Source organism: Pseudomonas sp. TE50-2, assembly GCF_040813665.1.
Taxonomy (GTDB): Bacteria; Pseudomonadota; Gammaproteobacteria; order Pseudomonadales; family Pseudomonadaceae; genus Aquipseudomonas; species Aquipseudomonas soli.
On record NZ_JBFNXN010000001.1, the window covers coordinates 4,348,955 to 4,575,792 of the forward strand.

At 64.2% G+C, this 226,838-nt stretch carries 203 protein-coding genes, 2 tRNA genes, 3 rRNA genes and 1 riboswitch (2 of these 209 running past the window's edge); of the genes, 108 read left to right on the forward strand and 100 right to left on the reverse strand.

Features of this window, described 5'->3' with window-relative positions:
* Positions 1–1,335: the 5' portion of a methionine--tRNA ligase gene (gene metG / locus AAHK21_RS19870; protein WP_367858122.1), read on the reverse strand. It extends 708 nt beyond the left edge of the window; only the first 1,335 of its 2,043 coding nucleotides appear in the window; the start codon lies at positions 1,333–1,335; its stop codon lies beyond the left edge, outside the window.
* A 158-nt stretch (positions 1,336–1,493) separates the two neighbouring features.
* Here metG and apbC point away from each other — a divergent pair, with 158 nt between their 5' ends.
* Positions 1,494–2,588 carry an iron-sulfur cluster carrier protein ApbC gene (apbC, locus tag AAHK21_RS19875; protein WP_023630763.1) on the forward strand — a complete coding sequence of 365 codons (1,095 nt, stop codon included), beginning with the start codon at positions 1,494–1,496 and terminating at the stop codon, positions 2,586–2,588.
* A gap of 122 nt (positions 2,589–2,710) precedes the next feature.
* Here apbC and AAHK21_RS19880 read toward each other — a convergent pair whose 3' ends face one another.
* Complete coding sequence (locus AAHK21_RS19880) at positions 2,711–2,920, reverse strand: cold-shock protein (RefSeq protein ID WP_012273869.1); 210 nt, start codon at positions 2,918–2,920, stop codon at positions 2,711–2,713.
* Between the two features lie 327 nt (positions 2,921–3,247).
* On the opposite strand from AAHK21_RS19880, the gene dcd reads away from it, so the two are divergent.
* Positions 3,248–3,814 carry a dCTP deaminase gene (gene dcd / locus AAHK21_RS19885; RefSeq protein WP_023630764.1) on the forward strand — a complete coding sequence of 189 codons (567 nt, stop codon included), beginning with the start codon at positions 3,248–3,250 and terminating at the stop codon, positions 3,812–3,814.
* 97 nt (positions 3,815–3,911) lie between these two features.
* Complete coding sequence (locus AAHK21_RS19890) at positions 3,912–4,154, forward strand: hypothetical protein (RefSeq protein WP_046854466.1); 243 nt, start codon at positions 3,912–3,914, stop codon at positions 4,152–4,154.
* Positions 4,155–4,160: 6 nt separating this feature from the next.
* On the opposite strand, the gene AAHK21_RS19895 is transcribed toward AAHK21_RS19890, so the two are convergent.
* Positions 4,161–5,276: a succinylglutamate desuccinylase/aspartoacylase family protein gene (locus AAHK21_RS19895; protein WP_367858123.1), complete on the reverse strand. Its 1,116-nt coding sequence runs from the start codon at positions 5,274–5,276 to the stop codon at positions 4,161–4,163.
* Positions 5,277–5,509: 233 nt separating this feature from the next.
* On the opposite strand from AAHK21_RS19895, the gene AAHK21_RS19900 reads away from it, so the two are divergent.
* Together AAHK21_RS19900 and AAHK21_RS19905 are read left to right on the forward strand one after the other, a co-directional pair.
* Entirely contained in the window at positions 5,510–5,692 is a 183-nt protein-coding gene (locus AAHK21_RS19900; protein ID WP_023630766.1) for a type II toxin-antitoxin system HicA family toxin, read from the forward strand.
* Between the two features lie 20 nt (positions 5,693–5,712).
* Positions 5,713–6,138, forward strand: coding sequence for a type II toxin-antitoxin system HicB family antitoxin (locus AAHK21_RS19905; protein ID WP_367858124.1), 426 nt, complete (start codon positions 5,713–5,715; stop codon positions 6,136–6,138).
* A 68-nt stretch (positions 6,139–6,206) separates the two neighbouring features.
* Here AAHK21_RS19905 and AAHK21_RS19910 read toward each other — a convergent pair whose 3' ends face one another.
* The 5 genes from AAHK21_RS19910 to AAHK21_RS19930 form a co-directional block, all read right to left on the reverse strand.
* On the reverse strand, positions 6,207–8,642 hold the full coding sequence (locus AAHK21_RS19910; RefSeq protein ID WP_367858125.1) for a penicillin acylase family protein: 2,436 nt from the start codon (positions 8,640–8,642) through the stop codon (positions 6,207–6,209).
* Positions 8,643–8,834: 192 nt separating this feature from the next.
* Positions 8,835–9,038, reverse strand: a complete 204-nt coding sequence (locus AAHK21_RS19915; RefSeq protein WP_023632501.1) for an SEC-C metal-binding domain-containing protein — start codon at positions 9,036–9,038, stop codon at positions 8,835–8,837.
* Positions 9,039–9,045: 7 nt separating this feature from the next.
* Positions 9,046–9,522, reverse strand: a complete 477-nt coding sequence (locus AAHK21_RS19920; RefSeq protein WP_367858126.1) for an LEA type 2 family protein — start codon at positions 9,520–9,522, stop codon at positions 9,046–9,048.
* 2 nt (positions 9,523–9,524) lie between these two features.
* Positions 9,525–10,001, reverse strand: coding sequence for a YchJ family protein (locus tag AAHK21_RS19925; protein WP_367858127.1), 477 nt, complete (start codon positions 9,999–10,001; stop codon positions 9,525–9,527).
* A 4-nt stretch (positions 10,002–10,005) separates the two neighbouring features.
* Positions 10,006–10,500 (reverse strand): DUF6231 family protein, encoded by a 495-nt coding sequence (locus AAHK21_RS19930; RefSeq protein ID WP_367858128.1) that lies wholly within the window; start codon positions 10,498–10,500, stop codon positions 10,006–10,008.
* 160 nt (positions 10,501–10,660) lie between these two features.
* Between AAHK21_RS19930 and AAHK21_RS19935 the strand changes: the two genes are divergently transcribed.
* From AAHK21_RS19935 to AAHK21_RS19950, 4 genes are all read left to right on the forward strand, one after another.
* A complete protein-coding gene (locus AAHK21_RS19935) occupies positions 10,661–11,353 on the forward strand; it encodes an OmpA family protein (RefSeq protein ID WP_038706655.1) in 693 nt (230 codons plus the stop codon).
* Between the two features lie 89 nt (positions 11,354–11,442).
* Positions 11,443–12,162 (forward strand): OmpA family protein, encoded by a 720-nt coding sequence (locus AAHK21_RS19940; protein ID WP_046854473.1) that lies wholly within the window; start codon positions 11,443–11,445, stop codon positions 12,160–12,162.
* Positions 12,163–12,259: 97 nt separating this feature from the next.
* The gene (locus AAHK21_RS19945; protein WP_046854474.1) at positions 12,260–12,535 is read left to right on the forward strand and encodes a DUF1145 domain-containing protein; all 276 of its coding nucleotides are present in this window, start codon (positions 12,260–12,262) and stop codon (positions 12,533–12,535) included.
* A complete protein-coding gene (locus AAHK21_RS19950; RefSeq protein WP_367858129.1) occupies positions 12,528–13,286 on the forward strand; it encodes a collagen-like protein in 759 nt (252 codons plus the stop codon). Before AAHK21_RS19945 ends, AAHK21_RS19950 begins: the two co-directional genes overlap by 8 nt.
* A gap of 829 nt (positions 13,287–14,115) precedes the next feature.
* Here AAHK21_RS19950 and AAHK21_RS19955 read toward each other — a convergent pair.
* Positions 14,116–14,580, reverse strand: a complete 465-nt coding sequence (locus AAHK21_RS19955) for a CopD family protein (RefSeq protein WP_046854476.1) — start codon at positions 14,578–14,580, stop codon at positions 14,116–14,118.
* A gap of 98 nt (positions 14,581–14,678) precedes the next feature.
* Between AAHK21_RS19955 and dinG the strand changes: the two genes are divergently transcribed.
* The 5 genes from dinG to pdxH all read left to right on the forward strand — a co-directional run bounded on the left by dinG (position 14,679) and on the right by pdxH (position 22,107).
* Positions 14,679–16,823, forward strand: a complete 2,145-nt coding sequence (gene dinG / locus AAHK21_RS19960; RefSeq protein ID WP_367858130.1) for an ATP-dependent DNA helicase DinG — start codon at positions 14,679–14,681, stop codon at positions 16,821–16,823.
* Between the two features lie 81 nt (positions 16,824–16,904).
* Positions 16,905–19,121 (forward strand): beta-galactosidase, encoded by a 2,217-nt coding sequence (locus AAHK21_RS19965; RefSeq protein ID WP_367858131.1) that lies wholly within the window; start codon positions 16,905–16,907, stop codon positions 19,119–19,121.
* 97 nt (positions 19,122–19,218) lie between these two features.
* Positions 19,219–20,364: a serine hydrolase domain-containing protein gene (locus AAHK21_RS19970; RefSeq protein ID WP_367858132.1), complete on the forward strand. Its 1,146-nt coding sequence runs from the start codon at positions 19,219–19,221 to the stop codon at positions 20,362–20,364.
* Positions 20,365–20,463: 99 nt separating this feature from the next.
* Positions 20,464–21,441, forward strand: coding sequence for an OmpA family protein (locus AAHK21_RS19975; RefSeq protein WP_367858133.1), 978 nt, complete (start codon positions 20,464–20,466; stop codon positions 21,439–21,441).
* Positions 21,442–21,459: 18 nt separating this feature from the next.
* Positions 21,460–22,107, forward strand: coding sequence for a pyridoxamine 5'-phosphate oxidase (pdxH, locus tag AAHK21_RS19980; RefSeq protein ID WP_110704384.1), 648 nt, complete (start codon positions 21,460–21,462; stop codon positions 22,105–22,107).
* 30 nt (positions 22,108–22,137) lie between these two features.
* Here pdxH and AAHK21_RS19985 read toward each other — a convergent pair whose 3' ends face one another.
* On the reverse strand, positions 22,138–22,368 hold the full coding sequence (locus AAHK21_RS19985; RefSeq protein ID WP_031316816.1) for a hypothetical protein: 231 nt from the start codon (positions 22,366–22,368) through the stop codon (positions 22,138–22,140).
* A 147-nt stretch (positions 22,369–22,515) separates the two neighbouring features.
* On the opposite strand from AAHK21_RS19985, the gene AAHK21_RS19990 reads away from it, so the two are divergent.
* Complete coding sequence (locus AAHK21_RS19990) at positions 22,516–22,980, forward strand: glycine zipper 2TM domain-containing protein (protein ID WP_023632818.1); 465 nt, start codon at positions 22,516–22,518, stop codon at positions 22,978–22,980.
* 75 nt (positions 22,981–23,055) lie between these two features.
* Here the strand turns inward: AAHK21_RS19990 and AAHK21_RS19995 are convergent, their stop codons facing one another.
* The 7 genes from AAHK21_RS19995 to AAHK21_RS20025 form a co-directional block, all read right to left on the reverse strand.
* On the reverse strand, positions 23,056–24,669 hold the full coding sequence (locus AAHK21_RS19995; RefSeq protein ID WP_046854483.1) for an NAD(P)/FAD-dependent oxidoreductase: 1,614 nt from the start codon (positions 24,667–24,669) through the stop codon (positions 23,056–23,058).
* A gap of 103 nt (positions 24,670–24,772) precedes the next feature.
* Positions 24,773–25,450 (reverse strand): COG3650 family protein, encoded by a 678-nt coding sequence (locus AAHK21_RS20000; RefSeq protein WP_094012561.1) that lies wholly within the window; start codon positions 25,448–25,450, stop codon positions 24,773–24,775.
* A gap of 121 nt (positions 25,451–25,571) precedes the next feature.
* Positions 25,572–26,273 carry an ABC transporter ATP-binding protein gene (locus AAHK21_RS20005; RefSeq protein WP_023631160.1) on the reverse strand — a complete coding sequence of 234 codons (702 nt, stop codon included), beginning with the start codon at positions 26,271–26,273 and terminating at the stop codon, positions 25,572–25,574.
* On the reverse strand, positions 26,274–27,041 hold the full coding sequence (gene livG / locus AAHK21_RS20010) for a high-affinity branched-chain amino acid ABC transporter ATP-binding protein LivG (RefSeq protein WP_023631159.1): 768 nt from the start codon (positions 27,039–27,041) through the stop codon (positions 26,274–26,276).
* Positions 27,038–28,294, reverse strand: a complete 1,257-nt coding sequence (locus AAHK21_RS20015) for a high-affinity branched-chain amino acid ABC transporter permease LivM (protein WP_046854486.1) — start codon at positions 28,292–28,294, stop codon at positions 27,038–27,040. Before AAHK21_RS20015 ends, livG begins: the two co-directional genes overlap by 4 nt.
* Entirely contained in the window at positions 28,291–29,214 is a 924-nt protein-coding gene (gene livH / locus AAHK21_RS20020; RefSeq protein ID WP_028692119.1) for a high-affinity branched-chain amino acid ABC transporter permease LivH, read from the reverse strand. Before livH ends, AAHK21_RS20015 begins: the two co-directional genes overlap by 4 nt.
* A gap of 237 nt (positions 29,215–29,451) precedes the next feature.
* Positions 29,452–30,567, reverse strand: coding sequence for a branched-chain amino acid ABC transporter substrate-binding protein (locus tag AAHK21_RS20025; RefSeq protein ID WP_038706647.1), 1,116 nt, complete (start codon positions 30,565–30,567; stop codon positions 29,452–29,454).
* A 359-nt stretch (positions 30,568–30,926) separates the two neighbouring features.
* On the opposite strand from AAHK21_RS20025, the gene AAHK21_RS20030 reads away from it, so the two are divergent.
* Positions 30,927–31,232: a DUF2288 domain-containing protein gene (locus AAHK21_RS20030; protein ID WP_046854488.1), complete on the forward strand. Its 306-nt coding sequence runs from the start codon at positions 30,927–30,929 to the stop codon at positions 31,230–31,232.
* A gap of 160 nt (positions 31,233–31,392) precedes the next feature.
* Here the strand turns inward: AAHK21_RS20030 and AAHK21_RS20035 are convergent, their stop codons facing one another.
* Positions 31,393–33,576 (reverse strand): hypothetical protein, encoded by a 2,184-nt coding sequence (locus AAHK21_RS20035; RefSeq protein ID WP_367858134.1) that lies wholly within the window; start codon positions 33,574–33,576, stop codon positions 31,393–31,395.
* Positions 33,577–33,769: 193 nt separating this feature from the next.
* Here AAHK21_RS20035 and AAHK21_RS20040 point away from each other — a divergent pair, with 193 nt between their 5' ends.
* Complete coding sequence (locus AAHK21_RS20040) at positions 33,770–34,657, forward strand: NAD(P)-dependent oxidoreductase (protein ID WP_367858135.1); 888 nt, start codon at positions 33,770–33,772, stop codon at positions 34,655–34,657.
* On the opposite strand, the gene AAHK21_RS20045 is transcribed toward AAHK21_RS20040, so the two are convergent.
* The gene (locus AAHK21_RS20045; RefSeq protein ID WP_367858136.1) at positions 34,557–36,821 is read right to left on the reverse strand and encodes a putative bifunctional diguanylate cyclase/phosphodiesterase; all 2,265 of its coding nucleotides are present in this window, start codon (positions 36,819–36,821) and stop codon (positions 34,557–34,559) included. The two genes, AAHK21_RS20040 and AAHK21_RS20045, sit on opposite strands and share 101 nt — an antisense overlap.
* A 257-nt stretch (positions 36,822–37,078) precedes the next feature.
* Positions 37,079–39,925: an RNA polymerase-associated protein RapA gene (rapA, locus tag AAHK21_RS20050; RefSeq protein ID WP_367858137.1), complete on the reverse strand. Its 2,847-nt coding sequence runs from the start codon at positions 39,923–39,925 to the stop codon at positions 37,079–37,081.
* Positions 39,926–40,049: 124 nt separating this feature from the next.
* On the opposite strand from rapA, the gene AAHK21_RS20055 reads away from it, so the two are divergent.
* From AAHK21_RS20055 to AAHK21_RS20085, 7 genes are all read left to right on the forward strand, one after another.
* Entirely contained in the window at positions 40,050–40,742 is a 693-nt protein-coding gene (locus AAHK21_RS20055) for a M949_RS01915 family surface polysaccharide biosynthesis protein (RefSeq protein ID WP_367858138.1), read from the forward strand.
* 112 nt (positions 40,743–40,854) lie between these two features.
* Positions 40,855–41,181, forward strand: a complete 327-nt coding sequence (locus AAHK21_RS20060; protein WP_046854494.1) for a hypothetical protein — start codon at positions 40,855–40,857, stop codon at positions 41,179–41,181.
* Positions 41,182–41,240: 59 nt separating this feature from the next.
* Entirely contained in the window at positions 41,241–41,402 is a 162-nt protein-coding gene (locus AAHK21_RS20065) for a hypothetical protein (RefSeq protein WP_172670873.1), read from the forward strand.
* Positions 41,403–41,537: 135 nt separating this feature from the next.
* Positions 41,538–41,654, forward strand: a complete 117-nt coding sequence (gene ccoM / locus AAHK21_RS20070; protein WP_023629476.1) for a cytochrome c oxidase subunit CcoM — start codon at positions 41,538–41,540, stop codon at positions 41,652–41,654.
* Positions 41,655–41,832: 178 nt separating this feature from the next.
* On the forward strand, positions 41,833–43,821 hold the full coding sequence (locus AAHK21_RS20075; RefSeq protein WP_367858139.1) for an FUSC family protein: 1,989 nt from the start codon (positions 41,833–41,835) through the stop codon (positions 43,819–43,821).
* A complete protein-coding gene (locus AAHK21_RS20080; protein WP_367858140.1) occupies positions 43,808–44,014 on the forward strand; it encodes a DUF1656 domain-containing protein in 207 nt (68 codons plus the stop codon). The genes AAHK21_RS20075 and AAHK21_RS20080 overlap by 14 nt, the downstream gene beginning before the upstream one ends.
* Positions 44,015–44,025: 11 nt before the next feature.
* The gene (locus AAHK21_RS20085; RefSeq protein WP_367858141.1) at positions 44,026–44,886 is read left to right on the forward strand and encodes an efflux RND transporter periplasmic adaptor subunit; all 861 of its coding nucleotides are present in this window, start codon (positions 44,026–44,028) and stop codon (positions 44,884–44,886) included.
* A 124-nt stretch (positions 44,887–45,010) separates the two neighbouring features.
* On the opposite strand, the gene AAHK21_RS20090 is transcribed toward AAHK21_RS20085, so the two are convergent.
* On the reverse strand, positions 45,011–45,739 hold the full coding sequence (locus tag AAHK21_RS20090; protein WP_367858142.1) for an SDR family oxidoreductase: 729 nt from the start codon (positions 45,737–45,739) through the stop codon (positions 45,011–45,013).
* 101 nt (positions 45,740–45,840) lie between these two features.
* On the opposite strand from AAHK21_RS20090, the gene AAHK21_RS20095 reads away from it, so the two are divergent.
* A complete protein-coding gene (locus AAHK21_RS20095) occupies positions 45,841–46,620 on the forward strand; it encodes a LysR family transcriptional regulator (protein ID WP_046854499.1) in 780 nt (259 codons plus the stop codon).
* Between the two features lie 21 nt (positions 46,621–46,641).
* Here the strand turns inward: AAHK21_RS20095 and AAHK21_RS20100 are convergent, their stop codons facing one another.
* Positions 46,642–47,400, reverse strand: a complete 759-nt coding sequence (locus AAHK21_RS20100) for an SDR family NAD(P)-dependent oxidoreductase (RefSeq protein ID WP_367858143.1) — start codon at positions 47,398–47,400, stop codon at positions 46,642–46,644.
* A gap of 114 nt (positions 47,401–47,514) precedes the next feature.
* Here AAHK21_RS20100 and AAHK21_RS20105 point away from each other — a divergent pair, with 114 nt between their 5' ends.
* Positions 47,515–48,432 carry a LysR family transcriptional regulator gene (locus tag AAHK21_RS20105; protein WP_367858144.1) on the forward strand — a complete coding sequence of 306 codons (918 nt, stop codon included), beginning with the start codon at positions 47,515–47,517 and terminating at the stop codon, positions 48,430–48,432.
* On the opposite strand, the gene AAHK21_RS20110 is transcribed toward AAHK21_RS20105, so the two are convergent.
* On the reverse strand, positions 48,371–49,585 hold the full coding sequence (locus AAHK21_RS20110) for an ATP-binding protein (RefSeq protein ID WP_367858145.1): 1,215 nt from the start codon (positions 49,583–49,585) through the stop codon (positions 48,371–48,373). The two genes, AAHK21_RS20105 and AAHK21_RS20110, sit on opposite strands and share 62 nt — an antisense overlap.
* Before the next feature lie 183 nt (positions 49,586–49,768).
* On the opposite strand from AAHK21_RS20110, the gene AAHK21_RS20115 reads away from it, so the two are divergent.
* Complete coding sequence (locus AAHK21_RS20115; RefSeq protein ID WP_102684698.1) at positions 49,769–50,089, forward strand: DUF2025 family protein; 321 nt, start codon at positions 49,769–49,771, stop codon at positions 50,087–50,089.
* 17 nt (positions 50,090–50,106) lie between these two features.
* Here AAHK21_RS20115 and AAHK21_RS20120 read toward each other — a convergent pair whose 3' ends face one another.
* Both AAHK21_RS20120 and AAHK21_RS20125 read right to left on the reverse strand, forming a co-directional pair.
* Positions 50,107–52,689, reverse strand: coding sequence for an EAL domain-containing protein (locus AAHK21_RS20120; protein ID WP_367858146.1), 2,583 nt, complete (start codon positions 52,687–52,689; stop codon positions 50,107–50,109).
* A 51-nt stretch (positions 52,690–52,740) separates the two neighbouring features.
* The gene (locus tag AAHK21_RS20125; protein WP_367858147.1) at positions 52,741–53,817 is read right to left on the reverse strand and encodes a diguanylate cyclase; all 1,077 of its coding nucleotides are present in this window, start codon (positions 53,815–53,817) and stop codon (positions 52,741–52,743) included.
* Positions 53,818–53,942: 125 nt separating this feature from the next.
* On the opposite strand from AAHK21_RS20125, the gene AAHK21_RS20130 reads away from it, so the two are divergent.
* Positions 53,943–55,037 carry an MBL fold metallo-hydrolase gene (locus AAHK21_RS20130; protein WP_367858148.1) on the forward strand — a complete coding sequence of 365 codons (1,095 nt, stop codon included), beginning with the start codon at positions 53,943–53,945 and terminating at the stop codon, positions 55,035–55,037.
* On the opposite strand, the gene AAHK21_RS20135 is transcribed toward AAHK21_RS20130, so the two are convergent.
* On the reverse strand, positions 55,034–55,909 hold the full coding sequence (locus AAHK21_RS20135) for a formate/nitrite transporter family protein (RefSeq protein ID WP_367858149.1): 876 nt from the start codon (positions 55,907–55,909) through the stop codon (positions 55,034–55,036). The genes AAHK21_RS20130 and AAHK21_RS20135 overlap by 4 nt on opposite strands.
* 460 nt (positions 55,910–56,369) lie before the next feature.
* On the opposite strand from AAHK21_RS20135, the gene AAHK21_RS20140 reads away from it, so the two are divergent.
* From AAHK21_RS20140 to AAHK21_RS20185, 10 genes are all read left to right on the forward strand, one after another.
* Positions 56,370–57,906: ribosomal RNA gene (locus tag AAHK21_RS20140) — 16S ribosomal RNA — on the forward strand.
* An 86-nt stretch (positions 57,907–57,992) separates the two neighbouring features.
* Positions 57,993–58,069 (forward strand) — tRNA-Ile (locus AAHK21_RS20145).
* 38 nt (positions 58,070–58,107) lie between these two features.
* Positions 58,108–58,183 (forward strand) — tRNA-Ala (locus tag AAHK21_RS20150).
* A gap of 247 nt (positions 58,184–58,430) precedes the next feature.
* Positions 58,431–61,324: ribosomal RNA gene (locus tag AAHK21_RS20155) — 23S ribosomal RNA — on the forward strand.
* Positions 61,325–61,461: 137 nt separating this feature from the next.
* Positions 61,462–61,577, forward strand: a 5S ribosomal RNA gene (gene rrf / locus AAHK21_RS20160).
* Together the 16S, 23S and 5S rRNA genes with 2 tRNA genes alongside form the textbook arrangement of a ribosomal RNA operon.
* A 357-nt stretch (positions 61,578–61,934) precedes the next feature.
* Positions 61,935–63,578 (forward strand): acetolactate synthase large subunit, encoded by a 1,644-nt coding sequence (locus AAHK21_RS20165; RefSeq protein ID WP_023629316.1) that lies wholly within the window; start codon positions 61,935–61,937, stop codon positions 63,576–63,578.
* A gap of 164 nt (positions 63,579–63,742) precedes the next feature.
* Positions 63,743–64,297, forward strand: a complete 555-nt coding sequence (locus AAHK21_RS20170) for a UPF0149 family protein (RefSeq protein ID WP_023629321.1) — start codon at positions 63,743–63,745, stop codon at positions 64,295–64,297.
* Between the two features lie 177 nt (positions 64,298–64,474).
* Positions 64,475–65,104 (forward strand): glutathione S-transferase family protein, encoded by a 630-nt coding sequence (locus tag AAHK21_RS20175; protein ID WP_046854507.1) that lies wholly within the window; start codon positions 64,475–64,477, stop codon positions 65,102–65,104.
* Between the two features lie 18 nt (positions 65,105–65,122).
* On the forward strand, positions 65,123–67,138 hold the full coding sequence (locus AAHK21_RS20180; RefSeq protein WP_367858150.1) for a pyridoxamine 5'-phosphate oxidase family protein: 2,016 nt from the start codon (positions 65,123–65,125) through the stop codon (positions 67,136–67,138).
* A gap of 46 nt (positions 67,139–67,184) precedes the next feature.
* Positions 67,185–68,084, forward strand: coding sequence for a LysR family transcriptional regulator (locus tag AAHK21_RS20185; RefSeq protein WP_046854509.1), 900 nt, complete (start codon positions 67,185–67,187; stop codon positions 68,082–68,084).
* Between the two features lie 168 nt (positions 68,085–68,252).
* Here the strand turns inward: AAHK21_RS20185 and AAHK21_RS20190 are convergent, their stop codons facing one another.
* The 4 genes from AAHK21_RS20190 to AAHK21_RS20205 all read right to left on the reverse strand — a co-directional run bounded on the left by AAHK21_RS20190 (position 68,253) and on the right by AAHK21_RS20205 (position 73,089).
* Positions 68,253–69,674, reverse strand: coding sequence for a PLP-dependent aminotransferase family protein (locus AAHK21_RS20190; RefSeq protein ID WP_367858151.1), 1,422 nt, complete (start codon positions 69,672–69,674; stop codon positions 68,253–68,255).
* 17 nt (positions 69,675–69,691) lie between these two features.
* Positions 69,692–71,122, reverse strand: a complete 1,431-nt coding sequence (locus AAHK21_RS20195; protein ID WP_367858152.1) for a transporter — start codon at positions 71,120–71,122, stop codon at positions 69,692–69,694.
* Between the two features lie 288 nt (positions 71,123–71,410).
* Positions 71,411–72,715 (reverse strand): type II toxin-antitoxin system HipA family toxin, encoded by a 1,305-nt coding sequence (locus AAHK21_RS20200; protein WP_367858153.1) that lies wholly within the window; start codon positions 72,713–72,715, stop codon positions 71,411–71,413.
* Positions 72,712–73,089: a helix-turn-helix domain-containing protein gene (locus AAHK21_RS20205; RefSeq protein WP_367858154.1), complete on the reverse strand. Its 378-nt coding sequence runs from the start codon at positions 73,087–73,089 to the stop codon at positions 72,712–72,714. Before AAHK21_RS20205 ends, AAHK21_RS20200 begins: the two co-directional genes overlap by 4 nt.
* A 400-nt stretch (positions 73,090–73,489) precedes the next feature.
* Between AAHK21_RS20205 and AAHK21_RS20210 the strand changes: the two genes are divergently transcribed.
* Positions 73,490–74,524 carry an alpha/beta hydrolase family protein gene (locus AAHK21_RS20210; RefSeq protein WP_367858155.1) on the forward strand — a complete coding sequence of 345 codons (1,035 nt, stop codon included), beginning with the start codon at positions 73,490–73,492 and terminating at the stop codon, positions 74,522–74,524.
* A gap of 124 nt (positions 74,525–74,648) precedes the next feature.
* Here the strand turns inward: AAHK21_RS20210 and AAHK21_RS20215 are convergent, their stop codons facing one another.
* From AAHK21_RS20215 to AAHK21_RS20245, 7 genes are all read right to left on the reverse strand, one after another.
* Positions 74,649–75,683, reverse strand: a complete 1,035-nt coding sequence (locus tag AAHK21_RS20215) for a nucleotidyl transferase AbiEii/AbiGii toxin family protein (protein WP_367858156.1) — start codon at positions 75,681–75,683, stop codon at positions 74,649–74,651.
* Positions 75,640–76,275 carry a DUF6088 family protein gene (locus AAHK21_RS20220; RefSeq protein WP_367858157.1) on the reverse strand — a complete coding sequence of 212 codons (636 nt, stop codon included), beginning with the start codon at positions 76,273–76,275 and terminating at the stop codon, positions 75,640–75,642. The genes AAHK21_RS20215 and AAHK21_RS20220 overlap by 44 nt, the downstream gene beginning before the upstream one ends.
* A gap of 247 nt (positions 76,276–76,522) precedes the next feature.
* A complete protein-coding gene (locus AAHK21_RS20225; protein ID WP_367858158.1) occupies positions 76,523–77,062 on the reverse strand; it encodes a Bro-N domain-containing protein in 540 nt (179 codons plus the stop codon).
* A gap of 367 nt (positions 77,063–77,429) precedes the next feature.
* A complete protein-coding gene (locus AAHK21_RS20230; RefSeq protein ID WP_367858159.1) occupies positions 77,430–78,002 on the reverse strand; it encodes a hypothetical protein in 573 nt (190 codons plus the stop codon).
* Positions 78,002–78,928: a hypothetical protein gene (locus AAHK21_RS20235; protein ID WP_367858160.1), complete on the reverse strand. Its 927-nt coding sequence runs from the start codon at positions 78,926–78,928 to the stop codon at positions 78,002–78,004. The genes AAHK21_RS20230 and AAHK21_RS20235 overlap by 1 nt, the downstream gene beginning before the upstream one ends.
* 325 nt (positions 78,929–79,253) lie before the next feature.
* A complete protein-coding gene (locus tag AAHK21_RS20240) occupies positions 79,254–80,504 on the reverse strand; it encodes a ribonucleotide-diphosphate reductase subunit beta (RefSeq protein WP_038706634.1) in 1,251 nt (416 codons plus the stop codon).
* Between the two features lie 241 nt (positions 80,505–80,745).
* Positions 80,746–83,625 (reverse strand): ribonucleoside-diphosphate reductase subunit alpha, encoded by a 2,880-nt coding sequence (locus tag AAHK21_RS20245; protein WP_038706633.1) that lies wholly within the window; start codon positions 83,623–83,625, stop codon positions 80,746–80,748.
* A gap of 847 nt (positions 83,626–84,472) precedes the next feature.
* Between AAHK21_RS20245 and AAHK21_RS20250 the strand changes: the two genes are divergently transcribed.
* Positions 84,473–85,168 (forward strand): response regulator transcription factor, encoded by a 696-nt coding sequence (locus AAHK21_RS20250; RefSeq protein WP_038706632.1) that lies wholly within the window; start codon positions 84,473–84,475, stop codon positions 85,166–85,168.
* Entirely contained in the window at positions 85,165–86,769 is a 1,605-nt protein-coding gene (locus AAHK21_RS20255; RefSeq protein WP_367858161.1) for an ATP-binding protein, read from the forward strand. Before AAHK21_RS20250 ends, AAHK21_RS20255 begins: the two co-directional genes overlap by 4 nt.
* Here the strand turns inward: AAHK21_RS20255 and AAHK21_RS20260 are convergent.
* Both AAHK21_RS20260 and AAHK21_RS20265 read right to left on the reverse strand, forming a co-directional pair.
* Entirely contained in the window at positions 86,766–87,467 is a 702-nt protein-coding gene (locus AAHK21_RS20260) for a 4'-phosphopantetheinyl transferase (protein ID WP_367858162.1), read from the reverse strand. The two genes, AAHK21_RS20255 and AAHK21_RS20260, sit on opposite strands and share 4 nt — an antisense overlap.
* Before the next feature lie 159 nt (positions 87,468–87,626).
* Positions 87,627–88,418: a dienelactone hydrolase family protein gene (locus AAHK21_RS20265; RefSeq protein ID WP_367858163.1), complete on the reverse strand. Its 792-nt coding sequence runs from the start codon at positions 88,416–88,418 to the stop codon at positions 87,627–87,629.
* A 123-nt stretch (positions 88,419–88,541) separates the two neighbouring features.
* Between AAHK21_RS20265 and AAHK21_RS20270 the strand changes: the two genes are divergently transcribed.
* The 4 genes from AAHK21_RS20270 to AAHK21_RS20285 all read left to right on the forward strand — a co-directional run bounded on the left by AAHK21_RS20270 (position 88,542) and on the right by AAHK21_RS20285 (position 93,009).
* Entirely contained in the window at positions 88,542–89,147 is a 606-nt protein-coding gene (locus AAHK21_RS20270) for an outer membrane beta-barrel protein (RefSeq protein ID WP_023632176.1), read from the forward strand.
* A 110-nt stretch (positions 89,148–89,257) separates the two neighbouring features.
* A complete protein-coding gene (locus tag AAHK21_RS20275) occupies positions 89,258–89,935 on the forward strand; it encodes a response regulator (protein WP_023632177.1) in 678 nt (225 codons plus the stop codon).
* On the forward strand, positions 89,932–91,272 hold the full coding sequence (locus tag AAHK21_RS20280) for an ATP-binding protein (RefSeq protein ID WP_046854518.1): 1,341 nt from the start codon (positions 89,932–89,934) through the stop codon (positions 91,270–91,272). Before AAHK21_RS20275 ends, AAHK21_RS20280 begins: the two co-directional genes overlap by 4 nt.
* A 414-nt stretch (positions 91,273–91,686) precedes the next feature.
* Positions 91,687–93,009 carry a dicarboxylate/amino acid:cation symporter gene (locus AAHK21_RS20285; RefSeq protein WP_023630780.1) on the forward strand — a complete coding sequence of 441 codons (1,323 nt, stop codon included), beginning with the start codon at positions 91,687–91,689 and terminating at the stop codon, positions 93,007–93,009.
* A gap of 57 nt (positions 93,010–93,066) precedes the next feature.
* Here AAHK21_RS20285 and AAHK21_RS20290 read toward each other — a convergent pair whose 3' ends face one another.
* Both AAHK21_RS20290 and AAHK21_RS20295 read right to left on the reverse strand, forming a co-directional pair.
* The gene (locus AAHK21_RS20290; protein ID WP_046854519.1) at positions 93,067–93,561 is read right to left on the reverse strand and encodes a SprT family zinc-dependent metalloprotease; all 495 of its coding nucleotides are present in this window, start codon (positions 93,559–93,561) and stop codon (positions 93,067–93,069) included.
* A 140-nt stretch (positions 93,562–93,701) separates the two neighbouring features.
* On the reverse strand, positions 93,702–94,301 hold the full coding sequence (locus AAHK21_RS20295; protein WP_023630778.1) for a Yip1 family protein: 600 nt from the start codon (positions 94,299–94,301) through the stop codon (positions 93,702–93,704).
* A 263-nt stretch (positions 94,302–94,564) separates the two neighbouring features.
* On the opposite strand from AAHK21_RS20295, the gene ttcA reads away from it, so the two are divergent.
* Entirely contained in the window at positions 94,565–95,389 is an 825-nt protein-coding gene (gene ttcA / locus AAHK21_RS20300) for a tRNA 2-thiocytidine(32) synthetase TtcA (protein ID WP_023630777.1), read from the forward strand.
* A gap of 4 nt (positions 95,390–95,393) precedes the next feature.
* The gene (locus AAHK21_RS20305; protein ID WP_023630776.1) at positions 95,394–96,065 is read left to right on the forward strand and encodes a DNA-3-methyladenine glycosylase I; all 672 of its coding nucleotides are present in this window, start codon (positions 95,394–95,396) and stop codon (positions 96,063–96,065) included.
* A 33-nt stretch (positions 96,066–96,098) separates the two neighbouring features.
* On the opposite strand, the gene AAHK21_RS20310 is transcribed toward AAHK21_RS20305, so the two are convergent.
* The 3 genes from AAHK21_RS20310 to arsC are packed head-to-tail and all read right to left on the reverse strand — an operon-like array spanning position 96,099 to position 97,460.
* Positions 96,099–96,512: a DUF2069 domain-containing protein gene (locus tag AAHK21_RS20310; RefSeq protein ID WP_367858164.1), complete on the reverse strand. Its 414-nt coding sequence runs from the start codon at positions 96,510–96,512 to the stop codon at positions 96,099–96,101.
* On the reverse strand, positions 96,505–97,110 hold the full coding sequence (gene wrbA / locus AAHK21_RS20315; RefSeq protein ID WP_046854520.1) for an NAD(P)H:quinone oxidoreductase: 606 nt from the start codon (positions 97,108–97,110) through the stop codon (positions 96,505–96,507). The genes AAHK21_RS20310 and wrbA overlap by 8 nt, the downstream gene beginning before the upstream one ends.
* Positions 97,107–97,460 (reverse strand): arsenate reductase (glutaredoxin), encoded by a 354-nt coding sequence (gene arsC / locus AAHK21_RS20320; RefSeq protein WP_046854521.1) that lies wholly within the window; start codon positions 97,458–97,460, stop codon positions 97,107–97,109. Before arsC ends, wrbA begins: the two co-directional genes overlap by 4 nt.
* 86 nt (positions 97,461–97,546) lie before the next feature.
* Here arsC and AAHK21_RS20325 point away from each other — a divergent pair, with 86 nt between their 5' ends.
* Positions 97,547–98,014: a peroxiredoxin family protein gene (locus AAHK21_RS20325; protein ID WP_046854522.1), complete on the forward strand. Its 468-nt coding sequence runs from the start codon at positions 97,547–97,549 to the stop codon at positions 98,012–98,014.
* 60 nt (positions 98,015–98,074) lie between these two features.
* Here AAHK21_RS20325 and AAHK21_RS20330 read toward each other — a convergent pair whose 3' ends face one another.
* The 4 genes from AAHK21_RS20330 to AAHK21_RS20345 form a co-directional block, all read right to left on the reverse strand.
* Positions 98,075–98,479 (reverse strand): META domain-containing protein, encoded by a 405-nt coding sequence (locus AAHK21_RS20330; protein WP_134691833.1) that lies wholly within the window; start codon positions 98,477–98,479, stop codon positions 98,075–98,077.
* The gene (locus AAHK21_RS20335; protein ID WP_046854523.1) at positions 98,480–98,914 is read right to left on the reverse strand and encodes a hypothetical protein; all 435 of its coding nucleotides are present in this window, start codon (positions 98,912–98,914) and stop codon (positions 98,480–98,482) included. It lies immediately after the preceding gene.
* A gap of 31 nt (positions 98,915–98,945) precedes the next feature.
* Positions 98,946–99,935, reverse strand: coding sequence for a 2-hydroxyacid dehydrogenase (locus AAHK21_RS20340; protein WP_046854524.1), 990 nt, complete (start codon positions 99,933–99,935; stop codon positions 98,946–98,948).
* A gap of 129 nt (positions 99,936–100,064) precedes the next feature.
* The gene (locus AAHK21_RS20345; protein WP_367858165.1) at positions 100,065–102,821 is read right to left on the reverse strand and encodes a response regulator; all 2,757 of its coding nucleotides are present in this window, start codon (positions 102,819–102,821) and stop codon (positions 100,065–100,067) included.
* A 196-nt stretch (positions 102,822–103,017) separates the two neighbouring features.
* On the opposite strand from AAHK21_RS20345, the gene AAHK21_RS20350 reads away from it, so the two are divergent.
* The 7 genes from AAHK21_RS20350 (at position 103,018) to AAHK21_RS20380 (ending at position 111,352) form a co-directional block, all read left to right on the forward strand.
* Positions 103,018–103,734, forward strand: coding sequence for a response regulator transcription factor (locus AAHK21_RS20350; protein WP_367858166.1), 717 nt, complete (start codon positions 103,018–103,020; stop codon positions 103,732–103,734).
* Between the two features lie 3 nt (positions 103,735–103,737).
* Positions 103,738–105,138, forward strand: coding sequence for a histidine kinase sensor domain-containing protein (locus AAHK21_RS20355; protein ID WP_367858167.1), 1,401 nt, complete (start codon positions 103,738–103,740; stop codon positions 105,136–105,138).
* Between the two features lie 94 nt (positions 105,139–105,232).
* Positions 105,233–106,132 (forward strand): cysteine synthase CysM, encoded by a 900-nt coding sequence (gene cysM / locus AAHK21_RS20360; RefSeq protein WP_046854528.1) that lies wholly within the window; start codon positions 105,233–105,235, stop codon positions 106,130–106,132.
* Positions 106,132–107,490 (forward strand): 23S rRNA (uracil(1939)-C(5))-methyltransferase RlmD, encoded by a 1,359-nt coding sequence (gene rlmD, locus AAHK21_RS20365; protein ID WP_367858168.1) that lies wholly within the window; start codon positions 106,132–106,134, stop codon positions 107,488–107,490. The genes cysM and rlmD overlap by 1 nt, the downstream gene beginning before the upstream one ends.
* Before the next feature lie 99 nt (positions 107,491–107,589).
* Positions 107,590–109,830 carry a GTP diphosphokinase gene (relA, locus tag AAHK21_RS20370; protein WP_046854530.1) on the forward strand — a complete coding sequence of 747 codons (2,241 nt, stop codon included), beginning with the start codon at positions 107,590–107,592 and terminating at the stop codon, positions 109,828–109,830.
* Between the two features lie 122 nt (positions 109,831–109,952).
* Entirely contained in the window at positions 109,953–110,786 is an 834-nt protein-coding gene (gene mazG, locus AAHK21_RS20375; protein WP_023630168.1) for a nucleoside triphosphate pyrophosphohydrolase, read from the forward strand.
* Positions 110,787–110,812: 26 nt separating this feature from the next.
* On the forward strand, positions 110,813–111,352 hold the full coding sequence (locus AAHK21_RS20380; protein ID WP_046854531.1) for a DUF2058 domain-containing protein: 540 nt from the start codon (positions 110,813–110,815) through the stop codon (positions 111,350–111,352).
* Between the two features lie 46 nt (positions 111,353–111,398).
* Here the strand turns inward: AAHK21_RS20380 and AAHK21_RS20385 are convergent, their stop codons facing one another.
* The 4 genes from AAHK21_RS20385 to purM all read right to left on the reverse strand — a co-directional run bounded on the left by AAHK21_RS20385 (position 111,399) and on the right by purM (position 114,294).
* Entirely contained in the window at positions 111,399–111,581 is a 183-nt protein-coding gene (locus AAHK21_RS20385) for a hypothetical protein (RefSeq protein ID WP_023630170.1), read from the reverse strand.
* 282 nt (positions 111,582–111,863) lie between these two features.
* Positions 111,864–112,574, reverse strand: coding sequence for a DUF3108 domain-containing protein (locus tag AAHK21_RS20390; protein ID WP_367858169.1), 711 nt, complete (start codon positions 112,572–112,574; stop codon positions 111,864–111,866).
* An 8-nt stretch (positions 112,575–112,582) separates the two neighbouring features.
* Positions 112,583–113,236 (reverse strand): phosphoribosylglycinamide formyltransferase, encoded by a 654-nt coding sequence (purN, locus tag AAHK21_RS20395; RefSeq protein ID WP_046854532.1) that lies wholly within the window; start codon positions 113,234–113,236, stop codon positions 112,583–112,585.
* Complete coding sequence (gene purM, locus AAHK21_RS20400; protein ID WP_038706623.1) at positions 113,236–114,294, reverse strand: phosphoribosylformylglycinamidine cyclo-ligase; 1,059 nt, start codon at positions 114,292–114,294, stop codon at positions 113,236–113,238. Before purM ends, purN begins: the two co-directional genes overlap by 1 nt.
* Positions 114,295–114,636: 342 nt before the next feature.
* Between purM and AAHK21_RS20405 the strand changes: the two genes are divergently transcribed.
* The 6 genes from AAHK21_RS20405 (at position 114,637) to AAHK21_RS20430 (ending at position 121,805) form a co-directional block, all read left to right on the forward strand.
* Positions 114,637–115,692 carry a DUF2066 domain-containing protein gene (locus AAHK21_RS20405; protein ID WP_367858170.1) on the forward strand — a complete coding sequence of 352 codons (1,056 nt, stop codon included), beginning with the start codon at positions 114,637–114,639 and terminating at the stop codon, positions 115,690–115,692.
* 12 nt (positions 115,693–115,704) lie between these two features.
* Complete coding sequence (locus AAHK21_RS20410; protein WP_367858171.1) at positions 115,705–116,778, forward strand: AI-2E family transporter; 1,074 nt, start codon at positions 115,705–115,707, stop codon at positions 116,776–116,778.
* A 211-nt stretch (positions 116,779–116,989) separates the two neighbouring features.
* Positions 116,990–117,694 carry a DnaA regulatory inactivator Hda gene (hda, locus tag AAHK21_RS20415; RefSeq protein ID WP_031314897.1) on the forward strand — a complete coding sequence of 235 codons (705 nt, stop codon included), beginning with the start codon at positions 116,990–116,992 and terminating at the stop codon, positions 117,692–117,694.
* Between the two features lie 125 nt (positions 117,695–117,819).
* A complete protein-coding gene (locus AAHK21_RS20420) occupies positions 117,820–118,455 on the forward strand; it encodes a C40 family peptidase (protein ID WP_031314898.1) in 636 nt (211 codons plus the stop codon).
* Between the two features lie 146 nt (positions 118,456–118,601).
* Positions 118,602–119,135: a C40 family peptidase gene (locus AAHK21_RS20425; protein WP_367858172.1), complete on the forward strand. Its 534-nt coding sequence runs from the start codon at positions 118,602–118,604 to the stop codon at positions 119,133–119,135.
* Positions 119,136–119,255: 120 nt separating this feature from the next.
* Entirely contained in the window at positions 119,256–121,805 is a 2,550-nt protein-coding gene (locus tag AAHK21_RS20430) for a DUF6543 domain-containing protein (protein ID WP_367858173.1), read from the forward strand.
* A gap of 6 nt (positions 121,806–121,811) precedes the next feature.
* Here AAHK21_RS20430 and AAHK21_RS20435 read toward each other — a convergent pair whose 3' ends face one another.
* On the reverse strand, positions 121,812–122,390 hold the full coding sequence (locus AAHK21_RS20435) for a hypothetical protein (RefSeq protein WP_367858174.1): 579 nt from the start codon (positions 122,388–122,390) through the stop codon (positions 121,812–121,814).
* Positions 122,391–122,539: 149 nt separating this feature from the next.
* Positions 122,540–122,758: riboswitch (cobalamin riboswitch) on the forward strand.
* 111 nt (positions 122,759–122,869) lie between these two features.
* Between AAHK21_RS20435 and cobO the strand changes: the two genes are divergently transcribed.
* The 16 genes from cobO (at position 122,870) to AAHK21_RS20515 (ending at position 136,212) form a co-directional block, all read left to right on the forward strand.
* A complete protein-coding gene (cobO, locus tag AAHK21_RS20440) occupies positions 122,870–123,481 on the forward strand; it encodes a cob(I)yrinic acid a,c-diamide adenosyltransferase (RefSeq protein ID WP_046854540.1) in 612 nt (203 codons plus the stop codon).
* On the forward strand, positions 123,478–124,773 hold the full coding sequence (locus tag AAHK21_RS20445) for a cobyrinate a,c-diamide synthase (protein WP_367858175.1): 1,296 nt from the start codon (positions 123,478–123,480) through the stop codon (positions 124,771–124,773). The genes cobO and AAHK21_RS20445 overlap by 4 nt, the downstream gene beginning before the upstream one ends.
* Positions 124,770–125,420, forward strand: coding sequence for a 5,6-dimethylbenzimidazole synthase (gene bluB, locus AAHK21_RS20450; RefSeq protein ID WP_139673544.1), 651 nt, complete (start codon positions 124,770–124,772; stop codon positions 125,418–125,420). Before AAHK21_RS20445 ends, bluB begins: the two co-directional genes overlap by 4 nt.
* Entirely contained in the window at positions 125,417–126,325 is a 909-nt protein-coding gene (gene cbiB, locus AAHK21_RS20455) for an adenosylcobinamide-phosphate synthase CbiB (protein WP_367858176.1), read from the forward strand. Before bluB ends, cbiB begins: the two co-directional genes overlap by 4 nt.
* A complete protein-coding gene (gene cobD, locus AAHK21_RS20460) occupies positions 126,318–127,310 on the forward strand; it encodes a threonine-phosphate decarboxylase CobD (RefSeq protein WP_367858177.1) in 993 nt (330 codons plus the stop codon). Before cbiB ends, cobD begins: the two co-directional genes overlap by 8 nt.
* A complete protein-coding gene (locus tag AAHK21_RS20465) occupies positions 127,307–128,761 on the forward strand; it encodes a cobyric acid synthase (RefSeq protein WP_367858178.1) in 1,455 nt (484 codons plus the stop codon). The genes cobD and AAHK21_RS20465 overlap by 4 nt, the downstream gene beginning before the upstream one ends.
* Before the next feature lies 1 nt (position 128,762).
* Complete coding sequence (cobU, locus tag AAHK21_RS20470; RefSeq protein WP_134691860.1) at positions 128,763–129,284, forward strand: bifunctional adenosylcobinamide kinase/adenosylcobinamide-phosphate guanylyltransferase; 522 nt, start codon at positions 128,763–128,765, stop codon at positions 129,282–129,284.
* Positions 129,281–130,336, forward strand: a complete 1,056-nt coding sequence (gene cobT / locus AAHK21_RS20475; protein ID WP_367858179.1) for a nicotinate-nucleotide--dimethylbenzimidazole phosphoribosyltransferase — start codon at positions 129,281–129,283, stop codon at positions 130,334–130,336. The genes cobU and cobT overlap by 4 nt, the downstream gene beginning before the upstream one ends.
* The gene (gene cobC, locus AAHK21_RS20480) at positions 130,333–130,902 is read left to right on the forward strand and encodes an alpha-ribazole phosphatase family protein (RefSeq protein WP_367858180.1); all 570 of its coding nucleotides are present in this window, start codon (positions 130,333–130,335) and stop codon (positions 130,900–130,902) included. The genes cobT and cobC overlap by 4 nt, the downstream gene beginning before the upstream one ends.
* 1 nt (position 130,903) lies before the next feature.
* On the forward strand, positions 130,904–131,635 hold the full coding sequence (locus tag AAHK21_RS20485; RefSeq protein ID WP_367858181.1) for an adenosylcobinamide-GDP ribazoletransferase: 732 nt from the start codon (positions 130,904–130,906) through the stop codon (positions 131,633–131,635).
* 160 nt (positions 131,636–131,795) lie between these two features.
* On the forward strand, positions 131,796–132,920 hold the full coding sequence (locus AAHK21_RS20490; RefSeq protein ID WP_367859010.1) for a glycoside hydrolase family 5 protein: 1,125 nt from the start codon (positions 131,796–131,798) through the stop codon (positions 132,918–132,920).
* Positions 132,921–132,962: 42 nt separating this feature from the next.
* The gene (locus AAHK21_RS20495; RefSeq protein WP_198754007.1) at positions 132,963–133,367 is read left to right on the forward strand and encodes a MarR family winged helix-turn-helix transcriptional regulator; all 405 of its coding nucleotides are present in this window, start codon (positions 132,963–132,965) and stop codon (positions 133,365–133,367) included.
* 64 nt (positions 133,368–133,431) lie between these two features.
* Positions 133,432–134,634, forward strand: coding sequence for an MFS transporter (locus AAHK21_RS20500; protein WP_367858182.1), 1,203 nt, complete (start codon positions 133,432–133,434; stop codon positions 134,632–134,634).
* Complete coding sequence (locus AAHK21_RS20505) at positions 134,631–134,753, forward strand: hypothetical protein (protein WP_256205968.1); 123 nt, start codon at positions 134,631–134,633, stop codon at positions 134,751–134,753. The genes AAHK21_RS20500 and AAHK21_RS20505 overlap by 4 nt, the downstream gene beginning before the upstream one ends.
* Before the next feature lie 46 nt (positions 134,754–134,799).
* Positions 134,800–135,351, forward strand: coding sequence for a glutathione peroxidase (locus AAHK21_RS20510; protein ID WP_367858183.1), 552 nt, complete (start codon positions 134,800–134,802; stop codon positions 135,349–135,351).
* Positions 135,352–135,465: 114 nt separating this feature from the next.
* Complete coding sequence (locus tag AAHK21_RS20515) at positions 135,466–136,212, forward strand: RHS repeat-associated core domain-containing protein (RefSeq protein WP_367858184.1); 747 nt, start codon at positions 135,466–135,468, stop codon at positions 136,210–136,212.
* An 18-nt stretch (positions 136,213–136,230) separates the two neighbouring features.
* Here the strand turns inward: AAHK21_RS20515 and AAHK21_RS20520 are convergent, their stop codons facing one another.
* A complete protein-coding gene (locus AAHK21_RS20520) occupies positions 136,231–136,491 on the reverse strand; it encodes a DUF2798 domain-containing protein (RefSeq protein ID WP_367858185.1) in 261 nt (86 codons plus the stop codon).
* A gap of 116 nt (positions 136,492–136,607) precedes the next feature.
* On the opposite strand from AAHK21_RS20520, the gene AAHK21_RS20525 reads away from it, so the two are divergent.
* Positions 136,608–137,537: a LysR family transcriptional regulator gene (locus AAHK21_RS20525; protein WP_367858186.1), complete on the forward strand. Its 930-nt coding sequence runs from the start codon at positions 136,608–136,610 to the stop codon at positions 137,535–137,537.
* A 149-nt stretch (positions 137,538–137,686) separates the two neighbouring features.
* On the forward strand, positions 137,687–138,568 hold the full coding sequence (locus AAHK21_RS20530) for an RHS repeat-associated core domain-containing protein (protein WP_367858187.1): 882 nt from the start codon (positions 137,687–137,689) through the stop codon (positions 138,566–138,568).
* Between the two features lie 190 nt (positions 138,569–138,758).
* Here the strand turns inward: AAHK21_RS20530 and AAHK21_RS20535 are convergent, their stop codons facing one another.
* The 3 genes from AAHK21_RS20535 to AAHK21_RS20545 form a co-directional block, all read right to left on the reverse strand.
* Complete coding sequence (locus AAHK21_RS20535) at positions 138,759–140,021, reverse strand: OmpP1/FadL family transporter (RefSeq protein ID WP_023632425.1); 1,263 nt, start codon at positions 140,019–140,021, stop codon at positions 138,759–138,761.
* Between the two features lie 144 nt (positions 140,022–140,165).
* Positions 140,166–140,648: a hypothetical protein gene (locus tag AAHK21_RS20540; protein ID WP_046854556.1), complete on the reverse strand. Its 483-nt coding sequence runs from the start codon at positions 140,646–140,648 to the stop codon at positions 140,166–140,168.
* A gap of 244 nt (positions 140,649–140,892) precedes the next feature.
* Positions 140,893–141,117, reverse strand: a complete 225-nt coding sequence (locus AAHK21_RS20545; protein ID WP_046854557.1) for a hypothetical protein — start codon at positions 141,115–141,117, stop codon at positions 140,893–140,895.
* Positions 141,118–142,056: 939 nt separating this feature from the next.
* Here AAHK21_RS20545 and AAHK21_RS20550 point away from each other — a divergent pair.
* Both AAHK21_RS20550 and rmuC read left to right on the forward strand, forming a co-directional pair.
* The gene (locus AAHK21_RS20550) at positions 142,057–142,476 is read left to right on the forward strand and encodes a tetratricopeptide repeat protein (protein WP_367858188.1); all 420 of its coding nucleotides are present in this window, start codon (positions 142,057–142,059) and stop codon (positions 142,474–142,476) included.
* Between the two features lie 210 nt (positions 142,477–142,686).
* A complete protein-coding gene (gene rmuC, locus AAHK21_RS20555; protein WP_367859011.1) occupies positions 142,687–144,045 on the forward strand; it encodes a DNA recombination protein RmuC in 1,359 nt (452 codons plus the stop codon).
* Here rmuC and AAHK21_RS20560 read toward each other — a convergent pair.
* Positions 144,017–147,493 carry a NahK/ErcS family hybrid sensor histidine kinase/response regulator gene (locus AAHK21_RS20560; protein ID WP_367858189.1) on the reverse strand — a complete coding sequence of 1,159 codons (3,477 nt, stop codon included), beginning with the start codon at positions 147,491–147,493 and terminating at the stop codon, positions 144,017–144,019. The genes rmuC and AAHK21_RS20560 overlap by 29 nt on opposite strands.
* 131 nt (positions 147,494–147,624) lie before the next feature.
* Positions 147,625–148,815: an MFS transporter gene (locus AAHK21_RS20565; protein WP_367858190.1), complete on the reverse strand. Its 1,191-nt coding sequence runs from the start codon at positions 148,813–148,815 to the stop codon at positions 147,625–147,627.
* A gap of 159 nt (positions 148,816–148,974) precedes the next feature.
* Between AAHK21_RS20565 and AAHK21_RS20570 the strand changes: the two genes are divergently transcribed.
* Positions 148,975–150,114 (forward strand): TDT family transporter, encoded by a 1,140-nt coding sequence (locus AAHK21_RS20570; RefSeq protein WP_367858191.1) that lies wholly within the window; start codon positions 148,975–148,977, stop codon positions 150,112–150,114.
* 83 nt (positions 150,115–150,197) lie between these two features.
* On the opposite strand, the gene AAHK21_RS20575 is transcribed toward AAHK21_RS20570, so the two are convergent.
* Positions 150,198–150,401 (reverse strand): hypothetical protein, encoded by a 204-nt coding sequence (locus AAHK21_RS20575; RefSeq protein WP_367858192.1) that lies wholly within the window; start codon positions 150,399–150,401, stop codon positions 150,198–150,200.
* 1 nt (position 150,402) lies between these two features.
* Complete coding sequence (locus AAHK21_RS20580; RefSeq protein WP_367858193.1) at positions 150,403–151,518, reverse strand: hypothetical protein; 1,116 nt, start codon at positions 151,516–151,518, stop codon at positions 150,403–150,405.
* Between the two features lie 242 nt (positions 151,519–151,760).
* Here AAHK21_RS20580 and AAHK21_RS20585 point away from each other — a divergent pair, with 242 nt between their 5' ends.
* Positions 151,761–153,635 carry an MFS transporter gene (locus AAHK21_RS20585; RefSeq protein ID WP_367858194.1) on the forward strand — a complete coding sequence of 625 codons (1,875 nt, stop codon included), beginning with the start codon at positions 151,761–151,763 and terminating at the stop codon, positions 153,633–153,635.
* A 16-nt stretch (positions 153,636–153,651) separates the two neighbouring features.
* Here AAHK21_RS20585 and sugE read toward each other — a convergent pair whose 3' ends face one another.
* The 8 genes from sugE to AAHK21_RS20625 all read right to left on the reverse strand — a co-directional run bounded on the left by sugE (position 153,652) and on the right by AAHK21_RS20625 (position 160,428).
* Positions 153,652–153,969: a quaternary ammonium compound efflux SMR transporter SugE gene (sugE, locus tag AAHK21_RS20590; protein ID WP_023631604.1), complete on the reverse strand. Its 318-nt coding sequence runs from the start codon at positions 153,967–153,969 to the stop codon at positions 153,652–153,654.
* 237 nt (positions 153,970–154,206) lie between these two features.
* A complete protein-coding gene (locus AAHK21_RS20595; RefSeq protein ID WP_367858195.1) occupies positions 154,207–155,172 on the reverse strand; it encodes a bile acid:sodium symporter family protein in 966 nt (321 codons plus the stop codon).
* Between the two features lie 42 nt (positions 155,173–155,214).
* On the reverse strand, positions 155,215–155,868 hold the full coding sequence (locus AAHK21_RS20600; RefSeq protein ID WP_367858196.1) for an HAD family hydrolase: 654 nt from the start codon (positions 155,866–155,868) through the stop codon (positions 155,215–155,217).
* Between the two features lie 13 nt (positions 155,869–155,881).
* Positions 155,882–156,871: an ABC transporter ATP-binding protein gene (locus tag AAHK21_RS20605; protein WP_046854565.1), complete on the reverse strand. Its 990-nt coding sequence runs from the start codon at positions 156,869–156,871 to the stop codon at positions 155,882–155,884.
* Position 156,872: 1 nt separating this feature from the next.
* Positions 156,873–157,667 carry an ABC transporter permease gene (locus AAHK21_RS20610; protein WP_367858197.1) on the reverse strand — a complete coding sequence of 265 codons (795 nt, stop codon included), beginning with the start codon at positions 157,665–157,667 and terminating at the stop codon, positions 156,873–156,875.
* On the reverse strand, positions 157,657–158,496 hold the full coding sequence (locus AAHK21_RS20615) for an ABC transporter permease subunit (protein WP_023631600.1): 840 nt from the start codon (positions 158,494–158,496) through the stop codon (positions 157,657–157,659). Before AAHK21_RS20615 ends, AAHK21_RS20610 begins: the two co-directional genes overlap by 11 nt.
* Positions 158,493–159,299 carry an alkaline phosphatase family protein gene (locus AAHK21_RS20620; RefSeq protein ID WP_367858198.1) on the reverse strand — a complete coding sequence of 269 codons (807 nt, stop codon included), beginning with the start codon at positions 159,297–159,299 and terminating at the stop codon, positions 158,493–158,495. The genes AAHK21_RS20615 and AAHK21_RS20620 overlap by 4 nt, the downstream gene beginning before the upstream one ends.
* A 70-nt stretch (positions 159,300–159,369) precedes the next feature.
* Positions 159,370–160,428 carry an ABC transporter substrate-binding protein gene (locus AAHK21_RS20625; RefSeq protein WP_046854569.1) on the reverse strand — a complete coding sequence of 353 codons (1,059 nt, stop codon included), beginning with the start codon at positions 160,426–160,428 and terminating at the stop codon, positions 159,370–159,372.
* 336 nt (positions 160,429–160,764) lie between these two features.
* On the opposite strand from AAHK21_RS20625, the gene phnR reads away from it, so the two are divergent.
* A complete protein-coding gene (gene phnR / locus AAHK21_RS20630) occupies positions 160,765–161,478 on the forward strand; it encodes a phosphonate utilization transcriptional regulator PhnR (RefSeq protein ID WP_367858199.1) in 714 nt (237 codons plus the stop codon).
* Positions 161,479–161,579: 101 nt separating this feature from the next.
* On the opposite strand, the gene AAHK21_RS20635 is transcribed toward phnR, so the two are convergent.
* The 7 genes from AAHK21_RS20635 to minC all read right to left on the reverse strand — a co-directional run bounded on the left by AAHK21_RS20635 (position 161,580) and on the right by minC (position 168,192).
* Positions 161,580–163,736, reverse strand: a complete 2,157-nt coding sequence (locus AAHK21_RS20635; protein WP_367858200.1) for a mechanosensitive ion channel domain-containing protein — start codon at positions 163,734–163,736, stop codon at positions 161,580–161,582.
* Positions 163,737–163,780: 44 nt separating this feature from the next.
* Positions 163,781–163,951, reverse strand: a complete 171-nt coding sequence (locus AAHK21_RS20640; protein ID WP_167388396.1) for a hypothetical protein — start codon at positions 163,949–163,951, stop codon at positions 163,781–163,783.
* A 132-nt stretch (positions 163,952–164,083) separates the two neighbouring features.
* A complete protein-coding gene (locus AAHK21_RS20645; RefSeq protein ID WP_023631594.1) occupies positions 164,084–165,373 on the reverse strand; it encodes a M18 family aminopeptidase in 1,290 nt (429 codons plus the stop codon).
* A 101-nt stretch (positions 165,374–165,474) separates the two neighbouring features.
* A complete protein-coding gene (locus tag AAHK21_RS20650; protein WP_046854572.1) occupies positions 165,475–166,110 on the reverse strand; it encodes an RluA family pseudouridine synthase in 636 nt (211 codons plus the stop codon).
* A 152-nt stretch (positions 166,111–166,262) separates the two neighbouring features.
* A complete protein-coding gene (gene minE, locus AAHK21_RS20655) occupies positions 166,263–166,517 on the reverse strand; it encodes a cell division topological specificity factor MinE (protein WP_023631120.1) in 255 nt (84 codons plus the stop codon).
* A 3-nt stretch (positions 166,518–166,520) separates the two neighbouring features.
* Positions 166,521–167,333, reverse strand: a complete 813-nt coding sequence (gene minD, locus AAHK21_RS20660) for a septum site-determining protein MinD (RefSeq protein WP_023631119.1) — start codon at positions 167,331–167,333, stop codon at positions 166,521–166,523.
* A 97-nt stretch (positions 167,334–167,430) separates the two neighbouring features.
* A complete protein-coding gene (gene minC, locus AAHK21_RS20665) occupies positions 167,431–168,192 on the reverse strand; it encodes a septum site-determining protein MinC (protein WP_367858201.1) in 762 nt (253 codons plus the stop codon).
* A 100-nt stretch (positions 168,193–168,292) separates the two neighbouring features.
* Here minC and AAHK21_RS20670 point away from each other — a divergent pair, with 100 nt between their 5' ends.
* Together AAHK21_RS20670 and AAHK21_RS20675 are read left to right on the forward strand one after the other, a co-directional pair.
* Positions 168,293–169,228 (forward strand): lipid A biosynthesis lauroyl acyltransferase, encoded by a 936-nt coding sequence (locus AAHK21_RS20670; RefSeq protein ID WP_046854574.1) that lies wholly within the window; start codon positions 168,293–168,295, stop codon positions 169,226–169,228.
* Positions 169,229–169,288: 60 nt separating this feature from the next.
* Entirely contained in the window at positions 169,289–170,431 is a 1,143-nt protein-coding gene (locus AAHK21_RS20675) for a patatin-like phospholipase family protein (protein ID WP_367858202.1), read from the forward strand.
* 76 nt (positions 170,432–170,507) lie between these two features.
* Here AAHK21_RS20675 and AAHK21_RS20680 read toward each other — a convergent pair whose 3' ends face one another.
* Both AAHK21_RS20680 and AAHK21_RS20685 read right to left on the reverse strand, forming a co-directional pair.
* Complete coding sequence (locus AAHK21_RS20680) at positions 170,508–171,242, reverse strand: VacJ family lipoprotein (protein WP_367859012.1); 735 nt, start codon at positions 171,240–171,242, stop codon at positions 170,508–170,510.
* A 73-nt stretch (positions 171,243–171,315) separates the two neighbouring features.
* On the reverse strand, positions 171,316–172,614 hold the full coding sequence (locus AAHK21_RS20685) for a serine/threonine protein kinase (RefSeq protein WP_367858203.1): 1,299 nt from the start codon (positions 172,612–172,614) through the stop codon (positions 171,316–171,318).
* A 288-nt stretch (positions 172,615–172,902) separates the two neighbouring features.
* Between AAHK21_RS20685 and AAHK21_RS20690 the strand changes: the two genes are divergently transcribed.
* The gene (locus AAHK21_RS20690; RefSeq protein ID WP_367858204.1) at positions 172,903–173,256 is read left to right on the forward strand and encodes a hypothetical protein; all 354 of its coding nucleotides are present in this window, start codon (positions 172,903–172,905) and stop codon (positions 173,254–173,256) included.
* Positions 173,257–173,358: 102 nt separating this feature from the next.
* Here the strand turns inward: AAHK21_RS20690 and AAHK21_RS20695 are convergent, their stop codons facing one another.
* Positions 173,359–174,906: a beta (1-6) glucans synthase gene (locus tag AAHK21_RS20695; protein WP_367858205.1), complete on the reverse strand. Its 1,548-nt coding sequence runs from the start codon at positions 174,904–174,906 to the stop codon at positions 173,359–173,361.
* Between the two features lie 222 nt (positions 174,907–175,128).
* On the opposite strand from AAHK21_RS20695, the gene AAHK21_RS20700 reads away from it, so the two are divergent.
* From AAHK21_RS20700 to AAHK21_RS20740, 9 genes are all read left to right on the forward strand, one after another.
* The gene (locus tag AAHK21_RS20700) at positions 175,129–175,989 is read left to right on the forward strand and encodes a glycine betaine ABC transporter substrate-binding protein (protein WP_367858206.1); all 861 of its coding nucleotides are present in this window, start codon (positions 175,129–175,131) and stop codon (positions 175,987–175,989) included.
* Between the two features lie 252 nt (positions 175,990–176,241).
* On the forward strand, positions 176,242–176,553 hold the full coding sequence (locus tag AAHK21_RS20705) for a DUF485 domain-containing protein (RefSeq protein ID WP_023629970.1): 312 nt from the start codon (positions 176,242–176,244) through the stop codon (positions 176,551–176,553).
* Positions 176,550–178,214: a cation acetate symporter gene (locus AAHK21_RS20710; RefSeq protein ID WP_038706600.1), complete on the forward strand. Its 1,665-nt coding sequence runs from the start codon at positions 176,550–176,552 to the stop codon at positions 178,212–178,214. Before AAHK21_RS20705 ends, AAHK21_RS20710 begins: the two co-directional genes overlap by 4 nt.
* A 215-nt stretch (positions 178,215–178,429) precedes the next feature.
* Positions 178,430–178,909, forward strand: coding sequence for a CS1 type fimbrial major subunit (locus AAHK21_RS20715; protein WP_367858207.1), 480 nt, complete (start codon positions 178,430–178,432; stop codon positions 178,907–178,909).
* Between the two features lie 91 nt (positions 178,910–179,000).
* Complete coding sequence (locus AAHK21_RS20720; protein ID WP_367858208.1) at positions 179,001–181,505, forward strand: TcfC E-set like domain-containing protein; 2,505 nt, start codon at positions 179,001–179,003, stop codon at positions 181,503–181,505.
* Positions 181,505–182,677, forward strand: a complete 1,173-nt coding sequence (locus tag AAHK21_RS20725; RefSeq protein ID WP_367858209.1) for a hypothetical protein — start codon at positions 181,505–181,507, stop codon at positions 182,675–182,677. The genes AAHK21_RS20720 and AAHK21_RS20725 overlap by 1 nt, the downstream gene beginning before the upstream one ends.
* A gap of 115 nt (positions 182,678–182,792) precedes the next feature.
* Positions 182,793–183,545: a molecular chaperone gene (locus tag AAHK21_RS20730; protein WP_367858210.1), complete on the forward strand. Its 753-nt coding sequence runs from the start codon at positions 182,793–182,795 to the stop codon at positions 183,543–183,545.
* A 7-nt stretch (positions 183,546–183,552) separates the two neighbouring features.
* Positions 183,553–184,218: a response regulator gene (locus AAHK21_RS20735; RefSeq protein WP_367858211.1), complete on the forward strand. Its 666-nt coding sequence runs from the start codon at positions 183,553–183,555 to the stop codon at positions 184,216–184,218.
* Positions 184,219–184,410: 192 nt separating this feature from the next.
* Positions 184,411–185,175, forward strand: a complete 765-nt coding sequence (locus AAHK21_RS20740; protein WP_367858212.1) for a response regulator — start codon at positions 184,411–184,413, stop codon at positions 185,173–185,175.
* On the opposite strand, the gene AAHK21_RS20745 is transcribed toward AAHK21_RS20740, so the two are convergent.
* Positions 185,120–185,272: a DUF3309 family protein gene (locus AAHK21_RS20745; protein WP_046854586.1), complete on the reverse strand. Its 153-nt coding sequence runs from the start codon at positions 185,270–185,272 to the stop codon at positions 185,120–185,122. The two genes, AAHK21_RS20740 and AAHK21_RS20745, sit on opposite strands and share 56 nt — an antisense overlap.
* 211 nt (positions 185,273–185,483) lie before the next feature.
* Here AAHK21_RS20745 and AAHK21_RS20750 point away from each other — a divergent pair, with 211 nt between their 5' ends.
* Both AAHK21_RS20750 and AAHK21_RS20755 read left to right on the forward strand, forming a co-directional pair.
* Complete coding sequence (locus AAHK21_RS20750; protein WP_367858213.1) at positions 185,484–186,296, forward strand: SDR family oxidoreductase; 813 nt, start codon at positions 185,484–185,486, stop codon at positions 186,294–186,296.
* 127 nt (positions 186,297–186,423) lie between these two features.
* On the forward strand, positions 186,424–186,609 hold the full coding sequence (locus tag AAHK21_RS20755) for a carbon storage regulator (protein ID WP_367858214.1): 186 nt from the start codon (positions 186,424–186,426) through the stop codon (positions 186,607–186,609).
* 7 nt (positions 186,610–186,616) lie between these two features.
* Here the strand turns inward: AAHK21_RS20755 and AAHK21_RS20760 are convergent, their stop codons facing one another.
* The 6 genes from AAHK21_RS20760 to speB all read right to left on the reverse strand — a co-directional run bounded on the left by AAHK21_RS20760 (position 186,617) and on the right by speB (position 194,517).
* A complete protein-coding gene (locus AAHK21_RS20760; protein ID WP_023630058.1) occupies positions 186,617–186,844 on the reverse strand; it encodes a YheU family protein in 228 nt (75 codons plus the stop codon).
* Between the two features lie 128 nt (positions 186,845–186,972).
* Positions 186,973–188,157, reverse strand: a complete 1,185-nt coding sequence (locus tag AAHK21_RS20765; protein ID WP_367858215.1) for an osmoprotectant NAGGN system M42 family peptidase — start codon at positions 188,155–188,157, stop codon at positions 186,973–186,975.
* Between the two features lie 95 nt (positions 188,158–188,252).
* Positions 188,253–189,998 (reverse strand): N-acetylglutaminylglutamine synthetase, encoded by a 1,746-nt coding sequence (ngg, locus tag AAHK21_RS20770; RefSeq protein WP_367858216.1) that lies wholly within the window; start codon positions 189,996–189,998, stop codon positions 188,253–188,255.
* A gap of 3 nt (positions 189,999–190,001) precedes the next feature.
* The gene (locus AAHK21_RS20775; RefSeq protein ID WP_367858217.1) at positions 190,002–191,789 is read right to left on the reverse strand and encodes an N-acetylglutaminylglutamine amidotransferase; all 1,788 of its coding nucleotides are present in this window, start codon (positions 191,787–191,789) and stop codon (positions 190,002–190,004) included.
* A gap of 196 nt (positions 191,790–191,985) precedes the next feature.
* Positions 191,986–193,365, reverse strand: coding sequence for a sodium:solute symporter (locus AAHK21_RS20780; protein WP_046854592.1), 1,380 nt, complete (start codon positions 193,363–193,365; stop codon positions 191,986–191,988).
* A 201-nt stretch (positions 193,366–193,566) separates the two neighbouring features.
* Complete coding sequence (gene speB, locus AAHK21_RS20785) at positions 193,567–194,517, reverse strand: agmatinase (RefSeq protein WP_367858218.1); 951 nt, start codon at positions 194,515–194,517, stop codon at positions 193,567–193,569.
* A 224-nt stretch (positions 194,518–194,741) separates the two neighbouring features.
* Between speB and AAHK21_RS20790 the strand changes: the two genes are divergently transcribed.
* The 3 genes from AAHK21_RS20790 to AAHK21_RS20800 all read left to right on the forward strand — a co-directional run bounded on the left by AAHK21_RS20790 (position 194,742) and on the right by AAHK21_RS20800 (position 198,101).
* Positions 194,742–195,635 (forward strand): LysR family transcriptional regulator, encoded by an 894-nt coding sequence (locus AAHK21_RS20790; protein ID WP_046854595.1) that lies wholly within the window; start codon positions 194,742–194,744, stop codon positions 195,633–195,635.
* 140 nt (positions 195,636–195,775) lie between these two features.
* On the forward strand, positions 195,776–197,341 hold the full coding sequence (locus tag AAHK21_RS20795; protein WP_046854596.1) for a PAS domain-containing methyl-accepting chemotaxis protein: 1,566 nt from the start codon (positions 195,776–195,778) through the stop codon (positions 197,339–197,341).
* 160 nt (positions 197,342–197,501) lie between these two features.
* On the forward strand, positions 197,502–198,101 hold the full coding sequence (locus AAHK21_RS20800; protein ID WP_367858219.1) for a tRNA-uridine aminocarboxypropyltransferase: 600 nt from the start codon (positions 197,502–197,504) through the stop codon (positions 198,099–198,101).
* 66 nt (positions 198,102–198,167) lie between these two features.
* On the opposite strand, the gene AAHK21_RS20805 is transcribed toward AAHK21_RS20800, so the two are convergent.
* The 3 genes from AAHK21_RS20805 to AAHK21_RS20815 form a co-directional block, all read right to left on the reverse strand.
* On the reverse strand, positions 198,168–199,523 hold the full coding sequence (locus tag AAHK21_RS20805) for an HlyD family type I secretion periplasmic adaptor subunit (RefSeq protein WP_046854598.1): 1,356 nt from the start codon (positions 199,521–199,523) through the stop codon (positions 198,168–198,170).
* Positions 199,524–199,578: 55 nt separating this feature from the next.
* Entirely contained in the window at positions 199,579–201,714 is a 2,136-nt protein-coding gene (locus AAHK21_RS20810) for a type I secretion system permease/ATPase (RefSeq protein WP_367859013.1), read from the reverse strand.
* Positions 201,715–201,791: 77 nt separating this feature from the next.
* Positions 201,792–203,165, reverse strand: a complete 1,374-nt coding sequence (locus AAHK21_RS20815) for a TolC family outer membrane protein (RefSeq protein ID WP_046857706.1) — start codon at positions 203,163–203,165, stop codon at positions 201,792–201,794.
* 489 nt (positions 203,166–203,654) lie between these two features.
* On the opposite strand from AAHK21_RS20815, the gene AAHK21_RS20820 reads away from it, so the two are divergent.
* Positions 203,655–210,758 carry a retention module-containing protein gene (locus AAHK21_RS20820; RefSeq protein ID WP_367858220.1) on the forward strand — a complete coding sequence of 2,368 codons (7,104 nt, stop codon included), beginning with the start codon at positions 203,655–203,657 and terminating at the stop codon, positions 210,756–210,758.
* 41 nt (positions 210,759–210,799) lie between these two features.
* Here the strand turns inward: AAHK21_RS20820 and AAHK21_RS20825 are convergent, their stop codons facing one another.
* Positions 210,800–211,165 carry a YbaN family protein gene (locus tag AAHK21_RS20825; RefSeq protein ID WP_023630695.1) on the reverse strand — a complete coding sequence of 122 codons (366 nt, stop codon included), beginning with the start codon at positions 211,163–211,165 and terminating at the stop codon, positions 210,800–210,802.
* 8 nt (positions 211,166–211,173) lie between these two features.
* Positions 211,174–211,761: a YecA family protein gene (locus AAHK21_RS20830; RefSeq protein WP_023630694.1), complete on the reverse strand. Its 588-nt coding sequence runs from the start codon at positions 211,759–211,761 to the stop codon at positions 211,174–211,176.
* A gap of 244 nt (positions 211,762–212,005) precedes the next feature.
* On the opposite strand from AAHK21_RS20830, the gene recQ reads away from it, so the two are divergent.
* Complete coding sequence (gene recQ, locus AAHK21_RS20835; RefSeq protein WP_046854601.1) at positions 212,006–214,153, forward strand: DNA helicase RecQ; 2,148 nt, start codon at positions 212,006–212,008, stop codon at positions 214,151–214,153.
* A 138-nt stretch (positions 214,154–214,291) separates the two neighbouring features.
* On the forward strand, positions 214,292–214,729 hold the full coding sequence (locus tag AAHK21_RS20840; protein ID WP_038706592.1) for a MarR family transcriptional regulator: 438 nt from the start codon (positions 214,292–214,294) through the stop codon (positions 214,727–214,729).
* A gap of 80 nt (positions 214,730–214,809) precedes the next feature.
* On the opposite strand, the gene AAHK21_RS20845 is transcribed toward AAHK21_RS20840, so the two are convergent.
* A complete protein-coding gene (locus tag AAHK21_RS20845; RefSeq protein ID WP_367858221.1) occupies positions 214,810–216,996 on the reverse strand; it encodes a patatin-like phospholipase family protein in 2,187 nt (728 codons plus the stop codon).
* 66 nt (positions 216,997–217,062) lie between these two features.
* Between AAHK21_RS20845 and AAHK21_RS20850 the strand changes: the two genes are divergently transcribed.
* The gene (locus AAHK21_RS20850; protein WP_023633166.1) at positions 217,063–217,344 is read left to right on the forward strand and encodes a SelT/SelW/SelH family protein; all 282 of its coding nucleotides are present in this window, start codon (positions 217,063–217,065) and stop codon (positions 217,342–217,344) included.
* On the opposite strand, the gene AAHK21_RS20855 is transcribed toward AAHK21_RS20850, so the two are convergent.
* Together AAHK21_RS20855 and AAHK21_RS20860 are read right to left on the reverse strand one after the other, a co-directional pair.
* Positions 217,345–218,232 carry a DMT family transporter gene (locus AAHK21_RS20855; protein ID WP_367858222.1) on the reverse strand — a complete coding sequence of 296 codons (888 nt, stop codon included), beginning with the start codon at positions 218,230–218,232 and terminating at the stop codon, positions 217,345–217,347.
* A 170-nt stretch (positions 218,233–218,402) separates the two neighbouring features.
* Entirely contained in the window at positions 218,403–219,176 is a 774-nt protein-coding gene (locus AAHK21_RS20860; RefSeq protein WP_367858223.1) for an AraC family transcriptional regulator, read from the reverse strand.
* A 124-nt stretch (positions 219,177–219,300) separates the two neighbouring features.
* Here AAHK21_RS20860 and AAHK21_RS20865 point away from each other — a divergent pair, with 124 nt between their 5' ends.
* The gene (locus AAHK21_RS20865; RefSeq protein WP_046854605.1) at positions 219,301–220,116 is read left to right on the forward strand and encodes a UDP-2,3-diacylglucosamine diphosphatase; all 816 of its coding nucleotides are present in this window, start codon (positions 219,301–219,303) and stop codon (positions 220,114–220,116) included.
* A gap of 56 nt (positions 220,117–220,172) precedes the next feature.
* On the opposite strand, the gene AAHK21_RS20870 is transcribed toward AAHK21_RS20865, so the two are convergent.
* Positions 220,173–220,757, reverse strand: coding sequence for an HD domain-containing protein (locus AAHK21_RS20870; RefSeq protein WP_046854606.1), 585 nt, complete (start codon positions 220,755–220,757; stop codon positions 220,173–220,175).
* 101 nt (positions 220,758–220,858) lie between these two features.
* On the reverse strand, positions 220,859–221,170 hold the full coding sequence (locus tag AAHK21_RS20875) for a DUF962 domain-containing protein (RefSeq protein WP_023631733.1): 312 nt from the start codon (positions 221,168–221,170) through the stop codon (positions 220,859–220,861).
* 154 nt (positions 221,171–221,324) lie between these two features.
* Here AAHK21_RS20875 and AAHK21_RS20880 point away from each other — a divergent pair, with 154 nt between their 5' ends.
* On the forward strand, positions 221,325–222,371 hold the full coding sequence (locus tag AAHK21_RS20880) for an AraC family transcriptional regulator (protein ID WP_046854607.1): 1,047 nt from the start codon (positions 221,325–221,327) through the stop codon (positions 222,369–222,371).
* Here AAHK21_RS20880 and AAHK21_RS20885 read toward each other — a convergent pair.
* Positions 222,328–223,782 (reverse strand): TrkH family potassium uptake protein, encoded by a 1,455-nt coding sequence (locus tag AAHK21_RS20885; RefSeq protein WP_367858224.1) that lies wholly within the window; start codon positions 223,780–223,782, stop codon positions 222,328–222,330. The two genes, AAHK21_RS20880 and AAHK21_RS20885, sit on opposite strands and share 44 nt — an antisense overlap.
* Before the next feature lie 189 nt (positions 223,783–223,971).
* Here AAHK21_RS20885 and AAHK21_RS20890 point away from each other — a divergent pair, with 189 nt between their 5' ends.
* A complete protein-coding gene (locus AAHK21_RS20890; RefSeq protein ID WP_038706586.1) occupies positions 223,972–224,529 on the forward strand; it encodes an NAD(P)H nitroreductase in 558 nt (185 codons plus the stop codon).
* 36 nt (positions 224,530–224,565) lie between these two features.
* On the opposite strand, the gene AAHK21_RS20895 is transcribed toward AAHK21_RS20890, so the two are convergent.
* The 3 genes from AAHK21_RS20895 to AAHK21_RS20905 all read right to left on the reverse strand — a co-directional run.
* Complete coding sequence (locus AAHK21_RS20895; RefSeq protein WP_367858225.1) at positions 224,566–225,954, reverse strand: ATP-binding protein; 1,389 nt, start codon at positions 225,952–225,954, stop codon at positions 224,566–224,568.
* Positions 225,955–225,966: 12 nt separating this feature from the next.
* Entirely contained in the window at positions 225,967–226,383 is a 417-nt protein-coding gene (locus AAHK21_RS20900; RefSeq protein WP_023632412.1) for a Spy/CpxP family protein refolding chaperone, read from the reverse strand.
* A gap of 128 nt (positions 226,384–226,511) precedes the next feature.
* Positions 226,512–226,838, reverse strand: partial view of a response regulator transcription factor gene (locus AAHK21_RS20905; protein ID WP_038706585.1) — the end only. The gene runs 351 nt beyond the window's last position; 327 of the gene's 678 nt are visible here — the last part of the coding sequence; its start codon lies off the right edge, out of view — the gene reads right to left on this strand; its stop codon occupies positions 226,512–226,514.

A 226,838-nucleotide genomic window follows, 5' to 3' on the forward strand; every position in this document is an offset into this window, starting at 1 on the left:
GGCCATGATCTCGCGCATGGCGCGACCGAAATCACGGGCTTCATAGGCCTCGGCAATCGACGGGGCGGCCGCGAGGAAAGCTTCGGTCAGCTCTGGCGCGGCATCACCTGCGACCATCACGCCGTCATTGCCCTTGTGGATGAAGCCGGCGCAGCGGCTGGCGATGTTGACCACCTTGCCGACCAGGTCGGAGTTGACCTTCTGCACGAAGTCCTCGAGGTTCAGGTCGAGGTCGTCGACGCCGCGGCCCAGCTTGGCGGCGTAGTAGTAGCGCAGGTACTCCGGCTGCAGATGGTCGAGGTAGGTGCGCGCCTTGATGAAGGTGCCGCGCGACTTGGACATCTTCGCGCCGTTGACGGTCAGGTAGCCGTGCACGTTGACCGCGGTCGGCTTGCGCAGGCCCGCGCCTTCGAGCATGGCCGGCCAGAACAGGGCGTGGAAGTTGACGATGTCCTTGCCGATGAAGTGATACAGCTCGGCCGTGGAGTCTTCTTTCCAGAACGCGTCGAAGTCCAGTTCCGGCCGGCGCGCGCAGAGGTTCTTGAAGCTGGCCATGTAGCCGATCGGCGCGTCCAGCCAGACGTAGAAGTACTTGCCAGGCTCGCCCGGGATCTCGAAACCGAAGTACGGGGCGTCGCGGGAGATGTCCCATTCCTGAAGGCCAGAGTCCAGCCACTCGGCGAGCTTGTTGGCCACGGCGTCCTGCAGGGTGCCGCTGCGGGTCCACTGTTGCAGCATGGCCTGGAAGTCGGGCAGCTTGAAGAAGAAGTGCTGGGAATCACGCAGCACCGGGGTGGCGCCGGAGATCGCCGACTTGGGGTTCTTCAGCTCGGTCGGGGCGTAGGTGGCGCCGCATTTTTCGCAGTTGTCGCCGTACTGGTCCTCGGCCGCGCACTTGGGGCAGGTGCCCTTGATGAAGCGGTCGGCGAGGAACATGCCCTTTTCAGGGTCGAAATACTGGGTGACCGAACGGGTGGCGATATGCCCGGCATCGCGCAGGCGCGTGTAGATCAGGCTCGACAGCTCGCGGTTCTCTTCGCTGTGCGTGGAGTGGTAGTTGTCGAAGTCGACCAGGAAGTCGGCGAAGTCGGCGCTGTGCTCGGCCTGGACGTTGGCGATCAGTTGCTCGGGCGTGATGCCTTCCTTTTCCGCGCGCAGCATGATGGCCGAACCGTGGGCGTCGTCGGCGCAGACATAGATGCACTGGTTGCCGCGCAGTTTCTGGAAGCGCACCCACATGTCCGTCTGGATGTACTCGAGCATGTGGCCAAGGTGGATCGATCCATTGGCATAGGGCAGGGCGCTGGTGACGAGAATCTGACGTGGCTCGGACATGGTGGCTCGGCTACTTATCTGGCTACGGGGTAAAAATGAGGGTGATCGGCCACTATAAAGGGCTGGCGAATATATTTCACCCCAACAACGCATCCGCTGACGATTGACGGGTTAGCATAGGCGCCTGTTCCGTATTCAGTTTGCCAATGGGAGCCTCCATGAGTGCCGTTACCCGTGCCGCCGTCGAAGGCGTGCTTCGCCAGTACACCGACCCCTACCTGAACCAGGACCCGGTCAGCGCCGGTTGCGTGCGCGCCATCGAAATCCAGGGTGGGCAAGTCAATGTGCAGTTGCAGTTGGGCTATGCCGCCGGGCTGTTCAAGGGCGGCTGGGCGCAGGTGCTGCAGACCGCCATCGAGAACCTCGACGGCGTGACTTCGGCCTCGGTCGGCATCGACTGTGTGATCGCCACCCACAAGGCCCAGGCTCAGGTGCCGGCCATGGCCAACGTCAAGAACATCGTCGCCGTGGCCTCGGGCAAGGGCGGGGTCGGCAAGTCGACCACCGCCGCCAACCTGGCCCTGGCCCTGGCCCGCGAGGGTGCGCGGGTGGGGATACTCGACGCCGACATCTATGGCCCCAGCCAGGGTGTGATGTTCGGCATCCCCGAGGGCACCCGCCCGCAGGTGCGCGAGCAGAAGTGGTTCGTGCCGATCAAGGCCCATGGCGTCGAGGTCATGTCCATGGCTTTCCTCACCGATGACAACACGCCCATGGTCTGGCGCGGCCCGATGGTTTCGGGGGCGTTGCTGCAGTTGGTGACCCAGACCGCCTGGGACGACCTCGACTACCTGGTGATCGACATGCCGCCAGGCACCGGCGATATCCAGCTGACCCTGGCGCAGAAGGTGCCGGTGGCGGGCTCCGTCATCGTCACCACCCCGCAGGATCTGGCGCTGCTGGATGCCAAGAAGGGCGTGGAGATGTTCCGCAAGGTCAACATCCCGGTGCTGGGCGTGGTAGAGAACATGGCGGTGCACATCTGCTCCAACTGCGGCCATGCCGAGCACCTGTTCGGCGAAGGCGGCGGCGAGAAGCTGGCGGCCCAGTACGGTGTCGAGCTGCTGGCATCGTTGCCGTTGTCGATGCTTATCCGCGAGCAGGCCGACAGTGGCAAGCCGACCGCGATTGCCGAGCCGGAAAGCCAGATCGCCATGGTCTACCAGGAGCTGGCGCGGCAGGTGGGGGCGCGGATCGTGCTACAGGAAGCGGCGGCGCCAGCGATGCCGAGCATCACCATCAGCGAGGATTGAGGTTCAGGCAGTCATGTGGGAGCGGACAAGCTCGCTCCCCCGATCGCTTCTGACCATTCGCTCAGGCATAAAAAAACCCGCCAATGGCGGGTTTTTTTTGAAAGCGAGGAAGCGAGATCGACTTAGGCGATCTGAACTTCTTCAGCCTGCATGCCTTTCTGGCCGCGGGTAGCGACGAAAGTAACAGCCTGGCCTTCTTTCAGGGTTTTGAAGCCGTCAGCTTGGATGGCTTTGAAGTGCACGAACAGGTCGTCACCCGACTGAGGGGTGATGAAGCCGTAGCCTTTCTCATCGTTGAACCACTTAACGGTACCGTTTTGACGGTTGGACATGTTTCTGTCTCCTTGGACAAAGTTGATTACGGTCAGGAAATACCCTGCCCGGGACTGAGTGCAAAGAGAGCAGAAAATTCAGCGATGGGCCGATGATAATCGTGCATCAAACTAGAGATTCTCGGTGTCACGTGCAGCACAGTGGCGCCACCTTAACCCACTTTCCACAACCTGCCAATGGTCAAGGAGCGCTTTGATGAATTTCGGATCGGCGGCCGGTGCAGGCCCCGTCTGGCGCGGGATGGGCAAGGAAACTTTAACCCGCGCGCCGGGACCGGTAAGATGCGCATCTCGTTTTTCACCTTGCACTCTTCAGGACACCCCGCCATGAGCATCAAATCGGACAAGTGGATTCGCCGCATGGCGCAGGAACACGGCATGATCGAACCGTTCGTCGAGCGCCAGGTGCGCGGCGAGCACGACAGCCGGGTCATCTCCTTCGGCGTCTCCAGCTACGGCTACGACGTACGCTGCGCCGACGAATTCAAGGTGTTCACCAACATCAACTCGGCCACCGTCGACCCGAAGAACTTCGACGCCGGCAGCTTCGTCGACATCAAGAGCGACGTGTGCATCATCCCGCCGAACTCCTTTGCCCTGGCTCGTACAGTGGAGTACTTCCGCATCCCGCGTGACGTGCTGACCATCTGCCTGGGCAAGAGCACCTACGCCCGCTGCGGCATCATCGTCAACGTCACCCCGCTCGAGCCCGAGTGGGAAGGCCATGTGACGCTGGAGTTCTCCAACACCACCACGTTGCCGGCGAAGATCTACGCCAACGAAGGCGTGGCGCAGATGCTGTTCCTGCAGTCCGACGAGGAGTGCGAAGTGTCGTACAAGGATCGTGGTGGCAAGTACCAGGGCCAGCGCGGCGTCACCTTGCCGCGCACCTGAGCCGACAAAGCGCGGGAATTGTTTCCGCGCCCGGCACTCCAACGAGTGAACAGTTCCGGCGCGCATGACGTGCGCCGGCTCTCGTCAGGAGCCTTCCATGAAAATTGACCCCGCAATCAGTGCCAAGCTGGCCGTCCTGCAGCCGAACCAGATCGGATTGCTGGCCTGGTCGCTGCTGGCCCATCCGCCGATACACACGCCACTGCCCATGCGCGCTGGCGGCGTGCCTCACCAGCCTGATCCCGACACTCCCCAGCCGCCGCAGCCTGGCGAGCAGCCACCGATGGAGCCGGGCGAACCGACCTTGCCCGATGAGCCGCCTCCGGCTCCCGTGGCCTGACGCCGCTCAGTTGCCCAGCAGGTAACCGCTGCGACAGACCTGCTCGCCTGCCACATGGGCGACCACCATGCCCGCGGTGGCCATGCGCCGGATGCTGCGGGCATAGAGCAGCCCCGCCTGGCTGTTGCGCAAGGGGGTGACCCGGTCGTTGAGCGGGTCGATGACCTCGGCGATCAGTGTCCCGGCTTGCAGGTACTGGCCGGGGCTGGCATGGAACACCAGCAACCCGCCAAGCGGTGCCATGACCGGTTCCACCGCTGCCAGTGGCGTGGCCGGATGGCGCAGCGCCGGCAAAGGGGCAGGCTGCCCTTCGATGACTCCGGCGTGGGTCAGGAAGTCGAGGATCGCCTGGCAGTCCTGGGTGGCCAGGGCGTGGCTGACATCGGCCTGGCCGCGCAACTCGATGGTCACCGAAAAACTGCCCTGGGGGATCGGGAAGCGTTTGCCGAAGCGCTGCTGCAACTGCCACCACACCAGGCTGAAACACTCATCGAACGATTGCCCGCCCGAGTCGGTGGCCAGCAGGCTGGCCTGGACGCCCAGGTAACGTGCCAGCGGTTCGACCTCGGGCCAGGCCTCGGGCGTGGTGTACAGGTGCTCGACGGCTTCGAAGTCGCAATGCAGGTCGAGCACCATGTCGGCGTCGCAGGCCAGGCGCTGCAGGGTCAGGCGCTGGGACTGCAGCGGCGTGTGCGCGGGGTGGGCATCCAGGCCCCGGCGCAGGTATTCACGGATCAACGCCAGGTTGTGGGCCGGGTCCTGGGAGAGGTGGCCTTCGATCTGGTCGCCGATGCTGTCCGACAGGTCGACGAACTTGCGGTTGAAGTTCTCGCCGCTTTGCAGCTCGAAGCGCCCCAGGGGCGCGTCCAGCAACACCTGCTCGAGGCCGACCGGGTTGGCCACCGGTACCAGGATGACCTCCTTGCGCAACCGCCCCTGCTGCTCCATGTCCGCAAGCCGCTGCTTGAGGTGCCAGGCCACCAGCATGCCCGGCAGTTCGTCGGCGTGCAGCGAGGCTTGGATGTACACCTTGCCGGCGCCACGTGGGCCGAAATGGAAGCTGTGCAACTGGCGGGCGATACCCGGGACAGGGGAGAGCAGGTCGTGGGTCGAGTGGTGCATGGTGGTCCTGATGTGAGCGCTGTGCGGCAAGGGCCGGGATCAAGGATAGAAGCATAACTTCGGCGTTGGCGCACTATTCACATCGGCCGGGCGGACGGTGGAGCTCAGATATGGACTACCTGAAATGAGGAAATGCCGAACCCGCAGGTGTTGTCTACTGATGCTTCATCGCGCTGCGCAACAAATATGTTGCGAGTGCAACCTGTTTGCTGCATTTTTCTCCTGGTGCATGCATGAAGTACAGCGAACTACGTCGATGGCTGCGTTCTCAGGGAGCCACCTTCGTTCCTGCCAAAGGCAGCCATTTCAAGGTTTACCTGGGCAATCGACAAACCATCTTCCCCGACCACGGCGCCAAGGAAATAGGGGAGGGGCTGAGGAAGAAGATCCTCAAGGATCTTGGACTGAGCGACTGACCACGCAACGAGGTTTCCAAATGAATTTCGACTATCCGGTAAACGTGCACCGTGATACAGGCAGTGTCTGGATCAGTTGTCCGGATATACCTGAGATGGCCAGTGCGGGCGATACGCTCGATGAAGCATTGTTCGATGCAGTGGATGCCCTGGAGTCAGCGCTTTCCCTGTACGTGGAGCGTCGGGCAGCCATTCCGTTGCCGACATCAGTGCAGTCAGCCGAGGCCATTGTCAGGTTGCCGGCGCTGACCGCGGCCAAGGCGGCGCTGTGGAACACCATGGTCGCTCAGAATGTGACCAAGACCGAAATGGCCCGACGGCTTGGCGTCAATCGGCCGCAGGTGGATCGCCTGGTTGATCTGCTGCATCGCTCCAAGATCGAGCAGGTCGAGCATGCCTTGCATGTATTGGGGCAACGCATTGAGCTCGCGGTGGTAGCTGCCTGAACCTGATCCGAGAGTTCCTTCCTGGCGCAGCTGCTGCGCCAGGAAGCTACTTCCGTGGGGTCGAAGGCCTATTTGCCAGGCACCAGCGTCAATCGCTGGCTACCGTAGGCCCGGGCAAAATTCTGCGGTTGCAGCGGCAGGCTGGTAAAGCGGCCCTTGAACCAGGCATCGAGCCCATCGCTGTAATGGTGGCTGGCCGGATTGCCGGACTGGCCGTTGCTGGTCAGCACCTGCAGCGGTTCGGTCTGCCCAAAATCGACGATCATCCGCGCCGAGGCCGGCAGTTGGGTGTCGAAGCTGCTCCCCCAGGCATAAGGTGTCAGGGCGAGGGTGCTGAAGTCGCCACCCGCCGCCAGGGGCGCGCGCTCGAGCTTGTCGCCCAGGCCGTGATAGGCCGGTGCCGGCCAGCGGTACTGATGCAGCTTGCCCCACTGCCAGGCGCGGCGGTCGGCGCCGAGTTGTGTGGTGCCGGCATCCACCGCCGCAGCCAGGCTGCGGGCGAGGATGGTGGGCTTGTCTTCTTTTTGCGGCGTGCCGCGATCATCCCAGAACGGGCTGTCCTCGCGTCCCAGCAGGTGGTCGGCCTGGGCGGAGTAGGAAAGCTTGGCATTGCCGATGAACGCTTGCCATGCCGGGCTGGATTCCGGGCCCAGTTCATCGAGGAAGGTCTGGCGAGTGACTGCCTGGAGGAACAGTTCGTACAAGGCGGCATCGGCCGACACCGGGCTTAGCCGGCCATCGAAGGCCTTGAGTCGCGCCAGGGCATCGCGAGCCTTGTCGCGCTGGGCGCCAGGCAGGGCGTCGATGGCCTGCTTGAGCGGCTGGGCCATGCCGGGGGCGTCGAACATCTGCTTGAGCTTGTCGGCCAGCAGTGTCACCTGATCGTTCTGCAGGGCCATCACGCTGCGGCTGTCGTGACGACCGTTGCCGGCCAGCTGGGCCAGGCGTTCGGCACGCTCGGGGTAGTACCAACTGCTCGACAGCTGCATGCCGTAGCCTTTGGGCAGGCTGCGCTGGTTGGCGTGGCCGATGAAGCCGGCGGGCGGGTCCTGATCATAGGGGTGCAGCATCGCATCGGCGTAGCCATCCCAGTCATAGCGCCCGTCCCAGCCTGGGGAGGGCAACAGGCCCTGGCCTTCGCGGCGGTTGGGGTAGCGGCCGCTGACCTGCCAGCCGATATGCTGGGGCTCGGCGAACACGAAGTTCAGCGCTGCCGCACCGACCTCGCGGGTGCTGTCGAAGGCACGCTCGATGTTTTGCGCGCGGGTCAGGTCGAACAGCGCATCGAGGCTGCGATCGTCCTTGAGCAGCGGTAGATGCAGGGCCAGGGCCAGGCTGCCATGCCCCGGCAACAGGGTGCCGTGGCGAGTGTCGTACATCACTTCGCGCTGAGGGCGCTGGCCGCGAACGAAGAAGGTCTCGTTGCGGGCACGCGCCGGTTGCCACTTGCCCTCGGCGAGGTAGGTCAGCTGGGTGCCCTGGCGGCGCACCTGCTCGAGGAACAGGTCCTGGTTGTCGGCCATCACCGCGCTGCTGCTCCAGGCCAGCTTGCCGTTGTAGCCGGCCAGCACGATCGGTAGCCCTGGCAGCGACAGGCCGGCGACCTGATACTTGCCGGTGTGTATCTGCACCGGGCTCAGTGCCCAGGCGGCGCGGCTGTCGCTGGCCAGCAGGCTCTTGCCGGCACGGCTGCGCTGGGGCGACAGGGCCAGGTTGCTCGAGCCGGGGGCACCCAGCAGGCCGAGGTCGGCCAATTGCTGGCCAGTGGCGGCAAGCGCGCCCAGCCCCGGCAGCTGGCTGGCCAGGTTCACGCCCTTGAGCTTGTCGACTTCGCTTTCGGCCAGGGGTTCGTCCGGAGCGCCGGGCAGCAGCCAGGCCAGCTTGTCGGCACCGACCTTCTGCGCCAGAGTCAATGCCGACAGTTCCTCCTGCAGGTTCACCGACTGGCTGAAGGCGTAGAGGCTGAAGATCAGCGCGGAATCCTCGGGTTTCCAGTATTCCGGGCGATAGCCGCTGCGAGCGAGTTCGCCCGGCAACTTGTCGCGATAGCGGAACAGGTAGGCGTTGACCCCGCGGGCATAGACTTCGAAGAAGCGCTTCAGGCGCGGCGAGGCATCGGCATACAGCTGGCCGGCATTCTGCTTGAGGTTGGCCGCGCGCATCAGCCGGTCGATCTCCAGGGCGTCGGCTCCCGCCAGCTCGGCCAGGCGCCCCTGGGCCAGCAGGCGCATGGCGACCATCTGCTCGATGCGATCCCCGGCATGCAAGTAGCCCAGGCTGAACAGCGCATCATGGAAGTTGCTGCTTTCGATCAGCGGCGCGCCCATGGCGTTACGCCGTACCGAGACGTTCTGCGCCAGGCCCTTGAGCGGTTGCACGCCGCTGTTGGGCAGGACGCTGTCCTGGATGCCACCCATCTGGCAGCCGCCCAGCGCGAGCAGGCCAAGCAACGCGGCAGCACTGCCGAGGCGGAGAGGGAAGGGTGGAAGGACGGGGGCGGCCATGGCTGGATTCCTGCAGGGCGTGGCGGGGTTCTGAAAGGCGCTAAGGTAGTGAGCGCGCAGTCGCCGTGCAAGGTGCCGGGGAGCTTTATTTACCAGTGGTCATGCTGGAGCGGGTTGATCATGGGCCAAGCCCGTTCCCAAGAAGATTTGCCTGGGGGTGAGCTTGGCCATGAACACGTGCGCTGACGTTGATCAGGCGCCGTGGCACTTCTTGAATTTCTTCTCGCTGCCGCATGGGCAAGGGTCGTTGCGGCCGACGTCCTTCAGGGCGTTGCGCACCGGCTCCTGGTGGCCGTGGTTGCAGTGCGGGCCGTGCACATGGCCGTGGTCGTGGTGATGGTCGTGACCGTGATCGTGATCGCAGTCGGGGCCATGGACATGGGGTTGTTGGGTCATTGCAGCGTTACTCCGGTTTAAGATCGCCGGGGATTATCTCACCCCTTTGCCTCAAGTGCAGGTCCCGATGCACGATCAGCCCGGTGGCCAGCTCGCCGCGCAGTTGATACTGCACGGGTTGCCCGCTCTTGAGCAGCTTTGCCAGAGGCTTGAGGTGCTGCCAGAGATTGGTCCGCACGGTGACCTTGAAGGTGCGCCGGGCATGGCCGCCAACGCTGCGCCACAGGCTGGCCTCGTCTTCGGCCAGCAACAGGTCGCCGAGGCGTACAGAGTAGGCCAGGTGGCGGATGAACAGGCGGCTGTCGTTGGGGTTGTCGACCCGCAGGTGCAGAACGAACTCCTGCTGGTGCAGGCGCACCTTTACCGGTTCCACCTCGAGCAGGTGCAGTTGTGGTTCACGCCAGGTATCACCGCCCCAGCTGGCGCAGCCCGCCAACCCGCCCAGCAGCAGGCTGAGCGAGAGCAGGCGGGCCAGGGTGCGCATGCTCAACTACCGAAGTAACTGGCGCAGCATTTCTTGAACTTCTGCCCGCTGGCGCAGGGGCAGGGGTCGTTGCGACCGGCCTTGAGGGGGGCGGTCGGGTCGATGAAGTACCAGCGTCCGGCGTGTTGGACGAATGCCGAGCGCTCGCGGTGCTGGTGATCGCCCTCGAGGTCGTGCCAGCGTGCGGTGAACGTGACGAAGGCATGCTCGGGCTGCCCGCCGAGCACCTCGGCGGCCTCCACCTCCAGGCCCAGCCAAGTGCTCTGCGCGCTCCAGGCCGCCATGGCGGCGCGGTCCAGGCCTGGTTGCTGGGCCGGCAGGGTGGTAGCCACCAGGTAATCCACCAGGCCCAGCACATAGGCGCTGTAGCGTGAACGCATCAGCGTCTGGGCATCCGGCGCTGGTGTTCCACTGTGATAGTGCCCGCAGCAGGTATCGAGCAGGTTGCCACTGCCGCAGGGGCAGATCGAGACACTCATTCGGTCACCACCAGTACTTGCCGAAGTTTTCGGGGTTGGCCCAGAACTTGGCGTTGAGCCAGTCCGGGACTTGTTTGTAGTCATGCAGATCATAGGTGAACAGGCTCAATACCTGTTCATCGCGCTGGAACTGCTCGCTGGCCGAGAGCGCCAGCGAATAGAAATCGGTGGCCTGCCAGCCGCAGACGGTCAGGTCGGCCAGCACCGCGACGCGGCTGGCGTTGAGGTTGCGAATGCCGCCCAGCAGCTCCAGGCCGGTGCGCTTGGGCAGGTGTTCCAGGCAATCGACCAGTACCGCGAGGTCGAAGCGCCGGGCGGCCTGTTCGGCGGGCAGCGGGCCGGGTGCTGCGACTTCGATGCGGGTATCGGGATGGGCGGCGGCGAAGGCTTCCAGGGCCGGGAAGCGACTGCCCACCAGCAGCAAGTGGCGCGGGGTGAAGCGCTCCAGCAGGGCGGCCAGTGCCTGCTGGGGCGTGCGTTGGGAGAAAGCGTCGGTCATTGCCATTCCTCGTTCAGGTCGCTCAAGACTAACGGTCCCAGGCCAGCGGGCAAAGGGGCGCGCCGCTGCGGCGTGGCTTATTGCTGGCAGAGCGGGAAGCGCCGGTCTTTACTCCCAGAGCATCGGTTTTCTACCGATTCCCCCTAGGAGAAGCAACAAGATGAGCATAGTACGCACAGCGATACCCCTGGTTCTGCTCACCAGTGTGTTGACTGGTTGTGCAGGTTTGCAGAAAACCGACTGGCCGAAGTGTGCTGCCGTCGGGGGCGTGGGCGGCGCGGCCCTGGGCGCGATCGAGAGCTCCAGCTGGGCTGGCTGGGGCGCCTTGCTCGGTGGCGGCCTGGCGGCGGGTTACTGCTGGGCCCATGGTGACGGTGACGAAGACGGCGATGGCGTCCCGGACAGCCGCGACAAGTGCCCAGGCACTCCGCGTGGCGTGCAGGTCGACGCCAATGGCTGCCCGCCGGAGCCGGCGCCGGTGGTTGAGGAGGTCGTGGTACAGAAGGAAGAAGTCATCGTCATCCGTGACGTGCATTTCGAGTTTGACTCGGCACGCCTGACGGCCACCGACAAGGAGCGCCTGAACACCATCGCCACGCGCCTCAAGCAGGAAGCCCCGAGCGCGCGCCTGAGCGTTTCCGGCCACACCGACAGCGTTGGCTCCGACAGCTACAACCAGAAGCTCTCCGAGCGCCGCGCCCAGTCGGTGACCAACTACCTGGTCGAAAGCGGTGTACCGCGCGCCAGCTTCGTCTCGGTGGTGGGGGCGGGTGAAACGCAGCCGGTCGCCGACAACGCCACCGCCGACGGGCGTGCCATGAACCGTCGAACCGAGATCAAGATCCAGCGTTGACGGCGATGTGCCCGCGCCTTGAGAAGTGGCGTGGGCACGTCTTTACTCCTGTGTGACCGGTAGCGGCCGGTGACACAGGAGCATTCACCATGCGTGTTTTGTCGAAAGCGGCACTGCCGTTGGTGGTGGCCACGAGCCTGCTGGCAGGCTGCGCCACCCACAGCGATGGCAGCGCGCCCCTCAATCAAAGGACCTGGCCCATCTGCAGCCTGCTTGGCGGTCTGGTCGGTGGCGGCCTGGGCGCCATCGAAAGTTCCAGCTGGGCGGCTGGTGCCGGCGTTGCCGGTGCGATCGCCGGTGGCTTGATCTGTTATGCCCAGGATGGCGACGAGGATGGCGATGGCGTTTTCGACCGCCGCGACCGTTGCCCGGATACTCCGGCCGGTACCCAGGTCAACCATATGGGCTGCCCGTTGCCGCAATATCCAGCCACCGCACCGCAGCCAGAGCCTGCGGCGACCCCAGAGGTGATCACGCTGGATGATCAGGGCCAGGTGCTATTCGCCTTCGACTCCGCCGAGCTTACCCAAGGTGCCCAGCAGCGCCTGCAGGGCTTGCTGCCCAAGCTCAACGACCCCAGTGTGGCCAGTGTCAAGGTGATCGGTTTCACTGACAGCGTGGGCTCCGACAGTTACAACCAGCGCCTGTCCGAGCGCCGTGCCAGCGGTGTTGCCGAGTACCTGATCAGCCAGGGCCTGGCGCCGAACAAGGTGACCAGCCAGGGCCGTGGCGAGAGTGAGCCGGTGGCCGACAACGACACCGACGAAGGTCGCTCGCGCAACCGACGAGTGGAACTGCACCTGAACTGACCCCTCTGGCGCATGCCCCGGCAGTAGGGTTACTGTTGCCGGCGCGGTCCGCTCGAACGGGCCGCGCCGGCATAACAATAAATCATGGGGGCGGGGTATGAAGTTCATCCTGGGCCTGGGCAAGGCTCTGACGGTGGCGTTCTGGGGTGTGGTGCTGTTCAACCAGTTCATGCCGCAGCCATTGCCGCTCAATCTGCTGATCAATGCCGCAGGTATCGTACTGCTGTCGCTGCATGTGCTCGAGGTGCTGTTCTTCAACGGCAGCCTGCGCGGGCGCAGCCATCGCTGGTTCGACCGTCTGCAGATTCTGTTGACCGGCATCTTCCATGTCATGTCCATCCCCCGGTCGCAGGAGGCGCCGAGCCATGCGTAAACTGATTTTGCTGGCCGTAATGGTCACACCCTTGGCCCAGGCCGAAAGCCTGGAGGTTGCTGCCCATTCGATGCTGCGGCTGCCGAACAAGGCGGCAAGCGTGCATCTGGAGCATCTGCGGGTGGCCGACTCGGCGACCTTGTTGCTACCAGCCAGCCTTACCGAGCTGAAGATCGACCGGCTCGAACTGGGGCGCGATGCGCGCATCGCCATCGCGCCGGCCGAGCGCGACCTGAGCATCGAGGCGTTGATGGCTCGGCTGGGCGAGGGCAGCGAGTTCAGTGCGCCAGGGGCGCCCGGAAGCTACGAGCGGCCCGCGAGGCCGGGGCGTAACCTGGATCTGCGGCTGCAGGCGCTGGAGGCGGACCGGCTATCGATCGACGCCCGGGGCGGGGCTGGGGCGCCGGGGTATGTCGGGCTCGACGGCGCCAATGGCAAGCCCGGGGGCTGCACCTGGGGGCAGGCCAGTCGTGGGGCCAATGGTGATGATGGTGGCAACGGGCATGATGGGGCGCCCGGTGGGCGAGTTCGTCTGGCGGTGCCTGAAGGGTTTGCGCAGGAGCGGATTGTGGTACGGCTTGATGGTGGTGCGCCTGGTAAGGCGGGGGCTGCCGGGAAGGCCGGGGCGGGTGGGGTCAGTAAGGGGTGTCTGGTTTATCGGACCGATGCGGGGGGGAATGGGCGGCCTGGGCAGGCCGGGCAGCCTGGGTTGGCTGGGGCCTCGGGGGAGTTGATTCTTCAGCGGCTTTGAGTTTTTCTGGGGTAGTGTTGTTTGGTTGTTTGGTTGTTTGGTTGTTTGGTTAGTTGGCTAGTTGGTGTTGAAAGTTGTATGCGCATTCATTTGCGATGTCGACGCTTATTCACCTTTCCGCCCTTACGGCGGCTTACTTTGGTCTTGGCCAAAGTAAGCAAAGCCGTTGCGCTCCATTCATCCGGCCCTCCGCTTCGCTCCGGGTTCCCTCACTCCGGCCTTGCTCCCGGGAGGACCGCGCTGAACGCCCCATCCTGGGGCGCAGCGCTTGACGGGCATCCATGCCCGTCACCTCCCTCCGCAAGGCCTGCGTTCGGCCTCCTGAAGTCGCGAAGTTACGGGCGGCGCCTGCACTAACGCAGCTAGTCGCTAGTTGCCATCGTGGGAACTCTAGATCAACATCGCGGGGCAATGAAGAACAACATTACAGCCACTAACAAAACCAACATATCTGCTCTTGATCTGCTCTTGATCTGCTCTTGATCTGCTCTTGATCTTGCTTCTAAGTGCGCGATAGTTCAGGCGACACAAGTTGCGACTTCAGGAGGCCGAGTGGAGTTCTTGCGTAGTGGGGCGACGGCCATGGATGGCCGTCGAGCGCTGCGCCCCAGGATGGGGCGTACAGCGCGGTACCCACGGGAGCAAGAACGGAGCGAGGGAACCCCGTAGCGAAGCGTAGGGGCCGTATGAACGGAGCCGAACGGTTTTGCCTACTTTTGTCAAGACAAAAGTAGGTCGCCGTAAAGGCGAAAGGGTGACTAAATGTCGATATCGTCTACGAATGTGCTTACAACTACCAAAACAATCTCTCAAGCCAAACCCAAACCCCTCAAACCAAAACCCGCGAACTTGCCACCCCCACCACTAACACCCCAATCAACAAATTAACCCCAACCAACCGCCGAATCCGCCCCAACACCCCAGCCCCCGAAGCCCAATCCCCAGCCTCCACCGCCGCACGCAGCTCAGGCAACAACAACCCCTGAACCCGCATGAACAACGCAAACATGACAATCCCCCCGCCAATCATCACCTGCACATACCGAGGCGCGGTCTCGAACCCGGCAAACCGCAGGTGGATCATGCCGACCCCGCTGACAGCCAGCACCGCCACCGCCAGCCAGACCCATCTGAAGAACCGCTGGAAAACCTCCACCCACAAACGCAGCCGCGCAGGCCCCTCCAGCGCTGCAACCGTGGCCGGCCGCAGCACCAGCCAGGCGAAGAACATCCCGCCGACCCAGACGAGGGCGGCCAGGACATGCAAGGTGTAGGGCAGGGCAAAGGCAAGCATCCGGATCTCCATGCGGCACAAAGGGCAATAGCGGGGTATGATAGCCGGCCCATGCGAAACACTGAAAATATATCCAGCCCTCCGGGCGCCTGCAGACCATGATCAGCAACGAACTCAAAGCCACCATCCAGGGCGCCTACTCGCGTTTCCTCGAAGCCAAAAGCCTCAAGCCGCGTTACGGCCAGCGCCTGATGATCGCCGAAGTGGCCAAGGTGCTCGGCGACATCGCCAGCGACGATGAAGGCCGCCGTGCCGGCGAGCCTGCGGTGGTTGCCGTCGAGGCCGGTACCGGTACCGGCAAGACCGTCGCCTACAGCCTGGCCGCGATCCCCGCCGCCAAGGCCGCCGGCAAGCGCCTGGTGATCGCCACCGCGACCGTGGCGCTGCAGGAGCAGATCGTCTTCAAGGACCTGCCCGACCTGATGCGCAACAGCGGGCTGAACTTCAGCTTCGCCCTGGCCAAGGGCCGTGGCCGTTACCTGTGCCTGTCCAAGCTCGACGTCCTGCTGCAGGAAGGCCACGCCCAGTCGGCCACCGCTCAGCTGTTCGAGGAGGAGGGCTTTCGCATCGAGGTCGACGAGCGCAGCCAGAAGCTGTTCAACAGCATGATCGAGAAGCTCGCCGGCAACCGCTGGGACGGCGATCGCGACAGCTGGTCGGAGGCCATCGAGGACCAGGACTGGGCGCGCCTGACCACCGATCACAGCCAATGCACCGGTCGGCACTGCCCCAACTTCCAGCAGTGCGTGTTCTACAAGGCCCGTGAAGGCATGGGCAAGGTCGACGTGATCGTCACCAACCACGACATGGTCCTGGCCGACCTGGCACTTGGCGGTGGCGCAGTGCTGCCTGACCCGCGCGACACAATGTACGTGTTCGACGAAGGCCACCACCTGCCGGACAAGGCCATCGGCCATTTCGCCCACTACTCGCGGCTGCGCTCCACCGCCGACTGGCTGGAGCAGACCGCCAAGAACCTGACCAAACTGCTGGCCCAGCATCCATTGCCGGGCGACCTCGGCAAGTACATCGAGCAGGTGCCGGAGCTGGCCCGCGAGGTGCGTACCCAGCAACAGTTCATGTTCACCCTGTGCGAGCAGGTGGCGGACTTCCGCGCCGGCGAGGACATGGAAGGTCGCGACCGTCCGCGCTATCGCTTCGAGGGCGGCGTGGTGCCGGAGCAGATCCGTGAAGTGGGCATCGAGCTCAAGAAAGGCTTCGCCCGCCTCAACGACTTGTTCACCCGCCTGGCCGACCTGCTCAAGGAAGGCATGGACGGCGAGAACAACATCGGTATCGCCAGCCACCAGGCCGAGGAGTGGTACCCGCTGTTCGGCAGCCTGGTGACCCGGGCCCAGGGCAACTGGGAGCTGTGGACTGCCTTTACCACGGAAGACCCCGAAGACAATCCGCCCATGGCCCGTTGGCTGACCCTGGCCGAAAGCGGCGCGCTGTTCGATATCGAGGTCAACGCCAGCCCCATCCTGGCTGCCGAGATGTTGCGCAAGAGCCTGTGGAACGTCGCCTATGGCGCCCTGGTGACCTCGGCGACGCTCACTGCGCTGGGCAAGTTCGACCGCTTCCGCATGCGTTCGGGCCTGCCACGCGACGCGGTGCAGTGCGTGGTGCCCAGCCCGTTCGTGCATGGTGACGCCGGGCTGCTGCGGGTGCCCGACCTGGGTGCCGATCCGCGCGACGCCACGGCGCACACCGCGGCGATCATTCGCGAGCTGCCAGCCATCGTCGAGGACGCCCGCGGCGCGCTGGTGCTGTTCTCCTCGCGCAAACAGATGCAGGACGTGTTCGACGGCCTGGACCGCGACTGGCGCAAGCTGGTGCTGATCCAGGGCAACCTGTCCAAGCAGGAAACCCTGAACAAGCACAAGGCGCGGGTCGACGACGGCCAGCACAGCGTGCTGTTCGGCCTGGCCAGCTTCGCCGAGGGTGTCGACCTGCCGGGCGCCTATTGCGAGCATGTGGTGATCGCCAAGATCCCCTTCGCGGTGCCGGACGATCCGGTCGAGGCCGCGCTGGCCGAATGGATCGAAGCCCGTGGCGGCAATCCGTTCATGGAGATTGCCGTGCCCGACGCCTCGCTGCGCCTCATCCAGGCCTGCGGCCGGCTGCTGCGTACCGAGCAGGACCGTGGTGTGATTACCTTGCTTGACCGCCGTCTGGTCACGCAACGCTATGGCAAGGCTATTCTCAACGCGCTGCCACCTTTCCGACGGGAAATCGGCTGACTGCCGGAGCAACACGCACAACCCGTTGTCCATTACTCGATTGCGAGCCCATGACGGGCTCCGAAGGAGAGTCACCGCCCCATGATCCGCCGCGCCTTGCCTGTCGTGTTCTCCGTGTTGTTCAGTGCGCCTTTGCTGGCCGGGCAGCAGACCCTGTTCAGCTTCGTGCGCCCGGCCTCGGTGGTGAATGTCATCACCCAGGACACCAGCCTGCCGCAGTACAACGCGGAACAGACAGCCGAAGGCGAGGTGTTGCGGCGAGTGGTGTTCAACCCGGTGGCGCAGCCGACACTGCGCCTCGCGCCGCAGAGCGGGGCGTGGGATTGGTCTGCCGGCCAGGCGCTGACCCTGCGCCTGCAGAGCGGCATGGATTGGGCGCTGACCGTTGATGTGGTGGTGCAAAGCAGCGACGGGCGCACGCTCACCAGCCGCATCGACCTGCCGGCTGGGCCTGCGCAGACCGTGATGATTCCGCTCAAGGCCCGTTCACCACTGAGCCAGGGCATGCGCGCCGGGCCGCCGATGCCCTGGAACTACGAAGGGCAGCGCCTGCTGCTGGCCAGCAGCGAAGGAGCAGCCGACCTGGCGCAGGTCACTTCGGTCAGCTTGAGCATCCCCGGCCCCAAGGTGGCGCAGAGCCTGTTGATCGAGAAGGTCGGCCTGCAGGATGACGATCAGGCGTTCAAGGCCGCCTACGCCGAGCTGATCGATGACTATGGGCAATCGACCCGTGGCCGCTGGCCGGAAAAAATCGTCAACGACGAGCAGCTCAAGGCTGCCGACAGCCGTGAACAGGCACAGCTCAAGGGCTGGCTGGCCGAGCGCGACAAGCTCAAGCTGGACTCCTATGGCGGCCTGCTGGAGGGACCTGCGTTCGAAGCCAAGGGTTTTTTCCGTACCGAGAAACGCGACGGACGCTGGTACCTGGTGACGCCGGAAGGGCATCCGTTCTATTCGCTCGGCGTCAATGCCGTCGCCGCCGATGGCGGGCGCACCTATGTCGCCGGCCGTGAGGGCATGTTCAAAGCCTTGCCGGGAGAAGGAGACACCCTGAGTGCCTTCTATGGCGAAGGCAACAACGATGACGGCAATGCGTCGTCCCAAGGCCGAGGTTTCAAGCAGGGGCGCTGGTTCGACTTCTACGCGGCCAATCTTCAGCGCACCTATGGCAAGCCTTGCCCGCAGGGAGAGGTGGCGTGCCCGGTGGCGGTGCTGGACACCCAGCGCTGGCAGGGCCATACCCTGGATCGCCTGCAGGCCTGGGGCTTCAACACCCTAGGTAACTGGAGCGATGCGTCGCTCGGGCAAGCCAAGCGCCTGCCGTACACCTTGCCGCTGTCGATCGTCGGTGACTACGCCAGCATCAGCACCGGCATGGACTGGTGGGGACGCATGCCCGACCCGTTCGATCCGCGTTTCGCCATGGCCACCGAGCGTGCCGTGGCCATTGCTGCCCGGGATCACCGTGACGATCCTTGGCTGATCGGTTACTTCGCCGACAACGAACTGGCCTGGGCCGCGCCGGGGGACGACCCCAAGGCACGTTATGGCCTGGCCTACGGCACCTTGCGCCTGACCACGGATGTGCCGGCCAAGCGCGCTTTCCTCAAGCAACTGCGCGACAAGTACCGCAACCAGCAGGGGCTGTCGAAGGCCTGGGGTATTGAGCTGACCGCCTGGGAGCTGATGGAAGACCCGGGTTTCGAGGCGCCATTGCCCAACCCTGAGCATCCGGAAATCGAGCGTGACTACCAGTACTTCCAGCAGGTGTTTGCCGAAACCTATTTCAAGACCATTTCCGATGCGCTGAAATGGCATGCGCCTAACCATCTGCTGCTCGGTGGCCGCTACGCGGTCAGCACCCCCGAGGCGGTGAAGGCCTGCGCCGAGTTCTGCGATGTGCTGAGCTTCAACTTCTATACCTTGAAGCCTGACGACGGCTACGACTTCGCCCGCCTGGCCGAGCTCGACAAGCCGGTGCTGGTCTCGGAGTTCCAGTTCGGCTCGCGCGACCGTGGTCCGTTCTGGCCAGGCCCGCTGGAAGTGGCCCGCGAGGAAGACCGTGGCCCGGCGTATGTCAACTTCCTCAAGGCGGCCATGGCCCAGCCGATGATCGTCGGCGCGCACTGGTTCCAGTACCTCGATCAACCCGCCAGCGGGCGCCTGCTCGATGGCGAGAACGGTCATCTGGGCCTGGTCGCTGTCACCGATGTGCCTTATGCGGGGTTCATCGAGGCGGTACGCCGCAGCAACCTTCAAGCCCTTGGGCATTTGCGCGCTGCGTTGGACAAGCCGTAGTTCCGGATAACCACCCAGCCATCTTCAGTAGGCAAATCGCCCAACTACTGAAACAATGCACTCCTTTGCAAGCCAGGCAGTAAAGAGAGGTAGTCGGGTGCAGATCCAGGGTCACTATGAGCTGAAGTTCGAGGCGGTGCGCGATGCTTTCGCCGCGTTGTTCGAGGATCCCCAGGAACGTGGTGCCGCGTTGTGCATCCAGGTCGGCGGAGAAACCGTGGTCGACCTGTGGGCCGGCAGTGCCGACAAGGATGGCCGCGAGGCCTGGCACAGCGACACCATCGCCAACCTGTTCTCCTGCACCAAGACCTTTACCGCCGCCACCGCCCTGCAACTGGTGGGCGAGGGCAAGCTCGCCCTCGATGCGCCGGTGGCGCGCTACTGGCCGGAGTTCGCCCAGGCCAGCAAGGACCAGGTCACCCTGCGCCAACTGCTCAGTCACCGCGCCGGCCTGCCGGCCATCCGTGAACTGCTGCCGGCCGAAGCCCTGTATGACTGGCAGGCCATGGTCGATGCCCTCGCCGCCGAAGCGCCCTGGTGGACGCCTGGCAGTGAGCACGGTTATGCGGCGATCACCTATGGCTGGCTGATTGGCGAATTGATCCGCCGTGCCGATGGCCGTGGTCCGGGTGACTCCATCGTCGCCCGCACCGCCAAGCCGCTGGGCCTGGACTTCCACGTCGGCCTGGCGGATGAAGAATTCCACCGCGTGGCGCATATCGCCCGCGGCAAGGGCAACCCTGGCGATGCCGCCGCCCAGCGCCTGCTGCAGGTGACGATGCGCGAGCCCGAGGCCTTGTCCACCCGGGCCTTCACCAACCCGCCGGCGATCCTCACCAGCACCAACAAGCCCGAATGGCGGCGCATGCAGCAGCCGGCGGCCAATGGCCATGGCAATGCCCGCAGCCTGGCGGGCTTCTATGCCGGCCTGCTCGACGGCAGCCTGCTCGAGTCCGAACTGCTCGACGAGCTGACCCGCGAGCACAGCCTCGGCCAGGACCGCACCCTGCTCACCCAGACCCGTTTCGGCCTGGGTTGCATGCTCGACCAGCCGGAGGTGGCCAACGCCACCTTCGGCCTTGGCGCACGTGCCTTCGGTCACCCCGGCGCCGGTGGCTCGGTCGGTTTCGCCGACCCCGAACATGACGTGGCCTTCGGCTTCGTCACCAATACCCTCGGCCCCTACGTGCTGATGGATCCCCGCGCGCAGAAACTAGTGCGGGTGCTTGGCAGTTGCCTTTGATCGGGTAACGCGGGTATTGCCAGTTCCCTTTGACTATCCTCAATGCCAACGCCTGAAGCGTATGGGCAAAATTTCTTTCTATTTCATGGTGTATCGCTGATGTCTTCACATAAAACCTTAGCACTCGCCCTGTGCCTGGCCATGACCGGTTGCGCCAGCCACTCCCCGGACGCCGCAAAGGACGGTGGCCTGAACTGGTGGCCATTTGGTTCGGACAAGGTCGCTGACAAGGAAGTGAAGGAGGCCGTCGTCGAGAACGTGGCCAAGGCCGACGCCAAGTCCGAAAGCGGCAGCCGCTGGTGGTGGCCGTTTGGCAGCGATGAGAAGAAGGACAAGGTCGCAGCGGTGCCGAAGATCGACCACAAGGCCACGCAGGCCTGGCTCGACCAGTACGAGCCGAAGGTCCGCGAAGCGATCAAGGGCAGCAAGTTCGAGCTGGAGCGCCGCGAGGATTTGCTGGCGGTGACCATCCCGGTCGACAGCTCCTACAACCCTGATCGCCCGAACATGCTGCTGCCCGCGACCCTTGGCCCGATCACCCAGGTCGCCAAGGTCATCGAGACCGATACCAAGACCGCTGTGCTGATCCTCGGTCACGCCGATACCAGCGGCGCCACGACCGCCAACCAGAAGCTCAGCCTCGAGCGCGCCGCTTCAGTGTCGGCGATCTTCCGTCTCAGCGGCCTGCAGCGCGACCGCCTGATGCTCAAGGGCATGGGCGCGGTGATGCCGCGTGCCGCCAATGACAGCGCCGAAGGCCGTGCCTTGAACCGCCGTGTCGAACTGCTGCTGACCCCGCAGAACACCATGGTCGCGCTGCTCGCCAAGTACCAGCAGGCCGCCCCGGCGCCGGCTCCGGCGGCGATGGTTGCCACTCAGGACGCCAAGGCCCCGGCCGCCAAGCCTGTCGCTAAGGCCGCCGCCAAGCCGGCTGCGAAGAAACCTGCCACCAAAGCCAAGGCGCCGGCCAAGGCCAGCACCACCGCCAAGAAGAAAGCCGCTGCGGCCAAGCCAGCCGCGAAGAAGGCCGCCACCGACAAGAAAGTCGCCGCCAACAGCCCTGCGAAGACCAACTGATCGTCAAGGAAACGCAGCATGACCCAATCCCTGGCCGATATGCGCCGCGACTACACCCGTGATGGCCTGGCCGAAGCCCAGGCTCCCGGGGAGCCGTTCGCGCTGTTCCACCACTGGTTCGCCGATGCGGTGAAGACCGAGCAGCTGCCGGTGGAAGCCAACGCCATGACCCTGGCCACCGTTGATGCCGAGGGGCGTCCGCATTGCCGGGTGTTGCTGCTCAAGGCGCTGGACGCACGCGGTTTCACCTTTTTCACCAACTATGAAAGTGCCAAGGGCCAGCACATTGCGGCCAACCCTTATGCGGCGATGACCTTCTTCTGGCCGGCGCTGGAGCGCCAGGTGCGGATCGAGGGGCGGGTGGAGAAGGTCACGGCCAAGGAGTCGGACGACTATTACCAGGTGCGCCCGCTGGGCAGCCGGTTGGGGGCCTGGGCGTCGCCGCAGAGCCGGGTGATCGCCGATCGCGAGGAGCTGGAAGGCCTGGTCAAGGCCACCGAGGCGCGCTTTTCCGACAGCCAGCCGCATTGCCCGGAGCATTGGGGCGGTTACCGCTTGCTGCCCGAGCGCATCGAGTTCTGGCAGGGGCGGGCGAGCCGCTTGCATGACCGCCTGAACTACCGCCTGGTCGATGGCCAGTGGGCGCGCGAGCGCCTGGCGCCCTGACCAGGATGGGGCCGCGACGCGGCCCCATCATCAACGATACCCCGCCGCTTCCCGCTCCAGCCACGCCGCCAACTCCTTGCGCCGCACCTTCTCCACCCGCGCCCGCTCCAGCAACTTGAGCATGAAGTCCTGCTTCGCCGGATCCTCCCCGGCCAGCGACAGCGCCAGGTCCCGGTCCATCCAGCGGCGCATGCGCACATACAGCCACCCGTGAAAATACAGCCCGGCGACCGTCACGACGACGACGATGAAGTAATCCATGGCTATCCTTGGTCTCACCTGTAGGCCCGCAAATCAGCCAGCAACGGCTGTACCTGAGCTGAATGAAAACAATTTTATAACGTTTGCGCCGTGACACTTGTCAAGGCGCGGAGTCTAATGGACACCTGTCTTATGGAGATTGTCCCCATGCGTAAATCCGCTTTGCTGCTGGCCAGCTTCACCACCGTGTCGCTGCTGCTGGGCGGCTGCCAATCGTCGCTGACCGGCGACAGCTACTCCCGTGATGAGGCCCGCCGCGTGCAGACCGTGCGCATGGGCACCATCGAATCCCTGCGTCCGGTGAAGATCGAAGGCACCAAGACGCCAATCGGTGGCGGCGCTGGCGCCATTGTCGGTGGTGTCGCCGGCAGTGCCGTCGGTGGTGGCCGTGGCAGCATCGTCGCGGCGGTGATCGGTGCCGTGGCCGGTGGCCTTGCGGGTTCCGCCGCCGAAGAAGGCCTGACCCGCACCCAGGGTGTCGAAATCACCGTGCGGGAAGACGACGGCAGCATGCGCGCCTATGTGCAGCAAGTGCAGCAGAACGAGATCTTCCGTGTGGGTGAGCGAGTTCGCATCATGACTGTCGACGGCACCAGCCGCGTCACGCACTGACAGCACGCTTGAAAAGAAAACCCCGACCGGCTTGGCCGTGTCGGGGTTTCTTTTTGTCTGTGAAAGACGATCGGGTTAGTCGTTCAGCCCGAGGATATCCCGTGCCACCGCTTCGGCAATGCGAATCCCGTCGACACCGGCAGACAGGATGCCACCGGCGTAGCCTGCGCCTTCACCTGCCGGGAACAGACCCTTGAGGTTGAGGCTCTGGAAGCTGGCGTCACGGGTGATGCGCAGTGGCGACGAGGTGCGGGTTTCGATGCCGGTCAGCACCGCGTCGTGCAGGTTGTAGCCCTTGATCTGGCGGTCGAAGGCCGGCAGCGCTTCACGGATCGCCTCGATGGCGAAGTCCGGCAGGCTTGGTGCCAGGTCGCCCAGGGTCACGCCCGGTTTGTACGACGGCTCGACGCTGCCCAGCGCGGTGGACGGGCGCCCGGCGACGAAGTCACCGACCAATTGCGCCGGTGCCTGGTAGTTGCTGCCGCCCATCACGTAGGCATGGGCTTCCAGGCGCTCCTGCAGCTCGATACCGGCCAGCGGGCCACCCGGGTAGTCGCGCTCGGGGTCGATACCGACGACGATGCCGGAGTTGGCGTTGCGCTCATTGCGCGAGTACTGGCTCATGCCATTGGTGACCACGCGGCCAGGCTCGCTGGTGGCGGCGACCACGGTGCCGCCCGGGCACATGCAGAAGCTGTAGACCGAACGACCGTTCTTGGCGTGGTGCACCAGCTTGTAGTCGGCGGCGCCGAGTTTCGGGTGGCCGGCGTACTTGCCCAGGCGCGCCTTGTCGATCAGCGACTGCGGGTGCTCGATACGGAAACCGACCGAGAACGGCTTGGCCTCCATGAACACGCCCTTGGCGTGGAGCATGCGGAATGTGTCGCGGGCGCTGTGCCCCAGGGCCAGCACCACATGGCGCGAGTGCAGCTGTTCACCGCTCTGCAGCACCACGCCGGTGAGCTGCTCGCCGTCCACCAGCAGGTCGGTGACCTTCTGCTCGAAGCGCACCTCACCGCCCAGGGTGATGATTTCCTCGCGCATCTTCTCGACCATGCTGGTCAGGCGGAAGGTACCGATGTGCGGCTTGTTGATGTAGAGAATCTCGTCGGGCGCACCGGCCTTGACGAACTCTTCCAGCACCTTGCGACCGTGGTGATTCGGGTCCTTGATCTGGCTGTACAGCTTGCCGTCGGAGAAGGTCCCGGCGCCGCCTTCGCCGAACTGTACGTTGGATTCGGGGTTGAGCACGCTCTTGCGCCACAGGCCCCAGGTGTCCTTGGTACGCTGGCGCACCTCTTTACCGCGCTCGAGCACGATCGGTTTGAAGCCCATCTGCGCCAGCAGCAGCCCGGCGAAGATGCCGCAGGGGCCGAAGCCGACCACGATCGGGCGCGCCGGCAGCTCGGCCGGGGCCTGGCCGACGAACTTGTAGCTGACGTCTGGGGCCACGCCGATCTTGGCGTCGCCTTCGAAGCGGCGCAGCAGCTCGTCTTCGTTGCTGGTTTCAAGGTCGATGGTGTAGATGAACAGCAGCTCGCTGTTCTTCTTGCGCGCGTCGTAGCTGCGCTTGAACAGGGTGAAGCCGAGCAGTTGCTCATCGCTGATGCCCAGGCGCTGGACGATGGCGGCGCGCAGCTCGTCGTCGGAGTGGTCCAGGGGCAGCTTCAGTTCGGTGATTCGTAGCATGGCAGGGTCCAGTATCCCGGCCATGGGCGGCCGGCGGCTTTACACAAACCGCCAAGTATAAGCTGTTAGCCGCCCCGACTGGCAGGATAAAAGCACCCGGTGATCAGAGGTCGCGGGCGCCGCCGTAGTAGGCGCAGCCCTGCAGGGTCTTGCCGTCGATGCGCAGCTCGGCCTTGAGGTGGCGGATGGCGCCGGTGGCGCCGTCGACGCAGCGCTGTGGCGCGACCCACAGTTCGACACGCTGGCCGTTGGCCTCGCTGGACAGGCTCAGGCCGCCGCCGGGCAGCGCTTCTTCCAGGTAAGGCAGTGGCAACGGCTCCTGGCCGATGCGGTTGAGCACCATGCCCTTGCCGCTGGCCTTGATGTCCCAGTCCGGCTCGTGGCCGCCGGCGCGCAGGGTCAACTGCTTGAAGTTGGGGTCTTCGCAGCCACGGTATTCGGAGGTGTCGAGGCGGTACAGGCGGGTCACGTCGAGCTGGCCGTCGCTGCCTGCCTGCTTGCTGCCGGCCATGCGCGCGCGGACATCGGCGAACAGCTTGTCACCGGCGTCGTCGGCCAGGGTGGCGGCCTCTTGCAGGATGCCGGTGCTGGCAGCGTCGTTGACGATGAAGCGGCGGCTTTCGTTACAGGGTTTGAACAGCAGATGGCCGCCGGCCGCGCTCAGTTCGCCTTGCAGACGGGTGGTGCCCAGGTTCGGGTCGACCGGTTTTTCGGCCAGCATCTGGCAGCCTGCGAACAGCGGCAGCAGGGCGGTGAGCAGTAGGGAAGGGGTGAGGCGCATCAGGCGGGCTCCGGTGTTCGGGCAAAAAGTGCCGGTCACGTTACCGAGCCTGCCGGGCCTCTACAAGAGGCACGGCCTCATCGCGGCGCAAGAAAAAAGGGCCCGAAGGCCCTTTGATCATTCAACCCCCGAGGTACGCATCGCGTACCTTCGGGTCGGTCAGCAACGCTTCACCGGTACCTTGCATCACCACCTTGCCGTTCTCCAGCACATAGGCGCGGTCGGCGATCTTCAGCGCCTGGTTGGCGTTCTGCTCCACCAGGAACACGGTCACGCCATCGCGGCGCAGCTGTTCGATGATGTCGAAGATCTGCTGGATGATGATCGGCGCCAGGCCCAGCGATGGTTCGTCGAGCAACAGCAGCTTGGGCTTGCTCATCAGTGCCCGGCCGATGGCCAGCATCTGCTGCTCGCCACCGGACATGGTGCCGCCACGCTGGATGTAACGCTCCTTCAGGCGCGGGAACAGTTGCAGGACCTTGTCCAACTGCTCCTGGTAGTCGCCCTTGTTGGTGAAGAAACCGCCCATGGCCAGGTTTTCCTCGACGGTCAGCCGGGCGAACACGCGGCGGCCTTCCGGCACTACCGCGATGCTCTTGCGCATGATGTGCGACGACGGCTGGCCGACCAGTTCCTCGCCCAGGTACTTGATGCTGCCGCTGCTCGCCTGGGGCGAGCCGCACAGGGTCATCAGCAAGGTCGACTTGCCGGCGCCGTTGGCGCCGATCAGGGTGACGATCTCGCCCTGGTTGATCTCGACGTTGACGCTGTGCAGCGCCTGGATCTTGCCGTAGAAGGTGGAAACGTTCTCGAACTTCAGCATTTACGCCTCCCCCAGGTAGGCCTTGATCACATCAGGGTTGCCGCGAATCTCTTCCGGCGTGCCGTCGGCCAGGGGCGTGCCCTGGTTGATCACCACGATGTGGTCGGAAATGCTCATCACCAGCTTCATGTCGTGCTCGATCAGCAGCACGGTCACGTTGTGCGATTCGCGCAGGTAGGCGATGAGGGCCTTGAGGTCCTCGGTCTCCTTGGGGTTCAGGCCGGCGGCCGGTTCGTCGAGCATGATGATCCGCGGCTGGGTCATCATGCAGCGGGCGATTTCCAGGCGCCGTTGCTGGCCGTAGGCCAGGGTGCCGGCGGTACGGTTGGCGAACTCGGTCAGGTTGACCTTCTCCAGCCAGTACTGGGCGCGCTCCATGGCCTCCTTCTCGCTGCGGCGGAAGCTCGGGGTCTTGAACAGGCCGGCGAAGAAGTTGGTGTTGAGGTGGCGGTGCTGGGCGATCAACAGGTTTTCCAGCGCGGTCATTTCCTTGAACAGGCGCACGTTCTGGAAGGTTCGCACCACGCCCTTGCGGGCGATCTGATGGCCGGCCAGGCCCTGGATCGGCTGGCCGTCGAGCAGGATGGTGCCGCCGCTGGGCTTGTAGAAGCCGGTCAGGCAGTTGAACACGGTGGTCTTGCCGGCGCCGTTCGGGCCGATCAGTGCCACCACCTGTTTTTCCTTGACGGTCAGGGCCACGCCGTTGACCGCCAACAAGCCGCCAAAGCGCATGCTCAGGCCGCTGACTTGCAGAATTTCGCGGCTCATCGAGGCAGCTCCATGTGCGGACGTTGCATGGGCAGCAGGCCCTGCGGACGCCAGATCATCATCAACACCATCAGCGCACCGAACATCAGCATCCGGTATTCGCTGAACTCACGCATCATCTCCGGCAGCAGGATCATCACGATGGCCGCGAGAATCACGCCCAATTGCGAACCCATGCCCCCCAGCACGACGATGGCGAGGATGATCGCCGACTCGATGAAGGTGAACGACTCCGGTGTCACCAGGCCCTGGCGGGCGGCGAAGAAGCTGCCGGCGAAACCGGCGAAGCAGGCACCCAGGGTGAACGCCGAGAGCTTGATCACGGTGGGGTTCAGGCCCAGCGCGCGGCAGGCGATCTCGTCTTCACGCAGCGCTTCCCAGGCACGGCCGATCGGCATGCGCAGCAGGCGGTTGATCACGAACAGCGCCAGCAGGGCCAGCAGCAGGGCGACCAGGTAGAGGAAGATGACCTTGTTGATCGAGTTGTATTCCAGCCCGAAGAACTCGTGGAAGGTCTGCATCCCCTCGGCGGCGCGGCGCTCGAAGGTCAGGCCGAAGAACTCCGGCTTGGGGATGTTGCTGATGCCGTTGGGGCCGCCGGTCCAGTCGGTGAGGTTACGCAGGAACAGGCGGATGATCTCGCCGAAGCCCAGGGTCACGATCGCCAGGTAGTCACCGCGCAGGCGCAGCACCGGGAAGCCGAGCAGGAAGCCGAAGGTCGCGGCCATCAGGCCGGCGATCGGCAGGCACACCCAGAAGCTCCAGCCCAGGTAATGCGAGAGCATCGCGTAGCTGTAGGCGCCGACGGCGTAGAAACCTACGTAACCCAGGTCGAGCAGGCCCGCCAGGCCGACCACGATGTTCAGGCCCAGGCCCAGCAACACGTAGATCAGGATCAGCGTGGCGATGTCGACCGCGCCGCGGGAGCCGAAGAACGGCCAGATCAGGGCGGCGACGATCAGGCCCATGATCACCCAGCGTTGGGTTTTCGGCAGGGTCAGGAAGTTGCTCACCGAAGGCGGTACCAGCTTGCGGTCCGAGCGGCGGCCCATCACCGCGCTCCACTGCTTGTCGAACAAGACCCGCAGGAACATCAGCACCGAGCACGCGGCGATGATGCCGATGGTGAACGAACCCTGGCTATGCACCACCAGGCTGATGCCATCGATGCTGAGTTTCAGGCCCAGCACCGGGAAGGCCACGGCCCAGACCAGCAAGGCGCTGAAGAACGCCTGTTTGAGATTTCTGTTCATACTTTTTCAACCTCCGGGCGGCCCAGGATGCCGGTCGGCCGGAACAGCAGGACAAGAACCAAAAGACCGAATGCCACCACGTCCTTGTACTGGTCGCCGAAGATGTCGGCGCCGAACGCTTCGGCCACGCCCAGCACCAGCCCGCCGAGCATGGCGCCCGGGATGCTGCCGATGCCGCCCAGTACCGCCGCGGTGAAGGCCTTCAGGCCCACCAGGAAACCGGCGTTGGGGTTGATCACTCCGTACTGCATGCTCAGCAGCACGGCCGCCACCGCCGCCAGCGCGGCACCGATGACGAAGGTCAGGGCGATGATGTTGTTGGTGTTGATGCCCAGCAGGTTGGCCATCTTGATGTCCTCGGCGCAGGCGCGGCAGGCGCGCCCCAGGCGGGAACGGGAGATGAACAGGGTGAGGCAGGTCATGGCGACGAGGGTCACCACGAACACCAGGATCTGCATGTACGAGACCAGCACTTCCTCAGCGCCCCCCGGGCCGAACGAGAAGCTGCCGGGGATCAGGTTGGGGATGGACTTGTCTTTCGAGTCCTGTGACAGCAGGACGGTGTTCTGCAGGAAGATCGACATGCCGATGGCGGAGATCAGCGGGATCAGCCGGTTGCTGTTGCGCAGCGGCCGGTAGGCGACCCGTTCGATGCTGTAGCCATAGGCACTGGTGACGAAGATCGTGGCGACGAAGGCCACGGTCATCAGGATCGGCAACGAGTGGATGCCCATCATGGCCAGCCCGGCGAGGGCGATGAAGGCCACGTAGGAACCGATCATGTACACCTCGCCGTGGGCGAAGTTGATCATGCCGATGATGCCGTACACCATCGTGTAACCGATGGCGATCAGCGCGTAGGTACTGCCGATGGTCAATCCGTTAACCAGTTGTTGTAGGAAATGGTAGATCTCAGGCATTACAGCGCTCCTAAAAACCTGATTTGCATTTCTCTGGCGGGGGATGACCCCGGCCCCTTGTTCTCGTGGTCTTCGCCACGTGATCTTTTTGCGGGCACGGCCAGGAAACCGCGGGTGACGGTTTTAAGATTTTCAGGTGAACCGGCTCCCGGATCACGGGAATCAGGTTCATGAACCTCGTAAAACAAAGCCCACTGCTCGCACAGTGGGCTTCTCGGTCAGCTATTAGTCACGCAGTTACTGAGGGGAGACTTCGGTCTTCGGCTTGCCGAAGTGCCATTCGTAGACCACGAACTTGAAGTCTTTCAGGTCGCCCTTGTCGTCATACGACAGGTCGCCGGTCGGGGTCTTGAAGGTGCCTTTGTGAATGGCGGCGGCCACCTTGTCGGTGTCTTCGGAGCCGGCAGCCTTGATGCCCTGGGCGATCAGTTCGACAGCCGAGTAGGCCGGGAACACGAACGGACCGCTTGGGTCCTTGCCGTCGGCCTTGATGGCGTCGACGATGGCCTTGTTCTCAGGTGCTGCGTCGAACGACTTGGGCAGGGTCACCAGCAGGCCTTCGGAGGCGCCTTGGGCGATCTGCGAGATGGAGTCGTTACCCACGCCTTCCGGGCCCATGAACTTGGCTTTCAGGCCTTTCTCTTGTGCCTGGCGCAGGATCAGGCCCAGCTCCGGGTGGTAGCCGCCGTAGTAGACGAAGTCGACGTTGTTCTGCTTGAGCTTCTGGATGATCGAGGAGAAGTCCTTGTCACCGGCGTTCAGGCCCTCGAAGACGGCAACCTTGGTGCCCTTGCCTTCCAGGGTGGTCTTGACCGCGGTGGCGATGCCTTCGCCGTACTGCTGCTTGTCGTGCAGTACCGCAACGACCTTCGGCTTGACGTGGTCGGCGATGTAGTTGCCGGCGGCCGGGCCCTGGGCGCTGTCCAGGCCGATGGTGCGGAAGATCAGCTTGTAGCCACGGGCGGTGATTTCCGGGGAGGTGGCGGCTGGAGTGATCATGATCACGCCTTCGTCTTCGTAGATGTCGGACGCAGGCTGGGTGGAGCTGGAGCACAGGTGGCCGATCACGTACTTGACGCCATCGTTGACCACTTTGTTGGCGACGGCCACGGCCTGTTTAGGGTCGCACGCGTCGTCGTATTCCTTGGCTTCGAGCATCTTGCCATCGACGCCGCCCTTGGCGTTGATGTCCTTGATGGCCTGTTTGGCGCCGACGAACTGCATGTCGCCGTACTGGGTCACCGGCCCGGTCTTGGGACCGGCGATGCCGATCTTGATGGTGTCGGCGGCAAACGAATGGCTGGCGACTCCGGCCAGAACCATCGCGGCAAACAGCTTGGAAATCTTGATCATAGTGCTCCACTCATTCTGTTGTAATTCTTATAGTCCTGAGGCCAGGGCTACAGACCGGGCGGGATTAGCGGCCTGGCTACGCCAATGCCGTAAGCCCACCTTCCCCCGGAACATGTCCCGGAACTGTACCGGTACAGTGTAGAGCGCTGTCCGAGCGCTTGAAAAGCGGGCGAAAAGCGTCTGTCTCAAGGGGTGTCGCTTGATCGACATAAAGATACAGAAAAGCGCCATCACTTTGCCTGTATTCCCGGCCCGCCCCCACAAGTTCGGGCCTGATCGACCAAATTACGTATTTGAAACCGGGTTTTTCTGCAAAAATGCCGGCCTTTTTGTTGGCCGATCTTTGCGCAGGTAAACCCATGACTGATCAAGTAAGCACCCTCTATGCCAAACTGCTCGGCGAGACTGCCGTCATCGAGTGGAAAGCCCTGGAGCGTTTCTGGGCCAAGGGTGACCTGATTTGGGTCGACCCCAGCCTCGACCTGATCGCCGTTGCCGAGGCGATGGCCGAGAATCGCGGCGAGATCTTCGCCAAGTGGCGCAATGATGGCACTGTCGGGCCGGTCTCCGCCGAGCAGGCACTCGACCTGCAAACCCGCGATCCAGAGATCTGGGCGGTGGTCGTTTCGCCGTTCATCGTGATCCAGGCGAAGAAAGCGGAATAAGCGCGAGCTTTTTTAGTGCGTGAAAACGCGCAAACGCTCCGCAATGGTGCGCATTGACGCTCACGTAAGGTGGAAGTTGGTAACAGTGGCGGGGTGATTCGGCGGGGCGGTAACAGTTTACGGGATGCGTAAATGGGGCCGCTTTGCGGCCCCAACTGGATCAGTAGTCCACGCGCCCGGTATGGCTGTTCAGCGAAATCACCCGGGTCTTGCCGATGCGGTGGCGGAAGATCTCGCGCAGATACTTCACCGCCTTCTTAACGCACTCGCGCGACAGGCGGATGTCGTTGATCGAGACGAAGCGGCTCTTGTCGTTGATCAGTTCGCGGTACTTCTTCTCGTACATCGGCTTGATCGCGTACCAGTTGGTGTCGAGAATCTTCGCCGGGTTCTCGAACTCGTTGAGCAGGTCGTCGATGCTGTCTTCATCGAAGTGCTCGCTGGTGATGAACTCGAGGATCGCATTGTCCATGGTGTCGTCGAAGCGGTACGGGTTACGCGCGAAGCAACGCTTGATGAACGCCACGATCAGCGTGAGGAAATCGTCCGACAGGCACGGGCTCTTGGCGATCAGGGTGGTCAGCGACAGGTTGGCCGAGGCGCCGATCACCAGCGCATAGCGCTTGAGCGTGGTGTTGGGGAACAGGCTGTTGAGGTGGGTCTTGAGCCGGTTCAGGTCCATGTACGACAGCTTGTAGTCCTTGGGCAGCGAGACGATCGACACCACCGACGAACAGTTCTTGAAGAAGTGCAGGTCGTGCAGCGCCGCGGCGTCGTAGCCCGAGGCCTGGTACTGCTCCAGCGCGGCGCGGTAGCGGCGCGACTCGATCGGCAGCAGGCTGATGCCTTCGATGGCCTGGGTCTGCTTGTTGAAGTGCGGCAGGTCGATGGAGCGGAAGAACAGGTCGTCGATGTCCAGGCGCGGCTGCTCACGCTCGAACACCTTGAACTTGTCCGACCCTGCCGGCGGCACTTCCGGTACCACCGACTCGGCATAGGCGATGGCCACGGGGCCGGCCAGGCTCATGAACAGGTCGTTGGCGTCCAGGCGGATGGTCTCGCCGATGTCGATGCCGGCGCGGCGGAAGTAGTTCTGGTCGTAGTCGGTGGTCACCGCCTGCGCCGTGAGGATGTTGAAGATCTGCTGGGAGATGTACTGGTTGGCGTGCTTCTCCATGGCGTTGACGTCGATGTTCTGGATCGTGCCGTCGTCGCTCTCCTCGGCGTAGCGCATGATGTCGTTGGAGATCAGCATCATCGCGTTCCACGGGCGGATGCGGCCCATGACGCTGGCCTCGCTGCTGTCTTCATTGTCGAAGTTGTACGAGAAGTCCCATTCCTCCGACAGGTATTTGCACAGCAGGCGCCCGGCGTTGATGTGCAGCGCCTCGGACATTTCGCTGCGGTGATCGGAGGCATTGGGCAGCACGCAGATACCGCTGGTGAAGATCGGCTCGAACACGAACGAATGCCCGCTCTTGCCGTCATTCTCGTCGGCCGGCTTGGTATCGAAGGTCTTGTTCATGTACGAGTACTGCTGGGCCAGGCCGAATTCCGAGGCCATGCCCGAGCCGGTGCCGCCGCCGGCGCTGAAGATGTAGAAGTACAGGCGCGACTGGTTGGCCTTGATGCCGCAGGAATCGATCAGGTACGAGTGGATCAGCTTCCAGTCGGCGCTGGAGAAACGCTGGGTGTCCTTGTTGAGGATGATCTTGGCCAGGTACTGGCCGAGGATCGGCGCGTTGCCGGCGCCGCCGGCATGCACCTCGGACAGGTCCATGATCTTCATCTTGCTGTAGTCGCGCAGGAAGCCGCCGCGCTCGCCCTTGCGCGAGAAGCGGATGCGCCCGGCGATGTCCTTGTCCAGGTCGCCAAGCATCACCAGCGGCTCGACCAGGAACACCGGCTTGGCCGCCTTGTTCTGTACCAGGCGCAGGTTCTGGCGGATCCAGCGCGCCGGGCTGTAGCCGGCCTCGCCCTTGAAGCGGTCCTCGTTGTTGTACTCATTGAGGAAGAATGTGCGGGCGTTGTACACCAGCTCCGCCACGTCCAGGGCGATGTTCGAGCCGCAACGACCCAGGCCGATCAGGCACACCGACGGGAACTGCTGCTCCAGGCGCAGCTGGTCCTCGTCCTCGACATGCAGGTTGGGCGGGAACACCAGGTCGCGCAGGCCGTCGAGATTGTCGAGGATGCGCTGGATGTCCTGCTCGGTGAAGTACAGGTACTGTTGCGCCGGCGTGCTGCGGGTCGCGGGGAAGTCTCGAGCACTGCCGGCGGTCAGCGAGGTGGTGCTGAGGGACGGCTCGGGAGCCGCATTGGCAGAAGTGTTCGTAGAGGTCATAGTGCGCCATTTGCCTGGTGTGGTTGGCTTCCCGGTGATGCATGTCATCTAGCCATCACGGAGAAATTTCGCGACTTTATCAGTGCGTCTTTTTCTTGTGCGATAGGGGGTTTCCTTAGTCGGACTAAGGTTTTTCCCTTCTCACCCGCATTGCATCGTCCGTTTGTCACGCTTCTTTAATCTGGAGTTGCTCATGAGTACTGCATTGCCTTCGTTGGGGTTTGCCGGGATCGGCCTGATGGGCCTGCCGATGTGCCGTCGGCTGCTGGCCGCGGGGTATCCGCTGACCGTGTGGAACCGCAGCCCGGACAAATGCGCCGAGCTGGTTGCCGCCGGCGCCCAGCTGGCCGGCAGCCCTGCCGAGCTGTGCCAGGCGGCGGACATGGTGCTGCTGTGCCTGGCCGACACGGCGGTGGTGCGCGAAGTGGTGTTCGGTGAGCAGGGCATCGCCCGTGGCGGGCGCAGCGGTCAGCTGCTGGTGGACTTCTCCAGCCTCGAGCCGACCGCCACCCGCGAGATGGCGGCGGAGCTGGCGGCCCTGTGCGGCATGGCCTGGCTCGATGCCCCGGTGTCCGGCGGCACGCCAGGGGCCGAGGCCGGCACCCTGGCGATCATGGTCGGCGGCGAGGCGAGCGATCTGCAGCGGGCGCGGCCGGTGCTGTTGACCCTGGGCCAGCGGGTGACGCACATGGGCGCGGTGGGGGCCGGCCAGGTGACCAAGGCGTGCAACCAGATGATCGTGGCCTGCAACGCGCTGGTGATCGCCGAGGTGGTGGCGCTGGCCGAGCAGTCAGGGGTCGATGCGCGGCTGATCGCCGAGGCCCTGGCCGGCGGGTTTGCCGACTCGAAACCCTTGCAGATCCTCGCCCCGCAAATGGCCGAAAGCCGCTTCGAGCCGGTCAAGTGGCACGTGCGCACCTTGCTCAAGGACCTCGACAGCGCGGTGAAATTTTCCCGCGAACAGGGTTCGGCGACGCCGCTCAGTGGCCTCGCCGCGCAACTGATGCGCCTGCACGGTAGCCAGGGTTATCTGCAAAAAGATCCGGCGACCCTGGTAACGCTGTATCGCAACAAGGACTGAGCTCGCCGGGCTGGCGGTCGAGCCGTTCGAGGATCGGCCGCAACTCGGCCAGCGGCACCGGCCGGCTGAGCAGGTAGCCCTGCAGGTAGTCGCAGCCGTGGCTGGCGAGGAATTCGTGCTGCTCGACAGTCTCGACGCCTTCGGTGACCACTTTCAGGTGCAGGGTATGGGCCATGATGATGATCGCCTGGACGATCTCGCGGTCTTTCTGGCTGCCGGGCACGTCCTGGATGAACGAGCGGTCGATCTTCAGCACGTCCAGCGGCAGGCGCTTGAGGTAGGCCAGCGATGAATAGCCGGTGCCGAAATCATCGATCGACAGCGCCACGCCCTGGGCACGGATGTGCTTGAGCAGGCTGATGGTGTGGTGGATGTCGCCCATCAGGGCGTTTTCAGTGACCTCCAGCTCCAGCTGGCGCGGCGCCAGGCCGGCCTGGAACAAGGCCATTTCCACCTCGGTGGCGAGCTCCTCGCGGCCCAGGGTGAGGGCCGAGCAGTTCACCGTGACCTTGAGATCGCCATAGCCATGGCGGTTGAGCTGGGCCAGGTCCTCACAGGCCCGGCGCAGTACCCACAGGTCCAGTTCGGCGATCAGGCCGTTGGCTTCGGCAATGCAGATGAAACGGTCGGGGCTGAGCAGGCCATGCTGTGGGTGTTGCCAGCGCACCAGGGCCTCGAGCTTGGCCACCTGGCCGCTGCGCAGGTCGAAGATCGGCTGGTAGTGCACGCACAGGCCACGCTCTTCGAACAACGCCACGCGCAGTTCTTCTTCCAGTTGCAGCTCGAGGGTGGCGCGGGTCTTCAGGCCGTTGTTGAAGAAGTTCAGGCTGTTGCGCCCGCAGCCCTTGGACTGGTAGAGCGCCAGGTCGGCGTTCTTCAGCAGTTCCTCGGTGCTCTGGCCGTCGTCGGGGAAGATGCTGATACCGATGCTGGTGGTCATCACCATGCGCCTGCCCGCCAGGTCGATCGGCTCCTTCATCCGCTGCATGATGCGCTGGGCCAGGTGGCGCGCCTCGTCGCGGCTGTTGAGGCTGGTGACGATGCAGAACTCGTCGCCACCGAAGCGGGCCACCAGGTCCTGGCCGCGGGTGGCGGCCTTGATGTGGTCGGCGATGACCTTGAGCAGCTCGTCGCCGGCGGCATGCCCGAGGCTGTCGTTGATCCGCTTGAAGTGGTCGATATCGAGGAACATCACCGCCAGCATGCCGTCATGGGCGGCCTGCTCGGCCAGGCGCTCGGCGAAGACCTGGTTGAAGCCGCGGCGGTTGACCAGGTTGGTCAGGGCGTCGTAGTGGGCGGCTTGCTGCAGCGAGGCGCGGGCCTGGTCGAGCTGGCTGAGCAGTACGTTGACCCGGCGCAGGTCGTGCTCCTTGCTCTGCAGCTTCTTGTCGGCCAGCGCCGCGCTGATGCTGCCAGCGCTGATCAGCAGGGTGATGACGGCAATAGTCAGCGCCAGTTGCAGGCTGTTGTCGGCCGAAGGCAGGCGCAGCGCGGTCTCGCTGGGGATCACCAGGGTCATCGCCGCCATGCCGGTGAAATGGGTCAGGACGATACCTGCGGCCATCAACAGGCTGGCACCGTACTTGAGCAGCAGGTGCAAGGTGCCGCTGCCCTTGTTGAAATAGCGCGCCATCAGCAGCGCCACCAGGCTGGTGAGCACGGCGATGCCGACAGAGGCGAGCAGCAGGCCGGTCTGGTAGTACTGCAGGGCGCTGGTCTGCAGGGCGGCCATGCCGGTGTAGTGCATGACACTGATGCCCAGGCCGATGAACAGCGCGGTCTGCAGGTAGTGGCGCAGGCGCATCTGGCTGCGGTTGAGGCTGTTCATCGCCAGCCAGGCGGCCAGCAGCGCCACTAGCAGCGACAGGCCGGTCAGCGGGGCGTCGAAGTGGATTTCCAGGGGCGCCTGGAAGGCCAGCATGCTGATGAAATGCATGGCCCAGATGCCCCCGGCCAGGCAGCACGCACCGAGCACACGCCATTGCCGGCGGGCGAAGCGGTCTTCGCATTGGCTCTGGCGTTCGCTCATGTCCAGGGTGGCGAAACAGGCGGCGCTCGCCACGATGAAGGCAAGCAGCACCAGGAAGGGGTTGTGTCGGCAGTCGAGGATGATCTGTCCGGTCGCCGGCAGCTCGGCGAACAATTGCAGTCCCAGCCACTCCATTGCAGGCCTCTTCGTCGAGTCTTCACTCGTCCCCAAAAAGCACGGATGGAGACTGTTCCTGCTGGAGTATAGGAACGGGTACCTAAGCCTTCCTGATTAATGGCAATTTGATTTCTACCATTTGGATATGGAGGCAATAGCCAGATGGTCTAAATGGATGGTTTGCAGGCCGCAACGAGCGCGGGGCAAGCCCGCTCCCTGCAATCCCGAGCCGGAATTGTGGGAGCGGGCTTGCCCCGCGATGACCGCCATGGCGATCAACCGGCGACGAGCACCCGGATTGCCTCGAGGCGCAGTGCCGCTTTTTCCAGCGCCGCCAGGCCCTCTTCGCGCTGCTTGCGCAGGGCGTCGATCTCGCTATCGCGCACGCTCGGGTTGACGGCCTTCAACGCAGTCAGGCGCGCCAGCTCCTCGTCGGCTTCGGCGGTCAGGCGTTGCCGGGCCTGGGCCACGCGCTCGTCGTGGGTTGGCAGGACCTTGGCCTCACCCGCGGCGATGCGCTTGGCCAGCACGTCGCGCTGGGCCTGGATGAACTTGTTGGCGCTGGCCTTGGGCACGCTTTCGAGCTGGTCGTTGAGGGTTTCGAAGGCCACCCGCGGGCCCAGGTCGTTGCCGTTGGTGTCGAGCAGGCAGCGCAGCGCGGCCGGCGGCAGGTAGCGCCCCAGCTGCAGGCTGCGCGGTGCCACCACTTCGCTGACATAGAGCAGTTCGAGCAGCACGGTGCCGGGCTTGAGCGCCTTGTTCTTGATCAGCGCCACGGCGGTATTGCCCATCGAGCCGGACAACACCAGGTCCATGCCACCCTGGACCATCGGGTGCTCCCAGGTGAGGAACTGCATGTCCTCGCGCGACAGCGCCTGGCCGCGGTCGTAGGTGATGGTCACGCCTTCGTCGTCACCCAGCGGGAAGCTGGCGTCGAGCATCTTCTCGCTTGGCTTGAGGATCAGGGCGTTTTCCGAGTGGTCCTCGCTGTCGATACCGAAGGCGTCGAACAGGGTTTCCATGTAGATCGGCAGGGCGAACTGGTCGTCCTGCTCGAGGATTGCCTCGACCAGTGCCTGGCCTTCGCCGGCGCCACCGGAGTTGAGTTCCAGCAGGCGGTCGCGACCGGTGTGCAGCTCGGCTTCCAGGCGCTCGCGTTCGGCACGGGCCTCGCCGACCAGCTGGGTCCAGCCTTTGTCGTCGCCACCGGCCAGCTGTTGCAGCAGGCGCGGGCCGAACTGATGTTGCAGGGCGTTGCCGGTCGGGCAGGTGTTGAGGAAGGCGTTGAGGCCTTCGTGGTACCACTGGAACAGGCGCTCCTGCGGGCTGTCCTGCAGGTACGGGATGTGCAGTTGGATCGTGTGCTTCTGGCCGATCCGGTCGAGGCGGCCGATGCGTTGCTCGAGCAGGTCCGGGTGGGCCGGCAGGTCGAACATCACCAGGTGATGGGCGAACTGGAAGTTGCGGCCCTCGCTGCCGATCTCGGAACACACCAGCACCTGGGCGCCGAACTCTTCGTCGGCGAAGTAGGCGGCGGCGCGGTCACGCTCGAGAATGCTCATGCCTTCATGGAACACCGAGGCCGGGATGCCGGAGCGCACGCGGAGGGCGTCTTCCAGGTCCATGGCGGTCTCGGCGTGGGCGCAGATCACCAGGACCTTGGTGCGCTTGAGCATCTTCAGGGTGTCGATCAGCCAGTCGACCCGAGGGTCGAAACGCCACCAGCGCTCGTCGTCGCCGGCTTCGCCCTGGGCCTGGAAGGCCACTTCCGGGTACAGCTCGGCGCGCTCGCCCGAAGGCAGGTCGGCATAGGCCTCGGGGTTGGCCAGCGGGTAGGGGTGCAGTTGGCGCTCGGGGAAGCCCTGGATCGCCGCACGGGTGTTGCGGAACAGCACGCGGCCGGTACCGTGGCGGTCGAGCAGTTCGCGGATCAGGCGCGCGCTGGCCTGGCTGTCGCCATCGCTGACCGCGGCCAGCAGTGCTTCGCCTTCGGCGCCGAGGAAGCCCTGGATGGTGGCGTGGGCTTTCGGCGACAGGCGGCCTTCGTCGAGCAGCTCCTGTACCGCTTCGGCCACCGGGCGATAGTGCTCGCTTTCGGCGCGGAAGGCGGCCAGGTCGTGGAAGCGGTTGGGGTCGAGCAGGCGCAGGCGGGCGAAGTGGCTGTCCTGGCCGAGCTGTTCAGGCGTGGCGGTGAGCAGCAGCACGCCGGGAATCACCTGGGCCAACTGCTCGACCAGCGAGTATTCGGGGCTGGCCTGCTCTTCGTGCCAGACCAGGTGGTGGGCCTCGTCGACCACCATCAGGTCCCAGCCGGCGGCGAACAGCGCGTCCTGGGCCTTTTCGTCCTCGACCAGCCACTCCAGCGCGACCAGCGCCAGTTGGGCATCTTCGAACGGGTTGCTGGCGTCGCTTTCGATGAAGCGCTCGGCGTCGAACAGCGCAACCTGCAGGTTGAAGCGCCGGCGCATTTCCACCAGCCACTGGTGCTGGAGGTTTTCCGGCACCAGGATCAGCACGCGGCTGGCGCGACCGGACAGCAGCTGGCGATGGATGACCAGGCCGGCCTCGATGGTCTTGCCCAGGCCCACTTCGTCGGCCAGCAGTACGCGGGGGGCGATGCGGTCGGCCACTTCACGGGCGATGTGCAACTGGTGGGCGATAGGTTGGGCGCGCACGCCACCCAGGCCCCACAGCGTGGAGAGCATCTGCTTGCTGGTGTGCTGCAGGGTGTTGTAGCGCAGCGAGAACCACGACAGCGGGTCGATCTGCCCGGCGAACAGGCGGTCGCTGGCCAGGCGGAACTGAATGAAGTTGGACAGCTGCGTCTCGGGCAGTGTGCGCGGCTGGTTCTGCAGGTCGATACCGTGGTAGACCATCAGGCCGTCGATGTCCTCGACCTCCTGCACGGTCAGCTTCCAGCCTTCGAAATGGGTGATCAGGTCGCCTGGCGAGAAACGCACGCGGGTCAGCGGCGCATTGCGTAGCGAGTACTGGCGGGTGTCGCCCGTGGCCGGGTAGAGCACGGTCAACAGGCGGCCATCCTGCGCCAGGATGGTCCCAAGACCGAGCTCGGCCTCGCTGTCGCTGATCCAGCGTTGCCCCGGTTGATACTGCTGCGCCATACTGCCAAAACTCCCGCGATGAAAAAGCTGGCCATGTTACCGGATCGGCTGCGCCAGACCAAAGAATCTCAGTGAGTCTAGCGTGTTCATCGACGAACACCCGTCACGAGGGCCATGCGCAAACATGTTTGCCAAGCACCGCTGGTTGAACGTCACCTTGGGCCTGGGCAGCCTGGCGCTGCTGGCCGCCTGCGAACAGAAAAGCTTCGAGGTCCTGCCGCCGATCCCGGTCGAGCAGTTGGAAGTGCTCGGCGTGCAGACGCCGATCAAGAGCGTGCATTTCCATGACCGTGAGGGCGAGGGCCTGCTGGTGCTGAGCCGGGTCGACGGCCAGGCCACCGACCCCGATACCGAGGAGGAAGTCGACAAGGTGGTGCTCAAGGCCACCCTGTATGGCCGTGCCGCCAGTGCCGATGTCTTCAAGCCGCGCTGGCAGATCGAGCAGGAGACCACCTGCGCCGGCCTCGACCTCGACGTCGACTTCTATACCGATGTCAGTGATGTCGGTGACCTGAACAAGGACGGCGTCGCTGAAGTGACAGTGGCCAGCCATGCCTTCTGCGGTGGCGGTATCGACCCCCACGACATCGCCATCGAGATGCGTGAAGGCCAGGCGATCTACACCATCACCGGCCAGTCGCTGATTAGCCCGCCCGGTGAAGACCCGTTCGGCGGCGAGCGCGAAGACAGCGCCTCGTTGAAGAACGCCCCGCCAGGTGTGCGCGAACATATGGATGCGGTCTGGCAGCAGGTCTACAAGCGGCCATGGAGCGAGTCGAGCCCTTCACCCGACGATCCGGACGAAGACGCCGAGTAGGCCCGCGCTATACTCCAGCGCAATGCGGCGTTGTGACACGCCGCACACCTTCGACCGCAGTCATTCAAGGCGGCGCACCACCAGCCGACAACAAGGCTACAGGAGACCTCCCATGCTGCCGCCGATCATCCCGCTCAGTGCCGCCCCCGTGACCTCGCAACACGACCCGGTCAAGCCACCTCCGACCATTGCGCCGGTGGTGCCCACGCAGCCGACCTCCAGCGATGGCACCATCGACCTGAAGAATCATCGTGATCCCGAAGAGCAGGCCTTGCTGCTGCGTGACGAGCAACGCCGCCAGCAAAAAAGGCGCAAACAGGCTGAAGGCGATCGGTACGAGGCCGTCCCCGGTGAGGAACTCAATGCCGACAACACCGTGCCGGTGGCGCCGATGGGCGAGCGCACGCGCCAGGGGTTGCTGGTGGATATCGAAGTCTGACTAGTCAGCGCCCAGGCAAGCCTTCATTATTGAGGCCTCTGCTGTCCGTCGAGCCCACCATGAGCCAAGACAACCTGATCGATTTCGGCGCCGAACGCGCCAAACGCATTCACGACCTCAATGACAAGCGCCTGGACGATATGCGCCAGGCCTTCGAGCAGGCCATGCCGCTGACCCAGGCCAAGAAGAAAAAGCCCAAGGGCAAACCGAAGAAGCGCTGAAACTTGATGCAGGTCAACCCTGCACCCGCCTTCCGCGCCCGGCTCCGGGCGCCATTGACTCCGGTCAATTTTCCTCCTCCTCGCATTGGTTACCTTGCACCCATCGGATGACGGCACATCAAGGGAGGAGCCGACATGTTCTTCGACAACGTGGTTATCGCCGGGGTGGTAACAGTCGGGTTGATGTTGGCCTTCTTCGCCGGTCTGGGCATTTTCATCTGGAAGGACTCGAAAAAGCGCAACCAGCGCTGATCCTTCCCGATACACGAGCACGCAAGGCATTTAGGGCGACTTCGGTCGCCCATTTTTTTTGCCTGCGAAAATCTGATCATCTAGATGATTAGCTAGCTAATTAATCGTTTGCGCTTTATCCTCCCTCCCGTTGTCTATCTTTCTTCCTATTACCCCCTGCGCGCCCAAGGTCCGTTTCGTGCCCATCACCTTCCAGGCCCTGTTTGCCCCCAGCAGCCTCGCCCTCAAGTTCGCCATCAAGACCTTGCTTGGTGGCGGCCTGGCGTTGTGGCTGGCGATGCGCTGGGGCCTGGAGCAACCGGCGTGGGCGCTGATGACCGCCTTCATCGTCGCCCAGCCGTTGTCGGGGATGGTGGTGCAGAAGGGCTTGGCGCGGTTGGCCGGCACCCTGGTCGGCACCTGCATGTCGGTGGTGTTCATCGGCCTGTTCGCCCAGACCCCGTGGCTGTTCCTGCTGACCCTGGCCTTGTGGCTGGCCCTGTGCACCGCTGCCTCGACCCAACTGCGCAGCGCCTGGGCCTACGCGTTCGTGCTGGCCGGCTACACCGTGGCGATCATCGCCCTGCCGGCTATCGATCACCCGTTGCAGGTATTCGACCAGGCGGTGGCGCGCTGCACCGAGATCTGCCTGGGCATCGTCTGCGCCACCCTCACCAGCGCGCTGCTCTGGCCCATGCGCGTGGAGCAGCAACTGGGCGGCCAGGCTCGCCAGGCCTGGCACAACGGTCTGCAGGCGGCCAGCGCCATGCTTGGGGGCGAAGACGAGGCACGCAGCGGCCTGCTCGACAGCCTCGGGCGCATCGTCGCCATCGATGCCCAGCGCGAACATGCCTGGTTCGAAGGCAGTCGCGGCCGCCAACGCGCCCGGGCAATCAGCGGCCTGAGCCAGTCACTGATGGTGCTTTTGCGCATCTCACGCTCGGTGCGCAGGCAGTGGCGCCAGCTTGAAGAGGGCGAAGCCAGGCACCTGGCGCCATGGCTGGACGAGGTGCGCGCTCACCTGGCCAGCCCCGACCAGCCCAGCTTGCTGCTGTTGCGCCAGCGTGTCTGGGACGCCGCCCACGACGAGCGGATCAGCCCCGCCGAGCATTATTGCCTGGCGCGCCTGAGCTTGCTGTTGGACTACACGATGGCTTGCGCCCAGGCCCTCGACGACGTCGAGCAGGGGCGCGCGCCAAGGCAGGCGACGCAGAGCCTGGCAACCCATCGCGACCTGTCCCTTGCCCTGCTGTTCGGTTCGCGCAGCGCCCTGGCGTTCCTGGCCATGAGCAGTTTCTGGCTGGCCACGGCCTGGCCATCGGCGCCAGGCGGCCTGGTGCTCACCTGTGTGGTCTGCAGCCTGTTCGCCAGCCGCGAGAATGGCGCGCAGATCGGCCTGAGTTTCCTGCGCGGTATCCTCCTGGCCATCCCGGTGGCGTTCCTGGTGGGGCAGATCCTGCTGCCGCAATGGAGCAGCTTCGCCATGCTCTGCCTGGGCATGGGCGTGCCGCTGTTCTTCGGCGCCCTGGGCATGGCCCACCCGCGTACCGGGGCGACCGCCACTTCCTATTGCCTGCACTTCATCGTCCTGGTGGCGCCGCTCAATGCCATGCATTTCGATGTGGCGACCATGCTCAACAGTGCCCAGGCCATGCTGCTGGGCGTGGGGGCCGCGGTAATGGCGTTCCGCTTGCTGGTGCTGCGCCACCCGGCCTGGCTTGGCCGGCGCCTGCGCGCGGCCACGCAAGGCGACCTGGTGCGCCTGACCCGGCGCGACCTGCGCGGCGCCGACAGCTGGTTCGGTGGGCGCATGGCCGACCGCCTGATGCAGCTGGCGCGGCATGCCAGCGAGCTGCCCGAAGCCGAGCGCAAGCGCTGGGACGATGGCCTGCACGGATTGGATATCGGTGACGAACTGGTGCACCTGCGCATGTGCCTGGCCGTGGCCAAGGCACCGCTGGGCAATGCCGAGCGCCAGTACCTGCAGCAGTTGCAGGCGGTACTCGCCAGCGGCCCGGCGCCGGGGCGGGGCCAGCGCCTGGACGCCGCCAGTGAAGAGTTCATCGAGGCCCTGCGCCGCCAGCCGCCCAGTGACCCGCTGCGCCTGGCCATCGGAGCGGTGCTGCAATTGCGCAAGAGCTGGGGCAAGTGGTGCCGCTGGCAGGAGGAAGCCCATGGGGTTGCGTGAGTGGGCACTGGGCGGCGTGCTGCTCAGCCCGTTTCTGATCTATGTGTTGCTGGCGCTGGTGCTCACCGGGCTGTTGCGCTTCGTCGTGCAGACCACCCCCCTGGGGCGCTGGATCTGGCACGAGGCGTTGTTCGACGCGGCGCTGTTCGTCTGTGTGCTGTATGGGGTGGTGAAACTGTCAGGCCCTTTGTAAGGAGTAAGTCCATGCGTACAGTCGTACGTACCTTGGTCACCCTGTGTGTGGTGATCCTCGCTGTTTTTGCCGGCTATCAACTGTGGCAGTACTACATGCTCACGCCCTGGACCCGGGATGCCCGGGTGCGTGCCGACGTGGTGGTGATCGCCCCCGACGTGTCTGGCTGGGTCAGCGCGTTGAAGGTGCATGACAACCAGCAGGTGAAGGCCGGCGACCTGCTGATGAGCATCGACCGCGAACGCTTCCAGGCTGCCTACGACCAGGCTACCGCCGTGGTCGAGACACGTACCCAGCAGTTGCGCCTGCGCGAGCGCGAGGCCGCCCGGCGCACCGCGCTGGGGCCGGAGGCGATCAGTGCCGAGTTGCGCGAGAACGCCCAGATCAACGCCGCTGTCGCCCGCGGCGAACTGCACGAGGCCGAGGCCCAGTTGCAAGTGGCGAAGATCAACCTGGCCCGCAGCGAAGTCCGCGCCCCTCGCGGCGGGCATATCACCAATCTGCGCCTGGCCGAGGGCAATTTCGTCAACACCGGGCAATCGGTGATGGCGCTGGTGGACGATGGCACTTTCTATATCCAGGCGTATTTCGAAGAAACCAAGCTGCCGCGGATTCGCGTCGGCGATCCGGTCAAGGTCTGGCTCATGGGCGCCGGCGACGCGATGCAAGGGCAGGTAGAAAGCATCAGCCGGGGGATCACCGACCGCAACTCGACGCCGGATGGGCAGTTACTGCCCGAGGTGGAGCCAACGTTCAACTGGGTGCGGCTGGCACAGCGCATTCCCGTACGCATCCGCCTGGACAAGGTGCCCGAGGGTGTGACCCTGAGCGCCGGCATGACGGCTAGCGTGCAGGTGCATGAAGCGCCTTGAGGGGGCAGGCCAGCTCCCACTGGGATTGCACATGGCTTGAGGCCAGCGCGGTCGGTGTGGGAGCCGGTTCGTCGTGGCGACGAACCGCGGCGAAAGGGGCGCATGGCGCCCCCGGTACTCAGCCTCAAGGCTGCTGGGCAGTCGCCGCCAGCACGATCTCGCGAATGCACACCTGCTGTGGCTGCTGGTAGGCCCAGACGATTGCCCCGGCGACATCTTCCGCCGACAGCACCACGCCGCCCATGTCATTGGCCTTCCAGGCCTCGTAGTCGCGCTTGATGCCCTCGTCGGTGGTATGCCCGAGCAGCTCGGTCTCCACTGCGCCCGGCGCGATGGTCACCACCCGCACATTGTGCGGCGCCAGTTCCTCGCGCAGGTTCTCCGACAACCCGTGCACGGCGAACTTGCTGCCTACGTAGGCCACATGGTTGGGGAAGGTCTTGCGTCCGGCCACCGAGCTGACATTGATCAGGGTGCCATGGCGCCGCTCGACCATCCCGCCGACCAGCGCGTGCACGCCGTTGAGCAGGCCTTTGACGTTGATGTCGAACATGCGCTCCCATTGTTCCGGGTCCTGTTCGTGCATCTGCCCCAGCAGCATCACCCCGGCATTGTTCACCAGGGCATCGGCCGGCCCGTACACGGCTTCGGCCTCGGCCACGGCGGCGACCAGCGCCGCGCGGTCGCGTATATCCACGGCGCGGCACAGGCAATCGGGCAACGCCAGCGCTTCCAGGCGATCCAGGCGGCGGGCGATCAGCAACAGCGGATGGCCCGCGGCGGCAAAGCGTTGGGCGGTGGCGGCGCCGATGCCGGAGCTGGCACCGGTGATAATGATCAGGGGTTTGTTCATGGTTGCCTCCCAGGCATAATCGCTTTCGATGGCCAGGATTCTAGATAGCCCTTTCGGCCATGAAAAACGGCTTATTTCTCTGGCTGGCATCGGTTCTATCTATGGATATCCGTCATCTCAAGGCATTTATCGCGGTCTTCGAAGCGCGCAACATCACTGTAGCCGCCCAGCGCCTGTGCGTGGCGCAACCGACCTTGTCGGTGACCATCCGCCAGCTGGAGGATGACCTCGGCGCCGAGCTGTTCCTGCGTCAGGCCCGTGGGGTCGAAGTCAGTGAGCAGGCGCGTGAGCTGTATCCCCAGGCCTGCCGCATGGTGGCCGAGGCCGATGCGCTGCGCCTGCGTTTTCGCCAGGGACAGGAGCGGGTGCCTTTGGCCCTGGGCATCGAGACGGACATCGCGCCGGCCCAGGTCGAGGCTTGCGTGCGCCTGGCCAGCCAGGCGGTGGCGGGCCTGCAATTGACCTTGCTCGAAGGCTGCGACGGGGATGCGCGGTTGGCCGACGAGGCCCAGCGCTGCGAGGATGAACTGTTCCTGCCGTTGTGGGAGGAGGCCTTCGTGCTGGTAATGGCGACCGGCAGCCAGCCGGACGGGCGCTGGATCACCTGTCCGCAGCATCCTTCGCACCAGCGCCTGATGGGGTTGTACGGCGAAGGCGAGCAGGTTGGCCAGGCCGGTTCGTTGCAACTGGCGCTGGCCATGGTCGCCGCCGGGTTGGGCGCGGCATGGTTGCCGCAGTCCCTGGCCGAGCGCTGTCCAGGGGTCTATTGGCGGCCCGGCAGCGGCCTGGCACTGCGGCGCCGGGTCGGCTTGTGCATCACCCATGAGGCTTTGTCACTCCCTGCCGTCGCCGCGCTGCACCAGGCCTTGAACCGAGCTTGAGCGCATTGCGCAGCGTGCGCCTCAGAGGAACATGCCCCCCGACACCTCCAGCCGCTGCCCGTTGATCCAGCCATTGCCATCCTCCAGCAACAGGGCGATGGCCGCGCCGATATCGTCGGGCAGGCCGACCCGGCCCAAGGCGGTGTTGCCAGCGATGTAGTCATTGACCTGCTGGTTGTCACGCACCACGCCCCCGCCGAAATCGGTCTCGATGGCGCCCGGCGCGAGAATGTTCACCCGGATGCCGCGCGCGCCCAGCTCCTTGGCCTGGTAGCGGGTCAGCACTTCCATGGCGCCCTTCATGGCCGCATAGGCGGCATAGCCGGGCAGGGCGAAGCGGGTCAGGCCGGTGGAGATGTTGACGATGCGCCCGCCGTCGGCCAGCAGCGGCAGCAGGCGCTGGGTAAGGAAGAACGGGCCTTTGAGCTGGATGTTCAGCAACTGGTCGAACTGCGCCTCGCTGGTCTCGCTGAATGGCACGTTCAGGCCGATGCCGGCGTTGTTCACCAGGAAGTCCAGCTGACGGCGGCCGAACTGCTGTTCGAGGGTGTCGCCCAGGCGCTCGGCGAAACTTGCGAAGCTGGCGCTGTCGCTGACGTCCAGTTGCAGCATGGCGGCGCGCACGCCGGCCTGCTCCAGCGTGGCCGCCACGGCGCGGGCTTCGTCGGCCTTGCTGTGGTAGGTGCCGATGATGTCGATGCCACGGGCGGCCAGGTGTTCGGCGGTGTTCTTGCCCAGGCCGCGGCTTGCGCCGGTGATCAGTGCGATCTTGCGAATCATGTCGGATACCTCGTTGTGGGTGGCTGTTGCTGACAGGTTATTGATCGGGGATAGGCTGTTAAATCCACGGATTCCGGAAATACTGTTCGCATCAATCGGACAATGAGGATGGGTATGAACAAGCTGGATCTGCTGCGTACCTTTGTCAGGGTCAGCGAACTGAGCAGTTTCACCCTGGCCGGCGAAAGCCTGGGCCTGCCGCGCTCGACTGTCTCCGAACAGGTGCGGGCGCTGGAAAACCTGCTCGGCACACGCCTGCTCAACCGCACCACGCGCCGGGTGCGCACGACCCAGGACGGCGCCTTGCTGTATGAGCGCAGCAAGGACCTGTTGTCGGGCATGGACGAGATCGAGAGCCTGTTCAGCGCCGACGACGCCGAACTGGCCGGGCGCCTGCGCATCGACCTGCCGACCATGATGGCGCGACGGGTCATCGTGCCGGCGCTGCCGCAGTTTCTCGAACGTTTCCCGCACCTTGACGTGGAGATCAGCTGCACCGACCGCCAGGTCGACCTGTTGCGCGAAGGTTTCGATTGCGTGATGCGCATCGGCGCGCTCAGCGACCTGGACGTGGTGGCGCGTCCGGTCGGGCGCCTGAGCATGCGCAACTGCGCCAGCCCCGCCTATCTGGAGCGGCATGGCGTACCCCGCAGCCTGGAGGACCTGGACAGCCACCGGCTGGTCCACTACGTGCGCAACCTCGGCGCGCGCAGTGCCGGGTTCGAATACGAGCAGGGCGGCGAGCTGCGCTTCCAGGCCATGACTGGCGTGGTCACGGTGAATAACGCCGAAGCCTATTCCGCCGCCTGCCTGGCTGGGCTCGGCCTGATCCAGGTGCCGGCGGTCGGTGTCGATGAGCACCTGCGCCAAGGTGAACTGGTGTCACTGCTCGAGCCTTGGCAGGCGCGGGCCATGCCGGTATCGCTGTTGTATGCACGGCAGCGCCATGTGCCGCGCCGGGTGCAGGCGTTCATGAACTGGCTGGCGGTGCTGCTGGAGTCTCAGGTCGATCCTTCGGCAGGCGAAAACTGAACAGCGTGCCGGCCTCGGCGCTGGAGGTCACCTCCATGCGGCCGCCGTGAGCCAAGGCGATCTGCTTGGCGATGTACAGCCCCAGGCCCAGGCCGGGCTGGGGCGCGCCGGAGATCGGCCGGCTGAAAGGCTCGAACAGCAGGGGCAGGGTTTGCGGGGCGATCGGCGTGCCCTGGTTGTGCACGCTCAGGTCGAAGGTACTTTCGCTGAGGCTGGCGCGCACGGTCACCGGGCCTTGTGGGTCGCCATGGAGGAGGGCATTGGCGATCAGGTTGGACAACAGTTGCGTGATCCGCTCGCGATCACACAGCAGCCCACCGACCTGGCCGATGTCGAGGATGATGCGCCGCTGCGGGTGGACACGCTGCAGCTCGGAGGCCACATGGCCGAGGGCGTCCGGCAGGTCGTGGCAGGGCTGCAGGTTCAGTGGGATCCCGGCACCAAGGCGACCACGGGCGAAATCCAGCATGTCGCGCACCAGCTCGGTGGCCCGTTGGCCGCAGGTGAGGATATGCAGGGCAATGGCCCGTTGCTTGTCGTCGGTCAGGCGCTGGCTGAGCAGTTCGGCACCGGCGGTGATGGCGAACAGCGGGTTGCGCAGGTCGTGGCCGAGCACGGCGATGAACTGCTCGCGGACCTCGGCCATGGCCCGCTCTTTGTGCAGGGCGCGCTCGGTGCGCTGGGCGCTTTCCTCGCTTTCGATCTGGATGGCCAGCAGGCGGGCGAACGATTCCATCATTGGCTGGATTGCCGTGCCCTTGAGTGGCGTTGGCTGGGCGTCCAGGGCACAGATGGTACCGAAGAAGCTGCCGTCGGTACGTAGCACCGGAACCGAAATGTAGCTTTCGAAGCGGTACTGGCGCGGAGCGCGATGACGGCAGTACTGCTCGTCCTCACTGGCCTTGTCGATCACGATGGTCTGGCGTGTGCTGCGGATTTCGTGGCACAGCGTGGTGGCGACCTCAAGCTCTCCGCCTACCTCGAGGCCGAATCCCAGGGTGTCGAGCACCGCGCAGGCCGTCCAGCTGCTCTCGGTCACCCGGGCCACGGCGGCAAAGCGCAGGCCGGTGGTCTCGCAGATGACCTGGAGGATGGCCGGCACGGCGTTGATGCGACCAATGATGGCGATGTCGGCGGTGACGGCCTGGGTCATGAGGGGCGGATCCGATAACAACGAAGGGGCTCGAAAATCCAGTCTAGCGGGCCTTGGCGCGAGGGGTGAAAAACCTTGGCGAACGGTCTGGCACTTGGGTTAGGCTGGCACTTGCGCGTTGCCCGCCAGAGGCGACCGCCCCCTCTGCGTGCGTCACTTCCGAATTCTTTGCGAGGTTACGCCATGGCCATCACATCCCAGGACATCTGCATCGCCGCCGACCAGCTCAAGGGCTTCGTCGGCTTTCACGGCAAACGCGGCACCCATATCGTGCGGTTTTCAGAGGACGCGTTCGGCATGGACGTGGCCGACGACAGCATCACCCCCTGCAGCGAGTTCGTCTGGCGGCCCGAGGCCGATGCGCGCATGGCGCTGTGCCGGGAGCGCCTGGCGTTGCTGCTGGAGCAGCATGTGGACGATCGGTTGAACATCGGCGAGCCATTGCGCATCTACCTCAACCGTACCGACCTGCCCGAGATCGTGGCTGAGCGCAGCCTGCGCTGAGTCCCGTGGCAGCGCGTTCAGGACGCATCCTGGCGAACTTCGCGGTTCGCCAGCAGCGCCTCGAACCCTGCCCGATCCACGGGCTTGCTCAGGTAGTAGCCCTGAACCTCGTGGCACTGCTCCTTGTCCAGCGCCTTCAATTGCTGCTCGGTCTCCACGCCCTCGGCGGTCACCGTCAGCCCCATGGCCTTGCCCAGGTTGATGATCGCCTGGACCACGGCCCGGTCGTTGCCGCTCTGGCTGCTCAACCCGGCGATGAAGCGCTTGTCGATCTTGATGCTGTCGAAGGGGTAGGTGCGCAGGTAGCCCAGTGACGAGTAGCCGGTGCCGAAGTCGTCCATGTTCAGGCGCACGCCCAGTTCCTTGAGCGCGAGCATGGTGCCCAGGGCGCCTTCGATGTCGTTGAGCATCACGTTCTCGGTGATTTCCAGCTCCAGGCGCTGGGCTGGGAAGCCGGTGTCCAGCAACACCTGGCGGACATCGGCGACCACATCGCTGCGGGAGAACTGTGCGGGCGACAGGTTGACCGAGACCAGCAGCTCTTCGGGCCAGTCTCGGGCATTGCGGCAGGCTTCTTCGAGCACCCAGCGGCCCAGCGGGACGATCAGGTCGCTCTGTTCGGCCAAAGGAATGAAGGTGTCTGGCCCGATCAGCCCTTCCTGAGGATGCTCCCAGCGCAAAAGGGCTTCCACCGAAACGATGCGCAGATCGTCCAGGCGGTAGCGTGGCTGGTAGTGCAGCACGAACTCGTGCTGCTTGATCGCCCGGCGCAGGTCGTTTTCCAGCTGGCGGCGGTACTGGATCTGCTGGTTCATTTCCGGCGAGAAGTAACGCCAGGTGTTCTTGCCGTCGGCCTTGGCCTGGTACAGGGCAATGTCGGCGCAACGGATCAGTTCGCCGGCGTCGTAGCCCTGTACTCGGGTCTGGGCGATGCCGATGCTGGCGCCGATGTGCAACTGGTGTTCCTCGAAACCGATGGGTTGTTGCAGCAGATCGAGCAGGCGCGCGCAGAAACGGTCGATCTCGCTGCGGTTGTCCAGGCCATGCAGGACCAGAACGAATTCGTCGCCACCCAGACGGGCAACCAGGTCATCGTCGCGGGTGGTATCGCGCAGGCGACTGGCCACTTCCTGCAACACCGCGTCGCCGGCAGGGTGGCCGAGGGAGTCGTTGATCGGCTTGAAGCTGTCCAGGTCGAGCAGCAACAGCGTGAGGGGCGGCGAGTCGCTGCCGCGCAGCAGGGCTTGTTCGAGGTGGCGTGACAGTTTGTTGCGATTTGCCAGGCCCGTGAGGGCGTCGTGCATCGACAGGTGCTGGATGCGGGCATGGGCGGCAACTTCGTCGGTGATGTCGCTGGCGGTGCCGCGAAACCCGGCGAGCTTGCCTTCATAGATGATCGAGCGCGCCGACACGCGGCAGTAACGGTTCTGCCCGGTGGCGTCATCGTAGTTGCAACGCAGGTTGGCCAGTTGCTGCGCGTCGCTGTCGGCCTCGTTGTCGAGCCAGGGCAGCAGGGGCGTGGTGTCGCAGGCCAGCAACTGGTTGAGCGGCTGGCCGAGCCAGTCCTCGATGCGGTAGCCGGTGACGCTGACGAAGCGCTGCGACAGGTAGGTCAGGCGGTGATGGCGGTCGGTTTCCCAGATCCAGTCGGAGGCGGCTTCGGCCACTGCGCGAAAGCGCTGCTCGCTGGCTTCCAGGGCGCGGTTGCTCTGCTGCAATCGCAGCAGGCTTTCATCTATTGCCCGGGAACTGCGCAGGGCGTGGCGGAACAGGTAGAGCAGCACCAGGCCGAGCACCAGGAACACTGCCAGCAGCGGTGGCAGGAAGGCATGGAGCAGTTGGCGGCCCGGTAATGGCGTGTTCCAGACCAGGTGATAACCGGTTTCGCCGAGGGCGATATGCGGTTGTCCGGCCTGGGCGACGGCGTTTTTCTCCAGGCGCATGCCGGTCAAACCCGCACCTTTGCCCAGCACGGCGAGCTTGGCTTCGGTCAGCTGGTCGACGAACACCATCACCGGCGCCTGTTTTACATCAGCCTCGGTCACTTCCTTGTCCGGGCGTACCGCCGCGGCGCTGAGCACGGCGGGCCAGCCGTTGAACCGTACGAAATGAGTTACCTGCTCGCGGGCCGGTGCTGCCCTGCGCGCCGCGTCGATGATTGTCGCCAGGGGGCTGTCGATATGGGCGCTAGCCGGCGAATCGGTGGGTTTGCCCTTGAACAGGGCGTAGGTGGTGCGGCCATCCTCGACCACGAACACGCCTTCGTAGCCGCTGGCGCTGTACAGCGACTCACCGACGTTCTTCTCGTCATACGCCCACTGCCAGTCGACCTTGCCTACCAGATGTTCGTAGGCGGCGTCCCAGACGGCGTAGCTGGAGAGAAACTGGCGCGAGGCCACCAACCGTTGTTCCAGCGCCTGGGAGGCCTGGAAGGTGCTTTGCTCCAGCGCCTGGCGGTCCAGCGTGGCGGCGATGTTGAACAATGCCACCAGGGTGAACACGCAAGCGAGCCCGAACAGCGCGCAGAAGCCGCCGACCAGGCGGCGCACCTGCAGGCGCGAGGTGGGGCTGGAGGGTGAAAGGTCGACGTTCCTGTCCATGTACGGGCGACTCCTTCAACTGCTGTCTGCGCCCGAGGCCTGGGCGAAGGTTCAGTCAGGATAGGCCAGCCTGAGCGTGGCGGCCTCGCCGCGAGCGAAATTGACCTGGTCGCGACCCTGGTGCTTGGCGGCATACAGGGCCTTGTCGGCCTGTTCCAGCCAATGCTCGGGCGAGGCGAGGTCGGGTCGAAAGTCGGCCAGGCCGATGCTCAGGCTGATGCGCAAGCCCGGCAAATGCGGGTTGCGGTAGGCGGCCACGCGTTCGCGCAGGCGCTCCATGGCCTGGCAGGCCTGGGCTTCGTGGGTGCCGGGAAGGATCACGCAGAACTCGTCGCCGCCATAGCGCCCGGCCAGGTCGTCCTCGCGCAGGGTGCGCTTGAGCTCCTGGCTGAGCTGGCGCAACACGCAGTCGCCGACCACATGGCCGTAGGTATCGTTGATGGTCTTGAAGTGGTCGATGTCGATCAGCGCAATGACCGCCGGCAGCCGTTGCTGCTGGCAGATCTGGAACTTGAGCAGCAGCAGGTCTTTCCACGAGCCATGGTTGAGCAGGCCGGTCAGGCTGTCGGTACGGCTCAGGGCGCTGAGGCGGCGCTTGTGTTCGGTCAGCTTGATCGCCAGCTGATAGCACACCCAGCCCAGGGCCAGGGGGTAGAAGGTCAGCATCGGCAGGCAGGCGAGGACCTGCAGCTGCGTGGCCTGTGTCTGCAGGCCGGTGCCGAGCAGCATGGTGGCCAGGAGCATGCCGCACAGCTGCGCCAGCAGGCCGCGCAGCAGCACGCGTTTGCCACCGGCGGCGACGTTGTTCATGGTCATCATCGACAGGATGGTGACGCTGGGTAGCGGGTTGAAGTGGATAGCCGCGGTCCAGAAACCGCCCATCAGCGAATCCAGCAGGATGTTGCGCTGCTCGGCCTGGTAGGGAGTGGCCGAGCGCAGGGCCCACTGGTAGGCCACGTGTGGCCAGACCAGGCCATTGACCAGCAGCAGGGCCCAGGCCCAGGGCGGTGGGTTCAGCGGGGCGATGGCGGCCATCACGCTGAACAGGCCGATTCCCAGGCCGATGATGCGCGGCAGGTAGATGCGCCTGACGAAAGAGAGCCCCTTGCCGCTGCGGTTGTCGATCATGGTTGTCGTTCTTCTGTGGAGCGCCGTTTATCGCATAAGTAATGTGAATATTGTTGAACAATCGTTCATCGGCGAAAAATGACCTTACAAGCCATTTCACGGTTGATCCGACCCTGTGGAGTAATATGAAGGCTTTCCTCTTTTGCGGAGTGCTGCTGCTCATGGTCCCCATGGCTATCCCCGCTGGCGAGCCGGCACCGCAGCGTGACGGACGCTTTCACAACCAGGTCGAACTGCCCAAGGATGGCGTGCTCAAGAAGCTGCGCATCGGCGTCAAGTACCTGTTGCTGCGCAAGCCGCCGCAAACCCGACCGGATGCGGCGCTGAACCTGCAGCCGATGACCCGCCAGCAGGTAGCTGACGCACCGGATCACAGCCTGTGGCGCCTCGGCCATTCCACCGTGCTGCTCAAGTTGCGCGGGCGCTTCTTCATTACCGACCCGGTGTTCGCCGAGCGCGCCTCGCCGGTGCAATGGGCCGGGCCGTTGCGCTTCCATGCGCCGCCGCTGGCGCTGAGCGACCTGCCGCCACTGACCGCGGTGATTCTCTCCCACGACCATTACGACCATCTGGATGAGCAGGCCATCCGCCAGCTGGCACCGCGCACCGAGCACTTCCTCGCACCGTTGGGCGTGGGGGACCTGCTCGTCGAGTGGGGCGTGCCGCCGGCCAAGGTGCGGCAACTGGACTGGTGGCAGGAAACCGAAGTCGAAGGGGTGCGCTTCGTCGCCACGCCTGCCCAGCATTTTTCCGGGCGCGGGCTGTTCGACAGCAACCGCAGGCTCTGGGCGTCCTGGGTGATGATCGACGAAGGGCTGCGGCTGTTCTTCAGCGGCGACACCGGTTATTTCGACGGTTTTCGTGAAATCGGCGAGCAGTATGGGCCGTTCGACCTGACCCTGATGGAGACTGGCGCCTATAACGTTGCCTGGCCGAATGTGCACATGCAGCCGGAGCAGACCCTGCAGGCGCACCTGGACTTGCGAGGCCGCTGGCTGTTGCCGATTCACAACGGCACCTTCGACCTGTCCATCCACGGTTGGCAGGAGCCCTTCGAGCGTATCCTGGCCCTGGCCAACGCCGCCCAGGTGCAACTAAGCACGCCGCAGATGGGCGAGCGGGTCAGCCTCGACTCGCCGCATCCTGGGCAGAACTGGTGGCGGCCACGGCCATTGCCGCAGCGGGGCAGGGGAGCCGAGCGGGCGGTCGCGGCGCGCTAGTCCTTTTTCGGCTTTTCATCCTTGAGCAATTGCGAAGGGGGCTTGCCGCTGTCGCTGCGTACCTGGGCGTGGCTGATCAGGGCAAAGATGAAGCTGCCGCCGATGATGTTGCCCGCCAGGGTGGGCAATGCGAAGTCGAGCCAGAACGCTTGCCAGGTTTCATCGCCGGCCCAGACCAGATACGACACTTCCACCGAGCCCACGACAATGTGGGTGAAGTCGCCCAGGGCCATCAGGTAGGTGATCACCAGGATGATCCAGATCTTGGCGTGCTCCATGGACGGGATCATCCAGACCATGGTGGCGATCATCCACCCGGAGACGATGCCTTTGGCGAACATCTGGCTGATGTCGTTGGTCATCACCTTACGGCCCACCTCAAGGAAGGCGACGTCGGTCTTGCTGTCGAAGATCGGCAGCTCGAGCATCACCCAGGCCACCAGCAGCGTGCCGGCCAGGTTGCCGAGCAGGACGACGCTCCACAGGCGCAGCAGCCGGCCGAGGTTGCTCAGGGTGGGTGTGGTCATCACCGGGAGCACGGCGGTCAGGGTGTTCTCTGTGAACAGTTGCTGGCGGGCGAGGATCACCGCCAGGAAGCCTGCGCTGTAGCCCAGGCTGGCGACCACTTGGGCGCTGTCGCCTTCGGGCAGGCGGGCATAGAACAGCCCCATGGCCATCAACGACAGGCCCATGGTCAGACCTGCCGCCAGCGCGGACCACCACAAGGCGGCGAGGGTGCGCTCCAGTTCCTGGTCGCCCTGGTAGCGGATGATCTCGTGCAAGACAGCCGCCCGCGGCGGCTGGTTGTGGCTGACTTCCTGCTCTTCGTCCGCCGATAGCCCCGGGGTCTTCTCATTCTGTGCATCGCTCATGGCAAAGCCGCTCCGCTTGCGTGTTTCTCTACAGAGCGGCAACCGTGGCGAATAGTTGCCGACGTGCCGCCGGATGGTGATCGAAAGTTTTTTCAGATCAAGGTGTTGACTCTGAAATCAAACCGCGTATTATTCGCCTCCTCGCAGCGTTGAACGCCACGAGGCAAGCGGTAAGTTGTTGAGGTGGAAGGTGTTTTGTAAGAAACGACTTCTGAAAAACTTCAAAATAAACGCTTGACAGCAAATGAGGAAAGCGTAGAATGCGCGCCTCGGTTGAGACGAAAAACTCTTAACCAAACGCTCTTTAACAAATTGAATCAAGCAATTCGTGTGGGTGCTTGTGAGTACGGACTGATAGTCGCCAAGATTATCAGCATCACAAGTGGCCATGCGAGAAATCACATAGTCATTTGAGATTGCTGAGCCAAGTTTAGGGTTTCTTAAAAACCCAAGCAGTATTGAACTGAAGAGTTTGATCATGGCTCAGATTGAACGCTGGCGGCAGGCCTAACACATGCAAGTCGAGCGGATGACGGGAGCTTGCTCCTTGATTCAGCGGCGGACGGGTGAGTAATGCCTAGGAATCTGCCTGGTAGTGGGGGACAACGTTTCGAAAGGAACGCTAATACCGCATACGTCCTACGGGAGAAAGCAGGGGACCTTCGGGCCTTGCGCTATCAGATGAGCCTAGGTCGGATTAGCTAGTAGGTGAGGTAATGGCTCACCTAGGCGACGATCCGTAACTGGTCTGAGAGGATGATCAGTCACACTGGAACTGAGACACGGTCCAGACTCCTACGGGAGGCAGCAGTGGGGAATATTGGACAATGGGCGAAAGCCTGATCCAGCCATGCCGCGTGTGTGAAGAAGGTCTTCGGATTGTAAAGCACTTTAAGTTGGGAGGAAGGGCAGTAAGTTAATACCTTGCTGTTTTGACGTTACCGACAGAATAAGCACCGGCTAACTCTGTGCCAGCAGCCGCGGTAATACAGAGGGTGCAAGCGTTAATCGGAATTACTGGGCGTAAAGCGCGCGTAGGTGGTTCGTTAAGTTGGATGTGAAAGCCCCGGGCTCAACCTGGGAACTGCATCCAAAACTGGCGAGCTAGAGTATGGTAGAGGGTGGTGGAATTTCCTGTGTAGCGGTGAAATGCGTAGATATAGGAAGGAACACCAGTGGCGAAGGCGACCACCTGGACTGATACTGACACTGAGGTGCGAAAGCGTGGGGAGCAAACAGGATTAGATACCCTGGTAGTCCACGCCGTAAACGATGTCAACTAGCCGTTGGAATCCTTGAGATTTTAGTGGCGCAGCTAACGCATTAAGTTGACCGCCTGGGGAGTACGGCCGCAAGGTTAAAACTCAAATGAATTGACGGGGGCCCGCACAAGCGGTGGAGCATGTGGTTTAATTCGAAGCAACGCGAAGAACCTTACCAGGCCTTGACATGCAGAGAACTTTCCAGAGATGGATTGGTGCCTTCGGGAACTCTGACACAGGTGCTGCATGGCTGTCGTCAGCTCGTGTCGTGAGATGTTGGGTTAAGTCCCGTAACGAGCGCAACCCTTGTCCTTAGTTACCAGCACGTTATGGTGGGCACTCTAAGGAGACTGCCGGTGACAAACCGGAGGAAGGTGGGGATGACGTCAAGTCATCATGGCCCTTACGGCCTGGGCTACACACGTGCTACAATGGTCGGTACAGAGGGTTGCCAAGCCGCGAGGTGGAGCTAATCTCACAAAACCGATCGTAGTCCGGATCGCAGTCTGCAACTCGACTGCGTGAAGTCGGAATCGCTAGTAATCGCAAATCAGAATGTTGCGGTGAATACGTTCCCGGGCCTTGTACACACCGCCCGTCACACCATGGGAGTGGGTTGCACCAGAAGTAGCTAGTCTAACCTTCGGGAGGACGGTTACCACGGTGTGATTCATGACTGGGGTGAAGTCGTAACAAGGTAGCCGTAGGGGAACCTGCGGCTGGATCACCTCCTTAATCGAAGACATCAGCCTGCTGATGAGCTCCCACACGAATTGCTTGATTCATTGTGTAAAGACGATGCTGTAACGCGACCCTGTTATAGGTCTGTAGCTCAGTTGGTTAGAGCGCACCCCTGATAAGGGTGAGGTCGGCAGTTCAAATCTGCCCAGACCTACCAATTACTTGGTGCGGCCATGATGTAGGCTAGAGATACACGGGGCCATAGCTCAGCTGGGAGAGCGCCTGCCTTGCACGCAGGAGGTCAGCGGTTCGATCCCGCTTGGCTCCACCACTCTTTCAGGTTTCGCAGCACTGCTCAGAACTTAGAAATGAACATTCGGTGATGAATGTTGATTTCTGACTTTTGTCAGATCGTTCTTTAAAAATTCGGATATGTGATAGAAATAGACTGAATGCCAGTTTCACTGCTGGTTATTCAGGCTAAGGTAAAATTTGTGAGTTCTGCTCAGTAATGAGCGAAATGCGAATTTTCGGCGAATGTCGTCTTCACAGTATAACCAGATTGCTTGGGGTTATATGGTCAAGTGAAGAAGCGCATACGGTGGATGCCTTGGCAGTCAGAGGCGATGAAAGACGTGGTAGCCTGCGATAAGCTTTGGGGAGTCGGCAAACAGACTGTGATCCAGAGATCTCTGAATGGGGGAACCCAGCCAGCACAAGCTGGTTATCTTGTACTGAATACATAGGTGCAAGAGGCGAACCAGGGGAACTGAAACATCTAAGTACCCTGAGGAAAAGAAATCAACCGAGATTCCCTTAGTAGTGGCGAGCGAACGGGGACCAGCCCTTAAGCTGGTTTGAGATTAGTGGAACGCTCTGGAAAGTGCGGCCATAGTGGGTGATAGCCCCGTACACGAAAATCTCTTGCCAGTGAAATCGAGTAGGACGGAGCACGAGAAACTTTGTCTGAACATGGGGGGACCATCCTCCAAGGCTAAATACTACTGACTGACCGATAGTGAACCAGTACCGTGAGGGAAAGGCGAAAAGAACCCCGGAGAGGGGAGTGAAATAGAACCTGAAACCGTATGCGTACAAGCAGTGGGAGCCTACTTTGTTAGGTGACTGCGTACCTTTTGTATAATGGGTCAGCGACTTATATTCAGTGGCGAGCTTAACCGAATAGGGGAGGCGTAGCGAAAGCGAGTCTTAATAGGGCGCTTTAGTCGCTGGGTATAGACCCGAAACCGGGCGATCTATCCATGGGCAGGTTGAAGGTTAGGTAACACTGACTGGAGGACCGAACCGACTACCGTTGAAAAGTTAGCGGATGACCTGTGGATCGGAGTGAAAGGCTAATCAAGCTCGGAGATAGCTGGTTCTCCTCGAAAGCTATTTAGGTAGCGCCTCATGTATCACTGTAGGGGGTAGAGCACTGTTTCGGCTAGGGGGTCATCCCGACTTACCAAACCGATGCAAACTCCGAATACCTACAAGTGCCGAGCATGGGAGACACACGGCGGGTGCTAACGTCCGTCGTGAAAAGGGAAACAACCCAGACCGTCAGCTAAGGTCCCAAAGTCATGGTTAAGTGGGAAACGATGTGGGAAGGCTTAGACAGCTAGGAGGTTGGCTTAGAAGCAGCCACCCTTTAAAGAAAGCGTAATAGCTCACTAGTCGAGTCGGCCTGCGCGGAAGATGTAACGGGGCTCAAACCATGCACCGAAGCTACGGGTATCATCTTATGATGATGCGGTAGAGGAGCGTTCTGTAAGCCTGTGAAGGTGAGTTGAGAAGCTTGCTGGAGGTATCAGAAGTGCGAATGCTGACATGAGTAACGACAATGCGAGTGAAAAACTCGCACGCCGAAAGACCAAGGTTTCCTGCGCAACGTTAATCGACGCAGGGTTAGTCGGTCCCTAAGGCGAGGCTGAAAAGCGTAGTCGATGGAAAACAGGTTAATATTCCTGTACTTCCAGTTATTGCGATGGAGGGACGGAGAAGGCTAGGCCAGCTTGGCGTTGGTTGTCCAAGTTTAAGGTGGTAGGCTGAGATCTTAGGCAAATCCGGGATCTTAAGGCCGAGAGCTGATGACGAGTGCTCACTAGAGCGCGAAGTGGTTGATGCCATGCTTCCAAGAAAAGCTCCTAAGCTTCAGATAACTGGGAACCGTACCCCAAACCGACACAGGTGGTTAGGTAGAGAATACCAAGGCGCTTGAGAGAACTCGGGTGAAGGAACTAGGCAAAATGGCACCGTAACTTCGGGAGAAGGTGCGCCGGTGAGGGTGAAGCACTTGCTGCGTAAGCCCACGCCGGTCGAAGATACCAGGCCGCTGCGACTGTTTATTAAAAACACAGCACTCTGCAAACACGAAAGTGGACGTATAGGGTGTGACGCCTGCCCGGTGCCGGAAGGTTAATTGATGGGGTTAGCGCAAGCGAAGCTCTTGATCGAAGCCCCGGTAAACGGCGGCCGTAACTATAACGGTCCTAAGGTAGCGAAATTCCTTGTCGGGTAAGTTCCGACCTGCACGAATGGCGTAACGATGGCGGCGCTGTCTCCACCCGAGACTCAGTGAAATTGAAATCGCTGTGAAGATGCAGTGTATCCGCGGCTAGACGGAAAGACCCCGTGAACCTTTACTATAGCTTTGCACTGGACTTTGAGCTTGCTTGTGTAGGATAGGTGGGAGGCTTTGAAGTGGGGACGCCAGTTCTCATGGAGCCATCCTTGAAATACCACCCTGGCAACCTTGAGGTTCTAACTCAGGTCCGTTATCCGGATCGAGGACAGTGTATGGTGGGTAGTTTGACTGGGGCGGTCTCCTCCCAAAGAGTAACGGAGGAGTACGAAGGTGCGCTCAGACCGGTCGGAAATCGGTCGTAGAGTATAAAGGCAAAAGCGCGCTTGACTGCGAGACACACACGTCGAGCAGGTACGAAAGTAGGTCTTAGTGATCCGGTGGTTCTGTATGGAAGGGCCATCGCTCAACGGATAAAAGGTACTCCGGGGATAACAGGCTGATACCGCCCAAGAGTTCATATCGACGGCGGTGTTTGGCACCTCGATGTCGGCTCATCACATCCTGGGGCTGAAGCCGGTCCCAAGGGTATGGCTGTTCGCCATTTAAAGTGGTACGCGAGCTGGGTTTAGAACGTCGTGAGACAGTTCGGTCCCTATCTGCCGTGGACGTTTGAGATTTGAGAGGGGCTGCTCCTAGTACGAGAGGACCGGAGTGGACGAACCTCTGGTGTTCCGGTTGTCACGCCAGTGGCATTGCCGGGTAGCTATGTTCGGAAGAGATAACCGCTGAAAGCATCTAAGCGGGAAACTTGCCTCAAGATGAGATCTCACTGGAGCCTTGAGCTCCCTGAAGGGCCGTCGAAGACTACGACGTTGATAGGTTGGGTGTGTAAGCGCTGTGAGGCGTTGAGCTAACCAATACTAATTGCCCGTGAGGCTTGACCATATAACACCCAAGCAATTTGCGCTGAGGCCAAATTGCGGTGGTGAAGACGAAACGAACCGAAAGTTCGCGACGAACCACAAATATCGCATATCCGAATTGGCTGGCATGTCTGCAAGGACGTACTGGCAACCGAATTTCTTGACGACCATAGAGCATTGGAACCACCTGATCCCATCCCGAACTCAGCAGTGAAACGATGCATCGCCGATGGTAGTGTGGGGTTTCCCCATGTGAGAGTAGGTCATCGTCAAGATTCATTTCGCAAAACCCCTATCTGCGCGAGCAGGTAGGGGTTTTGTCTTTGTGCCCGGAAAAATCTGTGGGGCTGGCTTGCCGGCGATGCGCCGCGTCAGCGGCGCTCTCTATGGCTGATTGGCTTCATCGCAGACATCCCTGCGTTCACCGCAAATATCCTTTGCTCATCGACTACCTCACACCGCCTCGTCACAGGTGCGACAATATTGCCGTCACATTAAGTGACTTCCCCGCACCTACCCTGCGTCAAGGCTTAGGTTCGGGGCAATCCTGGCACCCGGACCGAGCGATGCCAGCGTACCGTGCTGCGCATTTCTGGACTTTCACCGTCCTATTACTTGAGGTTAGAAGCAAGATGGCCAAGGCCGCCGATGTCGTTGTGCAATGCCTGGAAAACGAAGGTGTCGAGTATGTGTTCGGCATTCCTGGTGAGGAAAACCTCGACCTGCTCGAGTCCCTGCGCAAGTCGAAGATCAAGCTGGTACTGACCCGCCACGAACAGTCTGCGGGCTTCATGGCCGCCACCTATGGCCGCCTGACCGGCAAGACCGGCGTCAGCCTGTCGACCCTCGGCCCTGGCGCGACCAACCTGGTGACCGCCAGCGCCTACGCCTACCTGGGCGGCATGCCGATGATGATGATTACCGGCCAGAAGCCGATCAAGAAGTCCAAGCAAGGCCGCTTCCAGATCATCGACGTGTGCGGCATGATGGACCCCATCACCAAGTACACCCACCAGTTCGCTTCGGCCGACAACATCCCTGCGCGCATGCGTGAAGCCTTCCGCTTGGCCGAGGAAGAAAAACCGGGCGCCGTGCACCTGGAACTGCCGGAAGACATCGCCGCCGAGCAGACCGACGCCCTGCCGATCCCGCGCAGCCTGCACCGTCGTCCGCTGGCCGAGCACGTGGCCATCGAAGCCGCCGTGCAGAAACTGCAGAACGCCCGTAACCCGATCCTGGTGATCGGCGCCGGTGCCAACCGCAAGATGACCGCCAAGGTCCTCAAGCAACTGATCGACAAGACCGGCATCCCGTTCATCACCACCCAGATGGGTAAAGGTGTGGTCGACGAGCGCCACCCGCGCTTCCTGGGCAACGCCGCGCTGTCCTCCGGCGATTTTGTACATCGTGCGGTTGAAGCCGCCGACCTGATCGTCAACATCGGCCACGACGTGATCGAGAAACCACCGTTCTTCATGGTCCGTGGCGGTACCGAAGTGATCCACGTGAGCTTCCGTTCGGCCGAGGTGGATGCCGTGTACTTCCCGCAGGTGGAAGTGATCGGCGACATCGCCAACGCCGTGTGGCAGATCAGCGAAGCGCTGACCGACACCAGCCACTGGGACTTCACCCGCCTGATGGCCATCCGCGAAGCCAACGAAGCGCAGATCGCCGAAGGCGCCGACGACAACCGCTTCCCGGTCTACCCGCAGCGCATGGTTGCCGACATCCGTCGCGCCCTGCCGTCCGAAGGCATCGTCGCCCTGGACAACGGCATCTACAAGATCTGGTTCGCCCGCAACTACAAGGCGCACAAGCCCAACACCGTGCTGCTGGACAACGCCCTGGCGACCATGGGCGCCGGCCTGCCATCGGCCATGGCCTCGCACCTGGTCTACCCGGATCGCCCGGTGATCTCGGTCTGCGGCGACGGCGGCTTCATGATGAACAGCCAGGAGCTGGAAACGGCAGTTCGCTTAGGGATGCACATCACCGTGGTGATCCTGCGTGACGACGGCTACGGCATGATCCGCTGGAAGCAGGCCAACATGGGCTTCACCGATTTCGGCCTGGACTACGGCAACCCGGACTTCGTCAAATACGCCGAAGCCTACGGTGCCAATGGCCACCGCGTGGAGAGCGCCGAAGGCTTCCTGCCGCTGCTCGAACACTGCATCAAGACCCCTGGCGTGCACGTGATCGACTGCCCGGTCGACTACAGCGAGAACGACCGCATCCTCAACAGCGAGCTGCGTGAGCGCGCGCTGGCGGTCTAAACCGTAGCACCCTCATCGCGGGGCAAGCCCGCTCCCACGTTGTGCAAGAACAACGTGGGAGCGGGCTTGCCCCGCGATCGTTTTATTGACGCGGTGAATGCCTGCGCCGCTTTTCCCATGTGTTAGGGTGCACCCATATTTTGTTTCCTCAGGACTCCTACCCCATGCTCCCCGCGCTCAGCGAAAAAGAACTCGACCGCCTCGAAGACCTGCTGATCACCTACGGCAACGATTATTCGGTACTCAACCTCGCCGAGCTCAACGGTTTCTTCACTGCTCTGGCCAGCTCCCCCAACAAGGTCAACCCTGAGCAGTGGCTGCCTTCTGTCGCCGGTGGCAAGGTGCCCAAGTTCAAGAAGCCTGCCCATGAAGAAGCGTATACCGCGCTGATGCTGCGTTATGCCAGCCAGGTGGCCGAAGAGTTGGCCACTGATCTCGAGGGCTTCGAACCGATGTTCGAAGAGGGCGAGAGTGAAGAGGGCCCGGCGATCATTCTCGAGGAGTGGTGCTTCGGCTACATGCGCGGCACGCAAGTGGCCGAGTGGAGCGAGCTGCCGCCAGAGCAGGATCGTCTGCTCAAGGCCATTTCGCTGCATGGGCTGGAAGACAACTTCGAGCTGCTCGACTCGATGAGCTTCGATGAGCGCCAGGCCTGTGTACCGCTGGTGGTCGAGGCGGCGCGGGGGTTGTACCAGTACCAGAAACAGCACCGGCATTGATGACGTCATCGCGGGGCAAGTCGCATCGGCGCACCGCCGCTCCCACAAACGAACAATGCTGATTATTCCACTTGCCGAAATACTGGATTGCTCCCAGCACTGATTCTGCTGCCAGTCGATCCAGTGCAGCATGTCCTCCAGCAGCGCCACTCCCGGCGCTGACCTGGAGCCCCGCACATGCCAAGCCCGATCAAGCTCTACAACTTCCCCAAGTCCGGCCACGCCCACCGTATCGAGCTGATGCTGTCACTGCTCGAACTGCCTACCGAGCTGGTATTCGTCGACCTGGCCAAGGGTGAACACAAGCAGCCCGAGTTCCTCGCCATCAACCCCTTCGGCCAGGTGCCGGTGATCGATGACAACGGCATCGTCATCGCTGACTCCAACGCCATCCTCGTTTATCTGGCCAAGGCTTATGGCGGCGAGCGCTGGTTGCCCGAGGATCCGGTCGGCGCCGCCCGCGTACAACGCTGGCTGTCGGTTGCCGCAGGCCCGCTGGCCTTCGGCCCGGCCGCCGCGCGCCTGGTGACTGTATTCGGCGCCTCGTTCAACACCGACGAAGTGATTGGCCGCGCCCATACCCTGCTCAAGGTGATCGACGCCGAACTGGCCAAGGGCCCGTTCCTGGTAGGTGACCAGGCGACCATCGCCGATATCGCCAACTACTCGTACATCGCCCATGCCCCCGAAGGCAATGTGTCGCTGGAGCCGTACGCAAATGTGCGTGCCTGGCTGGCCCGGATCGAGGCGCTGCCGGGCTTCGTGCCGATGCCACGCACTGTCATCGGTTTACAGACCACGCTCTGAACCCAGAGGAATGCCGCCATGCGATCGCCCTGGCATGCAGGTGAAAAACGGCTGCAGGAGCAAGTCGGTGTTGCTGAGCGCATGGAGGTGTTCGGCCAGAAGGTCATCCGCGACTTCATGCCCGACCAGCATCGCGCGTTCTACCAGCAGTTGCCGTTCCTGGTGGCCGCTGCCGTGGATGCCGCTGGCACCCCTTGGGCGACGCTGCTCGAAGGCGCGGAAGGCTTCGTCAGCTCGCCCGATCCCCGGCAACTGCTGATCGGCGCCGCGCCTGCCGCTGATGACCCGGCCACGCCGGGCCTGGTGGATGGCGGTGCCATTGGCTTGCTGGGGATCGAGCTGCATACCCGGCGCCGCAACCGGCTCAATGGCCTGATCCGTCGGGCAGGCACCGGTCAGCTGGAGGTGGGGGTCGAGCAGTCGTTCGGCAATTGCCCCCAGTACATCCAGCTGCGCGAATACACCCGCGTCGATGAACCGCCGCAGGCGCGTCGGGATTCATCGGCACTCGATGCCGCGTCCCGCGCGATGATCGAAAACGCCGATACCTTCTTTGTCGCCAGCTACGTCGAGCAGGAAAACGGCCAACGTGCCGTGGACGTGTCTCACCGCGGTGGCCGGCCCGGTTTCGTCAGGGTCGAAGGCAATCGCCTGACCATCCCCGACTATGCCGGCAATCTGCATTTCAATACCCTCGGCAACTTGCTGGTCAACCCGGTTGCCGGCCTGTTGTTCGTCGACTTCACCTCGGGCGATGTGCTGCAGGTTTCAGGGCGAACCGAGGTGATTCTCGACAGCCCGCTGATCAGCGCTTTCGAGGGGGCCGAGCGGATCTGGACCCTGGACATCGAGCAGGTGGTGATTCGCCCGGCTGCCGTGTCGTTGCGCTGGGCCTTCCAGGAGTACGCCCCCACCAGCCTGATGACCGGTACCTGGAGTGAAGCCGAAGAGCGCCTGCAACAGCGTGAGCGCCAGCGCCAATGGCTGACCTGGCGCGTGCTGCGTATCGAGCAGGAAAGCCGCGATATCCGGTCGTTCTACCTGCAACCCGAGGAGGGCACGGCGGTGGCCTTCGCGCCCGGCCAGCATATTCCCGTGCGCTTGCAGGTTGATGGAGAGGCACCGCTGATCCGCACCTACAGCCTGTCCAGCGCACCGTCCGATGGCCACCTGCGTATCAGCGTCAAGGCGCAGGGGCCTGCCTCACACTATCTGCACCAGCAACTGAAGGTCGGCGACACTTTGCAGGTGCGCCTGCCCATGGGCAGCTTCACCCTCGATCACACCAGCGACCGCCCCCTCGTGCTGGTTGGGGCGGGCGTCGGCATCACCCCGTTGATCGCCATGCTGCGCGAGCAACTGGCCTTGGGGCTGGGGCGGCGCATCTACCTGTTCCACGGTGGCCGTACGCTGGCCGACCTACCGTTCCAGCAAGAGCTTGCCGAACTCCAGCAGCACGCCGGTGGCCTGCTGAGCATTCACCGCGCCTTGAGCCTGCCCGAACCCCAAGCCGTGCAGGGCCGCGACTACGCCTTCGCCAGCCGCCTGGGAATCGAGCAGATCAAGGCCACGCTGCCACTGGACGACTACGACTTCTACCTGTGTGGCCCGGCCAGCTTCACACAGGATCTCTACGAGGGGCTGCGCACGGTGCATGTCCCCGACGCCCGCATCCATGCCGAAGCCTTCGGCCCTTCGACCCTGCGCCGCCATACCGACGACAACCAGCCCACGCTGCAACAACCGCCGCCTGCCAGCGAGCCGGTACCGGTGTACTTCGCCAGCTCCGCCAAGGAGGCACGCTGGGCACCCGGTGGCGGCACCTTACTGGAACTGGCGGAGAGCCGCGGCCTGTCGCCGGACTTCAGTTGCCGCGGTGGCTCCTGCGGCACCTGCAAGACCAAGCTGGTCAGCGGCCAGGTCCACTACCCGAACCCGCCCGCCGAACTGCCCGAAGCCGGTAGCGTGCTGATCTGCTGCGCGATTCCGGCCCAGGCCGAGGACGGTGCGCAAGCTGTGGTGCTGGAGCTCTAGCGTGCGCACAGGGATAATCGCCCCACGACAACGCGTGGGGCGCGGCATGGACCAGATCCACCTGATGAAAGTGTTCGTGGCCGTCGGCGAGCTGGAAAGCTTCGCCGCCGCCGCCCGCCGCCTGGCCATCTCGCCAGCGGCGGTGACTCGCGCTGTCAGCGCCCTGGAGGAGCAGCTCGGGGTCAAGCTGCTGCTGCGTACCACCCGCAGCGTGCGCCTGACCGAGGCCGGCGGGCGCTATCTGGAAGACACCCGGCATATCCTCGCCAGCATTATCGAAGCCAACGAAGCCGCTGCCGGCATCAATGCCGCGCCCAAGGGCGACCTGGCGGTGACCGCGCCGATCCTGTTCGGCAAGAAGTTCGTCATGCCCTGCATCGTGCGCTACCTGCAGCAGTACCCCGAGGTGGACGTCTCGGCGTTCTTCCTCGACCGCGTGGTGAACCTGGTGGAAGAGGGCATGGACGTGGCCGTGCGCATCGGCCAGTTGCCCGACTCGGGCCTGAAGGCGCTGCGGGTGGGCAAGATGCGCCGGCTGCTGTGCGCCTCGCCCGAATACCTGGAGCGTCATGGCACGCCGCGGCATCCCTCGGAGTTGCAGAAGCACGAGGTCATTGCCGCCGGGACGCTGTCACCTCGCACCGACTGGCGTTTCGGCGCCATCGACGACCCGACGCTGATCCGCATGAAGCCGCGCCTGACCGTGACCAGCAACGACGCCGCCATCGCCGCGGCCAGTGCCGGGCTGGGGATCGCCCGGCTGCTGTCGTACCAGGTGGCGGATGAGGTCGCGGCCGGGCGCTTGCAGGTGATCCTGGCCGAGTACGAGGAGGCGCCCTGGCCGATCCATATCCTGCATCGCGAGAGCAAGTACGGGTCGACCAAGGTACGTACCTTCATCGACATGCTGGCCGAGCATCTGCGTAGCCATGCGCACCTGAGCTGACTCGATAATTTCAGTCAGATAACGTGACAGGGGCCGCTTTGCGGCCCATCGCCGGCAAGCCGGCTCCCACAGGTAATGTGCAGGCTTGAGGAATTGCGCGGTGCCTGTGGGAGCCGGCTTGCCGGCGATGGGCTGCGTAGCAGCCCCATTGACGTAAACTGACTGATATCAGCCTTGTCCCGCCTGCTGTGCGCATTCCGCCAGCGCTCTCAACCCGCCCATCACCTCCGGTGTAATCACCCGCCCAAGGCACACCCGCAGCCCCGTGCCACAGTCCCCATCGGCAAAGAACATCCCGCTGTCGCCCACCTTGCATCCGCGCTCGGCGGCAAGCTCTCGCAATACCGCCATATCCGTCCCTTCCGGCAATTCGAGCCAGTGGATGAATCCTCCAGCAGGCGCCACATACCGCGTCCCCGGCGCAAACTCCGAGCGCACCAGCGTCTCCATCACCTCGGCCTGCACCGCCAGCCGCCCACGCAGCTTCGCGCAATGTGCCTCCATGTACCCGCGGCCGATGAACTCGTCCAGCACGCGCTGGGCCAGGCTCGACACCGCCAGGTTGCGCGAGAACAGCTGGGCCAGGATCGCGTCCCGATAACGCCCGGCCACGCACCATCCCACCCGGTAGCCCGGTGCCACGGTCTTGGAGAACGACGAGCAGTAGATCGTCTGCCCGGTCGTGTCGTAGTGCTTGATCGCCTTCGGGCGCTGCGCCTCGTCCACCAGGTCGAAGAAAATGTCGTCCTCGATGATCGGCACATCCTCCGCCTGCGTCAGGCGCGATAGCTCGGCCCGCGCGGCGTCGGGCATGATGAAGCCGCGAGGGTTCTGCAGCGTCGGGTTGAGGAAGACCACATCGACCTTCTTGCGTTTCAGCGCCCATGCCAGGTGGTCGAGGTCCATGCCGCTGCCCGCGTGGGTGCGCATGGGCAGGGCGCGCATGCCCAGGCGTTCGATGGTCTGCAGGATGCCGTAGTAGGTGGGGGTCTCGATGGCCACCGTGGCGCCCGGCCGGGCCACGGCCTCGAGGGCCAGCTCCAGGGCCACGGTGTCGCCCGAGGTCACCAGGATTTCATCCGGGCCGCAGGCCACGCCGCGCTGCAGCATCAGCCCGGCAATACGTCGGCGCAGCGAGGGCAGGCCAGGCGGGGCGATCAAGCCGGCCAGCGGCTGATCGGCCTTGCTGGCCAGGGTCGTCAGGCACTTGTTCAGCAGCACCTGGGGCGTGAGTTCGTCGTGCAGTACCGCCGAGCTCAACGACAACCCGCCGTTGCTGGCGGCCTGGGCGAGCATGGCGACCACCGCGTGGTTGACGTTGACGCTGACACTGGCGAGGTCAAAGCCCTGCACCTGGGCCGCGCCCTTGGCGACGAAATATCCCACCCGGGGCGTGGCCTGCACATAGGCATTGGCCTCCAGCTCCGCCAGGGCCCGTTGCACCGTGGCCAGGCTGCTGTCGAACAGCCGCGCCAGCTCGCGCACCGAGGGCAGTTGCGTGCCGGTGGGCCATTCGCCGCTGTCGATCTGGCGCAGCAGCCAGGTGTTGACGGTGTGCCAGCGTTTGTCGGGCTTGGGGGTGCTGTCCATGGGGGCCTTGGGTCGTGTCAGGCGGGGGCTCCGGAAAGGTAGAGCAAAACCACGCCGGTTGCAGCCACGATGACGATGTTCAGCAGCACCAGGGCAAAGCCGAAGCGGATCAGCCCGTGCTCTTCCTCGCGGTTGGCCCCGGCCAGCCCGATGATCAGCGACAGGATCGACAGCGAGCCCAGCGCGCCATGCCCGGCGGCGCTGTTGACCATCGCCGCCAGCCACGGGCCGTGGACCGTGGACAGCGCCGCGATGGAGGGCATCACCAGCGTGTTGCCGCCGACATTGGAGCCGGTGACATAGCCGGCCAACCCCGCCAGCAGCGACACCGTCGAGGCCAGCGACACCCCGGACAGCGCCTGCAACGCCCGTTGCGCCTCGACCAGGAAGCCGGCCTTGACCATCACCTGGGACAGCAGCAGGAACAGGAAGATCGTCGCCACCGGAAACCGCGCCCGAGTGACCAGCGCCTGCCACGGGAAGCCCGCGCCCTGGCGGCCGACCATCATCAGCACCACCAGCAGCAAGGCCAGCCCCGGCGACGCCAGCGGCTTCCACGACACATTGGCGCCGTGTACCACCCACAGCCCGTCCCAGCCCGACAACAGGAACAACGCCCGCGATGCGATGATCACCGCCAACAGGGCCAGGTAAGGCCACGCGGCCTGCGGCCAGCGCACCAGTGCCCCGCGCCGCGCCCAGGAGATACCCAGGCCGACCGCGGCCACTGCAAGCCCGGCCAGCACACCCGAGGCCTCCGGCCCGATCCAGCGGTTGACTGCATACAGCACTGTGCTGAACAGCAGCGAGATCAATCCCAGCCCGAGCCATGCCCGAACACTACGAACACCCGCCAGGCCCAACGCCACGGCGGCCAGGCAGAGGAACACAGGAGCGCTCATCAATGCCGAATGGCTGCCCAGCTCCTGCGCCGGTACATGCGCCAGCAACGCGCCGATCACCGTCGCCAGCCCAAGCGTGCCCCAAGGCATCACCACCATGCCGGCCAACGCCATCTTCATTCCCACCTGGCGCGAGAACAGCCCCATCAACAGCGGCACGGTAGCGATCAGCGATACGCCGAACCCGGTCATCGCCTCCAGCAGCGGCGCCAGGCCCAGCACGATGAAGATCACCTGCATCGGCGGCGTCCAGCCCAGCTCGCGCACCCAGGCGCCAATCGCCTGCGGCGCGCCGGCGCGCTCGACCAGGATGACGAAGGCCAGGCCCGGGACGATCACGCAGGCGGTACTGAGGAACAGGATCAGCGTATCTTGCAGGATCGCGCCGGACACGGCCGTCGACAGCGGCTGCGCGGCGCCCAGGCCCCACAGCAGCAGGACACCGGCCACGCCGGCCAGCGCGGCTTGCACGGGCGGACGTCGCAGCAGCAGGATCAGCGCGATCACCAGGCCTATGGGGGACATTTGCAGCAGCAGGGCAGCCATGATGCGGGTTCCTTTAGCCATCCGGGGGAGTGTGGAAGGGATGGTGGAGGGAAGGGCGAGTCTGCAATAGATACAGGGGGGCTGGGTTTTTCAATACAGCTCTGGCGGCTAGCGAGGAGCGGCACTCGGTCCTGCGTTTGCAGCGATGGAAATCCGCGCTACGCTTAATTATTAACTCGCCCATGACCACGTTCGACAGGATTTCCTGTCTTTAACTTTAGATGCCAATTTGTGGTGTGGGCGAGCCTATTTGCTTCATGTCTCAAGGGGATCGCAGACGATCTTCGTTCACAGCCCCTCTCCAAGGTACAGGCGATGAACTTCGCCGATCCGCTTACTGGCGGTGGCGGGTACTCCGGCCTCTGTGGCAAAACGCGGCCACTGAGCGACGGCTTCACAGACGTCCTTGATGATCCCTCGTGCATCCATCCCCCGGACCTGGCTGGCCACGCTCAACAAATCGTCGAGGGTGAAGTCGTCGCGTTTGCCGTTCACGGTCATCTGGTGGCTATCGACCCAGAAGCTGCCAGGTAGGTAGGAGTAGGATACGTCATACGCCGGCGTGAGGTACCAGGTGCCGTCGGTGTCCATCATGAAGGCCGTGTTCTTGGTGTGGTCGTCCTGGTTACGTGCCACCAGGTTGAACACCATGCGGCGGTAGAACTGTTCGGCGCCGTCGCGGGAAATCCGCAGTGTGCGCATCACCCCGAAGGCCTCGGCATAGGAGTATTGGCCAGGCTTGCGGAAGTCGGCGTGGTCGAGTGCACACAAGGTCGCGACGTGGATCTTTTCACCTTCTTTCGTGCGGTCGAAGCGCCGGGTCATGAAGTGAGCGCGTCCACCTTCCTCCAGCAATCGGCACTCGGTCATGGTGATGCCGGCCGCCTTGGCCATCAGGTGGTAGGCGTACTCGATGCGCCCGTAGCCTTGTGAGTCAGCCAGCACGGTCGAATCCTTGGCTACGTCGAACTTGAGCAACCAGTACTCGAAGCCCGGCGGCGCGGTGACCTGGCCCGAACGGATCTCGCCTTCGGCATTCATGGCGATCACCGCCTTGGCCCGGGCGCCGCCCGCGCTGGTACCGACTTGGATGAGGTGCTGCAGGGCGCTGTCGTCCAGCGACGGGTCCTTGGCATCCAGGCGCTCGGCGATCGACTCGCGTTCGGACAACACCTCGCTGGCCAGGCGCACCAGTGCATCGATCTGGAGGCTCTCCCCCTTGTCCCGCTCGGTGGCCATCGCCGGGCGATACTCCAGGGCGCCCATGCCGCGCTTGCCCTGGTAAAGCAGGCGTTCGACCGGGGTGAATGTTGCCTTGTCACGCCCCTGCTGGGCCAGCCAGGCATCGATCAGCGCGTTGCCGAAATCATCGGGCAGGGAGTCGGCGAGGATCGAGGGCAGGCCCTTGAAGGTTTCGCGGTCCAGCCCCTGGAATACGTAGGTGTAGTCCTGGCGCAACGGCATATGGACCGGCGAGATCTCAAGGCCCGTCCTGACGAACTCGGGGGTGTATTCGAACTCCCCGGTCTGGGTCTGCGTGTTCCAGTTGAGCGCGCCTACATACACACCCCAGAGATAGATCCGTGCAATCACCAGCTGTCATCCTTGTCGGGTTTCGGGCCACCAATGAGCGTGGGCTTGCCGATAGGCGTCCTGATTCCATGTTCAGGCGCCGGCGGTGTAGCCCGTGTGACTCTCGCCCGCATCCGCTGCTTGCCCTGCATTTTTGCCAGTTGCACGGGGCTGGTCCTGACGTCCTCGATGAGCGAGGCGAGGCGATCAAGCTCTCCCAGCACTCGCAAGACGGCAATCACGTTCACCAGGGTGCCTTTGCCTGCCGTGAGCTTGCGGTAGGTCTCCCGGGAAACCCCGGCTTCATGGGCGACGATGTCCTGGCCAATATTACGCTTCAGGCGGATCGCCTCAATGCGTTGGCCGATCTCGTTGGCGATCGCGTCGTCAGTCATTGATATGGCTTTCATAACGCCTGGGATCCTGTGCTTTAAAGACGATTATTGGCCTCTTTGCCTAGGATTCTAGTCTCAGTAAGATTCGCTTCAAAGGAAATTTTCAGCTCAACACAAAGACTAAATTTCTAGGCGTTAAGTGGCTATTTTGATATTTTTGCCAATAATTCTAGGCGCTAAGCGATATTGGTTTTCACGGGTGTATTGCAGCATCTTGTTTACGACATTTCGTTTCGCGAAGGACGGGTTATCGCCCCGAGCGTCCCGAAGTGACCAGGTCTGCCAGCATTGGTGTGGCCTACCAATGGCGTTTTACGGGCATATCGCGACGACGGCTGATATGTTTCTCAGGCACCGTATCGCGTCCAATCGGCGCTGATCCTTTCAAGGAAGAAAAACAATGAAAACAATGCTCGGCGTCTTGTTTCTTACCTGCCTGAACCTACCTGCCTTCGCGGGCGATATCCCCATCGGTTTCCAGGCCTCTACGCTCTCGGACGGGCACAATGATCGCCCGTTGGAGCTGGTTGTCTGGTACCCGAGCACAACCACGGCCACGCCACAGTTGATCGCGGATACGCCGGTGTTTGTCGGTGACCTCGCTGTGCGTGATGCGCCACCGGCCCCAGGCGCGCATCCGATGGTGGTGCTTTCCCACGGTTTTCGCGGTAACTGGGGCAACCAGTCATGGCTGGCCAGTGCGCTCGTTCAGCAGGGTTATATAGTGGCGGCGGTCAACCACCCCGGCACGACCACCCGCAATCGCGACCCTGAAGCCGCTGCCCAGTTGTGGCAGCGCCCCCTCGACCTGCGACGGGCCATTGATGCCGTCCTGGCTCAGCCGGATCGGTTTGGGGCAGTGGCGAAGCAACAGATTGCAGTGGTGGGGCATTCACTGGGTGGTTGGACCGCACTGGAAATCGCCGGGTCGCGGTTCGATCCCGAGCGGTTTGCCCAGGACTGCAAGGCCCATCCGCAGCTGGCCAGTTGTGGCGTCTACAAACAGGCCAACCCTGACACGGCAGCGCAAGCCCGGCTGGGTGGCGACCTGAGCGACAAACGTGTAACGGCCATCGTGACCCTGGATCTGGGCCTGTCACGTGGCATGACCACTGAAAGCCTGGCAGCGTTGCCGGTGCCGGCACTGGTGATCGCGGCGGGCGCACCTTCTGAAGAGCTCCCGGCACGGTTGGAGTCCGCCGACTTGGCCAAGCGCTTGCCCCCGGTGACCAGTCGCTATGTCGAGATCAAGGACGCCAGCCACTTCAGCTTCTTGTCGATGTGCAAACCTGGTGCGGTGGCGTTGCTTGAAGAGGACGCGCCAGGCGATGGCGTCATTTGCCGGGATGGTGAGAATGCTCGGCCGCGGGCGTTGATCCAGCAGCAGGTTGTTTCGTTGATTACCGCGTTTCTGGGGCAGTCATTTCGTAGCTGACGAGGGCGGGAGATTGCACAGCCCCATTCTGGGAGCAACTGTCTAGCAGGGTATTCATAGCTTACGTTCGCCCCTGTAGGAGCGGCCTTGTGCCGCGAAAGGGCCGCAAAGCGGCCCAATTTGCTTAACGGCCAGCTCGCACAGCCCGCCGCGCAATGTGATTGATTTCATCCTGCAGCCCGCTCAACTCACTCAGCACGTGCTGCAATCCAACACCCTCCTCGTAAAACATCCCGGCAGCGGTCATCGCTTCGAAGTCAGTCTGCAATCGCTCCAGATTGCCGCCATCGGGAACCAGGTTCAGTTCTCCTTCCAGGCAGCGTTCATAGTGCGTGGTGCTGCTTCGATAGAAGGTGTTCTTCAGGTCGATCACATCACTCAACAAGGCCATGTCCGTCTTGGCCCTGGTCCCGCATTCATGACGCGCCAGCATTGCCAAGTCATACCAGTGCCGGGAGTAGCGGTTGATCCCCTCGGGCAATGGCTTGTTGCAGGCCGCATGAATCAGCGTGGCTTTCTCCCAGAACGTTCGCTCTGCTGCCAGCACCACCACGTCAGCCTGCGGGAAACTCACTGCCGGGATCATCGAGGCAATATCCGGGCGAATGGTGAAAACCGCGTTGGGGTCGATGATGTTCCGCCCACCGAACTCGATCAGCACGTGATCCTTGAGATAGCCGCCACGGGCGCTGGCGCGGGAGGGGTATTGCACCTCCATCCGTTCGCCGTCCCAACTCAGGTTGATGGCACATTCGCCAGCGCATGCCAACGAATCCAGCTGGTGCTGGAGGTAAGGCTTGAGCACGTGATGGGTGTAGCGTCGCACATCGTCGCGCAAGCTTTCGGCAAACCGGTTTCGAAAGCGGCCACCATGGCTCAGCAGTTCAGCCAGTGACCAGCTTGGGGAGAAGCTACGGTAGTCGAGGGTTATATCGACATCCTCGGAGAACCGGTTGATCGCCGAATAGACCTTGGACAATGACGTCCCGCCCTTGAACGCCATGGGCTTGTGATCCGGCATGCGAAACAGCTGGTCGAGCAGGAAGGTCAGCCAGATGTCCTTTTCCAGAATGGCGGCGGAGCGATGTGAGGCTGCGGCGGCGGCCTCGAGGATTTCACGTTGGGCTGTTGCGGGAAGATTCAGGTAGCAGTCGTTCATGGAGCATCCCTTGCGCGTTACGGAGTACCTCTCGCATCCATGCAGGCATCCGACTGGACAGTAATCTGGAGATCTCCGCCGTGCTGAGCCGCGCCAGGATCGCTTCGGCCGTGGCCACGTTCAGCTTGCCCTTGCCGATGTAGAACAGCGCACACAATGCCAAGCCCACCTGGGTGCCTGCCCATTGCAGCTTGTCTGGCGAGACGTGCCGCAGATGGACAACCGCGTCCCCGACCCGGATATCGCGGGTGGTGCCGCTGGTGTAGTAGGTGGGGCGTACCTGCATCTGCGTACTGAGCCTGAACAGGCGCACCGCCTCCGAGCCATGGACCTGGATGGTTTCGCCCCTGGCCTTGGCGATGACCATCATCACCGTCGTCGGGCTGGGCCGCACCTTGCCCACGTAGGGGCTGGCCTTCGGGCGCATGTACACCCCGCGCGCGACCCGCTCCAACGTACCCGCCTGGACGAGGCGGGACAGCGCCTTGTCCACCGACGCCCGCGACCCCGCCTCGATAAAGCGATCAATCGTGAACGGCTTGCCCTTGGGCAGGTACTTGATATGGCTGGCAATCGATTCCGCTACGGACACGGAGACCTCCATCGTAGTCAGAAAAAGTTGAATAGTTTCTGACATAGGAATGAACGCTAGGCCTTAATTTTAGCTGTGTCCAAGCAGAAAACGTAAGTGGATGATGCGGATCGCAGAGAGCGCTATTTCCCAGACTGCCATAGCCCCCTGTAGGAGCGGCACAAGGCCGCTCCTACAGAGACCGCGCAAGGCTTGAGGTTGAATGGGGCCTGTCCCGCGACGCCGGGCCGCAATACACACGGGGTTCCTAATCCCCCACCCCATGCAACCGCAACGCCCGCTGCGCACAGGCCTTCCAGCTCAGCTTGCGCCGCTCGGGCACCACCACGGGCACTTCCGCCGCCATCACCACCGGCACATCCCGCATCCGTACCCAAGGCTCGCTCTGCCAATACAACAGACTCGCCGTCTGCCCACCCGGCCAGCACATCCTGCCCAGGCGCGGCAGGTCGTCCAGCGCCGCGTCCTGCCCATCGCGCAGCACCGCCACCACCTCGTGGGTCAGCCAGTGCCGCAGGTGGCGGTTTTCCGGAATGTGATGATGGGCCAGCAGGGTGTAGGCCCCGGATTCGCTGACCATGGTGGTCTCGCCGTACCGGCCGTAGCGCAGCAACTGCACGGTGCGATGCTGGTCCGGGTCGAGCTTGCGGATGCAGTGTTCGTCGAAGAAGCGCCCGGTCATCCGGCCGAGTTCGTGGGCGCAGAACCAGGCTTGGGATTCAAGCCAGAGGGTGTGGAGGGGGCGGTTGTGGCGGGTGAAGAGGGTGGAGTCGTGGAGGTCAGTCATGGCTGGCCTCCTGGATTTTGAAGCGTTCTAGGCAGGCGGGACGCATCTGCGAGAGGCCTGCGAGTGCTCGACTCGATAGGCATTTCCTTTACCTCCGTGCGTGGTCAGCATTCTTAAGGCTGGGGTGTCGGGAGCTAAGAAACCTACACGGCAGGCCGGACGTATTCCCCTTGCGGGTCTTGTATTAGCCCACTCCCGACATAACGGAGTGCATTTTGCGCGCAGCAGTAGACCACAGGCACAAAAAAGCCGCATCTGTCGGGAGCGGGTGGACCGCCGTGTTAGGCGTTTCTTAGGCGCCGGGGGAAATCCTAGATAGGCTAGTCGAGTCACGTCAATATTTTTAATGTAGGATTTTTCTCCTTTTTTACTCATGCAGCTTGTAGCCTAAGTAATATAGTCCCCAGAATGTCGCTAAAATCATCTGGCTTAAAAATAAAAAATATATAAGGGCCAGTGCTACGGGTAGTGCATTTCCTAGCTGTGTGAGCGGGACTGCTATTTGGAATAGCGTTTCTCCGTAGGTCGAGATGATTATTGAGTATATTACTATCATTATGCTTTCGGCAGTTAGGAAGGCAAAGAGCATAGCTAGAAAGCGGCGTCTAGTAAGCTCTACAATATTTTCCTTGTCTCGAAATTTTATCTTTATTTTCGGAGTTGGCTCGGGCAAGACACTATCAATATCTGATCGGCCGAACGTCGCCACGGCCGCTAAAGCTGCTATGTAAAAACCAGGTAGAGATTGTACGAATGACAGCGCTAAGGGAACAAACCCTCCATTCCCTGTTTTTAAAAGGTTCGAGAGACTGTCATTCACTACCAAGGCAAGCACAGCTGCGATTGATATCAACGCAGGGTAGAGCCAGTCAACAATCCACTTGTAAGGATGTCTTATTGACAGATAGCCGAATGGTTGTAGAAGCTGCTGAATTAACATTATTGCTCCATTAAGGCAAAAACCTCATTGATTATATTTTGGCTGATTTTTTCAAGGCTTGATGTGTTGACAAGCGGGGCTGAGATTGTATGTCGTTTAATGTACTTGTGTTCGTCTAGTAAATTGCCTGTTACTGTTTCAATAGTCGCGTCTCTAGGCTCGCCCTTTTCGTTTTTGAAGCGTAGCCTCATCTGCGGGTAGTTGATCTGTTTTTTTATGACATTATTTCTCACCTGCCTAACGGTGGCTGAAAGCTTTGTCATGAGTTTATTTTCTGGACGAAGTATTACCGCTCTGCTGCTCTCAAATACCGCCCCCTTTTCATCCCAGATAGCGCCTTTTTCGGAAAAGTCTAGGAGTTCAATGTTTGTAAGGGTTCCTGTTTCAAGGTCTCTTTCGAACTCGCTTGATGGATGTCCTTGAAGTTCGACAGCATGCAAGTGACGAACCATTAATGGCTCACCATCTTGATTTCGCGCACCGTTAATATGAGGTATTTGATATTTTTCAGGGAACTGTTTACGGCAGTGTTGGAATAGAAAGCGGATGTAGTCAGTTATGCTGCTAGCATGTAAGCCAGAGCCGAATACCGTCTCGATGACACAGACGTAGTAATTATCTCCTTTGTCGGGACTAAGCTCGATTACTAAATGTGCTGAGCTATCTCCGCCATGCCCTGGAGGTTTTTCATGAACCACTCTTTTTTTATTTTCAGGATCACTAGAAACTGCGTCTGGTGCTGTTGGGTCACTTCTATTGATGAGGATTATGACTCGATTTTTTTGTGTTTTCAGGTCGGAAATGTAGTATTTCGGTGATTTTTCTGATCTGCCCTTTTTTAGTACTCGATCACCACCACTGAATAGCTGACTTACCTGGTCGATTATTTCGGATAGAGGTTTTGGTGTGGCTTCGAAGTTTGCCAAGTTCTCCTTGGCACGGCATGAGCCGGAGGAAGTTATTTTTAGATCATAGAAAGTTGCAGTGCGATGCATAGATTTACCCAAGGCTCCATATGCTTGGTTAATAAGCTTAACTATGCACTGCGAAAAATGTTCTTGCCGAGTGGCGAATAATGCTGGCTATCCAGCTTTGATATATAGCCCACCTTGGCAACAATCTCACAGATTCCGCTGTGCACCGGCATAATGCCATCAGCTCGGCCTCGTAAGCAAATGCAAGAAACCAAAGTATCCGGACGAAAAAAGGGCTGCCTAATGGCAGCCCTTTGAGGTGGTATGGGTTAGGAAATCAATCCCAGCTCAGAGCACCACCAGTCTGGTACTCGATAACCCGAGTCTCAAAGAAGTTCTTCTCCTTCTTCAAGTCCATGATCTCGCTCATCCAAGGGAACGGGTTGGTAGTCCCCGGATACTCTTCCTTCAGACCAATCTGGGTCAGTCGACGGTTGGCAATGAACTTGAGGTAATCCTCCATCATCGCCGCGTTCATGCCCAGCACGCCGCGTGGCATGGTGTCACGGGCGTATTCGATCTCCAGCTGGGTACCCTGCAGAATCATCTGGGTAGCCTCTTCCTTCATCGCGGCATCCCACAGGTGCGGGTTCTCGATCTTGATCTGGTTGATCACGTCGATGCCGAAGTTCAGGTGCATGGACTCGTCACGCAGGATGTACTGGAACTGCTCGGCGACGCCGGTCATCTTGTTGCGGCGGCCCATCGACAGAATCTGGGTGAAACCGCAGTAGAAGAAGATGCCTTCCAATACGCAGTAGTAGGCGATCAGGTTGCGCAGCAGCTCTTTGTCGGTTTCGACGGTGCCGGTGTTGAACTCTGGGTCCGAGATGGCGCGGGTGTACTTCAGGCCCCAGGCGGCTTTTTTCGCGACCGATGGGATCTCGTGGTACATGTTGAAGATCTCGCCTTCATCCATGCCCAGCGACTCGATGCAGTACTGGTAGGCGTGGGTGTGGATCGCCTCTTCGAAGGCCTGGCGCAGGATGTACTGGCGGCACTCCGGGTTGGTGATCAGGCGGTACACGGCCAGGGCCAGGTTGTTGGCAACCAGCGAGTCGGCGGTGGAGAAGAAGCCGAGGTTGCGCATCACGATGCGGCGCTCGTCTTCGGTCAGGCCGTCCATGCTCTTCCACAGGGCGATGTCGGCGGTCATGTTGACCTCTTGCGGCATCCAGTGGTTGGCGCAGCCGTCGAGGTACTTCTGCCAGGCCCAGTCGTACTTGAACGGAACCAGTTGGTTGAGGTCGGCGCGGCAGTTGATCATGCGCTTTTCGTCAACGGCGACGCGGGCCGAGGAGCCTTCCAGCTCGGCCAGGCCTTCGGCGATGTCCAGGGCATCGAGAGCAGCCTTGGCGCGCTTGACGGCGTCGGAGTCGGCGGCGGTGGCGGCGCGGGCTTCCAGGGCGGCGGCACCGCCGGCGCTGTCGAGCTTGTCGAGGGTGGTGGTGGCAGCGGCCTGTGCGGCGGTGTTGCCTTTGGCGGCGACTTCGCCGTCTTCTTTGTCGAATTCGTCCCAGCTCAGCATGGTGAGATCTCCTGCTTGAGGGCCATCAATGAGTATGGCCGGTGGATCTTGGTTGCGGTGCGGTGCACGCAAATCTGGAGTGCCCGGGGGAGGGCTGACCGGGGCGTTGGCCCCGGCTTGTTATGTCTGGCTGTGGGGAGGTGCTGGCAGTGCCGGCCTCATCGCTGGCAAGCCAGCTCCCACAGGGTTCTGCGCCGTGGCGCAGAAAAGAGGCTACCCGGGGGTAGCCTCTGCGCAGCCCTTATTGGCAGGCTTCGCAATCCGGCTCGTCGATGGCGCAGGCCTTCGGTACCGGGGCTGGGCCCGCGGCCTGGACCGGGGCGCTGTCGCCGCCGCTCGACACGGCGTTGAGCTTGCCGGTGTTGATGGTCGACTTCTCGGTGCTGGTCGCGGCCAGGGCACGGAGGTAGTAGGTGGTCTTCAGACCACGGTACCAGGCCATGCGGTAGGTCACGTCGAGCTTCTTGCCCGAAGCGCCGGCGATGTACAGGTTCAGCGACTGGGCCTGGTCGATCCACTTCTGGCGACGCGAGGCGGCATCGACGATCCACTTGGTCTCGACTTCGAACGCGGTGGCGTACAGGTCTTTCAGCTCTTGCGGGATACGCTCGATCTGCTGCACGGAACCATCGTAGTACTTCAGGTCGTTGATCATCACCGAGTCCCACAGGCCGCGGGCCTTGAGGTCGCGGACCAGGTACGGGTTGATCACGGTGAACTCGCCCGACAGGTTCGATTTCACGTACAGGTTCTGGTAGGTCGGCTCGATGGACTGCGACACGCCGGTGATGTTGGCGATGGTCGCGGTCGGCGCGATGGCCATGATGTTCGAGTTACGAATACCTTTTTGTACACGCTCGCGCACCGGTGCCCAGTCCAGGCTCTCGGTCAGGTCGACGTCGATGTACTTCTGGCCACGGGCCTCGATCAGGATCTGTTGCGAATCCAGCGGCAGGATGCCCTTGGACCACAGCGAACCCTGGAAGGTCTCGTAGGCGCCGCGCTCGTCGGCCAGGTCGCAGGAAGCCTGGATCGCGTAGTAGCTGACCGCTTCCATCGACTTGTCGGCGAACTCGACGGCAGCATCGGAGCCGTACGGGATGTGCTGCAGGTACAGCGCGTCCTGGAAGCCCATGATCCCCAGGCCGACAGGGCGGTGCTTGAAGTTCGAGTTACGCGCTTGCGGCACCGAGTAGTAGTTGATGTCGATCACGTTGTCGAGCATGCGCACGGCGGTGTTCACGGTGCGTTGCAGCTTGGCGGTGTCCAGCTTGCCATCGACGATGTGGTTCGGCAGGTTGATCGAGCCCAGGTTGCAGACCGCGATCTCGTCCTTGTTGGTGTTCAGGGTGATCTCGGTGCACAGGTTCGAGCTGTGGACCACGCCCACGTGCTGCTGCGGGCTGCGCAGGTTGCACGGGTCCTTGAAGGTCAGCCATGGGTGGCCGGTCTCGAACAGCATCGACAGCATCTTGCGCCACAGGTCTTTGGCCTGGATGGTCTTGAACACCTTGATCTTGTTGTACTCGGTCAGGGCTTCGTAGTACTCGTAGCGCTCTTCGAAGGCCTTGCCGGTCAGGTCGTGCAGATCAGGCACTTCCGATGGCGAGAACAGGGTCCACTTGCCGTCATCGAAGACGCGCTTCATGAACAGGTCAGGGATCCAGTTGGCGGTGTTCATGTCGTGGGTACGACGACGGTCATCACCGGTGTTCTTGCGCAGCTCGATGAATTCTTCGATGTCGAGGTGCCAGGTTTCCAGGTAGGCACACACGGCGCCCTTGCGCTTGCCACCCTGGTTCACGGCGACGGCGGTGTCGTTGACCACTTTCAGGAACGGCACGACGCCTTGCGACTTGCCGTTGGTGCCCTTGATGTACGAGCCCAGGGCGCGCACCGGGGTCCAGTCGTTGCCCAGGCCACCGGCGAATTTCGACAGCATGGCGTTGTCGTGGATCGCGTGGTAGATGCCCGACAGGTCGTCCGGCACGGTGGTCAGGTAGCAGCTCGACAGCTGCGGACGCAGGGTACCGGCGTTGAACAGGGTCGGGGTCGAGGCCATGTAGTCGAAGGACGACAACAGGTTGTAGAACTCGATCGCACGGGCTTCTTTATCTTTCTCTTCCAGCGCCAGGCCCATGGCCACACGCATGAAGAACACCTGCGGCAGCTCGAAGCGCACGCCATCCTTGTGGATGAAGTAGCGGTCGTACAGGGTCTGCAGGCCCAGGTAGGTGAACTGCTGGTCGCGCTCGTGGTTGATCGCCTTGCCCATGCGCTCCAGGTCGTAGCCTTTCAGCGCTGGGTCGAGCAGTTCGAACTCGACGCCTTTCTCGACGTAGGCCGGCAGGGCCTTGGCGTACAGGTCGGCCATCTCGTGGTGGGTGGCGCTGTCGGCGACGTTCAGGAAGCCCAGACCTTCGGCGCGCAGGGTGTCCATCAGCAGGCGGGCGGTGACGAACGAGTAGTTCGGCTCGCGCTCGACCAGGGTACGGGCGGTCATCACCAGGGCGGTGTTGACGTCCTTCAGGGCGACGCCGTCGTACAGGTTCTTCAGGGTTTCGCGCTGGATCAGCTCGCCATCGACTTCGGCCAGGCCTTCGCAGGCTTCGCTGATGATGGTGTTCAGGCGCGCCATGTCCAGCGGCGCCAGGCTGCCGTCGGCCAGGGTGATGCGGATGCTTGGGTGCGGCTCGACCACGCTGTCGGCGTTGGAGCGGGTAGCACGCTCCTTGGCACGCTGGTCGCGGTAGATCACGTAGTCGCGGGCGACTTTCTGCTCGCCGGCGCGCATCAGGGCCAGTTCGACCTGGTCCTGGATTTCTTCGATGTGGATGGTGCCACCCGATGGCATGCGACGCTTGAACGTGGCGGTGACCTGCTCGGTCAGGCGCGCGACGGTGTCGTGGATGCGCGACGAGGCGGCGGCGGTGCCGCCTTCAACTGCGAGGAACGCCTTGGTGATGGCAACGGTGATCTTGTCGTCGGTGTAGGGGACGACAGTGCCGTTACGCTTGATCACGCGCAGTTGGCCAGGGGCGGTGGCGGCCAGATCCTGGTTCGAATCGGCGGCCTGAGGCGCCTTGGCCTGCGGGTTCTCGCGAGTTGTGTCGGTTTGCATGGGTGGGTGTCTCCACAGTTTCTAGTTTGTTCAGGCGCCGTTGTCGGGCGCCACCGTTCCGTCCACTTGCTCGATGGCCCGGGCGGGGATGCGCGTGAAGCACACGCATCCGCCCGCTCGGGCTTACCGACTTCGGGACAGACTCAGGAATTAGGGGCAGTAACCTGCCGCTCCCTGGCCGAAGTCAAAGGTTCTGGGCGTACCCAAAATCTGTTGCTGATGAGTGCGGGCCTTGCCTGCAACACTCATACCCGAACAAGGCCGTCTGCGGCTTGCCTCGGTCGCCCTCCGCAGGAGCGGTTTGGCTGTTGAAATCACCTTAAGTTCAGCCAGAAAATTCGCTTGAATTTGCCTGTTGACTTGTGTTTGTGATTTTGCGCAAAACCCAATATCTAGTGGTTCGCTGCGATAGGGATACAAGATAATGCGGTCCAGGGGGCTTTGCAAGGTCGGCGCCTGTGGATAACTTGTGGGTACTTTGTGAGTCATCCGTGGGTATTCGCTGTAGGCCTTGTCCCAAGAGGTTTGCACTATTTTTTGCCTGTGCTACGCCGTCGCGAAGATTTTTTAGGGCGCGCACCCTATCACAAAAAACGGTTCAGTCGAGGGCTGTTTGCGGTGGTTGGCAGGGGTGGGGGCGGGACGTAGTATCCGGGGCTGATATTGCGCTTTGGTGAAAGGGAATACCCGTAGGATCAGGCATTTATATTGCCTGCACCGGCCTCATCGCCGGCAAGCCGGCTCCCACAGGTACGGCGCGGCTGTTGTGGGAGCCGGCTTGCCGGCGATGAGGCCGTTGCGGACAACGCAAAACAACAATAAAAGACCAGCACACAAGGGGGAGGCCATGGACCAGCCAATCAACCGCATCCTGATCGTCGAGGACGACCAGCGCCTGGCCGAACTGACTGCCGAATACCTCCAGGCCAACGGCTTCGAAGTGGCGGTGGAGGGCGACGGTGGCCGCGCCGCGCGGCGTATCATCGACAGCCAGCCGGACCTGGTGATCCTCGACCTGATGCTGCCCGGCGAAGACGGCCTGAGCATCTGCCGCCGCGTGCGCGGCCAGTACGCCGGCCCGATCCTCATGCTCACCGCCCGCAGCGACGAGCTCGACCAGATCCAGGGCCTGGACCTGGGCGCCGACGACTACGTGTGCAAACCGGTGCGCCCGCGCGTGCTGCTGGCGCGCATCAATGCCTTGCTACGCCGCAGCGACGCCCCGGAGCGCCGCCAGGACCTGACCTTCGGCCCCCTGCATATAGACAGCCGCCAGCGCGAGGCTCGCCTGCACGGCCAGTTGGTCGACCTGACCGGCGCCGAATTCGACCTGCTCTGGCTGCTGGCCAGCAACGCCGGGCGCGTGCTGTCCCGCGAGGAGATCTTCACCTCGCTGCGCGGCGTCGGCTACGACGGCCAGGATCGCTCCATCGATGTGCGCATCTCCAAGATCCGCCCCAAGATCGGCGACGACCCGATCACCCCGCGGCTGATCAAGACCCTGCGCAGCAAGGGCTACCTGTTCGTCGGCGAGGCGCCATGAACTCGATCTTCCTACGCATCTATGGCGGCATGCTCGCGGTGCTGGTGCTGGTGGCCGTGCTCGGTGTGCTGAGCCTGCACCTGCTCAACGAGATCCGCGCCGGCCAGCACCGCGAGCGCCTGGCCCAGGGCACCTTCAGCCTGATGGCCGACAACCTGGCGCAGCAGAACGCGGTGGAGCGCACCCGTTCGCTGGTGATCTGGGAGCGCCTGCTCGGCGTGCCGCTGGACCTGCAACCGCTGTCGGCCTTTACCCTCGACGGCGGGCAGCGGGCGCGCCTGTACCGAGACCTGGTGGTGGTGGAGAAGACCGGCCCGCATGCCGCCCGGGTGCTGCGCCGGGTTGGCCACGAGGACTTGCTGCTGGTGGCCGAGGTCAAGCAGATCAGTGAGCAGCTGGCCCGCGCTACCCTTTATCTGTTGGCCGACGAGCTGGTGCGCTACCCGGTGACCGAGCAGCAGGCGCGCCTGGCGCAGCTGCGCCAGAGCAAGGGCTTCGGTTTCGACATTGCCTTGCAGCGCATCGAGCGCGCCGCCCTGGACGACGACCAGCGCCGTCGGGTGGAGGAGGGCGATACGGTGATGGCCCTCGGCAGGGACGGCGATTCGATCCGCGTGTTCTCGGGGCTGTCCGGCTCGCCCTGGGTGCTGGAGATCGGCCCGTTGTATCAGCTCAACCCCTATCCGCCGCAGTTGCTGATCCTCATCGCCTTTCTCGGTCTGTGCCTGATCGGCCTGATGGTCTACCTGCTGGTGCGCCAGCTGGAGCGGCGGGTGTCGGGCCTGGAGGTGGCGGCCACGCGCATCGCCCAGGGCAGCCTCGACACCCGGGTGCCGGCCGGCGATGCCGACTCGGTGGGGCGTCTGGCCGAGGCCTTCAACGGCATGGCCGAGCACCTGCAGCGTTCATTGACCATGCAGCGCGAGCTGGTGCGGGCGGTGTCCCACGAGCTGCGCACCCCGGTGGCGCGGCTGCGCTTCGGCCTGGAGATGATCGAGAGCGCCGGCAGCGACGAGGCCCGGGCCAAGCATCTGGCGGGCATGGACGGCGATATCCAGGATTTGGACAAGCTGGTAGACGAGATGCTGACCTACGCCCGCCTGGAGCAGGGTGCACCGGCCCTGCATTTTCAGGTGGTGGACCTGGACGAGCTGCTGGCGCGGGTGATCGAGGAGCTGGCGCCGCTGCGCGCCGAGGTGCGGGTGGTGCGCGGCGAATGCCACGGGCTCGACGGCGGCGACGCCCGGGTCGAGGCCGAGCCGCGCTACCTGCACCGGGCCCTGCAGAACCTGGTGCGCAATGCCATGCGCCATGCCGAGTCCGAAGTCCGCGTGAGCTATCACCTGGGACAGCAACGTTGCCGCATCGATGTGGAGGACGATGGCCCCGGGATTCCCGAGGGCGTGTGGCACCGCATCTTCACCCCCTTCACCCGCCTCGACGACAGCCGCACCCGGGCCTCGGGCGGGCATGGCCTGGGGCTGTCGATCGTGCGGCGGATCATCTACTGGCACGGCGGCCGCGCCCTGGTCGGGCACAGCGAGCAGTTGGGCGGGGCGTGTTTCAGCCTGAGCTGGCCGCGGGAGCAGCCGCGCGATTAAACGCTGATCAGGCTGAGCAGGTGGCCGTCCTGCAGGCAGAACTGGCCATCCAGCTCGACGCCGTGGTGCCACTCGGCCGACAGGTCGGTGAGCAGGCGCAGGCGGGCGTGGCCGTCGGCGGACCATTCCAGCAGTTCGGCGTGCTCGAAATAGAAGCGCTTTTTCGTCAGCGGGTAGAGCGTCTTGAACAGGCTTTCCTTGAGCGAGAAGGTCAGGGTCACGGCCAGGGCCTGTTGGCTGCGGTCCAGGCGTTCGAGTTCCGCTGGGGTGAGGATCTCCCCGGCCAGGCGTTCGGCGCGGTCTTCGCCGAGCAGGGTTTCCTGGTCCAGCCCGAGGCCGCGGCATTGGCCGTCGGTAGCCACCACGGCGGCGGCCCAGCCCTGGCCGTGGGTGATCGAGCCGCGGATGCCGGCGGGCCAGATCGGCGAGCGGTCCTCATGGGCAGCGGGCGCGTAGTCGCGGCCATCCAGGTGTTGCAAGGCTGCACGGGCGCAGACTCGGCCTGCCAGGTACTCGGCCTGGCGCTTGGCCACCGAACGTTGCAGGCTGGCGGTCTGTTCGATGCCGGCGCGCTGGAAATCGTCCGGCGCGAGATTGGCCGGGTCGAAGGCGCAGCTGACCAGCACCGCGCCGGGGACCGGGCGCGGCAGGGGCCAATGGTGCTGGAGCGGGGCGCAGCAGGTGGGGAGTCTGTTCATGGCGGGTATTGTGCCAGCCTGGTGGCTGGTGGTGGAGCACAGATTTTGGGGCTGCTGCGCAGCCCTTTCGCCGGCGAGCCGGCTCCCACAGGGGGCGTCGCCATCTTTTGTGGGAGCCGGCTTGCCGGCGAAAGGGCCGCAAAGCGGCCCCGGCGATCATCAGTCGAGCGCATCCTTCAGGAACGCCTGCATATCCTTCCACGAGCTCTCGTCAGCCGCCTTGTCATAGCCGATATCCGGCCCGCCATGCTCGCCATGGCTCAAGCGGTCGGCATCCGGGTTGGTGAAGCCATGCTTGGCCCCCGGGATCCCGACGAACTTGTAGTCGGCCTTGGCCGCATCCATCTCCGCCTTGAACGCCGCCACCTGCTGCGGCGTGACCATGCTGTCGGCCTCGCCATGCTCCACCAGGATCTTGGCCCGGATCACCCCCGGCTTGGCCGGCGTCTGGGTCACCAGCGCGCCATGGAAGCTCACCACGCCGTCGAGCTTCTCACCGCGGCGCGCCGCGTCCAGCACCACCTTGCCGCCAAAGCAGTAGCCGATGGCCGCCAGCTGGTGCTTGTTGGTGTTGGGCTGGATCTTCAGCAGCTCCAGCCCGGCATCGAAGCGCCAGGCGGCGGCCGCTGGGTCCTTCATCGCCGCGGCCATGAACGCCTGGGCATCCTGCGGGTGCTCGGTGTTCTTGCCGTCGCCGTACATGTCGATGGCCAGGGCGTTGTAGCCCAGCGCCGCGAGGTCGCGGGCGCGGCGCTTGGCGTAGTCGTTCAGCCCCCACCATTCATGCACCACCACCACGCCCGGGCGCTTGCCCTCGACGGCGTCGTCGTAGGCGTAGTAGCCGATCAGGCGGTTGCCGTCGGCATCCTGGTAGGGGATCTCGCGGGTCTGCACCGCCGCCTGGGCGAGGGTGGCGCCGCACAACAGGGCCAGTGCAAGCAGGGTACGCATGGTCGAGCTCCTTGTTCGGTTCGTTCAGCCCAGGTTCAGGCCGGGTTCAGCAGGGGTTCAGGGCGCCCTCCCTACTCTAGTCCCCAGACAGAAACAACGCATCCAACCCGGAGTACCTGAACCATGAAAACGCTCAATACCCTGATCGCCGCCATGGCGGTTTGCGCCGCCGGCCTCACCACCGCCGCCCAGGCCGATGACAACTTCGCCAGCCTGACCTACGGCCAGACCAGCGACAAAGTGCGCAAGTCCGGCCTGTTGCAACGCAACACCGACGGCCTGAACGCCGACGGCATCATCGGCAAGGACAGCACCTGGGGCGTGCGCCTGGGCAAGATCAACGACCAGGGCCGCTACTACATGACCTACGACAACGTCTCGGGCGACCACAGCGGCGTCAAGCTGCGCCAGGAAAACCTGCTCGGCAGCTACGACCTGTTCCTGCCGGTGGGTGATACCACCAAGCTGTTCGGTGGCGGCACCCTGGGCATGACCAAGCTGACCCAGGACTCGCCGGGCGCCAGCCGCGACACCGACTACGGCTATGCCGTGGGCCTGCAGGCCGGCGTGATCCAGGAAATCACCGACAAGGCCTCGGTGGAGATGGGCTACCGTTACCTGCGCAGCAACGCCGCCACCGAGATCGGTGCCCACGGCGGGCCGAAGGACGGCACCCTGCGCCTGACCAGCAGCGCGCAGACCTACCTGGCGGCAAGCTACAAGTTCTGAGGTCGCTGTTATCCTGTACCGGCCTCATCGCGAGGAGTGCATGACCCGTGGGAGCGGGCTTGCCCCGCGATAAGGCCGGTACAGGCATTCGCTATTCAAAGGAGAACTGCATGAAATTGCTGGTGGTCGAGGACGAGGCGCTGCTGCGTCATCACCTGTTCACCCGCCTCGGCGAGGGCGGCCATGTGGTGCAGGCGGTGGCCAACGCCGAGGAAGCCTTGTACCAGGCCGAGCAGTACAATCATGACCTGGCGGTGATCGACCTGGGTTTGCCGGGCATGAGCGGGCTGGACCTGATCCGTCAGTTGCGCAACCTTGGCCAGACCTTCCCGATCCTGATCCTCACCGCCCGCGGCAACTGGCAGGACAAGGTCGAGGGCCTGGCCGCCGGCGCTGACGATTACGTGGTCAAGCCGTTCCAGTTCGAAGAGCTGGAGGCGCGCCTGAACGCCTTGCTGCGCCGCTCCAGCGGCTTCACCCAGTCGACCATCGCCGCCGGCCCGCTGGTGCTCGACCTCAACCGCAAGCAGGCGACCCTGGACGAGCAACCGCTGGCGCTGACCGCCTACGAATACCGCATCCTCGAGTACCTCATGCGTCATCACCAGCAGGTGGTGGCCAAGGACCGCCTGATGGAACAGCTGTACCCGGACGACGAGGAGCGTGACCCGAATGTCATCGAGGTGCTGGTCGGCCGCCTGCGCCGCAAGCTCGAGGGCGACAACGGCTTCAAGCCGATCGATACCGTGCGCGGCCTGGGCTACCTGTTCACCGAGCGCTGCCGATGATCCGCTCGCTGCGGGTGCGCCTGATGCTCGCGGCGGCGTTGCTGGCGTTGCTGTTCATGCTGGCGCTGCTGCCGGCGCTGCAGAAGGCCTTCAGCCTGGCGTTGCAGGAATCCATCGAGCAACGCCTGGCCTCGGACGTGACCACGCTGATTTCCGCTGCGCGCATCGAGCATGGCCAGCTGCAGATGCCGGCGCTGCTGCCGGACGAACGCTTCAACCTGCCGTATACAGGCCTGCTCGGCTACATCTTCGACCGCCAGGGCAAGCTGGTGTGGCAGTCGCGGGCTACGCGCAACCGCAACATCAACTACCACCCGCGCTATGACGGGCGTGGCAACGAATTCGCCCGTATTCACCAGGACGACGGCGAGGAGTTCTTCGTCTATGACGTCGAGGTCAAGCTGCTTGGCGGCAAGAGCGCGGCGTTCAGCATCGTCGCCCTGCAACCGGTCCGCGAATACCAGGACACCCTCAATGGCCTGCGCGAGAAACTCTACTTCGGCTTCGGCGCGGCGCTGCTGGCGCTGATGGTGCTGCTCTGGGCAGGTCTGACCTGGGGCCTGCGCTCGCTGCGCCGGCTCAGCTCCGAGCTGGATGACGTGGAGAGCGGCGCCAGGGATGGACTGAGTCGCGAGCACCCACGCGAGCTGCTGCGCCTGACCGGCTCGCTCAACCGCCTGCTGCGTAGCGAGCGCGAGCAGCGCCAGCGCTACCGCGACTCGCTCGACGACCTGGCCCATAGCCTGAAGACTCCGCTGGCGGTGCTGCAGGGCGTGGGCGAGAGCATGGAGCAGGGCGACCGCGAGCAAGCGCGGGTGCTGCAAAGCCAGATCGAGCGCATGAGCCAGCAGATCGACTACCAATTGCAACGCGCCAGCCTGCGCAAGAGTGGCCTGGTAAAGCACCAGGTCGAGCTCAAGCCGTTGCTCGACAGCCTGTGCAGCACCTTGGCCAAGGTCTATCGCGACAAACGCGTCGAGGTCGGTTTCGATCTGCCGGCCGATGCGCGGGTGCCGATGGAGCAGGGGGCCTTGCTCGAGCTGCTCGGCAACCTGCTGGAGAACGCCTACCGGTTGTGCCTGGGGCAGGTGCGGGTCAGCCTGCGTGAAGCGCCGGGGCAACTGGAGCTGTGGATCGAGGACGACGGCCCGGGCGTGCCGCCCGACCAGCGTGAGCGCATTCTTGAGCGCGGCGAGCGGCTGGACCGCCAGCACCCCGGACAAGGGATCGGCCTGGCAGTGGTCAAGGACATCATCGACAGCTATGACGCCGAGTTGAGCCTGGGCGACTCAGAATTGGGCGGGGCTGCGTTCCGCATCGCTTTCCGGCTCGATTGAGCCGCCAGAAGGGCCTCATCGCTGGCAAGCCAGCTCCCACAGGGACGGCGTTTGGCTTGAGGGCCGCGCGGTCGGGGTGGGAGCCGGCTTGCCGGCGATGAGGCCGGGCCTGCTGTCACCGCCTCTGGCAAAGGCGGATTCCCGCCAACCCGCCCTGTACGATTTCCGCCATCGGGCGGAAATCCGCCATTTCCTGCCTGCTCCTGCGCCCCGTCCCGGGGCATTCACACCCTGTAATCATTGGCTGTGCACCTCGAGCGGGCACTTTGGCATCGCCCTTGCTATTCACCTGGCAGAGGCCTGCCCAGGCGCTCGAACACAACGACAAATCCCTCCGGGTACAGGAGGGTTCGCGATTCAGGTGCCCCGACATCCTGGGAAGGATGCGCCGGCCCACTTGAGGAAAAACTAGCCATGACGACTCGTCAGCCGCTGTACAAATCGCTGTATGTCCAGGTGATCGTCGCGATCACCATCGGTATCCTGCTCGGCCACTACTACCCGGAAACCGGCGTAGCCCTCAAACCCCTGGGTGACGGCTTCGTCAAGCTGATCAAGATGGTCATCGCGCCGATCATCTTCTGCACCGTGGTCAGCGGCATCGCGGGCATGCAAAGCATGAAGTCGGTCGGCAAGACCGGCGGTTACGCGCTGCTGTACTTCGAGATCGTCTCCACCATCGCCCTGATCATCGGCCTGGTGGTAGTCAACGTGGTGCAGCCGGGCGCCGGCATGCACGTCGACGTCAGCACCCTCAACGCCAGCAGCGTGGCTGCCTATGCCGCCGCCGGCGCGCAGCAGACCACCGTCGGCTTCCTGCTCAATGTCATCCCCAACACCGTGGTCGGCGCCTTCGCCAACGGCGACATCCTGCAAGTGCTGATGTTCTCGGTGCTGTTCGGCTTCGCCTTGCACCGCCTGGGCAGCTACGGCAAGCCGGTGCTGGACCTGATCGACCGCTTCGCCCATGTCATGTTCAACATCATCAACATGATCATGAAACTGGCCCCGATCGGCGCCTTCGGTGCCATGGCCTTCACCATCGGCCAGTACGGCGTGGGTTCGCTGGTGCAGTTGGGCTACCTGATGGCCTGCTTCTACATCACTTGCCTGCTGTTCGTCCTGGTGGTGCTGGGCGGTATCTGCCGCGCCCACGGCTTCAGCGTCATCAAGCTGATCCGCTACATCCGTGAAGAGCTGCTGATCGTGCTGGGCACCTCGTCCTCCGAGTCGGCCCTGCCGCGCATGCTGGCCAAGATGGAGCGCCTGGGCGCGAAGAAATCGGTGGTTGGCCTGGTGATCCCGACCGGCTACTCGTTCAACCTGGACGGTACCTCGATCTACCTGACCATGGCCGCGGTGTTCATCGCCCAGGCCACCGACACCACCATGGACATCACCCACCAGATCACCCTGCTGCTGGTGCTGCTGGTGGCCTCCAAGGGTGCCGCGGGCGTCACAGGTTCCGGCTTCATCGTCCTGGCCGCCACCCTGTCGGCCGTCGGCCACCTGCCGGTTGCCGGCCTGGCGCTGATCCTGGGTATCGACCGCTTCATGTCCGAAGCCCGCGCCCTGACCAACCTGATCGGCAACGCCGTGGCCACCGTGGTCGTGGCCAAGTGGGTCAAGGAACTGGACACCGACACCCTGCAGGCCGAACTGGCGTCTGGCGGCTCGCCGCTGATCGACACCCGTCCGACCGACGACCTGGGCGTGGCCGAAGGCCCGGCGCGTTGAGCGTGAGTTGAAATGCGAAAAGGCGACCCTCGGGTCGCCTTTTTCATGCTTTGACGATTATTCGACCCGGGTCTCGCCGCTGTACACCAGGATCTCCCGGCAGCGCCGGCACAGGTAGCGCCGCCCCTGGCGCACCAGCTTGTGGCGCTGGGCGGTGAACGGGAAATCGCTTTCCGGGCACGGGCAACGGTAGATGTAACGTGTCGCCACGCGCCGCTGCACTTCGTAGTTGTGACAGCGGTTCGGCGGCAGCTCGTACACCCCGCGCATGATCAACTGCCACTCCTCGCCATGGGCCTGGATGCGCTCGCCGAACAGCTGGTGGGCGATCAGGTGGGCGACCTCGTGGGCCACGGTCTGGCGCAGGAAATCTTCGGCGTTCTCGCGGTACAGCTGCAGGTTGAAGCGCAGCAGGTTCTCGTGCAGGTGGGCGACGCCGGCCTTCTGTCCGCGCAGCTTGAAGCTGACCTGCGGGCGCGGGAAGGGGCGTTTGAAGAAGGTTTCGGCTTGCTGGTAACAGGTTTCGACGCGTTGTCTGAGCAGCTCGGGCATGGGGGGGTAGTTCTCCTGACCGGGCATTATGCCGCAGGCAACGGGCGGCTGCCGAGCCGCCGGTCAGGCACACGAAGCGAGGCCGCCTTGCGGCGGCCTCGGTGATGCCCCAGTGTTGGTTGGATCTGGTTGGTATGCGTTCAGTTGGTATAGACGGGCCCCACGCCCAGTCCCCAGATGATCACGGTCGCGGCCATGATCGCCACCAGAACCACGAGGCCCACCGCCAGCACGGAGCTGGAGAACAGGAAGCCTTCATCCGACGGTATGTTCATGAAGGTCGGCAAGCCGACATACAGCAGGTACACGGTATAGCAGATCGCCGCCGTGCCGATCAGCATGCCCAGCCACAGGTGCGGGTACAGCGCCGCGAGGCCGCCGATGAACAGCGGGGTGGCGGTGTAGGTGGCAAAGGCGATGCACTGCGCCATGCTCGGGTTGGCGTCGTAGGTGCGCGCCATCCAGTGGATGAAGGCGCCCATCACCGCCACGCCGGCGAGCATCGCCAGGTAGGACATGATGCTCATCCACAACGCGCTTTCCATGGTCAGCATCACGGCTGGCCGCTCGCCGATCACCCAGCCGACCTGGGTGGTGCCGATGAACGCCGACACGGCGGGAATTGCCGCCAGGATCAGCGTGTGTGTCAGGTACATGTGGCTGATGCTTTCATCCTCGCCACGAATCTCCCGCCACTCCTGGTCGGGGTGGGTGAACAGCCCAACAACGTGATGAATCATACGGGTCACTCCTATCGTCGTTGCCAAACGCCCCCCGGATGGAGCGCCTATGGCCCGAGGCCAGGACACCAGGTGCTGCGCCAATGTGGCCTTATGTCGCAGTATAGGAAGCGGATTCCCGCACAAAACCGGCTTTTTAGAGCAAATCGCGCTGTCAGCGCCGTTGTTGATTCCCTTGAAGTCTTTATCGGATTCACCTACTGCGCCGCCCGGTTTGTGCGTAAAATAGTCGGCTTTTGTCACACCTCGCGGATCCAAGCGCTATGGGCACCCTCTCGGTCAACCAGAACAAACTGCAAAAACGCCTGCGTCGCCTCGCCGGCGAAGCCATCACCGACTTCAACATGATCGAGGATGGCGACAAGGTCATGGTCTGCCTGTCCGGCGGCAAGGACAGCTACACCATGCTCGACGTTCTGTTGCACCTGCAGAAGGTGGCGCCGATCAAGTTCGAGATCGTCGCGGTGAACATGGACCAGAAGCAGCCGGGCTTCCCCGAGCACGTGCTGCCGGCCTACCTCAAGGAACTGGGCGTCGAGTACCACATCGTCGAGAAGGACACCTACTCGGTGGTCAAGGAGCTGGTGCCTGAGGGCAAGACTACCTGCTCGCTGTGCTCGCGCCTGCGCCGCGGCACCCTGTACACCTTCGCCGACGAGATCGGCGCGACCAAGATGGCACTGGGGCACCACCGCGACGACATCGTCGAGACCTTCTTCCTCAACATGTTCTTCAACGGCGCGCTCAAGGGCATGCCGCCGAAGCTGCGCGCCGATGACGGGCGCAACGTGGTGATCCGCCCGCTGGCCTACTGCAGCGAGAAGGACATCCAGGCCTACTCGGACATGAAGGAATTCCCGATCATCCCGTGCAACCTGTGCGGCTCGCAGGAAAACCTGCAGCGCCAGGTGGTCAAGGACATGCTGGTGGAGTGGGAGCGCAAGCACCCTGGCCGTACCGAGAGCATCTTCCGCGCCCTGCAGAACGTCGCGCCGTCGCAGCTGGCCGACCGCAACCTGTTCGACTTCACCAGCCTGAAGATCGACGAGAGCGCCACCCCGCGCTTTCTCGACGTGCTGAACATCTGACCTTATGCGCGACTACCAGTGGTTGCATGAGTACTGCCTGAACCGCTTCGGTTCGGCCCAGGCGCTGGAAGCCTTCCTGCCGCAGCCGCGCACACCCGCGCAGCTGCGTGACATCACCGACGACCGCTACCTGTCGACCCTGGCCCTGCGCGTGTTCCGCGCCGGGCTCAAGCACAGCCTGGTGGATGCCAAATGGCCGGCGTTCGAGCAGGTGTTCTTTGGCTTCGACCCGGAGAAAGTGGTGCTGATGGGCGCCGAGCACCTGGAGCGGTTGATGCAGGACGAGCGCATCATCCGCCACCTGGGCAAGCTCAAGAGCGTGCCGCGCAATGCGCAGATGATCCTCGACGTGGCGAAGGAGAAGGGCAGTTTCGGCGCGTTCATCGCCGACTGGCCCGAGACCGATATCGTCGGGTTGTGGAAGTACCTGGCCAAGCATGGCAACCAGCTGGGCGGACTATCGGCTCCGCGTTTCCTGCGCATGGTCGGCAAGGACACCTTCATCCCCACCGACGACATGGCCGCCGCGTTGATCGCCCAGAAGATCATCGACAAGCCGCCGACCAGCCTGCGTGACCTGGCACTGGTGCAGCAGGCGTTCAATCAGTGGCATGCCGAAAGCGGGCGGCCGCTGTGCCAGCTGTCGGTAATGCTGGCGCATACCGTCAACCATTGAGATCGCCGGGGCCGCAACGCGGCCCCGATACGTTCAGGCACCTTCGCCGGCCAGGCGTCGATCCTGCTGGAACTTCCAGCGCACGAACAGCAAGCCGCTGACGAACAGCCCCAGGCTCACCAGCACCTCGACCCAGCCGAACACCGCTCGGGCGGGGTCGAAGGCGGCCAGCACGCCCTTGATGAAGTAGATATTGACCACGAAGCAGGTCCAGGCATGCGCCCGGGCGCTGCCCATCAGCATGCCCGGCAGCAGCAGCAGCAGGGGGATCAGCTCGATGGCCAGGATCACCTCGACCCGCGCTCCGTGTAGGTTGGAGAACCACAGGTTGTTCACCACCAGCAGGGCGATCAGGCCGAAGAAGCAAGCCAGGCTCAGGGCGCGGGTCAGCCGTACGCGTGGGGCGAGCCACTCCAGCGGCGGCAGCACCTTGGGTTTTCTAGCCACGCTGGCCACCCAGGGCCTTGGCCGTATTGGCCAAGCGTTGGCCGAGGGCGCGGCATAGGGTGATCTCGTGCTGGTCCAGCTCGCGCTTGCCGTCGGCACCGGCATGGTGACTGGCGCCGTACGGGGTGCCGCCGCCGCGGGTATCGAGCAGCGCCGACTCGCTGTAGGGCAGGCCGGTGACCAACATGCCGTGGTGCATCAGCGGCAGCAGCATCGACAGCAGGGTGGTTTCCTGGCCGCCGTGCAGGCTGGCGGTGGAAGTGAACACCGCCGCCGGCTTGCCCACCAGTTCGCCGCCCAGCCACAGGCTGCTGGTGCCGTCGAGGAAGTACTTGAGCGGCGCGGCCATGTTGCCGAAGCGGGTCGGGCTGCCCATGGCCAGGCCCGCGCAGTGGCGCAGGTCGTCGAGGGTGGCGTACAGCGCGCCGCTGGCCGGGATATCCGGGGCCACGGCTTCGCATTCGGTGGAGATCGCCGGCACCGTGCGCAGGCGCGCCTCCAGGCCGGCCATCTCGACGCCGCGGGCAATGTGCCGGGCCATCTCGCTGGTCGAGCCGTGGCGGCTGTAGTACAGCACCAGGATGTAGGGTTCGCTCACGGCAGGATCTCCAGAACCTTCTCGGGTGGGCGACCGATCACGGCCTTGTCACCGGCTACCAGGATCGGGCGCTCGATCAGCTTGGGGTGCTCGACCATCGCCTTGATCAGCTGAGCGTCGCTCAGTGCAGGGTTGGCCAGGTCGAGTGCCTTGTATTCGTCTTCGCCGGTGCGCAGCAGCTGGCGCGCGCCGATGCCCAGCTTGGCAAGCAGCTGTTCGAGAGTGGCGGCGTCCGGCGGGGTCTCGAGATAGCGCACGATGGTCGGCGCCAGGCCGCGTGCCTCGAGCAGTTCCAGGGCGCCGCGGGATTTCGAGCAGCGCGGGTTATGATAGAGGGTCAGATCGGTCATGACGGGTCGCATCCAGCTGGGTGTGGCGGCTATTCTAACCGCAGCGACCGACTTCAATGCTTGAAAACTTCGAGAAGGATTGACCCATGGCAAGGCGTTTGGCAGCTGCACTGGCCATCACCGCGAGCCTGCTGCTCGGCGGCTGCGGTGCGGACTACGGCGTGGACCAGCACGGCAATACGGTGAAGGCCGAACAGGTCGAGGGGCACTGGCTGGTGCTCAATTACTGGGCCGAATGGTGCGGCCCGTGCCGTACCGAAATCCCCGAGCTCAATGCTGCGGCGAAGCAGTGGGATGCCCAGGGCATCAAGGTGCTGGGGGTGAACTTCGATGGCTTGCAGGGCGCCGACCTCAAGGCCGCCGCCGAGACCCTCGGCATCGGCTTCACCGTGCTCGCGCAAGACCCTGCCGAGCGCTATGAGCTGCCGCGCAGCGAGGCGCTGCCGGTGACCTATATCATCGATGACAAGGGCAAGGTGCGTGAGCAATTGCTGGGCGAGCAGACCCTCGAGGGCTTGCAGGCCAAGATCAAGGCGTTGAAAGGCGGCGCCTGAACCCTGCATCGCGGGGGCAAGCTCGCTCCCATGTAGGAGCGGGCTTGCCCCGCGATGGTTTCAGCCTTCCTCAGGCCAGAACCGCAGCGGCTTGCCCTCGGCCGGCCAGAAGCGGATCTGCTCGATTGGCGACACGTCCCAGCGCTGCACCGTCTCCAGCGCCTGCAGGAAACGTTTCTCCTGGTCCATCAGCGCTGGCGCGCATAGCTTGCGGGTCTTGCCGACCTTGCCGAAGCTTAAGTGCTCGCCGTCCAGCGTATAGGGCGCGAACCAGTGGTTGCAGCCGGCATTGCCATAGGCACGGCCATCGCTGGCCAGGGTCAGGGTCAGGTGGCTGTAGTCGATCAGCGGGCGTTCACCGATCCACTCCAGCAGGTAGCTTTGCTCCTGCTGCAGCTTCGAAGGTTGCGACGCGCAGCCGATCAGGCCGGTGGCGATCAGCACGCCGGTCAGCAGCTGTTTCACTCAGGCGCGCTCCTGGCACTGCGGGCACAGGTGCTTGTCGCCCTGGCTGGCCCAGCCCAGCTCCTGGACGCGGGCGGTGGCTGCCGGGGCGTGGCCCTTCTTGCCGAGCTTGGCTTCGACGGCGAACTCGAAGTCCAGCACTGCGTCGCAGCCGTCGCACTTGACCTGCCACTCGTGGATTTCCAGTTCATTGAATACTGGCCCCTGGGCCACGGCCACCCACTGCCCGGTGGGGTTGATCAGGTGGCGCACGCTGTCCACGGTCAGGCGCATGGACAGGGTTTTGCTGCCTTTGAGCGAAACCAGCAGTGCGTCGCCTTTCTGGATCGAGCCGCCGTTGCCGGTAACCTGGTAGCGGCCCGGCACCAGCGCACGGCACTCGATCAAGGTGTGTTGCGGGTTGAAAAGGGTGTAGCGGAAATCGTGTTCGACCATGGGTCCTCCAAAAGTGCCGCGTATCCTAGCATCAACCGTTTACAAGATTCTGTGGATTGCCTGCCGCCCAGCGGGAGATGTTGTCCAGGGTGGTGGCGGCGATGGCATCCAGGGCCTCGCGGGTAAGGAACGCCTGGTGCGCGGTGACGATCACGTTGGGGAAGGTCAGCAGCCGTGCCAGCACGTCGTCCTGCAGCGGCAAGTCGGAGCGGTCCTCGAAGAACAGCTGCGCCTCCTCTTCATAGACATCCAGCCCCAGGTAGCCGAGCTGGCCACTCTTGAGCGCGTCGATCAGTGCCGGGGTGTCGACCAGCGCGCCGCGGCCGGTGTTGATCAGCATGGCGCCGGGCTGTAGCTGGGCCAGGCTCTGGGCGTTGATCAGGTGGCGGGTGTGCTCGGTGAGCGGGCAGTGCAGGCTGATGATGCGTGCCTGGCGCAGCAGCTCGGGCAGCTCCAGGTAGCGGGCACCGAGGGCGACCAGCTCAGGGTTGGGGTAGGGATCGTAGGCCAGCAGCTGGCAGCCGAAACCGGCCATGATACGGGCGAAGGCCGCGCCGATCTGGCCGGTGCCGACCACGCCGACGGTCTTGCCGTGCAGGTCGAAGCCGGTCAGGCCGTGCAGGGTGAAATCACCTTCGCGGGTGCGGTTGTAGGCCCGGTGCAGGCGGCGGTTGAGGGCCAGGATCAGGGCCACGGCATGTTCGGCGACGGCGTGCGGCGAATAGGCCGGGACGCGCACCACGCTGAGCCCGAGGCGCTGCGCGGCAGCCAGGTCGACGTGGTTGTAGCCGGCCGAGCGCAGGGCGATCAGGCGTGTGCCGCCAGCGGCCAGGCGCTGCAAGACCTGGGCGTTGAGCTCGTCGTTGATGAAGGCGCAGACCACCTCGAAGCCCTGGGCGAGGGCGGCGGTGTCCAGGGTCAGCCGGGCGGACTGGTAGTGCAGCTCCAGGGCGCTCGCGCTGGCGGCGCGGGTGAAGCTTTCCTGGTCGTAGTGCTGGCTGCTGAACAACAGGGCGCGCATGGGGGGCTTCCTTCTGTGAGTCGGCAACAGTCTAGGCCGTCAGGGAGATCGGGTATTGATCTGTGACGGCCCTGTCGCGGGGCGGGTCGCATCGGCGCTCCCACGACTCTTGCAAAGCCTGTGGGGGATTCAGGCGCTTTCGCGTGCCTGCTCGGCCAGTCGGCTGATGGCCTGGTCCAGTTCGTCCAGAGCCTGCAACGCCTGGGGGCTGTCCTGCTTGAGCAAGGTCTCGCTGCGCTGGCAGGCCGCGCGCAACTGCGGTACGCCGCAATAACGCGAGGCGCCGTTGAGCCGGTGCACCCGCTCGATCATGGCATTGCGGTCGGCAGCGTCGCGGGCGGCCTGGATGGCTTCGCGGTCGGACTCCAGCGAGGCCAGGAGCATGGCCAGCATATCCGCCGCCAGGTCCGGCTTGCCGGCGGCCAGGCGCAGCCCTTCCTCCGGGTCGAGCACCTTCAGCTCGCTGCTGTCGGGCAGGCGCTCACTGGGGCGTTCCTGTGGCGGTGAGCCCAGGCTCAGGCCGGTCCATTTCATCACCACCTGGGCCAACTGGCGCTCGCTGATCGGCTTGGTCAGGTAGTCGTCCATGCCGCTGTGCAGCAGGGCGCGCTTTTCGTTGGCCATGGCGTGCGCGGTGAGGGCCACGATGGGCAGGGGCGGGCCGCTCTGGCTGGCTTCCCACTGGCGGATCTGTTCGGTGCAGGCACGGCCATCCATGCCGGGCATCTGCACATCCATCAGCACCAGGTCGAAGGGCTCGTCCTGCACGGCCTGCACCGCGGCATAGCCACTGTTCACCGCCAGTACCTCGGCGCCCATCCCTTCGAGCAGGGTCTGCACCAGCAGCAGGTTGGCCGGGTTGTCGTCGACGCAGAGGAGCTTGGGCATGCGTTGGCCGCTGTTGCTGCGTTGCTCGCACACCGGCCGGCGCGGCTGCACCAGCTCCAGCAGCAGGCGACGCAGCTTGCGTGTGCAGGTGGGCTTGGCCAGCAACTGGCCGTGGGCGTTGGGCAGGTAAGGGTGGTAGAGCGGCTGCTCGGTGGTGGGGCACAGCACCACGCACTGGCAACCCAGGCGCTCGAGCTGTTGGTGGTACTGCCCCAGTTGTTCCGGCGCCAGGCTGCCGAGGTTGACCCCGAGCACGGCGAACTCGAACGGCTGCCCGGCCTGGCTTGCCGCCTGCACGCCGTGCAGCAGCTGGTCGCAGGAAGCGAACACGGTGACCGCCAGGCCGCAGTCCTCGAGCTGGTGTTCCAATGCCTGGCGGGCCAGGTCGTGCCCGTCGACGATGGCCACGCTACGGCCGACCAGGGCCTGGGCGGGTTGCTCCTCGGTGTCGTCGTGGGCCTTGGGCAGGTTGAGGCTGATCCAGAACTGCGAGCCTTCGCCCGGCGTGCTGTCGACGCCGATCTCGCCGCCCATCTGTTCGATCAGGCGCTTGGAGATCACCAGGCCCAGGCCGGTACCGCCGGGCTGGCGTGACAGCGAGTTGTCGGCCTGGCTGAAGGCCTGGAACAGGGTGCGCACGTCCTGCGGCGACAGGCCGATGCCGGTGTCCTGCACGCTGATGCGCAGTTGCACGCTGTCTTCCTGCTCGTCCTCGAGCATGGCGCGCACGACGATCGTGCCTTCGCGGGTGAACTTGATGGCATTGCTCACCAGGTTGGTGAGGATCTGCTTGAGCCGCAACGGGTCGCCCACCAGCGACAGCGGGGTGTCGCGGTAGACCAGGCTGAGCAGCTCCAGCTGCTTGGCGTGGGCGGCCGGGGCAAGGATGGTCAGGGTGTCCTGGATCAGGTCGCGCAGGTTGAGCGGGATGCTGTCGAGCACCAGCTTGCCGGCCTCGATCTTGGAGAAGTCGAGGATCTCGTTGATGATCCCCAGCAGGTTGTCGGCGGATTTCTCGATGGTGCCGAGGTAGTCGAGCTGACGCGGGCTGAGCTCGCTCTTTTGCAACAGGTGGGTGAAGCCGAGGATGCCGTTGAGCGGTGTGCGGATCTCGTGGCTCATGTTGGCGAGGAACTCGGACTTGATGCGGCTGGCCTCCAGGGCCTCCTTGCGCGCCATGTCCAGCTCGATGTTCTGGATCTCGATGGTTTCCAGGTTCTGGCGCACGTCCTCGGTGGCCTGGTCGATGCTGTGCTGTAGCTCTTCGTGGGCGCTGTGCAGGGTCTCGGCCATGCGGTTGATGCCGGCGGCCAGTTCGTCGAGCTCGTGGCTGCCCATGGCTGGCAGGCGTTCGTCGAGGTGGCCGTCCTTGAGCTGGTTGACCGCGTGCTTGATGCGGTTGATCGGGTCGTTGATGGTGCGGCTCATACGCAGGGCGAGCAGCGCGGTAAGGCTCAGGCAGGCGAGGATCAGCAGCAGGCTGGTGAACAGGTTGCGGTAGCCGCGCAGCAGGGTGCCGTCGTGGGACAGCTCGATCTCCACCCAGCCGAGCAGGCGCTCGGCTTCGGCGGGCACGGCGTCGGTGGCCAGGTCGCGGTGATGGCCGAACACCGGCATCAGGTAGCGGGTGGCATCATTGCCGGTGCGCTGCAGCAGTTGCGTGCCGGTGCCGCCGCTGGGCGGCTGGTTGAGCATGCTGGGGCCGGCGTGGGCCAGGCGCGTGCGGTCGGCGGCGAGGAACGCCACGGCGCGCACGTCGACCTGCTCCAGGGCCTGGGCCGCGATGCGCTCCAACTGCGCCGGGGACTGGCGGGCCAGGGCCGGCGCCGCCAGGGGCGCCAGCTGCTCGGCGATCATCTTGCCGCGTTGCAGCAGCTGCGTGCGCAGGTCGCTCTGTTGCAACCAGGTGAAGTAACTGCCCAGCACCAGGGCCATCAGGCTGGCGGGGAGCAAGGCCAGCAGCAGGACGCGGCTGCGGATTCCCAAACGGTCGAGCACACCTGTCTCCTGTCATGTGCCTTGAAAAGCGCTGTTCGCGCATCAGCGGGAACGTTACTCCGCACCGCAGGCATTTGTAAGGCTTTTATTTGCCAAGTGAGGCTGGCTGTTAGATGGCGCGTCAGTCGGGCGACGGTTGCCTTGCCGGGCGTGCTTGCCCAATAATCACGCAACTGAGAATCGATGGCAGTTGCCAATGCATCCCGAAGCTATTCACGCCACCAACATCCTGGCCATCGAGGACGACCCCGTGCTCGGTGCCTACCTGCACGAAGAGCTGCGCCGCGGCGGCTTCCAGGTGACCTGGTGCCGCAGTGGCCTGGAGGGGCTGGAGGCTGCGGGGCGACAAGTCTTCGACCTGGTCCTGCTGGACATCCTGCTGCCCGGCCTCAATGGCCTGGACGCCCTGGCCAGCCTGCGCCGGCGCAGTGCCACGCCGGTCATCCTGATGTCCGCGCTGGGCGCCGAGGCTGACCGTATCAGCGGCTTCGAACGCGGCGCGGACGATTACCTGCCAAAGCCTTTCAGTTTCGCCGAGCTGCGGGTGCGCATCGAGGCGATCCTGCGCCGGGTGGCCTTCGAGCGCCGGGCGCTGGCACCGCGCGAGGTGGCGGCGGGGCAGTTGCGCTTCGATGAGCAGGCTGCCGATGTCTGCCTCGCCGACCAGTGGGCCGGGCTGACGCCCAGCGAGTATCGCTTGCTCGACACCCTGCATCGCAGCCAGGACGAGGTGCTGAGCAAGCCGTTCCTTTACCAGCAGGTATTGCAGCGGGGCTACTCGCGGCATGACCGCAGCCTGGACATGCACGTCAGCCAGATCCGCCGCAAGCTCAAGGCCATCGGCTATCACGAACGGCAGGTCCGCACCGTCTGGGGCAAGGGCTATGTGTTCGGCGTCGGCGAGGCCGACTGAACCGTGCTCGATCGCCATTCGCTGTTCTGGAAACTGACCGTCCTGCTGGTGGGCTTCTGCCTGCTGATGATCGGCCTCAGCTACAGCTGGGGTCGCCATATGGAAACCCAGGACGCCTTCCTTTCCGAACCTGCGCGTCAAGTGCTGCGGGGTTACGCGGCCGAGGCGGAGCAGGCCTGGCGTAGCGGCGGCGCTGAGGGTGTCGACGCCTGGCTGGCCGAGATGCGTGGGCGCGAGCAAGGCTGGGTGGGGGTGCTCGATGGCGACCTGCAGCCGTTGGGCAGCGCCGACCTGACCGCCGGGCAGGCCCAGCGCCTGACCCGCCTGCGCGGCGTCGACTGGCCGATGAGTCGGCGCAGTATCGGCCAGCCCTGGTTGCGCCTGCCGTTCCCCGGCGCGCCGGAGCAGGGCATGCTGGTGATCGAGCTGCCGGAGCGCTTCAACCCGGGCCAGTACCGGTTGTTCTGGCGCATCGTCACCAACGGCATCATTCCTGGACTGTTTACCCTGCTGCTGTGCGTTGGCCTGTACCGCATGCTGATCGTGCCGCTCAATCAATTGCGTGAACAGGCCAACGCCTGGCGCGCCGATCAGCTGGCGGCGCGCCTGGATTCGCGCACCACCCGGCGCAAGGACGAGCTGGGCGAACTGGCCAGGGCCTTCGACCAGATGGCCGAGCGCCTGCAGGGCACCGTGACCTTGCAGCAGCAGTTGCTGCGCGACCTGTCCCACGAGATGCGCACGCCGCTCAGCCGCCTGCGCGTGGCCTGCGACGGCGAAACCGACCTGCAGCGCCTGCGCGAACGCCTGCACCGCGAGGTGGATGGCATGCAGCAGCTGGTCGAGGACACTTTGCAACTGGCCTGGCAGGACGCCGAGCGCGCCCCGGTGAACCTGGAGCCGATCCAGGTGCCGGCGCTGTGGGACCTGCTCAGCGAAAATGCCTGTTACGAAAGCGGCTGGGCACCTGGGCGGTTGCACTGTGCGTTGCCGGCGGAATGTTGGGTGCGGGGCAGCCTCAACGACCTTGCCCAGGCACTGGAGAACATGCTGCGCAACGCCATCCGTCACTCGCCCGAGGCGGGTGTGGTGCGCCTGGGCGGCTGGCGTGAAGGCGGGTATTGGCGTATCGACCTGGAGGATGACGGCGGTGGCGTGGCCGAGGAAGACCTCGAGCGGATCTTCGCGCCGTTTTCCCGGTTGGACGGGGCACGGCCCGGGGACGGTGGCTTCGGCTTGGGCTTGAGCATTGCCCGCAATGCGATCCGCCGCCAGGGTGGGCTGGTGTGGGCGGTCAATGGTGAGCGCGGCCTGCGCCTGTGCATGCGCCTGCCTGCCCATGAAGCGGGGCCGTCGGTTGGTCCGGCGCGGGCAGGCCCGCTACCAGGGAACAACTGCTTATAGCTACCCGCTATAACCACCGACAATTGCGTGATATGGCCGCGCCGGGTTTGCCGGTATGATAGGCGCCCCTGCCGTCCGGATTGCGAAAACGCCCATGACCCTGCAGTACCCAACCATCGCCGACTGCGTCGGCCATACGCCGCTGGTTCGCCTGCAGCGCATCGCCGGGAACACCAGCAATACCTTGCTGCTCAAGCTCGAAGGCAACAACCCGGCAGGTTCGGTCAAGGACCGCCCGGCGTTGTCGATGATCACCCGTGCCGAACTGCGTGGCCAGATCAAGCCCGGCGACACCCTCATCGAAGCCACCTCCGGCAATACCGGCATCGCCCTGGCCATGGCCGCGGCGATCAAAGGCTACAAGATGATCCTGATCATGCCGGACAACTCCACCGCCGAACGCAAGGCGGCCATGACCGCCTATGGCGCCGAGTTGATCCTGGTGACCAAGGAAGAGGGCATGGAAGGGGCCCGCGATCTCGCGGAAAAACTGCAGGCCGAAGGCCGTGGGCTGGTGCTTGACCAGTTCGCCAACGGCGACAACCCGATCGCGCACTACAACAGCACGGGCCCGGAGATCTGGCAGCAGACCCAGGGCACGATCACCCACTTCGTCAGCTCCATGGGCACGACCGGCACCATCATGGGCTGTTCGCAGTACCTCAAGGAGCAGAACCCGGCGGTGCAGATCATTGGCCTGCAGCCGATGGAAGGCTCGGCCATTCCGGGCATTCGCCGTTGGCCCCACGAGTACCTGCCGAAGATCTTCGACGCCACCCGGGTGGACCGCGTGGTCGACATGTCCCAGCAGGAGGCCGAGGAAACCACCCGTCGCCTGGCCCGCGAAGAGGGCATTTTCTGTGGCGTATCCTCCGGCGGGGCGGTGGCGGCGATGCTGCGCCTGTCCCGTGAAGTCGAGAACGCGGTGATGGTCGCCATCATCTGCGACCGCGGCGACCGTTACCTTTCCACCGGCCTGTTCGATCCGACCTGATGTCCAGAAAGAAAAGCAATACCGGCCTGCGTTTCCAGCCGGCCGGCGGCAACCGTGCCGCACAAGTGCCGGTGGGCAAGAAGCAGCGCCTGCTGATCGAGCGCGTGGCCGGTGACGGCCGTGGCATCGCCTTCAGCGAGGGACGCACCTGGTTCGTCAGCGGCGCGCTGGGCGGCGAGGACGTCGAGGCGCGGGTGCTTGCCGCACGCGGCAAAGTGGTCGAGGCGCGCCTGGAACGGGTGTTCCAGGCCAGCGCCGAGCGCCGCGAAGCGCCCTGCCGGCATTACGCCCGCTGTGGCGGTTGCAACCTCCAGCACCTGCCCCATGACGGCCAACTGGCGCTCAAGCAGCGCCTGCTCGCCGAGCAGTTGCAGCGGGTGGCCGGCGTGCAGCCCGAAGAGTGGGCTGTTCCCTTGTGCGGACCGGAATTCGGCTACCGCCGCCGGGCGCGGGTAGCGGTACGCTGGGACACCAAGGCGCGTCAGCTGGAGGTCGGTTTCCGCGCCGAGGCCAGCCAGGACATCGTTGCCATCGACGACTGCGCGGTGCTGGTACAGCCCTTGCAGGCGATCATGCGCCACCTGCCGACCGTGTTGCGCAGCTTGAGCAAGCCGCAGGCGCTGGGACATGTGGAACTGTTCAGCGGTACCGCCGAGGCGGTGTTGGTGCGGCATGTGGCGCCATTGCCAAGTGAAGACCTGGCGCGGCTCGAGGCATTCTGCCGCGAGGCCGGCGCCCAGTTGTGGCTGCAAGGCGAGGGCGAGCCGGCACCGGTGCAGGCCACGGCGCAACTGGGCTTTGCCCTGGAACCCTGGGGCTTGGAACTGGCCTGGCGACCGGGCGACTTCGTTCAGGTCAATGCCCAGGTCAATACCTTGATGATCCAGCAGGCTTTGGCCTGGCTGGCGCCCCAGGCGCATGAGCGGGTCCTGGACCTGTTCTGTGGCCTGGGCAACTTTGCCTTGCCCCTGGCGCGTCAGGCGCGCGAGGTGGTGGCGGTGGAAGGCGTGCAGGCCATGGTCAGCCGTGCCGAGGCCAACGCCCACGCCAACAATGTGCATAACGCACGGTTTTTTCAGGCCGATTTATCGCAGCCTTTGGCAGGCGCCGGATGGGCTGCCGAGGGCTTTTCTGCGGTACTCTTGGATCCACCGCGCGACGGGGCTTTCGAGGTGGTGCAGGGCATCGCCCGGCTGGGTGCGAAACGGCTGGTCTACGTATCGTGCAACCCGGCCACGCTGGCGCGTGACGCGCAAGTGCTGGTCGGGCAGGGGTACCGGTTAAAAAGGGCCGGGATTCTCGACATGTTTCCTCAGACGGCGCATGTCGAGGCCATGGCGTTATTCGAAGCGGGCTAGCCGGGCTGGCCCTCTTGGTGCGGCCTTCAGGGAGTGAGGGGCGCACAGGTGATAGCCAGTGCACCCGCGTGGTGCGCTGTATGGAAAGGTAAAGCAAAGATGGTACAGGTGAGAGTGCACCAGCCGGTCAACAACGACGGCAGTATCAATCTCGAAGCATGGCTCGATCATGTGGTGAGCGTCGATTCGCAACTCGATCGCCCGGGGTTGAAAGAGGCCTGCGAGTTTGCCCATGAGGTCGAGAAGAAAGGCAATCCGGCCAAGCATTCCTGGGCCGATGGCACGTCCAGTTTCCAGGCGGGGCTCGAGATCGCCGAAATCCTCGCCGACCTCAAGCTCGACCAGGATTCCCTGGTGGCGGCGGTCATCTATCGTTCGGTGCGCGAAGGCAAGGTGACCTTGGCCGAGGTCGGCCAGCGCTTCGGGCCGGTGGTGTCCAAGCTGATCGACGGCGTGCTGCGCATGGCTGCCATCAGTGCCAGCCTCAGCCCGCGCCAGTCGCTGGTGCTCGGCTCCCAGGCGCAGGTCGAGAACCTGCGCAAGATGCTCGTGGCGATGGTCGACGACGTGCGCGTGGCGCTGATCAAGCTGGCCGAACGCACCTGCGCCATCCGGGCGGTGAAGTCCGCCGATGACGAGAAACGCCTGCGCGTGGCCCGCGAGGTGTTCGACATCTATGCGCCGCTGGCGCACCGTCTGGGTATCGGCCATATCAAGTGGGAACTCGAGGACCTGTCGTTCCGCTACCTCGAGCCCGACCAGTACAAGCAGATCGCCAAGTTGCTGCACGAGCGCCGGCTGGACCGCGAGCGGTTCATCAGCGATGTGATGAACCAGTTGCAGAACGAGCTGCTGGCCACCGGCGTCAACGCCGATATCAGTGGCCGGGCGAAGCACATCTATTCGATCTGGCGCAAGATGCAGCGCAAGGGCCTGGAGTTCAGCCAGATCTACGACGTGCGCGCGGTGCGCGTGCTGGTGCCGGAAGTGCGTGACTGCTACACCGCGCTGGGCATCGTGCACACCCTGTGGCGGCACATTCCGAAAGAGTTCGACGATTACATCGCCAACCCCAAGGAAAACGGCTATCGCTCCCTGCACACCGCGGTGATCGGCCCCGAGGGCAAGGTGCTCGAGGTGCAGATCCGCACCCATGGCATGCACGAGGAAGCCGAGCTGGGCGTCTGCGCCCACTGGCGCTACAAGGGCACCGACGTCAAGCCCAGCTCGAACCACTACGAAGAGAAGATCTCCTGGTTGCGCCAGGTGCTGGAGTGGCACGAGGAACTGGGCGATATCGGCGGCCTGGCCGAACAGCTGCGCGTCGATATCGAGCCGGACCGCGTCTACGTGTTCACCCCCGACGGCCACGCCATCGACCTGCCCAAGGGCTCGACGCCGCTGGACTTCGCCTACCGGGTGCACACCGAGATCGGCCACAACTGCCGTGGCGCCAAGATCAACGGGCGCATCGTGCCGCTGAACTACAGCCTGCAGACCGGCGAGCAGGTGGAGATCATCACCAGCAAGCACGGCAGCCCGAGCCGCGACTGGTTGAACTCCAACCTGGGCTACGTGACCACCTCGCGGGCCCGGGCCAAGATCGTCCATTGGTTCAAGCTGCAGGCCCGCGACCAGAACGTCGCCGCCGGCAAGACCCTGCTCGAGCGCGAGCTGTCGCGTCTGGGCCTGCCGCAGGTGGACTTCGAGCGTCTGGCCGAGAAGGCCAACGTCAAGACCGCCGAGGACATGTTCGCCGCCCTCGGTGCCGGCGACCTGCGCCTGGCGCATATGGTCAACGCCGCCCAGCAGTTGCTCGAACCCGAGCGCCTGGAGCCGGTCGAGCTGATCCCGCGCCAGGCGCGGGGCATCCGTTCCGGCAAGCGCAACGACATCCAGATCCAGGGCGTCGGCAACCTGCTCACGCAGATGGCCGGCTGCTGCCAGCCGCTGCCGGGCGATGCCATCGTCGGCTACATCACCCAGGGCCGTGGCGTGAGCATTCACCGCCAGGACTGCGCCTCGGTGCTGCAGTTGGCGGGCAAGGAGCCGGAGCGCATGATCCAGGTCAGCTGGGGGCCGATCCCGGTGCAGACCTACCCGGTCGACATCATCATCCGTGCCTACGACCGCCCGGGTTTGCTGCGCGACGTTTCGCAGGTGCTGCTCAACGAGAAGATCAACGTGCTGGCGGTCAACACCCGCTCGAACAAGGAAGACAACACCGCCTTGATGTCGCTGACCATCGAGATCCCTGGCCTGGATGCCTTGGGGCGCTTGCTCGGCAGGATCTCGCAGTTGCCCAACATCATCGAGACGCGGCGTAACCGTACCCCTTGAGACAGAACGGGGCCGCTGTGCGGCCCATCGCTGGCAAGCCAGCTCCCACAGGTACGGCATACCCCTGTGGGAGCCGGCTTGCCGGCGATCGAGGGCAAGGCCCTCGCTGAGGAAAGATATTCATGACCTACACCCTCGACGACCTGCTGCACCTGATGGCCCGCCTGCGTGACCCGCAATACGGTTGCCCCTGGGACCTCAAGCAGGACTACGCCAGCATCGTTCCGCACACGATCGAAGAGGCCTACGAAGTAGCCGACACCATCGAGCGCGGCGACTTCGAGCACCTGCAGGGCGAGCTGGGCGACCTGCTGTTCCAGGTGGTCTACTACAGCCAGCTGGCACGGGAAGAAGGGCGCTTCGAGTTCGACGGCGTGGTCGATGCGATCACCCGCAAGCTGATCCGCCGCCACCCCCATGTATTCCCCACCGGCGAGCTCTATGCGCCGCTGGACACCCCCATGCTGGACGAGGCCCAGGTCAAGTCGCGCTGGGAAGAGATCAAGGCCGAGGAGCGCGCCGAGAAGAGCGAGCCTGAACAGCTCTCGCTGCTCGACGATGTGCCGGCGGCCTTGCCTGCGCTGTCACGGGCGGCCAAGCTGCAGAAGCGCGCCGCCACGGTCGGCTTCGACTGGCCGGACGCGCTGCCGGTGCTGGACAAGGTGCGCGAGGAGCTCGACGAAGTGCTGCAGGCCATGGCCGATGGCGACAGCGATGCGCTGGAAGATGAGCTGGGCGACCTGCTGTTCGCCACCGTCAACCTGGCCCGCCACCTGCGCCACGACCCGGAAAACGCCCTGCGCCGCGCCAATCGCAAGTTCGAGCGGCGCTTCCGATTCATCGAACAGGCATTGCGCGAGCAGGGCCTGAACATCCAAGATCGTACCCTCGACGAGCTGGACGCCCTGTGGGGCGAGGCCAAGCGTCAGGAAAAGAACCTGCCCAGCTGCGGCTGAGCTGATGCATAAGTGAGTGAACTTCCATGAGCCTTTCCCTTCGCGACCAATTGCTCAAAGCCGGTCTGGTCAACCAGAAACAGGTTTCTCAGACCAACAAGGCCGAGAAAAAACAGAAACGCCTGGAGCACAAAGGCCAGGTCGAGGTGGACGACAGCCAGCAGCGCCTGGCCAAGGAAGCCCAGGCCGAGAAGGCCCGAAAAGACCAGGAGCTGAACCGCCAGGTCCAGGAAAAGGCCGAGCAAAAGGCCCGTGCCGCGCAGATCAAGCAGTTGATCGAGGCGACCCGCCTGCCCAAGCTGAATACCGAGGACTATTACAACTTCGTCGATGACAAGAAGGTCAAGCGCATCGCCGTCAACGCGCTGATGCGCAGCAAGCTGAGCAACGGCGCGCTGGCGGTCGTCGCCCATGGCGGTGGCTACGAAGTGATTCCACGCGAGGCGGCGGTGAAGATCCAGGAGCGCGACCCCAATCGCATCCTGCTGCTCAACACCCATGTCGAGGAAGCGGACGAGGACGACCCGTACGCAGCCTACAAGATCCCTGACGATCTGATGTGGTAAGCATGAAAAACCCCGCCTAGGCGGGGTTTTTCGTTTGAAGGGGGTGTTATTGCGACGGTCGCTGGTTCTCTAGGTATTCCAGCTCCATGCGATACTGCTGGGCCTGGTGCTCATCATGGAACATGCCGACCAGTTGGCCCTGTTGATGCACATCCCAGATCCGCACACCAGCGGCCAGGCCTTCGTGGGACATTTTCGATTCGTCGCGTTCGGTTACTTGGACTGTCATCGTTAAACTCCACTGCTTCAGTTGGCTGCGACAGCGTGTCGCACACCCTCTTTATAGAGTTTGTTAGCAGGCTAAGTAAATAAAACAGCGATGAAACAAGTTTCATGAAGCATGAATACGCTGGCGCGCACCTTGTAGGAGCGGCTTTAGCCGCGATGCAGGCGCCACAGGGGCACCTGCTTTGCTGGTGATCGCGGCTGAAGCCGCTCCTACGGGTGGTAGTGTTGGCCTGAAAAAGAAGCCCCGCACAAGGCGGGGCTTCGGGTATTACAGGCAGCGCTATCAGTTGCCTTTGACTGCCTTGCCGTCCACCGTGCCATCCTGCAGCACGATCACGTATTCCTTGCCATCGGTCTCGACCTGGCGCAGTTGCACCAGCAGGTAGTCCCAGTCCTTGGCGAACCATAGCTCGGTGATGCGCTTGCTCTGGCTAGGGTCGCGCACGCGCTCGACCTTGACCGCATCGACCTGGCCGGTCTTGGTGGCCACTTTCTCGGTGCCCAGCACGCGGAAGTCGTAGGTGTCGATCTCGTCACCGTCGACCACCTGGTAGGTCATGCTCTTCTTGCCGGCGGCCACGTCATGCTGCAGCGCCAGTTGATAGGACGACTTGTCCAGCACGCCGCGGTTGAGCGGCAGGCTGATCTCGTCGCCACGGTCGCTGCCGGTCACCTTCTTGCCGGTCCAGTCGAAGCTGAGGTCGACCGTCTTCGCCTTGCCCAGGCCGCCACGCTCGAAGTGGTACTTCTGCGGCAGCAGGGTGTCGTTGTCGAGCTTGAGGGTGCTTTGCTCGGTCAGGCTGGCGATCATCATGGAGGCCTTGAAATTAAGGTCCCACGTACCGTTGGCGTTCTTCACCAGGCTGCGCTCGGCAGTGCCGCTCATGGGCAGCTGCTTCCAGTCGGCGGTGTAGCTGGCCGCGAAAGGCTTCAGATCAGCTGCCTGGAGGGGCAGGGCGAGCACGGCGAGAGCCAAGAGCAGGGCGCGACGCATAAATTCTCCTAGGATCGAATCAAGTGACCGCTGGCCGCCAGCGGCTGGCCATCCAGTAATGCACCGTGCTCGCCCAGACGCAAGCGTCCTTCGGCGAACCAGCGCACCGCCAGCGGGTAGATCTGGTGTTCCTGCAGGTGCACGCGCTGGGCGAGCGTCTGCTCGGTGTCGTCCGTTGCAACCGGCACCACAGCCTGTACGACCAAAGGCCCGCCATCGAGTTCCTCGGTGACGAAGTGCACGCTGCAGCCGTGCTCGGCATCGCCAGCCTCCAGCGCACGCTGGTGGGTGTGCAGCCCTTTATACTTGGGCAACAGTGACGGATGTATGTTGAGCAGGCGGCCTTGATAGTGGCGCACGAAGCCGCCACTCAAGATGCGCATGAAACCGGCCAGCACCACCAGGTCGGGTGCGAAGCCGTCGATCAGCGCCATCAGCGCCGCATCGAAGGCTTCGCGACCGTCGAAGCCGGTGTGCGCGAGCACCGCGGTGTCGATACCGGCTGCCTTGGCGCGTTCCAGGCCGTAGGCATCGGCGCGGTTGGAAATCACCGCGCGGATGCGTACCGGGCTGTCACTGGCGCTGTTGCTGTCGATCAGCGCTTGCAGGTTGCTGCCGGAGCCCGACAGCAGTACCACGACGTTGCAGGTCTTGCCCGGCATCAGTGTGCCTTGAGGTTCTTGAGCTCGACCTGGGCGGCGCCTTCGGCGGCCTCGGCGATCTGGCCGATGACCCACGGCTGCTCGCCAGCGGCACGCAGCACGTTCAGGGCGTTGTCGACCTGGTCCTGGGCCACGCAGATGACCATGCCCACGCCGCAGTTCAGCACGCGGTGCATTTCATGTTCGTCGACGTTGCCTTTTTCCTGCAGGAAGTCGAACACCACCGGGCGCTGCCAGCTGGCCACGTCGACCACGGCCTGGGCGCCTTTTGGCAGCACGCGCGGGATGTTGTCCAGCAGGCCGCCGCCGGTGATGTGGGCCATGGCCTTGACCGCGCCGGTTTGTTTGATCAGCTGCAGCAGGGGCTTGACGTAGATGCGGGTCGGCGCCATCAGCAGGTCGGCCAGCGGTTTGCCGTCGAGCTGGGTGTTGTCGATGTCGGTGCCGGAGACTTCGAGGATCTTGCGGATCAGCGAGTAGCCGTTGGAGTGCGGGCCGGAGGACGGCAGGGCGATCAGGGCGTCGCCGGTGACCACTTTCGAGCCGTCGATGATTTCGGCCTTTTCCACCACGCCGACGCAGAAACCAGCCAGGTCGTAGTCTTCGCCTTCATACATGCCTGGCATTTCGGCGGTTTCACCACCGACCAGCGAGCAGCCGGCCAGTTCGCAACCGGCGCCGATGCCGGTGACCACGGTGGCGGCCACGTCGACGTTGAGCTTGCCGGTGGCGTAGTAGTCGAGGAAGAACAGCGGCTCGGCGCCGCACACCACCAGGTCATTGACGCACATGGCGACCAGGTCCTGGCCGATGCTGTCGTGCTTGTTCAGGTTCAGCGCCAGGCGCAGCTTGGTGCCGACGCCGTCGGTGCCGGAGACCAGCACCGGCTGCTTGTAGCCGGCCGGGATCTCGCAGAGGGCGCCGAAGCCGCCCAGGCCACCCATGACTTCAGGGCGTGCGGTGCGCTTGGCGACGCCCTTGATGCGTTCGACCAGTGCTTCGCCGGCGTCGATGTCTACACCGGCGTCTTTGTAGCTCAGGGAGGGTTGCTTGCTCATTGATCCAGGCCTTTAGGAGGGAGGGATTCAGAAAAACGACCGGGACGGCCAAGGCCACTTTCAGAAACGGCGGCTGCCTGTACGTCACTGGTCTGCGAAGGCGCGCGATTTTATCAGGGTTGCCCCAAGGCGGCCATCCTCAGGCCGACGGGCAGGCGGGAAATCTGGGCAAAAAACGCTGTTTCACCCTGTGCGACTGGTTGCCGCGTCGGCGCCTGTATAAGGTATAGGCATGGCGACGTGCGCGAAGGCGCGGCACGGCGGAGCATTTTCCGGCGTGGCGCGGTCACAGCCCACAGGCAAGGGCGCGTCGCCCCAAGGTCATCTGGACAGGAATCCTCAATGCGTCTTCTCAATTTCCTTGCTGGCGCCTGCCTTGTTGTGGCCGGCACCCTCGCGCAGGCCGAAACCGTCTCGGGCCTGTATCAGGTTCGCGAGCCCGTCGAAGGGCAGGGCAGCGAGGCCCGCGCCCAGGCGACCGGCAAGGCGCTCGACACCCTGGTGCTGCGCCTGACCGGCGACCCCAAGGCCGCGCAGAACCCGGCACTGGCCGCGCTGCGCAAGGACCCGCAACAGATCATCAATCAGGTCGGTACCGAGGCAGGACCACCGGAGTCGGTGCTGGTCGAGTTCGACCCCGGCAGCACCGAGCGCGCCCTGCGCCAGGCCGGGCTGGCATTGTGGGGCAGCAACCGGCCGTCGGTCCTGGGCTGGTGGCTGAACGACAGTGTCGAGGGCAGCAGCCTGGTCGGCGATGGCCAGAGCGCCGCCGAGCCATTGCGTCGGGCTGCCCAGCATCGCGGCCTGCCCCTGCGCCTGCCATTGGCCGATCTGCAGGAGCAATTGGTGGCCAATGCCAAGCTGCTCGAAGGTAACGACCCTGCGCCGCTGCGCGAGGCGTCCGAGCGCTATGGCGCCGATGCCTTGCTGGCGGTGCACGCCCATGAGGCCGACGGCAAGTGGCAGGGCAAGTGGCAGTTGTGGCTGGGCGACCAGCGCGAACAGGGCAACGCCGAAGGCAGCGACCAGGCGGCCCTGGCCGATGCGGTGCTGCTGGCGGTGAGTAACCGCCTGGCGCCGCGTTATGTCACGCGGCCCGGCGCCAGCAGCGATCTGCAGGTACAGGTGCAGGGGATGAACCTGCAGCGTTACGCCGAACTGAGCCGGGTGCTGGAACCTTATGGCGCCCGCTTGCAGATGGCAGAAGGCGGCACCTTGACCTACCGGGTCAGCGGCAATCGCGAGCAACTGCGCGCCCAGCTGGGCCTGGCCAAGCTGCAGGAGCTGCCTGCCGAGCCAGCCGCCGCCCCGCCTGCGCCGAGCGCGCAAGGCGATACCGGCACACCGCCGCCCACCACTGCCGCAACGCCGTTCGACGGCCTGCGCTTTCGCTGGTAAGGAGTGGCGCGAATGACTGACATGCGTCGTTGGATCTGGCTGGGCGCGGCCCTGGTAATCGTCGTGCTGCTGTACTTCCTGCACAACATCCTCTCACCGTTCCTGGTGGGCATCCTGCTGGCTTACCTCGCCGACCCACTGGTCGACCGCCTGGAGCGGCTCGGGCTGTCGCGCACCTGGGGCGTGGTGGTGGTGTTCAGCCTGTTCACCCTGATCTTCCTGGCCCTGCTGCTGGTGCTGGTGCCGATGCTGGCCAAGCAGCTGCTGCGCCTGTACGAGCTGGCGCCGCAGATGCTCGACTGGCTGCAGCACGTGGCGCTGCCCTGGGTGCAGAGCCGCCTGGGCCTGGCCGACGGTTTCTGGAAGTTTGACAAGATCAAAGCCGCGATCGGCGAGCACATGGGCCAGACCACCGATATCGTCGGCGTGCTGCTGTCCCAGGCCACCGCCTCGAGCCTGGCGTTGATCGGCTGGCTGGCCAACCTGGTGCTGATCCCGGTGGTGGGCTTCTACCTGCTGCGCGACTGGGACCTGATGATGGCCAAGCTGCGCAGCCTGCTGCCGCGCCAGCGCGAGCCGCAGGTGGTGGGGCTGGCCGGCGAGTGCCACGAGGTGCTCGGGGCGTTCGTGCGCGGGCAACTGCTGGTAATGCTTGCGCTGGGCGTCATCTATTCCTCGGGGCTGATGCTGGTGGGCCTGGAGCTGGGCCTGCTGATCGGCATGCTGGCGGGGCTGGCGGCGATCGTGCCGTACATGGGCTTCATCATCGGTATCGGCGCGGCGCTGGTCGCCGGGTTGTTCCAGTTTGGCGGCGACCTCTATCCCATGCTCGGTATCGTCGCGGTGTTCATGGTCGGGCAGGCGCTGGAGGGCATGGTGCTGACGCCACTGCTGGTGGGCGACCGCATCGGCCTGCATCCGGTGGCGGTGATCTTCGCGATCCTGGCTGGCGGTGAGTTGTTCGGCTTTACCGGGGTGCTGCTGGCGCTGCCGGTGGCGGCGGTGATCATGGTGCTGCTGCGCCATGTCCACGACTTGTACAAGGAATCGGACATGTATGCCGGGGAAATAGACCCGGATCTGTGAACGATCGCGGGGCAAGCGCGCTCCCATGCCTGGAGTCTTGAACACTCGGGGCGTGGCAGCGGGCTTGCCCCGCGATGCTTTCAGATTCAATGCAACTGCTTGATTTTACTTGTGCTATTCCCCTGCCGGATTGTGCCGCCCGCGTTGCGGGTATAGACTTTGCACACTGTTCATCAAAGGCCCCCTGTGGTCCCCGCGACCGCCCGCGAGCATGAAACCGATCCAGTTGCCCCTGGGTGTGCGTCTGCGCGACGACGCCACCTTCATCAACTACTACCCCGGCGCCAATGCCGCGGCACTGGGCTATGTCGAGCGGCTCTGCGAAGCCGACGCCGGCTGGACCGAAAGCCTCATCTACCTGTGGGGCAAGCAGGGCGTGGGCCGTACCCACCTGTTGCAGGCCGCCACCCACCGCTTCCAGCAACTCGGCGAGCCCGCCGTGTACCTGCCCCTGGCGCAATTGCTCGAGCGTGGCGTCGAACTGCTCGACCATCTCGAGCAATACGAGCTGGTATGCATCGACGACCTGCATGTGATCGCGGGCAAGGCCGACTGGGAAGAGGCCATGTTCCACCTGTTCAATCGCCTGCGCGACAGTGGCCGGCGCCTGCTGCTGGCAGCCTCCAGCTCGCCGCGGGAGTTGCCGATCAAGCTGGCCGACCTCAAGTCGCGGCTGACCCTGGCGCTGATCTTCCAGATGCGCGGGATGTCCGACGAGGACAAGCTGCGCGCCCTGCAACTGCGCGCTTCGCGCCGCGGCCTGCACCTGACCGACGAAGTCGGCCACTTCATCCTCACCCGTGGCACGCGCAGCATGAGCGCGCTGTTCGACCTGCTCGAGCGGCTCGACCAGGCTTCCTTGCAGGCCCAGCGCAAGCTGACCATTCCATTCCTCAAGGAAACCCTCGGCTGGTAGCGCTGAAAACACGGTGCCAGAGCGTCGAATCGGAAAAGTCACATGTTTTTCGATAAAATTTGCAAATGGGTCCGATAGAAGGCATAGTTTCCCCCTTCTAAAGGACTACAGACACGGTCGTGCCCATGCTGAAGCGCTTCGCACCCCTCGTGCCACTTGCACTTGTCACCCTTCTTTACGGCTGTGCCTCCACCGGCCCGGTCGCGCCTTCGCAGGATCAACGCATGGCCACCGAGCAATCGGTCAAGGCCAAGGCCTCCGCCTCTTCCGTATTCACCGAGGAAGAGCTGGCCAGCGAAGATGACCTCGAGGCATTTTCCAGCAACAGCAAGCCGTACCAGTTGCCCGTGCTGGCCGACAGCATTCTCGAACGCGGCATGGCGCTGATCGGTACCCGTTACCGCTTCGGTGGCACCTCCGAGAAGTCCGGCTTCGACTGCAGCGGTTTCATCGGCTACCTGTTCCGCGAAGAGGCCGGCATGAACCTGCCGCGCTCGACCCGCGAGATGATCAACGTCGACGCACCGAAAGTCGCGCGCAACAAGCTCAAGCCCGGCGACCTGCTGTTCTTCAGCACCAACGGTCGTGGTCGCGTCAGCCACGCCGGCATCTACCTGGGTGACAACCAGTTCATCCATTCCAGCAGCCGCCGCAGCGGTGGCGTGCGCATCGACAGCCTGGGCGATCGCTACTGGAGCAAGACCTTCATCGAGGCCAAACGCGCGCTCGCCATGGCGCCGACCACGATCTCGCGCAATTGAATTGATATCAAAATGCTGTACCCTGCCACGGCGGCGTAGCTGAAAAGCTCGCCGCCGTGCGCATTTACAGAAAGCAGCTAATCTAAATTCTCAACTCTTTTTACCTTCGGCCAAGGCCGGGGGCTTCCCGACAGGACGTTTGCATCATGGCGATGTTGGCGCGCTTCGCATTCCTCTCCCTCGTGGCCCTGCTCGCGGCCTGTTCCAGCCGTGCGCCCGCTCCGGCGCCGATGGCCAAAGCCCCAGTGGTGTTCAACCCTGCGCCGTCATCGCCCGCAGCGGATGATGTGCTGTTCCGCGCCATCGGCCTGGTAGGCACGCCCTATCGCTGGGGCGGCAACACGCCGGACGCCGGTTTCGATTGCAGCGGCCTGATTGGCTACGTGTATCGTGACGCCGCCGGCATCAACCTGCCGCGCACCACCCGCGACATGATCGTGATGCGTGCGCCGAACGTTGACATCAACGCCCTGCAGTCGGGCGACCTGGTGTTCTTTGCCACTGGCGGTGGCTCGCAGGTGAGCCATGCCGGGATCTACGTGGGCGAGGGGCGTTTCGTGCACGCGCCGTCCGCTGGCGGTACCGTGCGCCTGGACTATCTGTCCAACAGCTATTGGGCCAAGGCCTACCTGCAGGCCAAACGGGTGATCCCTGCGGGGCACCTGGCGCAGAACCCCTGATCACGCATCGGAGCAATTCAGCCCTGGCACGTTGAGTATCCCGGGCATAGGTATCTACCCCAACGTATCGCGCGCCTTTTCGGATCATGTTCGATTTCAGCCCAGCTTCAGGAATCGAACATGACATCTCTCGAACACCCCCTCTGCCATAACCTTCAGGTGCTTGGCGCGGGGCATGCCCTCGTCCAGCTCGTCGACGACGTACTGCAGGACTATCCCGACCCTTATCAGCTGGCCTTGAGCAATGCGCGGGCAATCTTGCTCAGGCGGACGGGCAAGCGGCTGGACCCCGAGAGGGTGTGGTGGCATCAGTTCAATCACGCCAGTTCCAGTAGCCGCAGTTTCACCGGTTGGGCCCACAGCGGGCCGCCGACCCGCTCCATGGATTTTCTCCAGTTGATGATCCAGCGCTTCGACCTGCCGTTTCAGGAGGCGAGCGATGAGCTGGACGTATACGGCGGCTTCTATCGGCAGCCCTCAGGGGCGACGTGCTTTGACGAGCGCAACGAAGTCAGGCTGCTGGCGGAGGATGTCCGGGATGACTTCTGGGCACTCGATTTCGCTGCGAAGCATCGTGAGCACGTTGCCCTGTTCTGGTCTCGCCATGCTGAAGATTTCCGTGTCCTGTCCAAGGTCAACCTGCTGGCGCACATCGCTGCCGCGCGCAAGGCGGATTGCCTGACCGAGGCTGATGCCCAGTATCTGCGGCAGAGGGTGGACGAGCAGCTGACGACACTCGAGGCGACGCCGACGCTCGAGGGATTGCGCCGGCATGCCGCTTCACTGCTCACGGTGAACTGGTATGCCGTGGGTGGCAGCCAACGGGCAGCTATGAGTTGCTTCCACTTGCCCGGAGGCCGGGCAGTGTTGTATCTGCCTTGGGCGCAGGAGGCCTTGCACGCCTTCGAGTCGCCTATGGCAATGGCAGCATGGCTTCGCCGACAACTCCAGAACGGCACGGTGATGGCCGGTTACCTGGCCGCCCTGGTAGCTGACCCGCATGCCTTGGCAGCCACTGCGATCCGCAATGCGCTCCAGGCCTTGGCCGACGCACCCGACGCCACGCAGACGCTGGCGTTGCTCATGGCCGCTGCACAGCCGGTGGCGGGCAATTACTTTGCCTTGCTGGCCGATCAAGCGCAGGCGGAAATGCGCCGCAGCGCCGAGAGCATCATCAGCAATAGTGAGCTGCGCAAGGCCATGTGGCGTGGCTACCTGGGCGCTTTCCTGCAGATCTTCGGTGGCTTCGCCCCTTTGGGCTGGCCGGCAACCTTGGTCCTGGTCGGGGCTACAGTGGCCAAGGTCGGCCTGGATGTCGATGCCGCGCTCCATGCCAGGGATGTGCAAGGGCGCAAGGCGGCGCTGCGCATGGCGATTGTCGAGAGCGTTTTCGCAGCCCTGGGCATGGTCGAGGTCGGATTTGGCAGCAGCTTGGCGTCGCTCTCTCATGTGGCACCTTTTCACGAGCGCGGCCTATCGTTGAGTGGTTGGGCGGTGTCGGAAACCCCAGGCACGCAGTTGGCAGGGCGCGTGGCCAACAAGGTGCTCAACACGCCGATCCTGGCCCAGGGATGGCTCGAGGGAATCGAGCTGGGGGCTTCGGGGGAGACGTGGATCACTTTGCAGGGACGGCCTTACCGGGTGCGCTACAGTCCCGAACTCGAGCTCTGGCTAATCGTGCCGCCGGACAATCCGTTTGCCTATGTGCCCATCCAGCCAGTTCGGCTGTCCGCGACAGGGGAATGGGAGTTGCTGGAGCGGCCACGGCTGGCTGGCGGGAATCCGCCCTCGGGCGAAGCGGGCCTGGTCAGGGCAGGGTCGGCGTTCTGGGACGAGTACATGCGCACCGACTTGTTGCGTACCAGTGCCCTGTCGGCCATTGCCAAGGCTCGGCATCGTGCGTTGCTGGCTGAAAGGGTGTTTCCATCGGTGGCCGGGGCGGGCAGCCTTCAGGATACGGATGGCTTCTTTTACATCACGGTCGATGGCGCGCCGGAATACACCTTCCGTGAAGGGGGCCACTATCGTAACGATCTGATCTACACCTACACCGAGGAAGACTCGGAGATAAACAAGTTTCTGCGCGAAGGGCGGCGGGAGTTCGCCTATGGCGATGAGGTGAGCTATGTGAACAAGCTTGCCGACACATTGAGCGATCTGCCGGTTGATAACGGGGTTCCATTGTATCGGGGCGGTTTTGGCGGACGCGGCACCAGTGGTCATCATTTCCGCAGTGGTCAGCTCAAGGTCGGCGATCTGCTGGTCAACACCGACTTGGCTTCTTTTACGGAAAACCCATACATCGTGCGTCGCTTCGCCGCCGACCTCGATCAGCGCACTGCCCAGGGACTCGAAGGCGTGTTCGATGACACCTCGGTGGTGTTCGAGCTGCCAACCGGACACTACCAGCATGGGGTGCCGATTACCTTGTTTTCAAGCCTCCCGCCGGAAGCCGAGACCCTGTTCCTGCCGGGTACCTGCTTTCGCATAGCCGCCTTGAGTGAGATCGAAGGGGAGGATTACCGCTTCGTCAACGTGGTGCTCAACGAGGTGCAGCGCCCCGCAAACGGGACTTTTTACGACCTGCGCACCGGACAGCCATTCGACCTGGAGGCGTACGCCGCCAGGCTGGATAATCAGGCGCTGGCAAGCCGTTTCTTCGGGGGCTGATCAACCTCAAGCCTGCTTGAGCAGCAGCGCTACCCCAGGATAATACTGGCCCGATTCGTTGTGCAGCTTGCGATAGGCATAAGGGAAGTACCAGGCAATCGCGCAGGCGGTGTGTTTCTGCAGGTCATCGACCAGGTCCTGCAGCTCCTCGGGGCTGGCGTGCTGGCCGGCCTTCCACGGGGTGACGAACAACGCCCCGGCCTTGAGCTGGCTGGCGTAGGCGATCGCCTTGGCCTGGTTGGCGGTTTCCTGCAGCGCCGGCGCCAGGTCGAGGCGGACAATGCGTGGCCAGCGCTGGCTGGTGTGCAGGTGGATCGACTCCTCGGCGCTGCTGATGGCCAGGTCGCCACGGGCTTCGCGCTCGCCTTCGTCGCGTTGCTTCTTGCTGGTGTACTGCTGCAGTGCCACCAGCTCGGCCTGCCAGGCGGCGGCCGCGAGCAGCCCGGTATTGGCGGCGGCGCCGTGCCAGTAAGGGGCTTCGTTGTCGCCCTGGAACTGGTTGAAGCGGTCGATGCAGTCGACCCAGCGTTCCAGGGCCGGGCGCAGGAATTCCAGGCGCGGGTTGTTGATGATCAGGCCTTGCATGCTGCGCTCCTTGTCATTGTGATCGAGGTCAGCCGAAATGGTGGCTATGTGATATCACTGCTTTGAGTGTGGCACAAGCTGGCGAATCGGCCATTGATCCAGGCCAGATCGGTCCTCGTTCGATTGACGCTCCCGGTGCAACCCTCTAACCTTCGCGGCGTGTTTCAGGTGCCCGACGAACCGAGGTTCGGCAGGGTGAAACTGGGAAGCCGGTGGGCGCCAGCAGGCGCGAATCCGGCGCTGCCCCCGCAACGGTAGGTGAGTAGAAGGCTGCGCATGGCCACTGGGTGCTGGTACCCGAGAAGGCGCGTGGCCCGGGCATGTCCCGCTCGCGAGCCCGGAGACCGGCCTGTCACTGCCAACGGCATCACGGAGGGTGATGTGCGGTGCGATGTGGCCTGGGGCCACGGCCCCTGCGCGTTCTCCGTCTGCCCGCCTTTTCCCTGTCGCCAACCGGCGACAGCCTGCGGAGACCCCTGATGAGCGAATCCACCGAACGCGACGAACGTCACCTGGCGCGCATGCTGCGCAAGAAGGCGATCATCGACGAGCGCATCGCCAATTCCCCCAACGAGTGCGGCCTGCTGCTGGTACTGACCGGCAATGGCAAGGGCAAGAGCAGTTCGGCCTTCGGCATGCTCGCCCGCGCCCTGGGCCATGGCATGCAATGCGGCGTGGTGCAGTTCATCAAGGGCCGCAACAGCACTGGCGAAGAGCTGTTCTTCCGCCGCTTCCCCGAGCAGGTGCGCTATCACGTGATGGGCGAGGGCTTCACCTGGGAGACCCAGGACCGCCAGCGCGACATCGCCGCCGCCGAGGCTGCGTGGGCGGTATCGCGCCAGTTGCTGCAAGATCCGTCGATCCAGTTCGTGGTGCTTGATGAGCTGAACATCGCCCTCAAGCATGGCTACCTCGACCTCGACCAGGTGCTCTCGGACATCCAGGCCCGCCCACCGATGCAGCATGTGATCGTCACCGGCCGCGCCGCCAAGCCGGAAATGATCGAACTGGCCGACACCGTCACCGAGATGGGCATGCTCAAGCACGCCTTCCAGGCCGGTATCCGCGCGCAGAAGGGCGTCGAGCTGTGAGTGATTCGCGCCAATGCCCCGCCGTGCTGATCGCGGCCCCGGCCTCGGGCCAGGGCAAGACCACGGTCACCGCCGCCCTGGCCCGCCTGCACCGCAACCTCGGGCGCAAGGTGCGGGTGTTCAAGTGCGGGCCTGACTTTCTCGACCCGATGATCCTCGAGCGTGCCAGTGGCGCGCCGGTCTACCAGCTGGACCTGTGGATGATCGGTGCCGAGGAGAGTCGTCGCCTGCTGTGGGAAGCGGCGGGCGAGGCCGACCTGATCCTGATCGAAGGCGTGATGGGGCTGTTCGACGGCACGCCGTCGAGCGCCGACCTGGCTCGCCATTTCGGCGTGCCGGTGCTGGCGGTGATCGATGGCACGGCCATGGCCCAGACCTTCGGCGCCCTGGCCCTGGGCCTGGCGCGTTACCAGCCCGACCTGCCGTTCGCCGGGGTGCTGGCCAACCGGGTTGGCAGCCTGCGCCACGCGCAGTTGCTCGAAGGCAGCCTCACCGAAGGCCTGCGCTGGTACGGCGGGTTGTCCCGCGAGCGTGGCATCGAGCTGCCCAGCCGCCACCTCGGCCTGGTTCAGGCCAGTGAACTCAATGACCTGGATGCGCGCCTGGATGCCGCCGCCGAAGCGCTGGGTGCCAGCTGCGATGCCGCATTGCCGCCACCGGTCGGTTTTGCCCGACCTGAGCCGCTGGGCGTGACCACGCCGCTTGCCGGGGTGCGCATTGGGGTGGCCCACGACGAAGCCTTCGCCTTCACCTATGGCGCCAACCTGGATCTGCTGCGCAGCCTCGGCGCGCAGCTCGAATTCTTCTCGCCGTTGCATGATCGGGAACTGCCTCATGTAGACAGCCTGTACCTGCCAGGCGGCTACCCGGAGCTGCACCATCAGGCCCTGGCCGCCAACGCGCCGATGCTGGGGGCGATCCGTGGCCACCACGCCGAGGGCAAGCCGCTGCTGGCCGAATGTGGCGGCATGCTCTACCTGCTCGACGCCCTGACCGATGTGGCCGGTGTGCGTGCGCCGCTGGCAGGCCTGCTGCCGGGCGAGGCGACCATGCAGAAGCGCCTGGCGGCCCTGGCCCTGCAGGCCGTCGAGTTGCCCGAAGGCACCCTGCGTGGCCACACCTATCACCATTCGCTGACCAGCACTGAGCTGGAACCGATTGCCCGGGGCCTGAGCCCCAACGGCGGACGCGGCAACGAGGCGGTCTATCGCCTGGGGCGGCTGACCGCTTCCTACGTGCACTTCTATTTTCCGTCCAACCCCGACGCGGCGGCGGCGCTGTTGCGACCATGAGCGAACACGCGTACAGCGCCGTTGAACGCGCGGCGATCTACCGGGCCATCGGTGAGCGCCGCGACATGCGCCATTTCGCCGGCGGCGAGGTGGCGCCCGAGTTGCTCGGGCGTCTGCTGGCCGCCGCTCACCAGGCCCCCAGCGTGGGCCTGATGCAGCCCTGGCGCTTCATTCGTATCAGCCAGCGTGATTTGCGCGAACGTATCCAGGCGTTGGTGGAGGAGGAGCGGGTGCGCACCGCCGAAGCCTTGGGCGAGCGCTCCGATGAGTTCATGAAGCTCAAGGTCGAAGGCATCAACGACTGTGCCGAGGTGCTGGTGGCAGCGCTGATGGACAAGCGCGAGGCGCATGTCTTCGGCCGCCGCACCCTGCCGGAGATGGACCTGGCTTCGCTGGCCTGCGCTATCCAGAACCTATGGCTGGCGGCGCGGGCCGAGGGGCTGGGCATGGGCTGGGTGTCGCTGTTCGAGCCCCGAGCCCTGGCCGAGCTGCTGGGCATGCCCGCGGGCGCCAAGCCCATGGCGGTGCTGTGCCTGGGGCCGGTGACCGAATTCTACCCGGCGCCGATGCTGGTGCTCGAAGACTGGGCCGAGCAACGGCCGTTGAGTGACATGCTGTACGAGAACCAGTGGGGGGAATGTCCATGAGCGTGGCCTTGCTGACCGTGGCCGGCGTGGCCCTGGATGCACTGCTGGGTGAGCCGCGGCGGCGCCATCCGCTGGTGGGCTTCGGCAACCTTGCCGCGCGCCTGGAGCAGCGCTTCAACGCTGGTGGCCGGGGCTGGCGCAGCCACGGTGTCACGGCCTGGTTCCTGGCGGTGGTGCCGCTGACCTTGCTGGCGCTGATCCTTTCCTGGCTGCCTGTTATCGGCTGGCTGGTGGACGTGCTGGCGCTGTACTGCGCCCTGGGCCTGCGCAGCCTGGGCGAGCATGTGCTGCCGGTGGCCCAGGCGCTGCGCCAGGGCGACCTGGAGGAGGCGCGGCGGCGCGTCGGTTACCTGGTCAGCCGCGAGACCCGCGAACTGGATGAGCCTGCCGTGGCCCGGGCGGCCACCGAGTCGGTGCTGGAGAACGGCAGCGATGCGGTTTTCGCCGCGCTGTTCTGGTTCGTCGTGGCCGGGGCGCCGGGGGTGGTGCTGTACCGCCTGAGCAATACCCTGGATGCCATGTGGGGCTATCGCAACGAACGTTTCGAGCGCTTCGGCTGGTGCGCGGCACGCATCGACGATGGGCTGAACTATATTCCCGCCAGGCTGGTGGCGCTGACCTATGCGCTGCTGGGCAAGACCCGCCTGGCCCTGGCCTGCTGGCGCAAGCAGGCGCCGCTGTGGGACAGCCCCAACGCCGGCCCGGTGATGGCGGCGGGGGCCGGAGCCCTGGGCGTGGAGCTGGGTGGCCCGGCGGTGTATCACGGCGAGCTGCACGAACGCCCGCGCCTGGGCGAGGGGCCGATGGCCGACGCTGATGCCATCGAGCGTGGCTGGAGCCTGGTGCAGCGTGGTGTGTGGCTGTGGATGCTATTGATCTGCGTGGGAGCCTACCTGAATGCTTGAGCACGGTGGCCGCCTGCTACGGGCGGTGAAACAGTACGCGATCCCTCGGCACCAGTGGCTCGACCTGTCCAGTGGTATCGCACCCTGGCCCTACCCGATACCGCCGATTCCCGTGGACGCCTGGGCTCGACTGCCCGAGACCGAGGACGGCCTGGAGGCCGCTGCACGGCGTTACTATGGCGCGCAGCCGCTGCTGGCGGTGGCCGGCTCGCAGGCGGCGATCCAGGCCTTGCCGTACCTGCGCCCGACCGCTCGGGTCGGGGTGCTGACGCCATGCTATGCCGAACATCCGCATGCCTGGGCGCGGGCGGGGCATGCGCTGCTCGAGCTGGATGAGGCCCAGGTCGAGGACGTACTCGACAGCCTGGATGTCCTGGTGCTGGTCAATCCCAACAACCCCACCGGTCGCCGTGTGCCCCGCGAACGCCTGCTGGCCTGGCATGCGCGTCTGGCTGCGCGGGGTGGCTGGTTGCTGGTGGACGAGGCCTTCATGGACAACACGCCGGCACACAGCGTGGTCGATCAGGCCGGACAACCCGGGCTGATCGTGCTGCGCTCGTTCGGCAAATTCTTCGGTCTGGCCGGCGTGCGGCTGGGCTTCGTCGTCGCCGAGGCGGATGTGTTGCGACAACTGGCCGAGGCGCTCGGGCCCTGGACCGTCAGTGGCCCGACCCGCGTGCTGGGGCAGGCGTGCTTCGCCGACGAGGCGACGCACCTGGCGCAGATTGCCCGTTGCGCCCAGGCCAGCCAGCGCCTGGCCAAGACGCTCGAAGGCGCTGGCCTGCCACCTAGCGGTGGCTGCGACCTGTTCCAGTACGTGCGTGACGAACGTGCCACGCACCTGCATGACTATCTCGCTCGCCGCGGCATCCTGGTGCGGCTGTTCGAGCGGCCGTCGGCGCTGCGTTTCGGCCTGCCCGCCACGGCGGCGGACGAACAACGTCTGGCCCAGGCCCTGGCGGACTACCACAAGGAATCGGCATGACCACCCTCATGGTGCAAGGCACCACCTCCGATGCCGGCAAGAGCACGCTGGTCACTGCCCTGTGCCGCTGGCTGCTGCGCCAGGGCATCGCCGTGGTGCCGTTCAAACCACAGAACATGGCGCTCAACAGCGCCGTGACCGCCGACGGTGGCGAGATCGGTCGCGCCCAGGCGGTGCAGGCCCAGGCCTGCCGGCTGGCGCCGCACACCGACATGAACCCGGTGCTGCTCAAGCCCAACAGCGACACTGGCGCCCAGGTGATCGTCCATGGCCGGGCGGTGACCAGCATGAATGCCGTGGCCTATCACGACTACAAGACCATCGCCATGCAGGCGGTGTTGGCCTCCCACGAGCGCCTGAGCGAAGCCTATCCGGTGGTGATGGTCGAAGGTGCTGGCTCCCCGGCGGAGATCAACCTGCGTGCTGGTGATATTGCCAACATGGGCTTCGCCGAGGCCGTCGACTGCCCGGTGATCCTGGTGGCCGATATCAACCGGGGCGGCGTGTTCGCCCATCTGGTCGGCACCCTGGAGCTGCTGTCGGCGAGCGAGCAGGCACGGGTCAAGGGCTTCGTCATCAACCGTTTCCGTGGCGACATCGCCCTGCTGCAACCTGGCCTGGACTGGCTGGAGCAGCGCACCGGCAAGCCGGTGCTGGGCGTGCTGCCCTACGTCACCGACCTGCACCTGGAGGCCGAGGATGGTATCGATACGCGCCAGGGTGAAAAGAGTGAGCGCCTGCTGAAGGTGATCGTCCCGGTGTTGCCGCGCATCAGCAACCACACCGACTTCGATCCGCTGCGCCTGCACCCTCAGGTGGACCTGCAGTTCATCGGCCCGGGCCAGCCGATTCCGCCAGCCGACCTGATCATCCTGCCTGGCTCCAAGAGCGTGCGCGGCGACCTGGCGCAACTGCGCGAGCGCGGCTGGAACACGGCCATCGCCCGGCACCTGCGTTATGGCGGCAAGCTCATCGGCATCTGCGGCGGCCTGCAGATGCTCGGCGAGCAGGTGCATGATCCCCTGGGCCTGGAGGGGCCGGCCGGCTCCAGTGATGGCCTGGGCCTGCTGGCGTACAGCACCGTGCTGGAAGCCGAGAAGCAGTTGCGTAACGTGGCGGGCACGCTCGATCTCGAGCAGGCCCCGGTGGCGGGGTATGAAATCCATGCCGGCGTCACCAGCGGGCTGGCGCTGGAGCGCCCCGCAGTGCAGCTGGCCGACGGCCGTGCCGATGGCGCCATCAGCGCCGACGGGCAGATCCTCGCCACCTACCTGCATGGCCTGTTCGAGGGTAGCCAGTCGTGCGCCGCGCTGCTGCGCTGGGCCGGGCTGGCCGATGCGCAGACCATCGACTACGAGGCCCTGCGCGAGCGCGATATCGAGCGCCTGGCCGACCTGGTCGAGCAGCATCTGGACACCGCGCGCCTGCGCGAACTGTGTGGAGTCGCCTGAAATGCACAGCCTGATCCTTGGCGGCGCCCGTTCGGGCAAGAGCCGCCTGGCCGAGCAACTGGCCGAAGCCAGCGGCCTGCCGGTGACCTATATCGCCACCAGCCAGCCGCTGGACGGCGAGATGAATGAGCGCGTGCGCTTGCACCGCGAACGGCGTCCGGCCCATTGGGGGCTGGTGGAGGAACCCGTGGCGCTGGCCGCCGTGCTGCACGCCGAAGCCGGCGAAGGGCGCTGCCTGCTGGTGGACTGCCTGACCCTGTGGCTGACCAACCTGCTGATGCTCGAGGATGACCAGCGGCTGGCGCAGGAGCGCGACGCGCTGCTCGCCAGCCTGGCGCAACTGCCGGGCACGATCATCCTGGTCAGCAACGAAACCGGCCTGGGCGTGGTGCCCATGGGCGAACTGACCCGCCGTTATGTCGACCTGGCAGGCACGTTGCACCAGGCCGTGGCCGAACGCTGCCAGCGCGTGGTGCTGACCGTCGCCGGCCTCCCTCTCATGCTCAAAGGACCAGCCTTATGACCCCGATGTGGTGGCGTGACGCCTGCCAATCCCTCGACAGCGCCGCCATGGACCAGGCCCGCGCCCGTCAGCAACAGCTGACCAAACCGGCCGGCTCCCTCGGCCAGCTCGAAGGCCTGGCGGTACGCCTGGCTGGCTTGCAGGGGCGCGAGCGTCCCAGCCTGGAGCGGGTCGCCATCACGATCTTCGCCGGCGACCATGGCGTGGTGGAGGAGGGCATCTCCGCCTATCCGCAAGCGGTGACCGGGCAGATGCTGCGCAACTTCGTCGGCGGTGGCGCGGCGATCAGCGTGTTGGCGCGCCAACTGGATGCTCAACTGGAGGTGGTCGACCTCGGTACCATCGACCCGACGCTACAACTGCCCGGTGTCCATCACCTGAATCTTGGGTCCGGCACAGCCAACTTCGCCCGCCAGCCGGCGATGACCGACGCGCAGCTGGCGGCGGCGTTGCAGGCCGGCCGCGACAGTGCCCTGCGCGCGCTCGACAACGGCGCCCAGCTGTTCATCGGCGGTGAAATGGGCATTGGCAACACCACTGCCGCGGCCGCGCTGGCCAGTACCTTGCTGGGCTGCCCGGCGCGTGAGCTGAGCGGCCCGGGCACCGGCCTGGACAGCGCCGGCGTGCGCCACAAGGCCGAGGTGATCGAGCGTGCCCTGGTGCTGCACGGCTTGCGCGCCGACCAGCCGCTGCAGGCATTGGCCTGTGTCGGCGGCTTCGAAATCGCCGCGCTGGCAGGTGCCTACCTGGCCTGCGCCCAGCACGGTGCGGCGGTGCTGGTCGACGGCTTCATCTGCAGTGTCGCCGCCCTGGTGGCGGTGCGCCTCAACCCGCAATGCCGCCCGTGGCTGCTGTTTGCCCACCAGGGCGCCGAGCCAGGCCACAAGGCCCTGCTGGCGGCGCTGGAGGCCGAGCCACTGCTGGCCCTGGGGCTGCGCCTGGGCGAGGGCAGTGGAGCGGCGCTGGCGGTGCCGCTGATTCGCCTGGCCTGCGCCCTGCACGGGCAGATGGCGACCTTTGCCGAGGCCGCGGTGGCGGATCGTCCGGCATGATCCTCGAGCTGTTGCGCCATGGTGAGACCGAGCTCGGCGGCGGCTTGCGCGGCAGTCTCGACGATGCCCTTACCGAAAACGGCTGGGCGCAGATGCGTCAGGCCACCGCCGCTGCCGGCCCCTGGGATGTGCTGGTGAGCTCGCCGTTGCAGCGTTGCGCGGCGTTTGCCGAAGAGCTGGGGGCACGGATCAACCTGTCGGTGCAGCGTGAGGCGGGTGTGCGCGAGCTGCATTTTGGTGACTGGGAAGGGCAGAGCGCCGCCCAGATCATGCAGGCCGACGCCGATGCCCTGGGGCTGTTCTGGAGTGATCCTTATGCGTTCACCCCGCCTGCGGGTGAGCCGGTACTGGCCTTTGCCGAACGGGTGCTGGCCGCGGTCGAGCGTCTGCACCGCGAGCATGCCGGCAAACGGGTGCTGGTGGTGACCCATGGCGGGGTGATGCGCTTGCTACTGGCGCGCGCACGCGGGCTGCCCCGTGAGCAACTGTTGCAGGTCGAGGTCGGCCATGGCGCGCTAGTACGCCTGGCCGTGGCTGAAGACGGTCAGTTGCGCGAGGTGCGCTGAGATGCTGCCGTTCTGGACTGCCCTGCAGTTTCTCAGCAGCCTGCCGGTGCGCCTGCCGGGTATGCCGGCGCCACAGGAAATGGGGCGTTCGCTGCTGTTCTATCCCGTGGTGGGGCTGCTGTTCGGTCTGTTGCTGTGGCTGGCCAGCCAACTGCTCCATGGCGTGGCGGCCCCTCTGCACGCGGCCTTGCTGCTGGCGCTGTGGGTGTTGCTCAGTGGCGCGCTGCATCTGGATGGCCTGGCCGACAGCGCCGATGCCTGGTTGGGTGGATTCGGCGATCGCGAGCGCACCTTGCAGATCATGAAAGACCCGCGCAGCGGGCCGATCGCCGTGGTCACCCTGGTACTGGTGTTGTTGCTCAAGTTCTGTGCCCTGTGGGTACTGGTCGAGCGGGGGGCTGGCGGCCTGCTGGTGCTGGCACCGGTGGTGGGGCGCGCGGCGCTGCTGGGATTGTTCCTCGGTACGCCCTATGTGCGCCCCGGCGGGCTCGGGTCGGCACTGGCCGAGCATCTGCCGCGGCGCGGCGCCGCGTGGGTGTTGCTGGGCAGCGCGGCACTCTGCGTGACGCTGGGCGGCTGGCCGGTGCTGTGGGTGTTGCTGCTGGCGACGGTGGCGTTCGCCTGGTTGCGTCGGTTGATGTGCAAGCGCCTGGGAGGGACCACCGGGGATACCGCCGGGGCACTGCTCGAGTTGCTGGAACTGGTGGTAGTGCTTGGCCTGGCATTGCAGTAGGTAACGCCTGAAAAATCCTGCGGGAAAAACCGGAAAACCTTACCAGGCCCTTGTTCTATCCTCGTTCGCTTGCCAACCACCAGGAATGCCTCGCATGCACCACTGGATCCTCACCGGCCTGCTTGTACTTGCCGCCATGCCCGCCAGCGCCGCCGATCTGATCGACTTCTGGGATACACCTCGCCATGGCGGCAACAGCTTCAATCGCCTGCCCCCGGACCAGGCCTACTTCGACGCCTTGAAAGGCTACGGTGCCAGCTGGGTGCGTCTGTCGTACGACAAATGGCAGCCGGCCGAGCGCGATTTTCTATTGGGCAATGCCGACGATTACCAGGGCCTGGCCGCCAGCGACCTGCGGCAACTGGTCGAAGTGCTCGACCGCGCCCACGCCGCGGGGCTCAAGGTAGTCATCACGCCACTGTCGCTTCCCGGCATGCGCTGGGCGCAGAACAATGACAATCGTTTCGATGACCGCCTGTGGCAGGACAAGCGTTTCTGGACCCAGGCCGCGCGTTTCTGGCGTGACGTTGCCCTGGCGCTCAAGGATCACCCGGCCATCGCCGCCTACAACCTCGTCAACGAGCCTGCGCCTGAGAAGCAGGGTGGCCTGGCCGAGCATGCCGACCTCGCGCTGATGAAGCAGTGGTACGCCCGCGAGCAGGGCGGGCCGCGTGACCTGCCTGCGCTCTACCGGCAACTGTTGGCGGCAATCCGCGAAGTCGATGGCAAGACGCCGGTGATGGTCGATGCCGGCTGGTACGCCGCTGCCGACGCTTTCGGCTACTGGCCCGCGGCACTGGAGGACGAGCGCGTGCTGTACAGCGTGCACATGTACGAGCCCTATGCCGCCACCAGTGCGCCGAACCTGGCCCGCCGCCAACCATACGCCTACCCGGGACCGGTGCCGTTCGCCGGGAAGACGCAGCAGTGGGACGCTGGACAAGTCGCGCGCTACCTGCAACAACCGGTCGATTGGGCCGCTGCCATCAAGCTGCCGCGTTCGCGCCTGGTGGTAGGCGAGTTTGGTTGCATGCGCCGCCTGCCCGGTTGCCGGCAATACCTGGAGGACGTGCTCACGGTGCTTGACCGCCAGCAGTTGCATTGGGCGTTCTACAGCTTCCGCGAAGACAGCTGGGACGGCATGGACTACGAACTGGGTTCGGCCAAGGTGCCCTGGCGGTACTGGCAGGCGATCGACAAGGGAGCGCCTGACCCACTGGTGCGCAAGGCCACAGCGGAGTTCGAGCCGATCCGTCGGCGTCTGCAGCCCGGAATCACCCCTTGAAATGTCTTGCAACGTCGTTGATGCGGGTATATACACGTATCCATGCTGACCAGTGAATGCATCTGTACCCATCTACGTCGTGCCGCCCGTGGGGTGAGCCGGCATTACGACGAGGCCCTTGTCGGCTTCGGCATCAATGTCGCCCAGTTTTCCCTGTTGCGTCATGTCCAGCGCCTCGACCGCCCCAGCATCACTTGCCTGGCCGAGGCCATGGGCCTGGAGCGCAGCACCTTGGGTCGCAACCTCAAGGTGCTCGAGGCCGAGGGCTTGGTGCGGCTGGCCGACGGAGAAGACCAGCGCAACCGTGTGGTGCTGTTGAGTGAGGCGGGCAGGGCATGCCTGGATGCCGCCTACCCGGCCTGGCAGCAGGCTCAGGAGCAACTGGTGAAGCGGCTGGGTGAGGGGCAGCGTGACGAGTTGGTGCGCTTGCTGGAGCAACTTGCCTGATACACGACGATTAAAAGCGGGTATATACCCGCATCAACCTTGCGATGGGCTGGAGACAACGACAATGACTTCCCTTTGGCGGAGCAGCGGTTGGGTACTTCTGGGGGCGGCGCTGATCCTCGCGCTGTCGCTGGGGGTGCGGCATGGTTTCGGCCTGTTCCTGGCGCCGATGAGCGCCGATTTCGGCTGGGGCCGCGAGGTATTCGCCTTCGCCATTGCCCTGCAGAACCTGATCTGGGGCCTGGCCCAGCCGTTTACCGGGGCCTTGGCCGATCGCCTGGGCGCGGCCAAGGTGGTGATCATCGGCGGCATTCTCTACGCAGTCGGGCTGGCGATGATGGCCTTTGCCGATTCGGCCTGGTCGCTGTCGCTGAGTGCCGGCCTGCTGATCGGCATCGGCCTGTCCGGCACTTCGTTCTCGGTGATCCTCGGCGTGGTCGGCCGCGCCGTGCCGGCGGAGAAGCGCAGCATGGCCATGGGCATCGCCAGCGCCGCCGGCTCTTTCGGTCAGTTCGCCATGCTTCCCGGCACCCTGGGCCTGATCCAGTGGCTGGGTTGGTCGACAGCCTTGCTGGTGCTGGGCCTGCTGGTAGCCTTGATCGTGCCGTTCGTGGGCATGCTGCGCGACCGCCCGCTGCCCAGCCATGGCGCCGAGCAGACCCTCGGCCAGGCATTGCGTGAAGCGTGCGCGCATTCCGGTTTCTGGTTGCTGGCGCTGGGCTTCTTCGTCTGTGGTTTCCAGGTGGTGTTCATCGGCGTGTACCTGCCGGCCTACCTGGTCGACCAGCACCTGCCGGCGACTACCGGCACCACCGTGCTGGCGCTGGTCGGCCTGTTCAACATCGTCGGCACCTACACCGCGGGCTGGCTGGGTGGGCGCATGTCCAAGCCGCGCCTGCTGACCGGCCTGTACCTGCTGCGGGCCGTGGTCATCGTGCTCTTCCTCTGGGCGCCGGTGACCCAGTTCAGCGCCTACCTGTTCGGCATCGCCATGGGTCTGCTGTGGCTGTCCACGGTACCGCTGACCAATGGCACCGTGGCCACGCTGTTCGGCGTGCGCAACCTGTCGATGCTCGGTGGCATCGTGTTCCTGTTCCACCAGCTGGGCGCCTTCCTCGGCGGCTGGCTGGGTGGCGTGGTGTATGACCAGACCGGCAGCTACGACCTGGTATGGCAGATCTCGATCCTGCTCAGCCTGCTGGCCGCGGCGCTGAACTGGCCGGTGCGCGAACGCCCGGTCGCCCGCCTGCAGGCCCAGGCGGCATGAACCGCCTGCTGGGGCGCGGCCTGCTGCTGGTTGCCGCAGTGCTGGTGTTGGCGCTGGTGTGGTGGGGCTGGCACAAGGGTGGGCTGGCACTGATGCAGTTGGGCATGAGCCTGTGTTAAGCGCTACCCTGCACATTCAAGGAATCATGTGCAGGAGATCGATATCATGCATGCGCGCTGGCTGACCCTACCCCTGCTGGCCCTGGCCGTCGCCACTTCGAGCTGGGCGGCGGACTGCCCGGCGCTGCTCCAGGGCAGCCTGCCCGAGCTGCGCGGCAAGGAGCAGATCGACCTGTGCCAGCGCTTTGCCGGCAAGCCGCTGGTGGTGATCAACACCGCCAGCTACTGCGGCTTCGCCCCGCAGTTCGAGGGGCTCGAGGCGACCTACAAGGATTACCGCGAGCAGGGCCTGGAAATGCTCGGCGTGCCGTCCAACGACTTCAAGCAGGAGGACGCCGACAGCGAGAAGACCGCAAAGGTCTGTTACGCCAACTATGGCGTGACCTTCACCATGACCAAGACCCAGGCTGTTCGTGGCAAGGATGCGATCCCGATGTTTGTCGAGCTGGCCCGGCAGAGCAGTGCGCCGAAGTGGAACTTCTACAAGTATGTGGTGGATCGCAAAGGCAAGGTGATCGGTAACTTCTCCAGCCTGACCAAGCCGGATGATCCGGCGTTCAGGGCGGCGATCGACAAGGCGATTGCTTCGCAGCCTTGAAATTATCGAGCGAGGGGAGGCTGAGCTCGGGACCTGATATTTTTACCAGTTCAAGTCGTTGCTGGATTGGCGCAGCTTATTGGTAGATCGTATTGATCCGGGGTTATCGCGTCGATGAGTTCCCTACTGATATGTGACCGTCAGCAGTCGGTGCTGGCCGTGAGGGAGACTGTTAGAAGTTATACCGCCTATGGTGCGCTATCGGCGGTTGCTGGACCACGCATGGCTTATTGCGGTCAGCTCCGGGAGCCGTTCAAGGGCATCTATCACCTGGGGAATGGCCACCGATGCTTCGATCCTGCTTTGATGCGATTTCTTTCTCCAGATGCGCTGAGTCCTTTCGGTGCAGGTGGTGTTAACGCCTATGCATACTGTCAGGGGGAACCGATCAACTCCCAGGACAATAGTGGGCGAATGGGGGTTTCGAGTATCCTGCAAACAGGATACGTGGCCTGGAAGGGATCGATGCTAAATAAGCACGTATCTGCGTTGGCGGAGATGAGGAAAAATGGTGCGGGACGATTGCAACAGTCTGCTGTGGTTGTTGCAATCGTGTTAAATGGGGTGGATATAACTGCGAAAGGTGTTAAAGACTACTTTGGGCTAAGTCTACATTCGAATCAAGAAATGATGATGGCGGATGATCCGCTATTTTCGAAGTTGGGCGGTATTGATATAGGTATTTCTGTTTTTTCAGTCATTTCTGACTTTATTGCATATGCCGTGTCTCGGTCTTGCAAACATAAAAACGCTACCCAGGTGCGGAATCCTACGGGTAGTGAAGGAGGGCGCCTCGAGGCCGTCGCGCTACACAAGGAACCAGGTGAAATAGTAGGCCTCGTGCGTGAAGAAACGGTGTAAGAGCGAGGCGCATTTTTATCACTGATGGTTAACGGTTAACGCAACGAGTCGAAGGACTACCGGTCTTACGATCAGTACACAGAAAAAGGCAACTGGCATTGCCAGTTGGTAGGATTTCAGTACATTAATCAAGTAATGGGTATTGATGCCTGCATTGGCTGCGGTAATCACAAAGCACATAATAAGTGCCATGATCGCCGACATGTAAAAAGCAAAAACGTAGGGCGTTGTGCTTCGGTGCAGCTTGCGTCGGCGGCGCGGGGTAGCGAATCCAGTCATGGTACTTCCTGAACGATGGGGTGGAGGCGCAGGTTAGCAACGGCTGTGCGAGGTGCTGTAGACCTTGATTGGTGAGTTCTTTATAAAGAGAAACTTACGAATCAGTCAGGCATCCCATGGACCTACTCAATGCTATCCGCAGCTTCATCAAGGTCGTCGAGGCTGGCAGTATCGCCGGTGGAGCCCGCAGCCTGGGGCTCACTCCAGCGGCCGTTAGCCAGAACCTGGCGCGGCTCGAGACTCACCTGCAAGTACGTCTGTTGACCCGTACTACCCGCAACATGGCCCTGACCCCACCTGGCAGCTTGTACTACGAGCGTGTACGGCATATCGAGCGCGAGCTTGCCCTGGCCGAGCAGGCGGTCACCACGCCGGACAGCGAGCCCCAAGGGCGATTGTGCATCGCCTCGACCTCAGCCTTCGGCCGGCATGTGCTGGCGCCGTTGATCCCGGCATTCAGCGCCCGCTACCCGCTGCTTTCGATAGAGTTGGTGATGGCTGATCGCAAGGTCAATCACGCCCTCGAAGATGTGGATGTCAGCCTGCGCATCACCCCGCAGTTGGAAGAGCACCTGCTGGCCCGGCATATCGCCCGTATTCCATTTGTCTGCTGCGCGTCGCCTGGTTACCTGGCCAGCGCTGGCCGGCCCACCGCCCCGGAAAACCTGCAAGACCACAGTTGCCTGGTGTTCCGCTACCCGGTGGATGGGCGCTTGCTGCCCTGGGGCTTCATGCGCGACGGGCTGCGTTTCGAAGCCCGGTTCGACAGGGTATTGATCAGTGACGACATCGATGCGTTGACCCAGATGGCCCTGAACGATGGCGGCATTACTCGCCTGGCGGAATTCGTCGTGCGTCCGCACCTGGATGCCGGCCGGCTGGTGCCGTTGTTTGAAAACAATGGCGGTGGCCACGCTTATGCCCGGACTGAACCGATGGATGTCTATCTGTGCATTGCCGACCGCTTTGCGCTGACGACCAAGGTGCGTGTGTTCATGGAATATCTGCAACAGTGCCTGGGCGAACAATGGCCCGTGCAGGCATGAAAAAACGGCCACCAGGGCGGCTTTTCCTGCAGCGGTGTAATAGGTCCAGCGTGGAGCGAAAGGTGGGCTGACCTGATATTTTTGCCAGTTACCTCCGCCGCCTAGGTGATGCACGCTTGCTGAAAGATCACACTTTCGCGGAGAGCATCATGGCAATGCAAAATCTAACACTATGTGACCAGCAGCATTCAGTTCTGGCGTCGGCAGGTACTGCCCGAGGCTACACGCCTTATGGTGCATTGCCATCGGCTGCCGGGCCGCGGCTGGCCTATGTCGGCCAGCTACGTGAAGCATTGATGGGGCTTTATCACCTGGGGAATGGGTATCGAAGTTACGATCCCTGCTTGATGCGCTTTTTATCTCCGGATGCGTTGAGCCCGTTTGCAAAGGGAGGTATCAATGCGTATGCCTATTGTGCTGGAGATCCGATCAACTATCAGGATCGCAGTGGTAGGGCAAAACTTCCCAATGGCTGGGCGCCAGGTAATGGGTCAGCTCGAGTGATTACTAGTAATCCTGGTTTTGGCGGAAATGGGTCGATGACACCTTATCATTCTACCGCCCTAACCTCGACGCAAGCTTATAACTCGTCTATTGAAACTTTGACGGTAGATCCCTCGTGGCTACCTGGTCTTGCAGAGGCCTGGATATATGGGTCGGCAAGTGCAGCCGTTGGTCATACATTGGTTGGACTTAAACAGATGTTCTATAACCCCAAGGCAGCTAAGGCTAATTTTATCGCAGCAAGCGTTAATGCAGGTGGCGCCGTAATGGCATGGATGGAATATTCAACGGGGGTAAGTGGGCCTCTTCCAATGACTGTGGGTGAACAATTTTCATACGGGATTGGTTCCGGTCTTGTTGTCGGTACGCAAATTGCGAGTAGCGGCATTGCCGCTCACATGTCTTGGTCTAAGCCAAGTGCTAGTAGCGGGCAGTCGAGCGATAGTTTCGAAATGAAGGTATTTAATACCGGTGGTAGTTCTTCGACAAATAGTGAGGAGGGTGCGCTATTGCGTAGCAGCAATTGAGTTCGTTTCGGAGACGTTCAAAATCGAAGTGTTCGTCCAAACGCCGGGGACCGGGAGACGACTTTGCTGCATCAGTGCACGCTCGTTGGAGTGTGAGGTGAAGTGCATGCTCATGGATTTGAGCGATCAATGGCCTGTGCAGCATGAAAAAACCGCCATGAGGGCGGTTTTTTCATGCTGCGACAGTGACTCAGAAGCGGTAGGTCAGCGAAGCACCGACGCCGTGAGCGCTGTTTTCATACTTGGCCTGGTAGGTACCCTTGGTCGGGCTTGCCAGGTTGACCTTGGTGTCTTCCTCCCACAGGTAGGAGTAGGCCACGTCGATGGTCATGTCGTCGTTCGGGCTCCAGCCGGCACCCAGGCTGAAGATCTTGCGATCGCCAGTGGGGATGCGTGGCGAACGATCCTGGTTGTTGGTCGGCGACTGATCGACCGAGAAGCCGGTGCGCAGGGTCCACTGCTTGTTCACCTTGTAGGCCGCACCAACGGCGCCAGCCCAGGTGTCATGCCAGTTCTGCTCCTCGGTGATGGTGCCGAACTGAGCGCGCAGCGCCGCAGGTACTTCATTGTCGACGGTGATGTCCTTCAGGCGGCTCCAGCGGGTGAAGGTGGTGCCGGCGTACAGGGTCCATTGGTCGTCGAGTTCATGAGTGACCGAGAAGTCCACCGATTCGGGGGTCTTGATCTTCAGCTCGGCGTCGAACTTGCTGCCGCTGAATGGGCCGATCAGGGCGCTGTTGACCTTGGTGTTGCCTTCGAGCTTGTAGTCCACCATCGAGTGGTAGGTCAGGCCGAGGCGGGTGCGGTCGGTGGCCTGAACGAGGATACCGATGTTGTAGCCAACTGCGGTGTCGTCGCCCTTGATCTTCACTTCGCCATCGTTACGACCAGGGGTGAAGCGGTTGATGATGTTCGAACCGAGCTCACCTTTGATCTTGTTGATGGTTGGGCCGAAGCCGATCGACACCTTGTCGTTGAACGCATAGCTGATGGTGGGCTGGAAGGTCACCACTTCGACGTGGCTCTTCTTGCCCCAGTAGCGGGCGGCGTCGCCGCTGCCGTAGTCGGTCACCAGACCGAAGGGCACATACACGCCGAAACCGACAGCCCAATGGTCATCGATCGGCTTGACGTAGAAGCCCATTGGCACGCCGACGGTAGGAACCATGTCACCGTCGGTCTCTCCCCCGAGGTTGCTGCCACGGCCCGAGATATCGGACTTGGCGAAAATGGCTGCGCCGCCCACGGTTACTTCCTGACGCTTGAGGCGTGACATGCCTGCCGGGTTTCCGTAAACCGTGCTGGCATCATCGGCAGAAGAAGAACGCCCCGCAAAACCTGTTCCCATGCCGCTGACACTTTGTTCGTTCAGCGCGAAACCGCTGGCGAGCAAGTGGCTGGAAGCGAAGGCAACGGCAATACCGAGAGAGGTTTTGAGCAATACTTTTTTCATTATTAGAAACTCCTTGGGATCTCCGAGGCGGAAAGCTACCAATAAATCCCGCTCTGCGCTATAGGCTAGAACGCAGGAGATAGAGCGGTTTTGTAGGACAATCCGACCAAAATTCCGTTTATTCCGGTTGTAGGACGTGGCTGTTCAGGAGGCGTGGGTCAGCATCGGCTCGATGCATTGGTGCCAGGCGTGGGTGAAATCCCGCAGGCGCCCCTGGGGGTGGAAGGTCTGCCGCCAGATCCGCGCCAGGCCCAGTAGATCGTCGGCGGCCGGCAATGGCGTGGCCTGCTCTTCTATGAGCATCCAGGCGATGGCGGTGGCATAGCGCAGGTTGACGGTGAGTTCGAGGTGCGGGCCACCGAGAAAGGCGTGCTGGCTGGCCAGGCCGCGGACCAGGCTTGCCAGTTCGGGGTCGCGTGCGAGGTATTCGTCCCACAAAGAACTGTGACGATTCTCACCGATCCGGTAAAGCCCATGGCCGCGTCGGTCATGCAGGGCAGCGCCCAGTCCCGACTGGCTTGCGGCAACGCCCAGTAACAAAGCTTCTGCGCTGTCGCAGTGGCGGCCCAGGTAGATCAGGGTCGGTCGGATCACGTATCGACTCAACTCGTTCGCAGCGATGCCCATGATGGCCTCTTACGAAAAGGGCCGACGGGCGCTGGAGCTTGGCAGCTGGTGAGTGGTCAGGCCCGCCGGAAGCGGCAGGTGCCGCTCGAGTTGAAGTGTAGTGTGATAACAGTGGTGTAAAGGGCTGTTTTTAAATCGATTGCAGCCAGAAGGCGCGGAGCATATGCCCGCTGGCGATTAAGCCAATTACCTTCAGGCTGGCGCGTGCAGGGTGTATTCATGGGGTGAATCACCTGCCATTCATTCATGCGGTCAACGACTGGCGCGCACGCTCGATCACGGCCTGCAGCGGCTCGGCCCGGTTGTATTGTTCCGGATAGAGGCGCTCGCTGTGGCAAGCCACACCGTATTCGTCGACCAGGGTGAAGCTGAAGCTGCCCTTGCGTGGGGCAACGATAAGGCACTTGAGTGGAGCGAAGGCCTGGGAAAGGGTGCCAAAGGCAGCCTGGATTTGTTGATGGTTACTCATATTGTTGGATGTTCCTGCGTAAGACACGGTGTTTGATCCGTGCACAATAGAAACGTTCCAGTGACGTCTTTATTAAGGAGACGCAGAACCTGACTGGAACAGGGCAGCCAGAGGGGCGCATGCAATAAGTGGCGCTGGGCTGACTGGTAGGTACGACAGAAGGCAGGCAGCACACCGACACCAAGGTTCTGGGCGTCGGGGAAGATCCTGATCAATCTGAAAACGTGATTCGTGCTGGGCAAGGGTTTGCCGAGTGAATCATCGAATGGGCCGGTCCCGATGGGGCAGCGCCTGCTCGTCTTGAGCGCCGGGCTGTAGGGACTAAGTGGCCAGAATGACTTCAGCTGGGTACTAACAGGGCGCAACCCTACGCGAACATACAAGTGTTGGCAAGCTTTTATTTTCTTGCGGGAAGCCGACCATTATGTCGCCTATTGCACCTGCTGTGAAGAGGGGCAAATGCCCCGGCAATCGCCTGGATGTGCTGTTTTCGGGCGCGGTCGTGCCGTTTGTTGGTGCACTTGTACACACTCGCCCGGAGACTTGTAACGCACTTGCAACATCCTGTGGAAGGCTCGCCAATGACTTGACTGGGGGCTTAAGTCAATGAAAAAAAACACTAATTTTTGCTGGTGAAAAAATCGACAGTTTGACTGAAAGCCCCATTTCACAGGGGTTTGCGGGCTGCCTCCAAGGGTTGTCCACCGAGTTATCCACAGGTTCTGTGGATTGTCCCGGGCGCTTGCTCTAGGACGGGCGTGCCAGCTGTTTCATCGATTGTCCGACAATTGGTGGCGCGGTCTGGCATGGGCATTTTCACCGCGAAAACGTCAAGAAAAAAACATCGAAAAAAATGTCGATCAGCCGAAAGTCGCCCGGGCCAGTTTGCAAAAAATCGAGTAGAGTGGCGCGCCTCTCGAGTCACCCTTGCTGTTGGTCATGAAGCTTCGCGGTAAACACTTCGCCAGTCCTGATGCCTCTCCATCGCTGCCGTCCCCCAAGCGCTTTTCCCTGAAAGTGGCCCTGTGGCTGCTCGACAGCCCGCGCCTGGGCGACAAACCCAGCGTCAAGCACCTGGCCGGGCGCATGCTCAAGCAACCGGCGCGCCAGGGCGTGGTGGTGGCGCAAAGCCGCCTGGGGCAGATGCTCTGCCGGGATTGCGGCAATGCCCGCGACCGGCGTATCGGTCATGAACTGTTGCGTCAGGCGGCGCGTGCCGGCGACCGTCGGGCCCAGCTGGAGTTTGGCCGATTGTGCCAGGCCCAGGAGCCTGAACAGGCACGTTACTGGTTGGAGCTGGCAGCGGGGCAGGGTTCGCAGGAGGCGCGGCGGCTGTTGCGTCAGTGGTTCCCCGCCTGAACAGGCGCGGGCTTGCCCGCGACAGGGCTGCACAGGCAACCGCGTCAGCAGCCTGATAAGCTGCGCAGCATCAATCAGTGTTCGATCGGGGTAGGCATGACAGTGGATCTGACCAGCATTCTGCTGGGCTTGGTGGCAGGTGCCGTGCCTTGCCTGGGCTGGGTCATGCAGGTACAGCGCGGCCAGGGTGCGCGCAAGGCCGAGCAAGCGTTGCTTGCAGAGCGCCTTGCCGCCGCGCAGTTGGCCCAGGCCAGCCTGCAGGCGCAGCTGGAGGCTAGCCGTGACGAGATCAGCGACCTCAGCGAGGCCAACACCGTCAAGCAGACCCAGCTCGCCGCCCAGGGGCGTGAGCTGGAGTTGCTGCAGATCGACCGCGACAACAGCCGCGACGCCGCCCACGCCTGGCACCTCGAGCGCGCCAACCGTGAGGCGGAGCTGCGCCGCCTGGAGGCGCAGGCCGCACGGCTGGAGGCCGAGTTGCGCGAGCAGCAGGAAAGCCACCAGCAACGCCTGGAAGACTTGCAGGAAGCCCGCGACACCCTGCGCGCCCAGTTCGCCGACCTGGCCACCAGGATCTTCGATGAGCGCGAACAACGCTTCGCCCAGACCAGCCAGCAGCACCTGGGCCAATTGCTCGACCCGCTCAAGGAGCGCATCCAGGCGTTCGAAAAGCGTGTCGAGGAAAGCTACCAGCAGGAAGCCCGTGAGCGGTTCTCCCTGGGCAAGGAGCTCGAGCGCCTGCAGCAGCTCAATCTGCGCCTGTCCGACGAAGCCACCAACCTTACCCAGGCACTCAAGGGCCAGAAGACCCAGGGCAACTGGGGCGAACTGATCCTGGAGCGGGTGCTGGAGCACGCGGGGCTGGAGAAGGGCCGCGAGTACCAGACCCAGGTCAGCCTCAAGAGCGCCGACGGCGAGCGGTTCCAGCCCGACGTGCTGATCATGCTGCCGGGCGACAAGCAGGTGGTGGTCGATGCCAAGGTCAGCCTCACCGCCTACCAGCAGTTTGTCGGCAACAACGACGAGGCTGCGCTGAAGCAGCATGTGCAGTCGCTGCGCAATCACGTCAAGGGGTTGTCGAGCAAGGACTACAACCGCCTGGAGGGCCTGCACAGCCTCGATTTCGTGCTGTTGTTCGTGCCCATCGAGGCGGCCTTCTCGGCGGCGCTGCAGGCCGAGCCCAACCTGTTCCAGGAGGCCTTCGACCGGCAGATCGTGATCGTCAGCCCGACCACCTTGCTGGCCACCCTGCGGGTGATCGACAGCCTGTGGAAACAGGAACGCCAGGGGCAGAACGCCCGCGAGATCGCCGAGCGCGCCGGCTGGCTGTACGACAAGTTCGTGCTGTTCATCCAGGACCTGGACGAGCTCGGCACCCGCCTGGCCCAGGTCGACAAGGCCTACGCCGCGGCACGCAACAAGCTGTGCGAGGGGCGCGGCAACCTGGTCAGCCGCAGCGAGCAGCTCAAGCTGCTCGGCGCACGGGCCAGCAAGAGCCTGCCGGCCGAGCTGGTCGAGCGCGCCCTGAGCGACGAGGTCCTTACTGAACCAGGCTCAGATGCCGATTGAGCAGGGCGCGCAGGGCTGCCGGCTTGACCGGCTTGGCCAGGTAGTCCAGGCCCGCGGCATGGACCAAGGCGATGGTCTCGTTGCGCCCGTCGGCGCTGATCACCACGCCGGGCACCGGCTCGCCCAGACGCGCCCGTAGCCAACCCATCAGCCCGGTGCCGGTCTCGCCGTCATCCAGGTGGTAGTCCACCAACGCCAGGTGCGGGCGCAAGCCCTTGCCGAGCAGGGCCTCGCATTCGGCCTGGTTGCGCGCGGTCCACACCTGGCAGCCCCAGCGGCTGAGCAGGCTGTTCATGCCGATGAGGATGCTGTCTTCGTTGTCCACGCACAGCACCTGCAGCCCGGCCAGCGGCTGGCCGGCCTGTTCCACGGGGGCGGGCGCTGCGGGCGCGGGGCTGCGGGCGATGGGCACGCTGACGCGGAACACGCTGCCCTTGCCCGGCCAGGACCGTACCTCCAGCGCGTGCCCGAGCACCCGGCACAAACCATCGGCGATCGCCAGGCCCAGCCCCAGGCCTTTCTCGGCGCGGGTCTGGTGGCTGTCCAGGCGCTTGAACTCCTGGAAGATCACCGCCAGCTTGTCGTCGGCGATGCCGGGGCCGCGGTCCCATACTTCCAGCCACAGGCTTTCACCCTTGCGTCGGGCGCCGAGCAGGATCGGGCCTTTGCCGTAGCGCAGGGCGTTGGTGAGGAAGTTCTGCAGCACCCGGCGCAGCAGCTTCATGTCGCTGTCGACGCGCAGGCGGCTGCCGCGCAGGCGGAACTCCAGGCCTTTTTCGGCGGCCAGTACCTTGAACTCGGTACCGAGGGTATCGAACAGCTCGTTGAGGGCAAAGGGCTTGATGTCGGGGGTGACCTTGCCGTTCTCCAGGCGCGAGATGTCGAGCAGGTCGCTGATCAGCTCTTCGGCCGAGCGCAGCGAACTGTCCATGTGCCGCACCAGTTGCCGGGCTTCGTCGTTCATGCCCTCGGCTTGTTGCGACAGGGCGGCGGAGAACAGCCGGGCGGCATTGAGCGGTTGCATCAGGTCGTGACTGACGGCGGCAAGGAAGCGGGTCTTGGACTGGCTGACCGCCTCGGCGCGGCTCTTGGCCTCGGTCAACGCCTGGTTCAGCTGCGACAGCTCGTGGGTACGCTCGGCGACCCGCTGCTCCAGCCCCTCGTTGGAGTCGCGCAGGGCCTGCTCGGCTTCGCGGAATGGGGTGATGTCGGTGAAACTCATGACGAAGCCGCCGCCGGGCATCGGGTTGCCGATCAGTTCGATCACCCGGCCATTGGGGAACAGCCGTTCGGAGGAATGGGCGCGGCCCTGGCGCATCCAGTGCAGGCGCCGCGCCACATGCACCTGGGCCTCGCCCGGGCCGCACAGGCCGCGTTCGGCGTTGTAGCGGATGATGTCGGCGATCGGCCGGCCGACGCTGATCAGCCCGTCGGGGTAGTTGAACAGTTCGAGGTAGCGGCGGTTCCAGGCCACCAGGTGCAGGTTCTGGTCGACCACGCTGATGCCCTGGTTGATGTTCTCGATGGCCCCCTGCAGCAGCGCACGGTTGAACTGCAGCACCTCGCTGGCTTCGTCGGCGATGCGCACCACGTCTTCGAGCTGCATGTCGCGGCCTTCGATGGCGGCCTTGACCACGGCGCGGGTCGAAGAGGTGCCGAGCACGCCGGCCAGCAGCCGCTCGGTGTGCTCGATCCAGTCGCCGTCGGCGTTCTGGTTGGGGTTGAAGCCCTTGCCCTGGCGGTAGGCGAAGCGGATGAAGCTTTGCCGGGCGCGCTCTTCGCCGACGAAACGCGCGGCGAGCTTGAGCAGGTCGTCGATCTGCACCGCCAGCAACGGCTTGCTGGAGGGACGGGCGCTGGTCTGCTGGCCGATGAAGCGCCCGGCCTGCCAGTGCTCGGAAACTCGCGTGCGCGACAGGATCGAGACCCAGGCAAACAGGGTGAAGTTGCCCGCCAGCGACAGCACCACGCCCTGGGTCAGCGGGGTGATCGGCAGGTTGAGCGGGTTGCCGTGCAGCCAGGCCAGGCCCGGGAACAGTTGCAGCGACCAGCCCAGGCTGTGGGCGGCGATAGGCAGGACCAGGGTGTAGAACCACAGGAAGATGCCGGCGGCAAGGCCCGCGAACACGCCGCGGCGGTTGGCCTGTTTCCAGTACAGCGCGCCGAGCATGGCCGGGGTCAGCTGGGTGACCGCGGCGAAGGCGATCTGGCCGATGGTCGCAAGGCTCGCGGTGGAGCCGAGCAGGCGGTAGCTGACATAAGCCAGCAGCAGGATCACCACGATGGTCACCCGGCGCACCGAGAGCATCCAGTGGCGGAACACCTCGAACGGTCGCTCGGCGTTGTTGCGGCGCAGCAGCCAGGGCAGCAGCATGTCGTTGGAGACCATGGTCGACAGCGCCACGGCCTCGACGATGACCATGCCGGTGGCCGCCGAGGCGCCGCCGATGAACGCCAGCAGGGCCAGGCTCGGGTGCGCCTCGGCCAGCGGCAGGCTGATCACGAAGGAGTCGGAGATCACCGTGCCCGGCAGCAGCATCTGCCCGGCCAGGGCGATGGGCACCACGAACAGCGCGGCCAGGGCCAGGTACAGCGGGAACACCCAGCGCGCCAGGCGCATGTCCTGGGGCTCGATGTTCTCCACCACGGTGACGTGGAACTGCCGGGGCAGGCAGATGATCGCCATCATCGCCACGGCGGTCTGCACCACCATCGACGGCCAGTTGATGGTCTCTTCCCAGTAGTCGTTCAGGTGCACGGATTGTCGGGCCTGGGTGAACAGGTCGTCGAAGCCGTCGTACAGGTTGAACACCACGAAGGCGCCCACGGCAAGGAAGGCCAGCAGCTTGACCAACGATTCGAAAGCGATTGCCAGGACCATGCCGCGGTGGTGCTCGGTGACGTCCAGGCTGCGGGTGCCGAAGACGATGGCGAACAGCGCCAGCACCAGCGACACCACCAGCGCGGTGTCCTGCACGCGGCTGCCGGTGGCGTCGGCGTTGGCGCCGATCAGCAGGTTCACCCCCAGCACGATGCCCTTGAGCTGCAGGGCGATGTACGGCAGCACGCCGACCAGGCAGATCAGCGCCACGACCACCGCGAGGCTCTGCGACTTGCCGTAGCGGGCAGCGATGAAGTCGGCGATGGAGGTGATGTTCTGCTGCTTGCTGATCAGCACCATCTTCTGCAGCACCCAGGGCGCGAAGATGAGCAGCAGCACCGGGCCCAGGTAGATGGGCAGGAACGCCCAGAGCTGCTCGGCGGCCTGGCCGACCGCGCCGAAGAAGGTCCAGCTGGTGCAGTACACCGCCAGCGACAGGCTGTACACCCAGGCGCGCAGGCGCGGCGGCAACGGCGTGCTGCGGCGGTCGCCGTAGAAGGCGATGGCGAACATGATGGCCATATAGGCCAGGGCGACCACGGCGATCAGCCCGCTGGACAACGACATGCAAACTCCGGAGCAAAAAAGACAACGCGGTCCCGATCAATCAGTCTGGCACGCAGGGCGCGGTTCGTCAGCGCCGACGATGGTCGCAGTGGCAGGACGTCGCAGGCCCCGCGATGGGCCAGTATTGCCAACTAAGCCTGGCGGGCCCTGCGTGTGCCCAACCAGTAGAACACCGCCGCCAGTATCACCGACCCGATCAACAGGTAGAACACTGTCACCGGCACCACATGCCCCAGCGCCAGGCCTACCAGGATAGGCCCGAGCCCAGCGCCGAGGTTGGAGAGGTTCTGCGCGCCATAATAAACCCCGCGCAGATGCTCCGGCGCGATCAGGTCGATGAACATGAACTCGGCCGGAATCACGATGATCTCGCCCAGGGTGAACACCAGCATGGCCAGGCACCACGCCGGTGCCGAAGCTGCCACGGAGAACCCCAGCAGCCCGGCAGCGAACATGGCCATGCCAGCCATCAGCCAGGGCATCAGGTGCTGCCGGGTGATGCGTCGGCCGATCAGGTATTGCAGGCCGATCACTGACAGGGCATTGGTGGTGACCAGGTAGCCGGCCAGACGCGCCACCTCGGCGGGATCGTTCAGGGTCACCACCAGGTACTGCGAAAGGTAGGCGGTGAACTGGCCGAACACCACGGCACTGAGCACGCCGCCCAGGGTGAAGCACACCAGGCGCCGGTCGCGCAGCATGCCCAGGGCGACCTGGGCGAACCCCGCTGCCGGCCTGTCCTCGCGCAGGCTCAGCAGGCTGCGCTCGCCAAGGCGGTAATAGACCAGGCTCAGGCCGAGGCCGATCAGGGCGGAAACCACGAACGGCAGGTGGTCGTCCGCCTCGATCAGCAGTACACCCAGCATCGGCCCCGCGGCCCAGGCGATGTTGTTGAAGGTGTACTTGATGGCGAACACTTCGCCGCGTCTGTTCTCTGGCAGCAGGGCGCAGAACCCGGCCTTGGCGGCAATGTCGACCACGGTCTGGGCCAGGTAGGCCATCACCAGGAAGCAGAAGAACAGCGTCGCCGAAGTGCTGGCCACGATGCCGAGGAAGGCCAGGGCGAACACCAGGGTGCAGGTGACGATCAGCGTATGGCTGCGCAGGGTGTCGACCAGGTGTCCGCCATAGAGGCTGAGCATGGATGCCAGGAGCATCGCGCCGCCGACCAACAGGCCGGTCTGGCCAACCGACAGGCCCAAGTGCGTTGACAGGTACACCACCAGATAGGGCAGGGTGATGGCCCGGGCCGTGGTCAAGGTGAAGGTGGTGAACAACAGCAGGCGAACCGCAGCGGGGTAGCCTTTCAGGGCGCGGAGCATCGACTGATCCTTGTCATTGTCAGCGGTCAAGCATATGCCAGGAGCCGGTCTGGCTGCTATATCTTTAAAATCGATAACAGATAGAGAAATTACCCGTTATATAGATATTCTTTGCAGGCATAAGATATCTCTACCTTACACAAGGGCAGGAGACACCTTATGCCATGCACCCAGACCCGCGCGCCTTCCTGGCGCCCGTTCAGCCAGTTGGCCCACCCCCGCGAAGTGATCCGCCAGTTCACCCCCAACTGGTTCGCCGCGACCATGGGTACCGGCGTGCTGGCCCTGGCCTTCCATCAGGTCCAGGTGCCGGGGTTGGACAGCGTGGCCGAGGGCCTGTGGTGGCTGACCATCGGCCTGTTTACCCTGTTCTGTGTCCTGTACGGCGCCCGCTGGGTAATGTTCTTCGATGAGGCGCGGCGGATTTTCGCGCACTCCACCGTGTCGATGTTCTTCGGCACAATCCCCATGGGCCTGGCCACCATCCTCAACGGTGCCCTGGTATTCGGCTTGGCGCGCTGGGGCGAGGGCGTGGTGCCGTGGGTTGAGATGCTTTGGTGGCTGGACGTGGGCCTGGCGCTGCTATGCGGCGTGGCGATTCCCTACCTGATGTTCACCCGCCAGGAGCACAGCATCGACCAGATGACTGCGGTGTGGCTGCTGCCAGTGGTGGCTGCGGAGGTCGCCGCCGCCAGTGGCGGGCTGCTGGCGCCGCACCTGGTGGATGCGCACCGGCAGTTCCTGGTGGTGATCACCAGCTATGTGATGTGGGCGGTTTCGCTGCCGGTGGCGTTCAGCATCCTCACCATCCTCATGTTGCGCATGGCCCTGCACAAACTGCCGCCGGCCAACATGGCCGCCTCCAGCTGGCTGGCGCTCGGTCCGATCGGCACCGGCGCGCTGGGCATGCTGGTGCTCGGTGGCGATGCGCCAGCGGTGTTCGCCGCCAATGGCCTGGGCGGTCTGGGCGAGGTGGCGCGTGGGCTGGGGCTGGTGGCCGGGATCGTACTGTGGGGCGCCGGGTTGTGGTGGTTGCTGACGGCGGTGCTGATCACCCTGCGCTACATGCGCCAGGGCATGCCGTTCAACCTGGGCTGGTGGGGGTTCACCTTCCCGCTTGGGGTGTACTGCCTGGCCACGCTGAAGTTGGCGGCCTGGCTGCAGTTGAGTTTCTTCAGCGTATTCGGCCAGGTGCTGGTGGTGGCCCTGGCCATACTCTGGGCGCTGGTGGCCAGCCGAACCTTGCGCGGGGCCTGGCGCGGCGAGCTGTTCGTGTCGCCGTGCATTGCCCAGCGCTGAGCGGCTTCACAGGTTAGGGGTGTAGTCGAAGGCGCTGGTGGCTTGGTCATCGGTGAACGGGGTGACGGCCGAATGCTTGTTCATCACGCTGTTGACCAGCGACCCTGGGAACCAGCCTGCTCCTGCAGCGCATCGAGGACCTTGGTCTTCTGCCGCTCATAAGTCAGCACATCGGCCCAGGCGCGTTTGACGCGGTTATGGTTACCGACGATGCCGTTGTACAGGCTGATGACGATCAGCGGTACGCCGATCAATACGGCCAGCAGGATAAGGGCGAAAAGGTCCATGTCAGTGCTCCGTCTGGATCTGTACCGGGGTAGGTAGATTGAAATTGTCGTCGTGCTGCTCGGCCAGTGTGTGCACGGCGTCGAGCAATGCGGTGAGCTGCGGCAGGTGCACGCCGTGCTCGATCAGCAAGCGGAAATCGCTCGTGCGGGTCAGCTCGCAAGTCAGCTTGAAGCCGAGCGGGTTGTTGTTGCAGCTCAGGCACAGATGCCCGTTCTGCGAGAACTCCAGGTTGGGCGTCTCAAGCTGGCGATGCATATCGATCAGGTGCAGTACCGTCACCGGCTTTGCGAAGCGGGCGCACGCCATGACCGTGCTGCCGGTGAGGCTGAAGGCACGGTCGAAGTCGTTCGATGCGGTCTTGAAACGGTGTTCCAGGTCGACCATGGATGAGCGGCCGCCACTACCACCGCCCAGGGCTATGCCCTGCACCCAGGGGAAGTCGATCACCAGGCTGTAGCGATCGTATTCCTGATAGGAGGTCACGGTTTTTGAGTTCGTGCCGCCCTTGCCATCGGACTCGGTCTCCTGGTGGCTCTGTTTGTCCACGTAATGCAGGTGGTACCAGCGGTAGTTGAAGCTATGCAGCCGGCCCTGATAGTGGCCCTGCACGGCGCGGCGCAGGAAGCGTTTGTGATTGCCGCGCACGTAGTCGCGAAACTCGGCTTGCAGGCCTTTGAGTAATTGGCCATCGGTCACTGGGATTTCCTGCAGACCGGCGGTGATCAGGCTGGAGCGCTCGGCCAGGTCGTGGGCAAGGTTGGGAATGAGCTTCTTGCGCTGGTAAAGGACAATCAGGCTGAAAACCGCAGCACCGAGCAGGCCGAGCGTGAGGTTGGAAACGAGCTGCGGCAAGCTCTGACCCAGCACCTTGGCCAGCGGCACCAGCATAGGCTCGTACGCTTGCAGGTAGCCGGTGATGCTGGCAATACCCAGTGGCCCACAGAGCAGGGCGATTAGCCAGGGTAGCCGGTTGTCGAACTGCATGTTGCCGTAAAAGGCGGCCATGGCGTCCACGGCGGCCAGCAGTTCCTGCTTGGTTGTGGCGGTGCGTGCGGTGTGGCTGGCCGCCCGCAGGGTGCGCTTGAGCCGCGTGTTGTGGGTGTTTGGTTGAATCAATGGCTGGCCTTCGTCCCTGTGCATCACGACCCGAGGGCCGCATCTTCCGTGTTGGTGAGGGGCGGCAGTCTGCCAGTTTCGCGGTTGCCGTTCCATTGCACTGGTCGCATTGCTGGCGAGCTGGCTGCTACAGCGACCGGGCTAGGCAACGGGCTTGCCTTTATCGTGCATTCCCGTGCAGATTTGTGGCTTCGGGCGCTGAGCGTGCCTCCAATGACAAAGCCCAACCAGGTACAAGGACGATGAGTCACCCCTCGCAATTCACCCTGCTCGGCAAGCGGCGCTTCCTGCCGTTCTTCATCACCCAGTCGCTGGGTGCCTTCAACGACAACCTGTTCAAGCAGTCGCTGATCCTGGCGATCCTCTACAAGCTGAGCCTGGAAGGCGACCGCTCGATCTGGGTCAACCTGTGTGCCTTGCTGTTCATCCTGCCGTTCTTCCTGTTCTCGGCACTGGCCGGGCAGTTCGGCGAGAAGTTCGCCAAGGACCGCCTGATCCGTGCGATCAAGCTGGCCGAGATCGTCATCATGGCCATCGGCGCGACCGGTTTCGTCACCCATCATCTGGAACTGATGCTGGTGGCGCTGTTCGCCATGGGCACTCACTCGGCGCTGTTCGGCCCGGTGAAGTACTCGATCCTGCCCCAGGCCCTGCGTGAGGAGGAACTGGTGGGCGGCAACGGCCTGGTGGAGATGGGTACCTTCCTGGCGATCCTGGCCGGCACCATCGGCGCCGGTATGCTGATGTCCTCCAGCCAGTACGCGGTACTGGCCGCCGCCGGGGTGGTGGGCACCGCGGTGCTGGGCTACCTGGCCAGCCGCTGGATCCCCCGCGCCGCCGCCGCCGCGCCACAGATGAAACTTGACTGGAACATCTTCAAGCAGTCCTGGCTGACCCTGCGCCTGGGCCTGGGCCAGACCCCGGCGGTATCGCGCTCGATCGTCGGCAACTCGTGGTTCTGGTTCGTCGGCGCGATCTACCTCACGCAGATCCCGGCCTACGCCAAGGACTGGCTGCACGGCGACGAGACCGTGGTCACCCTGGTGCTGACCCTGTTCTCGGTAGGCATCGCCGTCGGTTCGCTGCTGTGCGAGCGCCTCAGCGGGCGCAAGGTGGAGATCGGCCTGGTGCCGTTCGGCTCGTTCGGCCTGACCCTGTTCGGCCTGCTCTGGTGGTGGCATTCGGGGGATGTCCCGGTCGGTGCCGTGCCCCATGACTGGCTGGCCTTGCTGGGCATGAGCCAGGCCTGGTGGATCATGCTGTCGATCGTCGGCCTGGGTATTTTCGGCGGCTTCTACATCGTGCCGCTGTACGCGCTGATCCAGGCGCGCACCGCGGAGGGCGAGCGGGCCCGGGTGATCGCCGCCAACAACATCCTCAACGCGCTGTTCATGGTGGTGTCGGCGATCATCACCATCGTCCTGTTGAGCCTGGCCAAGCTGAGCATCCCGCAGCTGTTCCTGGTGGTGTCGCTGCTCAACATCGCGGTCAATGCCTACATCTTCCGCATCGTGCCGGAATTCACCATGCGCTTCCTGATCTGGCTGCTCAGCCACTCGATGTACCGGGTCGAGCACCGTGAGTTGCAGCGCATTCCCGACGAAGGCGCGGCGTTGCTGGTATGCAACCATGTGTCGTTCGTCGATGCGCTGCTGATCGGCGGCGCCATCCGCCGGCCGATCCGGTTTGTCATGTACTACAAGATCTACAACCTGCCGGTGCTCAACTTCGTGTTCCGCACCGCGGGCGCCATCCCCATTGCCGGGCGCGGCGAGGACGAGGCCACCTACGAGCGCGCCTTCGCCCGCATCGCCCGGTACCTGGCCGATGGCGAGCTGGTGTGCATCTTCCCTGAGGGCAAGCTGAGCGCGGATGGTGAGATCGATGTGTTCAAGGGCGGGGTGAACCGCATCCTGCAGGAGACGCCGGTGCCGGTGATACCGTTGGCGTTGCAGGGGTTGTGGGGCAGCTTCTTCAGCCGTGACCCGAACAAAGGCTTCTTCAAGCGCCTGTGGTCGCGGGTGACCCTGGTGGCCGGCGCCGCCATCCCGGTGGAGGCGGCGCAGCCCGAGGCGCTGCGCGAGCAGGTGAGCCTGCTGCGCGGCGACGTTCGCTAGGGGTAACGGAGGAAGGTCAGCTGGCGCTGACCTTCAGGCCGACCAGGCCGGTGATGATCAGGGCGACACTGGCCAGGCGGATCAGCGCCATGGATTCGCCGAACAGGATGATCCCGGCGATCACCGTGCCGACCGCGCCAACGCCGGTCCAGATAGCATAGGCGGTGCCCAGCGGCAGCTCCTTCATGGCCAGGCCCAGCAGGCCGAGGCTGATGACCATGGCGCCGACCGTCAGGACGGTGGGCAGGGGGCGGGTGAAGCCGTCGGTGTATTTGAGGCCGACAGCCCAGCCGACTTCGAACAGGCCGGCGAAGAACAGGATGATCCAGGACATGGTGAGTCTCCATCGTTATCAAAGATGGGGCCGTCCCCGGTATGTTCACGCACAGCGTCGTGAGGCCGTCCTCACAGTGCGCACTATAGTGCCCATTTGCCGAGGCTGGGGCAAGTTTCAAGGATCGGTGGTTGCCTCATCGCCGGCAAGCCGGCTCCCACAGGGTTAGCGCATGGCTGGCTTCATGCGCTCGGTGTGGGAGCCGGCTTGCCGGCGATGAGGCCGGGGCAGGCAACATCAATTTCTGGCAGATACGATGTTCTCAACCTCGGGCTCAGGCTCCTCCATCCGCCGGAACCACGTCGACAGCAAAGCCCCGGAGATGTTGTGCCATACGCTGAACAGCGCACTGGGCACCGCGGCCAGGGGTGAGAAGTGCGCTGACGCCAGGGCCGCGCCCAACCCGGAGTTCTGCATGCCCACCTCCAGTGCCAGCGCCTTGCGCTGGGCCAGCGGCAGCTTGCACAGCTTGCCGGTCAGGTAGCCCAGCAGGAAGCCGAAGCTGTTGTGCAGCACCACCACCGCCATGATCAGCAGCCCCGATTCGGCGATCTTCGCCTGGCTGACCGCCACCACCGCGCAGACGATCATCACGATGCTTACCACCGATACCAGCGGCAGCACCTGTACCGCCAAGTGCACCCGGGCGCCGAGCAGGCGCTGGGCGAGCACGCCGAGCACGATCGGCAGCATCACCAACTGCAGGATCGACCAGAACATGTCCATGAACGAAACCGGCAGCCACGCCGAGGCGAGGAACCAGATCAGCGCCGGGGTGAGCAGCGGGGCGAGCAGGGTGGTCACCGCGGCGATCGCCACTGCCAGTGCCAGGTCGCCCCTGGACAGCCACACCATGACGTTCGACGCCGTGCCGCTCGGGCAGCAGCCGACCAGGATCACGCCCACGGCGATTTCCGGCGGCAGCTGGAACAGCTGGCACAGCAGCCAGGCCACCCCGGGCATGATCACGAAATGCGCCACGACCCCCAGCGCCACCCGCCAGGGCTGGCGGGCGACGGCGGCGAAGTCGTCGAGCTTGAGGGTCAGGCCCATGCCGAACATCACCAGGCCCAGCAGCGGCACGATGGCGACCTTGAGGGCGATGAACCACTGTGGCTGAAGGAAGGCCAGGCAGGCGAACACCAGCACCCACAGGGCGAAGGTGTTGCCGACGAAGCGGCTGAGGGCGGCGAGGGCACGCATGGGGCAATCCTTGTTGTTCTGTTCAGGTGCCCCCGATCATACTCAAGACCAGCTCAGAATGGGCCAGCCGTTGGTTTGCGCGTGCTCGCGCAGCACCGGGTCCGGGTTGACCACATGGGGGTGATCCACCTTCAGCAACAGCGGCAGGTCGTTGCGCGAGTCGGAATAGAAGCTCGCGCCCTCGAGGTTTTCCTGTTCCTGGTCGAGCCACTCCAGCAGTCGGGTGATCTTGCCCTCGCGGTAGGTGAGCACGCCGTGGGTCTTGCCGGTGAACACGCCATTGACCGCTTCCAGTTCGATGGCGAGGTATTCGTCCACGCCCAGGCGCGCCGCGATCGGGCCGACCAGGTGAGCACCGCTGGCCGAGATGATCAGGATCCGGTCGCCACGCTGGCGGTGCTCGGCGATGCAGCGGCAGGCATCACCGTAGATGATCGGCTCGATCACATCCTCGACCCAGGGCTCGACCAGGTGCTCCACCTCTTCCAGGGTGCGCCCGGCAATCGGCTCCAGGCTGAAGGCCATGTAGTCCTCCATCTGCAGGTGGCCTTTGCCGTAGGCTTCCATCAGTTCATGGTCGCGCTTGAGGAAACTCTTGCCGTCGACCCAGCCCAGTCGGGCCATTTGCTCGCTCCACAACGACGCGCAGTCGCCGTGGATGAGGGTTTCGTCCAGATCGAAAATTGCCAGTGCCATGCGTTGAATCTCCTTAGGCCACTTCCCGTAGCGCCGTGGGGTCGATCGACAAGGATACCCGTTGTCCGTCCGCATGCAGATCGCTGGCGCAACGATTGAGTACGTCCACCACCAGTTCCACGCCGCGTACCTGGACGCGGTAGCGGATCACGTTGCCCAGCAGGCTGTGGCTGCGGATCTCGCCATCCAGCTCGCCGTTCAGGCTCAGGGTGATCGACTCTGGCCGGATCGCCAGGCGTGCGGCCACCGGGCGTTGCAGCAGGCGGCTGGCGCTGTCGGCATCGAGCAGGTTGTAGTTGCCGATGAAGCCGGCGGCGAACAGGTCCACGGGCGCGGTGTAGAGGGTTTCGGCATCGCCGCTCTGGACGATGCGTCCCTGGTTCATCAGGACGATGCGGTCCGACATGGTCAGCGCTTCTTCCTGGTCATGGGTGACGAAGATGGTGGTCAGCCCCAGCTCGCGCTGGATGGCGCGGATCTGTTCGCGCAGGTGCTTGCGGATACGCGCATCCAGTGCCGACAGAGGCTCGTCGAGCAACAGCAGGCGCGGGCGGGTGACCAGAGAGCGGGCCAGGGCCACGCGCTGGCACTGGCCGCCGGACAGCTGGTGCGGGTAGCGCGAGGCGAAGCTGCCGAGCTCGACCAGGTCGAGTACCTCGCGCACCCGTGCCTGGCTTTCGTCGGCCTTGACCTTCTGCATGCGCAGGCCGAAGGCGACGTTCTGTTCCACGGTCATGTTGGGGAACAGCGCGTAGCTCTGGAACACCATGCCGATGCCGCGCTTCTGCGGGCTCAACGGCACGATATCCTGGCCGTCGAGCAGGATGCGCCCGCTGTCCACCGGGGTCAGCCCGGCGATGCAGCGCAGCAGGGTGGACTTGCCGCAGCCGGAGGGGCCGAGCAGGGTGACGAACTCGCCGCGTTCGATCTGGCAGTCGATGTTCTCGAACACCGGGCTGCCGGCGTAGCTCTTTTGCAGTTTCTGTACGCTGACGAAGCTCATGTCAGGTCTTGTCCTTGTTCAGGCGGTTGGCAACCCAGGTCAGCACCAGCACGAAGGCGAAGTAGGAGATCACCAGGGCGCTGTTGAAGTGGCCGCTGCTGTTGCGCATGTTGTTCAGGTACACCTGCAAGGTCTCGTAGCGGGTGCCCACCAGCAGGTTGGCGAACACGAACTCGCCGAACAGGAACGAGAACGACAGCAGCAACGCCACCATCAGGCCCTTGCGCAGGTTCGGCAGCACCACCAGGAACGCCGCCTGCCAGGTACTGGCGCCGAGCAGTTGCGCGGCGTCCATCAGGTCGCGCAGGTTGATCGCCTGCAGGTTGTTGGTAATCGCCCGGTACATGAACGGCAGGGCGATGGTGAAATAGCAGCCGATCAGGATCCACGGCGTGCCGACCATGGCCATCGGCCCGCTGCCATAGAGTTGCAGCAAGCCCACCGCAGACACCACCGGCGGCACCGCGAACGGCAGCAGGATGAGTACGTTCATCAAGGCGTCGAGCTTGGGGAAGTGGTAGTGCACCACGAACAACAGCGGCAGGATCAGCACCACCGACAGCACCAGCGCGCCCACGCACACCAGCAGCGACTGGCCGAAGGCGGCGAGGAAGCGCGGTTCGCTCCACAGCGCCACATACCACTTGAAGGTCAGGCCGCTGGGCAGCAGGGTCGCCGACCAGCTGGTGGCCAGCGAATAGAGCAGGGTGCCGGCCAGCGGCAGCAGCAGGATGAGGAACAGCAGGTAGACCACCGCGCGGTGGTAGAGCCCGCCGGGTTTGTTTTCAGCGCGCATGGTAGCTCCTCTTGAGCAGCCATTGATGGGCCACCGTGACCACGGTCATCAGGCCCACCAGCACCATCGCCAGCGCGCTGGCCAGGTTCGGGTCGAGGCTGATGTCGCCGGCCACAAGGCCGGCGATGCGAATCGGCAGCACGTTGAAGTTGCCGGTGGTCAGGGCGTAGACGGTGGCATAGGCGCCCAGGGCGTTGGCCAGCAGGATGACGAAGGTGCCGAGCAGCGCCGGGGTAAGCACGGGCAGGCCGATGTGCCGCCAGAACTGCCAATGGCTGGCGCCCAGCAGCGCGGCGGACTCACGCCAGTCTTCGCGCAGGGCGTCGAAGGCGGGGTAGAGCAGCAATACGCCCAAGGGGATCTGGAAGTAGGTGTAGACCAGGATCAGGCCGGTCTTGGAGTAGATACTGAAGTCGCCGAGCAGCCCCATCTGCTTGAGCAGCAGGGTGAGCGCGCCATTGAAGCCGAGCAGGATGATGAAGGCGAACGCCAGGGGCACGCCGGAAAAGTTGCTGGTCATGTTGGCGAAGGCGCTGACGAAGTCGCGCAGTTTCGAGTCGACCTGGCGCAGCGAATAGGCACCCAACGTGGCGATGACGATGCCGAACAGGCTCGACCAGAAGCTGATCTCCAGGCTGCGTTGCAACGCCTGCAGGTAGAACTTCGAGGCGAAGATCTTGCTGAAGTTGGCCAGGCCCCAGCCACTCTCGCTTTGCAGGCTGTTTATCGCAACCCAGGCCAGCGGCGCGATCTGGAAAATGATGAAGAACACGGCGAACGGCAGCAGGCAGAGCAGGGCCAGGTAGCGGCCGCGATGGCTTGCATTCACTTGAGCAGCTCCCGGCAGACCGGTTTGTCGTGGGCGGCGCCGAGCAGTTCGCAGATCGTGCCGCACAGCTCGGTCTGCAGCGGCTTGGCCGCAGGGTCGAGGCTGAATGCCTCGCCGAATACGAACAGCGGCACTTCACGCTCCTCGGCGAGCAGGCCGTTGTGCGAGCGGTCGTTGTTCATGCCGTGGTCGGCGGTGACCAGCACCTGGTAGCCCTCCTCGAGCCAGCGCGGCAGGTAGTCGGCCAGCAGGATGTCGGCGCTGCGCGCGGCATTGCGGTACTGGCTGCTGTCCAGGCCATGGCGGTGGCCGGCGTCGTCGATGTTCATCGGGTGCACCAGGAGGAAATTCGGCGCATGGCGACGGCGCAGGTACTCGGCGTCGGCCAGCAGGTGCGAATCGGGGTAGTGGTCGGCGTAGTAGAACAGGCCGTGCTGGATCGGCAGCTTCGGCGCGTGGGTGTGGCGGTCGCGCAGCGGGTCGAACGGCGAGCGGTTATACAGTTCGCTCATCCAGTGGTAGGCCGCCGCCGCGGTGCCCAGGCCGGCCTCGCGGGCGTAGTGGAACACGCTGCGCTGGTTGGACAGGCGGTTGATGTTGTTGTGCACGATGCCGCTGTCGATCGGCGGCACACCGGTGAGAATGCATTCGTAAAGTGGGCGTGACAGCGACGGCAGCTCGCACTCCACGCGGTACAGCGCGGCGCGGTCGGCCTCGACATAGGCATGCAGGTGGCCCATGGCGTGATGGGCGACCTGGTGGTTGAGGCCGTCGAGCAGGACCAGGATGACGTTGTGTGACATGTTGGCTCCAGGGGAAACGGGGCCTCGTGGGAGTGGCGGTGCGCCGATGCTCCCACGAGGTGGGTGGCGCTTACTCCATCTCGATGATCACCTGCTCCTGCCACTTCTGTGGCAGGGCCTTGGAGGTCGCTTCCCAGGCCGCAGCATCTTTGATTGGCTGGGCGGCCTTGTACTGCTCGTTGGGCAGCAGCTTGGCCTGTACATCCGCCGGCAGCTTCAGGTGTTCGGCACGGATCGGCCGGGCGTGGCCGATGGCCAGGTTGGTCTGGCCGGCATCGCTGAAGATGTATTCACGGGTCAGCTTGGCCGCGTTCGGGTGCTTGGCGTATTTGTTGATGATGGTGGTGTAGCCGGAGATGACCGAGCCATCGGAGGGGATCAGCACCTCGAAGCGTTTCGGGTCGATCTGTTCGCGGTAGCTCAGGCCGTTGAAGTCCCACACCACGCCCACTTCCACCTCGCCTTTCTCGAGGGTCTGGATGGTCGGGTTGGCCAGCGACAGGCGCTTCTGCTGGGCCAGCTTGGTGAACAGCTGCAGGCCCGGCTCGATGTTGCTTTCGCTGCCCTTGTAGGCAATGGCGGCGGCGAGTACGCCGTTGGCGGCCTGGGCGGCGGTGCCGACGTCACCGATGGCGACCTTGTACTTGCCCTTTTCCAGGTCGTGCCAGGTGCTTGGGCGGTCCTCTTCCTTCACCAGGTCCTTGTTGATGATGAAGGCGATGGTGCCGGTGTAGGCCAGCGCCCAGTGGCCGTCCTGGTCCTTGGCCCACGCCGGGACCTGGTCCCAGGTGCTTGGCTTGTAGGGTTGGGTCACGCCCTTGGCGACCGCGATCGGGCCGAAGGCCGCGCCGACGTCGCCGATATCCGCGCTGGCGTTGTCCTTCTCGGCATCGAACTTGGCGACTTCCTGGGCCGAGCTCATGTCGGTGTCGCTGTGCTTGAGGCCGTATTTTTTCGCCAGGTCTTCCCAGGTGCCTTTCCAGTTGGCCCAGGCATCGGGCATGCCCACGCTGTTGACCGTGCCTTCCTTGCGGGCGGCGTCTTCAAGGGCCTTGAGGTCCTGGGCCATGGCCGAGGTGCAAAAAGCGATGGCCGAACCGAGCAGTGACGCCATGAACAACTTTTTCATCCGAAGCTCCTTTGGTGGGTGCCTTGCATTCGTTGTTATGAACGGAAGCGGTGCTTGCGACCCCTTGGTCTAGGTCAGCAAACCTTGCGCCAAGGTAGGCCTGTTGCGTGACAGTTTGATGTAAGGGGCGGGGGCGGGTGACAGGCCCAAGGCCCTGGAACTACAGCGTAGACCAGATCGAAAGCCTTGATTCGCGTGGGCTGGCGCGGATCTGGCAGATCTGGCAAGTGCCCTGCGGCGCCTGTGTCACAGGATGTTCATCAGCCGTGCCTAGGCTTGCACTACGCTCCAACTGCCCTGTTTCGGGGCTGGACTAGTCCAGATAGGTAACCTTTGATGCAAGCGACGCCACCGCGCGCGGTAACAGCCATCTGCCACGCGCTGCAGGAGCAGATCGAACACGGCTTGCTGGCGCCCGGCGGTAAGCTGCCGGCCGAGCGCAGGCTCAGCGAGGTGTTCGACACCACGCGTATCACGCTGCGCGAGGCGCTGGTGCAGCTCGAGGCCATGGGCCTGATCTACCGCGAGGAGCGGCGCGGCTGGTTCGTCGCGCCCGAGCGTCTGACCTACGACCTGATCGAGCGCAGCCACTTCCATGCGATGGTGCGCGACCAGGGGCGCGAGCCGCGTACGCAGCTGCTGTCGGCGCGGCTGCAGCCGGCTTCGGCGGCGATCTGCGCGCGCCTGCGGCTGCCGGCGTTGTCCAGCGTGGTGCGGATCTGCCGGTTGCGGCGTATCGACGGGCGGGCGGTGCTGTATGCCGAGCACTATCTCAACCCGCGCTATTTCCCAGGCATCCTCGAACTGGACCTGGCCCAGTCACTGACCGAGATCTATGCGCGGGAGTACGCGATTCACTATGGGCAGGTGTGCTTCGAGATCCTGCCGACGGCGTTGCCGGCCGAGGCGGCGGCTGCCCTGAAGGTGTCGGCTGGCAGCCCCGGGCTGCATATCACCCGGGTCAACAGCGACCAGCATGGGCATCTGATCGACTGCGACCTGGAGTACTGGCGCCATGATGCGATTCGCATCCGCGCGCAGGCGGGGTAAGGGGGCTGCTGTGCAGCCCATCGCCGGCAAGCCGGCTCCCACAGGTTTGGCATGTGATCCCTGTGGGAGCCGGCTTGCCGGCGATGGGGCGCGAAGCGGCCCTAGCTGGCGGCTCCGCCGGCTTCAGGGATGGCACCACCCCCAGCCGTCACCACCTGTACCGACAGCCGTGGCGTCGCCAGATCCAACCCCGCTTCATCGAGCTGGCGCTTCAACGCCAGGTTGAACGCCCGCGACACCTCCCACTGCTTGATCGGCGCGGTCTTGAACCGCGCCCGCAGGATCGCCGAGCCCGACTCGAAGCTTTCCACCCCCTGCAACTCCAGCGGCGACCAGATGTTGCGGCGCATCAGCGGGTCGTTGCGCAGTTTCTGCCCGACCTCGCGGATCAGGGTGATGGCCTGGTCGATGTTCATGCTGTGCGGGATGGCCACGCGGAAGATCGCGTAGCCGAACTCGCGCGAGTAGTTCTTGATGCTCTTGATCTCGCTGAACGGGATGGTGTGCACGATGCCGTCGATGTCGCGCAGGCGCACGGTGCGGATGGTCAGGCCCTCGACCGTGCCCAGGTGGCCGCCGACATCCACGTAGTCGTCGATGGCCAGCGAGTCCTCGATGATGATGAACAGGCCGGTGATCAGGTCGGCCACCAGCGACTGGGCGCCGAAACCGATGGCCAGGCCGATGACACCGGCACCGGCCAGCAGCGGGGTGACGTTCATGCCCATGTTGGCCAGGGCGACGATCACCGCGATGATGACGATCACCACGAACATCACGTTGCGGATCAGCGGCATCATGGTCTGCGCGCGGGCGTTGGCCAGCCCGCGCCGCGAATGCACCAGGGCATGGTGCACGGCGGTGTCGGCGAGGATCCACACCAGCCAGGCGACGATCAGCGTGCCGGCCAGGCCCAGCAGGCGCAGGCTGACTTCATGGCCGTCACCCTCGGCGAAGCTGATCATCGAGTGGCCCCAGACGCGCAGGCCCAGTTCGATGAACAGCAGCCAGATGAACAGGTGCACCAGGACATAGCCGAAGTTGCGCAGGCGTTCGGTATAGAGCGCCTGGCGCTTGTTGGCGCGCCTGGGCTTTGCCGCGTGGCGACGGACCAGGCCGTTGAGCACCATGCACACCACCACCAGCACGGTGCACATCAGCGACTGGCGCAGGGCGGTACTGGTGTCGCCGGCGGAGACGAAGGTGGCGAACAGCGAGATCGCCACCAGGATCAGCGCCGGGATGTACCAGAAGCTGCCGAGCAGTTCGATGGTGTCGCTCAGGGTGCGCCGGGTCAGGCGCCGGGACAGGGGCTGGTTGCGGATCAGGTGGGCGATCGGGCGGCGGAAGCGCAGGATGAACAGCCCGGTGCACAGCGCGGCGATCACATTGGCCAGGGTGGCCAGGGCGTGGGCCAGGTGGCTGCCCAGCGCGGTGGTCAGGCGTGGGTCGCTCATCGCCTCGCCGAACGCGGCGAAGCTGCCGATCAGCCACAGCGGGCGGAACGCCTGGTGCCGCAGGATATGCAGGGCGCGGTGGCGATGCGGGCCGTCGAGCAGCGAGAAGGCAATCACGCAGATCGCCGAGAACAGGGTGCCGACCACCAGCGCGTAGGCCAGCACCATGGCCATCGACTTGCCCAGCGAGGAGGGCAGGGCGAAGCTCAGGTACACGGTGAACACCAGCGCCACCAGCCATGGGCCGAGCTTGCGCAGGGCAAAGCGCACCAGGTCCCAGGTCCGCGGGTGTTGCGGCAGGTCTTCGGTCAGGCCGAAACGCAGGCGCACGCGGTGGCCGATCCAGTTGAAGGCATAGGCCAGCAGGCCCCAGACCAGGATGACCCCGGCGAAGCCGAACAGGATCGCCGGCCATTGATGCACCGGCACCACCAGTGCGGCCAGTTCGTCCTGGGCCTGGTCGATTTCCAGCGACCAGCGCTTGAACGGGCTGGCATCGCCGCTGAACTGTTTCTCGAAGTCGTGCAGGGCACCGCCGATCAGGCCGAGCACGCCCTGTTCGACGGTGGGTTGCGATTGCCGGGTGGCGTCGCGCAGCTTCTTCAGGTCGGCCAGCAGCTTGGCGCGTTGCTGGTCGTTTTCCAGGTTCTTGATCACCTCGTCCAGGGACTTGCCCAAGGGCTCGCTGGCTTCGGGCTGGGCGGGCGTGCTGGAACCGAGCAGGCCTGGCAGGCCGGCGGCGTGCGCTGGCGTGACGAACAGCAGGAACAGCAGCGTGATGCAACGCAGGAGGGCTGGCACCGGGAAATCTACCTCAGGTCAAACGTTTGCCCGAGTGTAGAGGTTTACGACGGCAGTTTCTCGAGGATCTTCCAGCAGGTGAGGCCGAAAATGCCGAGGGTGCCGATCCACATCATCAGCACGCCGACATTGCGCTCGCGCAGGCTGAAACCGATGGTCAGCAGCATCAGGAACAGGAACACCGGCACGAACAGGGACAGGAACGGCGATGACATGGACAGCATCCTTCTGTTTTGGGGGCCATGTATCAAGCATAGCGCTTTGCAAGCGAGGCGGATTGACCGGGGGCAGGCGGTGGGCAAGTCGCACCGCCGCTCCCACGGGGTCGCGTGGGAGCGGGTTGGCCGTCAGGGCAGTTCGCGGCTGCGGTAGAAGGCGCCGAGCACCTTCACCAGGTGGGCCAGGTCATGGCTGCCGCACAGCTCGCGGATCGAGTGCATGGCGAAGGTCGGCAGGCCGATATCCACCGTGCGCACGCCCAGGTGGCTGGCTGTGATCGGGCCGATGGTCGAGCCGCAGCCCATGTCGCTGCGCACCACGAAGCTCTGCACCGGGACTTCCTCGGCCATGCACAGGTGGCGGAAGAAGCCGGCGGTTTCGCTGTTGGTGGCGTAGCGCTGGTTGTTGTTGACCTTGATAACCGGGCCTGCGTTGAGCTTGGGGCCGTGGTTGCCGTCGTGCTTGTCGGCGTAGTTGGGGTGCACGCCGTGGGCATTGTCGGCCGAGACCATCAGCGAGCGCTGGATGGTGCGCACATAGTCGTCGCCATCGGGCAGCAGGCGCTGCAGGGTCTGTTCGAGCATCGGGCCATCGGCGCCGCAGGCCGAGCAGGAGCCGACTTCCTCGTGGTCGTTGCACACCAGTACGCAGGTCTCGTCGCCTTCGGCGTTCAGCAGCGCCTGCAAGCCGGCGTAGCACGACAGCAGGTTGTCCAGGCGGGCGGCGGCGATGAAGTCGCCGTTCAGGCCGATCAACGCGGCGTCCTGGGTGTCGTAGAAGCTCAGCTCGTAATCCAGCACCACGTCGGCGTTGAGGTCGTGTTCGCGGGCCAGCTGCTCGGTGAGCAGGGCGCGGAAGTCGACGCGCTCGTCGCCGGCGACCTGCGCCAGGATCGGTGGCAGTTCGGTCTGCGGGTTGATCTGCCAGCCTTCGTTGGCGGTGCGGTTGAGGTGGATCGCCAGGTTGGGGATCACCGCGATCGGCAGCTTGAAATCGATCAGCTGGCTTTCCACCTTGCCGTCACGGCGGAAGGTGACCCGGCCGGCCAGCGACAGGTCGCGGTCGAACCAAGGGGCGAGCAGGGCGCCGCCATAGACTTCGACGCCCAGTTGCAGGAAGCCCTGGCGCTGCAGTTCGGGCTGCGGCTTGACCCGCAGGCATGGGCTGTCGGTGTGGGCGCCGACCATGCGGATACCGCCGATCAGCGGCGAATGCTTGCCGAGCTTGATGGCGATGATCGAGGAATCGTTACGGGTCACGTAGTAGCGGCCGCCAGGCACGGTGGCCCAGCTGTCGCGTTCGTCCAGGCGCTGGTAGCCGGCGGCCTCGAGGCGTTGCGCGAGGCTGGCGGTGGCGTGGAAGGGCGTCGGGGAGGCCTTGAGGAATTCGATCAGGCCGGCGTTCAGGGCATCGCGCATAAGTCACTCCAGACAGCAGTGGCGCGAGTTTAGCGTAAATGCTCGAAAATTTGTGTCGAGCCATCGCGAGGCGTGGCCGCGCCCCGCGATTGGCCAGGGCCTTAGAACGGCGCCGGACACTCGAATTTCAGGCGTTCGCCAGACACCGGATGGGTAAAGCTCAGCATCGAGGCATGCAGGCACAGCCGCTCATGGGCCGCCAGCGCTTCGGGGTTGGCGTACAGCCGGTCGCCGAGCAGCGGGTGGCCGATCGACAGCATGTGCACGCGCAGCTGGTGCGAGCGCCCGGTGATCGGCGTCAGCTCGACCCGGCAGTGATCGCCGCAGCGCTCGACGATGCGCCAGAAGGTCAGGGCATGCTTGCCTTGCTCATGGTCGACCACGTGGCGCGGCTTGGTCGGCGGGTCGTAACGCAGGGGCAGGTCGATGCTGCCGCTGTCGAGCGCGGGCTGGCCCCAGCACAGCGCGGTATAGGCCTTTTCGGTCTCGCGGTCGTGGAACTGGCGTGACAGTTCACGATGGCTGTCGGCGTCGCGGGCGAGCAGGATGATCCCCGAGGTTTCCCAGTCCAGGCGGTGGACGATCAGGGCTTCCGGGTAGCCGTTTTCCTGCAGGCGGGTGATCAGGCAGTCCTTGTTGTCCTCGGCGCGGCCCGGCACCGACAACAGCAGGGTCGGCTTGTTGATCACCAGGACGGCGGCGTCTTCGTGAAGGATCTGGATGTTCGACAGCGGCATTGCTAGGTCTCGGTGAAATGGCGGAAAGCACTGGGGCCGCCTTGCGGCCCATCGCCGGCGCCGGCTCCCACAGGATCCCGCGTTGTCTGTGGGAGCCGGCTTGCCGGCGATGGGCTGCAAAGCAGCCCCAATGATTACACCCAGCTGCGCGATCAGCGATCAGGCAGGGTGATGTTCAGTTCCAGAATCGAGCAGCTGCCCTGGTTTTCCAGTTCGATCTGTACGTCGTCGTTGCCGATGTTGACGTACTTGCGGATCACCTCGACCAGCTCCTTCTGCAAGGCAGGCAGGTAGTCCGGGGTGCTGCGCTGGCCACGCTCGTGCGCCACGATGATCTGTAGACGCTCTTTCGCTACCGACGCGCTGCTCTGTTTCTGTCTGCCACGAAAGAAGTCAAAAAGGTTCATGGTTTATTTGCCTCCAAACAGGCGCGCGAAGAATCCTTGCTTCGGCACTTCGATGAACCGCAGTGGCTTGGGCTTGCCCAGCAGGCGGTCGACGGTGTCGCTGTACGCCTGGCCTGCATCGCTCTGGTCATCGAGGATGACCGGGATGCCCTGGTTGGAGGCCTTGAGCACGGCTTGGGATTCGGGGATGACACCCAGCAGTTCGACCGAGAGGATTTCCTTGACGTCCTCGACGCCAAGCATTTCGCCCTTTTCGACGCGCTCGGGGTGGTAGCGGGTGATCAGCAGGTGTTCCTTGATCGGGTCTTCGCCCTGTTCGGCACGGCGCGACTTGCTCGACAGCAGGCCGATCATGCGGTCGGAGTCACGTACCGACGAAACCTCGGGGTTGGTCACGACGATGGCTTCGTCGGCGAAGTACATCGCCAGGTGCGCACCTTTCTCGATACCGGCCGGCGAGTCGCAGACCACGAAGTCGAACTGGTCCTTGAGCTCCATCAGTACCTTTTCGACGCCTTCCTTGGTCAGCGCGTCCTTGTCGCGGGTCTGGCTGGCGGCCAGCACGAACAGGTTTTCCAGGCGCTTGTCCTTGATCAGGGCCTGCTGCAGGTTGGCTTCGCCGTTGACCACGTTGACGAAGTCGTACACCACGCGGCGTTCGCAGCCCATGATCAGGTCGAGGTTACGCAGGCCGACGTCGAAGTCGACGATGACCGTCTTGTGCCCGCGCAGTGCGAGGCCGGTACCGATGGCGGCGCTGGTGGTGGTCTTGCCCACACCCCCCTTGCCGGAAGTAACCACGAGAATCTTGGCCAAGGTGTTTCACCCCTAAATAATTCGGGACAGACGTCCCTGCAAATACAAAAAACGGCAACGGGAAAAAAGTTGCGCTAAAAATGCCGGCAAGTATCCGTTAAAGACGGGTGATGTTCAACACGTCGCCGGACAGGCTGACCTGTACGCCCGAACCCCACAGCGGGTCGCGGCGCAGGTCTTCGCACACTTTGTACTGGCCGGCGATGGAGACCATTTCCGCAGTCATCTGCAGGCAGAAGATCCGCGCCTTGGTATTGCCCTTGATGCCGGCCAGGGCACGGCCACGCATGGCGCCGTACACATGGATGTTGCCATCGGCAAGAAGTTCCGCGCCGGGGCTGACCGAACCGGTCACCACCAGGTCGCCGCCCTGGGCGTAGATCTGCTGGCCGCCGCGCACCGTCGAGGTGATGATCCGCGTCGGGCGAACTTCGGGTTCGGCCGGCGCAGCTGGCGGCGCAGGCGCGGGCTCGGGCTTCTTCACCTCGGGCTCCGGCTCGAGCGGCCGTTCACGGGCGCCGGACGGCGGCAGCACCGGCAGGTCGATGGCGATCGCCGCGGCGATGTCCTCGATGCGGCTGGCGCGGATCGCCAGGGTGCGCAGGCCATGGTGACGGCACACGCGCATCAGCCCGGGCAGGTCGATGGCGCCTTCGTCATGGGGCAGCTTGTCCAGGGCCAGCACCAGCGGCGTGTTGCTGAAGAAATTCGGCGCCTGCGCGACCTTCGCCGCCAGCTGGCGGTCGAGGGACTCGAGGTCGTTGCGCGCCAGTTCCAGCACGGTGATGGCAAGCATGCTGCCCTTGAGCTGGAACACGGGGGCGTTGTCGGGTGTCTGGTTGGGGCTCATGGTCTGCATAGACGGCTTGTTGCGAAAAAAGTGCCCTGACTTATAGCGATAAGACCGTTTGCCCGCAACCGATGTAGAATGCCGGGCTCATGTCTTGCCGGAAGCTTCAATGGAACGCCCGCGTTTTCGATCCTCTTTCCTTCACCCGCGATTCTGGGGCCTGTGGCTGGGCCTGGGCCTGCTGTGGCTGGTCGCCCAGCTGCCGTACCGGGCCTTGCTGGGGCTGGGGCGCGCCCTGGGCGCGGTGATGTACCGGCTGGCGGGTGAGCGCCGACGCATCGCCGCGCGCAACCTGGAACTGTGCTTCCCGGCGCTGTCCGGCGACGAACGGCAGCGCCTGCTCAAGGAAAACTTCGCCTCCACCGGCATCGCCTTCTTCGAAATGGCCATGAGCTGGTGGTGGCCAAAGGCCCGGCTGGCGCGCCTGGCCCACATCGAGGGCATCGAGCACCTGCAGGCCGCCCAGCGTGAAGGTGAGGGGGCGATCCTCATGGCCGTGCACTTCACCACCCTGGAGATCGGCGCCGCCTTGCTGGGCCAGGTACATACCATCGACGGCATGTACCGCGAACATGGCAACCCGGTGTTCGACTTCATCCAGCGCCGCGGCCGCGAGCGCCACAACGCCGACTCGCTGGCGGTGGAGCGCGACGACGTGCGCGGCATGCTCAAGCTGCTGCGCAAGGGCCGGGCGATCTGGTACGCGCCGGACCAGGACTACGGCATCAAGCAGAGTATCTTCGTGCCGCTGTTCGGTATCCCCGCGGCCACCGTCACCGCCACCACCAAGTTCGCCCGGCTGGGCAAGGCGCGGGTGATTCCGTTCACCCAGAAGCGCCTGGAGGATGGCAGCGGCTATCGCCTGGTGGTGCACCCGCCGCTCGAAGACTTCCCCGGCGAAACCGAGGAGGCCGACTGCCTGCGCATCAACCAGTGGGTCGAGGGTGTGCTGCGCGAGTGCCCGGAGCAGTACCTGTGGGCGCATCGGCGCTTCAAATCGCGGCCAGAAGGCGAACCACGGCTGTACGACAAGAAAAAGCGTTAGGGAGCGGGCTTGCCTCACGACGAGGCCGGTACTGGCAACCACTGACTCCAGGAAGGATGCATGACCTCAACCACCGGCCTGATCCTCTCCGGCGGCGGTGCCCGCGCCGCCTACCAGGTCGGCGTGCTGGCCGGCATTGCCGAACTGCTGCCGCCGGGCGCCGCCAATCCGTTCCCGGTGATCGTCGGCACCTCGGCTGGCGCGATCAACGCGGTCAAACTGGCCAGCGGCGCCACCCGCTTCGCCGAGTCGGTACAGCAACTGACGGCATTCTGGCAGAACTTTCGCAGCCACCTGGTGCTACGCAGCGACTGGCCAGGCGTGATCCGCCAGGCCAGTCGCTTCGTCGGCCACAGTCTGCTGGGGCTCGGCGGCCAGGTGCCGGTGGCACTGCTCGACAGCCGCCCATTGCGCGGCCTGCTGCACGAGCATCTGGACCTGGATGGCATCGCCCACTCCCTGGCGGCCAATCAGTTGCGTGCCATCGCCGTGACCGCGTTCGGCTACGAGTCCGGCCAGGCGGTGACCTTCTACCAGGGCCGCGACACCATCGAACCCTGGTTGCGCCACCGCCGCATCGGCATGCCCACGCCGCTGACCATCGACCACCTGCTGGCCAGTTCGGCGATCCCGTTGCTGTTCGCCCCGGTACGCCTGGGCGAGGAGTACTTCGGTGACGGCGCGGTGCGCCAGCCGGCGCCGATCAGCCCGGCGCTGCACCTGGGCGCCAGTCGCGTGCTGGTGGTCGGGGTCAGCGGCAACCCCCAGCGACCCTCGCCACCCTTGCCGACCCAGCGCGTGTTCAGCGGCCAGCAACCGAGCCTGGCGCAGATCGGCGGGCATATGCTCAACAGCACCTTCATCGACAGCCTCGAGGACGATATCGAGCTGCTGCAGCGCCTCAACCATCTCAGCCACTTGCTGCCGGCGCACCTGGACGCCCGGCGCCTGGGGTTGGCGCCGATCGAGGTGCTGGTGGTGGCGCCCAGCCAGCCGCTGGACGAGATCGCCGCCCGTCACCGCCGCGAGCTGCCGGCGGCGCTGAGGCTGTTCCTGCGCGGGCCGGGGGCGACCAAGACCAGCGGGGCAGGGGTGTTGAGCTACCTGCTGTTCGAGGCGAGCTATTGCAGCGAACTGATCGAGTTGGGGCGCAAGGATGCCTTGGCCAAGAAGCGGGAGCTGTGCCAGTTCCTGGGGATTTGAGGTTTCCTGTATTGGCCTTTCGCCGGAAAGCCGTGGCGACGAACCGTGGCGAAAGGGCCGCGTAGCGGCCCCATGCTTATTCGGCGATCTGCAACTTGCGCGACTGGGTGTACACGTATCGCAGCTTCTCGTACTCGAACGGTGAGTTGGTCTGCCCGTAGCGGAAGTTGGTGGTGTAGCGCTTGTCCACTGCCCGCAGCACGGTGAGCTCCGGGTGGTCGCTGGCGGTGTCGGGTACGTTCAGGTAGTTGATTTCCTTCTCCCCCACGTAATCCACCACCAGCCCGGTGGTGTCGCGCAGGTTCGACGGGCCGAGGATCGGCAGCATCAGGTACGGTCCGTCCGGCACCCCGTAGAAGCCCAGGGTCTGGCCGAAGTCCTCGCTCTGCCGAGGCAGGCCCATCTTGGTCGCCGGGTCCCACAAGCCGCCGACCCCGATGATGGTGTTGAACATCAATCGGGCGGTGATCTGCGCCGAACGCTTGGGCTTGAGCTGCAGCACACTGTTGAACAGGTTGGGCACATCACCCAGGTTGTTGAAGAAGTTGCTCACCCCGGTGCGCACGAAGCCGGGGGTGATGTAGCGGTAGCCGTCGACCACCGGCAGGAACACCCACTCGTCGAAGCGGTAGTTGAAGTGGTAGATGCGTCGGTTCAGCGACTCCAGCGGGTCGTAGATGTTCAGCGCGGCCAGGGTCGAGCGTTCGAACTCGCGCTGGTCCAGGCCGGGGTTGAATTTCAGTTCGCGCAGCGGGTCGACGAAACCGTCGGATTCCACGGTGAGCGTTTCGGTCTTGTCGGCCTCGACCACGCTGGCACGCGGCGCGACTTCCTCGGCCAGGGCGCAGCCGCTGGCGAGCAGGGCGGTGACGAGCAGCAGTCTGTTAACCACGGAAGAACTCCAGCATGGCGTCGCTGTTGACGCGGTAGTTGAGGTTGCCGCAATGGCCGCCATGGGGGTAGAGCGTCAGGCGTTCGCCGAAGACCCGGCGCAGGAAGCCGATGTCGCCGGGGCCGAGGATCACATCGTCGGCGTTGTGCATCACGGCGATCTTCGGGTTGTCGCGCAGATAGTCCTCCAGCGCGTACAGGCTCACCTGGTCGATCAGTTGCAGCAGGCTGTTGCCGTCGGTGCGCGCGCGCCACATGGGGATCACCTGTTCGGTCAGGTAGCAGTCGAAGTCGCACTGCAGGGCCCGTTTGAAGAAGGGCTCCAGGCTGCTGCCCTCGGTGATCGGGAACTTCGGCGGAATGATCAGCCCGCGACGGTTGATCAGGTCGGAGGTAAAGGCGATGTCGGCGGCCGAGAAGCGGAACGAGGTGCCGATGAGCATGGCCATCTGCTCGTTGGACAGGTGCTCTCGCGACTTCTGGAAGTCGTACAGCAGTGCATCGTTGAGATCGATGTAGCCCTTGTCCTGGAAATAGCGGGTGAGCTTTTCCAGCATCAGTTCATAGAAGGTGGTGCTGCGATCGATGCCCTTGACCCGCGTCTGCACCAGCTTGTCCAGGTTGGTGATCGAGGTGTACAGGTTGACCGGCGGGTTGAGCAGCAGCACACGCTTGAACTTGAAGCTCTGGCGGGTTTCGTCGAGCTTGCTGACGAACGCCGCGTCCAGTGCGCCCAGGCTGTAGCCAGTGAGGTAGTACTCGCTGACCGGCAGGCGCGCTTGTTGGGCGCGCACCGCCTGCATGACCCGGTACAGGTCCTTGGCGTCCTCGCTCGACACCCCGGGGGTGGCGAAGCGCGAGGCTGCGCTCATGAAGTCCCAACTGGTGGGCGAGGACAGCTGCACCACATGGTAGCCGGCCTGGTAGAACAGCTTCTTCAGGTACTCGTTGATGCTGCTGGAGTAGGGCGCGCCGGTGCCGGCGATCAGGAAGATCAGCGGCGCTTCGTGGTCTTGCCTGGCCAGGCGGTAACGCAGTTTCTTCACCGACCAGAAATTGTCGGGCAGGGTGAACTCGCGCTCCGGGCGCAGGGTGAGGCTGTAGTCGGCCTGGTCGATGTCATCGTCGCTGGGCAGCGTCGGGCGCTGCTCCGGCGGCGTGGTGGCGATGGTCGCCTCGAACGGGTTGGTCAACGGGTAACCGTAGCTCGCGGCATCGATATCCCGCGCCGAGGCGGCCGCCGCCATGAGCAGGCCACCGAGCAGGGCGGCAAGGCGCAAAGATCGAAGCATGTAGTCCCCCAAGGAAAATGCAAGGTCGTGCAGTACGCAGGCTAGTGTCCTGTCTCGGAAAAACCTTCACCTTTGCGGGCAGAAGTGAACGTCTTGTTTCCAGGACAGGACACTAGGACCACGGCCGACTGGACAAAGTTGCCCGTCGCCCTGTCGTTCGTCGCACCAGATGTTGCCGCGCCAGCCAACGTTTGTCTTGTGCAACATAGCTGCCTGGCCATGATTTTGCCTTTCATCACCCCGCTGGGGGATCATGCAGCGTTTCCATTACCGCTGTTGGAGAACCGGATGTCTCGTACGTGGCCACTCTTTGTCTTGCTGGCGTGCCTGGGCCTGTGGCTGGCGGCCAGCTATGGCGTGCGTTATGGGTTGATGGAGGATGCCCGGTGGGTGGGGGTGTGCAGCGCCCCAGGGGCGATCTGGCAGTGCCAGGCGCGATCATTGCTCGGGCTGGGAATTCATTTCCAGGTCATGGCCTGGGGGGCGCTGGGCCTGGCGCTGGTCTGCCAGCTGTGGCCGGGACGGGGCGGCTGGTGGCTGGCGGTGCTGGCGTTGGTGTTCGGGGTGCCGGCGCTGGTGCTGTATACCGCGAGCATCGCGGTGTTTGCGTTGGTCCTGGCGGGGTTGCGGCTGGTGCGGTAAACGCGGGGCCACTTAGACGGCCCATCGCCGGCAAGGTCTGACGCGCTTTTCTGTGGGAGCCGGCTTGCCGGCGAATCGAGGACGAAGTCCTCGCGCTCGGTTTTACGCCGGGCGCAACCTCAGGCTGCGCCACAACGCCCCGACCATCAACACGCTGACCACCGCCCAGCCCCACGCCTGCGGGTTCTGCAGCCCTTCGTGGAACAGCTGCGGCGCCACCCCGGCACCTATGATGAAGGCCAGCAGCGCCACCTCCGCCCGTCGCGCCGGTACTGGCCGCAGCAGATAGACCAGCGCCGGCAGCAGCAATGCCGCGCTGGGGAAACTGCGATAGCGCGGATCGAACACCATCGCCAGCATGCTTACCGCCGCTGCGAACCCCGCCACCAGCAACCATGTACCTGCGTGCGCCTCGAGCCAGGCGAACAGCCGCTGGCGCCAGCCGTCACGGCGGGCCAGCGCCAGCGCGCCGTGGGCCAGCACCAGCAGGTTCAGCCCGGCCAGGGCAAACGCCCATAGCCATTCGCCGGCAAAGCGCGCGTTGGTGCGCATGAGTTCACCCCACAGCCCCAGGCAGCCTGCGCCCAGGGCCGCCAGCAACGGCAGAAGCAGGGTGGCGCGCTGGTCGGCCGGGCGCCCGGCCAGGGCCAGGACCGCCAGCACCAGGACCACGCTGGCCAGCAACCATTGTGGCCACAGTGCCAGGTTGCTCACCGGCCCTTCGAGCACGCCCTTATCGTGGCGGTCGGCGTCGTACAGCCCCCAGTAGCCGCCCACGGCGCCTTCGCTGGCGCGCTTCCACGGTTGGTCGAAGGCTTCGATCAGGTTGTAGCGCCAGCCGTTGGCTTCGGCCAGGGCGACGAAGCCACGGATGAAGCGGGCCTCGTTGACCCGGCTCGGCTCGGCGGTTTCGCGCTGGCGGCCCTCGCTGGGCCAGCCGGTTTCGCCGATCAGGATGTCCTTGGGCGCAAAGCGGTTGCCGAATACCTGGCGCACCTCGGCGACATGGGCCAGCGCCGCATCGATGCCGCGAGGCTCGTCTTCCCAATAGGGCAGCAGGTGGATGGTCAGGAAATCCACCGCCTGTGCGATCTGCGGATGCTGCAGCCAGAACTCCCAGACATCGGCGTAGGTCACTGGCACGCTGACCTGGCGTTTGACCTTGGCGATCAGGCCGGCCAGGCGTTCGCCGGTGACTTCCTTGCGCAACAGCGCCTCGTTGCCGACGATCACCGCGCTGACCACGTCGGGGTTGGCGTTGGCCGCGGCGATCAGCAACTCGACTTCCTTGTCGGTGTCCACCGGGTTGGCGTTGACCCAGGCGCCGAGCATCACCTTCAGTCCGTGCTTGCGCGCCAGCGCCGGGATCGCCTCGAGGCCGGTCATCGAATAGGTGCGGATGCACTGGAAACGTTCGCTGAGCAATGCCAGGTCGGCGTCCATGCGCGCCGGGCGCAGGCGGAACGGCTGGTCGAAGGGCGACTGGTCCTTGTCGAAGGGGGTGTACGAGGCGCACTGCAGCTTGTGCGTCGGGCTGGCGACATCGGGCAGGTGCACCGGCTTGCCGAGCCCATACCAGAGGGCGGCGAGACAGAGGAAGGCGAGCAGGCTGGCGAGCAGGTAGAGCGTGCGCAACATCGGGCGGTCCATCGTCGTATTCGGGAACTGGGGCCGCTGCGCAGCCCCGAGGACCCGTGATAGTAGCCCGGCGCCAAGCGTTTGGCATGCAAGGATCGCGCAGACCGCCACGCTTGCATGGCGCTAATGGCACAGTGCTGTCGCTGATCGCTCGCTGAAGGTCGCTGACAGAGCAGGTCGCAGGGCGAGGCAGGTCGATGATGCAATCTCCAAGACCTGACGAGGGATGCTTTGATGGCGACTATTACAAGAATGCGACGTTTCCTGGGCGTGGGCACCGCCCTGGTTTTGGCCATGAGTACTGCGCAGGCAATGGCCAAGGAAGTCAGCATCGGTTACGTGGATGGCTGGTCCGACAGCGTCGCCACCACCAACGTGGCCGCCGAAGTGATCAGGCAGAAACTCGGCTATGACGTGAAGCTGCAGGCCGTTGCCACCGGCATCATGTGGCAGGGCGTGGCCACCGGCAAGCTCGACGCCATGCTCTCGGCCTGGCTGCCGGTGACCCACGGTGAGTACTGGACCAAGAACAAGGACAACGTGGTCGACTACGGCCCCAACTTCAAGGACGCCAAGATCGGTCTGATCGTCCCCGAGTACGTCAAGGCCAACAGTATCGAAGATCTCAAGACCGATCAGAGCTTCAAGCAGAAGATCGTCGGTATCGATGCCGGCTCCGGGGTCATGCTCAAGACCGATCAGGCGATCAAGGACTACGGCTTGACCGGCTACAAGCTGACCGCCAGCTCCGGCGCGGCGATGACCGCGGAACTGGGCCGCTCCTATGCCAAGCAACAGTCCGTTGCCGTAACCGGCTGGGTACCGCACTGGATGTTCGCCAAATGGAAGCTGAAGTTCCTCGAGGATCCGAAAGGCGTGTACGGCGCCGCCGAGACCGTCAACAGCATCGGTAGCAAGGAACTGGCGAGCAAGGCCCCGGAAGTGGCCGAGTTCCTCAAGAAGTTCCAGTGGCAGTCCAAGGATGAGATCGGCGAGGTGATGCTGGCGATCCAGGAAGGCGCCAAGCCCGAGGCTGCGGCCAAGGACTGGGTGGCCAAGCATCCGGAGCGGGTCAAGGAGTGGACCGGCAAGTGATGGCCTGAAATGGGGCTGCTGTGCAGCCCTTTCGCCGCGGTTCGTCGCCACGACAAGCCGGCTCCCACAGATGCGGCGCAGATCCTTTGTGGGAGCTGGCTTGTCGTGGCGACGAACCGCAGCGGCCCCAAGGGTTGTTACCAAATCTGCAAAACACCGTTGCATCTAAGACTAAGGTCGTCTGGTTGGCGTCCAGCGGCAGCATAAAGTGGAGTCGGGTTCTCCCTAATCTGTGCTGCTAGGACAAAAACAATGAACGACAGCATTTACCAATCGATACAGAACAGTCCGCGCTTCAAGGAACTGGTCACCAAGCGCGAGCGTTTCGCCTGGATCCTCTCGGCGATCATGCTCGGCCTCTACTGCGCCTTCATCCTCCTCATCGCCTATGGCCCGCACGTGCTGGGCGCCAAGCTCAGCGCCGGCTCGTCGATCACCTGGGGCATCCCCCTCGGCGTCGGGCTGATTCTCTCGGCATTCGTGCTCACCGCGCTCTATGTGCGCCGCGCCAACGGCGAATTCGACGAGTTGAACAAGGCGATCCTCGAGGAGGCCAAGCAATGATCCGACACGCCAAAACCCTGGCCGTCCTGGCCTGCGGTGCCTTCGCACCCGCCGTGTGGGCCGCCGATGCCCTGACCGGCGAGGTGCAGAAACAACCGCTGAACGTCGCTGCCATCGCCATGTTCGTGGCCTTCGTCGCCTTCACCCTGGGTATTACCTACTGGGCCTCCAAGCGCAACAAGTCGGCGGCCGACTACTATGCCGCCGGCGGCAAGATCACCGGTTTCCAGAACGGCCTGGCGATCGCCGGTGACTACATGTCGGCGGCCTCGTTCCTGGGTATTTCCGCGCTGGTGTTCACCTCGGGCTACGACGGCCTGATCTACTCCATCGGTTTCCTGGTCGGCTGGCCGATCATCCTGTTCCTGATTGCCGAACGCCTGCGCAACCTGGGCAAGTACACCTTCGCTGACGTGGCCTCGTATCGCCTTGGGCAGAAGGAAATCCGCACCCTGTCGGCTTCCGGTTCGCTGGTGGTGGTGGCGTTCTACCTGATCGCCCAGATGGTGGGTGCTGGCAAGCTCATCGAGCTGCTGTTCGGCCTGGACTACCATGTGGCGGTGATCCTGGTTGGTATCCTGATGTGCCTGTACGTGCTGTTCGGCGGCATGCTGGCCACCACCTGGGTACAGATCATCAAGGCGGTGCTGCTGCTGTCCGGTGCCAGCTTCATGGCATTGATGGTGATGAAGCATGTCGGCTTCGACTTCAACACCCTGTTCTCCGAGGCGATCAAGGTACACGCCAAGGGCGAGGCGATCATGAGCCCGGGCGGCCTGGTCAAGGACCCGATCTCGGCGTTCTCGCTGGGCCTGGCGCTGATGTTCGGCACCGCCGGCCTGCCGCACATCCTGATGCGCTTCTTCACTGTCAGTGACGCCAAGGAAGCCCGCAAGTCGGTGCTCTACGCCACCGGCTTTATCGGTTACTTCTACATCCTGACCTTCATCATCGGTTTCGGCGCGATCCTGCTGGTCAGCACCAACCCCGACTTCAAGGACGCTGCCGGCGCCCTGATCGGCGGCAACAACATGGCGGCGGTGCACCTGGCCGACGCGGTAGGTGGCAGCGTGTTCCTCGGCTTCATCTCGGCAGTGGCCTTCGCCACCATCCTCGCGGTGGTCGCCGGCCTGACCCTGGCCGGTGCCTCGGCGGTGTCCCATGACCTGTACGCCAGCGTCTGGCGCAAGGGCAAGGCCAACGACAAGGACGAGATCCGCGTGTCGAAGATCACCACCGTCGCCCTGGGCGTGCTGGCGATCGGCCTGGGTATCCTGTTCGAGAAGCAGAACATCGCCTTCATGGTCGGCCTGGCCTTCTCCATCGCCGCCAGCTGCAACTTCCCGGTGCTGCTGCTTTCGATGTACTGGAAGAAACTGACCACCCGCGGCGCCATGATCGGTGGCTGGATGGGCCTGGTCAGCGCGGTGGGCCTGATGATCCTCGGCCCGACCATCTGGGTGCAGATCCTCGGTCATGAGAAAGCCATCTACCCGTACGAGTACCCAGCGCTGTTCTCGATGATCATCGCCTTCGCCGGCATCTGGTTCTTCTCGGTCACCGACAAGTCCAAGGCCGCCGAGAACGAACGTGCGCTGTTCTTCCCGCAGTTTGTGCGTTCGCAGACCGGCCTGGGGGCCAGTGGCGCGGTGTCGCACTGACACTTTCGCGCTGAACACCAACGCCCCGGTCGATGCCGGGGCGTTGGTGTTTTTGGAGAGGCTACAGGTCCCTGGGAATTTTCCTAGCGTGGCTCGGATCAGTCCTAAAGGCTGGCGCCGTACAGATACGAATAATCCCTATCACCAGCGGCAAATCGCCGTCTTGGTTTTTCTGGCTGGCTTTGTTCAGCCATTGATCGATAGGAGATCCATCTGTGAAAGCTTTGTTTGTTGCCCTTCCGCTCGCTCTCTTGGTTGCGGGTTCGGCCATGGCCGCCGACCCGGTCGAGAAGCAGGTTCAGGTTATCGCTACTGTTCCCACTGCCGCCTTCTTTGTCGAGCCGGTAGGTGGCAACTGGATGAACGATCCGCAGGAACTGATGTGGAATTCGAACCAGCAGTCCTTCTCTACCATCGACAAACAACTGCAGGTCAAGAGCACCATCGGTCCGATCGCTGCCTACCTGCTGTCGCCCGCCGTGATTTCCAGCGGCGCCGATGGGATCGATCTTGATGTCAAGGTCGCCGGTACCTCCCTTACCACCACCTCCTCCGAAGTGATCAGCGAGGCCCAGGCCAACGCGGGGGCGGTGGTCGGCTTCCAGATCGCCGCATTGCCGGCCAGCAGTGGCAGCTATGTGCCTGGCAGCTACCAAGGGTTGGTCAGCATGGTCTTTGAAACCGCCGCGCCTTGACCCTTTTGGGGCAATAGCTACTTTCTCTCTCGCCCCCTTCGCCCTGAGGCATTGCTTGCCTGGGGCGAGTCGGGGCTGCATGCAGGCTTCCATGGCAAACTTTCCTCTCTCTCGGGCCTGCCTCTATGGCGGGCTGGCGTTCCTTGCCTGCCTGGCGCGTCCGGTCATTGCCGAGACCGCGACGGGGCGGCTGGCGACCGTGATACCGACCCAAGGCCTGCCACGGGAATTCGAGGAGCACTTCTTCGATGTGCCCCTGGCGGTCCGGGTCGACCTCGACGGCCGCTACCTGGGTGATGCGATGGTGTTGTTATCGCGTGACCAGCAGGTCCAACTGCTCGAATTCACCGATGTCCAGGACAGCCGGGAGCCCGCGGTCATCCGCCGCCGCTGGCAAGAGCGGCTGGCAAGCGGGCGACCGTTGGGCGCCTGTGTCCGGGACTGTGTCGATGGGCTGCGGGCCGTGCATTACAGCCTGGTCAACTCGCAACTGTCGCTGTTGACCCATGATGTCGAACATCAAGGCGGACAGGCCAGGTATCACCAGCAACCTGAGCATGGCAGCTATGGACTATTGCTGCGAAACCAGCTCAACGTGCTGAGCAGCGCGGCCGACACCACGGGGCGCTATGTCCTGCAGGGGCAGGGCAGCGTGGGTAACTGGACGGTGCTGGCCGACGCCCAGGCCGACCGCGGCAGTGACGAGCGCCAGGGTACCCGGCATCGCCTTGATCAGCTCTATGCCGAGCGGGTAAGCGATGAACATTTCTACCGCCTGGGTTACTTCACGCCGTCTGCCCAGGGGCTGAGCCGACAGCCGCGGTTGTTTGGCAGCATGCCTGACACAGCCTTGGGGCTCATGTTGGGCAGCAGCGACAGCCTGCTGATCGAGAACGCCCAACCCAGTAGCACCCCCATCTATGTCACACCCAACCGTCCGGGAGTGGTCGAGATCTATCGCAATGGTGTGTTGATCAACAGTCAACCTGTTCAACCGGGGCTGCAAGCCCTCGATACCCGGGTGCTGCCGGGCGGAATCTACGAAGTCGAGATACGCCTGCTCGAAGATGGCCAGGAGAGCTCACGCAGCGAGGCGTTCGTCTACAAGCCCAGCAATTGGGGTAATACAGACAGCCGTTGGCGTTACAACGCCTACCTCGGGCAGCAGCAGACATTGCTCAGCAACTGGGATGACGGGCGCGAGCAAAGCGTGGCCGCCGGGGTAATGACCAACTACCTGCTGCATCCTCGTGCGGTACTGGGGCTGTCCGCGCAACGCATCGACGACGCCTTTCAGTACGGCACTTCGCTGGATTGGGACGCGCTGGATCGCCTCAAGCTATATGGCAATTTGTATCAGAGCCAAGGGCGAGGTGATGGCTATGACTTGCAGGCCGTGCTTCGTCACGATCAGGGTTCGTTGGTGCTGAGCCACAGCCGCAGTCGCGTCGATACGTCGGCTTCGGTTCGCGAGGCGCTGCGTGGGCAGGATGAGAGCCGGCAGACGTCGCTGTCCTACAACCACCGTATCAGCCCACGCAGCACGGCCACGCTGCGTCTGGCCCATAGCACCGGTACCAACAGTGGCAGTGGGGTCGATCTGGGCTGGGCGTACTACGGGAAGTTGCTGGGATCGGAGGCCAACTGGCGATTTTCGCTGTTCGATCGTCCGGGCTCACTCAGCTCCGGTGAGCAGCGCAACCGCGGGGTCAACGTGACCCTGAGCATGAGCCTGGGCGGGCCGGGGCGTCGGTTGGGAGCGAGCTTGGGCACGCGAACCGCCCGCGATGGTGGCCGTGACCAGAACGCTGCACTGTCCTATCAGCAGGATGTCGACTGGCAGGGGGTGGAGTCGGTCGGCGGCACGCTCACGGTGGACCGTTACGGCACCGGCTACGCCGGCCACGCCCAGTTCCTCAACCAGAACCTGCAAGGGGATGCATACGTACAGTCGTCTTCCTACAACGGCGAACTCAGCGCGGGTCTGAACCTGCAGAGCCTGTTGGCGTTCAGCGCCGCTGGCCTGGCCATGTCGGGGCAGCCGCAGGCGCAGGATGCCGGCCTTATTGTCGAGCTCGCCAGTGACCTGCCCGAGCTAACGCTGCGTGCCGACGATTTCCAGGGGGCGAGTACCTTGCTACGTCCTGGGCGCAACGTCATCCCGGTGACGGCGTACCGCAGCGGCCATGTGCAGTTCGATTTCGACCAGGCTCACGATCCCTCGGCCATCATCCAGCCGTCCAGCCTTGATTACCACCTTAACCGTGGCGGTGTGGACTTCCGGCAGGTCCGCGTGTTGCGCACGGTCACAGTGTTGGGGCGGTTGCTCGATGACCAGGGCCAACCCTTGTCTGGTGCAATGGTGATCAATCATGCGAGCCGCAGTGTCAGTGAGGCTGGAGGGCACTTCGCCGTTCAGTTGAGCCAGTCAACGCCAACCCTGGAAGTCCGCCGGGACGGCCAGACCCTCTGCAATCTGTCGATGGAGCTTGCCGATCACAAGCGCGAGGGTGATGTGCTGCTGGTGGGTGACCTGTCCTGTGGGCAAGAAGGGCTGGCAGCAGTCCAGCCGATGGCGCAAGGAGAAAAGAGTTGATGAAAAATGCTGTTGTGTTTCTGCTCGCCCTGGCCGCCAGCAGCTTGCCATCGGCTTGGGCTGCGCAAGTGACATTGTCGGCTCGTTATCTGGGCGACGCGGCAGGGCACTTCGAGAATACGACGCCCCCGGCGGGTTTTTGCACTCGATGGCCACATATGTGCAGTGTCGACACGGTGGATTTGCCGATTGATTTTCGCAAGACCACCAGCCAAGGCGCGGCGGATCCGCGGGACCGCTTTTTTGTCAGACTTCCCGCGCGTCGAACCGTGACGGTGGTCAATCAATCAACGTTCGAGAGCTTTTCGGTCACTCTCGAGTTCCTGCAAGTAAGCTTGGAGCTGCAGCGCACGCGGGGCGTACCGGAGGTGCCGATCTTCAACATTGAAGGAGGGTGTGCGCTGCGGATCAGCGAGAGTCGGAGCTTTGGAGCCTATGGACGTTTTCTCTGGTCAGTCAACAATCCCTCCGTTCCACAGCCTTGTTACAGCGACTCGAGAAACGGAACCATCGGCGATCAGGTGGAGAGTGATGTCGGGTTGGCCGGTGTGGTCTACAGGCTGATCATGCCCCGGCCAATTGGCATGCCCCAGGGGACATACCGTGGCACCACGGAGTTCACGGTGGGGGCCGACGGCGACTTTGCCTTTGGCAACAGTGCCGTGGATTTCAACGATTCGATACTCACCGTCCATCTGGAGCTGGACGTCAGGCACGACCTCTACCTGCGATTTCCTCCAGGATCCGATCGGGCTGTGCTGGAGCCGCCGGGCGGCTGGCAGGCTTACCTGGGCGGGCGTGGCCTGCCGCCAAGGCTGGAGCGCGATCTGCCGTTCAGGATCTGGTCAACGGGGCCGTTCAAGGTCTACAAGCGCTGCGAGCTCGACATGGGCATGCATTGTGGCATTCGAAATGTTACGAATCATGCCGTACCGCTGGAGGTCGGCCTGTCGCTGCCGAGCAACGTCCAGCATGAGGGTGCCGCCGCCCGACGGATTCCGTTGACCACCGGCGCGCTCGATGCGCCGGTTTTCCTGCCACAACATCTGCTGACCAACCAACCTGGGCAACTGCATTTTCAGGTGGGAGGGGCGGCGGTCAAGGAAATGGCTGCCCATGCAGGCACCACTTACCAAGGTGAAGTGACAGTGGTGTTTGATGCGGACCTTTGAGGGTGAAGATTCACTTGGGAAATTTCTGCAACCTTTTTAGGAAGCGGCGAGCCGCTCCTCTCTGGCGCATGGGTGAACAATGCGCTGCTGCAAGCAATCGATTCAACATTTGTGCATGAGGACCTTTGCCGTGACGCTCCGTTCATACGTGTTAAGCCTACTTGGCCTGTTGCTGTCCCTGCCGTTGCAGGCGGCACCGGCGCTCAATGTAGGAGGGCTCTACGATTACCTCGTCGATGATCGCAGCACACTGCTCAAGCGTTTGCGCAATAGCGGTGACAGCACGGCGTTCGTCAAGGTCAGCGTGGCCGAGCTGGTCTACGACAGCGATGGCACAGTCCGTGAAGTCGACCAGGAGACCCTGCCCATGGAAACCCGCGGACTGATTGCCAGCCCGGCGCGCCTGATCATACCGGCACGAGGCATGCAAGCTGTTCGTTTGCTGTACCGAGGCGAGCGGGTAAGGGAACGCTATTTCCGTTTGCGCTTCATCCCGGTGATGCCCGAACAGAATGACGGTTTTGCCGTGAGCGAGGCTGAAACGCAGCGCTACAAGGAAAGCTTCAAGGCCGGGGTCAACGTGCTGACGGGATATGGAACGTTGTTGTTTGTCACGCCAAGCTCGACCAGTTATCACACGCCAGTGGAGCACAAAAGCGGCCGCATGGTGGTCAGCAACAACGGTAATGCGACGGTAGTGCTGGATCATTTTCGTCAGTGCGATCGCAGCGGCGAAACATGCGATGCAGCCATCAAGCATCACTTGTTACCCGGGCGCACCCGTGAATTTGCCGTGGCAGACGGGCGCATTTACCAGTTCGAACTGCATGAGGGCGTTGAGCGCCGGGATGTGGTGGTGGGGCAATGACTGGCTTATGGAGTTGGCGGCACCAACGTGGGAGGGACCGGTGTACAAAGCGAGAGCGTTAGTGGTGGATGACCACCCCTTTATCCGCACCAGTGTGTGCATGCAGTTGCGTATGGACAACCTGGAGGTAGTCGGGCAAGCGGACAATGGCATCGACGCGGTCGCCATGACGCGTGATCGCAAGCCTGATGTCGTGATCCTTGACCTGTTGCTGCCCGGTCTGGACGGTCTGGAGGTGATCACGCGAATAAAGACGATGACGTGCCCGGCCAAAGTGGTGGTGCTGACCTCGCAGTTGACCGAAAATTTCTCGCTGCGGTGCATGAAGGCCGGCGCTTCAGGGTTCGTCTCCAAGACTGAGGATCTGAAGATCCTGAGCACGGCGATCATGGCGGTACTGGACGGTTATACCTACTTTCCGGATGTCGCCCTGAGCTCAGTCAACCGACGCGAGCTGGAGGCGAGCGAGCCGTATCTGCTTGGCACACTGACCAACCGCGAGCTGATCATTCTGCAGCACCTGGCACGAGGTCTGAGCAACAAGGCCATTGGCGAAGTCATGTTGCTCAGCAACAAGACCATCAGTACTTACAAGACTCGACTGATCGAGAAACTGAGGGTGGGTTCGGTCATCGACATGGCGGACATAGCCCGGCGCAATGGGCTGGTATGACGTGATGAGCAGGCAGTGTGCCGAACTCGGACGTATCCATGCTGAACTGGAGCGTTGGCATAGGCAGCAGCAACAGGGTGCGGTTGGTGATGGAGAGCAACCCTACCTGTGTTACCCACTGAGCCACCTTTGTCACAATCAGGGCTTCACGATCATTCACCGTCAGGTGCGACAGGCCTCGAAATCCTGGTAGTGGACGGTCACCCTGCAAGTCGCCTCATGCTCGAGCTGCAGTTGAAACGATTGGGGCACTCGGTCGCTCTTGTCGATGATGGTCGACAAGCGTTGCGGTTGTGTCTGGCGACACCGTTCGACGTGATATTCAGCGGCCTGAACTTAAGCGGCCTGAAGGGTTGCCAGTGGGTTCGCGCCTTGCGACTGCATGAGCTGCGCCGCAAGCTTTTTCCCCCCTTGATCGTTGGTATCACGGCTCGGCATTGCGATGCGAATTGGGAACGGGGGATGCTCGCCGGCATGGATCACTGTCTGGCAAAGCCGTTGTCCATGACCCAATTGCAAACGTTGTTATGGAGTCATGACAAGTATGGGCTCGGTGTACCCGGCCTTGAAATTACCGAGCTCGAACGCTTGGCTGCCGGTGATGGCGAGGTCATGGGCGAGCTTTTGCAACTGTTGATCGATACGAATACCGATGATCTGCGCGCGCTCAGACAGTGTGCCGTACGCTTTGACCTGCCAGGCATGCACGCGCTTGCGCACCGGATCAGGGGAGGCGTGCGCATGGTCCATGCGCAAAAACTCATCGCGGCTTGCCAGGTGGTCGAGGATCAATGCCTGGCGACGCAGCCGGCGATCGCTATCCTGGCAAACGCCCTTCGAAAGCTTAGCCTTGAAGTGCAACGCCTCGTGATCGGGCTGCGCCGTTGTCAGGCAAACCGCCTCAGATCCGACCGAGCAGCAACAATATCAGCAGGACCACCAGCACCACGCCGATGATGCCGGACGGGCCGTAACCCCAGGAGCGGGAGTGAGGGAAGACCGGTAAGCCACCGATCAGCAGCAGGATCAGGATGATGATGAGGATCGTGGTCATGGCGGAGTCCTTGCGTGATGGAAGGGCTGGAGCGCAGCGGTAGCCGCTTAATGGTTCCGACCGGTGCCCTTGGCTAAAAATTCAATCCGCCTGCCTGGCGATTGAAATACCTGCCGCCCGATACTGGCGTATTCAGCAATTTGATGCCGTACCGGCAGCCAGGGTGTTGTGGCTAGACTCCAGCCATTCCCACTGTTCAAGGCGCTCCACCATGCACAACCGAATGATGATCACTGGCGCTGGCTCCGGCCTTGGACGCGAGATTGCCCTGCGCTGGGCCCGCGAGGGCTGGCAGCTGGCCCTGGCAGACGTCAATGAGGCGGGCTTGCGCGAAACCCTGGCTTTGGTGCGCCAGGCCGGAGGCGACGGCTTCACCCAGCGCTGCGACGTGCGCGACTACAGCCAGCTCACCGCCCTGGCCCAGGCCTGCGAGGAGAAGCTCGGTGGGGTCGATGTGATCGTCAACAATGCCGGGGTGGCCTCGGGCGGCTTCTTCGCCGAGTTGTCCCTGGAGGACTGGGACTGGCAGATCGCGGTCAACCTGATGGGCGTGGTCAAGGGCTGCAAGGCGTTCCTGCCACAGCTCGAACGCAGCCGTGGGCGGATCATCAATATCGCCTCGATGGCAGCGCTGATGCAGGGGCCGGGCATGAGCAACTACAACGTGGCCAAGGCCGGTGTGCTGGCGCTGTCCGAAAGCCTGCTGGTGGAGCTGCGTCAGGTGGAGGTGGCGGTGCATGTGGTGTGCCCGTCGTTCTTCCAGACCAACCTGCTCGACTCTTTCCGTGGGCCGGACCCGGCGATGAAGGCACAAGTGGGCAGGTTGCTGGAAGGCTCGCCGATCAATGCGGCCGACATCGCCGAGTATATTCATGAACGGGTGGCTGCCGACGAGTTCCTGATCCTTCCCCATGAAGCCGGGCGCCAGGCCTGGAAGCTCAAGTGCCAGGCGCCTGAGCGGCTATACGACGAAATGGCGGACATGGCGGTCAAGATGCGGGCAAAGTCACGTAAAGCTAACTAATCAGCGAATTTCTGTAGGCTTTCTTTACCTTCACAAGTAGGAAATGTCTATTTCTGCGGCGAAGGATTGAGTAGGCGAAAGCTGGCGAGGCAGTCTCCGATTTTCCCTTGAGCGAGAGGCAACGGAGATGCTGGTTATCGGACGCGAAGTGGGCGAGGTCATCGTCATTGAGGGGGGCATCAGGATTCAGGTGATGTCGGTGGAGAACGGCCAGGTGCGCTTCGGCATCTCTGCACCTCGAGAGGTGGAGGTGCACCGGGTAGAAGTCTACAAACGTATCAAGGCCATGGAACTGCAGAAGCAGCGGGCCTGACAAGCCGTTACTCCAGCAGTTCCCGCGGTACTTCATGCCGGGCCAGCAACTGGCATTGCTGGCTTTCCAGATCGAACAGGATGAACGCCTGCCCCTTGGCCAGCGCCTGGCGTACCCGCAGCACCCGTGTTTCCAGCGGCGTGTCGTCGCCATTGTCGGTGCCGTCGCGGGTGACGAAGTCCTCGATCAGACGGGTGAGGGTTTCGCTTTCGAGTTGGTCGTGGGGAATCAGCATGGGTTTGGGCAGTGGTGATGGGGATGTGCGCATGCTACGTGAAATCTTTTGTCATGCGCAGTCGATTGGCGCAGGAGGCCTGCGCAGGAGCGGTGCAGCGCCACTCCTGCGGATTGTGCGGATTGCTCTCAGCCCTTGTTGCCCACCAGGCTGTCCACCGCCGGCACCCGGGTGTCGCTTTCCATCTGCGCATCGTGCTCCAGCTGGTGGCTGAAGCGCTCCAGTGAAGCACTGGCCGGTTGCGAGTCGCTGGCGAACACCGGCGGGCTGAGCAGGTAGGCGCTGAGCAGCCGGCTGAGCGCCGCCAGGCTGTCGATATGGGTGCGCTCATACCCATGGGTGGCGTCGCAGCCAAAGGCTACCAGGGCGGTGCGGATATCGTGTCCGGCGGTCACCGCCGAGTGAGCGTCGCTGAAGTAGTAGCGGAACAGGTCGCGGCGCACCGGCAGGTCGCGGTCGCCGGCCAGTTTCAGCAGGTGGCGCGACAGGTGATAGTCGTAGGGCCCGGACGAGTCCTGCATGGCCACGCTCACCGCGTGCTCGCTGGACGCCTGCCCCGGTGCCACCGGTGCGATGTCGATGCCGACGAACTCGCTGACGTCCCAGGGCAGGGCGGCCGCGGCGCCCGAGCCGGTCTCCTCGGTGATGGTGAACAGCGGGTGGCAGTCGATCAGCGGTTGCCGGCCACTTTCGACCACGGCCTTGAGCGCCGCCAGCAACGCAGCGACACCGGCCTTGTCGTCCAGGTGGCGTGCGCTGATATGGCCGCTTTCGGTGAACTCCGGCAAGGGGTCGAAGGCGACGAAGTCGCCGATGGCGATGCCCAGTGCTTCGGCATCGGCGCGGGTGGTGCAGTAGGCGTCCAGGCGCACCTCCACATGCTCCCAGCTGATCGGCATCTGGTCGATGGCGGTGTTGAAGGCGTGCCCGCTGGCCATCAGCGGCAGTACGCTGCCGCGGTACACGCCGGTGTCGGTGAACACGCTGACCCGGCTGCCTTCGGCGAAGCGGCTCGACCAGCAGCCCACCGGTGCCAGGGCCAGGCGGCCATTGTCCTGCAACTGGCGAACGCTGGCGCCGATGGTGTCCAGGTGCGCCGAGACGGCACGGTCGGGCGAGCTCTGGCGGCCCTTGAGGGTGGCGCGAATGGTGCCGCGGCGGGTCAGCTCGAAGGGGATGCCCAGCTCATCCAGGCGTTCGGCGACGTAACGCACGATGGTGTCGGTGAAACCGGTGGGGCTGGGGATGGCGAGCATTTCCAGCAGGACGCGTTTGAGGTAGTCGAGATCGGGTTCGGGGTGTCGTTCGGGCATGAGGATTTCTCCTTGACGCAGTAATGGGCCCTATCGTGGGACCACGCCCATCCCCACGCGACCAGGCGTGGGGACGGGCTTGCCCCGCGATGAATTCAGGCTGGTAGCCGGCTGTGGGGAAACAGCAGGTCGACGAAGCGCTCGGCCGTCGGTTGCGGTTCATGATTGGCCAGCCCGGCGCGCTCATTGGCTTCGATGATCACGTAGTCCGGGTGCTCGGCATCGCGGACCATGAAGTCCAGGCCGACCACCGGGATCTCCAGGGCGCGGGCGGCGCGCACGGCGGCGTCGGCCAGTACCGGGTGCAGGCGCTCGGTGACATCCTCCAGGGTGCCGCCGGTATGCAGGTTGGCGGTGCGGCGCACGGCCAGGCGTTGCCCGGCGGGGAGGATGTCGTCGTAACCCAGGCCAGCGCCTTTGAGCGTACGTTCGGTCTCGTCGTCCAGCGCAATGCGGCTCTCGCCGCCCGTGGCGGCCTGGCGCCGACGGCTCTGCGCTTCGATCAGCGCACGGATGCTGTGCTTGCCGTCGCCGACCACCTGCGCCGGGTGACGGATCGCCGCCGCCACCACTTCGAAGCCGATCACCAGGATGCGCAGGTCGGAGCCGGCATGGAAGCTCTCCAGCAGCACACGGCTGTCGAAACGCCTGGCCTGTTCCACGGCATGGCTGACTTCATCGATTGTCGTGAGGTTGACCGCCACCCCTTGGCCCTGCTCGCCATCGACCGGCTTGACCACCACCGCGCCGTGCTCGTCGAGAAACGCCAGGTTGTCGTCGGCATTGCCCGCCAGCTGTTGCGCTGGCACCTGCAACCCGGCGTTGTGCAGGGCGCGTCGGGTCAGGCGCTTGTCCTGGCACAGGGTCATGGTCACGGCGCTGGTCAGGTCGCTCAACGACTCGCGGCAGCGGATCCGCCGCCCGCCCAGGCTGAGGGTGAACAGGCCGCTGGCGGCATCGTCGACCTGCACCTCGATGCCGCGCCGCAGCGCTTCGTCGACGATGATCCGCGCATAGGGATTGAGCGTCGCTTCAGGGCCAGGGCCGAGAAACAGTTGCTGGTTGATACCGTTCTTGCGCTTGATGGCGAAGGTCGGCAGGTTGCGAAAGCCGAGCTTCTTGTACAGCCGCTTGGCCTGGCGGTTGTCGTGCAGCACCGACAGGTCGAGGCAGGCCAGGCCGCGGCTCATGAAGTGCTCGATGAGGTGGCGTACCAGCACTTCGCCGACGCCGGGCCGCGTGCACTGCGGATCCACCGCCAGGCACCACAGGCTGCAGCCGTGCTCGGGGTCGTCGAAGGCCTTGCTGTGGTCCAGGCCCATGACACTGCCGATCACCGCCTGGCTGTCCTCGTCCTCGGCCAGCCAGTACACCGGCCCGCCGAGCTCGCGCGGGGTGAGCAGCTCGGGGTCGACCGGGAGCATGCCACGGGCCTGGTACAACGTGTTGATTGCCTGCCAGTCCGCCGTGCCCTGCGCCCGGCGGATGCGAAAGCCGCGGAACACCCGTTGCGCGGGGCGGTAGTCGGTGAACCACAGGCGCAAGGTGTCGGAAGGGTCGAGGAACAATTGTTGCGGGGCCTGGGCCAGCACCTGCTGGGGCGCCGCGACATACAGCGCGATGTCGCGCTCGCCCGCCTGCTCCTGCAACAGGTCTTCGGCCAGGCTGAGCGGATCGGGGTAGGTATGCCCGATCAGCAGTCGCCCCCAGCCACAGTGCAGCGCCCGTGGCCGGTCGTGAGGCTCGCTGCCATCACCGGCCAGGCGCGCCTGCAGGCGCTCGTAGGACGGCGCCTGGCCACGCAGCAAGCGCTGGCCGTAGGCGATCTCGTGGGCTTTCATCGGTCAGATTCCTTGTTCGCTGAGCCACAGGTTCAGGGCCGCCAGTTGCCACAGCTTGGAGCCGCGCAACGGCGTGAGCTGGCCGTGGGGATTGCTCAGCAGGCGGTCGAGCATGGCCGGGTGGAACAGGCCGCGATCCTGGCTCGGGTCGGTCAGCAGCTCGCGCACCCAGCCCAGGGTGGCGCCTTCCAGGTGCTTGAGGCCGGGTACCGGGAAGTAGCCCTTCTTGCGGTCGATCACCTCGTGGGGGATGACCCGCCGCGCCGCCTGCTTGAGCACCTGCTTGCCGCCGTCAGGCAGCTTGAAGCGCGCCGGGATGCGCGCCGACAGCTCCACCAGGCGGTAGTCGAGGAACGGCGTGCGCGCCTCCAGGCCCCAGGCCATGGTCATGTTGTCGACCCGCTTGACCGGGTCGTCCACCAGCATCACCGTGCTGTCCAGGCGCAGCGCCTTGTCCACTGCGTCCGGTGCGCCGGGGCGGGCGAAGTGTTCGCGCACGAAGTCGCCGGCAGCGTCGGTGTCGAGCCGCCAGGGCGCCTGCACGGTGTCGCGGTACTCGGCGTGGCTGCGGTCGAAGAAGGCCTGGCGATAGGCCGCGAAGGCATCCTCGGCGCCATCGACCTGCGGGTACCAGTGGTAGCCGGCGAACAGTTCGTCGGCGCCTTGGCCGCTCTGTACGCCCTTGCAATGCTTGGCCACTTCTCGCGACAGCAGGTAGAAAGCGATGCAGTCGTGGCTGACCATCGGTTCGCTCATGGCGCGGAATGCCGCCGGCAGTTGCTCGATGATCTCGTGCTCGGCGATGCGCAACTGGTGGTGACGGGTGCCGTAGTGCCGGGCGATCAGGTCGGAGTACTGGAACTCGTCGCCGCGTTCGCCGCCGGCGTCCTCGAAGCCGATGGAAAAGGTCGACAGGTCATCCACCCCGGCCTCGCGCAACAGGCCGACCAGCAGGCTGGAATCGACACCGCCGGACAGCAGCACGCCGACATCCACCGCCGCGCGCTGGCGGATGGCCACGGCGTCGCGGGTGGCGTCGAGCACGCGGCTGGTCCAGCCCTCCAGGTCGAGTTCGCGCTCGTCCGGGTTCGGGCCGTAGTGCAACTGCCACCAGGTCTGGCGCTCGACTTCGCCATGGCGGTCGACGCGCATCCAGGTGCCGGGTTCGAGCTTCTGCACATTGGCCAACAGGGTGCGCGGCGCGGGCACCACGGCGTGGAAGTTCAGGTAGTGGTTGAGCGCGACGGGGTCGATCACCGGGTCGATATCGCCGCCCTTGAGCAGCGCCGGCAAAGTCGAGGCGAAGCGCAGGCGCTCGCCGTTGCGTGACAGGTACAGGGGTTTGACGCCCAGGCGGTCGCGGGCCAGGAACAGGCGCTGGTTGTCGCGCTCCCAGATGGCCAGGGCGAACATGCCGTTGAGCTTGGGCAGCAGTGCCGCGCCCCAGGCGTGATAGCCCTTGAGCAGCACTTCGGTGTCGCCGTCCGACCAGAAGCGGTAGCCCAGGTCTTGCAGTTCCTGGCGCAGCTCGGGGAAGTTGTAGATGGCGCCATTGAAGGCCAGGGCCAGGCCCAGATCATTGTCGACCATGGGCTGCGCCGAGCCGTCGGACAAGTCCATGATCTTCAGGCGGCGATGGCCGAGGGCGATCGGGCCCTGGCTATGGAAGCCCCAGGCGTCGGGGCCGCGGGGCGCCAGGTGGTGGGTGATGCGCTCCACCGCGGCGAGGTCCGCCGGGCGAGGTGCTTGGTCGATGGGGGTAAAACGTAACTCTCCTGCTAATCCGCACATAAGTCCTTACCGGTTTTGCCGTTGGGGAGGGTGTGCCGCGAAAGTGGGCACTTAGGTAGTGACCGGGGCAGGAAGTGAGAGTTTTAGATCAATCCGTTATATAGGGTGAATGGTCGTCGGAGTCGGTTATGGGCCTTTCGCTGGCAAGGCGGCACCTGTGGAAGGGGCCGCCTTACCGGCGATGACGCTTGGCGTGTCAGGCCAGGTTCACCGTTGCCACTGGCTTGCGTGACGCCAGGCTGACCAGCACGAAGCTCGCCAGGCCGATCGCCAGGCTGTAGTAGATCGGCGAGTTGGCGTCCAGGCCGTCCTTGAACATGAAGAACAACGCGGTGGCGAAGCCCAGCGTCATGCTGGCGATGGCCCCGGCGGTGGTCGCGCGCTTCCAGAAGATCGCGCCCATCAGCGGGATCAGCATGCCGCCCACCAGCAGGTTGTAGGCCAGGGTCAGGGCGCTGATCACATCGTTGACCGCCAGGGCGATGCCCAGCACCACCAGGCCGGTGAGCAAGGTGAACAGGCGGTTGATGCCCAGGCTCGACTGCTTGCCGCCACGCAGCTTCGGCAGCAGGTCTTCGGTCAGGGTGGTGGAAGCGGCCAGCAGGCCGGCGCTGGCGGTGGACATCATCGCGGCCAGGGCGGCGGCCATCAGCAGGCCACGGATGCCCTCGGGCAGCTGGCCCTTGATCATCTCGGCGAAGGCGTTGTTCGGGTTGGCAAGGTCGGGCATCAGTACATGGGCGGCCATGCCGATCAGGGCGCAGGCCAGGCCGTACAGCACGCAGTAGACACCGGCGGTGGTGCCGGCGCGCTGGCAGACCTTCTCGTCACGGGCGGTGAACACCCGCTGCCAGATGTCCTGGCCGATCAGGATGCCGAAGAAGTAGATCAGGAAGTAGGTGATGATGGTGTCCCAGCCGATGGTGGTCCAGCTGAAGCTGGCCGCCGGCAGCTTGGCCACCAGGGCATCCCAGCCGCCGGCCTTGTACAGGCACACCGGCAGCAGGATGAACATCAGGCCCACGGTCTTGATCACGAACTGGACGATGTCGGTCAGGGTCAGCGACCACATGCCGCCGATGGTCGAGTACACCACTACCACGCCGCCGCCAAACAGCAAGGCCATCCAGAACGGCACGTCGAGCAATACCTGCAGCACGGTGCCCATGGCCAGGGTCGAAGTCACCGCGATCATCAGCGCGTAGGCAAGCATGATCGCCGCGCTGGCCTGGCGGGCCATCGGGTTGTAGCGGCGCTCCAGCACCTGGGTCACGGTGAAGATCTTCAGGCGCAGCAGCGGCTTGGCCAGGAACAGGTTGAGGGCGATGATCCCCAGGCCCAGGGCGGCGCACAGCCAGAAGCCGGAGATGCCGTGTACATAGCCCAGGCGCACGGTGCCGACGGTGGAGGCGCCGCCGAGCACGGTGGTGGCCATGGTGCCCATGTACAGGGTCGGGCCGAGGTTGCGCCCGGCCACCAGGTAGTCTTCGTGGGTCTTCGCGCGCCGCATGCCGTACCAGCCAAGCGCGAGCATGCCGGCGGCATAGATCAGTACAACGATGATGTCCAAGGCCATTGGGGGTCTCCCGATTATCTTTATTATGGCGAGATCGGCCGTCCGGACGGTGCAAGGCGCCCGGCGGTTCTGTCTTGTGTTGGCGGGCCTCTATGGCCCTCCCGAATGGCTCCTGCCGGGGTGTTTCTATGCTGGCGTCGTGACGTCTTCATCGCTGGCAAGCCAGCTCCCACAGGAAGCCGGCTTGCCAGCGATGAGGTATCAGCGGCGTACCACCCCTGGCAGCACGCAGAGCATTTCGAACAGCAGGTTGGCACCCAGCAACGAGGTGTTGCCGGTGGTGTCGTAGGGTGGGGAAACCTCGACCAGGTCGCAGCCGATCAGGTCCAGGCCGTGGCAGCCGCGGATGATCTCCATCGCCTGGATGGTGGTCAAGCCGCCGATCTCCGGGGTGCCGGTGCCGGGCGCCCAGGCCGGGTCGATGCCGTCGATGTCGAACGACAGGTACACGGGGCCGCCACCGACTTTCTCGCGCACTTCGGCCATCAGCGGCGCCAGCGACTTGTGCCAGCACTCCTCGGCCTGCACCACGCGAAAGCCCTGGCGGCGGCTCCAGTTGAAGTCGTCGGCGGTGTAGCCCTGGGCGCGCAGGCCGATCTGCACCACGCGGTCGCAATCGAGCAGGCCTTCTTCCACGGCGCGGCGGAAGGTGGTGCCGTGGGCGATCTTCTCGCCGAACATGTGGTCGTTGACGTCGGCGTGGGCATCGATGTGGACCAGGCCGATCTTGCCGTGCTTCTTGTACAGGGCACGCAGGATCGGCAGGGTGATGGTGTGGTCGCCGCCCAGGGTCAGCGGGGTGACATTGTGCTCGACGATCTCGTCGTAGGCCTCTTCGATGATGCGCACGGCGTCGAGCAGGTTGAAGGTGTTGATCGCCACGTCACCGATGTCGGCCACCGACAGCGAGTCGAACGGGGCGGCGCCGGTGGCCATGTTGTAGGGGCGGATCATCACCGACTCGGCGCGGATCTGCCGCGGGCCGAAGCGGGTGCCGGAACGCAGCGAGGTGCCGATGTCCAGCGGCACGCCGATGAACGCGGCATCCAGGCCTTCGGCGCTTTGCAGGTGGGGCAGGCGAAGCATGGTGGCGATGCCGCCGAAACGCGGCATTTCGTTGCCGCCCAGTGGTTGGTGGAGAATCTTGTCCACGGTGGGCCTCATCAGTCGGTCGATTGTTCTGTTTGTTCGAACCTGTGCCGCCGCGCGCCTGGATCATCTGGTCATGCTGGCGGGCAGGGACATTTCGCCGCAGTCTGCGCAAGGTAGTGGTCGGGAAGAATCGCTACCGACAAATACTTACTTCAGGATTCTCTGAACTATCGGCCGGCAACCGGGTTAGACTCTGGCGATTTCCACCCTGCGGACCCTGCGCCATGGCCTCATCGCTGCCCGACCTGAAACTGCTGCGCATCTTCGCCAGCGTGGTGCGCCACCAGGGGTTCGCCAATGCCCAGCGTGACCTCAACCTGTCGACCTCGGCGATCAGCACCTACATGAGCCAGCTGGAAAGCGCCCTGGGCATCGTGCTTTGCCACCGTGGCCGGGGCGGCTTCAGCCTGACCAGCAAGGGTGAACTGTTCCACCAGGAGACCTTGCGCCTGCTCGGTGAGCTGGACGGTTTCGAACAGTACGCCGCGGCGCTCAAGGGCGAGCTGCGCGGCACCCTCAACCTGGGGGTGATCGACTCCACCGTTGGCGACAGCGCCCTGCCGCTGGCCGAGGCCATCGGCGCCTACAGCCAGGAACACCCGGCGGTGCACCTGCACCTGTCGGTATCGAGCCCCTACGAACTGCAACTGGGGGTGCAGGACAACCGCCTGGACCTGGCCATCGGCGCGTTCTCCTCGCGCATGAGCGGGCTGGTCTACCAGCCGCTGTACCGCGAGCAGCACTGGCTGTATTGCAGCAGTCGTCACGCGCTGTTCGGCGAGCGGCGCATTCCTGAGCCGGTGATCACCCAGCAGCGCATGGTCGGACGGGGCTACTGGAGCCAGGCCGAGCTGGCCAGGCATGGTTTCAAGCACAGCGCGGCCACCGTGGAGAGCATGGAGGCGCAGTTGATCCTGATTCTCTCCGGCGCCTACATCGGCTACCTGCCCGAGCACTACGCCCAGGCCTGGGTCGACAAGGGCGACCTGCGCGTGCTGTCGCCGGCCACGTTCGGCTACCAGGCGCCGTTTTCCCTGATCATCCGCCGTGGCCGCAGCCGGGAACCGTTGATCCAGACCTTCCGCGACCTGCTCAAGAGCCAGCTCAACGTAGGCTGAGGCCTGTCGCGTTGTGAACATTCCGTCAGGGCGGGCGAATTTCCTACAAAACTTGACCGCTGGGATGCTGGCCTTCTGCTAAATATCTACTTGCTTTGATGATTTTCCCACTCATCTGGATAAGCAAGGGATCGCCAACGATGCGCATGAATTTGCCCGTCACCGAGCACGAAAGAACCTTTCCCCAAGACCAGCGGCTGATCTCCACCACCGACCTGAACAGTCGCATTACCTATTGCAACGACGCATTCGTGGCCATCAGCGGCTTCACCTACGACGAACTGGTCGGCCAGCCACACAATCTGGTGCGTCATCCCGACATGCCGCCGGCGGTCTTCGGGCATATGTGGGACACCATCAAGCAAGGCAAGCCGTGGATGGGCGTGGTCAAGAACCGCGCCAAGAACGGCGATTTCTACTGGGTCAGCGCCTACGTCACGGCGGTGTACGAGAACGGCCGCATCAGTGGCTACGAATCGGTGCGCTCGGTGCCGAGCCGGGAGCAGATTCGCCGGGCGGAGAAGCTGTATGCCCGTCTGCGTGCGGGGCGCTCGCCGGTAGCGCTGGCGGCGCGCTTGGGGCATGGCATCGGCCATGGCTGGCCGCTGATCGGTGCGGGCCTGCTATCGGCCGCCGCCTACCTGTGGTTGCCCCCCTATGCGGCGCTGGGGGTGCTGATGGCCAGCCTGCTGGCGGCCTGGTACGTGGTCGAGCACCGGCAGAACCAGTCGATCCGCCGTACTCTCGAAGAGCACCCCAAGGCCTTTACCAGCCCGCTGGTGGCCCTGACCTACAGCGACAACCCCGGCCTGCAGGGCCAGCTCGACCTGGCCATCATCAGCGAAGAGGCGCGCCTGCAGACCGCGCTGACCCGCCTGGTGGATGCCGGTGTCGGGGTCAAGTCACGGGCCGCGCAGTCCGCCGGGCTGTCCGATGCCCAGGCGCAGATGCTCGACCGCCAGCGCAGCGAGACCGACCAGTCGGCCACCGCCATTGCGCAGATGGCGGCGACCATCCAGCAGGTGACCCATAACGTGCAGACCACCGCCCATGCGGCCAGCGACGCCGACCAGCTGGCCCAGCAGGGCAGCGACCTGGCGCAGCAGAGCCTGCGCGCCATGGGCAGCATGAACGAGGCGGTCAGCGACATCGGTCAGGCAGTCAATGCCCTGGCCGAGCAGACCCAGTCCATCGGCAGCGTGGTGGATGTGATCACCTCGATTGCCGAGCAGACCAACCTGCTGGCGCTCAATGCCGCCATCGAGGCGGCGCGGGCCGGCGAGCAGGGCAGGGGCTTCGCCGTGGTGGCGGACGAGGTGCGGTCGCTGGCGCAGCGCACCCGCGCCTCGACCGAGGAGATCCACCACATCATCTCCACCCTGCGTTCCGGTGCCGACCGTGCGGTGGCCAGCGCCAGCCGCGGGCAGCAGATCTCCAGCGACAGCGTGCACAGCGTCGAGGCGGTGCAGGAGGCGTTGGCGGGGATCGCCCAGGCCATCAGCCGCATCACCGGCATGAGCCAGCAGATGGCCACGGCGTCGGAGCAGCAGAGCCATGTGGCCGAGGATATCAACCAGCAGATCGTGCGCATCGCCCATTTGTGCGACGAGAGCGCGGGGCAGGCCAAGCAGGGCGCCGAGATCAGCCAGGACCTCGAGCGCATGGCGGAGTACCTGCACAGCCTGGCGGAGCGGTTCAACCGCTGATGCCCGTTGCCTTCATCGCCGGCAAGCCGGCTCCCACAGGGACAGCGCAAGGCTTGAGGTTCGCGCGGTCGGTGTGGGAGCTGGCTTGCCAGCGAAAGGCCCGCAAAGCGGGCCCAAATTTCCAGCCTGTGGCAAAATCCCTCCGCCAACGGAGACTCCCATGCCCAGACCTCGCTGCGAGCGCTGCCAGCGCCCGCTCGCCCACTGCCTCTGCCCACTGATCCCGCACCTGGAAAGCCGTACCCGCGTGGTCGTGCTGCAACACCCCAGTGAAACCGCCCACGCCCTGAACACGGCTCGCCTGGCGGCCCTTGGGTTAGCGAATGCAGAGTTGCGGATCGGCGAGGTTTTCGATGACCTGGCGACCTTGCTGGCGACACCGGGTTATCGCCCGGTCCTGTTGTTCCCGGGTGATGAGGCAGATGTCCTGCAGGCATACGGGCAGGGTGATGATCTGCCGTTGCTGCTGATCGTACCCGACGGCACCTGGCGCAAGGCACGCAAGATGCTCTACCTGAACCCGCAGCTGGAAGCGTTGCCACGGGTGACGCTGGGCGAAGTCCTGCCATCGCGCTACCGGTTGCGCAAGGCACCTGAACCAGGCGCCGTATCCACCCTCGAGGCGATCGTGCAGGCGCTGAACGTGCTGGAAGCGCCTGCTGGCTTCGATGCGTTGTTGCGCCCGTTCGAGGCCTTGATCGACGGGCAGATCGCAGCCATGGGCGCCGAAACCTTCGAGCGTAATCACGGCCAGGGGTGATCAACTGGTTGGCTGTGCCGGCCTTATCGCGGGGCAAGCCCGCTCCCACTGATATTCAGATCGCGCTCAGCGTTCGCGCAACGCCTCTGTCCGGGCCTTCATCACCGGCTTCAACAGATAGTCCAGCACGCTCTTCTGCCCGGTAATGATGTCCACCGTGGCGACCATCCCCGGGATGATCAGCAGAGGCTTGTTGTCGCCCCCCAGGTGGTTCTTGTCGGTGCGCACCTGGATCAGGTAGAACGCATTGCCCTTGTCGTCGGTGACGGTGTCCGCGCCGATCAGTTCCAGCTTGGCCTTGAGCCCGCCATAGATGGTGTAGTCGTAGGCGCTGAACTTGACCATTGCGGTCTGCCCCGGGTGCAGGAACGCCACGTCCTGCGGCCTTACCTTGGCCTCGATCAGCAGGTTGTCCTCGATCGGCACGATCTCCACGAGGTCGCTGCCCGGCTGTACCACGCCGCCGATGGTGTTGACCTTGAGCAGCTTGACGATGCCGCGCACCGGCGACACCACGGTGGTGCGGTTGACCCGGTCGTCGATGGCGATGCTGGTGGCGGTAATCTTCGACAGTTCGGTGCGCTTGTCGTTGAGCTCCTTGGCGGCGTCGGAGCGAAAGCTTGCGTCCGATTCCTGGATCTTGCTGCGGATCTCGGCGATCGCCGCTTCGGCGCGGGGTATGGCCAGGTTGGTCGCGTTCAGCTGGCCGCGCGCCTCGACGCTGCGCTGCTTGAGGCGCAGGATCTCCACCGGGGAGATGGCGCCCTTGCTCACCAGCGGCGAGGACATGTCCAGTTCCTGTTGCAACAGGCCCACTGCCGAGCGGTACTGGTCGACCTTGGAACGGAACTCGGCCAGCTCCTGGGTCTTCTGCCGCAGTTGTTCGTTGAGGGTCTGCTTCTCGCTGGTCAGGCGGCGCTGGCGCGATTCGTACAGCGCGGCCTCGTCCTCGGCCACCTGTGGCGCCTTGGCGCGGACTTCGCTCGACAGCACGAAGGGGCGGCCTTCGGACTCGGCCGACAGGCGTTCCACCTGCGCGCTGAGGGCGTAACGGTCGGCCTCGCTTTCACCCTTGTTCGACTTGAAGCGCGTGTCATCCAGGCGCAGGAGGGTGGCGCCCTTGTCGACCATCTGCCCCTCGCGCACGAAGATCTCGGTGACGATGCCGCCTTCGAGGTTCTGCACTACCTGCACCTTGCTCGACGGGATGGCCTTGCCTTCGCCGACGGTGACTTCATCGAGCACCGCGAAGTTGGCCCAGACCAGCGCCACCAGCAGCAGGATCGCCGCCAGCCACACGGTCAGGCGCGACAGGCTGGGCGACTCCTGCAGGGTGGCGCCGGCCAGCTCTGGCATATAGTCGCGTTCGGCGCGGCTGTCGCCGCCCTGGAGGTAACTGCGCACGCTGTGGCTGATGGGCATGTTCTACCTCCGATGCGGGCCGGGCCCGCTCCCACAGGGGTTCAACAGTGTTGGTTCACAGCGCCGCGCCGATACGGCCCTTGCGCAGCGCGTCGATGACCGCATCCTTCGGCCCGTCGGCAACGATCTTGCCGTTGTCCAGTACCAGCAGCCGATCCACCAGGCTGAGCATCGAGGTGCGGTGGGTGACCAGCAGCAGGGTCTTGCCGGGCACCCAGTTCAGCAGGCGCTGGCGCAGCTGTTCCTCGCTGCTGTTGTCCATGTGGCTGGTGGGCTCGTCGAGTATCAGGATCGGCGGCTCCAGCAGCAGGGCCCGAGCCAGCAGGACGGCCTGGCGCTGGCCGCCGGAGAGCAGCTGGCCGCGCTCGCCCACCGGGCGGTCGAAGCCTTGCGGGTGCTGGCGGGCCAGCTCGCTGACACCGGTCAGCTCGGCCACCTCGAGCATGCGCGCATCGCTGACGTGCCGTGCGCCGAGGGTGAGGTTGTCGCGCAGGCTGCCGGCCAGCAGCGGCAGGTCGTGTGCCACGTAGCCGAGCTGGCTGCGCAGGTCACTGATATCCAGTTGGCGCAGGTCGAGGTTGTCCAGCAGTACCTGGCCTTCGTCGGGGTGATGGAAACCCATCAACAGCCGGGCGAGGGTGCTCTTGCCCGAGCCGCTGCGGCCGATGATGCCGATGCGCTCGCCCGGCTTGAGGGTGGCGCTCACATCGTTGAGGGCTGGCGCCGTTTGCCCGGCATAGCGGAAGGTGGCGTGGTTGATGGTGATGCCACCTTGCAGCGCGGTGTGCTCCAGCGCCTGGTGCTCGGCCTCGCGCTCCTGGGGCAGGCTCATCAGGGCGTCGGTGCTGCGCATGGTCAGCTGGGCCTGCTGGTAGCGGGTGATCAGCCCGGCGATCTGGCCGAGCGGGGCGAGCACCCGGCTGCCGAGCATGTAGCTGGCCACCAGCGCGCCGACGCTGAGGTTGCCGGCGATGATGCTGTACACCCCGGCGACGATCGTCGCCATGCCGCAGAACTGCTGGATGAACAGCGTGCCGTTGCTGGCCAGCGACGACAGGTTGCGGGCATGGGCGTCGAGGCGGGCGATGGCGCCGTTGGTGTGTTCCCACTGGTATTGGCGTTCGCTTTCGGCGCCGCAGGCCTTGAGGGTTTCCAGGCCGCCGAGGGTTTCGATCAGCAACGCCTGGCGCACCGCGCCGAGGCTCAGGCTTTTTTGCACGGTGTCGCGCAGGCGCACCTGGATGAACAGCGCCAGGCCTACCGCCAGCGGGAAGGCAATCAGCGGGATCACCACCAGCCAGCCTCCGAGCAGGCCGATCACCAGCAGCATCAGGGCCACGAACGGCAGGTCGATGATGCTGGTCAGGGTGACGGCGGTGAGGAATTCGCGCAGCCCCTGGAAGTCATGGATGCTCTGGGCGAAGCCGCCGATGGTGGCCGGGCGCGCCTTCATGCTCATGCCGGTGATGCGTTCGAACAAGGTGGCGGAGAGAATCAGGTCGGTCTTCTTGCCGGCCTGGTCCAGCAGGTGGGCACGGACCATGCGCAGCACCAGTTCGAAGGCGGTGCCGATGAACAAGCCGGCGACCAGCACCCACAGGGTGGACAGCGCCTGGTTGGGGACCACGCGGTCGTAGGTCTGCATGACGAACAGCGGCACCATCAGGCCCAGCAGGTTGATCAGCAGGCTGGCCAGCAGGGCATCACTGTACAGCCAGCGGGAGTGGCGCAGGGTGTCGCGGAACCAGGCGTTGACCCGCGGGATCAGCGGTGCGCGCACGTCCTCCAGGGTATGCCGGGGGCGGGCGAACAGGGCCTGGCCGCTGTAGGCCTGCGCCAGGGCTTCGCGCTCGACCCACTGCTCACCGCCTTCGGCCTCGCAGGGCAGCAGCAATGCCCGGCCGTTTTCGCCCCAGCGTTGCAGCACGGCGCTGCGGCCATCATCGAGGATCAGCAGCACCGGCAGGTTGAGTGGGGAAATGGCGTCCAGGTCTCGCCGCAGCACGCGAGCCTGCAACCCGGCGCGTGCGGCGGCGCGGGGCAGCAGGCCCAGGGCCAGGCGTTGCTCGGCCAGTGGCAGGCCACTGCACAGGCTGGCACGGCTGGCCGTGCAGCCATGCAGCTTGCACAGGATCAGCAGGCCATCGAGCAACGGATCATCAACATCCAGGCGCGGTTGCGCGCTTTGCATACTGGTCACGATGGCCTACTCCTGCCGCGGTGGACGGGAAATGGGCGCTGGCGAAAAGTCCCTTGTCTCGTCAGAACCTAACGCATGTCAGGCAACTTCGCCTCGTTGCGCACTTCGGTCTTGGCGATGGCTTCCGGCGGCAGCGAGATACGCTGCTTGCTCAGCAGCTCGCCCATGGTCGCCAGGACCCGGTACATGGAGAACTCTTCGGTATAGCGCACCTCGGTGTAGCGACGGTTGGCGTTGTACAGCTCGTTCTCGCTGTCGAGCACGTCGAGCAGGGTGCGCTGGCCCAGGCCGAACTGGTCCTGGTAGGCGGCACGCACGCGCTGGGTGGTCTCGGCGTACTCGCGGGCGCTCGGGGTCTGCTTGCGGGCGTTGTTCATCGCGTTCCAGGCCAGGCTGAGGTTTTCGTTCAGCTCGCGCAGGGCATTGTTGCGGATGTCCATCGCCTGGTTGATCTTGTGCGCGTCCGACTGCAGGCGGGCCTTGTCGCTGCCGCCGCGGAACAGGTTGTAGCTGAGCTCGACGCCGGCCTGCCAGTCATTGTTGTCATGCCCTTTCTGGCCGCCGATGTTGTTGTTGGCACCCGTGGCCAGCACTGCATCCAGGCGCGGGTAGAAGGGCGACTTGGCCACTTCGTACTGCTGCTCGGCGGAGCGCACGTCAGCCTGCGCCGACTTGAGGTAGGGGTTGTTCTCCAGCATGCCCTGGCGGGCATTGAGCAGGTCGCCCGGCACTTCGCCCTTGATCGTGACGGGTGTTTCCAGCTCATCTGGCAGGCGCCCGACTACGCTGTAGAAGTTGGCCTCGGCGTCGGCCAGGTCGACCTCGGCGGTGTCCAGGTTGTTTTCGGCCAGGGCGCGACGGGCGCGGGACTGGTCGAGGTCAGCGGTGCTGCCCACGCCGCGTTCGCTGCGCAGGCCGATCTGGTCGTTGACCCGCAGGTGGGCTTGCAGGTTGTTCTTGGCCAGGGTTACCAGTTCACGGCGCTTGAGCACTTCGAGGTAGACCTCGATGGCACGCAGGGCGATGCTCTCGGCGGTGGCCTGGGTGTAGTAGGCGCGCGAGGTGGCCACCGCTTCGGTGCGGGCGACCTCGTTGGAGGTATTGAAGCCGTCGAACAGCATCTGCCGCAGACGCAGCTCGGATTGGGTGTAGTTGAGCGTTTCCTTGTTGTGGTTACGCGTGCCGTCCGGGTTGAAGCCGCGGGTGTTGGTGTTGTCCGAACGTTGCCGGCCGTAGCCTGCGACCAGATCGACGGTTGGGTAGTACCCCCCGCGGGCGAACTTCACATCCTCGTCGGCCGATAGCCTGCTGTTGCGGCTGGCACTGATCTCGGGATGCTGGTCCACGGCGTTCTGGACAGCCTCGGTAATCGACATCGCCTGACTGTTGGCACACGCCATGGCCAACAAAATCGCACTGGTGATGGGGGTTAAAGCGCGCATGGGGTACATCTCCCTGGTCTTGAATAATGTCCTGCTATTCGCCAAAAAAATGACGAAAAATTAGAATCAAACCGTTTCAGGTTTGTAACAACAGAGCTAAGAACATTTACCGGGCTAGCTAAGAAGATTTTTTCATAAGATATATGCGAAAAAAAACTTATGCGGTCTAAGGAATCCGGGACATTGTTTCATTCAGGTGGTTACGGGAATTGGCTGAGACAGGCGATTTTCGGGCCTTGGTGAAAGTTCCAGATTTTTTGCAGCTAAGGAGACAGGGGAGGAAGGCGAAAGCGGAATTTGGCGACAAAAAAATGGCACTCAATAATGGCCATTCGCCCTGTCCACTATCGCGGCAGTCGTCACAAGGAGCGTGGTTTCTCACGAACGTGACAGCAACGGTTCCAACAACCATGGCACTCGGAACCTTGCGCACATTACCCGGCACGCCTTGATCTGCGAAAAGCCCATCGGCAGGGGAGGCGTACGCTCATGGCTAAATTAGTCGGTGTGGTCGGCAAGGTAGTCGGCCAGGTATTCGCGGTGGGCGATGACGGTCATCGCCGTCTGTTGGTGGAAGGGGATCGCCTGTTCGCCGGCGAGCAACTGGAGACCGGAAGCGAGGGTGCGGTGGCGGTGCGCTTGCAAAACGGTGCCGAGCTGACCCTGGGCCGTGGCAGCAGCCTGGAGATGACCCCCGACCTGCTGGCAGATCGCGCTCCTCATGTACAAGCGCCGGACGCGCAGCCCAGCAACGCCCAGCTCAGTGACGTCGAGCAACTGCAAAAAGCCATTGCCGCAGGCGCCGACCCCACGCAGGAAGCCGAAGCCACCGCGGCGGGCGGCAACCCTGGTGGCGTGTCGGGTGCGCTCGGTGGCGGCCACAGTTTCGTGATACTGAGCGAGGTGGCCGGTCGGGTGGATCCCACCATCGGTTTCCCTACGGCGGGCTTCAACGGCTTCCCTTTGCTGGCCAATCTCGAACTCGGTGGCCTCGATGGCAATGACGACGCACCCCTGCCGGCCACCACGCCAGCCGCAGACAATCCGGTCAGCCTCACCGGCCTGGATGTCAGCCCTGCCGAGTTGATCCTGGATGAGGCGAACCTGCCCCAGGGCTCGGCCAGCAACCCTGCGGCCTTGACCCAGTCGGGAAGCTTCACGGTGGTTGCCGCCGATGGCGTGTTCAACCTCAGTGTCGGAGGCATCAATGTGGTCACCGCGGGCGTGGTGACCGGCGTCGGCCAGTCCATCGTCACCGGGCTCGGCAATGTGCTGACCATCACGGGCTACAACCCGGCCACGGGCGTGGTGAGCTACAGCTACACCCTGACCGGCGCGGAACATCATCCGGACGGTGCCGGGACCAATACGCTGGGCGAGCAGTTCCCGGTGCTGGTCAGCGACACCGATGGCGATGTGGCCAGCGGCACGCTGGACGTTATCGTTCGTGACGATGTGCCACGCGCCGTGAACGACAGCAATGCCAGCACCGCCACCGAACAGCATCTGGAACTCAGCGGCAATGTGCTGACCAACGATATCCAGGGCGCGGACCGCATCCCCAGCGGCCCGGTGGTGGCCGGTACCTTCGTCGGCACCTACGGCACCCTGGTGCTGGCGGCGGATGGTTCCTACACCTACACCCTCAATACCAACGATCCGGACTTCAAGAACCTGCACGGTGGCGGCAGTGGGGTGGAGAACTTTACCTACACCCTGAAAGACGCCGACGGCGACACCAGCACCGCGACCCTGACCCTCAACGTCAGCAACCTCAATGACCCGGTGACCCTTGGCGGCCTGGACGTCAATGGCGGCGAGCTGACCGTCTACGAGAAGAACCTGGCCGACGGCAGTGCACCCAATCCCGGTGCGCTGACGCAGAGCGGCACCTTCACGGTGGCGGCGCCCGATGGCCTGCAGACCTTGAGCGTCGGCGGCATCAACGTGGTCAGTGGCGGCGTGGCGGCAAGTTTCCCGCAGTCGATCACCACGGCGCTGGGCAATACCCTGACCATCACCGGATACAACCCGGCCACGGGTGTGATCAGCTACAGCTACACCTTGCTGGACAACGAGAGCCACGCCAGTGGCGGCGGCGCCAACAGCCTGTCCGAGCATTTCACCGTCACCGCCACGGACACCGATGGCAGCACGGCCACTGGTTCGCTGGACGTGAACATCATCGACGACCTGCCCAAGGCCAATCCCGATGCGGCCAGTGTCGTCGAAGGCGGCACGGTCAGCGGCAACGTGCTGGACAATGATACGTCCGGCGCGGACGTACGCGCTGATGGTCGTTACGTGGTGGGTGTGCGAGCCGGCTCCGATACCTCGACATCGGCCAGTGGCCAATTGGGCGATCCGGTCCAGGGCCAGTACGGTTACCTGACCCTCGATGCCCAAGGCAACGCCACCTACCACGCCAACCCCAACGCCGTCGCTCCGGCGGGCGCCACGGATGTCTTCGTCTATACCGTGCGTGACAGTGACGGTGACGAAAGCACTACCACCATTACCATCGACGTGCGCGATTGCTCGCTGATCGCCGGGCCTGACAGCGAGGTCACGGTCTACGAGAAAGCGCTTGACCTGAACAAGGATGGCAACGACCTGGCGGGCGGCAATGTTATCGGCAGTGAACCGGGCTCCACCGGCGAGACGGCCAGCGGTTCGTTGGCCAGTTCCGTCAGCGGTGGTGTGGGGGGGCTGACCTTCACCCTGGTCGGCAACGCTACCGGCCAGTATGGCCAGATCCAGCTCAATACGGATGGTACCTACACCTACACCTTGACCTCTGCGCCGAACTCGCCGAATCACGTTAACGACGGCCCGAATGTGCTGACGGAATCCTTCACCTACCAGGTCAAGGATTCGCTCGGCAACACCACCACCAGCACCATCGTGATCAGCATCGTCGACGACGTGCCCAAGGCTTACAGCGACTTTGCCAATGTCTACGAAGGCGGCACGGTCAGCGGCAATGTGCTGGTCAACGATGTGACCGGCGCCGATGTGCGGGCCGACGGGCAATACGTGGTGGGTGTGCGCGCCGGCAGCGACACCTCGACCTCGGCCATCGGCCAGCTGGGCAGCAACGTGGCGGGGCAATATGGCTACCTGACGCTCGACGCCCAGGGCAATGCCACCTATCACGCCAATCCCGATTCGGTGGCACCGGCCGGTGCCACGGACGTGTTCGTCTACACCATCCGCGATGCCGATGGCGACGAAAGCACCACCACGATCACCATCAACGTGCACGACAACTCCCTGGTTGCCTGCCCGGATGACACGGCCAAGGTCTACGAGAAGGCGCTGGACCTGACCAAGGACGGCAACGACTTGGCAGCGGGCAATGTCACCGGCAGCGATCCGCAGTCCAGTGCGGAAACCACCAGTGGTTCGCTGGCAGGTTCTGTCAGCGGCGGTATCGGTGCCTTGACCTTCACCCTGGTCGGCAATGCCACCGGCCAGTATGGCCAGATCCAGCTGAACGCGGATGGTTCCTACACCTACACCCTGACCTCGGCGCCGAACTCGCCCAACCACGTCAACGATGGCCCGAACGTGGTTACCGAGAGCTTCACCTACCAGGTCAAGGATTCGCTCGGCAACACCACCACCAGCACCATTGTGGTCAGCATCGTCGACGACGTGCCCAAGGCCCATAGCGATTTCGCCAATGTCTACGAAGGCGGCACGGTCAGCGGCAATCTGCTGGTCAACGACGTGGTGGGTGCCGATGTGCGTGCCGATGGGCAGTATGTGGTCGGCGTGCGCGCAGGCAGCGATACCTCGACCTCGGCCATCGGCCAGCAGGGCAGCAACGTGGCGGGGCAATATGGCTACCTGACGCTCGACGCCCAGGGCAATGCCACCTACCACGCCAACCCCAATGCGGTGGCGCCAGCCGGTGCCACGGACGTGTTCGTCTACACCATCCGCGATGCCGATGGCGATGAAAGCACCACCACCCTCACCATCGATGTGCACGACATTTCGTTGGTGGCCTGCCCGGACGAGACTGCCAAGGTCTACGAGAAAGCCCTGGACCTGACCAAGGACGGCAACGACCTGGCAGCGGGCAACGTCACCGGCAGCGACCCGCACGCCACCACGGAAACTACCAGCGGTTCGCTGGCAGGCTCGGTCAGCGGCGGTATCGGTGCCTTGACCTTCACCCTGGTCGGCAATGCCACCGGCCAGTATGGCCAGATCCAGCTGAACAGCGATGGTTCCTACACCTACACCCTGACCTCGGCGCCGAACTCGCCCAACCACGTCAACGATGGCCCGAACGTGGTCACCGAGAGCTTCACCTATCAGGTCAAGGATTCGCTCGGCAACACCACCACCAGCACCATCGTGGTCAGCATCGTCGACGACGTGCCCAAGGCCCATTGCGACGTGGCTTCGGTCAAGGAGGGCGCCAGTGTCAGCGGCAACGTGCTGGACAACGACGTGGTCGGCGCCGATGTGCGTGCCGACGGGCAGTACGTGGTCGGTGTGCGCGCCGGCTCCGACACCTCTACCTCGGCCATCGGCCATGTCGGCGACACCATCGTCGGCCAGTACGGCTACCTGACCCTGGACAGCCAGGGCAACGCCACCTACCACGCCAACCCCGACAGCGTGCCGGCCGCCGGCGCGACCGACAGCTTCGTCTACACCATCCGTGACGCCGACGGCGACGAGAGCACCACGACCATTCGCATCAATGTGCAGGACAGCAAGCTGGTGGCGTGCGAGGACAGCGACGTCACCGTGTACGAAAAAGCCCTGGACCTGCACAAGGACGGCAATGATCTGGCCGCCGGCACCGTCACCGGCAGCGATCCGGGCTCCACTGGCGAGACGGCCTCCGGCAGCCTGGTCGGTTCGGTCCAGGGCGGCGTCGGCGCGCTGACCTACAGCCTGGTCGGCAATGCCGTGGGCCAGTACGGGCAGATCCAGCTCAATGCCGACGGTTCCTACACCTACACCCTGACCTCGGCGCCGAAGACCCCGGGGGGTGCCAACGACGGCGCCAACACCGTCAACGAGTACTTCACCTACAAGGCTACCGACGCCTTGGGCAACAGCGTCACCAGCACCATCGCCATCAACATCGTCGACGATATGCCGACGGTCCAGTGCGCGGTACGCAGCATCACGCCCGGCCAGGTGGACTCGAACATCCTGCTGGTGGTGGATGTGTCCAGCAGCATGGCGGCAAGCTCCGGCGTGCCGGGGCTGACCCGCCTGGAACTGGCCAAGCAGGCGATCAATGCCTTGCTCGACAAGTACGACGAGATGGGCGACATCAAGGTGCAGATCGTCACCTTCGGCACCGGTGCGCAGGTGCAGACCCCGGTGTGGGTCACGATCGGCGAGGCCAAGAACCTGATCGCCGGGCTCAGCCCAGGTGGCTCGACCTACTACGATTCGGCGGCGACCAAGGCCCAGGAAGCCTTCGCCACCACCGGCAAGCTGGTAGGCGCGCAGAACATCAGCTACTTCTTCTCCGACGGTGAGCCCACCAATGGCCATGCCATGACCGCGCCACGGGAAGCCGCCTGGGAATCCTTCCTCGACAGCAACGGCATCAAGTCCTACGCCATCGGCATGGGCAGCGGGGTCAACGAGGGCAACCTCAATCCGCTGGCCTACGACGGCAGCAGCCATACCGATACCAATTCGGTGGTGGTCACCGACCTCAGCCAGCTGAGTGCGGTGCTCTCCGGCACGGTGCAGGGCGCACCGATTACCGGCAGCCTGATGAGCGGCGGCGATTTCGGGGCTGATGGCGGCTTCATCAAGGCGCTGCTGGTCGATGGCACCACCTACACCTACGATCCGAAGGCCAATGCCGGGCAGGGCGGTTATGCGGCCAGTGGCGGCGCGGACAAGGCCACCTTCGACACCGTGAGCAACAGCCTGAGCATCAAGACCGGCCTGGGCGGCACCCTGGTGGTGAACATGGACAACGGCGAGTTCACCTACACGCCACCGAAGGACAACGGCAGTGGCCAGGTGGAGAAGTTCGGCTTTACCGCCAGCGACAACGACGGCGATACCCGCAGTGCCAGCCTGATGATCAACATCAACAGCAATGGCGCGCCGGTCGCGGGTGCCGACCACATCATCACCAATATCAAGGGCGCCACCCTGACGGTGCCGGCAGAGGCGCTGCTGGCCAATGACCGCGACCCGGACCACGACACCCTGAGTGCCGCGCCGACCACCTTCAATACCAACTTCGCCGACAAGGGCGCAGGCTTCACGGCGGGCACCCAGGCGCAGACCATCAAGTTCGACGCCACCGCCAACAAGGCCGAGAACCAGTTGCGCGACCTGGCCCGCAGCGAGTTCACCAGCCTCAACGGCAGCATGACCGCTGCCCTGGTGGTGGCTGGTTACCTGGGCTCGATCAGCACCGCCAATGCCAACGACGAGGACACCCTGACGGTGACCCTGCGCAAGGGCGAAACCCTGACCCTCGACCATGACCGGCCCGCGGGCAACCTGCTGATGGAATGGAAGGATGCCAGTGGCAGCTACCAGACCATCGCCGACGGCGGCAGCTTCACGGCCACCCATGACGGGGTGTACAGCATCCATGTGATCAATACCGAGAACGCCGCCGGCAACAGCAAGGCTGCCGAGAACTACAAGCTGAGCCTGGTGGTGGACTACAGCAATGCCAGCAACGAGGACTATCACGGCAGCTACACCGTCAGCGACAACCATGGCGGCTACGGCACCGGAGCGGTGGATATCACTTACCAGGCCGGCAACACCCTTACCGGCACCGGCGGTGACGATGTACTGCTGGCCGGGGCCGGCGATACCACCCTCAACGGTGGCGCCGGCAACGATGTGCTGGTGGCGGGGGCGGGCAACAACAGCCTGCACGGTGGTGATGGCGACGACCTGCTGATCGGTGGTCCTGGCAACGACCTGCTCGACGGCGGAGCCGGCAATGACACTGCCAGCTACGCCAAGGCCACCGCCGGCGTGATCGTGGACCTTGGCCATGTCGGGCAGCAGAACACCGTCGGCGCCGGGCTGGACACCCTCAGCGGTATCGAGAACCTGATCGGCTCGGACTACAACGACACCTTGACCGGCAATGACGGTGACAACCTGCTCAACGGCGGCGCGGGCAACGATGTGCTCAAGGGCGGTGCCGGCAACGACATCCTGATTGGCGGGCCGGGCAACGACACCCTGACCGGTGGCAGTGGCAACGACAGCTTTGTCTGGCAGAAGGGCGATACCGGGCATGACACCGTGACCGACTTCACCCCCGGCAGCGATCGCCTGGATCTGTCGCAACTGCTACAGGGCGAGAACGCCACCAGCGCCTCGCTGGACGACTACCTGCACTTCAAGGTCAGCGGCAGCGGCGTCAATGTGGTGTCGACCATCGAGGTCAGCAGCGTTGCTGGCGCGGCGCCGACCCAGACCATCGACCTGGCCGGAGTGGACCTGGCGCAGCATTACGGGGTGTCGGCCGGGGCGGGCGGGCTGATCGCGGCCGGGCATGACACCGCGACCATCATCAACGGCATGCTCAATGACCATTCGTTGAAGGTGGACACGGTGTAAGCCAGCAGCCCATCGCGGGGCAAGCCCGCCCCGCGATGGCGTCACTGTGGCCGGTGCAAGGTCTTCTGCTTGAGGATCCAGGCGCTGACCAGCACCGCGCTGGTCAGCATGAACGCCCGCGCCCAGAACAATGGCACCAGGTAGCAGGACAGCCCGATGCTGGCCCACATCAACCCGATCGCATAGACCTTGCCCTTGAGCGGAATCCCCTCACCGCTGAGGTAGTCGCGGATCCACGGCCCGAGTTTCGGGTGGTTCACCAGCCAGTGGTGAAAACGTGGCGAGCTGCGGGCGAAGCAGGCTGCCGCCAGCAGCAGGAACGGGGTGGTGGGCAATACCGGCAGGAAGATCCCCGCCACCCCCAGCGCGACGCTGAGCCAGCCGGCGGCCAGCAGCAGGTAGCGCACCACCTCGATCAGTGGTGGCGTGGCTTGAGCAGGGCGGGCTTCTCTTCGGGGGCGTGCAGCAGCAGGAACAGTGCGCTCAGTGCCTCGGGGATCTGCACGATCATGTCGTCCTGCAGGTTGGCGTTGCCGGCAATGTCGGCGAACTCGGGTTGTTCGTCGAACAGACCGGAACCGACCATGATCGGCAGGAGCATTTCGCTGACTTCTTCCTCGGCGTTCTCGAACCAGGCCTCTTCACGCAGGAACACGCCCTCCATGAAGCCGATGCACCAGCCGCGCAGGTCGGAATCGTCCGGCTCTTCGGTCAGGTCTAGTTCACAAGGCAGGTCGAATTCCTCGTCGCTGGCCAACTGGCGGGCGATGTGGCCCTTGAGCGCGACCAGGGTGGCCTCGATCTCGGTGCGCTGGGCATCGCTGGCGTAATGGGGCTCTTCGGCGAACAGCGCGTCGATCCATTCGCGTTCTGGAACTTCCTCGGAGCAGATCGACAGCGCGGTCAGGTAGCCGTGGGCGGCGACGTAGTCCAGCGCTTCTTCGTGCAGCTCATCGGCGTCGAGGAAGGCTTGCAGGCGGGTCAGTTGCTCGGCGAAGGACATTACAGGGCTACCTTGGGGAATAAACGATGCTGAATTCTAGCACCTTGCGGCGCTCGCGGGGCAAAGCGAACGTCTGTCACCGGGGCATGCCGGGGTACGCGGCAGTCGGGTATACTCCGCGGTTTTTCGTGCCAGGTGGCGTTTTGCGGCCATCCGGCAAAAACCGCTTACGCATTCGGTGTGTGCGCGGCGGATTTATCGTCCAGCCTGAGTCCAGGATGGTACGGCGATTTTGGAGTGGCAAATGCTCGAACAGGCTCAGCGCGTCCTCAAGGATGTCTTCGGTTACGACAGTTTCCGCGGGCGCCAGGCAGCGATCATCGAATGTGTGGCGGGCGGTGGCGACGCGCTGGTACTGATGCCCACCGGTGGCGGCAAGTCCCTGTGCTTCCAGGTGCCCGGCTTGCTGCGCCCTGGCTTGACGGTGGTGGTGTCGCCGCTGATCGCGCTGATGGACGACCAGGTCGCCACCCTCGACGAGCTGGGCGTGGCAGCCGCGGCGCTGAACTCCACCCTCAGCGCCGAGCAGCAGCGCGACCTGGCCGGGCGCCTGCGCCGCGGCGAGGTGAAGATGCTGTACCTGGCCCCCGAGCGCCTGGTGCAGCCGCGCATGCTGGACTTCCTGCGTGGCCTGGACATTTCCCTGTTCGCCATCGACGAGGCCCACTGCGTCTCGCAATGGGGTCACGACTTCCGCCCCGAGTACCTGCAGCTGGGCCAGCTTGCCGAGCTGTTCCCTCATGTGCCGCGCATCGCCCTGACCGCCACCGCCGACATGCGCACCCGCGAGGAGATCGTCCAGCGCCTGCACCTGCAGGGCGCCGAGCGTTTCCTCTCGAGCTTCGACCGGCCGAACATCTTCTACCGCATCGTGCCCAAGGAGGCGCCGCGCAAGCAGTTGATGGCGTTCCTCGGCGAGCGGCGCGGCAACGCCGGCATCGTCTATTGCCTGTCGCGCAAGAAGGTCGACGAGACCGCGGCCTTCCTTTGCGACCAGGGCTTCCCGGCGCTGCCGTACCACGCCGGCCTGGCTGCGGAAACCCGCGCCGCCAACCAGCACCGCTTCCTCAACGAGGAAGGACTGATCATGGTCGCCACGATTGCCTTCGGCATGGGCATCGACAAGCCCAACGTGCGCTTCGTTGCCCACCTCGACCTGCCCAAGTCGCTCGAGGCCTATTACCAGGAGACCGGCCGTGCCGGCCGTGACGGCCTGCCGTCGGACGCCTGGATGGCCTACGGCCTGCAGGACATGGTGATGCTCAAGCAGATGCTGCAGAACTCCGAGGGCGACGAGCGCCACAAGCGCATCGAGCAGCACAAGCTCGACGCCATGCTGGCCCTCTGCGAGGAGACCCGTTGCCGCCGCCAGTCGTTGCTGGCCTATTTCGACGAGGTGCTCGAGCAGCCCTGCGGGCACTGCGACAACTGTGTCGACAACGTGCAGACCTGGGATGCCACCGAGCCCGCGCGCCAGGCCTTGTCGGCGGTGTTCCGCACCGGCCAGCGCTACGGCGTCGGCCATCTGGTCGATGTGCTGTTGGGCAAGGACACCGAGAAGGTGCGCAATTTCGGCCACGAAAAGCTGTCGGTGTTCGGCGTCGGCAAGACGCTGGCCGAGGCCGAATGGCGCTCGCTGTTCCGCCAGTTGGTGGCGCGCGGGCTGGTGGACATCGACCTGGAAGGTTACGGCGGCCTGCGCCTGTCCGACAGCTGCCGGCCGCTGCTGCGCGGTGAGGTGAACCTGCAACTGCGCCGCGACCTCAAGCCGCAGACCGTGGCCAAGGCGTCCGGCGGCAGTGGCGGCAGCCCGGCCAGCCAGCTGGTGCGCGCCGAGGAGCGGGAACTGTGGGAGGCGTTGCGCACCTTGCGGCGCAAGCTGGCCGAAGAGCACAGCGTGCCGCCTTATGTCATCTTCCCCGACTCCACCTTACTGGAGATGTTGCGCAGCATGCCCACCAGCCTCAGCGACATGGCCCAGGTCAGTGGCGTCGGCGCGCGCAAGCTGGAGCGCTACGGCCAGGCCTTCCTCGAGGTGCTCAATGGCGCCGGTGGCACCGAGGAAGCGCCGAAGGTGGTGCTCGACCTGCGCCACGAACTGGTCAGCCTGGCCCGCGCCGGCATGACGCCGGCGCAGATCGCCGGGCAACTCAACTGCACCGAGAAGAACGTCTACAGCTTGCTGGCCGAGGCCATCGGCCGCCAAGAACTGAGTCTGGAGCAGGCGCTGGACCTGCCCGAAGAGCTGATGATGGAAGTACAGGATGCCTTCCTCGATGGCGAGGGCGAGCTGCCGCCGGTGTCCGCTGTGGCGCCGCTGTTCGGCCAGCGGGTGCCGGAAGGTGTGCTGCACTGCGTGCGGGCGGCGCTGGCGGTGGAGTTCGGCGTGTGATTGCCGGCATTTGTGCCATTTGCTGACCTTTGTCATACCCTTACATGATTATCAGTCATTTCCGTGGCGTCGAACCTTGCCTGATCGGTCGGGCCATGGTTAGCTGGCTAATAATTAGTTCTATTCATTGAGTTACTTATGCCCCTGACCGACAACCAACACCGCTTCGGCATGCAGCTGGCCCAGATGTCCCGAGGCTGGCGCGCCGAGCTGGACCGCCGCCTGGCCGGGCTCAATCTGTCGCAAGCCCGCTGGCTGGTGCTGCTGCACCTGGCCCGGTTCGACGAGGCGCCGACCCAGCGTGAGCTGGCCCAGAGCGTGGGCGTCGAGGGCCCGACCCTGGCGCGCCTGCTCGACAGCCTGGAAAGCCAGGGGCTGGTGCGCCGCCAAGCCGTGATGGAAGACCGTCGGGCCAAGAAAATCCTGCTGTGCCCACCGGCCAAGCCGCTGATCGACCAGATCGAGACCATCGCCAATGCGTTGCGGCTCGAGTTGTTCACCGGGGTCGACGAGGCCGACCTGGAAGTGTGCATGCGCGTGCATGCGAAGATTCTCGATAATCTCGAGAAGTCCTGAGTTTTACCCGGATCGCGGGGCAAGCCCGCTCCCACAAGATTTTGCTTGGCTTGTGGGGGCGGCTTGCCCCGCGATCATTTCTAGAAGGTATGCCCCAGGTTCAGGTACACCGCCTTCTCATGTGCATCGTTGGCGCCATAGCTCAGGTTCAACGGCCCCAGCGGCGTTTCCAGCCCCAGGAAGATGCTCGCCGCATTGATGTAGCCGCTGTCGAACTCGTTGTCGTTGTTCCACGCACGGCCGCGCTCCAGCGAGCCGCCCAGGTACAGCGGGAAGTCCAGCGGCAGGTAGGCGCGTGGCGTCAGGCGGCGGTAGTAGACCATGCGCAGCAGGCTCATGTTCTGCCCGGAGATCGAGTCCTGGCGGAACCCCGATAGCTGCCGTGCGCCGCCGAAGACGAAGCTTGAGGTGACCACTTCGGCATCGTCCAGGGTTCGCCCGTAGCGCCCGCCCAGCACCAGGGTGTTCGGCCCGCTGCTGATGGCCTTGTCCAGGTTGAACAGCCACTGCCGGTAGTTCTGGTCCGAATCCAGCGACTTGTCGTACTTGCGCACGGTCAGGCCGATGTCTTCGCCGCTGTGCGGGAAGTAGACGTTGTCGAAGGTGTCGAAGGAGTACTTGAGCTCGTAGAAGCCCTCATTGAAGCTGACCTTGGGCAGGTCCTGGTCGCCGATGCGCACCTCGGCGTTGCCCCAGGCCTTGCCCACGCCCAGGCGAACCTCGCCGTAGGTGCCGATCTGCCGCCCGACATTGAGCCCGAAGCCGTAGCGTTCGAGGCGGTATTCGGCCACCGGGTCGTTGTCCAGGGTGGCCTCGACATTCTGCGAACCCAGGGCCAGATAGGGGGCGATGAAGTAGCGCGAGCCCACGTCCAGCGGCTGGTAGAACTCGCTGTACAGCTCCTGTTCGTCGCCGATCTGGGCCCGGGTCAGCCATTCGCCGCCGAGCCGGTTGATGCCGTTGACCCGGTAGCTGGCGCCAAGGTTGAAGGCGCTGTCGCCGCGCAGGTCGTCCGACAGGTTCAGGCCCAGGCGCAGGTAATCGGTACCGCCACGCCGCCCGCGGGCGTTGATCACCAGGGTATGTTCATCGCCCTTGTGCGCGACGCGGTATTGCACCTGGTCGAAGTAGTCCAGCCCGTAGAGGGTGCCCATGTCGGTCTGCAGGCGGCCGAGGTCCAGCGGTTCGCCGATGGGTTGGCGGATGTAGTAGCGGATCACGTCGTCGCTGACCTTGGAGTCATTCTCCACCTTGATGGCGGTGATGATCGGCGTGCGCTGCTTCGGTGAACGCGCCATTGCCAGGTTGCTGTCACCCTCGGGCCGGCGCAGCGCCGCCAGGCGCGGATCGAGGGCGCGGGTGGCGCGGTAGCCGGCATCGATCATGTCCTGGGCGCGGCCGAAGTCGGTGACACCGAACGCGGACAGCGGCGGCTGGACGAGGATGTCCTCGCGGCGCAGGCTGGCCAGCTGTTCCTCGGAGTTGCGCCGGGTCATCAGGGTGATCGACTGGTTGAGTACATCCACTACCGTGGCCAGTTGCTTGCGGTTGCGCAGCGGGGTGCCGATGTCGACGACGATGGCCAGGTCCACACCCATCTCGCGCACCACGTCCACCGGGATGTTATCGGTCATGCCGCCATCCACCAGCAGCCGGCCGTCCAGTTCCACCGGGGCGAAGACCGCCGGGATCGACATGCTGGCGCGGATCACCTGGGGCAGGTGGCCACGGCGGAAGATCACCTTCTCGCCACTGGTGATGTCGGTGGCCACGGCGCGGAACGGGATCGGCAGCTTGTCGAAGTCGCGCACGTCGGCGGCATGGGCCAGCTTGCTTTCCAGCAGCAGGGCGAGGTTCTGGCCCTGGATCACGCCCAGTGGCAGGCCCAGGCTGCCGTCGTCGCGAAAGCTCAGCTTCTGCTTGACCAGGAAGTCGCGGTCGTCCTGCTTGCGTCGGAACGGCACGTCCTTGCGCGGCGGGGCGTCGGACAATGCCTGTTGCCAGTCCAGGGTGGTGGCCAGTTTTTCCAGTTCGGCGATGCTGTAGCCCGAGGCGTACAGCCCGCCGACCACCGCGCCCATGCTGGTGCCGGCGATGGCATCGATGCGCACGCCCTGTTCTTCCAGGGCCTTGAGTACGCCGATATGGGCCAGGCCGCGGGCGGCACCGCCCGACAGCACCAGGCCGATTTTCGGCCGCGCCGTTTCGGCGGCATGCAAGGTGATGGAAGTGAGCATCAGCAGGAGGCAGAACAGCAGGCGGCGCATCGTGAGTCTCAAACCAGAGGGTAAAGACCGCTAGTATAAGCGGCCCTTCCTACGGAGTTCCCCGACATGGCAGACAGCAAGCCACAAATTGTCATCACTTATTGCACCCAGTGCCAATGGCTGCTGCGCGCCGCCTGGCTGGCGCAGGAGTTGCTCAGCACCTTCGCTGACGACCTCGGCCAGGTCGCCCTGGAACCTGGTACCGGCGGGGTGTTCCGCATCACCTGCGACGGCGTGCAGATCTGGGAGCGCAAGGCCGACGGCGGCTTCCCCGAGGCCAAGGCGCTCAAGCAGCGGGTGCGTGACCAGATCGATCCGCAGCGCGACCTGGGTCACAACGATCGCTGATCAGGCGCTTTCGGCCACGGTCTGCCGGGTGGGTTGTTCGGCGGCCAGGCGGCTGGACAGGATGATGGCGAAGATGATCAAGGCACCACCGGCGAGCATGCTCAGGGTCGGCTGTTCGGCGAACACCACCCAGGCCACGGCGATGCCATACACCGGTTCCATGCCGAACACCACCGCGGCGGTACGTGCCTTGATCACCGCCAGGCTAGCGACGAACAGGCTGTGGGCGACGCCGGTGCAGAAGATGCCGAGCAGGGCGATCCATAGCCAGTCCATGGGCGCCACCGCAGCCAGGCCCGGCGCGGCGAACGGCAGCAGGCACAGGCTTACCACCAGGTTCTGCCACAGCGCCGCCTGCACGGCGGGCAGGCGCCCGGAGCCGGCGCGGTTGGTCAGCGACAGCAGCGAGAACAGCAGGCCCGAGAGCAGCGCCCAGAGCAGCCCGCCGGTGGCCTCGCTGGCCAGGTCGAAGGCGGGGGTGACCAGTACCAGGCCGATGCTTACCAGCAGCACCAGCACAGCCTCGTTGCGGCGGATGCGTTCACGGAACAACAAGCCTTCAAGAATCACCGTGAATGCCGGAAAGCTGGCGAAGCCGAGGGTGGCGATGGCCACGCCGCCGACCTTGACCGCGATGAAGAAGCTCACCCAGTGCCCGGCCAGCAGCACACCGCCCAGCAACAGGCGGCGCAGGTCCTGGCCGCGCAGCGGTTGCCAGGCCTGGCGCGCCAGGCCGGCGAACAGGCCCAGGGCCAGCACGGCGAACGCGGCACGGCCAAAGACGATGATCGAAGGGCTGGCACTGGCGGCCAGTTTGCCGAAGACGCCGGTCAGGCCGAAGAACAGCGCGCCGATATGCAGGGCGCCGAGGGCGGTGCGGTGGTTCATGGTGGTCCCTAGAGTGTGAGGTTTCCTTTACCAGCCCTTCGCCGGCAAGCCGGCTCCCACAGAGGTGCGCGCGATCCTGTGGGAGCCGGCTTGCCGGCGAAGGGCCGGTACAAGCGCCAGAAATAGTGGCTGCAGTGTAAAAAAAACTGCAGGCGCTTTCTGTCGCCCAGCTAGCGTTCCTTGTCGCCAGACTCGCGCCGCAACGCCAGCGGCGTGCAGCCGAACGCCCGCAGCACCGCCGCGCTGAATGCGCTCTGCGAGCCATACCCCACGCGCGCGCCAATCTCACCCACCGGCAACACCGTCTCACGCAACAGCCGGCGCGCCATCGTCAGCCGCCGTTGGCGGATGTAGTCCATCGGCGTCAGGCCGCACTCGCTGGCAAACCGCGCATGCAGCCGCGCACTGGACAGCCCGGCCAGCCGCGCCAGGTCGGCGACCTGCAGCGGGTAGGCGGCGTGCTGCTCGATATGGCGGTCGAAGGCGGCATAGGGCAGGCGCCTGCTGGCCAGTACCGGGGCGCAGGCCTGTGGATTGAGGCTGGCCAACAGCAACACCGCGCCCTGGCGGGCAATCAGCGGGTCGTCCACGGGGCTGCTTGCCAGCCAGTCCACCAGTTGCTGCTGGCGGCTGTCCAGGCTCAGGGGGCCGGGGCGGTCGAGCAGGCGGCGGCTGTCGTCGGCGTGCTCGCCCAGATGATCGCCGAGCCAGTGTCCGCCCGGTACGTCCAGCACCAGGCAATCGCTGCCCTCGCGGCTCCCGCACGTGTGGTGGGCACCGGCGGGAACCACCATCAGGTCCTGGCGAGCGACCCGGCCGCCGCGTCCATCCACCTCGAAATCCAGGCGCCCGCCGAGGCCGAACACCAGCTGTGGATGGTCGTGGCTGTGGGCGATCAGGTCGTGGCGGTAATGGCGCAACGAGAGCAAGGGGCCGGCGGTCATGGTGAGTCCTCACGGGGCAGGCGAAGATTGTACACCTGCAGGCGCGGGCAGGATGGTAATGTACCTGCCACCAATCTGTCACCTGCGCCTGCCAGTCTCCAGCAAACAGCGCCGGAGCCTGCCCATGAGCCACGCCGAACCCCTTCGCCCTTCACGCAAGCAGCGTGTCCGTACCCTGTGGATTTCCGATGTGCACCTGGGCACCCGCGACTGCCAGGCCGAACACCTGGCGCACTTCCTCAAGGGCTACCAGGCCGAGCGCATCTACCTGGTCGGCGACATCATCGATGGCTGGAAACTGCGCAGCGGCATCTACTGGCCCCAGGCCCACACCAATGTCATCCGCCGCCTGCTGACCCTGAGCAAGCGCGGCACCGAGGTGATCTACGTTACCGGCAACCATGACGAATTCCTGCGGCGTTACTCGAAACTGATCCTGGGCAACATCCAGCTGGTGGACGAGGCCGAACACCTCACCGTCGATGGTCGGCGCTTGCTGGTGATCCACGGCGACCAGTTCGACGTGATCACCCGCTACCACCGCTGGCTGGCTTTTCTTGGCGACCGGGCGTACGAGTTCACCCTGGTGCTCAACCGTTGGCTCAACCACTGGCGCGCCCGTTACGGCTATGGCTACTGGTCGTTGTCGGCGTACCTCAAGCACAAGGTCAAGGGCGCGGTTAACTTCATCAGCGACTTCGAGGATGCCATCGCCCACGAGTGCACCCGGCGTGGCTTCCATGGTGTGGTGTGTGGGCATATCCACCATGCCGAGATCCGCCAGGTGGGCGAGGTGGAGTACCTCAACTGCGGTGACTGGGTGGAGTCGTGCACGGCGCTGATCGAACACTGGGACGGGCGGATCGAGCTGTATCGGTTTGCCGAGGCGCAGGCGCGGGAGGCGGCGCTGCGCTTGGCGGAGCTGGGCGAGCCGGCGTAGTGTCTCGTCGGCTGCGCCTGTGATCGCGGGGCAAGCCCGCTATCGGTACTGGCAGATCAGGCGGTGGCTTGCAGGGCCGCCTTGTAGATCGACTGCCTGGGCTGGGCGAACAAGCGCTCGAGCATCGGCTCGAAGAACGCAAGCGGCAGGCTTTCATAGTCCGGATCGAACGCCGCCGCGTCGTAGCGGGCGCAGAACTCGAGGGTTCGCTGGTAATGCGGGTGATCGCGGAATTGCTCGCGCAGGTGGCGATCCATGCCCAGGTGGTGGAAGAAGTAGTAGCCCTGGAAAATCCCGTGTTTCTCGATCATCCACAGGTTCTCGTCGCTGACGAACGGCTTGAGGATCGCCGCGGCGATATCCGGGTGGTTGTAGCTGCCCAGGGTGTCGCCGATGTCATGCAGCAGGGCGCAGACGACGTACTCTTCATCGCGGCCGTCGCGGTGGGCGCGGCTGGCGGTCTGCAGGGAATGGCTCAGGCGGTCGATGGGGAAGCCGCCGAAGTCGCCGTCGAGCAGGCGCAGGTGGGCGAGGATGCGTTGGGGCAACTGCTGGGCGTAGGCGCGAAAGTCGTCGGCGATGATCGCCCAGTCCTGAGCGGTGCCATCGCGCATGTGGCTGAAACTGGCTTGCTTGCTCATCACCGCGTGCCGCTCGTGTCGGGGAACATACCGCAGTGTTGGCCAGGATCCGGGCTTTGGTAGTGGCCGGCCGGGACGTGAACCTGGCCTTGCGGGCCGATTCAGAGGCTCAGGCGGCCCAGCAGGATGTCGCGGAACATGGCGAAGTCGCCGACCAGGCTGTACCAGGGGTGGCTGAAGGTGGCCGGGCGGTTCTTCTCGAAGAAGAAATGCCCGGCCCAGGCGAAGCCATAGCCGGCCAGCGGCACGGCCAGCAGCAACAGCCACTTGCCGCTGCCGATGCTGTAGGCGAGCAGGGCGATCACCAGGCTGGTGCCGACGAAATGCAGGCGGCGACAAGTGGGGTTGCTGTGCTCGCCCAGGTAATAGGGATAGAACTCGGCAAAACTGCGGAACTGCGCGGTGCGGGTCATGGCGGGCTTCCGGATCTGCGGGTCTTGCTGACAGGATACACGGCGTGGAGCCTGAATCGAGTCTAGAGTCACTGGGTGCCGTGGCCAGTGACAATAGGCGCCAATTGAGTATCCTTTCAGTTCACCGCAGGAGCGGTCAGCACAAGAGCCTGTCATGAGTGAGAGAACCACGTCAGCCAGCTGGGCATCAGGGATCGTCAAGGCACTCGAGCTGGAAGGGCTCGATTGTCCGGCCATGTTCAAGCAGCTCGGGCTCGACTTCGCCGCCCTCGACGACCCCGACGCGCGATTCACCCAGGATTCGATGACCCGCCTGTGGCAACTGGCGGTCGAGCTGTCGGGCAACGAGGCCATCGGCCTTAACATGGCCCGGGTGGTGCGCCCGGCCTCGTTCCATGTGGTGGGCTATGCGCTGATGTCCAGCCGCACCCTTGCCGAGGGGTTCGAGCGCCTGGTGCGTTATCAGCGCATCATCGCGGAGAGTTCGGACCTGAGCTTTCGCCACGAGCCCGACGGCTATGCCCTGGTGCTGACCGTGCATGGCGACCACCTGCCGCCGACCCGGCACAGCGCCGAAGCCTCGCTGGCCTGCGCCCTGGCGTTGTGCACCTGGCTCAGCGGGCGGCCGATCCAGCCGCGGCGCGTGCTGATCCAGGGCGCCCTGCCGAAAAATGTCGAGCCGTACAAGGTGGCGTTCCACGCGCCGCTGCAGTTTGGCGCGGCCCATGACGCGCTGGTGTTCGCACGCGCCGACATGGAGGCGCCGTTGCCTACCGCCAACGAGGCGATGGCGGTGCTGCACGACCGTTTCGCCGGTGAGTACCTGGCGCGTTTTTCGGAAAGCCGGGTAACCCACCGCGTGCGCCAGGTGCTGTGCCGCATCCTGCCCCAGGGCGAGCCCAAGCGCGAAACCGTGGCCCAGGCCCTGCACCTTTCGCAGCGCACCTTGCAGCGGCGCCTGCAGGACGAGGGCACCAGCTTCCAGACCCTGCTCGACGACACCCGCCGCGAACTGGCCGAGCAGTACCTGGCGCAGCCTGGCACCACGTTGCTGGAAACCGCCTACCTGCTGGGTTTCGCCGACCCGAGCAACTTCTACCGGGCGTTCCGCCGCTGGTTCGACAGCACGCCGAGCGAGTACCGCACGCGCCTGTCGGTCAGTGACGCCAGAACGCCGGCATGCACAACACCAGCACCGTGATGATCTCCAGGCGGCCCAGCAGCATGCCGCCGGCAAGGATCCATTTGGCGGCATCCGGCAGCGTCGCGTAGTTGCCGGCCGGGCCGATCACTTCGCCCAGCCCCGGGCCGACGCCCGAGACGGTCCCGGCGGCACCGGTGAGCGCGGTCATCCAGTCCACGCCCAGCAGCGACAGCAGCAGGGCGATGATGCAGATGGTGATGGCGAAGAAGAACGAGAAGGTCAGGATCGAGCGCACGATCTCTTCGTCGAGGCGGTGGCCGTTGTATTTCTGCTTGATCACCGCGCGCGGATGGATCAGCTGGTTGAGGTTGGCCTTGAGCAGGATGTAGGCGACCTGGAAGCGGAAGATCTTGATACCGCCGGCCGTCGAGCCGGAGCAGCCGCCGACGAAGCCCAGGTAGAAGAACAGCATCAGCGAGAAGTTGCCCCACAGGCTGTAGTCGCCCAGGGCAAAGCCGGTGGTGGTGACCACCGAAGTGACGTTCAGCGCCACGTGGCGCAGGGCATCGAGCCAGTGCAGCTCGGTGGTGGCCCAGTACCAGGTGCCGAGCACCAGCCAGGTGGCCACCAGCATGGCCAGCAGGCCCTGCACCTGCTGGTCCTTGATCAGCGCCCGGCGGTGGCCGCGCAGGGTGGCCACGTACAGGGTGAATGGCACGCTGCCCATGATCATCACCACCACCGCGACCCAGTGCACCGCAGGGATGTCCCATTTGGCCAGGGACTGGTCGGAGGTCGAGAACCCGCCGGTGGAGATCGCCGACATGGCGTGGTTGATCGCATCGAACAGGCCCATCCCCGCCCACCAGAAGGCCAGGCTGCCGAGCACGGTGATGCCGACGTACACCGCCACGATCGACTTGGCGACCATGTGCGAGCGCGGCATCACTTTCTCCGAACGGTCGGAGGACTCGGTCTGGAACAGGCGCATGCCGCCGATGCGCAGCAACGGCAGGATCGCCACGGCCATGCCGATGAAGCCGATGCCGCCCAGCCAGTGCAGCATCGAGCGCCACATCAGGATGCCCGGCGACATGCTGTCCAGGCCGCTGAGCACGGTGGCGCCGGTGGCGGTGATGCCGGACATGCTTTCGAAGAAGGCATCGGTGTAGCTGATGTGCTGGGTCAGCAGGAAGGGCAGGGCGGCGAACACGCAGACCACCAGCCAGCTGCTGACGGTCAGCAGGTACATGTCGCGGGGGCGCAGGTGCACGTGCTCGGGGCGGCCGGGGATGACCAGGCCGAGCCCTGCGAGGAAGGTGATCAGGCTCGACCAGAGGAACGACGGCATGTCGCTGGTGCGCTCGAAGACCACCAGGGTCGCCATGGGCACCACCATGCTCACCGCCAGGGTGATCAGGAAGATGCCGATGATGAAACCAATGATCCTTAAGGTCGGCAACGCCATGTGATCTGCTCTGACTCGCTACGGAAAGGGCGCCATTCTACCTGTGGGCCGGGTCTTGTAAACGCCGATTGCTGGCCTCAACGGAGCGGGCTTGCACCGCGATGGCCGGATCGCGGGGCAAGCCCGCTCCCACGATCCCCCTCGATGGTGCAGAATGGCCGCACTTTCAATCTGCCAGGAGGGTAGCCCATGGAGGCTCTCGACGCATTGCTCAACCGTGTTTCCGTGCCACGCCTGACTGACCCGGCGCCCAATGCCGCCCAGCGCGAGGCGCTGTTCCAGGCCGCATTGCGTGCGCCTGACCATGGCCAACTGCGCCCCTGGCGTTTCCTGACCATCGAAGGGCAGGGCCGGGAAAAGCTCGGCGAGCTGTTCGCCGAAGCCGTGCAGGCCAAGGGCGAAGCCACCCAGGCGGCGCTGGACAAGGCCCGGGCGATGCCGCTGCGCGCGCCGTTGCTGATCGTGGTGATCGCCCGGCTGCAGGATCACTTCAAGGTGCCGAAGATCGAGCAGCGCCTGGCCGCCGGCTGCGCCGCCCATGGCATCCTGATCGCCGCCCATGCCCAGGGTATCGGCGCGGTATGGCGCACCGGCGACATGGCCTTCGACGCCCATGTGCACAAGGGGCTGGGGCTTGCCGAGAACGAAGAGCTGATCGGTTACCTGTATGTCGGCACGCCAATGGCCGAGCCACGCACCGCGCCGATCCTGGAAACTGCCGAGTACGTCAGCGCCTGGGGCGAGTGATTGAGTGGGGCCGCTGCGCGGCGGCCCCTGTATCAGTCAGCCAGCGCTAACTTCATTGGGCAGCTCCAGCGTAGCCACGAACCCACCCTGCGGATGGTTTGCAAGCTTCAGGCTGCCACCATGCCGCTCCGCCGCCTTGCGCGCAATCGCCAAACCCAACCCATGCCCTGGCGCCTCCTGCCCCGGTGCCCGGAAGAATGGCTCCCCCAACTGCTCCAGATATTCCGTCGCCACCCCCGGTCCATGGTCGCGCACGCTCAGCACGATACGGTCCTGTTCGCGGCTGGCGCGCAGCTCGATCGGCTGCCCGGCCGGATTGAAGCGCAGCGCATTGCGCAGCAGGTTGTCCACCGCCCGCTCGATCAGCGTCGGCCAGCCTTGCAGGGTCAGGCCCGGCTGCATCTCCAGACGCACCTCCTGATCCGGCGCTGACAACTGGGCATCCTTGCGCACGCCGCCCAGCAAGGCATTGAGGTCCACCGGCTCCGCATGCGCCTGCTCGGCATCGACCCGGGCGAGCACGAGGATTTCGCTGATCAGGTCTTCCAGACGATCGCATTCGCGGGTCAGGCGTGGCCACAGGGCCTGACGCTGTTCCGGTTCGGCGCGCTCGGCCAGGGCCAGGGCGATGCGCAGCCGGGCCAGTGGCGAACGCAGTTCGTGGGACACATCGCGCAGCAGCTGACGCTGGCTGCCGATCAGGCTCTGCAGGCGTGCGCCCATCTTGTTGAAGTCGTTGGCCAGCACGCCGAACTCGTCGCGGCGCACGGCCAGCCGCGCCAGGCTGTTCTGCTGGTAGCTGGTCTGCCCCAGGTCGTGCACGGCGCCGCGCAGACGGCTGAGCGGGCGGGTGATCGACAGGGTTACCAGCAGGCTGAACAGGGTCAGCACCACCAAGGCTATGCCCAGGGCGCTGAGCGGCCAGATCAGGCTTTCGCGGTGCCAGGCGGCCAGCTCCGGGTGGGGGATACGGTAGATCAGCAGGTAGGTCTCACCGCTGCCGGGGCTGGTGTATTCCTCGGTCAGGCGGCGCCACGGCAGGCGACGTTCGTCGTTGTGCTGGCGTGCCTCGAAGGCGGCGGCGCGGCGCGGGAAGGTGCCGGGTACCACGGCATCGCCGCTGTCGTCGAGCACCTGCACGTCGATCTTGTAGCGCTGCTTGCGCCGTTCCAGGAAGCGTTGCGACGACTCCAGGCCTTCCTGTTCGTAGTGCTGGGCCCAGTGGCTGGCCAGGTTGTTCAGGCCCGGATGGCGGCTGAGGATCCAGGTGTCCTGGTTGAGCATGTGCCCGAGCAGGATCGACAGCCCGGCGACCAGGGCGATGGCCAGCCAGAAGCTGGCCAGGATGCGCCAGAACAGTGAACGCAAGACAAGCACCTCCAGGAAATGGCGAAAGCCCGGCGCGCTGGGAAGCGGGCCGGGCATCGGGCTGACAGCTTACTGGGCCTTGCCGGTTTTTTCAGCCTTCCAGGCCTGGAACTCCTGCCACTCGGCCTTGCGCGCGGCGCGTTCCTTCTGCAGGTCGTCGAATTTCTTCTGCTGGTCGGGCTTGAGCAAGGCGCGGATCTGGCCTTCGGTCTTGTCGTGGCTGGCCTTGAGCTCGTCCTTCAGGGCTTTCTGCTCGGCGGCCGGCAGCTTGGCGATGTAGCGTTCGTTGATGTCGCGGCGCTGCTTCATCTGCTCGCCCATCAGCTTGCCGATCTGCTGGCGCTGATCGCGGCTCAGGTCCAGCTGGGCGAAAGGCGCGTCACCGCGATGATGCGGGCCGTCGTGGCGCGGGCCGCCTTCGGGCATGGCCATGGCCACGGTCGGCAGGGCGGCGGCGAACATCAGGGCGATAAGGGTCTTGCGCATGGTGTCTCTCCTTTCAGGGGCCGGTGGTTACCGGATGAGCCCAGTCTAGGGAGATCAAGGTCAAGGGCGGTCAGGCGAGGGTAAAGGCTGGGTAAAGATGACAGGGCCGCGCAGCGGCCCCGGATTTCCTACAGACTGTAGTAATAGCCGCGGCTGCGCAGGGCGACGATGCGCGGGCGGCCATCCGGGTGCGGCCCGATCTTCTTGCGCAGGTTGCTGACATGCATGTCCAGGCTGCGGTCATAAAGCGTGAGCTTGCGGCCCAGGCCGATCTGCGCCAGTTCCTGCTTGTCCAGCGGCTCGCCGGGTTGGCGCAGCAAGGCTTCGAGGATGCGGCTTTCCGACAGCGTGAGGGTCATCTCGCGCTGGTCGATGCTGACCACGCCGCGTACCGGGCTGAAGATCAGGTCGCCGATCTCCACCTGGCTGCTGGGCGCGCTGGGGTGGCTGCGGCG

Bases quoted from the DNA above. Each gene is read 5' to 3' on its own strand.
- apbC (WP_023630763.1), top strand. From the start codon at position 1,494: ATGAGTGCCGTTACCCGTGCCGCCGTCGAAGGCGTGCTTCGCCAGTAC.
- AAHK21_RS19880 (WP_012273869.1), bottom strand. From the start codon at position 2,920: ATGTCCAACCGTCAAAACGGTACCGTTAAGTGGTTCAACGATGAGAAA.
- dcd (WP_023630764.1), top strand. From the start codon at position 3,248: ATGAGCATCAAATCGGACAAGTGGATTCGCCGCATGGCGCAGGAACAC.
- AAHK21_RS19890 (WP_046854466.1), top strand. From the start codon at position 3,912: ATGAAAATTGACCCCGCAATCAGTGCCAAGCTGGCCGTCCTGCAGCCG.
- AAHK21_RS19895 (WP_367858123.1), bottom strand. From the start codon at position 5,276: ATGCACCACTCGACCCACGACCTGCTCTCCCCTGTCCCGGGTATCGCC.
- AAHK21_RS19900 (WP_023630766.1), top strand. From the start codon at position 5,510: ATGAAGTACAGCGAACTACGTCGATGGCTGCGTTCTCAGGGAGCCACC.
- AAHK21_RS19905 (WP_367858124.1), top strand. From the start codon at position 5,713: ATGAATTTCGACTATCCGGTAAACGTGCACCGTGATACAGGCAGTGTC.
- AAHK21_RS19910 (WP_367858125.1), bottom strand. From the start codon at position 8,642: ATGGCCGCCCCCGTCCTTCCACCCTTCCCTCTCCGCCTCGGCAGTGCT.
- AAHK21_RS19915 (WP_023632501.1), bottom strand. From the start codon at position 9,038: ATGACCCAACAACCCCATGTCCATGGCCCCGACTGCGATCACGATCAC.
- AAHK21_RS19920 (WP_367858126.1), bottom strand. From the start codon at position 9,522: ATGCGCACCCTGGCCCGCCTGCTCTCGCTCAGCCTGCTGCTGGGCGGG.
- AAHK21_RS19925 (WP_367858127.1), bottom strand. From the start codon at position 10,001: ATGAGTGTCTCGATCTGCCCCTGCGGCAGTGGCAACCTGCTCGATACC.
- AAHK21_RS19930 (WP_367858128.1), bottom strand. From the start codon at position 10,500: ATGACCGACGCTTTCTCCCAACGCACGCCCCAGCAGGCACTGGCCGCC.
- AAHK21_RS19935 (WP_038706655.1), top strand. From the start codon at position 10,661: ATGAGCATAGTACGCACAGCGATACCCCTGGTTCTGCTCACCAGTGTG.
- AAHK21_RS19940 (WP_046854473.1), top strand. From the start codon at position 11,443: ATGCGTGTTTTGTCGAAAGCGGCACTGCCGTTGGTGGTGGCCACGAGC.
- AAHK21_RS19945 (WP_046854474.1), top strand. From the start codon at position 12,260: ATGAAGTTCATCCTGGGCCTGGGCAAGGCTCTGACGGTGGCGTTCTGG.
- AAHK21_RS19950 (WP_367858129.1), top strand. From the start codon at position 12,528: ATGCGTAAACTGATTTTGCTGGCCGTAATGGTCACACCCTTGGCCCAG.
- AAHK21_RS19955 (WP_046854476.1), bottom strand. From the start codon at position 14,580: ATGCTTGCCTTTGCCCTGCCCTACACCTTGCATGTCCTGGCCGCCCTC.
- dinG (WP_367858130.1), top strand. From the start codon at position 14,679: ATGATCAGCAACGAACTCAAAGCCACCATCCAGGGCGCCTACTCGCGT.
- AAHK21_RS19965 (WP_367858131.1), top strand. From the start codon at position 16,905: ATGATCCGCCGCGCCTTGCCTGTCGTGTTCTCCGTGTTGTTCAGTGCG.
- AAHK21_RS19975 (WP_367858133.1), top strand. From the start codon at position 20,464: ATGTCTTCACATAAAACCTTAGCACTCGCCCTGTGCCTGGCCATGACC.
- pdxH (WP_110704384.1), top strand. From the start codon at position 21,460: ATGACCCAATCCCTGGCCGATATGCGCCGCGACTACACCCGTGATGGC.
- AAHK21_RS19985 (WP_031316816.1), bottom strand. From the start codon at position 22,368: ATGGATTACTTCATCGTCGTCGTCGTGACGGTCGCCGGGCTGTATTTT.
- AAHK21_RS19990 (WP_023632818.1), top strand. From the start codon at position 22,516: ATGCGTAAATCCGCTTTGCTGCTGGCCAGCTTCACCACCGTGTCGCTG.
- AAHK21_RS19995 (WP_046854483.1), bottom strand. From the start codon at position 24,669: ATGCTACGAATCACCGAACTGAAGCTGCCCCTGGACCACTCCGACGAC.
- AAHK21_RS20000 (WP_094012561.1), bottom strand. From the start codon at position 25,450: ATGCGCCTCACCCCTTCCCTACTGCTCACCGCCCTGCTGCCGCTGTTC.
- AAHK21_RS20005 (WP_023631160.1), bottom strand. From the start codon at position 26,273: ATGCTGAAGTTCGAGAACGTTTCCACCTTCTACGGCAAGATCCAGGCG.
- livG (WP_023631159.1), bottom strand. From the start codon at position 27,041: ATGAGCCGCGAAATTCTGCAAGTCAGCGGCCTGAGCATGCGCTTTGGC.
- AAHK21_RS20015 (WP_046854486.1), bottom strand. From the start codon at position 28,294: ATGAACAGAAATCTCAAACAGGCGTTCTTCAGCGCCTTGCTGGTCTGG.
- livH (WP_028692119.1), bottom strand. From the start codon at position 29,214: ATGCCTGAGATCTACCATTTCCTACAACAACTGGTTAACGGATTGACC.
- AAHK21_RS20025 (WP_038706647.1), bottom strand. From the start codon at position 30,567: ATGATCAAGATTTCCAAGCTGTTTGCCGCGATGGTTCTGGCCGGAGTC.
- AAHK21_RS20030 (WP_046854488.1), top strand. From the start codon at position 30,927: ATGACTGATCAAGTAAGCACCCTCTATGCCAAACTGCTCGGCGAGACT.
- AAHK21_RS20035 (WP_367858134.1), bottom strand. From the start codon at position 33,576: ATGACCTCTACGAACACTTCTGCCAATGCGGCTCCCGAGCCGTCCCTC.
- AAHK21_RS20040 (WP_367858135.1), top strand. From the start codon at position 33,770: ATGAGTACTGCATTGCCTTCGTTGGGGTTTGCCGGGATCGGCCTGATG.
- AAHK21_RS20045 (WP_367858136.1), bottom strand. From the start codon at position 36,821: ATGGAGTGGCTGGGACTGCAATTGTTCGCCGAGCTGCCGGCGACCGGA.
- rapA (WP_367858137.1), bottom strand. From the start codon at position 39,925: ATGGCGCAGCAGTATCAACCGGGGCAACGCTGGATCAGCGACAGCGAG.
- AAHK21_RS20055 (WP_367858138.1), top strand. From the start codon at position 40,050: ATGTTTGCCAAGCACCGCTGGTTGAACGTCACCTTGGGCCTGGGCAGC.
- AAHK21_RS20060 (WP_046854494.1), top strand. From the start codon at position 40,855: ATGCTGCCGCCGATCATCCCGCTCAGTGCCGCCCCCGTGACCTCGCAA.
- AAHK21_RS20065 (WP_172670873.1), top strand. From the start codon at position 41,241: ATGAGCCAAGACAACCTGATCGATTTCGGCGCCGAACGCGCCAAACGC.
- ccoM (WP_023629476.1), top strand. From the start codon at position 41,538: ATGTTCTTCGACAACGTGGTTATCGCCGGGGTGGTAACAGTCGGGTTG.
- AAHK21_RS20080 (WP_367858140.1), top strand. From the start codon at position 43,808: ATGGGGTTGCGTGAGTGGGCACTGGGCGGCGTGCTGCTCAGCCCGTTT.
- AAHK21_RS20085 (WP_367858141.1), top strand. From the start codon at position 44,026: ATGCGTACAGTCGTACGTACCTTGGTCACCCTGTGTGTGGTGATCCTC.
- AAHK21_RS20090 (WP_367858142.1), bottom strand. From the start codon at position 45,739: ATGAACAAACCCCTGATCATTATCACCGGTGCCAGCTCCGGCATCGGC.
- AAHK21_RS20095 (WP_046854499.1), top strand. From the start codon at position 45,841: ATGGATATCCGTCATCTCAAGGCATTTATCGCGGTCTTCGAAGCGCGC.
- AAHK21_RS20100 (WP_367858143.1), bottom strand. From the start codon at position 47,400: ATGATTCGCAAGATCGCACTGATCACCGGCGCAAGCCGCGGCCTGGGC.
- AAHK21_RS20105 (WP_367858144.1), top strand. From the start codon at position 47,515: ATGAACAAGCTGGATCTGCTGCGTACCTTTGTCAGGGTCAGCGAACTG.
- AAHK21_RS20110 (WP_367858145.1), bottom strand. From the start codon at position 49,585: ATGACCCAGGCCGTCACCGCCGACATCGCCATCATTGGTCGCATCAAC.
- AAHK21_RS20115 (WP_102684698.1), top strand. From the start codon at position 49,769: ATGGCCATCACATCCCAGGACATCTGCATCGCCGCCGACCAGCTCAAG.
- AAHK21_RS20120 (WP_367858146.1), bottom strand. From the start codon at position 52,689: ATGGACAGGAACGTCGACCTTTCACCCTCCAGCCCCACCTCGCGCCTG.
- AAHK21_RS20125 (WP_367858147.1), bottom strand. From the start codon at position 53,817: ATGATCGACAACCGCAGCGGCAAGGGGCTCTCTTTCGTCAGGCGCATC.
- AAHK21_RS20130 (WP_367858148.1), top strand. From the start codon at position 53,943: ATGAAGGCTTTCCTCTTTTGCGGAGTGCTGCTGCTCATGGTCCCCATG.
- AAHK21_RS20135 (WP_367858149.1), bottom strand. From the start codon at position 55,909: ATGAGCGATGCACAGAATGAGAAGACCCCGGGGCTATCGGCGGACGAA.
- AAHK21_RS20165 (WP_023629316.1), top strand. From the start codon at position 61,935: ATGGCCAAGGCCGCCGATGTCGTTGTGCAATGCCTGGAAAACGAAGGT.
- AAHK21_RS20170 (WP_023629321.1), top strand. From the start codon at position 63,743: ATGCTCCCCGCGCTCAGCGAAAAAGAACTCGACCGCCTCGAAGACCTG.
- AAHK21_RS20175 (WP_046854507.1), top strand. From the start codon at position 64,475: ATGCCAAGCCCGATCAAGCTCTACAACTTCCCCAAGTCCGGCCACGCC.
- AAHK21_RS20180 (WP_367858150.1), top strand. From the start codon at position 65,123: ATGCGATCGCCCTGGCATGCAGGTGAAAAACGGCTGCAGGAGCAAGTC.
- AAHK21_RS20185 (WP_046854509.1), top strand. From the start codon at position 67,185: ATGGACCAGATCCACCTGATGAAAGTGTTCGTGGCCGTCGGCGAGCTG.
- AAHK21_RS20190 (WP_367858151.1), bottom strand. From the start codon at position 69,674: ATGGACAGCACCCCCAAGCCCGACAAACGCTGGCACACCGTCAACACC.
- AAHK21_RS20195 (WP_367858152.1), bottom strand. From the start codon at position 71,122: ATGGCTGCCCTGCTGCTGCAAATGTCCCCCATAGGCCTGGTGATCGCG.
- AAHK21_RS20205 (WP_367858154.1), bottom strand. From the start codon at position 73,089: ATGACTGACGACGCGATCGCCAACGAGATCGGCCAACGCATTGAGGCG.
- AAHK21_RS20210 (WP_367858155.1), top strand. From the start codon at position 73,490: ATGAAAACAATGCTCGGCGTCTTGTTTCTTACCTGCCTGAACCTACCT.
- AAHK21_RS20215 (WP_367858156.1), bottom strand. From the start codon at position 75,683: ATGAACGACTGCTACCTGAATCTTCCCGCAACAGCCCAACGTGAAATC.
- AAHK21_RS20225 (WP_367858158.1), bottom strand. From the start codon at position 77,062: ATGACTGACCTCCACGACTCCACCCTCTTCACCCGCCACAACCGCCCC.
- AAHK21_RS20230 (WP_367858159.1), bottom strand. From the start codon at position 78,002: ATGTTAATTCAGCAGCTTCTACAACCATTCGGCTATCTGTCAATAAGA.
- AAHK21_RS20240 (WP_038706634.1), bottom strand. From the start codon at position 80,504: ATGCTGAGCTGGGACGAATTCGACAAAGAAGACGGCGAAGTCGCCGCC.
- AAHK21_RS20245 (WP_038706633.1), bottom strand. From the start codon at position 83,625: ATGCAAACCGACACAACTCGCGAGAACCCGCAGGCCAAGGCGCCTCAG.
- AAHK21_RS20250 (WP_038706632.1), top strand. From the start codon at position 84,473: ATGGACCAGCCAATCAACCGCATCCTGATCGTCGAGGACGACCAGCGC.
- AAHK21_RS20255 (WP_367858161.1), top strand. From the start codon at position 85,165: ATGAACTCGATCTTCCTACGCATCTATGGCGGCATGCTCGCGGTGCTG.
- AAHK21_RS20260 (WP_367858162.1), bottom strand. From the start codon at position 87,467: ATGAACAGACTCCCCACCTGCTGCGCCCCGCTCCAGCACCATTGGCCC.
- AAHK21_RS20265 (WP_367858163.1), bottom strand. From the start codon at position 88,418: ATGCGTACCCTGCTTGCACTGGCCCTGTTGTGCGGCGCCACCCTCGCC.
- AAHK21_RS20270 (WP_023632176.1), top strand. From the start codon at position 88,542: ATGAAAACGCTCAATACCCTGATCGCCGCCATGGCGGTTTGCGCCGCC.
- AAHK21_RS20275 (WP_023632177.1), top strand. From the start codon at position 89,258: ATGAAATTGCTGGTGGTCGAGGACGAGGCGCTGCTGCGTCATCACCTG.
- AAHK21_RS20280 (WP_046854518.1), top strand. From the start codon at position 89,932: ATGATCCGCTCGCTGCGGGTGCGCCTGATGCTCGCGGCGGCGTTGCTG.
- AAHK21_RS20285 (WP_023630780.1), top strand. From the start codon at position 91,687: ATGACGACTCGTCAGCCGCTGTACAAATCGCTGTATGTCCAGGTGATC.
- AAHK21_RS20290 (WP_046854519.1), bottom strand. From the start codon at position 93,561: ATGCCCGAGCTGCTCAGACAACGCGTCGAAACCTGTTACCAGCAAGCC.
- AAHK21_RS20295 (WP_023630778.1), bottom strand. From the start codon at position 94,301: ATGATTCATCACGTTGTTGGGCTGTTCACCCACCCCGACCAGGAGTGG.
- ttcA (WP_023630777.1), top strand. From the start codon at position 94,565: ATGGGCACCCTCTCGGTCAACCAGAACAAACTGCAAAAACGCCTGCGT.
- AAHK21_RS20305 (WP_023630776.1), top strand. From the start codon at position 95,394: ATGCGCGACTACCAGTGGTTGCATGAGTACTGCCTGAACCGCTTCGGT.
- arsC (WP_046854521.1), bottom strand. From the start codon at position 97,460: ATGACCGATCTGACCCTCTATCATAACCCGCGCTGCTCGAAATCCCGC.
- AAHK21_RS20325 (WP_046854522.1), top strand. From the start codon at position 97,547: ATGGCAAGGCGTTTGGCAGCTGCACTGGCCATCACCGCGAGCCTGCTG.
- AAHK21_RS20335 (WP_046854523.1), bottom strand. From the start codon at position 98,914: ATGGTCGAACACGATTTCCGCTACACCCTTTTCAACCCGCAACACACC.
- AAHK21_RS20340 (WP_046854524.1), bottom strand. From the start codon at position 99,935: ATGCGCGCCCTGTTGTTCAGCAGCCAGCACTACGACCAGGAAAGCTTC.
- AAHK21_RS20350 (WP_367858166.1), top strand. From the start codon at position 103,018: ATGCATCCCGAAGCTATTCACGCCACCAACATCCTGGCCATCGAGGAC.
- cysM (WP_046854528.1), top strand. From the start codon at position 105,233: ATGACCCTGCAGTACCCAACCATCGCCGACTGCGTCGGCCATACGCCG.
- rlmD (WP_367858168.1), top strand. From the start codon at position 106,132: ATGTCCAGAAAGAAAAGCAATACCGGCCTGCGTTTCCAGCCGGCCGGC.
- relA (WP_046854530.1), top strand. From the start codon at position 107,590: ATGGTACAGGTGAGAGTGCACCAGCCGGTCAACAACGACGGCAGTATC.
- mazG (WP_023630168.1), top strand. From the start codon at position 109,953: ATGACCTACACCCTCGACGACCTGCTGCACCTGATGGCCCGCCTGCGT.
- AAHK21_RS20380 (WP_046854531.1), top strand. From the start codon at position 110,813: ATGAGCCTTTCCCTTCGCGACCAATTGCTCAAAGCCGGTCTGGTCAAC.
- AAHK21_RS20385 (WP_023630170.1), bottom strand. From the start codon at position 111,581: ATGACAGTCCAAGTAACCGAACGCGACGAATCGAAAATGTCCCACGAA.
- AAHK21_RS20390 (WP_367858169.1), bottom strand. From the start codon at position 112,574: ATGCGTCGCGCCCTGCTCTTGGCTCTCGCCGTGCTCGCCCTGCCCCTC.
- purN (WP_046854532.1), bottom strand. From the start codon at position 113,236: ATGCCGGGCAAGACCTGCAACGTCGTGGTACTGCTGTCGGGCTCCGGC.
- purM (WP_038706623.1), bottom strand. From the start codon at position 114,294: ATGAGCAAGCAACCCTCCCTGAGCTACAAAGACGCCGGTGTAGACATC.
- AAHK21_RS20405 (WP_367858170.1), top strand. From the start codon at position 114,637: ATGCGTCTTCTCAATTTCCTTGCTGGCGCCTGCCTTGTTGTGGCCGGC.
- AAHK21_RS20410 (WP_367858171.1), top strand. From the start codon at position 115,705: ATGACTGACATGCGTCGTTGGATCTGGCTGGGCGCGGCCCTGGTAATC.
- hda (WP_031314897.1), top strand. From the start codon at position 116,990: ATGAAACCGATCCAGTTGCCCCTGGGTGTGCGTCTGCGCGACGACGCC.
- AAHK21_RS20420 (WP_031314898.1), top strand. From the start codon at position 117,820: ATGCTGAAGCGCTTCGCACCCCTCGTGCCACTTGCACTTGTCACCCTT.
- AAHK21_RS20425 (WP_367858172.1), top strand. From the start codon at position 118,602: ATGGCGATGTTGGCGCGCTTCGCATTCCTCTCCCTCGTGGCCCTGCTC.
- AAHK21_RS20430 (WP_367858173.1), top strand. From the start codon at position 119,256: ATGACATCTCTCGAACACCCCCTCTGCCATAACCTTCAGGTGCTTGGC.
- AAHK21_RS20435 (WP_367858174.1), bottom strand. From the start codon at position 122,390: ATGCAAGGCCTGATCATCAACAACCCGCGCCTGGAATTCCTGCGCCCG.
- cobO (WP_046854540.1), top strand. From the start codon at position 122,870: ATGAGCGAATCCACCGAACGCGACGAACGTCACCTGGCGCGCATGCTG.
- bluB (WP_139673544.1), top strand. From the start codon at position 124,770: ATGAGCGAACACGCGTACAGCGCCGTTGAACGCGCGGCGATCTACCGG.
- cbiB (WP_367858176.1), top strand. From the start codon at position 125,417: ATGAGCGTGGCCTTGCTGACCGTGGCCGGCGTGGCCCTGGATGCACTG.
- cobD (WP_367858177.1), top strand. From the start codon at position 126,318: ATGCTTGAGCACGGTGGCCGCCTGCTACGGGCGGTGAAACAGTACGCG.
- AAHK21_RS20465 (WP_367858178.1), top strand. From the start codon at position 127,307: ATGACCACCCTCATGGTGCAAGGCACCACCTCCGATGCCGGCAAGAGC.
- cobU (WP_134691860.1), top strand. From the start codon at position 128,763: ATGCACAGCCTGATCCTTGGCGGCGCCCGTTCGGGCAAGAGCCGCCTG.
- cobT (WP_367858179.1), top strand. From the start codon at position 129,281: ATGACCCCGATGTGGTGGCGTGACGCCTGCCAATCCCTCGACAGCGCC.
- cobC (WP_367858180.1), top strand. From the start codon at position 130,333: ATGATCCTCGAGCTGTTGCGCCATGGTGAGACCGAGCTCGGCGGCGGC.
- AAHK21_RS20485 (WP_367858181.1), top strand. From the start codon at position 130,904: ATGCTGCCGTTCTGGACTGCCCTGCAGTTTCTCAGCAGCCTGCCGGTG.
- AAHK21_RS20495 (WP_198754007.1), top strand. From the start codon at position 132,963: ATGCTGACCAGTGAATGCATCTGTACCCATCTACGTCGTGCCGCCCGT.
- AAHK21_RS20500 (WP_367858182.1), top strand. From the start codon at position 133,432: ATGACTTCCCTTTGGCGGAGCAGCGGTTGGGTACTTCTGGGGGCGGCG.
- AAHK21_RS20505 (WP_256205968.1), top strand. From the start codon at position 134,631: ATGAACCGCCTGCTGGGGCGCGGCCTGCTGCTGGTTGCCGCAGTGCTG.
- AAHK21_RS20510 (WP_367858183.1), top strand. From the start codon at position 134,800: ATGCATGCGCGCTGGCTGACCCTACCCCTGCTGGCCCTGGCCGTCGCC.
- AAHK21_RS20515 (WP_367858184.1), top strand. From the start codon at position 135,466: ATGAGTTCCCTACTGATATGTGACCGTCAGCAGTCGGTGCTGGCCGTG.
- AAHK21_RS20520 (WP_367858185.1), bottom strand. From the start codon at position 136,491: ATGACTGGATTCGCTACCCCGCGCCGCCGACGCAAGCTGCACCGAAGC.
- AAHK21_RS20525 (WP_367858186.1), top strand. From the start codon at position 136,608: ATGGACCTACTCAATGCTATCCGCAGCTTCATCAAGGTCGTCGAGGCT.
- AAHK21_RS20530 (WP_367858187.1), top strand. From the start codon at position 137,687: ATGGCAATGCAAAATCTAACACTATGTGACCAGCAGCATTCAGTTCTG.
- AAHK21_RS20535 (WP_023632425.1), bottom strand. From the start codon at position 140,021: ATGAAAAAAGTATTGCTCAAAACCTCTCTCGGTATTGCCGTTGCCTTC.
- AAHK21_RS20540 (WP_046854556.1), bottom strand. From the start codon at position 140,648: ATGGGCATCGCTGCGAACGAGTTGAGTCGATACGTGATCCGACCGACC.
- AAHK21_RS20545 (WP_046854557.1), bottom strand. From the start codon at position 141,117: ATGAGTAACCATCAACAAATCCAGGCTGCCTTTGGCACCCTTTCCCAG.
- AAHK21_RS20550 (WP_367858188.1), top strand. From the start codon at position 142,057: ATGAAGCTTCGCGGTAAACACTTCGCCAGTCCTGATGCCTCTCCATCG.
- AAHK21_RS20560 (WP_367858189.1), bottom strand. From the start codon at position 147,493: ATGTCGTTGTCCAGCGGGCTGATCGCCGTGGTCGCCCTGGCCTATATG.
- AAHK21_RS20565 (WP_367858190.1), bottom strand. From the start codon at position 148,815: ATGCTCCGCGCCCTGAAAGGCTACCCCGCTGCGGTTCGCCTGCTGTTG.
- AAHK21_RS20570 (WP_367858191.1), top strand. From the start codon at position 148,975: ATGCCATGCACCCAGACCCGCGCGCCTTCCTGGCGCCCGTTCAGCCAG.
- AAHK21_RS20575 (WP_367858192.1), bottom strand. From the start codon at position 150,401: ATGGACCTTTTCGCCCTTATCCTGCTGGCCGTATTGATCGGCGTACCG.
- AAHK21_RS20585 (WP_367858194.1), top strand. From the start codon at position 151,761: ATGAGTCACCCCTCGCAATTCACCCTGCTCGGCAAGCGGCGCTTCCTG.
- sugE (WP_023631604.1), bottom strand. From the start codon at position 153,969: ATGTCCTGGATCATCCTGTTCTTCGCCGGCCTGTTCGAAGTCGGCTGG.
- AAHK21_RS20595 (WP_367858195.1), bottom strand. From the start codon at position 155,172: ATGCGTGCCCTCGCCGCCCTCAGCCGCTTCGTCGGCAACACCTTCGCC.
- AAHK21_RS20600 (WP_367858196.1), bottom strand. From the start codon at position 155,868: ATGGCACTGGCAATTTTCGATCTGGACGAAACCCTCATCCACGGCGAC.
- AAHK21_RS20605 (WP_046854565.1), bottom strand. From the start codon at position 156,871: ATGAGCTTCGTCAGCGTACAGAAACTGCAAAAGAGCTACGCCGGCAGC.
- AAHK21_RS20610 (WP_367858197.1), bottom strand. From the start codon at position 157,667: ATGCGCGCTGAAAACAAACCCGGCGGGCTCTACCACCGCGCGGTGGTC.
- AAHK21_RS20620 (WP_367858198.1), bottom strand. From the start codon at position 159,299: ATGTCACACAACGTCATCCTGGTCCTGCTCGACGGCCTCAACCACCAG.
- AAHK21_RS20625 (WP_046854569.1), bottom strand. From the start codon at position 160,428: ATGAAAAAGTTGTTCATGGCGTCACTGCTCGGTTCGGCCATCGCTTTT.
- phnR (WP_367858199.1), top strand. From the start codon at position 160,765: ATGCAAGCGACGCCACCGCGCGCGGTAACAGCCATCTGCCACGCGCTG.
- AAHK21_RS20640 (WP_167388396.1), bottom strand. From the start codon at position 163,951: ATGTCATCGCCGTTCCTGTCCCTGTTCGTGCCGGTGTTCCTGTTCCTG.
- AAHK21_RS20645 (WP_023631594.1), bottom strand. From the start codon at position 165,373: ATGCGCGATGCCCTGAACGCCGGCCTGATCGAATTCCTCAAGGCCTCC.
- AAHK21_RS20650 (WP_046854572.1), bottom strand. From the start codon at position 166,110: ATGCCGCTGTCGAACATCCAGATCCTTCACGAAGACGCCGCCGTCCTG.
- minE (WP_023631120.1), bottom strand. From the start codon at position 166,517: ATGAACCTTTTTGACTTCTTTCGTGGCAGACAGAAACAGAGCAGCGCG.
- minC (WP_367858201.1), bottom strand. From the start codon at position 168,192: ATGCAGACCATGAGCCCCAACCAGACACCCGACAACGCCCCCGTGTTC.
- AAHK21_RS20670 (WP_046854574.1), top strand. From the start codon at position 168,293: ATGGAACGCCCGCGTTTTCGATCCTCTTTCCTTCACCCGCGATTCTGG.
- AAHK21_RS20675 (WP_367858202.1), top strand. From the start codon at position 169,289: ATGACCTCAACCACCGGCCTGATCCTCTCCGGCGGCGGTGCCCGCGCC.
- AAHK21_RS20685 (WP_367858203.1), bottom strand. From the start codon at position 172,614: ATGCTTCGATCTTTGCGCCTTGCCGCCCTGCTCGGTGGCCTGCTCATG.
- AAHK21_RS20690 (WP_367858204.1), top strand. From the start codon at position 172,903: ATGTCTCGTACGTGGCCACTCTTTGTCTTGCTGGCGTGCCTGGGCCTG.
- AAHK21_RS20695 (WP_367858205.1), bottom strand. From the start codon at position 174,906: ATGGACCGCCCGATGTTGCGCACGCTCTACCTGCTCGCCAGCCTGCTC.
- AAHK21_RS20700 (WP_367858206.1), top strand. From the start codon at position 175,129: ATGGCGACTATTACAAGAATGCGACGTTTCCTGGGCGTGGGCACCGCC.
- AAHK21_RS20705 (WP_023629970.1), top strand. From the start codon at position 176,242: ATGAACGACAGCATTTACCAATCGATACAGAACAGTCCGCGCTTCAAG.
- AAHK21_RS20710 (WP_038706600.1), top strand. From the start codon at position 176,550: ATGATCCGACACGCCAAAACCCTGGCCGTCCTGGCCTGCGGTGCCTTC.
- AAHK21_RS20720 (WP_367858208.1), top strand. From the start codon at position 179,001: ATGGCAAACTTTCCTCTCTCTCGGGCCTGCCTCTATGGCGGGCTGGCG.
- AAHK21_RS20725 (WP_367858209.1), top strand. From the start codon at position 181,505: ATGAAAAATGCTGTTGTGTTTCTGCTCGCCCTGGCCGCCAGCAGCTTG.
- AAHK21_RS20730 (WP_367858210.1), top strand. From the start codon at position 182,793: ATGAGGACCTTTGCCGTGACGCTCCGTTCATACGTGTTAAGCCTACTT.
- AAHK21_RS20735 (WP_367858211.1), top strand. From the start codon at position 183,553: ATGGAGTTGGCGGCACCAACGTGGGAGGGACCGGTGTACAAAGCGAGA.
- AAHK21_RS20745 (WP_046854586.1), bottom strand. From the start codon at position 185,272: ATGACCACGATCCTCATCATCATCCTGATCCTGCTGCTGATCGGTGGC.
- AAHK21_RS20750 (WP_367858213.1), top strand. From the start codon at position 185,484: ATGCACAACCGAATGATGATCACTGGCGCTGGCTCCGGCCTTGGACGC.
- AAHK21_RS20755 (WP_367858214.1), top strand. From the start codon at position 186,424: ATGCTGGTTATCGGACGCGAAGTGGGCGAGGTCATCGTCATTGAGGGG.
- AAHK21_RS20760 (WP_023630058.1), bottom strand. From the start codon at position 186,844: ATGCTGATTCCCCACGACCAACTCGAAAGCGAAACCCTCACCCGTCTG.
- AAHK21_RS20765 (WP_367858215.1), bottom strand. From the start codon at position 188,157: ATGCCCGAACGACACCCCGAACCCGATCTCGACTACCTCAAACGCGTC.
- ngg (WP_367858216.1), bottom strand. From the start codon at position 189,998: ATGAAAGCCCACGAGATCGCCTACGGCCAGCGCTTGCTGCGTGGCCAG.
- AAHK21_RS20775 (WP_367858217.1), bottom strand. From the start codon at position 191,789: ATGTGCGGATTAGCAGGAGAGTTACGTTTTACCCCCATCGACCAAGCA.
- AAHK21_RS20780 (WP_046854592.1), bottom strand. From the start codon at position 193,365: ATGGCCTTGGACATCATCGTTGTACTGATCTATGCCGCCGGCATGCTC.
- AAHK21_RS20790 (WP_046854595.1), top strand. From the start codon at position 194,742: ATGGCCTCATCGCTGCCCGACCTGAAACTGCTGCGCATCTTCGCCAGC.
- AAHK21_RS20795 (WP_046854596.1), top strand. From the start codon at position 195,776: ATGCGCATGAATTTGCCCGTCACCGAGCACGAAAGAACCTTTCCCCAA.
- AAHK21_RS20800 (WP_367858219.1), top strand. From the start codon at position 197,502: ATGCCCAGACCTCGCTGCGAGCGCTGCCAGCGCCCGCTCGCCCACTGC.
- AAHK21_RS20805 (WP_046854598.1), bottom strand. From the start codon at position 199,523: ATGCCCATCAGCCACAGCGTGCGCAGTTACCTCCAGGGCGGCGACAGC.
- AAHK21_RS20810 (WP_367859013.1), bottom strand. From the start codon at position 201,714: ATGCAAAGCGCGCAACCGCGCCTGGATGTTGATGATCCGTTGCTCGAT.
- AAHK21_RS20815 (WP_046857706.1), bottom strand. From the start codon at position 203,165: ATGCGCGCTTTAACCCCCATCACCAGTGCGATTTTGTTGGCCATGGCG.
- AAHK21_RS20820 (WP_367858220.1), top strand. From the start codon at position 203,655: ATGGCTAAATTAGTCGGTGTGGTCGGCAAGGTAGTCGGCCAGGTATTC.
- AAHK21_RS20830 (WP_023630694.1), bottom strand. From the start codon at position 211,761: ATGTCCTTCGCCGAGCAACTGACCCGCCTGCAAGCCTTCCTCGACGCC.
- recQ (WP_046854601.1), top strand. From the start codon at position 212,006: ATGCTCGAACAGGCTCAGCGCGTCCTCAAGGATGTCTTCGGTTACGAC.
- AAHK21_RS20840 (WP_038706592.1), top strand. From the start codon at position 214,292: ATGCCCCTGACCGACAACCAACACCGCTTCGGCATGCAGCTGGCCCAG.
- AAHK21_RS20845 (WP_367858221.1), bottom strand. From the start codon at position 216,996: ATGCGCCGCCTGCTGTTCTGCCTCCTGCTGATGCTCACTTCCATCACC.
- AAHK21_RS20850 (WP_023633166.1), top strand. From the start codon at position 217,063: ATGGCAGACAGCAAGCCACAAATTGTCATCACTTATTGCACCCAGTGC.
- AAHK21_RS20855 (WP_367858222.1), bottom strand. From the start codon at position 218,232: ATGAACCACCGCACCGCCCTCGGCGCCCTGCATATCGGCGCGCTGTTC.
- AAHK21_RS20860 (WP_367858223.1), bottom strand. From the start codon at position 219,176: ATGACCGCCGGCCCCTTGCTCTCGTTGCGCCATTACCGCCACGACCTG.
- AAHK21_RS20865 (WP_046854605.1), top strand. From the start codon at position 219,301: ATGAGCCACGCCGAACCCCTTCGCCCTTCACGCAAGCAGCGTGTCCGT.
- AAHK21_RS20870 (WP_046854606.1), bottom strand. From the start codon at position 220,757: ATGAGCAAGCAAGCCAGTTTCAGCCACATGCGCGATGGCACCGCTCAG.
- AAHK21_RS20875 (WP_023631733.1), bottom strand. From the start codon at position 221,170: ATGACCCGCACCGCGCAGTTCCGCAGTTTTGCCGAGTTCTATCCCTAT.
- AAHK21_RS20880 (WP_046854607.1), top strand. From the start codon at position 221,325: ATGAGTGAGAGAACCACGTCAGCCAGCTGGGCATCAGGGATCGTCAAG.
- AAHK21_RS20885 (WP_367858224.1), bottom strand. From the start codon at position 223,782: ATGGCGTTGCCGACCTTAAGGATCATTGGTTTCATCATCGGCATCTTC.
- AAHK21_RS20890 (WP_038706586.1), top strand. From the start codon at position 223,972: ATGGAGGCTCTCGACGCATTGCTCAACCGTGTTTCCGTGCCACGCCTG.
- AAHK21_RS20895 (WP_367858225.1), bottom strand. From the start codon at position 225,954: ATGCCCGGCCCGCTTCCCAGCGCGCCGGGCTTTCGCCATTTCCTGGAG.
- AAHK21_RS20900 (WP_023632412.1), bottom strand. From the start codon at position 226,383: ATGCGCAAGACCCTTATCGCCCTGATGTTCGCCGCCGCCCTGCCGACC.